General features: G+C 67.5%; 204 protein-coding genes, 1 tRNA gene, 2 rRNA genes and 1 other RNA gene (1 of these 208 cut by a window edge). 85 read left to right on the top strand and 123 right to left on the bottom strand.

The window, feature by feature from the left end; translation table 11 throughout:
- The 4 genes from dnaJ to grpE all read right to left on the bottom strand — a co-directional run.
- On the bottom strand, nt 1-592 hold the 5' portion of the coding sequence (dnaJ, locus tag CFB49_RS03370; protein ID WP_034206478.1) for a molecular chaperone DnaJ. The gene continues 545 nt to the left of window position 1, outside the view; the window shows 592 of its 1137 coding nt (coding positions 1-592); the start codon lies at nt 590-592; its stop codon lies off the left edge, out of view.
- Nucleotides 593-845: 253 nt separating this feature from the next.
- Nucleotides 846-2798 carry a molecular chaperone DnaK gene (dnaK, locus tag CFB49_RS03365; protein WP_069616689.1) on the bottom strand — a complete coding sequence of 651 codons (1953 nt, stop codon included), beginning with the start codon at nt 2796-2798 and terminating at the stop codon, nt 846-848.
- Nucleotides 2799-2960: 162 nt separating this feature from the next.
- Nucleotides 2961-3368, bottom strand: a complete 408-nt coding sequence (locus CFB49_RS03360; protein ID WP_089490688.1) for a thioredoxin family protein — start codon at nt 3366-3368, stop codon at nt 2961-2963.
- A gap of 10 nt (nt 3369-3378) precedes the next feature.
- Nucleotides 3379-3924 (bottom strand): nucleotide exchange factor GrpE, encoded by a 546-nt coding sequence (grpE, locus tag CFB49_RS03355; protein ID WP_069616691.1) that lies wholly within the window; start codon nt 3922-3924, stop codon nt 3379-3381.
- Nucleotides 3925-4276: 352 nt separating this feature from the next.
- Here grpE and CFB49_RS36205 point away from each other — a divergent pair, with 352 nt between their 5' ends.
- Nucleotides 4277-4438, top strand: coding sequence for a hypothetical protein (locus tag CFB49_RS36205; RefSeq protein ID WP_006476841.1), 162 nt, complete (start codon nt 4277-4279; stop codon nt 4436-4438).
- On the opposite strand, the gene CFB49_RS03345 is transcribed toward CFB49_RS36205, so the two are convergent.
- The 3 genes from CFB49_RS03345 to hrcA all read right to left on the bottom strand — a co-directional run bounded on the left by CFB49_RS03345 (nt 4410) and on the right by hrcA (nt 7193).
- Complete coding sequence (locus tag CFB49_RS03345; protein WP_069616692.1) at nt 4410-4817, bottom strand: RNA-binding S4 domain-containing protein; 408 nt, start codon at nt 4815-4817, stop codon at nt 4410-4412. The genes CFB49_RS36205 and CFB49_RS03345 overlap by 29 nt on opposite strands.
- A gap of 147 nt (nt 4818-4964) precedes the next feature.
- The gene (gene hemH / locus CFB49_RS03340; protein WP_069616693.1) at nt 4965-6029 is read right to left on the bottom strand and encodes a ferrochelatase; all 1065 of its coding nucleotides are present in this window, start codon (nt 6027-6029) and stop codon (nt 4965-4967) included.
- A 141-nt stretch (nt 6030-6170) separates the two neighbouring features.
- Nucleotides 6171-7193 carry a heat-inducible transcriptional repressor HrcA gene (gene hrcA, locus CFB49_RS03335; RefSeq protein ID WP_011544637.1) on the bottom strand — a complete coding sequence of 341 codons (1023 nt, stop codon included), beginning with the start codon at nt 7191-7193 and terminating at the stop codon, nt 6171-6173.
- Nucleotides 7194-7324: 131 nt separating this feature from the next.
- On the opposite strand from hrcA, the gene CFB49_RS03330 reads away from it, so the two are divergent.
- Entirely contained in the window at nt 7325-8227 is a 903-nt protein-coding gene (locus CFB49_RS03330) for an NAD kinase (RefSeq protein WP_050011770.1), read from the top strand.
- Nucleotides 8228-8246: 19 nt separating this feature from the next.
- Nucleotides 8247-9896, top strand: coding sequence for a DNA repair protein RecN (gene recN, locus CFB49_RS03325; RefSeq protein ID WP_089434576.1), 1650 nt, complete (start codon nt 8247-8249; stop codon nt 9894-9896).
- Nucleotides 9897-10018: 122 nt separating this feature from the next.
- Here the strand turns inward: recN and glnE are convergent, their stop codons facing one another.
- Entirely contained in the window at nt 10019-12820 is a 2802-nt protein-coding gene (gene glnE / locus CFB49_RS03320) for a bifunctional [glutamate--ammonia ligase]-adenylyl-L-tyrosine phosphorylase/[glutamate--ammonia-ligase] adenylyltransferase (protein ID WP_089434575.1), read from the bottom strand.
- Between the two features lie 230 nt (nt 12821-13050).
- Here glnE and CFB49_RS03315 point away from each other — a divergent pair, with 230 nt between their 5' ends.
- The 6 genes from CFB49_RS03315 (at nt 13051) to CFB49_RS03290 (ending at nt 21939) form a co-directional block, all read left to right on the top strand.
- Nucleotides 13051-17250, top strand: coding sequence for a YhdP family phospholipid transporter (locus CFB49_RS03315; protein ID WP_069616696.1), 4200 nt, complete (start codon nt 13051-13053; stop codon nt 17248-17250).
- Nucleotides 17251-17310: 60 nt separating this feature from the next.
- A complete protein-coding gene (locus CFB49_RS03310) occupies nt 17311-18138 on the top strand; it encodes a carbon-nitrogen hydrolase family protein (RefSeq protein WP_089490687.1) in 828 nt (275 codons plus the stop codon).
- A gap of 84 nt (nt 18139-18222) precedes the next feature.
- Nucleotides 18223-19689 (top strand): metalloprotease TldD, encoded by a 1467-nt coding sequence (gene tldD / locus CFB49_RS03305; protein ID WP_069616698.1) that lies wholly within the window; start codon nt 18223-18225, stop codon nt 19687-19689.
- Nucleotides 19690-20087: 398 nt separating this feature from the next.
- Nucleotides 20088-21161: a 3-deoxy-7-phosphoheptulonate synthase AroG gene (gene aroG, locus CFB49_RS03300; RefSeq protein WP_069616699.1), complete on the top strand. Its 1074-nt coding sequence runs from the start codon at nt 20088-20090 to the stop codon at nt 21159-21161.
- A 122-nt stretch (nt 21162-21283) separates the two neighbouring features.
- A complete protein-coding gene (locus CFB49_RS03295; protein WP_089434574.1) occupies nt 21284-21553 on the top strand; it encodes a type II toxin-antitoxin system Phd/YefM family antitoxin in 270 nt (89 codons plus the stop codon).
- Nucleotides 21550-21939, top strand: coding sequence for a type II toxin-antitoxin system VapC family toxin (locus CFB49_RS03290; protein ID WP_069616701.1), 390 nt, complete (start codon nt 21550-21552; stop codon nt 21937-21939). The genes CFB49_RS03295 and CFB49_RS03290 overlap by 4 nt, the downstream gene beginning before the upstream one ends.
- 92 nt (nt 21940-22031) lie before the next feature.
- Here the strand turns inward: CFB49_RS03290 and hmpA are convergent, their stop codons facing one another.
- Both hmpA and CFB49_RS03280 read right to left on the bottom strand, forming a co-directional pair.
- Nucleotides 22032-23240, bottom strand: a complete 1209-nt coding sequence (hmpA, locus tag CFB49_RS03285) for an NO-inducible flavohemoprotein (protein WP_089490686.1) — start codon at nt 23238-23240, stop codon at nt 22032-22034.
- Nucleotides 23241-23333: 93 nt separating this feature from the next.
- A complete protein-coding gene (locus CFB49_RS03280; protein ID WP_069616703.1) occupies nt 23334-23885 on the bottom strand; it encodes a cob(I)yrinic acid a,c-diamide adenosyltransferase in 552 nt (183 codons plus the stop codon).
- A gap of 135 nt (nt 23886-24020) precedes the next feature.
- Between CFB49_RS03280 and CFB49_RS03275 the strand changes: the two genes are divergently transcribed.
- The 6 genes from CFB49_RS03275 (at nt 24021) to proC (ending at nt 31165) form a co-directional block, all read left to right on the top strand.
- Nucleotides 24021-25430, top strand: a complete 1410-nt coding sequence (locus CFB49_RS03275) for an FAD-binding oxidoreductase (RefSeq protein WP_069616704.1) — start codon at nt 24021-24023, stop codon at nt 25428-25430.
- A 38-nt stretch (nt 25431-25468) separates the two neighbouring features.
- Nucleotides 25469-26962 (top strand): FAD-linked oxidase C-terminal domain-containing protein, encoded by a 1494-nt coding sequence (locus CFB49_RS03270; protein WP_069616705.1) that lies wholly within the window; start codon nt 25469-25471, stop codon nt 26960-26962.
- 182 nt (nt 26963-27144) lie between these two features.
- On the top strand, nt 27145-28233 hold the full coding sequence (glcE, locus tag CFB49_RS03265) for a glycolate oxidase subunit GlcE (protein WP_069616706.1): 1089 nt from the start codon (nt 27145-27147) through the stop codon (nt 28231-28233).
- A gap of 7 nt (nt 28234-28240) precedes the next feature.
- The gene (gene glcF / locus CFB49_RS03260) at nt 28241-29467 is read left to right on the top strand and encodes a glycolate oxidase subunit GlcF (protein WP_089434570.1); all 1227 of its coding nucleotides are present in this window, start codon (nt 28241-28243) and stop codon (nt 29465-29467) included.
- 133 nt (nt 29468-29600) lie between these two features.
- Nucleotides 29601-30299 carry a YggS family pyridoxal phosphate-dependent enzyme gene (locus tag CFB49_RS03255; protein ID WP_089490685.1) on the top strand — a complete coding sequence of 233 codons (699 nt, stop codon included), beginning with the start codon at nt 29601-29603 and terminating at the stop codon, nt 30297-30299.
- Nucleotides 30300-30352: 53 nt separating this feature from the next.
- The gene (proC, locus tag CFB49_RS03250) at nt 30353-31165 is read left to right on the top strand and encodes a pyrroline-5-carboxylate reductase (RefSeq protein ID WP_089490684.1); all 813 of its coding nucleotides are present in this window, start codon (nt 30353-30355) and stop codon (nt 31163-31165) included.
- A 101-nt stretch (nt 31166-31266) separates the two neighbouring features.
- Here the strand turns inward: proC and ubiA are convergent, their stop codons facing one another.
- The 7 genes from ubiA to recG all read right to left on the bottom strand — a co-directional run bounded on the left by ubiA (nt 31267) and on the right by recG (nt 39478).
- Entirely contained in the window at nt 31267-32130 is an 864-nt protein-coding gene (ubiA, locus tag CFB49_RS03245) for a 4-hydroxybenzoate octaprenyltransferase (protein ID WP_069616709.1), read from the bottom strand.
- 206 nt (nt 32131-32336) lie between these two features.
- The gene (gene dpsA, locus CFB49_RS03240; RefSeq protein ID WP_069616710.1) at nt 32337-32825 is read right to left on the bottom strand and encodes a non-specific DNA-binding protein DpsA; all 489 of its coding nucleotides are present in this window, start codon (nt 32823-32825) and stop codon (nt 32337-32339) included.
- A gap of 123 nt (nt 32826-32948) precedes the next feature.
- Nucleotides 32949-33119: a hypothetical protein gene (locus tag CFB49_RS36200; protein WP_179234854.1), complete on the bottom strand. Its 171-nt coding sequence runs from the start codon at nt 33117-33119 to the stop codon at nt 32949-32951.
- A 142-nt stretch (nt 33120-33261) separates the two neighbouring features.
- A complete protein-coding gene (gene katG / locus CFB49_RS03235) occupies nt 33262-35448 on the bottom strand; it encodes a catalase/peroxidase HPI (protein ID WP_089490683.1) in 2187 nt (728 codons plus the stop codon).
- A 99-nt stretch (nt 35449-35547) separates the two neighbouring features.
- Nucleotides 35548-35676, bottom strand: a complete 129-nt coding sequence (locus CFB49_RS36650) for a hypothetical protein (protein ID WP_256979895.1) — start codon at nt 35674-35676, stop codon at nt 35548-35550.
- Between the two features lie 393 nt (nt 35677-36069).
- Complete coding sequence (locus CFB49_RS03230; protein ID WP_069616712.1) at nt 36070-37029, bottom strand: LysR substrate-binding domain-containing protein; 960 nt, start codon at nt 37027-37029, stop codon at nt 36070-36072.
- A 127-nt stretch (nt 37030-37156) separates the two neighbouring features.
- Nucleotides 37157-39478, bottom strand: coding sequence for an ATP-dependent DNA helicase RecG (recG, locus tag CFB49_RS03225; protein ID WP_089434567.1), 2322 nt, complete (start codon nt 39476-39478; stop codon nt 37157-37159).
- 167 nt (nt 39479-39645) lie between these two features.
- Here recG and queA point away from each other — a divergent pair, with 167 nt between their 5' ends.
- The 6 genes from queA (at nt 39646) to CFB49_RS03195 (ending at nt 47488) form a co-directional block, all read left to right on the top strand.
- Complete coding sequence (gene queA, locus CFB49_RS03220) at nt 39646-40713, top strand: tRNA preQ1(34) S-adenosylmethionine ribosyltransferase-isomerase QueA (RefSeq protein ID WP_069616714.1); 1068 nt, start codon at nt 39646-39648, stop codon at nt 40711-40713.
- A gap of 198 nt (nt 40714-40911) precedes the next feature.
- Nucleotides 40912-42099, top strand: a complete 1188-nt coding sequence (gene tgt, locus CFB49_RS03215; protein WP_069616715.1) for a tRNA guanosine(34) transglycosylase Tgt — start codon at nt 40912-40914, stop codon at nt 42097-42099.
- Nucleotides 42100-42331: 232 nt separating this feature from the next.
- Nucleotides 42332-42655: a preprotein translocase subunit YajC gene (gene yajC / locus CFB49_RS03210; RefSeq protein WP_006476868.1), complete on the top strand. Its 324-nt coding sequence runs from the start codon at nt 42332-42334 to the stop codon at nt 42653-42655.
- Nucleotides 42656-42762: 107 nt separating this feature from the next.
- Nucleotides 42763-44781 (top strand): protein translocase subunit SecD, encoded by a 2019-nt coding sequence (secD, locus tag CFB49_RS03205; RefSeq protein WP_069616716.1) that lies wholly within the window; start codon nt 42763-42765, stop codon nt 44779-44781.
- Between the two features lie 18 nt (nt 44782-44799).
- On the top strand, nt 44800-45750 hold the full coding sequence (gene secF, locus CFB49_RS03200) for a protein translocase subunit SecF (RefSeq protein ID WP_050011793.1): 951 nt from the start codon (nt 44800-44802) through the stop codon (nt 45748-45750).
- Between the two features lie 211 nt (nt 45751-45961).
- The gene (locus CFB49_RS03195; RefSeq protein WP_179234853.1) at nt 45962-47488 is read left to right on the top strand and encodes a S41 family peptidase; all 1527 of its coding nucleotides are present in this window, start codon (nt 45962-45964) and stop codon (nt 47486-47488) included.
- An 18-nt stretch (nt 47489-47506) separates the two neighbouring features.
- Here the strand turns inward: CFB49_RS03195 and CFB49_RS03190 are convergent, their stop codons facing one another.
- From CFB49_RS03190 to CFB49_RS03175, 4 genes are all read right to left on the bottom strand, one after another.
- Nucleotides 47507-48784 (bottom strand): MFS transporter, encoded by a 1278-nt coding sequence (locus tag CFB49_RS03190; RefSeq protein WP_089490682.1) that lies wholly within the window; start codon nt 48782-48784, stop codon nt 47507-47509.
- A gap of 202 nt (nt 48785-48986) precedes the next feature.
- Nucleotides 48987-49568 (bottom strand): YceI family protein, encoded by a 582-nt coding sequence (locus CFB49_RS03185; protein WP_006476873.1) that lies wholly within the window; start codon nt 49566-49568, stop codon nt 48987-48989.
- A 65-nt stretch (nt 49569-49633) separates the two neighbouring features.
- Nucleotides 49634-50194 (bottom strand): YceI family protein, encoded by a 561-nt coding sequence (locus CFB49_RS03180; protein ID WP_069616721.1) that lies wholly within the window; start codon nt 50192-50194, stop codon nt 49634-49636.
- Nucleotides 50195-50202: 8 nt separating this feature from the next.
- Entirely contained in the window at nt 50203-50763 is a 561-nt protein-coding gene (locus CFB49_RS03175) for a cytochrome b (RefSeq protein ID WP_089434562.1), read from the bottom strand.
- Nucleotides 50764-51022: 259 nt separating this feature from the next.
- Between CFB49_RS03175 and CFB49_RS03170 the strand changes: the two genes are divergently transcribed.
- From CFB49_RS03170 to CFB49_RS03130, 8 genes are all read left to right on the top strand, one after another.
- On the top strand, nt 51023-51688 hold the full coding sequence (locus CFB49_RS03170) for a paraquat-inducible protein A (RefSeq protein ID WP_069616723.1): 666 nt from the start codon (nt 51023-51025) through the stop codon (nt 51686-51688).
- Nucleotides 51685-52320, top strand: a complete 636-nt coding sequence (locus CFB49_RS03165) for a paraquat-inducible protein A (protein WP_069616724.1) — start codon at nt 51685-51687, stop codon at nt 52318-52320. The genes CFB49_RS03170 and CFB49_RS03165 overlap by 4 nt, the downstream gene beginning before the upstream one ends.
- Nucleotides 52313-53932, top strand: a complete 1620-nt coding sequence (locus tag CFB49_RS03160) for a PqiB family protein (protein WP_069616725.1) — start codon at nt 52313-52315, stop codon at nt 53930-53932. Before CFB49_RS03165 ends, CFB49_RS03160 begins: the two co-directional genes overlap by 8 nt.
- Nucleotides 53929-54642 carry a PqiC family protein gene (locus CFB49_RS03155; RefSeq protein WP_069616726.1) on the top strand — a complete coding sequence of 238 codons (714 nt, stop codon included), beginning with the start codon at nt 53929-53931 and terminating at the stop codon, nt 54640-54642. The genes CFB49_RS03160 and CFB49_RS03155 overlap by 4 nt, the downstream gene beginning before the upstream one ends.
- 481 nt (nt 54643-55123) lie before the next feature.
- Nucleotides 55124-57253 carry a site-specific recombinase gene (locus CFB49_RS03145; RefSeq protein WP_089490681.1) on the top strand — a complete coding sequence of 710 codons (2130 nt, stop codon included), beginning with the start codon at nt 55124-55126 and terminating at the stop codon, nt 57251-57253.
- 153 nt (nt 57254-57406) lie between these two features.
- Nucleotides 57407-58708, top strand: a complete 1302-nt coding sequence (locus tag CFB49_RS03140; protein WP_069616729.1) for a THUMP domain-containing class I SAM-dependent RNA methyltransferase — start codon at nt 57407-57409, stop codon at nt 58706-58708.
- Nucleotides 58709-58976: 268 nt separating this feature from the next.
- Nucleotides 58977-59381 carry a VOC family protein gene (locus CFB49_RS03135; RefSeq protein ID WP_006476880.1) on the top strand — a complete coding sequence of 135 codons (405 nt, stop codon included), beginning with the start codon at nt 58977-58979 and terminating at the stop codon, nt 59379-59381.
- A 73-nt stretch (nt 59382-59454) separates the two neighbouring features.
- The gene (locus CFB49_RS03130) at nt 59455-60141 is read left to right on the top strand and encodes a helix-turn-helix transcriptional regulator (RefSeq protein ID WP_089490680.1); all 687 of its coding nucleotides are present in this window, start codon (nt 59455-59457) and stop codon (nt 60139-60141) included.
- A 73-nt stretch (nt 60142-60214) separates the two neighbouring features.
- Here the strand turns inward: CFB49_RS03130 and CFB49_RS03125 are convergent, their stop codons facing one another.
- Nucleotides 60215-61138, bottom strand: a complete 924-nt coding sequence (locus CFB49_RS03125) for a carbon-nitrogen hydrolase family protein (RefSeq protein WP_089490679.1) — start codon at nt 61136-61138, stop codon at nt 60215-60217.
- An 89-nt stretch (nt 61139-61227) separates the two neighbouring features.
- Between CFB49_RS03125 and CFB49_RS03120 the strand changes: the two genes are divergently transcribed.
- Nucleotides 61228-62148: a LysR family transcriptional regulator gene (locus CFB49_RS03120; protein ID WP_089490678.1), complete on the top strand. Its 921-nt coding sequence runs from the start codon at nt 61228-61230 to the stop codon at nt 62146-62148.
- A gap of 87 nt (nt 62149-62235) precedes the next feature.
- Here the strand turns inward: CFB49_RS03120 and CFB49_RS03115 are convergent, their stop codons facing one another.
- Genes CFB49_RS03115 through CFB49_RS03105 form a run of 3 tightly spaced genes read right to left on the bottom strand, consistent with a single transcriptional unit; the run spans nt 62236 to nt 65164 of the window.
- On the bottom strand, nt 62236-63690 hold the full coding sequence (locus tag CFB49_RS03115; RefSeq protein WP_089434556.1) for an NAD(P)(+) transhydrogenase (Re/Si-specific) subunit beta: 1455 nt from the start codon (nt 63688-63690) through the stop codon (nt 62236-62238).
- Entirely contained in the window at nt 63687-64013 is a 327-nt protein-coding gene (locus CFB49_RS03110) for an NAD(P) transhydrogenase subunit alpha (protein WP_069616734.1), read from the bottom strand. The genes CFB49_RS03115 and CFB49_RS03110 overlap by 4 nt, the downstream gene beginning before the upstream one ends.
- Before the next feature lie 11 nt (nt 64014-64024).
- On the bottom strand, nt 64025-65164 hold the full coding sequence (locus tag CFB49_RS03105) for a Re/Si-specific NAD(P)(+) transhydrogenase subunit alpha (protein ID WP_069616735.1): 1140 nt from the start codon (nt 65162-65164) through the stop codon (nt 64025-64027).
- 291 nt (nt 65165-65455) lie between these two features.
- Between CFB49_RS03105 and CFB49_RS03100 the strand changes: the two genes are divergently transcribed.
- The 3 genes from CFB49_RS03100 (at nt 65456) to CFB49_RS03090 (ending at nt 68907) form a co-directional block, all read left to right on the top strand.
- The gene (locus CFB49_RS03100; RefSeq protein ID WP_089490677.1) at nt 65456-65965 is read left to right on the top strand and encodes an NUDIX hydrolase; all 510 of its coding nucleotides are present in this window, start codon (nt 65456-65458) and stop codon (nt 65963-65965) included.
- Nucleotides 65962-67167, top strand: coding sequence for a tRNA 2-thiouridine(34) synthase MnmA (mnmA, locus tag CFB49_RS03095; RefSeq protein ID WP_089490676.1), 1206 nt, complete (start codon nt 65962-65964; stop codon nt 67165-67167). The genes CFB49_RS03100 and mnmA overlap by 4 nt, the downstream gene beginning before the upstream one ends.
- 120 nt (nt 67168-67287) lie before the next feature.
- Entirely contained in the window at nt 67288-68907 is a 1620-nt protein-coding gene (locus tag CFB49_RS03090; protein ID WP_089490675.1) for an FMN-binding glutamate synthase family protein, read from the top strand.
- Nucleotides 68908-69017: 110 nt separating this feature from the next.
- Here CFB49_RS03090 and CFB49_RS03085 read toward each other — a convergent pair whose 3' ends face one another.
- Nucleotides 69018-69629 carry a glutathione S-transferase family protein gene (locus CFB49_RS03085; RefSeq protein ID WP_089435312.1) on the bottom strand — a complete coding sequence of 204 codons (612 nt, stop codon included), beginning with the start codon at nt 69627-69629 and terminating at the stop codon, nt 69018-69020.
- Nucleotides 69630-69816: 187 nt separating this feature from the next.
- Between CFB49_RS03085 and CFB49_RS03080 the strand changes: the two genes are divergently transcribed.
- The 10 genes from CFB49_RS03080 (at nt 69817) to CFB49_RS03035 (ending at nt 80376) form a co-directional block, all read left to right on the top strand.
- The gene (locus CFB49_RS03080) at nt 69817-71202 is read left to right on the top strand and encodes an aminopeptidase P N-terminal domain-containing protein (protein ID WP_089490674.1); all 1386 of its coding nucleotides are present in this window, start codon (nt 69817-69819) and stop codon (nt 71200-71202) included.
- 37 nt (nt 71203-71239) lie between these two features.
- Nucleotides 71240-72427: a UbiH/UbiF/VisC/COQ6 family ubiquinone biosynthesis hydroxylase gene (locus CFB49_RS03075; protein ID WP_089490673.1), complete on the top strand. Its 1188-nt coding sequence runs from the start codon at nt 71240-71242 to the stop codon at nt 72425-72427.
- 138 nt (nt 72428-72565) lie between these two features.
- Nucleotides 72566-73633 carry a tRNA dihydrouridine synthase DusB gene (gene dusB, locus CFB49_RS03070; RefSeq protein WP_069616741.1) on the top strand — a complete coding sequence of 356 codons (1068 nt, stop codon included), beginning with the start codon at nt 72566-72568 and terminating at the stop codon, nt 73631-73633.
- Nucleotides 73630-73863: a Fis family transcriptional regulator gene (locus CFB49_RS03065; protein ID WP_006476892.1), complete on the top strand. Its 234-nt coding sequence runs from the start codon at nt 73630-73632 to the stop codon at nt 73861-73863. The genes dusB and CFB49_RS03065 overlap by 4 nt, the downstream gene beginning before the upstream one ends.
- A gap of 44 nt (nt 73864-73907) precedes the next feature.
- Nucleotides 73908-75473, top strand: a complete 1566-nt coding sequence (gene purH / locus CFB49_RS03060; RefSeq protein WP_050013802.1) for a bifunctional phosphoribosylaminoimidazolecarboxamide formyltransferase/IMP cyclohydrolase — start codon at nt 73908-73910, stop codon at nt 75471-75473.
- Nucleotides 75474-75627: 154 nt separating this feature from the next.
- Nucleotides 75628-76170 carry a crossover junction endodeoxyribonuclease RuvC gene (ruvC, locus tag CFB49_RS03055; RefSeq protein ID WP_069616742.1) on the top strand — a complete coding sequence of 181 codons (543 nt, stop codon included), beginning with the start codon at nt 75628-75630 and terminating at the stop codon, nt 76168-76170.
- Nucleotides 76171-76362: 192 nt separating this feature from the next.
- Entirely contained in the window at nt 76363-76944 is a 582-nt protein-coding gene (gene ruvA, locus CFB49_RS03050; RefSeq protein WP_031402135.1) for a Holliday junction branch migration protein RuvA, read from the top strand.
- A gap of 106 nt (nt 76945-77050) precedes the next feature.
- On the top strand, nt 77051-78121 hold the full coding sequence (gene ruvB, locus CFB49_RS03045) for a Holliday junction branch migration DNA helicase RuvB (protein WP_089434552.1): 1071 nt from the start codon (nt 77051-77053) through the stop codon (nt 78119-78121).
- Between the two features lie 24 nt (nt 78122-78145).
- A complete protein-coding gene (locus CFB49_RS03040; RefSeq protein WP_089434551.1) occupies nt 78146-79096 on the top strand; it encodes an oxygenase MpaB family protein in 951 nt (316 codons plus the stop codon).
- A 152-nt stretch (nt 79097-79248) separates the two neighbouring features.
- A complete protein-coding gene (locus CFB49_RS03035; protein ID WP_089490672.1) occupies nt 79249-80376 on the top strand; it encodes a ParB/Srx family N-terminal domain-containing protein in 1128 nt (375 codons plus the stop codon).
- A 61-nt stretch (nt 80377-80437) separates the two neighbouring features.
- On the opposite strand, the gene CFB49_RS03030 is transcribed toward CFB49_RS03035, so the two are convergent.
- The 3 genes from CFB49_RS03030 to tyrS are packed head-to-tail and all read right to left on the bottom strand — an operon-like array spanning nt 80438 to nt 82820.
- Nucleotides 80438-81100 carry a histidine phosphatase family protein gene (locus CFB49_RS03030; RefSeq protein ID WP_089434550.1) on the bottom strand — a complete coding sequence of 221 codons (663 nt, stop codon included), beginning with the start codon at nt 81098-81100 and terminating at the stop codon, nt 80438-80440.
- A gap of 23 nt (nt 81101-81123) precedes the next feature.
- Nucleotides 81124-81582, bottom strand: a complete 459-nt coding sequence (gene dtd / locus CFB49_RS03025; protein ID WP_069616746.1) for a D-aminoacyl-tRNA deacylase — start codon at nt 81580-81582, stop codon at nt 81124-81126.
- Nucleotides 81579-82820 (bottom strand): tyrosine--tRNA ligase, encoded by a 1242-nt coding sequence (gene tyrS, locus CFB49_RS03020; RefSeq protein ID WP_059581097.1) that lies wholly within the window; start codon nt 82818-82820, stop codon nt 81579-81581. Before tyrS ends, dtd begins: the two co-directional genes overlap by 4 nt.
- A 142-nt stretch (nt 82821-82962) precedes the next feature.
- On the opposite strand from tyrS, the gene CFB49_RS03015 reads away from it, so the two are divergent.
- Complete coding sequence (locus tag CFB49_RS03015; RefSeq protein WP_089490671.1) at nt 82963-84111, top strand: anhydro-N-acetylmuramic acid kinase; 1149 nt, start codon at nt 82963-82965, stop codon at nt 84109-84111.
- Nucleotides 84112-84215: 104 nt separating this feature from the next.
- Here CFB49_RS03015 and erpA read toward each other — a convergent pair whose 3' ends face one another.
- The 3 genes from erpA to rplM form a co-directional block, all read right to left on the bottom strand.
- Entirely contained in the window at nt 84216-84587 is a 372-nt protein-coding gene (erpA, locus tag CFB49_RS03010; protein ID WP_034187117.1) for an iron-sulfur cluster insertion protein ErpA, read from the bottom strand.
- Between the two features lie 217 nt (nt 84588-84804).
- Nucleotides 84805-85197, bottom strand: a complete 393-nt coding sequence (rpsI, locus tag CFB49_RS03005; RefSeq protein ID WP_006476904.1) for a 30S ribosomal protein S9 — start codon at nt 85195-85197, stop codon at nt 84805-84807.
- Nucleotides 85198-85207: 10 nt separating this feature from the next.
- Nucleotides 85208-85636 carry a 50S ribosomal protein L13 gene (gene rplM, locus CFB49_RS03000; RefSeq protein ID WP_009687896.1) on the bottom strand — a complete coding sequence of 143 codons (429 nt, stop codon included), beginning with the start codon at nt 85634-85636 and terminating at the stop codon, nt 85208-85210.
- A gap of 310 nt (nt 85637-85946) precedes the next feature.
- Between rplM and CFB49_RS02995 the strand changes: the two genes are divergently transcribed.
- Nucleotides 85947-86249, top strand: coding sequence for a DUF1090 family protein (locus CFB49_RS02995; RefSeq protein WP_069616748.1), 303 nt, complete (start codon nt 85947-85949; stop codon nt 86247-86249).
- A gap of 415 nt (nt 86250-86664) precedes the next feature.
- Nucleotides 86665-87129 carry an OsmC family protein gene (locus CFB49_RS02990; protein WP_074801272.1) on the top strand — a complete coding sequence of 155 codons (465 nt, stop codon included), beginning with the start codon at nt 86665-86667 and terminating at the stop codon, nt 87127-87129.
- Between the two features lie 65 nt (nt 87130-87194).
- On the opposite strand, the gene rnpB is transcribed toward CFB49_RS02990, so the two are convergent.
- The 3 genes from rnpB to pyrC form a co-directional block, all read right to left on the bottom strand.
- Nucleotides 87195-87606, bottom strand: an RNA gene (gene rnpB / locus CFB49_RS02985) — RNase P RNA component class A.
- 12 nt (nt 87607-87618) lie between these two features.
- Nucleotides 87619-88509, bottom strand: a complete 891-nt coding sequence (locus tag CFB49_RS02980) for a DUF3025 domain-containing protein (RefSeq protein WP_089490670.1) — start codon at nt 88507-88509, stop codon at nt 87619-87621.
- Complete coding sequence (gene pyrC, locus CFB49_RS02975; protein WP_069616750.1) at nt 88506-89570, bottom strand: dihydroorotase; 1065 nt, start codon at nt 89568-89570, stop codon at nt 88506-88508. Before pyrC ends, CFB49_RS02980 begins: the two co-directional genes overlap by 4 nt.
- Before the next feature lie 203 nt (nt 89571-89773).
- Between pyrC and CFB49_RS02970 the strand changes: the two genes are divergently transcribed.
- Complete coding sequence (locus CFB49_RS02970) at nt 89774-90688, top strand: class II glutamine amidotransferase (protein ID WP_069616751.1); 915 nt, start codon at nt 89774-89776, stop codon at nt 90686-90688.
- A gap of 612 nt (nt 90689-91300) precedes the next feature.
- Nucleotides 91301-96580 (top strand): autotransporter outer membrane beta-barrel domain-containing protein, encoded by a 5280-nt coding sequence (locus CFB49_RS02965; RefSeq protein WP_089490669.1) that lies wholly within the window; start codon nt 91301-91303, stop codon nt 96578-96580.
- Between the two features lie 81 nt (nt 96581-96661).
- Here CFB49_RS02965 and CFB49_RS02960 read toward each other — a convergent pair whose 3' ends face one another.
- The 6 genes from CFB49_RS02960 to CFB49_RS02935 form a co-directional block, all read right to left on the bottom strand.
- Nucleotides 96662-97387 (bottom strand): amino acid ABC transporter ATP-binding protein, encoded by a 726-nt coding sequence (locus CFB49_RS02960; protein WP_069616753.1) that lies wholly within the window; start codon nt 97385-97387, stop codon nt 96662-96664.
- Complete coding sequence (gene gltK, locus CFB49_RS02955) at nt 97384-98061, bottom strand: glutamate/aspartate ABC transporter permease GltK (protein ID WP_059581074.1); 678 nt, start codon at nt 98059-98061, stop codon at nt 97384-97386. The genes CFB49_RS02960 and gltK overlap by 4 nt, the downstream gene beginning before the upstream one ends.
- A complete protein-coding gene (locus CFB49_RS02950) occupies nt 98061-98801 on the bottom strand; it encodes an amino acid ABC transporter permease (protein WP_069616754.1) in 741 nt (246 codons plus the stop codon). The genes gltK and CFB49_RS02950 overlap by 1 nt, the downstream gene beginning before the upstream one ends.
- Nucleotides 98802-98885: 84 nt before the next feature.
- The gene (locus tag CFB49_RS02945) at nt 98886-99779 is read right to left on the bottom strand and encodes a glutamate/aspartate ABC transporter substrate-binding protein (protein WP_069616755.1); all 894 of its coding nucleotides are present in this window, start codon (nt 99777-99779) and stop codon (nt 98886-98888) included.
- 262 nt (nt 99780-100041) lie between these two features.
- A complete protein-coding gene (locus CFB49_RS02940) occupies nt 100042-101328 on the bottom strand; it encodes a Glu/Leu/Phe/Val family dehydrogenase (protein ID WP_027807464.1) in 1287 nt (428 codons plus the stop codon).
- A 277-nt stretch (nt 101329-101605) separates the two neighbouring features.
- Nucleotides 101606-102571 (bottom strand): LysR substrate-binding domain-containing protein, encoded by a 966-nt coding sequence (locus CFB49_RS02935; protein WP_089490668.1) that lies wholly within the window; start codon nt 102569-102571, stop codon nt 101606-101608.
- A gap of 255 nt (nt 102572-102826) precedes the next feature.
- Between CFB49_RS02935 and purB the strand changes: the two genes are divergently transcribed.
- The gene (gene purB, locus CFB49_RS02930; protein WP_050013818.1) at nt 102827-104215 is read left to right on the top strand and encodes an adenylosuccinate lyase; all 1389 of its coding nucleotides are present in this window, start codon (nt 102827-102829) and stop codon (nt 104213-104215) included.
- A gap of 73 nt (nt 104216-104288) precedes the next feature.
- Here the strand turns inward: purB and CFB49_RS02925 are convergent, their stop codons facing one another.
- Nucleotides 104289-105710 carry an NAD(P)/FAD-dependent oxidoreductase gene (locus CFB49_RS02925; RefSeq protein ID WP_089490667.1) on the bottom strand — a complete coding sequence of 474 codons (1422 nt, stop codon included), beginning with the start codon at nt 105708-105710 and terminating at the stop codon, nt 104289-104291.
- Nucleotides 105711-105986: 276 nt separating this feature from the next.
- Here CFB49_RS02925 and CFB49_RS02920 point away from each other — a divergent pair, with 276 nt between their 5' ends.
- Nucleotides 105987-106634 (top strand): TetR/AcrR family transcriptional regulator, encoded by a 648-nt coding sequence (locus tag CFB49_RS02920; protein WP_089490666.1) that lies wholly within the window; start codon nt 105987-105989, stop codon nt 106632-106634.
- Between the two features lie 71 nt (nt 106635-106705).
- Here CFB49_RS02920 and CFB49_RS02915 read toward each other — a convergent pair whose 3' ends face one another.
- The 5 genes from CFB49_RS02915 to CFB49_RS37120 all read right to left on the bottom strand — a co-directional run bounded on the left by CFB49_RS02915 (nt 106706) and on the right by CFB49_RS37120 (nt 111499).
- Nucleotides 106706-107209 (bottom strand): gluconokinase, encoded by a 504-nt coding sequence (locus CFB49_RS02915; RefSeq protein WP_059581058.1) that lies wholly within the window; start codon nt 107207-107209, stop codon nt 106706-106708.
- Between the two features lie 13 nt (nt 107210-107222).
- Nucleotides 107223-108584: a GntP family permease gene (locus CFB49_RS02910; protein ID WP_069616759.1), complete on the bottom strand. Its 1362-nt coding sequence runs from the start codon at nt 108582-108584 to the stop codon at nt 107223-107225.
- Nucleotides 108585-108800: 216 nt separating this feature from the next.
- Nucleotides 108801-109427 carry a bifunctional 4-hydroxy-2-oxoglutarate aldolase/2-dehydro-3-deoxy-phosphogluconate aldolase gene (gene eda / locus CFB49_RS02900; RefSeq protein ID WP_006483410.1) on the bottom strand — a complete coding sequence of 209 codons (627 nt, stop codon included), beginning with the start codon at nt 109425-109427 and terminating at the stop codon, nt 108801-108803.
- Between the two features lie 19 nt (nt 109428-109446).
- Nucleotides 109447-111303 carry a phosphogluconate dehydratase gene (edd, locus tag CFB49_RS02895; RefSeq protein ID WP_089490665.1) on the bottom strand — a complete coding sequence of 619 codons (1857 nt, stop codon included), beginning with the start codon at nt 111301-111303 and terminating at the stop codon, nt 109447-109449.
- 94 nt (nt 111304-111397) lie between these two features.
- Entirely contained in the window at nt 111398-111499 is a 102-nt protein-coding gene (locus CFB49_RS37120; protein WP_373453180.1) for a hypothetical protein, read from the bottom strand.
- Nucleotides 111500-111597: 98 nt separating this feature from the next.
- On the opposite strand from CFB49_RS37120, the gene CFB49_RS02885 reads away from it, so the two are divergent.
- Nucleotides 111598-112446, top strand: coding sequence for a MurR/RpiR family transcriptional regulator (locus tag CFB49_RS02885; protein ID WP_050013824.1), 849 nt, complete (start codon nt 111598-111600; stop codon nt 112444-112446).
- A 93-nt stretch (nt 112447-112539) separates the two neighbouring features.
- Here the strand turns inward: CFB49_RS02885 and CFB49_RS02880 are convergent, their stop codons facing one another.
- From CFB49_RS02880 to CFB49_RS02840, 9 genes are all read right to left on the bottom strand, one after another.
- Nucleotides 112540-112962: a CopD family protein gene (locus CFB49_RS02880; protein ID WP_089434541.1), complete on the bottom strand. Its 423-nt coding sequence runs from the start codon at nt 112960-112962 to the stop codon at nt 112540-112542.
- A 23-nt stretch (nt 112963-112985) separates the two neighbouring features.
- Nucleotides 112986-114257, bottom strand: a complete 1272-nt coding sequence (locus tag CFB49_RS02875) for a glutamate-5-semialdehyde dehydrogenase (RefSeq protein ID WP_069616761.1) — start codon at nt 114255-114257, stop codon at nt 112986-112988.
- Nucleotides 114258-114439: 182 nt separating this feature from the next.
- Nucleotides 114440-115534: a DNA polymerase III subunit delta gene (gene holA, locus CFB49_RS02870; protein WP_069616762.1), complete on the bottom strand. Its 1095-nt coding sequence runs from the start codon at nt 115532-115534 to the stop codon at nt 114440-114442.
- An 18-nt stretch (nt 115535-115552) separates the two neighbouring features.
- Nucleotides 115553-116104: an LPS-assembly lipoprotein LptE gene (locus CFB49_RS02865; RefSeq protein WP_069616763.1), complete on the bottom strand. Its 552-nt coding sequence runs from the start codon at nt 116102-116104 to the stop codon at nt 115553-115555.
- 38 nt (nt 116105-116142) lie between these two features.
- Nucleotides 116143-118737, bottom strand: coding sequence for a leucine--tRNA ligase (gene leuS / locus CFB49_RS02860; protein ID WP_089490663.1), 2595 nt, complete (start codon nt 118735-118737; stop codon nt 116143-116145).
- A 297-nt stretch (nt 118738-119034) separates the two neighbouring features.
- Complete coding sequence (locus CFB49_RS02855; RefSeq protein WP_089490662.1) at nt 119035-119490, bottom strand: ExbD/TolR family protein; 456 nt, start codon at nt 119488-119490, stop codon at nt 119035-119037.
- 24 nt (nt 119491-119514) lie between these two features.
- Nucleotides 119515-120183: a MotA/TolQ/ExbB proton channel family protein gene (locus CFB49_RS02850; protein ID WP_059581034.1), complete on the bottom strand. Its 669-nt coding sequence runs from the start codon at nt 120181-120183 to the stop codon at nt 119515-119517.
- 18 nt (nt 120184-120201) lie between these two features.
- Entirely contained in the window at nt 120202-120999 is a 798-nt protein-coding gene (gene dapB, locus CFB49_RS02845) for a 4-hydroxy-tetrahydrodipicolinate reductase (RefSeq protein ID WP_069616767.1), read from the bottom strand.
- 65 nt (nt 121000-121064) lie between these two features.
- Nucleotides 121065-121862 carry an outer membrane protein assembly factor BamE gene (locus CFB49_RS02840; protein ID WP_069616768.1) on the bottom strand — a complete coding sequence of 266 codons (798 nt, stop codon included), beginning with the start codon at nt 121860-121862 and terminating at the stop codon, nt 121065-121067.
- A 141-nt stretch (nt 121863-122003) separates the two neighbouring features.
- On the opposite strand from CFB49_RS02840, the gene fur reads away from it, so the two are divergent.
- Nucleotides 122004-122432 (top strand): ferric iron uptake transcriptional regulator, encoded by a 429-nt coding sequence (fur, locus tag CFB49_RS02835; RefSeq protein ID WP_006400349.1) that lies wholly within the window; start codon nt 122004-122006, stop codon nt 122430-122432.
- A gap of 91 nt (nt 122433-122523) precedes the next feature.
- Here the strand turns inward: fur and CFB49_RS02830 are convergent, their stop codons facing one another.
- The 3 genes from CFB49_RS02830 to CFB49_RS02820 form a co-directional block, all read right to left on the bottom strand.
- On the bottom strand, nt 122524-123057 hold the full coding sequence (locus CFB49_RS02830) for an ureidoglycolate lyase (protein ID WP_069616769.1): 534 nt from the start codon (nt 123055-123057) through the stop codon (nt 122524-122526).
- 13 nt (nt 123058-123070) lie between these two features.
- Nucleotides 123071-124078, bottom strand: coding sequence for an allantoicase (gene alc / locus CFB49_RS02825; RefSeq protein ID WP_089490661.1), 1008 nt, complete (start codon nt 124076-124078; stop codon nt 123071-123073).
- Nucleotides 124079-124182: 104 nt separating this feature from the next.
- Complete coding sequence (locus tag CFB49_RS02820; protein WP_069616842.1) at nt 124183-125502, bottom strand: C4-dicarboxylate transporter DctA; 1320 nt, start codon at nt 125500-125502, stop codon at nt 124183-124185.
- Nucleotides 125503-125713: 211 nt separating this feature from the next.
- Here CFB49_RS02820 and CFB49_RS02815 point away from each other — a divergent pair, with 211 nt between their 5' ends.
- Nucleotides 125714-126436, top strand: coding sequence for a FadR/GntR family transcriptional regulator (locus CFB49_RS02815; protein WP_179234852.1), 723 nt, complete (start codon nt 125714-125716; stop codon nt 126434-126436).
- Nucleotides 126437-126538: 102 nt separating this feature from the next.
- Here CFB49_RS02815 and CFB49_RS02810 read toward each other — a convergent pair whose 3' ends face one another.
- Together CFB49_RS02810 and CFB49_RS02805 are read right to left on the bottom strand one after the other, a co-directional pair.
- Nucleotides 126539-127597: an L-idonate 5-dehydrogenase gene (locus CFB49_RS02810; protein ID WP_089490660.1), complete on the bottom strand. Its 1059-nt coding sequence runs from the start codon at nt 127595-127597 to the stop codon at nt 126539-126541.
- A 13-nt stretch (nt 127598-127610) separates the two neighbouring features.
- On the bottom strand, nt 127611-128384 hold the full coding sequence (locus CFB49_RS02805; RefSeq protein ID WP_069616843.1) for an SDR family NAD(P)-dependent oxidoreductase: 774 nt from the start codon (nt 128382-128384) through the stop codon (nt 127611-127613).
- 151 nt (nt 128385-128535) lie between these two features.
- Here CFB49_RS02805 and CFB49_RS02800 point away from each other — a divergent pair, with 151 nt between their 5' ends.
- On the top strand, nt 128536-129426 hold the full coding sequence (locus CFB49_RS02800; RefSeq protein ID WP_089490659.1) for a LysR family transcriptional regulator: 891 nt from the start codon (nt 128536-128538) through the stop codon (nt 129424-129426).
- Nucleotides 129427-129503: 77 nt separating this feature from the next.
- Here the strand turns inward: CFB49_RS02800 and gap are convergent, their stop codons facing one another.
- Both gap and tkt read right to left on the bottom strand, forming a co-directional pair.
- Nucleotides 129504-130514: a type I glyceraldehyde-3-phosphate dehydrogenase gene (gap, locus tag CFB49_RS02795; protein ID WP_006476940.1), complete on the bottom strand. Its 1011-nt coding sequence runs from the start codon at nt 130512-130514 to the stop codon at nt 129504-129506.
- 86 nt (nt 130515-130600) lie between these two features.
- Nucleotides 130601-132673 carry a transketolase gene (gene tkt, locus CFB49_RS02790; RefSeq protein WP_069616774.1) on the bottom strand — a complete coding sequence of 691 codons (2073 nt, stop codon included), beginning with the start codon at nt 132671-132673 and terminating at the stop codon, nt 130601-130603.
- A 215-nt stretch (nt 132674-132888) separates the two neighbouring features.
- On the opposite strand from tkt, the gene speE reads away from it, so the two are divergent.
- The 3 genes from speE to CFB49_RS02775 all read left to right on the top strand — a co-directional run bounded on the left by speE (nt 132889) and on the right by CFB49_RS02775 (nt 135035).
- A complete protein-coding gene (gene speE / locus CFB49_RS02785; protein ID WP_069616775.1) occupies nt 132889-133746 on the top strand; it encodes a polyamine aminopropyltransferase in 858 nt (285 codons plus the stop codon).
- An 87-nt stretch (nt 133747-133833) separates the two neighbouring features.
- Nucleotides 133834-134250: a VOC family protein gene (locus tag CFB49_RS02780; protein ID WP_069616776.1), complete on the top strand. Its 417-nt coding sequence runs from the start codon at nt 133834-133836 to the stop codon at nt 134248-134250.
- A 17-nt stretch (nt 134251-134267) separates the two neighbouring features.
- Nucleotides 134268-135035, top strand: a complete 768-nt coding sequence (locus CFB49_RS02775; RefSeq protein WP_089491403.1) for a 16S rRNA (uracil(1498)-N(3))-methyltransferase — start codon at nt 134268-134270, stop codon at nt 135033-135035.
- Between the two features lie 115 nt (nt 135036-135150).
- Here CFB49_RS02775 and CFB49_RS02770 read toward each other — a convergent pair whose 3' ends face one another.
- From CFB49_RS02770 to CFB49_RS02760, 3 genes are all read right to left on the bottom strand, one after another.
- Entirely contained in the window at nt 135151-135714 is a 564-nt protein-coding gene (locus CFB49_RS02770) for a barstar family protein (RefSeq protein WP_006476945.1), read from the bottom strand.
- Between the two features lie 16 nt (nt 135715-135730).
- Entirely contained in the window at nt 135731-136162 is a 432-nt protein-coding gene (locus CFB49_RS02765; RefSeq protein WP_031398890.1) for a ribonuclease domain-containing protein, read from the bottom strand.
- Between the two features lie 376 nt (nt 136163-136538).
- Nucleotides 136539-138881 carry an NADP-dependent malic enzyme gene (locus CFB49_RS02760; protein WP_282983324.1) on the bottom strand — a complete coding sequence of 781 codons (2343 nt, stop codon included), beginning with the start codon at nt 138879-138881 and terminating at the stop codon, nt 136539-136541.
- A gap of 134 nt (nt 138882-139015) precedes the next feature.
- Here CFB49_RS02760 and thiL point away from each other — a divergent pair, with 134 nt between their 5' ends.
- Genes thiL through CFB49_RS02740 form a run of 3 tightly spaced genes read left to right on the top strand, consistent with a single transcriptional unit; the run spans nt 139016 to nt 141081 of the window.
- Nucleotides 139016-140014, top strand: a complete 999-nt coding sequence (thiL, locus tag CFB49_RS02750) for a thiamine-phosphate kinase (RefSeq protein ID WP_089490658.1) — start codon at nt 139016-139018, stop codon at nt 140012-140014.
- A complete protein-coding gene (locus CFB49_RS02745) occupies nt 140004-140549 on the top strand; it encodes a phosphatidylglycerophosphatase A family protein (protein WP_089434528.1) in 546 nt (181 codons plus the stop codon). The genes thiL and CFB49_RS02745 overlap by 11 nt, the downstream gene beginning before the upstream one ends.
- Nucleotides 140550-140580: 31 nt before the next feature.
- Complete coding sequence (locus CFB49_RS02740; protein WP_069616781.1) at nt 140581-141081, top strand: CinA family protein; 501 nt, start codon at nt 140581-140583, stop codon at nt 141079-141081.
- Nucleotides 141082-141118: 37 nt separating this feature from the next.
- Here CFB49_RS02740 and CFB49_RS02735 read toward each other — a convergent pair whose 3' ends face one another.
- The 18 genes from CFB49_RS02735 to mpl all read right to left on the bottom strand — a co-directional run bounded on the left by CFB49_RS02735 (nt 141119) and on the right by mpl (nt 160974).
- Entirely contained in the window at nt 141119-142177 is a 1059-nt protein-coding gene (locus CFB49_RS02735; RefSeq protein ID WP_089434527.1) for a phosphorylcholine phosphatase, read from the bottom strand.
- Nucleotides 142178-142376: 199 nt separating this feature from the next.
- Nucleotides 142377-143204: an orotidine-5'-phosphate decarboxylase gene (gene pyrF / locus CFB49_RS02730; RefSeq protein ID WP_006483119.1), complete on the bottom strand. Its 828-nt coding sequence runs from the start codon at nt 143202-143204 to the stop codon at nt 142377-142379.
- A 39-nt stretch (nt 143205-143243) separates the two neighbouring features.
- Nucleotides 143244-144305, bottom strand: a complete 1062-nt coding sequence (locus CFB49_RS02725; protein WP_069616783.1) for an aldose 1-epimerase — start codon at nt 144303-144305, stop codon at nt 143244-143246.
- 49 nt (nt 144306-144354) lie between these two features.
- Nucleotides 144355-145164 (bottom strand): SDR family NAD(P)-dependent oxidoreductase, encoded by an 810-nt coding sequence (locus CFB49_RS02720; protein WP_089490657.1) that lies wholly within the window; start codon nt 145162-145164, stop codon nt 144355-144357.
- 22 nt (nt 145165-145186) lie between these two features.
- A complete protein-coding gene (gene araH / locus CFB49_RS02715; protein ID WP_089434525.1) occupies nt 145187-146203 on the bottom strand; it encodes an L-arabinose ABC transporter permease AraH in 1017 nt (338 codons plus the stop codon).
- Between the two features lie 88 nt (nt 146204-146291).
- Nucleotides 146292-147803, bottom strand: a complete 1512-nt coding sequence (gene araG, locus CFB49_RS02710) for an L-arabinose ABC transporter ATP-binding protein AraG (RefSeq protein WP_089490656.1) — start codon at nt 147801-147803, stop codon at nt 146292-146294.
- A gap of 66 nt (nt 147804-147869) precedes the next feature.
- Nucleotides 147870-148865, bottom strand: coding sequence for an arabinose ABC transporter substrate-binding protein (locus CFB49_RS02705; RefSeq protein ID WP_069616787.1), 996 nt, complete (start codon nt 148863-148865; stop codon nt 147870-147872).
- Nucleotides 148866-148976: 111 nt separating this feature from the next.
- Nucleotides 148977-149756, bottom strand: a complete 780-nt coding sequence (locus CFB49_RS02700; RefSeq protein ID WP_089491402.1) for an SDR family oxidoreductase — start codon at nt 149754-149756, stop codon at nt 148977-148979.
- Nucleotides 149756-150433, bottom strand: coding sequence for a 2-dehydro-3-deoxy-6-phosphogalactonate aldolase (locus CFB49_RS02695; RefSeq protein ID WP_089490655.1), 678 nt, complete (start codon nt 150431-150433; stop codon nt 149756-149758). Before CFB49_RS02695 ends, CFB49_RS02700 begins: the two co-directional genes overlap by 1 nt.
- Before the next feature lie 22 nt (nt 150434-150455).
- Nucleotides 150456-151481 (bottom strand): 2-dehydro-3-deoxygalactonokinase, encoded by a 1026-nt coding sequence (locus CFB49_RS02690; protein ID WP_089434524.1) that lies wholly within the window; start codon nt 151479-151481, stop codon nt 150456-150458.
- The gene (locus CFB49_RS02685) at nt 151478-152377 is read right to left on the bottom strand and encodes an IclR family transcriptional regulator (protein WP_011694140.1); all 900 of its coding nucleotides are present in this window, start codon (nt 152375-152377) and stop codon (nt 151478-151480) included. Before CFB49_RS02685 ends, CFB49_RS02690 begins: the two co-directional genes overlap by 4 nt.
- A 351-nt stretch (nt 152378-152728) precedes the next feature.
- Nucleotides 152729-153130 carry an EF-hand domain-containing protein gene (locus tag CFB49_RS02675; protein WP_050013859.1) on the bottom strand — a complete coding sequence of 134 codons (402 nt, stop codon included), beginning with the start codon at nt 153128-153130 and terminating at the stop codon, nt 152729-152731.
- 80 nt (nt 153131-153210) lie between these two features.
- Nucleotides 153211-154818, bottom strand: coding sequence for a S10 family peptidase (locus CFB49_RS02670; protein WP_089490654.1), 1608 nt, complete (start codon nt 154816-154818; stop codon nt 153211-153213).
- A gap of 424 nt (nt 154819-155242) precedes the next feature.
- Nucleotides 155243-155980 (bottom strand): monofunctional biosynthetic peptidoglycan transglycosylase, encoded by a 738-nt coding sequence (gene mtgA / locus CFB49_RS02665; protein WP_069616792.1) that lies wholly within the window; start codon nt 155978-155980, stop codon nt 155243-155245.
- Nucleotides 155981-155994: 14 nt separating this feature from the next.
- Nucleotides 155995-156861, bottom strand: a complete 867-nt coding sequence (gene aroE / locus CFB49_RS02660) for a shikimate dehydrogenase (protein WP_069616793.1) — start codon at nt 156859-156861, stop codon at nt 155995-155997.
- Entirely contained in the window at nt 156858-158942 is a 2085-nt protein-coding gene (locus tag CFB49_RS02655; protein ID WP_069616794.1) for an RNB domain-containing ribonuclease, read from the bottom strand. Before CFB49_RS02655 ends, aroE begins: the two co-directional genes overlap by 4 nt.
- An 80-nt stretch (nt 158943-159022) precedes the next feature.
- Nucleotides 159023-159592, bottom strand: a complete 570-nt coding sequence (locus CFB49_RS02650; protein ID WP_069616795.1) for a YqiA/YcfP family alpha/beta fold hydrolase — start codon at nt 159590-159592, stop codon at nt 159023-159025.
- A complete protein-coding gene (mpl, locus tag CFB49_RS02645) occupies nt 159589-160974 on the bottom strand; it encodes a UDP-N-acetylmuramate:L-alanyl-gamma-D-glutamyl-meso-diaminopimelate ligase (protein ID WP_069616796.1) in 1386 nt (461 codons plus the stop codon). Before mpl ends, CFB49_RS02650 begins: the two co-directional genes overlap by 4 nt.
- A 246-nt stretch (nt 160975-161220) precedes the next feature.
- On the opposite strand from mpl, the gene CFB49_RS02640 reads away from it, so the two are divergent.
- The 10 genes from CFB49_RS02640 (at nt 161221) to CFB49_RS02595 (ending at nt 169485) form a co-directional block, all read left to right on the top strand.
- On the top strand, nt 161221-161865 hold the full coding sequence (locus CFB49_RS02640; protein WP_069616844.1) for a UDP-N-acetylmuramate--alanine ligase: 645 nt from the start codon (nt 161221-161223) through the stop codon (nt 161863-161865).
- Between the two features lie 7 nt (nt 161866-161872).
- Complete coding sequence (locus CFB49_RS02635; RefSeq protein ID WP_089490653.1) at nt 161873-162424, top strand: TlpA family protein disulfide reductase; 552 nt, start codon at nt 161873-161875, stop codon at nt 162422-162424.
- 194 nt (nt 162425-162618) lie between these two features.
- Entirely contained in the window at nt 162619-163071 is a 453-nt protein-coding gene (gene aroQ, locus CFB49_RS02630; protein WP_089490652.1) for a type II 3-dehydroquinate dehydratase, read from the top strand.
- 66 nt (nt 163072-163137) lie between these two features.
- Entirely contained in the window at nt 163138-163611 is a 474-nt protein-coding gene (gene accB / locus CFB49_RS02625) for an acetyl-CoA carboxylase biotin carboxyl carrier protein (protein ID WP_069616798.1), read from the top strand.
- 85 nt (nt 163612-163696) lie between these two features.
- On the top strand, nt 163697-165064 hold the full coding sequence (accC, locus tag CFB49_RS02620; RefSeq protein ID WP_050013869.1) for an acetyl-CoA carboxylase biotin carboxylase subunit: 1368 nt from the start codon (nt 163697-163699) through the stop codon (nt 165062-165064).
- 2 nt (nt 165065-165066) lie between these two features.
- Nucleotides 165067-165969, top strand: a complete 903-nt coding sequence (gene prmA / locus CFB49_RS02615; RefSeq protein ID WP_089490651.1) for a 50S ribosomal protein L11 methyltransferase — start codon at nt 165067-165069, stop codon at nt 165967-165969.
- 45 nt (nt 165970-166014) lie between these two features.
- Entirely contained in the window at nt 166015-167391 is a 1377-nt protein-coding gene (locus tag CFB49_RS02610) for a zinc-ribbon and DUF3426 domain-containing protein (RefSeq protein WP_089490650.1), read from the top strand.
- 72 nt (nt 167392-167463) lie between these two features.
- A complete protein-coding gene (gene tpx / locus CFB49_RS02605; protein ID WP_006476975.1) occupies nt 167464-167967 on the top strand; it encodes a thiol peroxidase in 504 nt (167 codons plus the stop codon).
- Nucleotides 167968-168053: 86 nt separating this feature from the next.
- Complete coding sequence (locus CFB49_RS02600; protein ID WP_089490649.1) at nt 168054-168992, top strand: carbohydrate kinase family protein; 939 nt, start codon at nt 168054-168056, stop codon at nt 168990-168992.
- Nucleotides 168993-169011: 19 nt separating this feature from the next.
- Nucleotides 169012-169485 (top strand): glycine zipper 2TM domain-containing protein, encoded by a 474-nt coding sequence (locus tag CFB49_RS02595; RefSeq protein WP_006476977.1) that lies wholly within the window; start codon nt 169012-169014, stop codon nt 169483-169485.
- Nucleotides 169486-169726: 241 nt separating this feature from the next.
- Here CFB49_RS02595 and CFB49_RS02590 read toward each other — a convergent pair whose 3' ends face one another.
- From CFB49_RS02590 to CFB49_RS02550, 7 genes are all read right to left on the bottom strand, one after another.
- Nucleotides 169727-170374 (bottom strand): histone H1-like DNA-binding protein, encoded by a 648-nt coding sequence (locus CFB49_RS02590; RefSeq protein WP_084044092.1) that lies wholly within the window; start codon nt 170372-170374, stop codon nt 169727-169729.
- Between the two features lie 28 nt (nt 170375-170402).
- Nucleotides 170403-170729, bottom strand: a complete 327-nt coding sequence (locus tag CFB49_RS02585; protein WP_084044093.1) for a hypothetical protein — start codon at nt 170727-170729, stop codon at nt 170403-170405.
- A gap of 82 nt (nt 170730-170811) precedes the next feature.
- Entirely contained in the window at nt 170812-172023 is a 1212-nt protein-coding gene (locus CFB49_RS02580; protein WP_006476978.1) for a ribonucleotide-diphosphate reductase subunit beta, read from the bottom strand.
- Nucleotides 172024-172388: 365 nt separating this feature from the next.
- Nucleotides 172389-175379, bottom strand: coding sequence for a ribonucleoside-diphosphate reductase subunit alpha (locus CFB49_RS02570; protein WP_089434519.1), 2991 nt, complete (start codon nt 175377-175379; stop codon nt 172389-172391).
- Between the two features lie 452 nt (nt 175380-175831).
- A complete protein-coding gene (ampD, locus tag CFB49_RS02560) occupies nt 175832-176422 on the bottom strand; it encodes a 1,6-anhydro-N-acetylmuramyl-L-alanine amidase AmpD (RefSeq protein ID WP_069616804.1) in 591 nt (196 codons plus the stop codon).
- Nucleotides 176419-176709: a PP0621 family protein gene (locus CFB49_RS02555; protein WP_069616805.1), complete on the bottom strand. Its 291-nt coding sequence runs from the start codon at nt 176707-176709 to the stop codon at nt 176419-176421. The genes ampD and CFB49_RS02555 overlap by 4 nt, the downstream gene beginning before the upstream one ends.
- A gap of 13 nt (nt 176710-176722) precedes the next feature.
- Nucleotides 176723-177616, bottom strand: a complete 894-nt coding sequence (locus CFB49_RS02550; protein WP_069616806.1) for a cytochrome C assembly family protein — start codon at nt 177614-177616, stop codon at nt 176723-176725.
- A gap of 89 nt (nt 177617-177705) precedes the next feature.
- On the opposite strand from CFB49_RS02550, the gene ffh reads away from it, so the two are divergent.
- Nucleotides 177706-179073 carry a signal recognition particle protein gene (gene ffh, locus CFB49_RS02545; RefSeq protein ID WP_089434517.1) on the top strand — a complete coding sequence of 456 codons (1368 nt, stop codon included), beginning with the start codon at nt 177706-177708 and terminating at the stop codon, nt 179071-179073.
- A 94-nt stretch (nt 179074-179167) separates the two neighbouring features.
- Complete coding sequence (locus CFB49_RS02540; RefSeq protein WP_069616807.1) at nt 179168-179719, top strand: hypoxanthine-guanine phosphoribosyltransferase; 552 nt, start codon at nt 179168-179170, stop codon at nt 179717-179719.
- A gap of 96 nt (nt 179720-179815) precedes the next feature.
- Here CFB49_RS02540 and CFB49_RS02535 read toward each other — a convergent pair whose 3' ends face one another.
- Nucleotides 179816-180424 (bottom strand): MarC family protein, encoded by a 609-nt coding sequence (locus CFB49_RS02535; RefSeq protein ID WP_089434516.1) that lies wholly within the window; start codon nt 180422-180424, stop codon nt 179816-179818.
- Nucleotides 180425-180445: 21 nt separating this feature from the next.
- The gene (locus tag CFB49_RS02530; RefSeq protein ID WP_069616809.1) at nt 180446-182182 is read right to left on the bottom strand and encodes a proline--tRNA ligase; all 1737 of its coding nucleotides are present in this window, start codon (nt 182180-182182) and stop codon (nt 180446-180448) included.
- Between the two features lie 218 nt (nt 182183-182400).
- On the opposite strand from CFB49_RS02530, the gene CFB49_RS02520 reads away from it, so the two are divergent.
- Together CFB49_RS02520 and CFB49_RS02515 are read left to right on the top strand one after the other, a co-directional pair.
- Nucleotides 182401-183045, top strand: coding sequence for an RNA pyrophosphohydrolase (locus CFB49_RS02520; protein WP_069616810.1), 645 nt, complete (start codon nt 182401-182403; stop codon nt 183043-183045).
- Nucleotides 183046-183108: 63 nt separating this feature from the next.
- Nucleotides 183109-183666 carry a CNP1-like family protein gene (locus tag CFB49_RS02515; RefSeq protein ID WP_089490648.1) on the top strand — a complete coding sequence of 186 codons (558 nt, stop codon included), beginning with the start codon at nt 183109-183111 and terminating at the stop codon, nt 183664-183666.
- Nucleotides 183667-183759: 93 nt separating this feature from the next.
- Here CFB49_RS02515 and proB read toward each other — a convergent pair whose 3' ends face one another.
- The 4 genes from proB to rplU all read right to left on the bottom strand — a co-directional run bounded on the left by proB (nt 183760) and on the right by rplU (nt 186866).
- Nucleotides 183760-184878 carry a glutamate 5-kinase gene (gene proB, locus CFB49_RS02510; RefSeq protein WP_069616812.1) on the bottom strand — a complete coding sequence of 373 codons (1119 nt, stop codon included), beginning with the start codon at nt 184876-184878 and terminating at the stop codon, nt 183760-183762.
- Between the two features lie 89 nt (nt 184879-184967).
- Complete coding sequence (gene obgE / locus CFB49_RS02505; RefSeq protein ID WP_089490647.1) at nt 184968-186080, bottom strand: GTPase ObgE; 1113 nt, start codon at nt 186078-186080, stop codon at nt 184968-184970.
- A gap of 186 nt (nt 186081-186266) precedes the next feature.
- Nucleotides 186267-186530: a 50S ribosomal protein L27 gene (rpmA, locus tag CFB49_RS02500; protein ID WP_006476999.1), complete on the bottom strand. Its 264-nt coding sequence runs from the start codon at nt 186528-186530 to the stop codon at nt 186267-186269.
- A 24-nt stretch (nt 186531-186554) separates the two neighbouring features.
- Nucleotides 186555-186866: a 50S ribosomal protein L21 gene (gene rplU / locus CFB49_RS02495; RefSeq protein ID WP_006025184.1), complete on the bottom strand. Its 312-nt coding sequence runs from the start codon at nt 186864-186866 to the stop codon at nt 186555-186557.
- Nucleotides 186867-187076: 210 nt separating this feature from the next.
- On the opposite strand from rplU, the gene CFB49_RS02490 reads away from it, so the two are divergent.
- The 9 genes from CFB49_RS02490 to CFB49_RS02450 all read left to right on the top strand — a co-directional run bounded on the left by CFB49_RS02490 (nt 187077) and on the right by CFB49_RS02450 (nt 195055).
- Nucleotides 187077-188072 carry a polyprenyl synthetase family protein gene (locus CFB49_RS02490; protein ID WP_050013887.1) on the top strand — a complete coding sequence of 332 codons (996 nt, stop codon included), beginning with the start codon at nt 187077-187079 and terminating at the stop codon, nt 188070-188072.
- A gap of 149 nt (nt 188073-188221) precedes the next feature.
- Nucleotides 188222-188298: transfer RNA gene (locus CFB49_RS02485), tRNA-Pro, on the top strand.
- A 140-nt stretch (nt 188299-188438) separates the two neighbouring features.
- Complete coding sequence (locus tag CFB49_RS02480; RefSeq protein WP_069616814.1) at nt 188439-189731, top strand: HlyC/CorC family transporter; 1293 nt, start codon at nt 188439-188441, stop codon at nt 189729-189731.
- 176 nt (nt 189732-189907) lie between these two features.
- Entirely contained in the window at nt 189908-191185 is a 1278-nt protein-coding gene (locus CFB49_RS02475) for a GspE/PulE family protein (RefSeq protein ID WP_069616815.1), read from the top strand.
- Entirely contained in the window at nt 191182-192393 is a 1212-nt protein-coding gene (locus CFB49_RS02470; protein ID WP_089490646.1) for a type II secretion system F family protein, read from the top strand. Before CFB49_RS02475 ends, CFB49_RS02470 begins: the two co-directional genes overlap by 4 nt.
- A 46-nt stretch (nt 192394-192439) precedes the next feature.
- Nucleotides 192440-193351, top strand: coding sequence for a prepilin peptidase (locus CFB49_RS02465; protein ID WP_089490645.1), 912 nt, complete (start codon nt 192440-192442; stop codon nt 193349-193351).
- A gap of 1 nt (nt 193352) precedes the next feature.
- Nucleotides 193353-193961, top strand: a complete 609-nt coding sequence (gene coaE, locus CFB49_RS02460) for a dephospho-CoA kinase (RefSeq protein ID WP_089434504.1) — start codon at nt 193353-193355, stop codon at nt 193959-193961.
- A gap of 109 nt (nt 193962-194070) precedes the next feature.
- Entirely contained in the window at nt 194071-194826 is a 756-nt protein-coding gene (gene zapD / locus CFB49_RS02455; RefSeq protein WP_069616819.1) for a cell division protein ZapD, read from the top strand.
- A 28-nt stretch (nt 194827-194854) separates the two neighbouring features.
- A complete protein-coding gene (locus CFB49_RS02450; RefSeq protein ID WP_021159902.1) occupies nt 194855-195055 on the top strand; it encodes a DNA gyrase inhibitor YacG in 201 nt (66 codons plus the stop codon).
- 52 nt (nt 195056-195107) lie between these two features.
- On the opposite strand, the gene CFB49_RS02445 is transcribed toward CFB49_RS02450, so the two are convergent.
- The 4 genes from CFB49_RS02445 to secA all read right to left on the bottom strand — a co-directional run bounded on the left by CFB49_RS02445 (nt 195108) and on the right by secA (nt 200619).
- Nucleotides 195108-195551 carry an NUDIX domain-containing protein gene (locus CFB49_RS02445; RefSeq protein WP_069616820.1) on the bottom strand — a complete coding sequence of 148 codons (444 nt, stop codon included), beginning with the start codon at nt 195549-195551 and terminating at the stop codon, nt 195108-195110.
- Complete coding sequence (locus CFB49_RS02440) at nt 195548-196417, bottom strand: ATP-binding protein (protein ID WP_027783462.1); 870 nt, start codon at nt 196415-196417, stop codon at nt 195548-195550. Before CFB49_RS02440 ends, CFB49_RS02445 begins: the two co-directional genes overlap by 4 nt.
- Before the next feature lie 19 nt (nt 196418-196436).
- Nucleotides 196437-197678, bottom strand: a complete 1242-nt coding sequence (gene argJ, locus CFB49_RS02435) for a bifunctional glutamate N-acetyltransferase/amino-acid acetyltransferase ArgJ (protein WP_089490644.1) — start codon at nt 197676-197678, stop codon at nt 196437-196439.
- A 142-nt stretch (nt 197679-197820) separates the two neighbouring features.
- Nucleotides 197821-200619 carry a preprotein translocase subunit SecA gene (gene secA, locus CFB49_RS02425; RefSeq protein ID WP_069616822.1) on the bottom strand — a complete coding sequence of 933 codons (2799 nt, stop codon included), beginning with the start codon at nt 200617-200619 and terminating at the stop codon, nt 197821-197823.
- A 256-nt stretch (nt 200620-200875) separates the two neighbouring features.
- On the opposite strand from secA, the gene CFB49_RS02420 reads away from it, so the two are divergent.
- The gene (locus tag CFB49_RS02420) at nt 200876-201352 is read left to right on the top strand and encodes a DUF721 domain-containing protein (protein ID WP_069616823.1); all 477 of its coding nucleotides are present in this window, start codon (nt 200876-200878) and stop codon (nt 201350-201352) included.
- A gap of 83 nt (nt 201353-201435) precedes the next feature.
- On the opposite strand, the gene lpxC is transcribed toward CFB49_RS02420, so the two are convergent.
- From lpxC to coq7, 18 genes are all read right to left on the bottom strand, one after another.
- Nucleotides 201436-202353 (bottom strand): UDP-3-O-acyl-N-acetylglucosamine deacetylase, encoded by a 918-nt coding sequence (gene lpxC / locus CFB49_RS02415; RefSeq protein ID WP_069616824.1) that lies wholly within the window; start codon nt 202351-202353, stop codon nt 201436-201438.
- A gap of 240 nt (nt 202354-202593) precedes the next feature.
- The gene (locus CFB49_RS02410) at nt 202594-203100 is read right to left on the bottom strand and encodes a peroxiredoxin (protein WP_059580848.1); all 507 of its coding nucleotides are present in this window, start codon (nt 203098-203100) and stop codon (nt 202594-202596) included.
- Between the two features lie 189 nt (nt 203101-203289).
- On the bottom strand, nt 203290-204486 hold the full coding sequence (ftsZ, locus tag CFB49_RS02405) for a cell division protein FtsZ (protein WP_021159911.1): 1197 nt from the start codon (nt 204484-204486) through the stop codon (nt 203290-203292).
- A 117-nt stretch (nt 204487-204603) separates the two neighbouring features.
- Nucleotides 204604-205836 (bottom strand): cell division protein FtsA, encoded by a 1233-nt coding sequence (gene ftsA, locus CFB49_RS02395; protein ID WP_006487138.1) that lies wholly within the window; start codon nt 205834-205836, stop codon nt 204604-204606.
- Between the two features lie 26 nt (nt 205837-205862).
- Nucleotides 205863-206615, bottom strand: a complete 753-nt coding sequence (locus tag CFB49_RS02390; protein WP_006477014.1) for a cell division protein FtsQ/DivIB — start codon at nt 206613-206615, stop codon at nt 205863-205865.
- Nucleotides 206616-206634: 19 nt separating this feature from the next.
- Nucleotides 206635-207576: a D-alanine--D-alanine ligase gene (locus CFB49_RS02385; RefSeq protein ID WP_050013901.1), complete on the bottom strand. Its 942-nt coding sequence runs from the start codon at nt 207574-207576 to the stop codon at nt 206635-206637.
- 84 nt (nt 207577-207660) lie between these two features.
- The gene (murC, locus tag CFB49_RS02380; RefSeq protein WP_069616825.1) at nt 207661-209058 is read right to left on the bottom strand and encodes a UDP-N-acetylmuramate--L-alanine ligase; all 1398 of its coding nucleotides are present in this window, start codon (nt 209056-209058) and stop codon (nt 207661-207663) included.
- A gap of 100 nt (nt 209059-209158) precedes the next feature.
- Complete coding sequence (gene murG, locus CFB49_RS02375) at nt 209159-210262, bottom strand: undecaprenyldiphospho-muramoylpentapeptide beta-N-acetylglucosaminyltransferase (protein ID WP_069616826.1); 1104 nt, start codon at nt 210260-210262, stop codon at nt 209159-209161.
- Entirely contained in the window at nt 210259-211542 is a 1284-nt protein-coding gene (gene ftsW / locus CFB49_RS02370; RefSeq protein ID WP_069616827.1) for a putative lipid II flippase FtsW, read from the bottom strand. The genes murG and ftsW overlap by 4 nt, the downstream gene beginning before the upstream one ends.
- Nucleotides 211539-213050, bottom strand: a complete 1512-nt coding sequence (murD, locus tag CFB49_RS02365; protein ID WP_089490643.1) for a UDP-N-acetylmuramoyl-L-alanine--D-glutamate ligase — start codon at nt 213048-213050, stop codon at nt 211539-211541. The genes ftsW and murD overlap by 4 nt, the downstream gene beginning before the upstream one ends.
- 28 nt (nt 213051-213078) lie before the next feature.
- Nucleotides 213079-214248 (bottom strand): phospho-N-acetylmuramoyl-pentapeptide-transferase, encoded by a 1170-nt coding sequence (gene mraY, locus CFB49_RS02360; protein WP_006477019.1) that lies wholly within the window; start codon nt 214246-214248, stop codon nt 213079-213081.
- A 16-nt stretch (nt 214249-214264) separates the two neighbouring features.
- Nucleotides 214265-215671 (bottom strand): UDP-N-acetylmuramoyl-tripeptide--D-alanyl-D-alanine ligase, encoded by a 1407-nt coding sequence (locus CFB49_RS02355; RefSeq protein WP_089490642.1) that lies wholly within the window; start codon nt 215669-215671, stop codon nt 214265-214267.
- Nucleotides 215668-217215 carry a UDP-N-acetylmuramoyl-L-alanyl-D-glutamate--2,6-diaminopimelate ligase gene (locus tag CFB49_RS02350; RefSeq protein ID WP_069616830.1) on the bottom strand — a complete coding sequence of 516 codons (1548 nt, stop codon included), beginning with the start codon at nt 217213-217215 and terminating at the stop codon, nt 215668-215670. Before CFB49_RS02350 ends, CFB49_RS02355 begins: the two co-directional genes overlap by 4 nt.
- The gene (locus tag CFB49_RS02345; protein ID WP_089490641.1) at nt 217212-219059 is read right to left on the bottom strand and encodes a peptidoglycan D,D-transpeptidase FtsI family protein; all 1848 of its coding nucleotides are present in this window, start codon (nt 219057-219059) and stop codon (nt 217212-217214) included. Before CFB49_RS02345 ends, CFB49_RS02350 begins: the two co-directional genes overlap by 4 nt.
- Nucleotides 219056-219397 (bottom strand): cell division protein FtsL, encoded by a 342-nt coding sequence (gene ftsL / locus CFB49_RS02340; protein WP_089434496.1) that lies wholly within the window; start codon nt 219395-219397, stop codon nt 219056-219058. The genes CFB49_RS02345 and ftsL overlap by 4 nt, the downstream gene beginning before the upstream one ends.
- Nucleotides 219394-220335 (bottom strand): 16S rRNA (cytosine(1402)-N(4))-methyltransferase RsmH, encoded by a 942-nt coding sequence (rsmH, locus tag CFB49_RS02335; RefSeq protein WP_011694135.1) that lies wholly within the window; start codon nt 220333-220335, stop codon nt 219394-219396. The genes ftsL and rsmH overlap by 4 nt, the downstream gene beginning before the upstream one ends.
- Before the next feature lie 23 nt (nt 220336-220358).
- Nucleotides 220359-220787 carry a division/cell wall cluster transcriptional repressor MraZ gene (gene mraZ / locus CFB49_RS02330; protein WP_006487094.1) on the bottom strand — a complete coding sequence of 143 codons (429 nt, stop codon included), beginning with the start codon at nt 220785-220787 and terminating at the stop codon, nt 220359-220361.
- 386 nt (nt 220788-221173) lie between these two features.
- On the bottom strand, nt 221174-221800 hold the full coding sequence (gene coq7 / locus CFB49_RS02325; RefSeq protein ID WP_069616833.1) for a 2-polyprenyl-3-methyl-6-methoxy-1,4-benzoquinone monooxygenase: 627 nt from the start codon (nt 221798-221800) through the stop codon (nt 221174-221176).
- Between the two features lie 276 nt (nt 221801-222076).
- Between coq7 and CFB49_RS02320 the strand changes: the two genes are divergently transcribed.
- Nucleotides 222077-223228 carry a porin gene (locus CFB49_RS02320; protein ID WP_050013912.1) on the top strand — a complete coding sequence of 384 codons (1152 nt, stop codon included), beginning with the start codon at nt 222077-222079 and terminating at the stop codon, nt 223226-223228.
- Nucleotides 223229-223530: 302 nt separating this feature from the next.
- Here CFB49_RS02320 and CFB49_RS02315 read toward each other — a convergent pair whose 3' ends face one another.
- From CFB49_RS02315 to CFB49_RS02300, 4 genes are all read right to left on the bottom strand, one after another.
- Entirely contained in the window at nt 223531-225204 is a 1674-nt protein-coding gene (locus CFB49_RS02315; protein WP_089434495.1) for a long-chain fatty acid--CoA ligase, read from the bottom strand.
- 137 nt (nt 225205-225341) lie between these two features.
- Complete coding sequence (locus CFB49_RS02310) at nt 225342-227417, bottom strand: molybdopterin-containing oxidoreductase family protein (protein WP_089490640.1); 2076 nt, start codon at nt 227415-227417, stop codon at nt 225342-225344.
- A gap of 360 nt (nt 227418-227777) precedes the next feature.
- Nucleotides 227778-227890 (bottom strand): 5S ribosomal RNA (rrf, locus tag CFB49_RS02305).
- 183 nt (nt 227891-228073) lie between these two features.
- A 23S ribosomal RNA gene (locus CFB49_RS02300) occupies nt 228074-228187 on the bottom strand; the annotation flags it as partial.

The raw sequence follows: 228187 nt of genomic DNA, 5'->3' as shown, positions 1-228187 counted from the left end.
TACCCGTGCCATGGCACTTCGGGCAGGTCTGCTGGATGCTGAAAAAGCCCTGCGACATGCGCACCGTGCCCTGGCCATGACAGGTCGGGCAGGTTTCCGGCTTCGTGCCGGGCTTCGCGCCCGAACCGTGGCAGACTTCGCACGACACCCAGCTCGGCACGCGGATCTGCGTGTCGTAGCCGTGCGCGGCCTGCTCGAGCGTGATTTCCATGCTGTAGCGCAGGTCGGCGCCGCGGTACACCTGCGGGCCGCCGCGGCCGCCGCGCGCGGCGCCGCCCGCGGCCTGGCCGAAGATGTCGCCGAAGATGTCGCCGAATGCATCCGCGAAGCCGCCGAAGCCTTGTGCACCCGCACCGCCCATGTTCGGATCGACGCCCGCGTGGCCGTACTGGTCGTACGCGGCCCGCTTCTGTCCATCCGACAGCATTTCATAGGCTTCCTTCGCCTCCTTGAAATGCTCTTCCGCATCCTTGCTGTCCGGATTGCGGTCAGGGTGATACTTCATCGCAAGCTTGCGATATGCCTTCTTGATTTCGTCGTCGCTCGCATTCTTCGCGACGCCCAGAACCTCGTAGTAATCCCGTTTCGCCATATCGATTCACTGTGCCGCCACGCATCGCGCACGCGGCGGCTCCTTTCGCCCGCAGTAAAGTCTCTCGACTCGTCTGGCGCTGCACCGTCCGCGGACGGCTCGCGCAGCACCTGCCAAAAAACAAATGTGCCCGGAGGGCCGCGAAGCCCGCCAGGCGTGGAGTCGATCCGGCCATCCGGAAGGAAAGACAGACCGCTGTTCAGCCGCGCCGCGCGCGTATCGCGCGCGGCGTGCGGTGCCATCGCAACCCGGCTTAGTCCTTCTTCACTTCCTTGAACTCGGCGTCGACGACGTCGTCGGCAGCCTGTTGCGCACCACCCGCATGGGCCGCGCCTTCCGTCGCACCGGCCGCGCCGGCCGCACCCGCCTGCTGGGCCTGCATGTCGGCGTACATCTTCTCGCCGAGCTTCTGCGAGACCTTGCCGAGTTCCTCGACCTTCGCGTCGATCGCCGCCTTGTCGGCCGACGTGTCCTTCAGCGCGTCCTCGAGCGACTTCAGCGCCGCTTCGATCGCTTCCTTCTCGCCCGCGTCCAGCTTGTCGCCGTACTCGGTCAGCGCCTTCTTCGTGCTGTGGACCAGCGCGTCGCCCTGGTTGCGCGAATCGGCCAGCTCGCGCAGCTTGTGGTCTTCCGCTGCGTTCGCTTCCGCATCCTTGATCATCTGGTCGATTTCAGCCTCGGACAGGCCCGAGTTCGCCTTGATCGTGATCTTGTTTTCCTTGCCGGTCGCCTTGTCCTTCGCGCCGACGTGCAGGATGCCGTTCGCGTCGATGTCGAAGGTCACTTCGATCTGCGGCACGCCGCGCGGTGCCGGCGGGATGCCTTCGAGGTTGAACTCGCCGAGCAGCTTGTTGCCCGCCGCCATTTCGCGTTCGCCCTGGAACACCTTGATCGTCACGGCCGACTGGTTGTCGTCCGCCGTCGAATACACCTGAGCGTGCTTCGTCGGAATCGTCGTGTTCTTGTTGATCATCTTCGTCATCACGCCGCCGAGCGTCTCGATACCGAGCGACAGCGGGGTCACGTCGAGCAGCAGCACGTCCTTGCGGTCGCCCGACAGCACCTGGCCCTGGATCGCCGCGCCGACCGCAACGGCTTCGTCCGGGTTCACGTCACGGCGCGGATCCTTGCCGAAGAACTCCTTCACCTTCTCCTGCACCTTCGGCATGCGGGTCTGGCCGCCGACCAGGATCACGTCGTCGATGTCCGACACCTTGACGCCTGCGTCCTTGATCGCGATGCGGCACGGCTCGATCGTGCGCTCGACGAGGTCTTCCACCAGCGCTTCCAGCTTCGCGCGGGTGATCTTCAGGTTCAAGTGCTTCGGGCCCGACGCGTCCGCCGTGATGTACGGCAGGTTGATTTCGGTCTGCTGGCCCGACGACAGCTCGATCTTCGCCTTTTCGGCGGCTTCCTTCAGGCGCTGCAGCGCGAGCACGTCCTTGGACAGGTCGACGCCCTGCTCCTTCTTGAACTCGCCGATGATGTAATCGATGATGCGCTGGTCGAAGTCTTCGCCGCCGAGGAACGTGTCGCCGTTGGTCGACAGCACTTCGAACTGCATTTCGCCGTCGACGTCCGCGATCTCGATGATCGACACGTCGAACGTGCCGCCGCCGAGGTCATACACGGCGATCTTGCGGTCGCCCTTCTCGACCTTGTCGAGACCGAACGCGAGCGCGGCTGCCGTCGGCTCGTTGATGATCCGCTTGACTTCGAGGCCCGCGATGCGGCCGGCGTCCTTGGTCGCCTGGCGCTGGCTGTCGTTGAAGTACGCCGGCACCGTGATCACGGCTTCCGTGACCGGCTCGCCGAGGTAGTCTTCGGCCGTCTTCTTCATCTTGCGCAGCACTTCGGCCGACACCTGCGGCGGCGCGAGCTTTTCGCCGTGCGCTTCGACCCATGCATCGCCGTTGTCGGCCTTGATGATCGAGTACGGCATCAGGCCGATGTCCTTCTGGACTTCCTTCTCTTCGAAGCGGCGGCCGATCAGGCGCTTCACCGCGAACAGCGTGTTCTTCGGGTTGGTCACCGACTGGCGCTTGGCCGGCGCGCCGACGAGCACTTCGTTATCGTCCATGTACGCGATGATCGACGGCGTCGTGCGCGTGCCTTCCGAGTTCTCGATGACCTTGACCTGGTTGCCTTCCATGATCGCGACGCACGAGTTCGTGGTGCCGAGGTCAATACCGATGATCTTTCCCATTTTTTCCTAATCTCCAGAAATGCTTGTTTGCTGCGCGAAACGCCGCGTTTTTGGGCGGTTTCGCACGCCAGAATTCAACTCTGTTCCCGAAATGCGTCCGCCCGATCCGTTTTCAAGACCCGACGGGCGATGCGGATATTAAATTTTTTCAATCGCCGCCGGCTAGCGGATCGCACCCGACGGACCGCCGCCCGACACGCTCTTCGCGCGTGCGGCCGCGACGGCTGCCTGGAACTGGACGAGGCCATGCCAGCCCGTCGCGCGGCCCAGCCGCTTGCCGCGATGAAAGAAGAACCACGTCGGCACGCCGTGCAATCCGAAGCGGCGCCCCAGCTCATGGTGTTCGTACACGTTGCAATGGAACCACTTCAGGTCCAGCGCGCGGATCGCGTCGGCCTGCGCGAGCATCGCCTTCTTCGCGATCTCGCAGTTGAAGCAGTCGACGCCCCAGAAGAACACCACGGCCAGCGCATCGCCCGCGCCGGCGATGGCCGCGTCGAACGTGCCGGCGTCGAGCGCCTGCATGTCGAACGCGTCGAACGCGGCCGGATCGACGCCGGCGGGCACCATCTCCGCGGCCTTACTTCGGCTGCGCGACGGTGACGAGCGCCGGGCGCAGCACGCGGTCGGCGATCATGTAGCCCTTTTGCAGCACCGTGACGACGGTGTTCGGCTCCTGCTCGGCCGGCACCATCGAAATGGCCTGGTGCTGGTGCGGATCGAACTTCTCGCCGACCGGGTTGATCGCGACGACACGGCCTTTCTCGAGCGCGCTCGTCAGTTGGCGCAGCGTCAGCTCCACGCCTTCGCGCACCTTCGCGATGTCGCCGGAGGTATCGCCGACGGCCGCTTCCAGGCTGTCCAGCACGGGCAGCAGGTGTTCCGCGAAGCTCTCGATCGCGAACTTGTGCGCCTTCGACACGTCGTCCTGCGCGCGGCGGCGCACGTTCTCGGTCTCGGCCTTCGCTCGCAGGAAGCTTTCCTGGAGCTCGGCGACCTTGGCTTGAGCCTCCGCGAGCGCCGCGTCGGCAGCTTCGGCGGCGGGTGCGGCGCCTTGCGCCGCCTGATTCTCGCTGCCGATGTCTTCGGCCGATTGGGTAGCCGGATTCTCTTGCGTGTTTTCCATGTCGCTGAAAGTCGATTAGAGGTTGAAGCCAAATCGGCGACCGCGGGACGTATACCCGGCGGCACCGCACATTACTGGTGCAAATAAGGGCGAAAACTGCGGTTTCAAGAGGGTCATTCGCCGGCATTCGCCAATGCCGCGAAACAACCGAGCGTTTCCGGGTGCAGGCGTCGCATAGTCCGCCGGATCGGGCGAAACGGCCTGTAACAACGCTTACCCGGCAAGGACTAGCTCCGCACAGGCCGGCTGCACTACACTCCACTCAAGCGTCGGAAAGCGTGTTTACCCCTAGCTGACCGTCGCGTGACATCCACCTGGCGCCGTTTTCACCCTTGTTCTCGAGGGGAGTACCGTGAAACTGACCTTTGCGATATCGGTGGTCGCGCTGGTACTCATTGCCGGCACCACCACCATCTGCCTGTCGGGAGCCGTCACCGACCGCACGACCGAATACGGAAGCGCGCGGGCGACGTTCGACCAGATGTTCAGCTCCCACCAGAAAATCTGTCGATGATGCGCCGGTCGCGTTTCGTCGGCCGCCCGTGCAGCTCGGCCGCCGGCTCGCGATACGTGCGGCGCCGCTCCAGTTCGGCGAGCCGCGCGGCCCGCCCCGCCTCCGTTTCCGCGTAGAGCGTCTGCGCGACGCTCGCGGGCCCGCGCACGTCGCACATGCCCAGCACGGCAATGTGCCAGACGATGCCGTCGATCGCAATCTCGACCTCGTCACCCACCCGCACGTCCTTCGCCGGCTTCACCGCCGCGCCGCCGATCTTCACGTGTCCCTTGTCGACCGCATCGGTCGCGAGCGAGCGCGTCTTGAAGAACCGGGCCGCCCACAGCCATTTGTCGATGCGCAGCTTCGCACCCGGCTCCGTGGAAATCTTGTAGTTCATGCCGGCCTCCGCCAGGCCGCCCCAAGGGCGTAGCAGGGAATTCGCAGCGCAGCGCTCTGCGCCTGTGTAGCCGGCCGGCTTTGCAAAGCCGGCCGTGGGCGGCTGACCGCCCTCTCGGGGAGCAGCGAACGTGGGGATCGTTTCATCTCAGCTTACCGTTTCGGGCTGCGCGGCCTTGACGGGCCAGCCCTGCAAATTCTCCGCGACGATCTCGCCGAGCGCGCCGATCCACGCGGACGCGCCGTTCAGGCACGGAATCCGGTGGAAGGTCTTGCCGCCGCCGGCGAGGAATTCGTCGCGCACTTCCATGCCGATTTCCTCGATCGTCTCCAGGCAATCGGCCGTGAAGCCGGGACAGAACACGTCGGCCCGCCGCACGCCGGCCTCGCCGAATTCGCGCAGCGTCGGCGCGGTGTACGGCTGCAGCCATTCGGCCTTGCCGAAGCGCGACTGGAACGTGACGCGGCATTCGGTGCCCGACAGCCCGAGCGCGGCCATCAGCAACGCACCCGTCTGCTGGCACTGCTCGTGATACGGGTCGCCCAGATCGAGCGTGCGCTTCGGCACGCCGTGGAAACTCAGCACGAGTTTGTCGCCGGCCGCGAAATCGGGCCGACCGTGCTGCGCCCAGTACTGCCGAACCTGCTCGGCCAGCGCGTGGATATAGGCCGGATGGTCGGCGTAGTGCCGCACCGTGCGCACTTCCGGCTGATTGCGCATGCGCGCGAGCGCGGCGAATGCGGCATCGAACGCGGTGGCCGTGGTCGACGCCGAGTATTGCGGATACATCGGCATCAGCAGCACGCGCTCGACGCCCGCGCGCTTGAACTGCGCGAGCGCGTGCGCAACGTTCGGGCTGCCGTAGCGCATCGCGTAATCGACCATCACGTGATAGCCGTTCGACACGAGCAGGTGCCGGACGCTGTCGGTCTGGCGCTCGGTGTACACGCGCAGCGGCGAACCCTCGGGCATCCAGACGGCCGCGTATTTCTTCGCGGACGCACGGCCGCGCAGCGGCAGGATCACCGTGCGCAGCAGCACCTGCCAGACGGCCTGCGGAATTTCGACGACCCGCGGATCCGACAGGAATTCGGCCAGGTAGCGCCGCACCGCGCGCGGCGTGGGTGCGTCGGGCGTGCCGAGATTGATCAGCAGCACACCGACGCGATGGGCGGCCGCGACGCTCGAAGGCGGCTCAAGATCGAAACGCATGGGCAAGAACGTGCTCGGGGCACGGGACCGGACGGCTCTCAATTATAGCGGGCCGTCCCGATCGAGTCGGCTGGCCATTCGGCCGACTGGCGGCGCACACGACGCCGCGGCACGATGGCGGGACGGCGTCGGCTGCCGCGGTTACTGCTGGCTCAGCGTGAGCGACAGCAGCCGCGCGGTGATGTCGACGATCGGAATCACGCGGTTGTACGCCATCCGGGTCGGGCCGATCACGCCAAGCGTGCCGACGATCTGCCCGTTCACCTCGTACGGCGCGGTCACGACGCTCATTTCCTCGATCGGCACGAGCGTCGATTCGCCGCCGATGAAGATCTGCACGCCCTGGGCGTGGCTCGACACGTCGAGCAACTGCAGGAGGCCCGTCTTTTGGTCGAATACGTCGAACAGCTTGCGCAGCCGCGCCATGTCGGACGAAAGATCCGCCACTTCGAGCAGGTTGCGCTCGCCGGAAATCAGCACGGTGTCCTCGGTATCGGGCACTTCGGTGCTGGCCGTCACGGCCGCGTGCATCAGCGTCGTCATGTCGCCGCGCAGCTGGTCGATCTCGTCGCGCAGGCGGCGGCGCACCTCGTCGAACGACAGGCCGGCGAAATGCGCGTTGATGTAGTTGGACGCCTCGGTCAGCTGCGACGGCGAATAGTCGCGCGGCGTCGCGAGCATGCGGTTCTGCACGTCGCCCTCGGGCGTGACGATGATCAGCAGGATGCGCTTGTCGGACAGGCGCATGAACTCGATCTGCTTGAACACGTGGCTGCGGCGCGGCGTCAGCACGACGCCCGCGAACTGCGACAGGTTCGACAGCACGCTCGCGGCGGCGGCGACCACCCGCTGCTGCGGCTCGCCGGCCTGCAGCGTGTTCTGCACCTGGCGGGCGACGGCCTCGGCGTCGATCGGCGCCTCGACCGTCAGCATCGTATCGACGAACAGCCGGTAGCCGCGCGGCGTCGGCACGCGGCCGGCCGACGTGTGCGGGCTCGACACGAGGCCGAGCTCCTCCAGGTCGGACATCACGTTGCGGATCGTCGCCGGGCTCAGCTCGAGCCCGGAGTAACGGGACAACGTGCGCGATCCGACCGGCTGACCGTCGGCGATATACCGTTCGATCAGGGTTTTCAGGAGGGTTCGTGCGCGAGGATCTAGCATGGTGGAAAATTTTAGCGCAACCGCGCGAGCACGGCGAGTGGCGTCAACCACCGTTGCGCGGGCTGGCCCGATCCGGCCCCGTCGGCGTACAGCCGGTTCTTTTCGTCCACGAGCTATGGTGTAATGCCGGCATGAAAACCGGTAATCAGTTCAGTACTGTCGCGCTCGTCGGCCGGAGCAACACGCCCGGCATCGCCGAACCGCTCGCCACGCTGGCGGACAGCATCGCCAGGCTCGGCTTCGAGGTCGTCTTCGAAGGCGATACCGCGCGCGAAATCGGCATCGCCGGCTACCCGGCGCTCACGCCGGCCGAAATTGGGGCGCGAGCGGACGTGGCGATCGTGCTCGGCGGCGACGGCACGATGCTCGGCATCGGCCGCCAGCTTGCGCCATACCGGACCCCGCTGATCGGGATCAACCACGGTCGGCTCGGCTTCATCACCGACATCGCGGCATCCGACATGCACGCGCTCGTTCCCGTGCTGCTGGCCGGCAAGTTCGAGCGCGAGGAACGCTCACTGCTCGAGGCGCGGATCATGCGCGACGGCGAACCGATCTACCACGCGCTCGCGTTCAACGACGTCGTCGTGAACCGCAGCGGCTTCTCCGGGATGGTCGAGCTGCGCGCATCGGTCGACGGCCGCTATATGTATAACCAGCGTTCGGACGGCCTGATCGTCGCGACGCCCACCGGCTCGACCGCGTATGCACTGTCGTCGGCCGGCCCGATCCTCCATCCGCAGCTGGCGGGCATCGTGCTCGTGCCGATCGCGCCGCACGCGCTGTCGAACCGGCCGATCGTGCTGCCCGACGATTCGAAGATCGCGATCCAGATCGTCGGCGGCCGCGACGTCAACGTGAACTTCGACATGCAGTCGTTCACGTCGCTGGAGCTGAACGATACGATCGAGGTGCGCCGCTCGAAGCACACGGTGCCGTTCCTGCACCCGATCGGCTACAGCTACTTCACGACGCTGCGCAAGAAGCTGCACTGGAACGAACACGCATCGAACGAAGACGACAAGGCGTCCTGACGCCGCTGCCCCCGACACCATGCTCCGCCACCTCTCGATCCGCGACTTCGTCATCGTCGCCGCGCTCGATCTCGAATTCGACAGCGGCTTTTCCGTCTTTTCCGGCGAAACCGGCGCCGGCAAATCGATCCTGATCGACGCGCTCGCCCTCGCGCTCGGCGAACGCGCCGACGCGAGCGTCGTGCGCACCGGCTGCAGCCGCGCCGACATCACCGCCGAATTCACGCCGCACGACCGCGTTGCGCGCTGGCTGGACGAACACGCATTCGACGCCGAGGACACCGTGATGCTGCGCCGCGTGATCGATGCGAACGGCCGCTCGCGGGCCTTCATCAACGGCACCAGCGCGACGCTCGCGCAACTGCGCGAACTCGGCGAGATGCTCGTCGACATCCACGGCCAGCACGCGCACCAGTTGCTGATGCGGCCAGACGCGCAGCGCGAGTTGTTCGACACGCACGCGGGGCTCGTCGCCGATGCCGCGAACGTCGCGCGCGCGTGGCGCGTGTGGCGCGATGCGACGCAGGCGATCGACGCCGCGAAGGCGCACGAGCGCGAATTGCAGCTCGAACGCGAAAAGCTCGCGTGGCAGCTCGCCGAACTGGACAAGCTCGCGCCGCAAGCCGGCGAATGGGACGAAGTCAGCAACGAACACAAGCGCCTGTCGCATTCGGCGAACCTGATCGAAGGCGTGCGCGGCGCGCTCAACGCGCTGTCCGAGTCCGACGACGCGATGCTCGCGCAGCTCGGCGCGATCGTGTCGAAGCTGCGCGGCCTGGCCGACTACGACACCGCGCTCGGCGATGCGCTCGCGTCGCTGGAGCCGGCCGAGATCCAGTTGCAGGAAGCCGTCTATTCGCTGTCGCACTATGCGCAGCGCGTCGATCTCGACCCGGAGCGGCTCGCGCAGGTCGAAACGCGCCTCGACGCGCTGCACTCGACCGCCCGCAAGTTCCGGCTGCCGCCCGACACGCTGCACGAAGAGCATGCGGCGCGCCGCGCGCAGCTCGCCGCGCTCGACGCGGCCGCCGATCTCGGTGCGCTCGAAGCCGCGCAGGCGAAGGCGCGGGAAGCCTATCTCGCCGACGCCAAACGCCTGTCGAAGGCGCGCGCGCAGGCCGCGAAGGCGCTCGGCACGGCCGTCACGGCCGGCATGCAGGAACTGTCGATGGCGGGCGGCAGCTTCGAAGTCGCGCTCGTGCCGCTCGCCGACGGCGGCCCGCACGGGCTCGAGCAGGTCGAATTCCGCGTGGCCGGCCACCCGGGCGTGCCGCTGCGGCCGCTCGCGAAAGTCGCGTCGGGCGGCGAACTCGCACGGATCAGCCTCGCGCTCGCGGTGATCGCCAGCGCGGCGAGCCCGACGCCGACGCTGATCTTCGACGAAGTCGATACGGGGATCGGCGGCGGCGTCGCCGAAGTGGTCGGCCGCCTGCTGCACCAGCTCGGGCGTGACCGTCAGGTGTTGTGCGTGACGCACCTGCCGCAAGTCGCCGCGCGCGGCGACCATCATTTTCAGGTCGCGAAGGGCGCCGACGAGCGCGGCGGCACGGTATCGTCGGTCGTCCCGCTCGACAAGGCGAGCCGCGTCGAGGAAGTCGCGCGGATGCTCGGCGGGCTCGAAATCACGGCCACCACGCGCAAGCACGCGAAGGAAATGCTGGCGGCCTGACACCGGTACCCAACGGCTGAATGCAAAAAGACCGGCGCGCGCGCCGGTCTTTTGCGGGAAGCGGCCGACCGAGCGCGCGCGCCCTGCCCGCCGATTCGAACACTCGCCTCGAACACCCCCACTCAACCGCCCGTTTCAACCGCCCCAAACACGCGCTCCCACAGCGCCGTCACGGCCGCCCGCTCGTCGGCCACCACGGCCGGCTCGACGCGCGCCTTCTCCATCCCGTCGAGCCGCAGCTTGTGCTGCAGCTTCCGGTACGTGCGGTACGCCGCGCCGACGCGCTCGGCCTCGTCCTCGCCCATCAGCCCGAAACGCGCGACCTCGCGCAGCAGCGCGATGTTGCCGGTATTGCGGATCAGCTCGGCGTCGCTCGACGCATGCAGCAGCACCCAGTACTGGACGATGAACTCGATGTCGACCATCCCGCCGCGATCGTGCTTCAGGTCGAACAGCTCGGTGTGGTTCGGATGGCCGGCGAACACCTTGCCGCGCATGTCGACGATCTCCTTCGCGAGTACGGCCCCGTCGCGCGGCGTCGTCAGCACCTGCTGGCGGATCGCCTCGAAATCCGCGCCGATCTGCGCGTCGCCCGCGCTGTAGCGGGCGCGCGTCAGCGCCTGGTGCTCCCACACCCACGCGGTATTCGCCGCATCGCCCTCGCGCAGTTGATAGCGGCGGAACGCGTCGAGATCGGTGACGAGCAGCCCGGCCTCGCCGTTCGGCCTCAACCGCAGGTCGATGTCGAACAACGCGCCCGCGCCGGTCGCGGTCGTGAGCCACGTGATCAGGCGCCGCGTGAAGGTCGTGTAGACGTCCGCCGCGCGCTCGTCCGGATCGTCGTACAGGAAGATCAGGTCGAGATCCGACGCATAGCCGAGCTCCTTGCCGCCCAGCTTGCCGTACGCGATCACCGCGAACTTCGGCACGTCGCGATGGCGCTTCGCGAGCTGCGACCAGACGACTTCGATCGTCACGTCGAGCACCGCGTCGGCCAGCTCGGACAGCCGGTCGCTCACGTGCTCGACCGACAGTTGCCCGGCCAGGTCGATCAGCAGGATTCGGAACACCTCCGCGTGCTGTGCATGGCGCAGCAGGTCCATCTGCTGCTCGGGGCCGTCGGCCGCCGCGAGCCGCGCGCGCAGCGCATCCTTGAACGCGGGCCAGTCGAACGGGCTCGCGATCGCCTCGTCGTCGAGCAGCTCGTCGAGCAGTTGCGGGTGGCGGATCAGGTAGCCGCCGCCCCAGCGCGTCGCGCCGAGCACCGATAGCACGCGATCGAGCGCGGCCGGATATTCGGTCAGCAGCGCGAGATAGACGCCGCGCCGGCTGACCGTCTCGAGCAGGTCGAACAGGCGCACGATCGTGTCGTCGCGGCGCGCGGCGTCGATCTTCGGCGCGGCGTCGAGCGCCCGCTGCGCGACGCTGTCGAAGCGCTGCCGGCTCTTTTCCGGCAGCCCGGTGTAGCGCGACGATTGCCAGATCGCGCGCAGCCGCGCGAGCACGGCGGCCGGATCGGCGAAGCCCAGGCCGTCGAGGCGCGCGACCAGCGCGTCGTCCTCGCCGTCGTCGGCCAGCGCGCCGCTCCATATCCACGCGGCTGCCGTGTCGTCGCCGGCCGCGCAGGGGCCGCCGTTCGCCTTGTCGGCAAAAATCTGGTCGAACTGCGCTTCGACGAACGTGCGGTGGCCGTCCAGCACCGTCATCAGCGCCGCGTAGTCGGCAAAACCGAGCGACGCGGCCAGCGCCGCGCGCTCGTCGGGCTCGACCGGCATCGCGTGCGTCTGCGCGTCGTTGCGGTACTGCAGCCGGTGCTCGAGCGTGCGCAGGAAGTTGTACGCGTCGGTGAGCCGTTCGCGCACGTCGTCGCCGATCAGCCCGCGCGCCTGCGCGTGGCGCAGCACCGCGAGCGTCGGCCGCACGCGGAATCCCGCATCCTGGCCGCCGCGGATCAACTGGAACACCTGCGCGCTGAACTCGATCTCGCGGATCCCGCCGCGCCCGAGCTTGATGTCGTCGGCCTTGTCGGGGCGCATCGACGCGCGCCGCGCGGCTTCGTGCCGGATCTGCTGGTGCAGCGAACGGATCGCGCCGATCACGCCGAAATCGAGATAGCGCCGGTACACGAACGGCTTGACGATCGATTCGAGCTGCGCCGCGAGCCGCTGCGCCGCGTCGCTGCCGCCTTCCGACACGAGCCGCCCCTTGATCCACGCATAGCGTTCCCACTCGCGCCCCTGCACGTAGAAATATTCCTCGAGCATGCCGATGCTGCAGACGAGCGGCCCCGAATCGCCGTTCGGACGCAGCCGCATGTCGACGCGAAACACGTAGCCGTCGGCCGTGACCTCGGACAGCACGCCGATCAGGCGCCGACCGAGCCGCGTGAAGTACTCCTGCGTGGACAGCGGCGAACGCGTGCCGCCAGTGGTCTCGCCGTCGTCCTCGTACACGAAGATCAGGTCGATGTCGGACGACACGTTCAGCTCGCGGCCGCCGAGCTTGCCCATCCCGACCACGCCGAGCACGACGCGCTGGCCGTCGGCGCCGCGCGGCTCGCCGTACTGCGCCTCGAGTTCGGCCGACAGCAGCGCGAGCGAGCGCTGCACGGCCACTTCGGCGAGATCGGTCATCGCGCCCGTGACCTCGGCGACGTCCGCCAGCCCGCGCAGGTCGCGCTCCGCGACCGCGCCGAACGCCTCGGCGCGCAACTGCCGCAGCGCGCGCTTCAGTTGCTCGTCGCCCGGCGCGGCGGCGCCGGCCGGCGTCGCGAGCAGCTCGGTGAGGCGCGCGTCGAGCTGCGCGCGGCCGAGCGGCGCGGCTGCCCACGCGGCGATCTGCTCGGCCAGCGCGGGGCGCGCGGCAGCCGCGCGCGCAAGGTATCGGGAATAGGACGTGCTGATCAGGGCGGAAGCGTCGGTCATCGAGAAGCGGGCCTGGCGAAAAGGCCGGCGGCAGCGGACCGGCGCGTACGCGCCCCGCTGCCGCCGGCCCCATGGACTCGGCACGGCGCCGCCGGACGCGCGTGCGCCCGTCGCGACACCGCGCGCCGGAAAGCCCGTGCCGCGCTGCCTCCAACGGCCGCCGGCACGAACCCGTGTGATACATTTCAACGTCAGTCTGCAAAACTACCATATCGCCGCCCGTCCGCCGCATGTCCGACCGTCAGGAATCCGCCGTAGCTGCGCCCGAAGCGGGACCTCCGAAGCACGATCATCCGGTCCTGCGTCGCGTGTTCAGGGTGACGCTGGCAGTCGGGATCGGCAGCTACTTCGTCGCGGCCGGCGCCTTCCTCGGGCTGCGCTACGTGCTGCTGCCCCGCATCGACGAATTCCGCCCGCGCATCGAACGCGCGGTGTCCGACAAGCTCCACGCGCAGCTTTCGATCGGCAAGCTTTCCCCGAACTGGTCCGGCATGCAGCCGGGCGTCGAACTCACGAACCTGACGATCCGCGGCCGCGACGGCAAGGTCGCGCTGTCGGTGCCGCATGCGACGGCCGCGCTGTCGTGGATGTCGCTGCTGCGGCTGTCGCCCGCGCTGTCGAGCCTGATCGTCGACCAGCCCGACCTCGTCGTCGCGCGGGCGGCCGACGGCTCGCTGAGCGTGGCGGGGGTCGGCGTTGCGACCACCCACGGCGGCAACGACACGTTCGGCACCTGGCTGCTGAAGCAGGAAGCGATCGTGCTGCGCGGCGGCACGCTGCGCTGGCGCGACGCGCAGCACGACGCGCCGGAACTCGTGCTGGCGGGCATCCGGCTCGCGGTGCTGAACGACGGCCGCGTGCACAAGGCCGCGCTGCAGGCGCCCGCGAACGGCACGCTGCTGCTCGGCCCGCTCGATTTCCGCGCCCGCTTCAGGCACAAGCCGCTCGCGCCGATCGGCAAGCCGGCGAACTGGACGGGCGACGCGTACCTGTCGACCGGCCCCGTCGACCTGCAGACGCTCACGCGCTATCTCGACGTGCCGCTCACGATCCATGCGGGCCGGATCGACAACGCGATCTGGGCGACCTTCGGCGACGGCCACCTGCGCTCGGCGGGCGGCGACCTGCAAGGCGCCGACGTCGCGCTGCGCGTGCGCCCGACGCAGCCGCGGCTCGACGTGCCGACGGTCGGCTTCGGCTGGGACATGGTGCTCGATGCGGGCCACGACTACACGCTGCACCTGACGCGCTTCAATGCGGAGCTCGGCCAGCCGCCGCTGCCGGACGGCACGCCGCTCGCCCGCTCGCTCGCGCTGTCGACGCTGACGGCGCGCTACCGCGTGCCGACCGCGAACCAGGGGCAACTGCTCAGCGTGGTCGGCGACCGCGTCGATCTCGGCATCCTCAGCGAATTCATCCGCGGGCTGCCGCTGCCGGCGCGCCTGCGCAACGAGCTGATCAAGATCGACCCGCGCGGGATGGTGTCGAACTATCACATCGAGGTCGAGCGCGCGAAACCCGCGCACGCCGATCTCGCCGACGAGGAGCGGCGCATGGGCGCCGCGCCGATCGTCCGCTACCGCTTTCTCGGCGATCTGCAAGGCATCAGCTTCGCCGCGCAGGAGCCGCCGCCCGGGCTCTCGCCGCGCGGTCACCCGCGCGCCGGCTGGCCGGGCGTCGAGAACCTGTGGGGCCGCGTCGATGCGAACGAGACGGGCGGCGCCGCGCATTTCGACACGGTCCACGCGGCCGTCACCGTGCCCGGCGAATTCGACGAGCCCCGCCTGACGTTCGACCGGCTGCGCGGCAATGCCAAATGGACGATCACGCCCGCGCCCGGCGACAAGCACGCGCGCGTCGACGTGTCGCTGCCCGACCTGTTCGTGTCGAACCCCGATGCCGAAATCGCGGTGTCGGGCTCGTACACGAACCCCGGCCACGGTCGCGGGTCGCTCGACCTGCGCGCGGATTTCGCGCGCGCATCGGTCGCGCGCATTCCGCGCTACCTGCCGACCGGGATGTCCGAGCACCTGCGCGACTATCTCGGCCACGCCCTGCAGGACGGCAACGTGACCAAGGGCGCGTCGATCGTCGCGCGCGGCCCGCTCGAGAAATTCCCGTTCGAACACGAGCCGGACGCCGGCGTGTTCCACATCGTCGCGCCGTTCACCGGCGGCCGCTTCGAGCCGACGCCGTATCCGCCGCGCAAGCTCGCGAACGGTACGCCGAGCGTCTGGCCGGCGCTCGACGGGATCGACGGCGTGTTCGAGCTCGCGCAGAACAAGCTGCGCTTCGACATCGCGCGCGCGCGTTACAAGCGCGTCACGCTGACGAAGGTCGCGGGCCGCATCGACGATCTCGGCAATCCGTCGCACTCGCCGCTGATCATCGACGGCCATGCGCAGGGCCCGCTCGCCGACCTGATCGACTATGCGGACAACAGCTCGCTCGGCACGATGAGCAACCATGTCGGCCAGCGGATCGACGCGCAGGGGCCCGCGTCGCTCGCGCTCAAGATCACGATTCCGCAACACGTCCCGCATCCGCACACGCACGTCGAAGGCGCGCTCGCGTTCGGCGGCAACACGCTGTCGACCAGCGGCGTGCCGCCGCTGTCGGCGCTGCGCGGCAGCGTCCGCTTCACCGAGGCCGGCGCATCGCTGCACGACCTGTCGGCGCGCTTCCTGGGCGGCCCGGTGCGCGCGAACGGCACCTTCCGGTCGCACGGCCCGTACGCGGTGGACGTCGACGGCCGGCTCGCGCTCGACGCCGCGCGCGGCCTGAACCTGCACGGCGCGGCCGCCGCGCTGCTCGAACACGTGGTCGGCGACGCGCCGTACAAGATCGCGGTGCGCGGCGCGCCGGGCCGCCTGCCCGACGTCAGCGCGCAATCCGACCTGACGGGCGTCGCGCTGAACTTCCCGGCGCCGTTCGCGAAACCGGCCGGCACGCCGATGCCGTTCCGCTTCACGCTGCAGCCGGCGCCGCAGGCGGACGGCAAACGCCTCGAACACGCCGACCTGACGCTCGGCCCGGTGACGGCGACCTACCTGCTCGACGCGACGCGCGGCCAGCCGCTGCGCGCGGTACGCGGCGCGATGGGCATCCACCGGATGCCCGACATGCCGCAGGACGGCGTGAGCGCGGCCGTCGACGTCAACGAGCTGGACGCCGACGCATGGCTCGCGCTCGCCCACACGCTGAAGCCCGACACGCCGCGCGCGCCGGAACCGCAGGCGGCACCGCGCGTCGATTTCGCGAGCTTCGCGCCAAAGCGCTTCGCGTTCCATTTCGGCACGCTGAAGCTGCTCAAGCGCAACTGGGAAAACGTGATCGTCGGCGCGTCGCACGTCGACGACCTGTGGCAGGCGAACATCGCGTCGAACCAGGTTTCGGGCTACCTGTCGTGGGCGCCGGGCGGCGGTCACAACGGCGCGGGCGTGCTCAACGCGCGGCTCGCGAAGCTCGTCGTGCCGCAGAGCGCGCAGCACGACCTCGTCGGCCGCGCGATGAACCTGCCGACGCCGACCGACCGGCCGATGCCGTCGATCGACCTGATCGTCGACCAGGTCGTCGCGCGCGATCACGACATCGGCCGGCTCGTCGTCAACGCGCGCAACATCGACGAAGACGGCACGCCCGTGTGGCAGCTCGACAAGCTGGAACTGTCGAACCCGGCCGCGAAGCTCACGGCCACCGGGAACTGGCGCACGTCGCGCCGCGCACTCGCCCGCGGCGCCGATGAAACCGATGCGCCGCGCCGCACCGTGTTCGACTTCAAGCTCGACATCGACAACGCGGGCGCACTGCTCGACCGCGTCGGCCTGCCGCGCACGCTCGCGGACGGTCACGGCTCGGTCACGGGCAAGGTCGGCTGGCGCGGCGGCCCGACCGCGCTCGACTTTCCGTCGCTCGGCGGCCAGGTCGCGGTCGACCTCGAGCACGGGAAGATCCTGAAGGTCGACCCGGGCGCGGCCAAACTGCTCGGCGTGCTGAGCCTGCAGAGCCTCGCGCGCTTCCTGACACTGAATTTCCGCGACGTGGTCGGCAAGGGGCTGCCGTTCGACAAGATCGCCGGGACCGGCCGGATTTCGAACGGAATCGCGCGCACCGATGACTTCTCGATGATGACGGGCCCCGCGAACGTCACCGTGCGCGGCGCGGTCGATCTCGGCACCGAGACGCAGGATCTGCATGCGCACGTCGCGCCGAAGATCAGCGCGGGCGCGGCCGCGATCGGGGCAGCCATCATCAACCCGCTGCTCGGCGTCGGCGTGCTGGCCGCGAACTACGCGCTGTCCGAGACGCTGTCGCACGCGTTCGCGCTCGACTACACGATCACCGGCTCGTGGGCGCACCCGCACATCGAGCGGGTGCGGGGCGATCAGGGTAAGATGAATCACGGTCCGGCCGATGCAGCGAGCCATTGAACGCGCATCGAACCGCAGGAGGCCGGACCGCACCCCATTTATGACGCAACCGATTCCGCGATGACCGACCACGCCCGTTCCGCCACGCCCTTCCAGGTCGCCGCGCTGCAGATGGTGAGCGCGCCGGACGTCACCCGCAATCTCGCCGAAGCGCGCCGCCTGATCGCCGAAGCCGCCGGCGAAGGCGCGCAGCTCGTGCTGCTGCCCGAATATTTCTGCTTCATGGGCCACCGCGACACCGACAAGCTCGCGCTCGCCGAACCGTACCGGGACGGCCCGATCCAGCAGTTCCTCGCCGACGCCGCGCGCCGCCACGGCATCTGGGTGATCGGCGGCACGCTGCCGCTGAAGTCGCCGGAACCCGACCGCGTGCTGAACACGACGCTCGTGTTCGATCCGTCCGGCAACGAGGCCGCGCGCTACGACAAGATCCACCTGTTCAACTTCGAGAAAGGCGACGAATCGTTCGACGAGGCGCGCACGATCCGCGCGGGCGACACGGTCGTCGCGTTCGATGCCCCGTTCGGGCAGATCGGCCTGTCGGTCTGTTACGATCTCCGCTTTCCGGAGCTGTATCGCCGGATGGGCGACTGCGCGCTGATGGTCGTGCCGTCGGCGTTTACGTATACGACGGGCCGCGCGCACTGGGAAACGCTGCTGCGCGCGCGGGCCGTCGAGAACCAGTGCTACGTGCTCGCGGCCGCGCAGGGCGGCAAGCACGAGAACGGCCGGCGCACGTGGGGCCACAGCATGCTGATCGACCCGTGGGGCGAGATCGTCGCGGTGCGCGACGAGGGCGCGAGCGTCGTGCTCGGCGCGATCGATCCGCAACGCATCGCCGACGTACGCCAGAGCCTGCCCGCGTGGCGGCACCGCGTGCTGAGCTGAATCCGCCGCACCGCTTGAAACGCCGCGCGGCCCACCCATCTGCCCGGCAGCACCCGACAACTTTTTGAGAACCCCGATATCCGCATGAACATCATCGAACCCGGCATCCGCAACCTCGCGCTGGCGAAGGACATCCTGCTCACGCCGTACGGCCTCGACGAAAGCCTGCTCACGCGCACGATCGCCGACATCTTCACGCATCGCGTCGACTACGCGGACCTGTACTTCCAGGCGACCCGCAGCGAAGCGTGGAGCCTCGAGGAAGGCATCGTCAAATCGGGCAGCTTCAGCATCGACCAGGGCGTCGGCGTGCGCGCGGTCGCGGGCGACCGCACCGCGTTCGCGTACTCGGACGACCTGTCGCCCGAAGCGATCGCGCAAGCCGCCGCCGCGACCAAGGCGATCGCGGCGGCCGGCGGCGGCCGCCAGAAAATCAAGGCCGCCTCGTCGCTGACGGGCATCTCGGGCCGCGACTTGTACCTGCCGTCCGATCCGCTCGCGTCGCTCGACGCGACGGCCAAGGTCAAGCTGCTGGAACGCATCGAACAGATGGCGCGCGGCCGCGACCCGCGCGTCACGCAGGTGATGGCGGGCCTCGCCGGCGAATACGACGTCGTGCTGGTCGCGCGCAGCGACGGTGCGCTCGCGGCCGACATCCGCCCGCTCGTGCGCGTATCGGTCACGGTGATCGCCGAACAGAACGGCCGCCGCGAGATCGGCTCCGGCGGCGGCGGCGGCCGTTTCGACTACGGCTACTTCACCGACGAAGTCCTGTCGCGCTACGTCGACGACGCCGTGCACGCGGCCCTCGTGAACCTCGACGCGCGCCCGGCGCCCGCCGGCGCGATGACGGTGGTGCTCGGGCCGGGCTGGCCGGGCGTGCTGCTGCACGAGGCGATCGGCCACGGCCTCGAAGGCGACTTCAACCGCAAGGGTTCGTCCGCGTTCGCGGGCCGGATCGGCGAGCAGGTCGCCGCGAAGGGCGTGACGGTGGTCGACGACGGCACGCTGCCGAACCGCCGCGGCTCGCTGAACATCGACGACGAAGGCAATCCGACGCAGTGCACGACGCTGATCGAGGACGGCATCCTGAAGGGCTATATCCAGGACACGCTGAACGCGCGCCTGATGAAGATGCCGGTCACGGGCAACGCGCGGCGCGAGTCGTACGCGGCACTGCCGATGCCGCGCATGACCAACACGTACATGCTGAACGGCGACAAGGATCCGCAGGAAATCATCGCGTCGGTGAAGAACGGCCTGTACGCGGTGAACTTCGGCGGCGGCCAGGTCGACATCACGAACGGCAAGTTCGTGTTCTCGGCGTCCGAGGCGTACATGATCGAGAACGGCAAGGTCACCTACCCGGTGAAGGGCGCGACGCTGATCGGCAGCGGCCCGGAATCGCTGAAGTACGTGAGCATGATCGGCAACGACATGTCGCTCGACACGGGTGTCGGCGTATGCGGCAAGGAAGGCCAGAGCGTGCCGGTCGGCGTCGGCCAGCCGACCCTGCGGATCGACAAGATGACGGTCGGCGGTACGGCATAACCGCATCGTGGCGCAGACAATCCGCGTATTTTGACGAAAACGCGCGGGTTGTCCGCATTTTTGAACGAACCCGGTTGCCAGCCGCGCAGGGACCGGGTATAAATTCCGAATCAACTTTTTTGACCAGCCGAATTTCCGTCATGTCCGCCAAGTTTTACTTTTACTTTTTTTGGTATCTCAGACCGCTGGCGGATCGAGAGGGTTGATGGCGCGTGAAGCGCAACCGAAATTCCCGAAAAAACCGCCGGCGAACCCGGCGGTTTTTTTTCGCCCTTCGCCAGCCGGTCGCCGCCGCAGCGGGTCCTGCGACCCCGACCGAACTACTGAATTGCCCGAATTGATGAATCTGCCGCACGCGCACTGACCGAACGGCGCCCCGGAAAACCAGGAGAAACAGCATGCCCCCGCACAATACCGACGACGTCCGCATTCGCGAACTCAAGGAACTGACGCCGCCCGCCCACCTGATCCGCGAATTCGCGTGCTCCGAAGCCGCGTCCGAGCTGATCTACCACTCGCGCCAGTCGATGCATCGCATCCTGCACGGGATGGACGACCGGCTGATCGTCGTGATCGGGCCGTGCTCGATCCACGATACGAAGGCGGCGATCGAATACGCGGGCCGGCTCGTGAAGGAACGCGAACGCTTCAAGGGCGAGCTGGAAATCGTGATGCGCGTGTACTTCGAGAAGCCGCGCACGACGGTCGGCTGGAAGGGGCTCATCAACGATCCGCATCTCGACAACAGCTTCAAGATCAACGAAGGACTGCGCACCGCGCGCGAGCTGCTGCTGCAGATTAACGAAATGGGGCTGCCGGCCGCGACCGAATACCTCGACATGATCAGCCCGCAGTACATCGCCGACCTGATCTCGTGGGGCGCGATCGGCGCACGCACGACCGAGTCGCAGGTGCACCGCGAGCTCGCGTCGGGGCTGTCGTGCCCGGTCGGCTTCAAGAACGGCACCGACGGCAACGTCAAGATCGCGGTCGACGCGATCAAGGCCGCGTCGCAGCCGCACCATTTCCTGTCGGTGACGAAGGGCGGCCATTCGGCGATCGTGTCGACGGCCGGCAACGAGGACTGCCACGTGATCCTGCGCGGCGGCAAGACGCCGAACTACGACGCGGACAGCGTGAACGCCGCGTGCGCGGACATCGGCAAGGCCGGCCTCGCCGCGCGCCTGATGATCGACGCGAGCCACGCGAACAGCTCGAAGAAGCACGAGAACCAGATCCCGGTGTGCGCCGACATCGGCCGCCAGATCGCGGCGGGCGACGAGCGCATCGTCGGCGTGATGATCGAGTCGCACCTGGTCGAGGGCCGCCAGGACCTGAAGGAAGGCTGCGCGCTGACCTACGGCCAGAGCATCACCGACGCGTGCATCGCGTGGGACGACAGCGTGAAGGTGCTCGAAGGCCTCGCGGACTCGGTGAAGGCGCGCCGCGTCGCGCGCGGCAGCGGCAACTGACGGACGCCGACAGGCTGACCGTATGGCCCCGCCTGTCGGCGAACCGGCCATGCGGCCAGCGTGCGGTCGGCGGGTTGCTCTGCTAGACTAGCTAACATCATCTAGCTAATAAAGGATTGGCCATGTCGACCGTCAACATGCATGATGCCAAGTCGCGGCTTTCCAGCCTCGTGGAAGCGCTTGAATCGGGGCGCGAAGCCGAAGTCGTGATCGCCCGCAATGGTCATCCGGTCGCCCGGCTCGTTCCGTACACCGCGCCGAAGCGGATCGGCGCAGCCCGTCAGTTGCTTGCCGGATTGAACATTCCGACAAGCGTCGACACATTCAATGCCGGCGATGAATCGATCGCCGCCGACTTCGATGTCAGCTCGGACCAGGGGCTTGCACCGTGAAGCTGCTGCTCGATACGCACATCGCGCTGTGGGCGGCTGAAGGCGCGCCGCACCTTTCGGCAAAAGCGGCCGCATTGATCGAACATCCCCAGAACACGCTGTACGTCAGCGCCGCGTCGATTTGGGAAATCGCGATCAAATACCGCAAAGGCAATCTGCCCGTCCATCCGAGAGACGCACGTTCGGCATTTCGGCTTGCGGGTTTTGCAGAGTTGCCGATCAGCAGCGATCACGCCGAGGCAGTCGCCGCGTTGCCGGATTTCCCGGACCATGCCGATCCGTTCGACCGCATGATGGTCGCGCAGGCGCTGCACGAAGGCATGCCGCTCGTCAGTGCCGATCCGAAGGTGTGGCGCTACCATGCAACGCTGATGTTGCGCGCCTGAAGTCGCCCGCACGGCGCCGCAAGTAAAAAGCCCGGCTCACGCCGGGCTTTGTCATTTCGTCGTTGCCTCGGCCGCAACCGGCCGTCAGATCCTCACTCGAGCGCGCCCGACCCGAAGATCTCGGTGTTCACGCGTTCCGGCGCGACGCCGAGCGCGACGAGCGCATCGCGCTGCGCCTTCATGAACGCGATCGGCCCGCAGATGTAGTAGTCCGCGTCCGGCACCAGCGCGTACTGCTGCACACGCTCCGGCGTAAGGCGCCCTTCGAGGTCGTGATCGATGCCGGCACGATCGTTCGGGCCGACCAGTTCATACAGCACCGTGCGCTTGACGTTCGCGTGCTCGCGCGCCGTGTCGTTCAGCCAGTCGCGGAACGCGTGCACCGCGCCCGAACGGCATGCATGGATGAACCGCACGTCGCGCTGGCTGCCTTCGGCGATCAGCGTCGACGCCATCGACATCATCGGCGTGATGCCGACGCCGCCCGAGATCAGCACGACCGGCGTATCCACGTCGCGCTTCAGCGAGAAATCGCCCATCGGCGCGGTCACCTCGACGATCGCACCCTCTTCGACGCCATCGTGCATCAGCGTCGACACCTTGCCGGCCGGGATCGCGTCGGCCTTGCCGGCCTCGCGCTTCACCGAGATGCGCAGCCATTTGCCATGCGGCGCGTCCGACAGGCTGTACTGGCGCGGCTGGTCGACGCCAAGATCGCCGACGAAACGCTTCACCGTGATGTACTGGCCCGGCTCGAAGGTCGGCGCGTCGCCGCCATCGGCGGGCGTCAGGTAGAACGACGTGATCTCGTCGCTTTCACGCACCTTGCGCGCGACCTTGAACGGGCGGAAGCCGCTCCACGCGGCATTCGCGTACAGGTCGGCCTCGGCGCCGATCAGGATCTGCGCGAGCTGGCCGTACGCGACGCGCCACGCTTCGAGCGTGGCGGCATCGACCGCGTCTCCCAGCACCTCGACGATCGACGCGAGCAGGTTCTCACCGACGATCGGGTAATGTTCGGGGCGGATGTTCAGGCTCGCGTGCTTGTGCGAGATGCGCGACACCGCGCCGCCCAGCGCGCCGAGGTTGTCGATGTTCGCCGCATACGCATAGACGGCCTTCGCGAGCGTCTCCGGCTGGCTGCCGGTCTTCTGGTGCGTCTGGTTGAACAGGTTCTTCAGTTCCGGATGACGCGCGAACATGCGCTGATAGAAATGCTTCGTGATCGTCGCGCCGTGCTCGGCGAGGACAGGGGCGGTGGCCTTCACACGGGCCATCTGGTCAGCAGTGAGGTGGGTCATGTTCGTTCTCCGTTAAACATGCACATACAATACATGTTTAAAAACAAGGCCCCCTCGGGCAAATTGTCGCAGTGCGCAAAACATGACGCCGCGCTAGCGGACGCGCCCGCGCTCCCACAGCACGTCGGCGCCGCCGCCGGCGCGGTTCAGCACGCGCGCCAGCACGAACAGCAGGTCGGACAGCCGGTTCACGTACCGCCGCGGCGCATCATTGAGCGTGTCGCCGCGGCCGAGCGCGACGATCGAGCGCTCCGCGCGGCGGCACACGGTTCGGCAGACGTGCGCGAGCGACGCCGCGCGCGAACCGGCCGGCAGGATGAATTCCTTCAGCGGCGGCAGCGTCGCGTTGTAATCGGCCAGCCACTGGTCGAGGCGCGCGAGATGCGTGTCGTCGAGCACCGCGTGGCCGGGGATGCACAGCTCGCCGCCGAGATCGAACAGGTCGTGCTGGATCGTGACGAGCGCGGTGCGTACGTCGTCCGGCAGCGGCTCGGCCAGCAGCACGCCGAGAGTCGAGTTCAGTTCGTCGACGTCGCCGATCGCGGCGATCCGCGCGTCGTCCTTGCCGATGCGCCGTCCGTCGCCGAGCCCGGTGGTGCCGTCGTCGCCCGTGCGCGTCGCGATCTTGCTCAAGCGGTTGCCCATGCGAATGTCCTCTCGTGCGCGGCCGCGACGCGGCCCGGTTGGCTGGAACGCGATTATCGCAGCCCGCGGCGGGAGGCGCAGCAGGCGTTACAGCGTAGAATGGGCCGACAGTATGACAAGCAGTCAGGAGACATCGTGAACCACCCTGCCCCGCCGGCCGCCACGCGCCGCCCGCTGCCCCCCGCCATGCTCGATGCGCTGCGCGCCGCTTTCGGCGAGCGCGTGTCGACCGCCGACGCGGTCCGCGCCCATCACGGCCGCGACGAATCCCCGTTCGATCCGCAACTGCCCGACGCCGTCGTGTTCGCGCGCAGCACCGACGACGTGCGCGAGGTCGTGTCGCTGTGCTCGCTCTACAGCGTGCCGCTGATCCCGTACGGCGCCGGCTCGTCGCTCGAAGGCCACCTGCTGGCGGTGCGCGGCGGCGTGTCGCTCGACCTGTCGGAAATGAACCGCGTGCTGTCGATCAACGCCGAAGACCTGACCGTGACGGTCGAGCCGGGCATCACGCGCAAGGCGCTCAACGAAGCGCTGCGCGACACCGGCCTGTTCTTCCCGATCGATCCGGGCGCCGACGCCAGCATCGGCGGGATGACCGCGACGCGCGCATCCGGCACCAACGCGGTGCGCTACGGCACGATGCGCGAGAACGTGCTCGGCCTCACCGCGGTGCTCGCGGACGGCCGCGTGGTGAAAACCGGTTCGCGCGCGCGCAAGTCGTCGGCCGGCTACGACCTCACGCGACTGTTCGTCGGGTCCGAAGGCACGCTCGGCGTGATCACCGAGATCACGCTGCGCCTGCACCCGCTGCCCGAAGCCGTATCGGCCGCGATCTGCACGTTCCCGACGATGGGCGACGCGGTGCGCACGGTGATCGAGACGATCCAGATCGGCGTGCCGATCGCGCGCGTCGAATTCGTCGACGCGCTGGCCGTGCGCTCGATCAATCGTCACTCGAACCTGACGCTGGCCGAAGCGCCGACGCTGTTCTTCGAATTCCACGGCACCGACGCCGGCGTGAAGGAACAGGCCGAACTCGTGCAGGCGCTCGCCGGCCAGAACGCCGGCCAGGGTTTCGAATGGGCGACGCGCCCCGAGGATCGCACGCGGCTCTGGTCCGCGCGCCACAACGCGTACTTCGCGATGCTGCAGTTGAAACCCGGCTGCCGCGCGGTGACGACCGACGTGTGCGTGCCGATCTCGCAGCTCGCCGCATGCGTCGAGGAAACCGAGGTCGACCTGCGCGCGTCGTCGCTGCCCTGCCCGATCGTCGGCCACGTCGGCGACGGCAATTTCCACGTCGCGATCCTGATCGATCCCGACAAGCCGGAGGAGCTCGCCGAAGCCGAGCGCATCAACGACCGGATCGTCGAGCGCGCGCTGCGGCTGGGCGGCACCTGCACGGGCGAGCACGGCGTCGGGCTGCACAAGATGCGCTTCCTGCCGAAGGAGCACGGCGACAACGCGATCGACACGATGCGCGCGATCAAGCTCGCGCTCGATCCGCGCAACCTGATGAATCCGGGCAAGATTTTCACGTGCTGACCCGGCGGCGCGACATCGCGCCCCACGCAGGAGACCTCATGAACGCTCCCGTCGAACTGTCGAGCGCCGCACGCGCGCAGCGCCAGCGTGAAGTCGTGCAGGCGCTGATGGCCGTGTTGCCGACGCACTGCCTGCTGTACCGCGACGAGGACACGGCGCCGTACGAATGCGACGGCCTGTCCGCGTACCGCCGGCTGCCGCTCGCGGTCGCGTTGCCCGAGACGGAGTCGCAGGTGCAGCGGATCGTGCAGATCTGCCGCCGCATGGACGTGCCGATCGTGCCGCGCGGCGCCGGCACGAGCCTGTCGGGCGGCGCGCTGCCGATCGCGCTCGGCGTCGTGCTGTCGCTCGCGCGCTTCACGCGCATCGTCGAGGTCGACCCGTACGCGCGCACCGCGACCGTGCAGCCCGGCGTGCGCAACCTCGCGATCTCGGAGGCGGCCGCGCCGTACGGCCTGTATTACGCGCCCGATCCGTCGTCGCAGATCGCGTGCACGATCGGCGGCAACGTCGCGGAGAACTCCGGCGGCGTCCACTGCCTGAAATACGGGCTGACCGTGCACAACGTGATGCGCGTGCGCGCGGTGACGATCGACGGCGAGGTCGTCGAATTCGGCTCGCTCGCGCTCGACATGCCGGGCCTCGACCTGCTCGCGGTGATGATCGGCAGCGAAGGGATGTTCGCGATCGTCACCGAGGTCACGGTACGGCTGATCCCGAAGCCGCAGACCGCGCAGCTCGTGATGGCGAGCTTCGACGACGTCGTCAAGGGCGGTGAGGCGGTGGCGGCGATCATCGCGTCGGGCATCATCCCGGCCGGGCTCGAGATGATGGACAAGCCGGCCACGCAGGCCGTCGAGGCGTTCACGCACGCGGGCTACGACCTCGACGCGAAGGCGATCCTGCTGTGCGAATCGGACGGCACGCCGGAAGAAGTCGCCGAGGAGATCGTGCGGATGACCGCCGTGCTGCGCGAACACGGCGCGACGCGCATCCAGGTGTCGCGCAACGAGCACGAGCGGCTGCGCTTCTGGTCCGGCCGCAAGAACGCGTTCCCGGCCGCCGGCCGCATTTCCGCCGACTATTACTGCATGGACGGCACCGTGCCGCGCCGCGCGATCGGCCCGCTGCTCGCACGCATCGAGCAACTCGAAACGCGCTACGGGCTGCGCTGCATCAACGTGTTCCATGCGGGCGACGGCAACATGCATCCGCTGATCCTGTACAACGCGAACGACCCCGACGAGCTGCACCGCGCCGAGCAGTTCGGCGCGGAAATCCTCGAATGCTGTGTGGAGTTCGGCGGCAGCGTGACGGGCGAGCACGGCGTCGGCATCGAAAAACTCAATTCGATGTGCGTGCAGTTCTCGCCGCAGGAGCGCGATGCGTTCTTCGCGGTCAAGCGCGCATTCGATCCGGCCGGGCTGCTGAACCCGGACAAGGGCATCCCGACCCGCGCGCGCTGCGCCGAATACGGTCGCCAGCACGTGCGCGGCGGGCTGCTGCCGCACCCCGACCTGCCGCGTTTCTGAGCGGCGCGGGTCGCGGCACCGCACCGGCCGCCGCGGTGCGATGGTCCACCGCGCCCGCGCGGCGCGGTCGCGCGCCGGCGCCGGCATGCCGTACGCGAGACGGGGCTTAGGGATAGTCGCGATGTGGAATCGCGCCACCCCGGTACAATCGACCGAACAACAAGTCGAGGCAGCAACGGAACATGGAAGAGGACGACATCGTCGCCGGATGGGCCGAGCGCGTTCGCGCGGCCAGTGCCGACGGCCGGCCGCTGCGGATTCGCGGCGGCGGCACCAAGGACTGGTACGGCCAGGCGCTCGAGGGCGAAATACTCGACACGCGCGCGTTTCAGGGCATCGTGTCGTACGACCCGGCCGAACTCGTCGTCACGGTCCGCGCGGGCACGCCGCTCGCGCAGCTTGAAACCGTCCTCGCCGAGTGCGGCCAGATGCTGCCGTTCGAGCCGCCGCACTTCGGCCGCGCGGCGACCGTCGGCGGCTGCGTCGCGGCCGGCCTCGCGGGCCCGCGCCGCGCCACCTGCGGCGCCCCGCGCGATTTCGTGCTCGGCGTCACGCTGATGAACGGCCGCGGCGACATGCTGCGCTTCGGCGGGCAGGTCGTGAAGAACGTCGCCGGCTACGACGTGTCGCGGCTGATGGCCGGCGCGCTCGGCACGCTCGGGCTGATGCTCGACCTGTCGATCAAGGTGCTGCCGATGCCGGTCGCCGAAGTCACGCTCAAATTCGAGATGACCGCGACCGATGCGGTGCGCAAGCTCAACGAATGGGGCGGTCATCCGCTGCCGGTCAGTGCGAGCGCGTGGCGCAACGGCACGCTCGTGCTGCGCCTGTCGGGCGCGGAAGCGGCCGTCAAATCCGCGAAAACGCTGCTCGGCGGCGAAGTCGTCGACGCGGTCGAGGCCGAGCGCTTCTGGGCCGGCCTGCGCGAGCACACCGACCCGTTCTTCAACGGCATCCCGCCCGGCTATGCGCTGTGGCGCCTGTCGCTGCCGTCGATCACCGAACCGATGCACCTGCCCGGCACCCAGTTGATGGAATGGGGCGGCGCGCAGCGCTGGTGGATCACCGACGCCGACGCGCAAACCGTGCGCATGAGCGCGAAGCAGGCCGGCGGCCATGCGACGCTGTTCCGCGCGGGCGAGACCTACGACCGCAGCGCGGGCGTGTTCACGCCGCTGCCCGCGCCGATGATGAAGATCCACCGCGGGCTGAAATCTGCCTTCGATCCCGCGCGCATCTTCAATCGCGGGCGGCTTTACCCCGAACTCTGAGGGCAGGATGCAAACGAATCTCGCCGATTTCATCCGCAACACGCCCGACGGCGACGAGGCCGACGCGATCCTGCGCAAGTGCGTGCACTGCGGCTTCTGCACCGCGACCTGCCCGACCTATCAACTGCTCGGCGACGAACTCGACGGCCCGCGCGGACGCATCTACCTGATCAAGCAGATGGTCGAAGGCGCGGCCGTCACGCGCAGCACGCAACAGCACCTCGACCGCTGCCTCACGTGCCGCAGCTGCGAGACGACCTGCCCGTCCGGCGTCCAGTACGGCCGGCTCGTCGAAATCGGCCGCAAGCACGTCGAGGCGCAGGTGGAGCGCCCCGCGCAGCAGCGGCTGATGCGCCGCGTGCTCGCGAGCGTCGTGCCGAACGCCGCGCTGTTTTCGCCGGCGATGCGGCTCGGCCAGCACGTGCGGCCGCTGCTGCCGAAGCGGCTGCGCGACAAGGTGCCGCCGCGCACGCGGCTGCTCGAATGGCCGCATCGCACGCATACGCGCAAGATGCTGATGCTCGGCGGCTGCGTGCAGCCGTCGATGCTGCCGAACATCAACATCGCGACCGCGCGCGTGCTCGACGCGCTCGGCATCGAGACGGTCGTCGCGCCCGACGCGGGCTGCTGCGGCGCGATCCGGCTGCACCTGAACTATCACGACGAAGCGCTCGACGACGCACGCCGCAACATCGACGCGTGGTGGCCCCACGTCGAACAGGGCGTCGAGACGATCGTGATGAACGCGTCGGGCTGCGGCGCGACGGTGCTCGAATACGCGCACCTGCTGCGCGACGATCCGGCCTACGCGGAAAAGGCGCAGCGCATCGTGTCGCTCACGCGCGACATCTCGGACGTGCTGCTCGCGTTCGAGGCCGAACTCGCGACGATCGCGCGGCGCCGCGCGATCCATACGGTCGCGTACCACCCGCCGTGCACGCTGCAGCACGGCCAGCAGTCGCGCGGCAAGGTCGAGCGCCTGCTCGAGACGCTCGGCATCGACGTGCGGCTGCCGGCCGACAGCCACCTGTGCTGCGGCTCGGCCGGCACCTACTCGCTGACGCAACCCTCGCTGTCGTACCGGTTGCGCAAGCAGAAGCTGCTGAAGCTGCAGGCGCTCGAACCGCAGATGATCGTATCCGGCAACATCGGCTGCATCGCGCACCTGCAAAGCGGCACGCAGGTGCCGGTCGCCCACTGGATTCAGCTCGTCGAGCATTTGCTGTACGGCTAGGTCACGGCGCATCACGGGTGGGCGGGCGCACGCGCGGCGTCCGTATAATGAGCGGATCGATGCGCCGCGTGTCGCGGCGCATCGGCTTCATGTCCGCTTCCGTGCTGCCTCCGTGCCTGCTTTCGTGCCCGTCATGTCCGATCTCGCCGCCCGCCTCGACTCCGTTCACCGCCGCATCGCCGACGCCGCCCGCGCGGCCGGCCGCGATCCCGCCACCGTCTCGCTGCTCGCCGTGTCGAAGACGTTCCCGGCCGACGACGTGCGCGCCGCGCATGCGGCCGGGCAGCGCGCGTTCGGCGAAAACTACGTGCAGGAATCGATCGACAAGATCGACGCGCTCGCCGACCTGCGCGCGAGCCTCGAATGGCATTTCATCGGACCGCTGCAATCGAACAAGACGCGCCCCGTCGCCGAGCGCTTCGACTGGGTCCATTCGGTCGACCGGCTGAAGATCGCCCAGCGCCTGTCGGAACAGCGCCTCGCGCATCTGCCGCCGCTCAACGTGTGCGTGCAGGTGAACATCAGCGGCGAGGCGTCGAAGAGCGGCGTCGCGCCGGCCGACGTGGCCGAGGTCGCGCGCGCGGTCGCCGCGCTGCCGTCGCTGCGGCTGCGCGGCCTGATGGCGATTCCCGAACCGGCCGGCGACACCGACGCGCAACGCGCGCCGCATCGCGCGCTGCGCGCGTTGTTCGACGCGTTGCGCGCCGACGGCCTGCCGCTCGACACGCTGTCGATGGGCATGTCCGCCGATCTCGAAGCCGCGGTGCTCGAAGGCGCGACGATCGTGCGCGTCGGCACCGCGATCTTCGGCGCGCGCGATTACGCGCACTGACCGCCGCGCCCTTTTCCGCCTTTCCGTTCACTCACTCGCTCATTCCCGACATCATGAAAATCGCATTCATCGGCGGCGGCAACATGGCCGCGGCCCTGATCGGCGGCCTGATCAAGCGCGGCGTCGCCGCGGACGGCCTGTACGCCATCGACGTCAACGAAGACGTCCGCGCGCGCGCCGCGCAGCAGTTCGGCATCCGGACCGGCGCGGCCGTCGACGCGACGCTCGCCGATTACGACGCGATCGTGCTCGCGGTGAAGCCGCAGGTGCTGAACGACGTCGCGCAGGCGCTCGCGCCGCACCTGAAGTCGCAGCTCGTGATCAGCATCGCGGCCGGCATCCGCGGCGCGGATCTCGCCCGCTGGCTCGGCGGCTACGCGCGCGTCGTGCGCACGATGCCGAACACGCCCGCGCTGGTCGGCATGGGCGTGACGGGCCTGGCCGCGCTGCCGGGCGTCGACGCGGCCGGCCGCGAACTCGCGTCGAGCGTGCTCGGCGCGGTCGGCGAGATCGTGTGGTTCGACGACGAAGCGCGGCTCGACGCGGTCACCGCGATTTCGGGCAGCGGCCCCGCGTACGTGTTCTATTTCATCGAAGCGCTGCAGGAAGCCGCGCGCCGTCTCGGCATGAACGACGAGCAGGGCCGCGCGCTCGCGGTCGCGACGTTCACGGGGGCCGCGCAGCTCGCCGCGCAATCGGGCGAACCGGCGAGCGTGCTGCGCGAACGCGTGACGTCGAAGGGCGGCACGACCGCCGCCGCGCTCGCGGCGTTCGACGCGCAGGGCGTGAAGGAAGCGATCGTGCGCGGCGCGCTCGCGGCCGAAGCGCGTGCGAAGGAAATGGGCGACGAGCTCGGCCGCGCGTAAGCGCGACAGCGGCGCCGGTTTGGCCGGCTCCGGACGTAAAAAAAGCGACCGTCAGGTCGCTTTTTCGTTGGCGCCGCGCGAAAAGGCGCGCGCCGCGTCGTTCAGCTGCCGGCCAGCAGGTAATGCACGGCGATGCCCGCGAACAGCGCGCCGCCGAGCCAGTTGTTGTGGCGGAACGCCGCGAAGCACGGCATCCGTTCGCGATCCTTGATCAGCGTGTAGTGATACAGCGCGCAACCGACCGCCGCCGCCCAGCCCACCCAGTACGCGAGGCCGAAGCCGAGCGTCACGCCGACCCACACGTAGATGCCGAGCGTCGCCGCGTAGCACGCCATCACGGCCGCGACGTCGAAACGGCCGAACGTCAGCGCGGACGTGCGGATGCCGATCTTGATGTCGTCGTCGCGGTCGACCATCGCATATTCGGTGTCGTACGCGACCGACCAGAAGATGTTCGCGACCAGCATCACCCACGCCAGCACCGGCACCGTGTCCTGCACGGCCGCGAACGCCATCGGGATGCCGAAGCCGAACGCGATGCCGAGATACGCCTGAGGAATCGCGAAGAAGCGCTTCATGAACGGATAGGAGCCGGCGACGAACAGCGCGACGACCGACAATTCCTTCGTCAGCGTATTGAGCGGCAGGATCAGCAGGAATGCGATGAACGACAGCCCGACCGCGATCGCGACGGCTTCCCATGCGCGGATCTTGCCCGACGTCAGCGGCCGGTCGGCCGTGCGCTTCACGTGACGATCGAAATCGCGGTCGGCGTAATCGTTCATCGCGCAGCCGGCCGAGCGCATCAGCAGCGTGCCGAGCGTGAAGATTACGAGCAGCGGCCAGCGCGGGTGGCCGTCCGACGCGATCCACAGCGCGTTGAGCGTCGGCCACAGCAGCAGCAGGCTGCCGATCGGCTTGTCCATCCGGACGAGCCGCAGGTACAGGGGAAAGCGGGCAAGCATGGCGAAGCACCGGGAACGGAATCACGGCATTTTAGAGCCGACCGGTGCCCGGCGTCATGTCGGCGCGATCCGCGGCCGACGGTGGCGGCGGGCCGGCGGGCCGCCGCGGCCCGCTGCGCGCGGCCGCGCCGCAACGCACGTCAATCAGGGGCCAGATTCAACGCCGCCCCGGAGCGGGCCGGCTGCCGTCCCCGGCCGCGCCACGCTTACGCGAGCAGCGACCGCAGCATCCATGCGGTCTTTTCATGCGTCTGCAGGCGCTGCGTGAGCAGGTCGGCGGTCGGCTCGTCGCTCGCCGCGTCGGCGATCGGGAAGATGTCGCGCGCGGTGCGCACGACCGCCTCGTGCCCTTCGACGAGCTGGCGAATCATGTCCTCGGCGGCCGGCACGCCCTTCGCTTCCGGCACCGACGACAGTTTCGCGAATTCGGCGAACGTGCCGGGCGCGACAACGCCCAGCGTGCGAATGCGCTCGGCGACGGAATCGACCGCGAGCCACAGTTCGTTGTACTGCTCCTCGAACATCAGGTGCAGCGTGTTGAACATCGGTCCGGTCACGTTCCAGTGGAAATTGTGGGTCTTCAGGTACAGCGAAAACGTATCGGCGAGCAGGCGCGACAGGCCGTCCGCGATGTTCTTGCGATCCTTGTCGCTGATACCGATGTTGATCTGCGTGGCGTTGCCTTTCTTGGCCATCTTCGGGACTCCTCATTCGACATGTTGAACCGGCGAAAATGCGTCGAGCAATCCGCATGCCGCGTCACGCGGCATCCGTTCGCGACTCGTCATTCTAGCGTCGCGAACCGGTCGTCGCTGCGTTCAGCCGCCGGCGGCCGATACGATCGGCGCCAGTGCATGCAGCGCCTGCGAGACGAGCTCCGCCGCCCCGCCGACGACGATCGCGAAGCCGACGACGTGGCGCGCCAGCTCCACCGGCGAGCGCAGAATGGGCGACGCGGCCGCGCGCACGTTGAGCATCATTTGCGTCATGGTCGTCACTCCTTTGACAATACATCGTTCAGAGAAGAAACGGCCGGTCGCTGGACCGGCCGTTTCACGTTACTGCATTACTGCATTACTGCATTACCGCATTACTGCGTTGGTGCGCGACTGCATCAGCACGCGGCCGGGTTCATGCGAGGTCGAAGCGGTCGAGGTTCATCACCTTGTTCCAGGCCGCGACGAAATCGCGCGCGAACTTCTCCTTCGCATCCGCGCTGCCGTACACCTCGGCCAGCGCGCGCAACTGCGAGTGCGAACCGAAGATCAGGTCGACACGCGTGCCCGTCCACTTGAGCGCGCCCGTCGCGCGGTCGCGCCCTTCGAACACGTCGTTCGCGGCCGACACCGGCTTCCATTCCGTGCCCATGTCGAGCAGGTTCACGAAGAAGTCGTTCGTCAGCGTTCCCGGACGATCGGTGAACACGCCATGCTTCGCATCGCCGACATTCGCGCCGAGCACGCGCAGGCCGCCGACGAGCACCGTCATCTCCGGCGCGCTCAGCGTCAGCAGCTGGGCCTTGTCGACCAGCAGCGCCTCGGCCGGCGTCTTGTACGCGTGCTTCAGGTAGTTGCGGAACCCGTCCGCCACCGGCTCGAGCACGGCCATCGCGTCGACGTCGGTCTCTTCCTGCGACGCATCCGTGCGGCCCGGCGCGAACGGCACCGTGATCGCGACACCCGCGCTCTTCGCCGCCTGCTCGACGCCCGCCGCACCGGCCAGCACGATCAGGTCGGCCAGCGACACCTTCTTGCCGCCCGTCTGCGCATCGTTGAACGCCTTCTGCACGCCTTCGAGCGTTTCGAGCACCGCCGCGAGCGCCGCCGGCTGGTTCACTTCCCAGTCCTTCTGCGGCGCGAGGCGGATGCGCGCACCGTTCGCGCCGCCGCGCTTGTCCGAGCCGCGGAACGTCGCCGCCGACGCCCATGCGGTCGACACGAGCTGCGACACCGACAGGCCCGTGGCCAGCACCTTCGCCTTCAACGCGGCGACGTCGGCGTCGTCGATCAGCGGGTGATCGACGGCCGGGACCGGGTCCTGCCACAGCAGGTGTTCCGCCGGCACTTCCGGGCCGAGGTAACGGGAACGCGGGCCCATGTCGCGGTGCGTGAGCTTGAACCACGCGCGAGCGAACGCGTCGGCGAATTCGGCCGGGTTCTCGTAGAAGCGGCGCGAGATCTTTTCGTAGGCCGGATCGAAACGCAGCGACAAGTCGGTCGTCAGCATCGTCGGACGATGCTTCTTCGACGCGTCGTACGCATCGGGGATCACTTCGCCGGCATCCTTCGCGACCCACTGGTGCGCGCCGGCCGGGCTCTTCGTGAGCTCCCACTCGTAGCTGAACAGGTGCTTGAAGAAGTCGTTGCTCCACTGGGTCGGCGTCGACGTCCACGTGACTTCGAGGCCGCTCGTGATCGTGTCCTTGCCCTTGCCCGTGCCGAACGTGCTCTTCCAGCCGAGGCCCTGCTGCTCGATGCCCGCGGCTTCCGGCTCGGGGCCGACGTTCGACGCCGGGCCGGCGCCGTGCGTCTTGCCGAACGTGTGGCCGCCCGCGATCAGCGCGACCGTTTCCTCGTCGTTCATCGCCATCCGCGCGAACGTCTCGCGGATGTCGTGCGCGGCGGCGACCGGGTCGGGGTTGCCGTCCGGGCCTTCCGGGTTCACGTAGATCAGGCCCATCTGCACCGCGGCGAGCGGGCTTTCGAGCTCGCGCTTGCCCGTGTAGCGGCTGTTCGGGCCACCGCTCAGTTCCAGCCAGATCTTTTCCGAACCCCAGTAGACGTCGTCCGGTTCCCACGTATCGGCGCGGCCGCCCGCATAGCCGAACGTCTTGAAGCCCATCGATTCGAGCGCGACGTTGCCGGTCAGGATCAGCAGGTCGGCCCACGAGATGTTGCGGCCGTACTTCTGCTTGATCGGCCACAGCAGGCGGCGCGCCTTGTCGAGGCTCACGTTGTCCGGCCAGCTGTTGAGCGGCGCGAAGCGCTGCTGCCCGCCGCCCGCGCCGCCGCGGCCGTCGGCCGTGCGGTACGTGCCGGCGCTATGCCATGCCATGCGCACGAACAGGCCGCCGTAGTGGCCGAAGTCGGCCGGCCACCAGTCCTGCGATGCCGTCATCAGCGCGTGCAGGTCCTGCTTCACCGCGGCGAGATCCAGCTTCTTGAACGCTTCGGCGTAGTCGAAATCCGGGTCCATCGGATCGGACAGCGCCGAATGCCGATGCAGGACGTTGAGGTTCAGCTGATTCGGCCACCAGTCCTTGTTCGTCGTGCCGCTGCCTGCGGTGTGGTTGAACGGGCACTTCGTTTCGTTCGACATGCTTTTTCTCCTTGTCTTGCTCGTAGGCCCCCACGTGCCGGGCGCGGTTCGTGGAGCATTGCGGGGGATGAAACGGAACAGGCGGTTCCTCCTGTCGTACTACGGGATGTCGTGCGCGGCCTTCGACACGCGTTCCCGTTGCCACGCACCGCACGCGGGGCGCTCGCGGAAGCGGCTGCGGACACCCGTCGTGCCGGCGAGGCGGCCAGCTAGTCGGGTATCGGACATGCAATGCTCGCTCATCGCTCGACGGCGGGTGAATCGGGGGAACACAGGACCGGCGTGCGGCGGCACTCATCCGCCATACACACGGTCCGCCAGGTATGCGAACGCAATCGGGCGCAGGCTGCGAACCGCCGCCCTGGCGCGATGTACGACCGTGTCGCGCGACGGGGTGTTCCGCTGCGCGCGCTGCAATACCGACCGCATCATGACATCCTCCTTTGACGCTTGCATTCAACCTGCATCCCGCACGTCGGTGCGACGCCGATCCATGTAGAGGATTCTATCCATATCTATCAATTACTTGAATTTGATAAATTTCATCTATGCGATAGGGAAAAATAAACGGAGTCGTACGACCCCGTTCATCACGCTGCCACACCTGCATGCGCGAGCGCGTCAGTTCATCGTGGCCGGCATGTCGAGCTTCGCGACCCCCGGCAGCTCGCACGCGGCGATCGCGTCGCTGATCGCGTCGATCGCGGGCATCCGCGTGAAGCTCTTGCGCCACACGAGCACCACGCGGCGGTCGGGCACCGGTTCGTGGAACGGCACGTACGACAGAAGCTCGGCATCGGGGCCGTTCGCGCGCGGGCCGATCTCGGCGACCGACATCCGCGGCAGCACGGTGATGCCGACGCCGCTCGCGACCATGTGGCGAATGGTTTCGAGCGACGAGCCCTCGAAGGTCTTCTGGATGCCGTCGGCCGTCTGCGAGAAACGCATCAGTTCCGGGCACACGCCGAGCACGTGATCGCGGAAGCAGTGGCCGTTGCCGAGCAGCAGCATGGTTTCCTGCTTCAGGTCCTCGGCGTCGATTTCGTCGCGCTTCTCCCACGGATGGCCGGCCGGCAGCGCGACGACGAACGGCTCGTCGTACAGCGGCCGCACCATCAGGCCGGTTTCGGGGAACGGCAGCGCCATGATCGCCGCGTCGATCTCGCCCTGCTTCAGCAGTTCGAGCAGCTTCAGCGTGTAGTTCTCCTGCAGCATCAGCGGCATCTGCGGAACACGCTGGATCATCTGCTTGACGAGCGTCGGCAGCAGGTACGGCCCGATCGTGTAGATCACGCCGAGGCGGAACGGGCCGACGAGCGGGTCCTTGCCCTGCTTCGCGATCTCCTTGATCGCGAACGTCTGCTCGAGCACGCGCTGCGCCTGGGTGACGATCTGGTCGCCGATCGGCGTCACGCTCACTTCGCTCGCGCCGCGCTCGAAAATCTGCACGTTGAGCTCGTCTTCGAGCTTCTTGATCGCCACCGACAGCGTCGGCTGGCTCACGAAGCACGCTTCGGCCGCGCGGCCGAAATGCCGCTCGCGCGCGACCGCGACGATGTACTTCAATTCAGTCAGGGTCATTGTGGGTCAATCAGAAATATACAGGCGATAGGTTTAATTTATACACCCGTTTGCACCGGTTCGCCAAGTTTCTCTGCATCGCGATGCGTCGAGTGGCGGCGTTCGATCCGGCCCCAAAGTCGGTCGGTCAGGCCTTCAGGTACTGTTCGCGCGCGCCGAGCCAGCGCGCGAGATGCTGGGTGACGACCTCCGGATACGCGGCAATCAGCCGCGCCGCGGCCTCGCGGGCCGGATCGATCAGCCAGCCGTCGGTCTCGAGGTTCGCGAAGCGCAGCATCGCCGCGCCCGACTGGCGCGCGCCGAGGAATTCGCCGGGGCCACGGATTTCGAGGTCGCGCCGCGCGATCTCGAAGCCGTCGGTCGTCTCGCGCATCGTCTTCAGCCGTTCGCGACCGGCGATCGACAGCGGCCCGGTGTACAGCAGCACGCACACCGACGCCGCGGTGCCGCGCCCGACGCGGCCGCGCAACTGATGCAACTGCGCGAGGCCGAAACGCTCCGCGTGCTCGATCACCATCAGCGATGCGTTCGGCACGTCGACGCCGACCTCGATCACGGTCGTCGCGACCAGCAGCTGCACTTCGTTGCGCGTGAACGCATCCATCACGGCGGCCTTGTCGGCCGGCGACAGCCGGCCGTGCACGAGGCCGACCTTCAACTCGGGGAGCGCCGCGGCCAGCGTCTCGTAGGTTTCGACGGCCGTCTGCAGCTGCAGCGTCTCGCTCTCCTCGATCAGCGGGCACACCCAGTACACCTGGCGCCCGGTCAGCGCGGCCTCGCGCACGCGGGCGATCACCTCGTCGCGCCGCGCGTCGCCGACGAGGCGCGTCAGCACCGGCGTGCGACCGGGCGGCAGCTCGTCGATCGTCGACACCTCGAGATCCGCGTAATACGTCATCGCGAGCGTGCGCGGAATCGGCGTGGCCGACATCATCAGCTGGTGCGGCTGGAAGTCGCGCGCGCCGTTGGCCGCATTCGCGGCCTTCGCGCGCAGCGCGAGACGCTGCTCGACGCCGAAGCGGTGCTGTTCGTCGACGATCACGAGGCCGAGCCGCGCGAATTCGACCGTGTCCTGGATGATCGCGTGCGTGCCGATCACGAGCTGCGCGGTGCCGAGCGCGGCCGCCTCGATCGCCGCGCGTTTCTCCTTCGCCTTCAGGCTGCCCGCGAGCCACGCGACCGTGACGCCGAGCGGCTCGAGCCACGCGCGCAGCTTGCGCGCGTGCTGCTCCGCGAGGATTTCGGTCGGGGCCATCAGCGCGGCCTGGTAGCCGGCATCGATCGCCTGCGTGGCGGCCAGCGCCGCGACGACCGTCTTGCCGCTGCCGACGTCGCCCTGCAGCAGCCGCTGCATCGGGTGCGCGAGCGTGAGGTCGTGCGCGATCTCGTCGACGACGCGCGCCTGCGCGCCCGTCAGCGTGAACGGCAGCGCCGCGTAAAAGCGCGTGGTCAGCGCGTCGGCATCGGTCGCGGTGCGGCGCGGCATCGCGGGCGCGGCGCGCGTGCGGCGCTCCTCGTGCGCCCGCTTGAGCGACAGCTGTTGCGCGAGCAGTTCCTCGAACTTGATGCGCGTCCACGCGGGATGCGAGCCGTCCATCAGCGCCGCTTCGTCGGAATCGACGCCCGGGTGGTGCAGGATGCGCACGGCCTGCGCGAGGGTCGGCACGCCGAGCGGCTTCAGGTAATCGCGCTCGATCTCGGGCGGCAGCAGCTCGGGCAGCGGCGTGCGCTCGACCGCGTTCTCGATCGCCTTGCGCAGATACGCCTGCGACACGCCGGCCGTGCTCGGATAGACGGGCGTGAGCACCTGCGGCAGCGGCGCGTCGGCTTCGACGACGCGCACCGCCGGATGGACCATCTCCATCCCGAAGAAGCCGCCGCGCACGTCGCCGCGCACGCGCAGCCGCTGGCCGACGGCCATCTGCTTGACCTGCGACCCGTAGAAATTCAGGAAGCGCAGCACGAGCTGCTCGCCGTCGTCGTCCTGGATCTTCACGACGAGCTGGCGGCGCGGCCGGTACGCGACTTCGTTGTCGAACACGACGCCTTCGGTCTGCGCGATGCCGCCCGGCAGCAGCTCGCCGATCGGCGTGAGCGTGGTCTCGTCCTCGTAGCGCATCGGCAGATGCAGCACGAGATCGATCGAGCGCGTGAGGCCGAGCTTCGCGAGCTTGTCGGCGGTTTTCACAGGTTTCTCGGCGGCCGGCTTCTTCTTGCGCTTCGTGCCGGATGCGCCGGGCGCGCCAGCTTCGTCGCCGCCCGCGCCCGGTTCGACGTCGGGCGCGGCGGCCGCGGGCTGCGCGAGCCGGCCGTCAGCGCCACGCTTCGGCCCGGCGCGGCGCGCACCGGCGCCCGGTGCGGGAGGCGCGGGCGTGGCGGCATCGTCCGCGTCGAACGGATCGGCGGAATCGGCGACGGCAGCGGGGGAACGGCGTGGTGACACAGGCATCGGATCGTCTGGGTGCTTCGCAAGGCAAGTACAATAGCGGCTTTCACGTCGTCCGAACCAACGACGCCGGCCAGGCCGCGCATCCCGTCATCATAGCGGCTCGCGCGCCCCATTTACGCGTTTCCGCCCCGCCGGCGACGCCCGCCGGCCGCTTCGAACCAGCCCGCATGTTCACGCTTTCCGATTTCGATTTCAATCTGCCACCCGAGCTGATTGCACAAACCGCGCTGCCCGATCGCACCGCGAGCCGCCTGCTCGAGGTCGACGGCACCGTCGAACCCGCACGCCTCGTCGACCGCTGTTTCGCCGAATTGCCGTCGTGCATCGCGCCCGGCGACCTGCTCGTGTTCAACGATACCAAGGTGCTGAAGGCGCGCTTCTTCGGCCAGAAGGCCAGCGGCGGCAAGATCGAGGTGCTGATCGAGCGCGTGACCGGCACGCACACGGCGCTCGCGCAGATCCGCGCGAGCAAGTCGCCGGGCGCCGGCACGACGCTGCGTCTGGCCGACGCGTTCGACGTGACGGTCGGCGAGCGCGTCGAGCCGTTCTTCACGCTGCACTTCCCCGCGCCGTGCCTCGAGCTGATCGAGCAGCACGGCCGCCTGCCGCTGCCGCCGTATATCGAGCACGATCCCGACGCGACCGACGAAACGCGCTACCAGACCGTCTACGCGAGCAATCCGGGCGCGGTCGCCGCGCCGACGGCCGGGCTGCACTTCGACGAGCCGCTGCTGGAGAAGCTCGACGCGATGGGCGTCGAGCGCGCGACGCTCACGCTGCACGTCGGCGCCGGCACGTTCCAGCCGGTGCGCGTCGAGAACATCGCCGAGCACAAGATGCACAGCGAGTGGTACGACCTGCCGCAGTCGCTCGTCGACAGGATCGCCGCGACCCGCGCACGCGGCGGCAACGTGATCGCGGTCGGCACGACGTCGATGCGCGCGCTCGAAGCCGCCGCGCGCGCGGCCGACGAAGCGGGCCGCCCGCTCGCGGCCACGCAGGCCGAGACCGACATCTTCATCACGCCCGGCTACCGTTTCCGCGTGGTCGACCGGCTCGTCACGAATTTCCACTTGCCGAAATCGACGCTGCTGATGCTGGTGTCCGCGTTCGCGGGCGTCGAGACGATCCGCGCCGCGTACCGGCACGCGATCGAAGAACGCTATCGCTTCTTCAGCTACGGCGACGCGATGCTGCTCACGCGGCGCGACACGCCGGAGGCGCCGGGCGCGTAAGCGCGGCGGGCGCGATCACGCACCGGCCTGCGATTGCGCAGCAGCCGTTGCGCGCCGCGCGGTCGCGCCCAGCGCTGTCGCCCCGTTTTCCCGCCGTACGCGCTACGATGCGCGCACCCGCTTTTCCCCGCCGCCGGTTGCCCAGCGGCGTTTCCAACATGCGCCGAACTGTTCTTCGGTGGCAAGGAGAATGACACGATGACCGAAGGTTCATCCCACGATACGCACGCTCCCGTGCAGGACCGCCCGGCCAACGGGCTCGAATTCGAACTGCTGACGACCGACGGCCACGCGCGCCGCGGCCGCGTGAAGCTCAACCACGGCACGGTCGAGACGCCGATCTTCATGCCGGTCGGCACGTACGGCACCGTGAAGGCGATCCAGCCGCGCGAGCTGCACGAGATCAACGCCCAGATCATCCTCGGCAACACGTTTCACCTGTGGCTGCGCCCGGGCCTCGACACGATCGACGCGCACGGCGGCCTGCACGGCTTCATGGGCTGGAACAAGCCGATCCTGACCGACTCGGGCGGCTTCCAGGTGTTCTCGCTCGGCGATCTGCGCAAGATCACCGAGGACGGCGTCACGTTCGCGTCGCCGATCAACGGCGACAAGCTGTTCCTGTCGCCGGAAGTGTCGATGCAGATCCAGAAGGTGCTGAACTCCGACATCGTGATGCAGTTCGACGAATGCACGCCGTACGCGACCAACGGCGTGCCGACCACGCACAAGGAAGCGGCCGACTCGATGCGCATGTCGCTGCGCTGGGCGAAGCGCTCGCTCGACGAATTCGACCGGCTCGGCAACCCGAATGCGCTGTTCGGGATCGTCCAGGGCGGGATGTTCGAGGACCTGCGCGACGAATCGCTCGCGGGCCTTGCCGAACTGGGTTTCCACGGCCTCGCGATCGGCGGGCTGTCGGTCGGCGAGCCGAAGGAAGACATGATGCGCGTGCTGCGGCACGTCGGCCCGAAGCTGCCGGCCAACAAGCCGCACTACCTGATGGGCGTCGGCACGCCGGAGGACCTGGTCGAGGGCGTCGCGAACGGCATCGACATGTTCGACTGCGTGATGCCGACCCGCAACGCGCGCAACGGCTGGCTCTTCACGCGCTTCGGCGACGTGAAGATCCGCAACGCGACGCACAAGAACTCGCTGAAGCCGCTCGATGCGACCTGCACGTGCTACACGTGCCAGAACTTCTCGCGCGGCTACCTGCATCACCTGCACCGGGTCGGCGAGATCCTGGGCGCGCAGCTCAACACGATCCACAACCTGCACTACTACCTGCAGTTGATGAGCGAGATCCGCGACGCGATCGAAACGCATACGTTCGACGCATTCCGGCAGCGCTTCGCGGAGGATCGGGCCAGCGGGGTCGACTGACGGGCCGGTGGCCCGCCCGCTGTCCGCCACATAGGACGAGTACTAAATTGAGCCGCCCCGATACCGGTCGCGACCGCCAAACATTACAATTGCCTTTCCAAACAAGCCGCGACGGTATCGGATCCTGCTTTAACAGCTTGATCCGAAAGCGCATTTGCCGCGCCGTTTGCGCATGGGGCCGGTGGTAGAATAACCGGCTTATTTTTCGATCTTCCCCTACGGAGAGACCAACGTGCCGTTCATTTCCAATGCCTTCGCGCAAGGTGCCGGTGGCGCCGAATCGAGCCTGATGAGCTTCCTGCCGCTCATCCTGATGTTCGCGGTGCTGTACTTCATCATGATCCGTCCGCAGATGAAGCGCCAGAAGGAACACCGCAACATGCTCGCGGCCATGGCGAAGGGCGACGAAGTCGTCACGAGCGGCGGCCTCGTCGGCAAGGTGACGAAGGTCACCGAAGGCTACATCGGCGTCGAAATCGCCGAAGGCACCGAAATCACCGTGCAGAAGGCTGCCGTCACGACCATTCTGCCGAAGGGCACGATCAAGTCGCTGTAAGGCTTAACACCGAGCGTCCGGCTCCCCGCGCCGTGCCCGCCTGAGAGAGCGGGCCGCCGCGGCGCCGGACGCGACGCTTTCACGCCAACCACCCGTTCGGCCCCCTCATGAATCGTTACCCACTCTGGAAATATGTCGTGATGGTCGTGGCGCTCGCCATCGGCCTTCTGTACACATTGCCCAACTTCTTCGGCGAAGCGCCGGCGGTGCAGGTGTCGAGCGGCAAGGCCACGGTCAAGCTCGACTCGACCACGCTGACCCAGGTCGAATCGGCGCTCGCGTCCGCGCAGATCAAGCCGGACGACATCACCTTCGAGAACACGGCGACCGGCGCGAACATCCGCGTGCGCCTGAAGGACACCGATACGCAGCTGCGCGTCAAGGACCTGCTGCAGAAGTCGCTGAACACCGACCCGAACGATCCGCAGTACGTCGTCGCACTGAACCTGCAGAGCGCGTCGCCGCGCTGGCTGACCGCGCTGCACGCGCTGCCGATGTATCTCGGCCTCGACCTGCGCGGCGGTGTGCACTTCCTGCTCCAGGTCGACATGACGGGCGCGCTCACGAAGAAGCTCGACTCCGACGCGTCCGACGCGCGCACGCTGCTGCGCGACAAGAACATCCGCGACGGCGGCGTGAGCCGCGTCGAGCAGTCCGTGGTCGTCAACTTCAGCGATGCGCAGACGGCGGAAGACGCCCGCAAGGTGCTCGCCGCGTCGATCACCGAGCTGCAATGGGCGACCCAGCCCGGCGGCGGCGGCACGCAAGTCGTCGGCACCTTCACGCCGGCCGTGCAGAAGGCCGTCGAGGACGCCGCGCTCAAGCAGAACCTGACGACGCTCCACAACCGCGTGAACGAGCTCGGCGTGTCCGAGCCGATCCTGCAGCAGCAAGGCAGCGACCGCATCGTCGTCGAACTGCCGGGCGTGCAGGACACCGCGAAGGCGAAGGACATCATCGGCCGCACCGCAACGCTCGAGGCACGCCTCGCCGACCCGATCAACACGCACCCGAACCCGAACGACCCGGTGCCGCCGGGCGAGGAGCTGTTCACGCAAGGCAACCAGGCGCCCGTGCTGCTGAAGAAGGACGTGATCTTCACCGGCGACCGCATCATCGACGCATCGGCCGGCTTCGACGAACATCAGCGTCCGTCGGTCAACATCCGCCTCGATTCGGCGGGCGGCCGCGCGGTGCGCACGGTGTCGCGCGAGAACATCGGCAAGCCGATGGCGATGGTGCTGTTCGAGAAGGGCAAGGGCGAAGTGCTGACGGTCGCGACGATCCAGTCCGAACTCGGCGACCGCTTCCAGATCACGGGCCAGCCGACGCCGCAGGCCGCGGCCGATCTCGCGCTGCTGCTGCGCGCCGGGTCGCTCGCCGCGCCGATGGACATCATCGAGGAACGCACGATCGGCCCGAGCCTCGGCGCCGACAACATCAAGATGGGCATCCACTCGGTGATCTGGGGCTTCTGCGCGATCGCCGTGTTCATGATCGCGTACTACATGCTGTTCGGCGTGGTGTCGGTGATCGGCCTGTCGGTGAACCTGCTGCTGCTCGTCGCCGTGCTGTCGCTGATGCAGGCGACGCTGACGCTGCCCGGTATCGCGGCGATCGCGCTCGCGCTCGGCATGGCGATCGACTCGAACGTGCTGATCAACGAGCGCGTGCGTGAAGAACTGCGCGCCGGCCAGCCGCCGCAACTCGCGATCCAGGCCGGCTACGCGCATGCATGGGCGACGATTCTCGACTCGAACGTCACGACGCTGATCGCCGGCCTCGCGCTGCTCGCGTTCGGCTCGGGCCCGGTTCGCGCGTTCGCGATCGTGCACTGCCTCGGCATCCTGACGTCGATGTTCTCCGCGGTGTTCTTCTCGCGCGGGATCGTCAACCTCTGGTACGGCGGCCGCAAGAAACTGAAGTCGCTCGCGATCGGCCAGGTGTGGAAGCCGGAAGGCGCCGCCGCCGCGTCGTTCACCGACGCGGACGAATCGACCGACACCGCGCGCGCCGCGAAGCTCGCCGCCCCGGCGAAGGGCAACGCGCCGCGCGCCGGCAAGCCGCAGCTGCGCAACCGCGCGCAGCAACGCGTGTCGCCGAAGAAACCGGGCTCGACCCAATAAGGCCCCGGAGACGAAGCCATGGAATTTTTCCGCATCCGTAAAGACATTCCGTTCATGCGGCACGCGCTGGTGTTCAACGTGATCTCGCTGGTCACGTTCCTCGCCGCCGTGTTCTTCCTGTTCCACCGCGGGCTGCACCTGTCCGTCGAATTCACCGGCGGGACGGTGATCGAGGTGCAGTACCAGCAGGCCGCGGAGCTCGAGCCCGTGCGCGCGACGCTCGGCAAGCTCGGCTATGCCGACGCGCAGGTGCAGAACTTCGGCACGTCGCGCAACGTGCTGATCCGCCTGCAGCTGAAGGAAGGCCTCACGTCCGCGCAGCAGAGCGACCAGGTGATGGGCGCGCTCAAGGCGCAGAGCCCCGACGTCACGCTGCAGCGCGTCGAGTTCGTCGGCCCGCAGGTCGGCCGCGAGCTGGCGACCGACGGTCTGCTCGCGCTCGCGTGCGTCGTGATCGGCATCGTGATCTACCTGTCGTTCCGCTTCGAATGGAAGTACGCGGTGGCGGGCATCATCGCCAACCTGCACGACGTCGTGATCATTCTCGGCTTCTTCGCGTTCTTCCAGTGGGAGTTCTCGCTGGCGGTGCTCGCGGCGATCCTCGCGGTGCTCGGCTACTCGGTCAACGAGTCGGTCGTCATCTTCGACCGGATCCGCGAGACGTTCCGTCGCGAACGCAAGATGAGCGTGCAGGAAGTGATCAACCACGCGATCACGACCACGATGTCGCGCACGATCATCACGCACACGTCGACGGAAATGATGGTTCTGTCGATGTTCTTCTTCGGCGGCCCGACGCTGCACTACTTCGCGCTCGCGCTGACGGTCGGCATCATGTTCGGCATCTACTCGTCGGTGTTCGTCGCGGGCTCGCTCGCGATGTGGCTCGGCATCAAGCGCGAAGACCTGATCAAGGACAAGAAGACCGCGCACGATCCGGACGATCCGAACGCGGGCGCGCAGGTTTAAGCGCCGCGCCGTTTCGGCATCGCAGCAAAGCCGGCCCGTCTGGGCCGGCTTTTTTTATGTGCGGGCCGCCGCGGTACGGCACGCGGAAGACCCGGCCGAGCCGCCGCGGGGGCTACAATCGTCACCGCCCTGCCCCGTCGCATGCCGGCCGCGCGCCGGCCGGGCAACCCCCCACCATCCGTCCGAGCGTGCGGTCCCGATGATGCTTCCCATGCGTGTCGTTCGTCGCCTCGCCGCCTGTGCTGCCGCCGCAGCCGCATTCCCGTGTGCGTCGCCGGTCGGTGCGCAACCGGCATCCGCGCCGCCCGCCGCTTCGCTGCCTGCCGCTTCACCCGCCGCCCAACCGCCGTCGCCCTGCCCGCCCGACTGGGAGCGGCAACTCTGCGAACTGAAGGCGGCCGTCGAAGTGCTGAAGCGGCAACACCTGACCGACGTCGACATCGGCGCGCTGCTCGACGCCGCGACCCACGAAGGCATCAAGACGCTGCCGTACGCGCGCTTCTTCAACGAGAAGGAGGAGCACGAGCGGCGCGACGACGAGCGGCGCGCGCGTGACGGCACGCCGGGCATCGGCATCGTGTTCGAGACGCGGCCCGACGGGCTGCACATCATCGACGTGATGCCCGATGCGCCGGCCGAAAAGGCCGGTGTGCGGCCCGACGATCTCGTCGTCGCGATGAACGACAGGAGCGTCATCGGCCTCGACGGCGGCGAGCTGACGAAGCTCGCGAAGGGCGACGCGGGCGTGCCGCTGAAGCTCACGGTGCAGCGCGGCCCAACGCATGCGGTGCTGAGCTTCGCGCCCGTGCGCGCGATCGTCAAACCGCATCCGGCGACCGCGAAGCGGCTCGATGACGACGTCCTGTACACGCGGCTGTCGAGCTTTCCGGAGCCGGCGGTCGGCGACTATATCGACGCGGTACAGGCCGCGCGCCGCGCGGGGCCGCCGGTGAAGCAGATGATCCTCGACCTGCGCATCAACGGCGGCGGCGCGCTCAATGCGGCGATCGGCATCACCGCGCTGTTCGCGGGCCGCAACCGCACCGCGATGGTGACGGTCGAGCGCGACGGCACGCACCGCCGCCGCTACACGACCAACTGGCCCGACTACGAGCTGCCCGTCATGCACGGACAGGATCCGCTCGCGCCGCTGCAGACCGACGACTGGTGGCGCACCGTGCCGCTCGTCGTGCTCGTCGACGGACAAAGCGCGTCGGCCGCCGAAGCGACCGCGGCGGCGCTGAAGGATCTCGGCCGCGCGACGCTGCTCGGCATGCCGACCTACGGGAAAGGGCTCGCGCAGACGGGCGTCGACCTGATCGACGGCACGCGCCTGAATTTCACGTTCGCGCGCAACCTGCGGCCGAACGGCTGCCCGATGGACGGCTACGGCGTCGTGCCGGACTGGCTCGTGCCGCCGCGCCAAGATGCGGACGTCGACGGCGTGTTGCTGTGGTATCGCGAAGTCGATCTCGCCCGCGCGCCGTATGCGGACCGGCAAGCGCCCGATCCGTTCGCGCAGGTGCGCAAGGCGCGGCAGAAGCTGCGCGACGAGCGCATGCGCGCGAAGGTCGATACGGCAAGGAGCGCGGCGCTGCCGCAGCGCGCATTCGGCACAGCCGCCGACTGGCAGCTCCGGCAGGCGCTCAATGCGCTCGCTGGGCGCCCGGTGCAGACCATCGCCGCGGCGGCGCAATTGATGCCCGCGCAGCCGGTGTGCGAGCGCGGCGGCAACTGACGCGCCGCCCGCCCCTTTTCACCGAAACCCGAACCGCCGCCGCAGCACGACCAGCGCCGCGAGGCTCAGCACGGCCGCGAACATCAGGTAAAAGCTCGGCGCGGTCTTCATCCCCGTCTCGCGGATCAGCCACGCGATGATGAACGGCCCGAAGCCGCCGAAGATCGTCACCGCGACGTTATACGCGAGCGACATCCCGGTCGTGCGCGTCTGCACCGGAAACACTTCGGACAGGAGCCCCGGCAGCGCCGCGAAGTAGCCGGTCATCAGGAACGCGAGCAGCACCTGCAGCGCGATCAGCGTGCCGAAGCCCGGATGCGCGACGAGATACGCGAACGCCGGATAGATCAGCACGAGAATGCCGATGGCCGGCGCGATCATCACGCGCACGCGGCCGTAGCGATCCGACCAGTGGCCGACGAGAGGCGCAAACGCCATCTGGATCACGCCGACGACGAGAATCGCCGCAAAGGCGGCGGACGGCGCGAGGCCGAGCTGCTTCACGCCGTAGGTCGGCATGAACAGCACGAGATAGGTCGCGACGGTGCCGAGCACGACCACGCCCATCGCCGCGACGAGACGCGCCTTGTGCGACGCGAACGCATCGCGCAGCGGGTTCGCGGTGCCTTCGGCCGCGAGGAATTCGGGCGTCTCGTCGACCTTGGTGCGGATGTAGTACGCGACCGGCCCGAGCAGCAGCCCGAAGAAGAACGGCACGCGCCAGCCCCACGACGCCATCTGGTCGGCCGTGAGTTGCGCGTTCAGCACGGTGCCGAAGCCCGCGGCGAGCAGCGTCGTGAGCCCCTGGCTCGCGACCTGCCAGCTCGCGAAGAAGCCGCGCCGCCCCGGCACGTGCTCGGCGAGGAACGCGGTCGCGCTGCCGAACTCGCCGCCGGCCGAGAAGCCCTGCATCAGCCGCGCGGCGACGAGGATCACCGGCGCGGCGACGCCGATCGTCCCGTAGGTCGGCAGCACCGCGATGATCAGCGTGCCGGCCATCATCAGCAGGATCGACAGCGTGAGCGCGGCCTTGCGGCCCGCGCGGTCGGCATACGCGCCGAGCACGATCGCGCCGAGCGGCCGCATGAAGAACGACACGCCGAACGTGCCGAGCGTGAGCAGCAGCGACACAGTGTCGTTGCCGGCCGGGAAGAACAGCTTCGAGATCGTCACCGCGAAAAAGCCGTAGACGACGAGATCGAACCATTCGAGCGCGTTGCCGATCGACGCGGCGACCACCGCGCGCCACACGCGCGGCGACGAGGCAATGGAGCTGGACTGCGTGACGGCATGCATCGGCGATCTCCTTGTCGTTGTACGTTCTGTTCGGGGCGGCCACCGTCGCGCCGTCGGCCTGCCCGGCGCCGCAGGATTCGCATGGCCACATGCGGCGCTCGGGCGATTATAGGCGCGCAAAAAAAACCGCCGCGCCCCGGTAACGGGAGCGCGGCGGTTAGTCCGCGGCGGCCGGCGCAATGGCCGGCCCCGCCAGCGAGTCTTACTGCTGCTTGACCGCTTCGGCCGTGATCAGCAGCTTCGTCTTCATCTTGAAGCCGTACTGCTTGCCGTAGTCGAGGCCGAAATCGTCGCGGCTGAATTCGCCGACCGCATCGACGCCGCACACTTCACGCTTGAGCATCGGGTGCGGCATGCACTTGAACGAATCGATCTTCAGCGTCAGCGGCTTCGTGACGCCATGCAGCGTCAGGTTGCCGACCACCGACACCGGCTTGTCGCCGTCGAACTTGATCGTGCCCTTGTAGTTCGCCTGCGGGAACTTCGCCGCATCGAAGAATTCGGCCGTCTGCAGGTGCTCGTCGAGCTTCGCGCTGCCCGTGTGGATCGACGCGATATCGGTCGTCACGTCGACCGTACCGGTCTTCGCCGCGCGATCGAGCGTCACGGTGCCGCTCGACTTGTCGAACTTGCCACGCCAGACCGACAGGCCGCCGAAGTGGTCGGCTTCGAAGCTCGGGTACGTGTGGCTCGGGTCGAACTGGTAGGTCGCGCTTTCGGCGAAGGCCGAGAACGACAGCGAGGCGGCCAGCGCGCCGGCGGCGATGATCAGATGCTTTTTCAAACTTTTTCTCCTAGGAACGGCGCCGCGCCCTCGCGCGGCATTCAGTTGACGCGGCAACCAGCCGCTTACTTCGTGGCGACGAGATGGAACTTGATCTGCACTTCGTCCGCGACGATCGACGTGTCCTTCCACTCGCCGGTGCCGACGTTGAAGGCCGAACGCTTGATCGGCAGCACGCCGTCGAAGGTCTGTGTCGCGCCGTTTTGCGCGACCGTGACGGGCACCGTGACGGTCTCGGCCTTGCCCTTGATCGTCAGCTTGCCGGTCACGTTGTACTTGTTGCCGCCGGCCGGCGCGATCGCCGACGACACGAAGGTCGCCTGCGGATAGGTCTTCGCGTCGAACCAGTCCTTGCCGGCGACTTGGTCGTTGTACATCTTGTCGCCGAGGTCGAAGCTCGCGACGTCGATCGTCATTTGCGCGCTGCCCTGCGCGGCTTTCGCCGGGTCGAACTTCACCTGCGCGGAAAACTTCTTGAACGCGCCTTCGGTCGGCACGTTCATCTGCTTCGACACGGCGGACACCTTGCTCTTCGCGAGATCGACGTCGGCATGCGCCGCGCCCGACGCGACAAGCGCCGCCGCGGCGAGCGCGGTCAGCATGGAGCGGGAGAAAGACACTTTCATGGGATCCTTCATTTGGCAAAGGGAAGCATGCGCGACAACAGGCCGTCGCGGTCCAACAACTGGTGCTTGAGCGCCGCGAGCACGTGCATCGCGACGAGCGCAAGCAGAATGTAATTCAAAGAGACGTGCAGCGTCTTGAAGGTTTCCTTGAGCGCCGGATCGGGGTCGATCAGACGCGGCAGCGGCACGACGCCGAGATAGACGACCGGGATGTTCGACGCCGAGCTATACAGGTAGCCCGTCACCGGAATCACGATCATCAGCACGTACAGCAGCATGTGCACGCCGTGCGACGCCGCGCGCTGCCACGCCGGCGTGCCGCCCGGCAGCGGCGGCGGCACGTGGGTCGCACGCCACAGCACGCGCACGACGGCCAGCGCGAACACCGTCACGCCGATCCACTTGTGCCACGAGAAGTACTTCAGCTTGGTCGGCGTGAAGCCGGGGATGTCCGTCATCACCCAGCCGAGCGCGAAGCCGCAGACGATCAGCAGCGCGATCAGCCAGTGCAGTGCGATCGCGGGGTGCGCATAGCGTGCCGGCACGGCCGGCGGCGATTTCGATGCCATCTTGGGTTCCTCAGTTCAGCGAACGGCTGCGCCGGTAAATTCGTCCGACGCATGTCAAGGGCGCCATGCTACCGCAACCTTTTGACGCGCGCGGACTCTGAGGACAGGCGCGCCAGCCGGCTGACGGCTTCCCGTCATGTTACCGACCGGTCACGCAATTCATGATCCTTGACCCATCGAAAAAGCCCTTTTGGTAAGATTGGCGCGGGTTCCGGCCCCGTCGACGCGTTTCCCCAGCCGTCGCGACACCGCCTTTTCCATGCAACGATACGACCTGATTGCCTGCCACGAATGCGACGCACTGTTGCATAAACCGCGCCTCGCCGGCCGCGAGATCGCGCGCTGTCCGCGCTGCGACGCGCTGCTGTATCGCAACAGCACCACGCAGATCGAGCGCATCACCGCGCTCGCGGTCGCGGCGCTCGTCACGTTCATCATCGCGCAGACGTTCCCGATCCTCGAAATGGACCTGAACGGCACGCGCGTGCAGACGACGCTGATCGGCGCGATCGACGCGCTGTGGCATCAGGACATGGCGATCGTCGGCGTGATGGTGTTCTGCTCGACCGTGCTGTTTCCGCTCGTCGAGATGGCCGCGCTGCTTTACGTCCTGCTGCCGATCCGCCGCGGCGTCGTGCCGCCCGGCCTCAACGTCGTGCTGCGCACGATCCAGCTCGTGCGGCCGTGGGGGATGATCGAGGTGTTCATGCTCGGCATCGTGGTCACGATCGTGAAGATGGTGAGCCTCGCGCGCGTCGTGCCCGACGCGGCGCTGTTCGCGTTCGGCGCGCTCACGCTGATGACCGCCGTCGTGCTGATGTTCGACCCGCGCACGGTGTGGGACATCGCCGACGACCTGCGCGCCGGCCGCGCGCCCGGGCAGCCCGACCCCGCCGCGCCGCTGCCGGACGCGCCCCGCCGATGACGCGCCCCACGCCGACCGCCGCCCGCGAGGGCTACGCCAGCTGCCACGCGTGCGGGCTCGTGCAGACGATCGACCACCCGCACGCGCATTGCGCGCGCTGCGGCAGCGCGCTGCACGTGCGCACGCCGAACAGCATCATGCGCACGTGGGCGCTGCTGCTCGCGGCCGCGATCCTCTACATTCCGGCGAACCTGCTGCCGATCATGCGCACGTCGTCGATCGTCGGGTCGCAGCAGGACACGATCATGAGCGGCGTCATCTATTTCTGGACGTCCGGCGACTGGCCGCTCGCCGTCGTCGTGTTCGTCGCCAGCATTCTCGTGCCGATGCTCAAGCTCGGCGTGCTGACGATCCTCGTCACCAGCGCGCAGCGCCGCGCCGCCTGGCGGCCGCTGCAGCGCACGCGCCTCTACCGGATCGTCGAGCGCATCGGCCGCTGGTCGATGCTCGACATCTTCGTCGTGACGCTGACCGTCGCGCTCGTCCATTTCCGTTCGCTCGCCGTCATCACGGCCGGCCCCGGCGCCCTCGCGTTCGGCTCGGTCGTGATCCTGACGATGCTCGCGTCGATGCAGTTCGATCCCCGCCTGATCTGGGATCCAGTCGAAACCTCAGGGAATCACCATGAATAGTCCACAAGGCCCGCAGCACGACGCGCCCCGGCCGCCCGATCCGACGATCTCGACGAAAAGCGGCTGGCTGCCGTCGCTCGTCTGGCTCGTGCCGTTGATCGCCGCGCTGATCGGCATCGGCCTCGTGATCAAGTCCGTGCGCGAGCGCGGCCCGGAAATCACGATCAGCTTCCACAGCGCCGAAGGGCTCGAGCCGGGCAAGACCCAGGTCAAGTACAAGGACGTCGAGATCGGCACGGTCAAGACGATCAAGCTGTCGAAAGACCTGTCGCGCGTGCTGGTCCAGGTGCAGCTCAAGAAGGAAGCCGAGGATTTCGCGGTCAAGGGCTCGCGCTTCTGGATCGTGCGGCCGCGCGTCGGCGCGACCGGCGTGTCGGGGCTCGGCACGCTGCTGTCCGGCGCGTACATCGGCGTCGACGCCGGTCACGGCCAGGACACGCTGACCGACTTCACCGGCCTGGAGACGCCGCCCGCCGTCACGGGCGACCAGAAAGGCACGCAGTACGTGCTGCGCGGCGATTCGCTCGGCTCGGTCGATATCGGCTCGCCGGTCTACTACCGCCGCGTGCAGGTCGGCCAGGTGGTCGGCTTCTCGCTCGACAAGGACGGCACGGGCGTGACGTTCAACGTGTTCGTCAATGCGCCGTACGACCAGTACGTCGGGATGAACACGCGCTGGTGGCAAGCGAGCGGCGTCGACCTGCGGCTCGATTCGAGCGGCCTGAAGCTGAACACGCAGTCGCTCGCGACCGTGATCCTCGGCGGCATCGCGTTCCAGACGCCGCCGAACCAGGGCACCGGCACGACCGCGCCGAACAACACGACGTTCCGTCTCGGCTCCGACGAGGGCGACGCGATGCGCGACCCGGACGGCCAGCCGCTGCAGGTCGTGATGAACTTCAACCAGTCGCTGCGCGGGCTCGCCGTCGGCGCGCCGGTCGATTTCCGCGGCATCGTGCTCGGCGAAGTGACGAACATCGGCATCGACTTCGATCCGAAGACGAAGAACTTCCTGATGCCGGTGACGATGAACGTGTATCCGGAACGCCTCGGCCGCCGCTTCCGCGAGACGATCGAGAGCAAGGGCGAACCGGCGCGCCGCGAAATCGTCGAGCGGCTCGTCCAGCACGGGCTGCGCGGCCAGCTGCGCACCGGCAACCTGCTGACGAGCCAGCTGTACGTCGCGCTCGACTTCTTCCCGAAGGCGCCGGCCGTGAAGATCGACACGGCCCGCCAGCCGCTCGAGCTGCCGACCGTGCCGAACACGCTCGACGAGCTGCAGCTGCAGGTCGCCGACATCGCGAAGAAGCTCGACAAGGTGCCGTTCGACCAGATCGGCGCGAACCTGAACAGCGCGCTCGCGAATGCCGACAAGCTGTTCAAGCAGCTCGACACGCAGGTCGCGCCGCAAGCGCGCGACACGCTGTCGGCCGCGAAGCAGACCTTCTCGACCGCCGAAGCGACGCTGCAGCAGGATTCGCCGCTGCAGTCCGACGTGCGCGGCGCGCTGAAGGAGCTCACGCGCACGCTGCAATCGCTGAACGCGCTCGCCGACTATCTGGAGCGCCACCCCGAATCGCTGCTCAAGGGCAAGCCAGGAGATAAGCAATGACGACACGCGTGAACGGTTTCGCGAGCGGCGCGGCGGCAGTCTTCGCCGCACTGGCGCTCGCCGCGTGCAGCTCGCCGCCCGCGCGGTTCTACACGCTCAGCCCGGCCGACGCCGCGGCGCCGCTGCGCACCGCGCCGGCCAACCCGGCGTTCCTGATCGAGGTGCCGTCGGTCGGCGTGCCCGAGCAGGTCGCGAAGAACCAGCTGGTCGTGCAGAAGAACGCGGCGCAGGTCGACGTGCTGGAGCAGGAACGCTGGGCGGCGCCGCCCGCCGACGAGATCCGCCGCGCGCTGTCGGACGATCTCGCCGCGCAGCTCGGCACGATCGACGTCGCGAATTCCGCGTATCCGGCCGGCGTGCCCGTGTACCGCATCAGCGTGAACGTGCAGCGCTTCGAGTCGTGGCCGGGCAAGCGCGCGGCGATCGACGCCGTATGGAGCGTGCGCTCGCTCGCCTCGCAGGCCGTGATGACCTGCCGCACGAGCGTCGCGGAACCGGTCGCGGACGGCTACGACGCGCTCGTCGCCGGCCACCGGCGCGCGCTCGACGTGATTGCGACCCAGGCCGCGGCCGGCGTGCGTGCGATGGCCGCCCGCCGCGGCGCGGTGTCCGCGGCCGGCGGCAAGACGGCCGCCGCGCCGGCCGTGCCGTGCCCGGCCAACCCGACGGCCGGCGGCGACGCCGGCGCGACGGGCAAGTCCGGCGCATAAGCGAACGCAGACGGCGCGCGGGCAAACGTTCGACACGGCGTTCGCCTGCGCGGGGTCGAACGGCGCGGCGCGTCCCGTCGCACACGCCGAAAGCCGGACGCCAGCGGCACGCCGCCGCAGCCGGCCTCGCGCGCCGCCATCGGCCGGACGGACATGACATTCTTTGTCAAAAGCCGCCGGAACCCGCGCCATGCAATGCGGTCGGCTTGCGTTTTCCGGCCCGATTGACGATCCTACGCACTTTCAGGCTCGCGCCGTTCGTCGTGCGCGCCAGCCAGCGGCGCCGAGCCGCGTTCGGCCCGACCGCCGTGCCTCCCGGCGCCCGCACGCGAATCGCGTGCACCGCGACGGGGCAGCCGCATCGCGGGTCGCCGCGCATCGTCCGGCCACCGGCCCCGTCTCACCCGTTCTCACCGGCGCCGCGCCGTTTCCCCGGCCGGCATCCCGAACCCGCCCGTCCCGGGCTTTCGCTATTCCGTTTATGTTTCGTTCCCTGACGACCCTGATCAAGAAGTGGCGCGCGTCGCGCAATGCCGGCCACCAGCTCGATGCGCTGCTCGCGCACGCCGACGCCGGCGCGTCGTACGCCGAGCGCAGCGAATGGCTGATCGAGCTCGCGCACTGGCTGCGCCGCAACGGCACGGTGCTGGACGCGCCGGCCGAGCGCGACGCCGACACGCGCGCGTATCCGGCCCATGCGCGGCTGCGCTACCTGTTTCACGTGCTCGATCGCAACCCCGCGTGGAAAGCGCACGCGGCGCGCATCCTGCGCGGCATCCTGCGCGAGTGCGACGGCATCTCGCTGCTGTGCGATGCGGGCATGCCCGTGCATTCGGGCTTCTTCGGCGCGCTGTTCGAGCGGATCGACTCGTCGCTGATCCCGCCCGCGCCGAACCGCCGCGAGCTGTCGGCGCTGTTCACGCTGATGTTCCCGACGCCCGAGGACGCGAAATGGATCGACGCGCTGCCCGACGATCTGCTCGCGCGCGTCGCCGAGCTGATCTCGTTCGACGTCACCGACGAAGAGCGCCACGAGCCCGGCTCGTTCTCGCGCGACCTGCTGGCCGCGCTGCACAACCTGACCTGCCAGATCAGCTCGACCGGCCTGTCGCAGACGGTGCGCAGCCGGCTGTCCGACGACGACGCGCGCAAGCCGCTGGAACGCCAGCCGCTCGAATCGCAGCCGTTCTACCGCCTCACGCGCGCGATGCTCGCGGTCGAAACCGCGCATGCGGCCGTCGAGGACGGCGGCGACCCGAGCAAGCTGCTGCACGAGGTGAACTACCTGCGCGTGCTGCTCGACGAATGCCGGATCGCCGTCGACGAGGTGTTCGCGCACCTGTACCGCAACGGCGTGTCGGTCGACATCGTGTTCCAGGTCGAGCGGATGCGCATGCGCATCCTGCGCGCGGAAATGCTGCTCAACGCGTGGATGGCGCGCGACGACCTGCGCGGCATGGCGCACCTGACGGCCGAACTCGTCGATGCGAACCAGAGCAGCCAGAGCGTCGCGCACCTCGTGCGCAGCAACTTCTCGCTGTTCGCGCGCAAGCTCGTCGAGACCAACGCGGACACCGGCGAGCACTACATCTCGCGCGGCCGCGCCGAGTATCTGAAGATGCTGCGGATGGCCGCGGGCGGCGGCCTCGTCACCGTCGCGACCGTGTGCGTGAAGTTCGCGATCACGGGCGCGCACCTGCAGTCGATGCTCGAAGGGTTGCTCGCAGGCATCAACTACGCGGCCAGCTTCATGCTGATGCACTTCCTGCACTTCACGCTCGCGACCAAGCAGCCGGCGATGACCGCGCCGACGCTCGCGCGCGAGCTCGACGACACGGGCCACGACGAAGGCGTGAAGGCGTTCGTCGGATCGGTGATCGCGCTGATCCGCACGCAGGCGGCCGCGATTTCCGGCAACGTGCTCGTCGTGCTGCCGGTGTGCCTGCTCGTGCAGCTGTTCGCGAGCAACGTGCTGCACGCGAACCTGATCTCGCCGGAGAAGGCGCACGCGACGCTGCACTCTTTCTCGCTGCTGGGCCCGACGCCGTTCTATGCGGCGCTCACGGGCGTGCTGCTGTGGGCGTCGAGCCTGCTCGCGGGCTGGGCCGACAACTGGTTCGTGCTGCACCGGGTGGGCGACGCGCTCACGTACAACCGCCGGCTGCGCCTAACGCTCGGCGCGGCCGGCGCCGCGAAGCTCGCGCACTTCTGCCGGTCGAACGTCGCGGGCGTGGTCGCGAACGTCGGTCTCGGCCTGATGCTCGGCCTCGTCCCGGCGATCGTCACCGTGTTCATGTTCCCGTTCGAAGTGCGGCACGTGACGCTGTCGGCGGGCTCGATCGGGGTCGCGCTCGGCGTACTGGGCAAGGGTGCGCTCGGCACGCCCGAGCTGTGGTGGGCCGGCGCGGGCGTCCTCAGCATGGCGATCCTCAACGTGCTCGTGAGCTTCGCGCTCGCGTTCACGATGGCCGTGCGCTCGCGCAGCCTGCGCCCGACCAAGGTGCGCGCGCTCGTGGCGGCGATCGTCCGCACGGTGCTGTCGAATCCGCTCGCGCTGTTCTGGCCGGCGGCCAACCCCGCCGCGCGCGCCGGCCAGCCGGGCGCGCACTGAGCCGCGGCGGCGCGGCGGCGGCTGCCCGGCCGCCCTTCGCCGCCCGCCCGGCACGCGCGAGCGGCCGTCGCGCCGGCGGCGCCGCGCCGAAACGCCGGCCCCGGTCGCCGCGCCGCGTACAATAGTGGACTTTTGCACGTCCTCACCCGCCTTATGTCCTCGCCCACCCTGTTCGAATTCTTCGCCCCCTGCCCGCGCGGCCTCGAAGCGGCGCTTGCCGCCGAGCTGGCCGAAATCGCCGGCCGCCACCTGAACGGCGCGCCGTTCACCGCGGGCGCGCAGGTGCCGGGCGGCGTCCATTTCAGCGGCGGCTGGGCCGCCGGCATGGCCGCGAACCTCCATTCGCGGATCGCGAGCCGGATCCTGCTGAAGATCGCGCACGGCCCGTACCGCAACGAGCAGGACGTCTACGCGCTCGCGCTCGAGCAGCCGTGGGAACGCTGGTTCGCGTCGACGCAGACGCTGCGCATCGACATCACCGCGATCAAGTCGCCGCTGAAAAGCCTCGAATTCACGACGCTGCGCGTGAAGGATGCGATCTGCGACCGGATGCGCGAGAAAACCGGCTCGCGCCCGAGCATCGACACCGGTGCGCCGGACGTGCGCGTGTTCGCGTTCCTGACCGTCAACGCGTGCACGCTGTACCTCGACACGTCGGGCGAGCCGCTGTTCAAGCGCGGCTGGCGTCTCGACAAGGGTGCGGCGCCGCTGCGCGAGAACCTCGCGGCCGGCATCCTGCGCCTGACGGGCTGGACGCCCGGCACCGCGCTGTACGACCCGATGTGCGGCAGCGGCACGTTCCTCGCGGAAGCCGCGCAGATCGCGCTCGGCGTGGCGCCCGGCGTCGAACGCCGGTTCGGCTTCGAAAAGCTCAAGCAGTACGACATCACCGCGTGGCAGGGGCTGAAGGTCCCGGCGCTGGACGCGAAGCGCGCGGCGCGGACCAAGCGCGGCGAAGCGCTCGGCGTGTACGGCAGCGACATTTCCGGCGACATGCTCGAGAAGGCGCGCGCGAACCTCGAGCGCGCCGGCGTGCCGTCGGTGTGGCTCAAGCAGGTCGACGCGCGCGGGATGACGCCGCCGTGCGACGGGCCGGGCATCCTCCTCGCGAACCCGCCGTACGGCGAGCGGATCGAAGTGCGCGGGCGCAGCGCGCGCGGCGAGGTGCGCGAAACCGGCCGCAACCGCGGCAACGACGACGCATTCCGCCGCACGCACACCGACGCGCCGGACAGCGAGTTCTTCAATGCGCTCGGCGATGCGCTGAAGCAGCGCTTCACGGGCTGGCAGGCGTTCCTGCTGACGTCCGATCGTTCGCTGCCGGGCCAGTTGCGGCTGCGCGAATCGGCCAAGACGCCGCTGTTCAACGGCGCGCTCGAATGCCGGCTGTTCCGCTTCGACCTGATCGCAGGCAGCGTGAAGGCACGCCCGGCCGCGCCGGAAGGCGACGCCTGACACGCGAACCGGCCGCTGCGGCCGCCTGCTGACACCCAGACGACGCCCGGCACCCGCCGGGCGTTTTTCTTTACGCCGCCGTCCTGCACGCCCCCTCGCCTCGCATCCGCGCGGCGCGGTCCCGCACGACCGGACGCCACCGCAGCCGCCTTTTGTCAGCGCCGCCATGACTACTGACAGCACGCTGTCAGCAGCCCCCCGCCACACTGCAATCCCGGCGCAATGCAAGGCTGGTTTCCATCAAGAACCGAACAACAAGGAGCTCGTCATGACGTCAGCAACCGCCACTGCCACCCCGGAGCGCGCGATCGCGTGGTTCGACATTCCGTCCCTCGATTTCGACCGCGCGATCCGCTTCTACGAAACCGTGCTGCAAACCACGTTGCAGCGCGCGGTCATCGGCGGCGTACCGATGGCGACGTTCGACCGCGACGCGTCGAGCACGGGCGGCAGCATCGTATTCGATCCGCAGCAGATCAAGCCGAGCGCGAACGGCGTGCTCGTCTACCTGAACGCCGGCGAATCGGTCGTCGCGGCGCTCGAACGCGCGAAGCGCGCGGGCGGCGTCGTGCAGGGCTCGGTCGTCGAGCTGCCGAACAACTACGGCTACGTCGGCTATCTGATCGACACGGAAGGCAACCGCGTCGGCCTGCACGCGCCGAAATGCCACTGAGCGCAGCGGTCAGCGGGCCGGCGCGGCGCTATCATCGCGAAGTCCCCGTCGCCAGAGGAATCGAGGTGCTGTCATGACCCGCCGTGCCGACCGCCTGTTCCAGATCGCCGAGCTGCTGCGCGGGCGTCGGCTCACGACCGCGCAGCAGCTGGCCGACTGGCTGTCGGTGTCGCCGCGCACGGTCTATCGCGACGTGCGCGACCTGCAACTGTCCGGGGTGCCGATCGAAGGCGAAGCCGGCATCGGCTACCGGCTGAACCGCAACGCGAGCCTGCCGCCGCTCACGTTCACGGCCGAGGAGCTGTCGGCGCTCGCCACCGGCGCGCGCATGCTCGAGACCTGGGGCGGTGCGCGCTTCGCGAGCGGCGCGCGCTCGGCGCTCGCGAAGATCGCGTCGGCGATGCCGGCCGACAAGCGCACGGCGCTCGACCGCCTGCCCGTGTTCGCGCCGTCGTTCCACATCGACGAGACGTTTTGCGCGAAGGTCGACGCGATCCACCAGGCGATCGACACGCGCCACATCGTCAGCTTCGACTATCGCGACCGGCTCGGCGCGCATTCGCAGCGCCGCGTATGGCCGCTCGGGCTCGTCTACTGGGGCGGGCGCTGGACGATCGGCGCGTGGTGCGAGCTGCGCGACGATTTCCGCACCTTCGACATCGCGCGGATGGGCGACATCACCGTGCACGAGCAGTTTCCGGACATGGAAGGCCGGCGGATCGCCGACTACATGCGAATCGCGGAAGCGCCGATGCGCTGACGCGGCAAGGCGGCGGGCGTACGCCGCCGCCCTTCATGTTCCGGGCGCCAGGTGGCGCCCGGCCCTGCCTGCGTTACCCGCCGAACACCACCGGCCGCTTCGGCCGCTCGTCGACGTGCAGCGAAAACACGTCCGCACGCGCGTAGTGGCCGACGACGTCGAAGTCGTAGCGCGCCTTCACGAGCTCGTCGGTGTCGATGCGCGCGGTCACGAGCCCGGCCTCGCCGATCAGCGGCTCCGTCAGCAGGTCGCCGAGCGGCCCGACGATCACGCTGCCGCCGCGGATCAGCGGCCGCTCGGGGTCCCAGCCCGGCACGTCGATGCCGAGCGCGCGCGGCGAAGGCTGCACCTGGCACGCGCTCACGACGAAGCAGCGCCCCTCGTGCGCGATGTGCCGCATCGAGCTCTGCCACATGTCGCGCTCGTCGACGGTCGGCGCGCACCAGATCTGCACGCCTTTCGCGTACATCGCGCAGCGCAGCAGCGGCATGTGGTTCTCCCAGCAGATGGCGGTACCCGCACGGCCGGCGGCCGTGTCGACCACCGGCAGCGTCGAGCCGTCGCCCTGCCCCCAGATCAGCCGCTCGGTGCCGGTCGGCATCAGCTTGCGGTGCTTGGCGACGAGCCCGTCGCGCGGATCGAAGAACAGCGCCGTGCAGTACAGCGTGCTGCCGCCGCGCTCGATCACGCCGACCACGAGGCTCGCGCCCGTGCGCTGCGACAGCGCGGCCAGCTCGTCGGTTTCCGGCCCCGGTACGTCGATCGCCTGCGCGGTGTAGCGCGCATACGCGTCGCGCCCTTCAGGCAGCCGGTAGCCGAGCCGCGTGCCGAAGATCTCGCCTTTCGGATAGCCGCCGAGCACGGCCTCGGGCAGCACGACCAGCGACGCGCCGCTGTCGCGGATCGCGGTTTCGTAGCCGAGGATCGTGTCGAGCGTGGTGCGCGTGCCGGCGGGCGATGCGCCGATCTGCAGCGCGGCGATGACTGAGGTGGACATTTAGGCGTCTCCGGTAAATGCGGTGAATGGGATGACGCCATCTTTGTCGATATCATTTCATCGATCAAATCGATACAACGATAACTGACATGAATGCAGATGATATCGTCGGCCTCGACCTGAACCTGCTGAAAGTGTTCGAGGCGCTGTACGAGGAAGGCGGCGCGAGCCGCGCGGCGCTGCGGCTCGACCTCACGCAGTCGGCGGTCAGCGCGGCGCTCGGGCGGCTGCGCGTGATCTATGCCGATCCGCTGTTCGTGCGCACCGGCCGCGGGCTCGCGCCGACGCCGCGTGCCGACGAACTGAAGCCGATCCTGTCCGATGCACTCGACCGCTGCCGCGAAAGCCTCGCGATCGTGGCCGACGGCGGCGATCGCGTCGGCCGCACGATCTCGATCGGGCTGTCCGACGATTTCGAGATCGCGCTCGGGCGCGCGCTGATCGATGCGGTCGCGCGCGAAGCGGCCGGCATCCGGCTGATCTTCCGGCAGACGCACAGCGGCATCGCCGGCGACGCGCTGCTGCGGCACGGCGTCGACGTCGCGATCGCGTCGGGCGGGTTCTCGGCGAACGGGCTCAGCCGGCGCGCGGTCGCCACGGGCGGCTACGCGTGCCTGATCGATCCGGCCGGCCGCGCGCGGGCGCCGCGCACGCTGACGCTCGCCGAATTCCTGCGGCGCGACCACCTGCTCGTGTCGTCGGGCGGCGTGATCGGGATCGTCGACGAGGCGCTGGCCGCGCTCGGACACAAGCGGCGCGTCGCGGCGTCGACCACGCATTTCGCCGCGCTGCCGTACCTGCTCGCCGGCTCCGACGCGGTCGCGACGATCCCCGCGCATGCGGCGCATGCGATCGCGCAATCGACCTCGCTGCATGCGCTCGCGTGCCCGGTCGACCTGCCGCGCTATCCGGTCGAAATCGGCTGGCGCACGAGCACGCAGCGCGACCCGGCGATCGTGCGCGTGCGCGACACGATCGCCGCCTGCGTCGCACGTCTCGTCGCACCATGAAAAAAGCCCGGCCGGCTTGCGCCGGTCGGGCCTGTCCGGGGCACCGCGCCCGCGTATCGATACGGGCGCCGCATGCCGGCGCCTGCGTTACTCGACGGCCTTCACCATGTCCTCGATGACCTTCTTCGCATCGCCGAACACCATCATCGTCTTGTCCATGTAGAACAGGTCGTTGTCGAGGCCCGCGTAGCCGGCCGCCATCGAGCGCTTGTTGACGATCACCGTGCGCGCCTTGTACGCCTCGATGATCGGCATCCCCGCGATCGGCGATTTCGGATCGTTCTTCGCGGCCGGGTTCACCACGTCGTTCGCGCCGAGTACGAGCACCACGTCCACCTGGCCGAATTCGCCGTTGATGTCCTCCATCTCGTGCACGATCTCGTACGGCACTTCCGCCTCCGCGAGCAGCACGTTCATGTGGCCCGGCATCCGCCCGGCAACCGGGTGGATCGCGTACTTCACGTCGATGCCCTTCTCGATCAGCTTGTCGGTCAATTCCTTCAGCGCGTGCTGCGCGCGGGCGACGGCAAGCCCGTAGCCCGGCACGATCACGACCGTTTCCGCGTTGCCGAGCATGAACGACGCATCGTCGGCCGAACCCGACTTCACCGGCCGCTGCTCCTGCGCGCCCGTTGCACCGCCGGCCGACGCTTCGCCGCCGAACCCGCCGAGGATCACGTTGAAGAACGAGCGGTTCATGGCGTGGCACATGATGTACGACAGGATCGCGCCCGACGAGCCGACCAGCGAACCGGCGATGATCAGCATCGCGTTGTTCAGCGAGAAGCCGATGCCGGCCGCGGCCCACCCCGAGTACGAGTTCAGCATCGACACGACCACCGGCATGTCCGCGCCGCCGATCGGGATGATGATCAGCACGCCGAGCACGAACGCGATCGCCGTCATGATGATGAACGGCAGCCACGCCTGCGTGATGAAGAACAGGATGCCGAAGCCGAGCATCGCGATCGCGAGCATCAGGTTGATCAGGTGCTGGCCCGCGTACACGACCGGCGCGCCCTGGAACAGCCGGAACTTGTACTTGCCCGACAGCTTGCCGAACGCGATCACCGAACCGGAGAACGTGATCGCGCCGACGAACGTGCCGATGAACAGCTCGACGCGGTTGCCGTACGGGATGAAGCTCGACGACACCGCATCCTGCGGCACGAGCCCGAACGCTTCCGGCTCCGACACGACCGCATACGCGATGCACACGGCCGCGAGACCGATCAGCGAGTGCATCGCCGCGACGAGTTCCGGCATCTTCGTCATCTCGACACGCGCGGCGACGAATGCCCCGACGCCCCCGCCGACGATCAGCGCGCCGAGCACGAGCGCGAGGCCGAGCGGCAGGTTCGCGCCGAGCCACGCGGCCTGCTTGACGATCAGCGCGATGGTCGTGAGGATCGCGATGGCCATCCCGACCATCCCGAACAGGTTGCCGCGCCGCGCGCTTTTCGGGTTCGACAGCCCCTTCAGCGCCTGGATGAAGCACACCGACGCGACGAGGTACAGCAGCGTAACGACGTTCATGCTCATCGCGCGCCCTCCTTGCCGCCCTCGATACGCTTGGGCTCCTTCTTGCGGAACATCTCGAGCATTCGCCTCGTCACGAGAAAGCCGCCGAACACGTTGACGGCCGCGAGCGCGACCGCGAGCGTGCCGAACAACTTGCCGGTCGCACCGACGGTGAGCGCCGCCGCGAGCATCGCGCCGACGATCACGATCGCCGAGATCGCGTTGGTCACGGCCATCAGCGGCGTATGCAGCGCCGGCGTGACGTTCCAGACGACGTGGTAGCCGACGTACACCGCCAGCACGAAGATGATCACGTTGATCACCGTGTGATTGATGACTTCCATGGTCTCCTCCGTTACTTGCGCGTGAGTTCGCCGTCGCGGCACAGCAGCGTCGCGGCGACGATGTCGTCGGTCAGGTCGATGTTCAGCGCGCCTTCCTTCGTGACGATCAGCTTCAGGAAGTCGAGCAGGTTGCGCGCATACAGCGCCGACGCGTCCGACGCGACCATCGATGCCAGGTTCGTGTAGCCGGCGATCGTCACGCCGTTGTGCACGATCACCTGGTCGGCGACGGTCAGCGGACAGTTGCCGCCCTTGCGACCGTCGATGTCCGGGCCGCGGCCGGCCGCGAGATCGACGAGCACCGAGCCGGGCTTCATCGACTGCGCCGTTTCGACCGAGATCAATGTCGGCGCCGGACGGCCGGGAATCAATGCGGTGGTGATCACGATGTCGGCCTGCTTCGCGCGCTCGTGCACGAGCGCGGCCTGGCGGCCGAGCCACGACGGCGGCATCGGGCGCGCATAGCCGCCAACGCCTTGCGCGGCTTCGCGCTCTTCGTCGGTTTCGAACGGGACGTCGAGGAATTTCGCGCCGAGCGACTCGATCTGCTCCTTCACGGCCGGCCGCACGTCGGACGCCTCGATCACCGCGCCCAGCCGCTTCGCGGTCGCGATCGCCTGCAGGCCCGCGACGCCCGCGCCGAGAATCAGCACGCGCGCCGCCTTCACGGTGCCCGCGGCCGTCATCAGCATCGGCATGAAGCGCGGATACAGCGACGCGGCCACCAGCACGGCCTTGTAGCCGGCGATGTTCGCCTGCGACGACAGCACGTCGAGACTCTGCGCGCGCGTCGTGCGCGGCGCGGCCTCGAGCGCGAAACCGGTCACGCCGGCCGCGGCGAGTTGCGCCGCCTGCTCGCCGTTGAACGGCTCGAGCATGCCGACCAGCACGGCGCCGCGCTTGAGCAACGGCAGTTCGGCGTCGGTGGGCGCCTGGACCTTCAGCACGAGATCGGCACCCAAAGCGGCCGACTGGTCGGTCAATTCGGCGCCGGCGGCCACATAGGCTTCGTCGGGATAGCTGGCGGCGCTGCCGGCCCCTTTCGCGATACTGACCCGATGGCCGGCCGCCGCGTATTTCTTCACGGTTTCCGGCGTCGCGGCCACGCGCGCCTCGTTGGCCCGCGTTTCAGCAGGCACTCCAATATGCATCGTCAGTTCCTCCAGTCATTGTCAGTATTTCTTTTCTTGCGATCTTTACTGCACAACGAGCCGGACAGGCTGACTTACCGGCTCACGAGCAACGGCGTTCACGCTGCACTTTAACCGAAAGCGATGGCCCCGCCAGCACTTTCCGCACGACCGTGCTCGAATGCGACATGAGTCTGGCCGCCGCCGTCACGCGTCGGCGGGATGGACGATCTGCGGGGTCGGATTCGTCTAACGGGCGGCCGGCGGGGAACGACCGGCAGCGTTCGGGCGCAACCGGTAAAATGCCGAACCATGAAACCCGAAATCTGGACCCCGCATGTGACGGTCGCCGCGCTCGTCGAGCGCGCCGGCCGCTTTTTCGTGATCGAGGAAGAAACCTCGACGGGCCTGCGCATCAACCAGCCGGCCGGTCATCTCGAAGCCGGCGAGACGCTCGCCGACGCCGTGATCCGCGAAACGCTCGAGGAAACCGCGCACCCGTTCACGCCCGACGCGCTCGTCGGCGTCTATCTCGCGCATTACGATCGCCCCGGCAGCGCCGGCGCGACCTACCTGCGCTTCACGTTCTGCGGCACGGCCGGCGAACCGGTCGCGGGCCATGCGCTCGACGACGGCATCGTCCGTACGCTATGGATGACGGCCGACGAACTGCGCGCATGCAGCGAGCGCCATCGTTCGCCCGCGGTGATGCGCTGTGTCGACGACTACCTCTCCGGGCGGCGCATTCCGCTCGATTTCGTGCACACGCATTCGGTCGCTCCGCGCCCCGAGGCATTCGAACGTCAGGCGGTCAGCAAATGAGCAAGCGTCGCGTAGTGGTGGGCATGTCGGGCGGCGTCGATTCGTCGGTGACCGCATGGCTGCTGAAGGAACAGGGCTACGACGTGGTCGGCCTGTTCATGAAGAACTGGGAAGACGACGACGACGGCGAATACTGCTCGACGCGCCAGGACTGGATCGACGTCGTGTCGGTGGCCGACCTGATCGGCATCGACGTGGAAGCCGTCAACTTCGCGGCGGAATACAAGGACCGCGTGTTCGCCGAGTTCCTGCGCGAATACTCGGCCGGCCGCACGCCGAACCCCGACGTGCTGTGCAACGCCGAGATCAAGTTCAAGGCGTTCCTCGACCACGCGATGTCGCTCGACGCGGAAATGATCGCGACCGGCCACTATGCGCGCGTGCGCGAGCGCGACGGGCGTTTCGAACTGCTGAAGGCCTTCGATCATACGAAAGACCAGTCGTACTTCCTGCACCGGCTGAACCAGGCGCAACTGTCGAAGACGATGTTCCCGCTCGGCGAGATCCCGAAGACGAAGGTGCGCGAGATCGCCGCGCAGATCGGGCTGCCGAATGCGAAGAAGAAGGATTCGACCGGCATCTGCTTCATCGGCGAGCGGCCGTTCCGCGATTTCCTGAACCGCTATCTTCCGACGAAACCCGGCCCGATGAAGACGCCCGACGGCAAGGTGGTCGGCGAGCACATCGGCCTCGCGTTCTACACGTTCGGCCAGCGCAAGGGCATCGGCCTCGGCGGCAGCAAGAGCGGCAGCGGCGAACCGTGGTTCGTCGCCGCGAAGGACATCGCGTCGAACACGCTGTACGTCGTGCAGGGCCACGACCATCCGTGGCTGCTGTCGCGCGAGCTCGTCGCCGGCAACGTGAGCTGGGTCGCCGGCGAGCCGCCGGCGGACGGCTTCGCGTGCGGCGCGAAGACGCGCTACCGGCAGGCCGATGCGGCGTGCACGTTCGGCCGGGCCGCGATAGGCCGGGCCGCGTTCGGCCGGGCCGCGATAGGTGCCGCGGCCGCCGGCCCGGCAGGCGAAGCACGCTTCTCGCTCGCGTTCGACGACGCGCAGTGGGCGGTCACGCCCGGCCAGTCGGCCGTGCTGTACGACGGCGAGATCTGCCTGGGCGGCGGCATCATCGAATCCGCGGCCACCGGCCAGCCCGGGCAGGCTGCGGCGGCGGGCCAGGCGCCGGCGCTCGCCGAAGCACGCTGATATCCATTCGGTTTAGACTTGCGGCACGCCGCGCCCGGCGGAACACGATTCCGCCGCGGCCGGCGCGCCGCCTTCGCAGCGTACGCATGGCGGCACCTCAGAATGCTTACGGAGCCCCCCATGCTTTCAAGACGCTACCTCGCGATGTGGTGCGCCGTGCTGCTGCTCGTCGCGGCGGCCGCGCTCGCGTCGGTCCACCTCCTCTCCTGGCTGTGGATCGCCATCCCCATCGCCCTCGTCGCGCTCGGCCTGTACGACCTGAACCAGGACCGCCACGCGATCCTGCGGAACTACCCGCTCTGGGGGCACTTCCGCTTCCTGTTCGAATTCATCCGACCTGAAATCCGCCAGTACTTCGTCGAGGACGACACCGACGAAAAACCGTTCTCGCGCGCGCAGCGCAGCCTCGTCTACCAGCGTGCGAAGAACGTCGCCGACAACCGTCCGTACGGCACCGAGCTGAACGTGAAGGCCGTCGCGCACGAATGGATCAGCCATTCGCTCGCGCCGACGAAACTGCCGAACCACGATTTCCGCATCCGCGTCGGCGCGAATCGCGCGCAACCGTACGACATTTCGATCTTCAACATCTCGGCGATGAGCTTCGGCTCGCTGTCCGCGAACGCGATCCGCTCGCTGAACCTCGGCGCGAAGAAAGGCGGCTTCGCGCACGATACCGGCGAAGGCTCGCTGTCGAAGTACCACCGCGAGAACGGCGGCGACATCATCTGGGAAATCGCATCCGGCTACTTCGGCTGCCGCAACGACGACGGCACGTTCAACCCCGACAAGTTCGCGAAGCAGGCCGCCGCTCCGCAGGTCAAGATGATCGAGGTGAAGCTGTCGCAGGGCGCGAAGCCCGGCCACGGCGGCGTACTGCCGGCCGCGAAGATCACGCCGGAAATCGCCGAGACGCGCGGCGTGCCGATGGGCAAGGACTGCATCTCGCCCGCGACGCACTCGGAATTCTCGACGCCGCGCGGGCTGCTCGAATTCGTCGAGCGGCTGCGCACGCTGTCCGGCGGCAAGCCGACCGGCTTCAAGCTGTGCATCGGCCATCCGTGGGAATTCTTCGGGATCGCGAAAGCGATGCTCGAGACGGGCATCGTGCCCGACTTCATCGTCGTCGACGGCGCGGAAGGCGGCACCGGCGCGGCGCCGCTCGAATTCACCGACCACGTCGGCGTGCCGCTGCAGGAAGGGCTGCTGCTCGTGCACAACACGCTCGTCGGGATCGGCGTGCGCGACCGCGTGAAGCTCGGCGCCAGCGGCAAGATCATCACCGCGTTCGACATCGCGCGCACGCTCGCGATCGGCGCGGACTGGGTGAACTCGGCGCGCGGCTTCATGTTCGCGGTCGGCTGCATCCAGGCGCAGCACTGCCACACCGACCGCTGCCCGACCGGCGTCGCGACGCAGGACCCGGTGCGTCAGCGCGCGCTCGTCGTGCCCGACAAGGCCGAGCGCGTCTACAACTTCCACCGCAATACGCTGCATGCGCTGCAGGAACTCGTGCAGGCGGCCGGCCTCGCGCATCCGTCCGAGCTGCGCGCGCATCACATCGTGCAGCGGGTCGCGCCGCACGAGGTGCGCCTGATGTCGCAACTGCTGAAATACCTGAAACCCGGTGCGCTGCTCGACGGCCACACCTGCGGCTTCTCGCTGTACGACAAGTGGTGGCCGATCGCGCGCAGCGATTCGTTCACGCTCGGCGAAGCCGTGTACGCATCGATCGAGTGACGCAAGCGGTCAGCCTGCTCCGGCGGCGGGCGGCCTGCGCCGCAAAAAGAAAAGCGCCCCGCGGGGCGCTTTTCTTTCGTCTGCCGAATGCGTGACGGCCGGGCCGCGGCTCAGTTCTGCGGCAGCGTATCGACGAACGACGGTCGTTGCTGCAGCTTCACGAAATGCTTGTCGAGGTTCGGGTGGCGATCGCGCCAGTCGAGCTCGGGCATCCGGAAGTCGAGATAGCCGAGCGCGCAGCCGAGTGCGATGTCGGCGAGCGTGTAATGATTGCCGACGCACCATGTCTTGCCGCCGAGGCCCTGCGACATCGCGACGAGCGCGTCGTCGATCTTGCGTTGCTGGCGCGCGATCCAGCTCGCGCTGCGCTGCGCTTCGTCGCGCATCGTGTGTTCGAGACGAATCGCGACAGCGGCGTCGAGCACGCCGTCGCCCAGTGCTTCCCAGCAGCGCACTTCGACGCGCTCGCGGCCCGACGGCGGAATCAGCTTGCCGACCGGCGACAGCGTATCGACGTATTCGCAGATCACGCGGGAATCGAACACCGCGGCACCATCCTCCATCACGAGGCACGGGACCTTGCCGAGCGGATTCGACGCATGAATGTTCGTGTCCGGCGCCCACACGTTCTCGAGCTCCAGCTTGTAGTCGATCTTCTTTTCAGCAAGCACGATCCGCGCCTTTCGGACGTACGGGCTGCTGAGCGAACCGATTAATTTCATCATCTGCCTTTTTAAGGGAACCGCCGAGAGTATACGTTGTCGTCGATCATAACCGGCCCGCGCGGCCGGGCAGAAAATCGCCCGTCCGGCCTGTGGAAGGTTTGCAACAGCCGCCGCCGAGCCCCGTCGGGCGGGCCTTCCAGCCGCCGCCCTGACGCGCGGCGTCCGGCGGCGCTACAATCGAACGATGAATGCGCCCCTCGATACCGCCATCGCCGTCGACGTCTACCGCCAGCGCCGTGAACGCGTGCTTGCCGCACTGCGTGCCGCGGGCGGCGGCGTCGCCATCGTCCCCACCGCGCCGGAAATGCTGCGCAACCGCGATACGGCCTACCCGTACCGGTTCGACAGCTACTTCCATTACCTGACGGGCTTCACCGAGCCGGATGCCGTGCTCGTGCTGAATGCGGCCGCGCCGCACGGCGCGCCGGAATCGATCCTGTTCTGCCGCGCCAAGAACGTCGACCGCGAGATCTGGGAAGGCTTTCACTACGGTCCCGACGCCGCGCGCGACGCGTTCGGCTTCGATGCGGCGTTCGCGACCGACGTGATCGACACCGAAATGCCGCGCCTGCTCGCCGATGCGGGCACCGTGCACTACCGGTTCGGCGCATCGGCCGAGTTCGAGCGCCAGCTCGCCGGCTGGATCGACGCGGTGCGCGCGCAGGCACGCACGGGCGTCGCTGCGCCGGACGCGCTGCTCGACCTCACGCCGCTGCTCGACGACATGCGGCTCGTGAAGGACGAACACGAACTCGCGATCATGACGCGCGCCGCGTACATCTCGGCGCTCGCGCACCGCCGCGCGATGCAGGTGTGCCGCCCCGGCATCCGCGAATACGAGCTCGAGGCCGAGCTGCTGTACCTGTTCCGCAAGCACGGCGCGCAAGCGCCCGCGTACGGGTCGATCGTCGCGGCCGGCGCGAATGCGTGCGTGCTGCACTACCCGGCCGGCAACGCGGCCGCGCGGGATGGCGACCTGATCCTGATCGACGCCGCGTGCGAACTCGACGGCTATGCGTCGGACATCACGCGCACGTTCCCGGCCAACGGCCGCTTCTCGCCCGCGCAGCGCACGCTGTACGACATCGTGCTCGCCGCGCAGCAGGCCGCGATCGACGCGACGCGCGCGGGCGTGCCGTTCGAGGCGCCGCACGACGCGGCGGTGCGCGTGCTCGCACAGGGGCTGCTCGACACCGGCATCATCCCGAAAACGCGCTTCTCGAACGTCGACGACGTGATCGCCGAGCGCGCATACACGCGCTTCTACATGCACCGCACGGGCCACTGGCTCGGCATGGACGTGCACGACTGCGGCGACTACCGCGAACGGCTCGCCGCGCGCGACGCGAACGGCGCGCTGCCGTGGCGCACGCTGAAGCCCGGCATGGCGCTGACCGTCGAGCCGGGCCTGTACGTGCGCGCGGCCGACGACGTGCCGCCCGAGTACTGGAACATCGGCATCCGCATCGAGGACGACGCGATCGTGCGCGAGCACGGCTGCGAACTGATCACGCGCGGCGTGCCGGTCGCGGCCGACGAGATCGAGGCGCTGATGCGCGCGGACGCATGACCGGCCGCCGACCGTTACCCCCGTTTCACGAATCAAGATGACGACCGCTTCCTCCCCGGCCACGCCGGATTACGACCTCGCCATCGTCGGCGCGGGCCCCGTCGGGCTCGCGCTCGCCGGCTGGCTCGCGCGCCGCAGCGCGACACAGCATGCATCGATCGCACTGATCGATGCGCGCGAACCGGCCGCGAGCGCGAACGACCCGCGCGCGATCGCCGTGTCGCACGGCAGCCGCGTGCTGCTCGACACGCTCGCGTGGCCCGCCGACGCCACGCCGATCGAACATATCCACGTATCGCAGCGCGGCCATTTCGGCCGTACGCTGATCGACCGCGACGAACACGCGCTCGCCGCGCTCGGCTACGTGGTGCGCTACGGCTCGATCGTGCAGGCGCTCGCGGGCGCCGTGCGCGGCACGCGCGTCGACTGGCTGACGTCGACCACCGCACGCGCGCCGCAGCAGGACGCCGACGGCGTCACGCTGACGCTCGACGGCCCGCAAGGCGAGCGCCCGCTGCGCGCGCGCATCGTCATCAACGCCGAAGGCGGGCTGTTCCACGAACAGCAGGCCGATGCAGGCAAGCATCGCCGCGACTACGGACAGACCGCGCTCGTCGGCACGGTCACGGTTTCGGCGCCGCGCCCGAACGTCGCGTGGGAACGCTTCACGCACGAAGGCCCGCTCGCGCTGCTGCCGCTCGGCGGGCCGCGTCAGGCCGACTACTCGCTCGTGTGGTGCTGCACGCCCGACGAAGCCGCGCGACGCGCCGCGCTACCCGACGACGCATTCCTGCGCGAGCTCGGCGGCGTGTTCGGCGAACGCATGGGCGCGTTCGTCGCGATCGCCGGGCGCGCATCGTTCCCGCTCGGCCTGAACGCCGCGCAGACGCTCGTCAGCGGCCGCGTCGCGGTCGTCGGCAATGCCGCGCAGACGCTGCACCCGGTGGCGGGCCAGGGGCTCAACCTCGGGCTGCGCGATGCGCACACGCTCGTCGACACGCTGTCCGCGCAAGGCTTCGAAGCGACCGCGCTCGCGACCTTCAACGCGCGCCGCGCGCTCGACCGGCGCTTCACGATCGGCGCGACCGACACGCTGGCGCGGCTGTTTACGACCGACACGGGCCCGCTTCCGCTGCTGCGCGGCGCGGCGCTCACCGCGCTCGAATTCGTGCCGCCGCTCAAGAAGGCGATCGCGCGCCAGATGATGTTCGGCCAGCGCAACTGACGCACGGCCGCACCGCATAGCCCGTCCGGGCAAACCAGGCAAACCGGGTCAAATCGGCGGGGCATGGGAATACGGTAAAATGCCCGTTTTCCGTCTTCCCTCCCCCTGCCCGCGCGCGTCGCGGGCGGCGCCATTGCGATGCCCGTTATCGGCCCTCACGTATTGCGTAACAACCTGTTCGTCGCCCCGATGGCCGGGGTGACGGATCGTCCGTTCCGCCAGCTGTGCAAACGGCTGGGGGCCGGTTACGCCGTGTCCGAGATGGTCGCGTCCAACGCGCAGCTGTGGAAAAGCGCGAAGACGATGCGGCGCGCGAACCACGAAGGCGAAGTCGAGCCGATCGCGGTGCAGATCGCCGGCGCCGATCCGGCGATGATGGCCGAAGCGGCCCGCTACAACGTCGACAACGGCGCGCAGATCATCGACATCAACATGGGCTGCCCGGCGAAGAAGGTCTGCAACGTCGCGGCCGGCTCCGCGCTGCTGCAGAACGAGCCGCTCGTGCAGCGGATCGTCGAGGCCGTCGTCGCGGCGGTCGGCACCGGGCCCGACGCGGTGCCCGTCACGCTGAAGATCCGCACCGGCTGGGACCGCGAGCACAAGAACGCGATCACGGTCGCGCGCCTGGCCGAAGCGGCCGGCATTTCGATGCTCACCGTGCACGGCCGCACGCGCGCCGACCTGTACCGCGGCGACGCCGAGTACGACACCATCGCGGCCGTGAAGGCGGCCGTACGCATTCCGGTCGTCGCGAACGGCGACATCACGTCGCCCGCCAAGGCGAAGGCCGTGCTCGATGCAACCGGCGCCGACGCGCTGATGATCGGTCGCGCCGCGCAAGGCCGGCCGTGGCTGTTCCGCGAAATCGATCATTTCCTGCAAACCGGCGAACTGCTGCCCCCGCCGCGGATCGACGAGATCCAGCACGTGATGAACGAACACCTGGAAGACCACTACGCTTTCTATGGCGAATTCACCGGCGTCCGTACTGCGCGCAAGCACATCGGCTGGTACACTCGCGGCCTTTCCGGTGCCAACGGGTTCCGGCACCGAATGAACACGCTCGATTCCACCCGCGAGCAGCTCGCCGCCGTCAATGCATTCTTCGAGGCGCAAAAGGCGCTGTCGGACCACCTCGTCTACGTCGATGACGATGCGGAAAACAGCCAGGGCGAGTCGGACGACCATAACCAGTTAGCAGCATGAGCAAGCACAACATCGAACAATGTGTCCGCGAGAGCCTGGACGTGTATTTCCGGGATCTAGACGGCTCCAATCCGCACGACGTCTATGAAATGGTGATGTCCTGCGTCGAAAAGCCGATGCTCGAGGTCGTGCTCGTACAGGCCGGCGGCAACCAGTCGCTCGCCGCCGAGTACCTCGGCATCAATCGCAATACGCTGCGCAAGAAGCTGCAGCAGCACGGCCTGCTGTAGGCGGCCGTCCCGTCCCCGTTTCCCTGGCTATTGGTGGTTCCATCATGATCAAGCAAGCGCTCATTTCCGTTTCCGACAAGACCGGCATCGTCGACTTCGCGAAGTCGCTGTCCGACCTCGGCGTCAAGCTGCTGTCGACGGGCGGCACCGCGAAACTCCTCGCCGACGCCGGCCTGCCCGTGACCGAAGTGGCCGACTACACCGGCTTCCCGGAAATGCTCGATGGGCGCGTGAAGACGCTGCACCCGAAGGTGCACGGCGGCATCCTCGCCCGCCGCGACCTGCCCGAGCACATGCAGGCGCTGGAGCAGCACGGCATCCCGACGATCGACCTGCTGGTCGTGAACCTGTATCCGTTCGTCGCGACGATCGCGAAGGACGACTGCACGCTCGCCGACGCGATCGAGAACATCGACATCGGCGGCCCGACGATGCTGCGCTCGGCCGCGAAGAACCACCGCGACGTGACGGTCGTCGTCGACCCGGCCGACTACGCGGTCGTGCTCGATGAAATGAAGGCGAACGGCAACACCATCGGCTACCCGACCAACTTCCGCCTCGCGACGAAGGTATTCGCGCACACCGCGCAATACGACGGCGCGATCACGAACTACCTGACGAGCCTGACCGACGAGCTGCAGCACGCATCGCGCAGCGCGTACCCGGCCACGCTCAACATGGCGTTCGACAAGGTGCAGGACCTGCGCTACGGCGAGAACCCGCACCAGAGCGCGGCGTTCTACCGCGACCTCGCGACGCCGGCCGGCGCGCTGGCGAACTACCGTCAGCTGCAGGGCAAGGAACTGTCGTACAACAACATCGCGGATTCGGACGCGGCGTGGGAATGCGTGAAGACGTTCGACGCGCCGGCCTGCGTGATCATCAAGCATGCGAACCCGTGCGGCGTCGCCGTCGGCAACGACTCGGCCGACGCGTATGCGAAGGCGTTCCAGACCGACCCGACCTCCGCGTTCGGCGGCATCATCGCGTTCAACCGCGAAGTCGACGAAGCGGCCGCGCAAGCCGTCGCGAAGCAGTTCGTCGAAGTGCTGATCGCGCCGTCGTTCACGGACGCCGCGAAGCAGGTGTTCGCCGCGAAGCAGAACGTGCGCCTGCTCGAGATCGCACTCGGCGACGGCCATAACGCATTCGACCTGAAGCGCGTCGGCGGCGGCCTGCTCGTGCAGTCGCTCGATTCGCGCAACGTGCAACCGAGCGAGCTGCGCGTCGTCACGAAGCGCCAGCCGACCGCGAAGGAAATGGACGACCTGCTGTTCGCCTGGCGCGTCGCGAAGTACGTGAAGTCGAACGCGATCGTGTTCTGCGGCAACGGCATGACGCTCGGCGTCGGCGCCGGCCAGATGAGCCGCGTCGATTCCGCGCGCATCGCAAGCATCAAGGCGCAGAACGCGGGCCTGACGCTCGCCGGTTCGGCGGTCGCGTCGGATGCGTTCTTCCCGTTCCGTGACGGCCTCGACGTCGTCGTGGCGGCCGGCGCGACCTGCGTGATCCAGCCGGGCGGCTCGATGCGCGACGACGAAGTGATCGCGGCGGCCGACGAGCACGGCATCGCGATGGTCCTGACGGGCGTGCGCCACTTCCGTCACTGATCGCGGCATGCGGCCCGCGCGGCCGCTGCACGAGAACCCGGCGGCCTCACTCCCGCCGGGTTTTTTATTGCGCGGCGCCGTCGCGCACGACCGGGCGACCGGCTTGCCGCACCATTCGTTGTAGTATCGCTGCATCACGCCATTCTCCTCACTCATGCGAATTCTCGGCATCGACCCCGGCCTGCGCGTCACCGGCTTCGGCGTCATCGACGTCAGCGGCCACCGGCTCGCCTATGTCACGAGCGGCGTGATCCGCACGCCGACGGCCGACCTGGCCACCCGGCTCGGCACGATCTTCCAGGGCGTCTCGACGATCGTGCGCGAACACGCGCCCGACCAGGCCGCGATCGAAAAGGTGTTCGTCAACGTGAACCCGCAGTCGACGCTGCTGCTCGGCCAGGCGCGCGGCGCCGCGATCTGCGGGCTCGTCGCGGGCGGGCTGCCGGTCGCCGAATACACGGCGCTGCAGCTCAAGCAGGCCGTGGTCGGCTACGGCCGCGCAACCAAGACGCAGATGCAGGAAATGGTCACGCGGCTGCTCAACCTGTCCGGCCAGCCGGGCTCCGACGCCGCCGACGCGCTCGGCATGGCGATCTGCCACGCGCACGGCGGCGACACGCTCAGCACGCTCGGCGGCCTCGCACCGGCGCTCGCGCAGAAAGGGCTGCGCGTGCGGCGCGGCAGGCTCGTCGGCTGACGCCGGCCGCGCGCCGCGGCACGTACGTCGGCTCGACTGCGTCGGCCGCTTTGGCTGCATCGGCCGGCTCGACCGTTCTACCCACGCCCGACACGCCCGCGACACGCGCCGCTTCGGCCTGACGGCCGCGCCCATCGGCATTGCGCCGCGCGTGCGCTACACTCGCGCTTTCTTCCTCGCATCCCGTCCTCCATGATCGGTCGCATCGCCGGCATCCTGCTCGAAAAGAACCCGCCTCATCTGCTCGTCGACTGCAACGGCGTCGGCTACGAAATCGACGTGCCGATGAGCACCTTCTACAATCTGCCGCAAACGGGCGAGCGCATCGTGCTGCTCACGCAGCAGATCGTCCGCGAGGACGCGCATCTGCTGTACGGCTTCCTGACGCCGCAGGAGCGCACGACCTTCCGCGAACTGCTGAAGATCACCGGCATCGGCGCGCGCATGGCGCTCGCCGTGCTGTCCGGCATGAGCGTGCAGGAGCTTGCTCAGGCCGTGACGATGCAGGACGCCGCCCGCCTCACGCGGCTGCCCGGCATCGGCAAGAAGACGGCCGAGCGCCTGCTGCTCGAACTGAAGGGCAAGCTCGGCGCCGATCTCGGCGCGCTCGCCGGCGCCGCGTCGCCGTCCGACCATGCGACCGACATCCTCAACGCGCTGCTGGCGCTCGGCTACTCCGAGAAGGAAGGCCTGGCCGCGATCAAGAACGTGCCGGCCGGCACCGGAGTGTCCGAAGGCATCAAGCTCGCGCTGAAGGCGCTGTCGAAGGCGTAACGCGGTCGATCCGGCCGTCGAAGCCAGTGTCGCGCCGCCGCGCGGCGCCCGCCAGTCGGCCGTTCGGCCAGGTGGTTCGGGCGCCGTCGCGCGGTACAATGACCGCATGATTGAAACCGACAAACTCGCCACCGAACAGCGGATCATCGCCGCCACGCCCGCCTCGTCGCACGAGGAGGTGTTCGAACGTGCGTTGCGGCCGCGCCAGCTCGACGACTACGTCGGTCAGGAAAAGGTGCGCGGCCAGCTCGAGATCTTCATCGAAGCCGCGAAGCGCCGCGCCGAGCCGCTCGACCACGTGCTGCTGTTCGGGCCGCCGGGTCTCGGCAAGACGACGCTCGCACACATCATCGCGCGCGAGATGGGCGTGAACCTGCGCCAGACGTCGGGCCCCGTGCTCGAGCGCGCGGGCGATCTCGCCGCGCTGCTGACGAACCTCGAAGCGAACGACGTGCTGTTCATCGACGAGATCCACCGGCTGTCGCCGGTCGTCGAGGAAATCCTGTATCCGGCGCTCGAGGATTACCAGATCGACATCATGATCGGCGAAGGCCCGGCCGCGCGCAGCGTGAAGCTCGACCTGCAGCCGTTCACGCTGGTCGGCGCGACCACCCGCGCGGGCATGCTGACCAATCCGCTGCGCGATCGTTTCGGGATCGTCGCGCGCCTCGAGTTCTACGACGCCGAACAACTGTCGCGCATCGTGCGGCGTTCGGCGTCGCTGCTGAATGCGCAGATCGATCCGAACGGCGCGCTGGAAATCGCGAAGCGCTCGCGCGGCACGCCGCGGATCGCGAACCGGCTGCTGCGCCGCGTGCGCGACTTCGCGGAAGTAAAGGCCGACGGCCAGATCACCGCGGCCGTTGCCGACGCCGCGCTCGCGATGCTCGACGTCGATCCGGTCGGCTTCGACCTGATGGACCGCAAGCTGCTCGAAGCGATCCTGTACAAGTTCGACGGCGGCCCGGTCGGCATCGACAACCTCGCGGCGGCGATCGGCGAAGAGCGCGACACGATCGAGGACGTGCTCGAACCATACCTGATCCAGCAGGGCTTCCTGCAGCGCACGCCGCGCGGGCGCGTCGCGACGCTGCTCACGTATCGCCACTTCGGGCTGTCGGTACCCGATGCCCGCCGCACCGAACGCGACGAGTGGGATACCCCGGACGGGAAGTAATCCGTCGCCCGAGCCGCACCCGCCATGACGACGCCGCCCAGCCGCCACCCCACCACCGTGCCGGGCCCGCGCTGGGCGGAGCCGATCCGCAAGCGGCTCGTGGCCGGCATCACGCACCTGACGGCCGGCGGCGGCGGCCCGTCGATCGATCTCTCTTCGCCGCCTGGCGACCCGGGGCTGTTCGGCCCCGACGCCGTGTGCTGGCGCGTGCATGCCGATTTCACGTCGATGATGACGGGCGGCATCGCCGCGCTGCTGCTGCAGGCGCTCCACCCGCTCGCGCTCGCGGGCGTCTGGGATCATTCGTCGTTCCGCACCGACATCTTCGGCCGCTTGCGGCGCACCGCCACGTTCATCACGGGAACGACGTTCGGCAGCCGCGCGGACGCGCTCGCGCTGATCGAGCGCGTGAAAGCGATCCACGCGCACATCTCGGGCAGCGCGCCGGACGGACGGCCCTACCGCGCCGACGATCCCGCGCTGCTGACCTGGGTGCATGTCGCGGAAGTGTCGAGCTTCCTCGCCGCGCATCTGCGTTACGTGAATCCGGCGCTGTCTGGCGAACTGCAAGACCGCTATTACGCGGAGACGGCGCTGATCGCCGAGTTGCTGGGCGCCCGCGAGGTGCCGCGTTCGCGCGCCGAGGTGGCCGCCTATCTCGCACGCATGCTGCCCGAACTCGAAGCCGGGCCGCGTACGTTCGACGTGATGTCCATCCTGCTGAACGTGCCGGTCGCGAAGCCGGCGCTGCGGCCGGCCGCGTCGCTGGTGATGCATGCCGGGATCGACCTGCTGCCGCCGTGGGCGCAGCGCATGCTCGGCGTGTCGACGTTCGCGCCGTTGCGGCGCGCGGTGGTCCGGCCCGGCATACGCGCGGTCGCGCCCATACTGCGCTGGGCGCTCGTGAACGGCGCGTCGAAGCGTGCGCGCCGCCGCGCGACGGCCTCCCCGTCCGACGGCACTCCGTCTGCCTGACGATCCGTTTATTCCGATCATTTCAATTTGCCGTCAAATAGCTGTGACAAGCTGACGGGCTTGCACCCGCGCGCGCTCGCACGGTCTGCTCGTCACCGATGTCCAGTGACCCGCGCGACGTCCCGCCCACCGACCAACCCCCGATGCCCGCGATGCCACGCCTGCCGATCCGTTTCGCCGTTGCCGCCAGCCTGTCCACCGTCTTCGCCCTCGCCGCGTGTGGAGGCGACGATGTCGCCGCCGTCGCGCGCATGGACGCACAACCGCCGTCCGGCGACACGACAACCGCACCGGCCCCCACGCCGCCCGCGGCCAACCCGCCGCAACCGGGCCAGTGGAAAGCCGCCCGCGCCGGCGACCTGATCGACGTGACGCTCGGCGATCTTCATCCGACGCAGGGCGCGATCGGCTACGACCAGATCTACTACAAGCTCGGCCGCTACGAACGGCAGCCCGACAAGAAGTTCGACGACTTCTGCGCGGACGAAGGCCTCGGCGGCATCGCATCGAGCGGCTACACGGCCCGATCGTCGCTGCACGAGCCGGCCAGCTACACGTGCGCGACGACCGACGCGAACGGCCGCGACCGCTCGGTGCTGAACCCCGTCGTGATCGGCCCGAACGGCGATGCGCTGTACCTGACCGACGGCCACCACGGCCTGTCGACTTACTACGAGACGCCCGACGGCGGCCCGGCGCTGCACGTGCACGTCGTCGTCAAGGACAACCTCAGCGACTACTCGGGCGACGCGTTCTGGCAGCAGATGCAAAGCCGCGGCTATCTGCGCCTGAAGAACGGCGAAGGCAAGCCGATCACGACCGCGCAACTGCCGACCGGCCTCGGCCTGACACTCGGGATGACGAACGACCGCTATCGGTCGCTCGTCTATTTCACGCGCGACATCGGCTACAGCAAACCCGCACAAGCGACCGACTACCTCGAGTTCTACTGGGCCGACTGGCTGCGCGCGCAGCCGGGCACGTTCGCGCTGGCCGGCTACGACCTGACGCGGCCCGGCGCGACCGATCCCGATCCGGCGAAGGCCGACACAGGCTACCTGAATGCGGTCTGGCATGCGTCGACGCGGATGGTCGCGGCCACGGACCCCGTGATCGACGGCAAGACGGGCGCCGACCTCGGGCGCGCCGATGCGATCAACGGCGGGAAGAAATACAGCAAGGGGGAATTCGACAAGCTGCGCCAGCCGATCACGGCCGACAAGCCCGGCAAGATCGCATACGCGCTCGACTACAAGACACGCCACGGGCTGCCGCGGTAGGCGTCACACCGGAGGGAACGGAACCCCGGCCCGACCGTGCCGGACGGCGGGGCCCGCGTGCTCAGAGCACCTTGCGGTACCCGTCGTCGTCGCTCGCGGCTTCGAGATGCGACACGTCGGCCCACTGCACGACCTGCGCGCGGCCATCCACGTAATCGACGACGTTGATGCTGGTGTTGAGCAACGGATAGTTGCGCGGCGCCGACAGCTCGATCCCGTTCGCGAAGCGATACACGCAATCGAGCACGCCGCCGTGCGCGACGCACGCGATCCGGCCGCCCGGATGCGCGGCGACGATCGGTTCGAGCGCATGCAGCACGCGGTGATAGAACGCACGCTGCGACTCGCCGCCCTCCGGCGCGAAGCCGGGATCGCGCGTCTGCCACGCCGCATACGCGTCCGGAAACAGCGCCTCGATCTCGGTGCTGTCGTGCCCCTGGAACGCGCCGTACGAGCGTTCGCGCAACCCTTCGCGCAGCAGCAGCGGCAGCCCGAGCACATCGGCGAACGGTTGGGCGGTCTGTTGCGCGCGCATCAGGTCGCTCGAATACACCGCGTCGATCCGCGCGCCGTCGCGCGCCTCCCGGCCAAGCCGTGCAGCCAGCCGCTGCGCCTGCGCGAGCCCCGTGTCGGCCAGCGGGATGTCGATATGCCCCTGGATGCGCTTGATGCGGTTCCAGGCCGTCTCGCCATGGCGGATGAAAAGAACCTGCGTGGTGGCCATCGCGGCGCGTCTCCGGGGAAGAATCAGGGCCGCACTTGCAGCCAGAACGTCACGGGGCCGTCGTTGACGAGCGACACCTGCATGTCCGCGCCGAACTCGCCCGTCTCGACGATCGGGTGCCGCATACGCGCGGCCGCGACGAAATAGTCGAACAGCCGCGCGCCTTCGTCGGGCGGCGCGGCCGGCGTGAAGCTCGGACGCAGCCCGCTGTTGGTATCGGCCGCGAGCGTGAACTGCGACACGAGCAGCAGGCCGCCTGCACGACCTTCGCCGTCGATGTTCGATACCGGCAGGTTCATCTTGCCGGCTGCGTCGCTGAACACGCGGTAGCCGAGCAGCTTCGCGAGCAGCTTGTCGGCCGCGGCCTCGGTATCGCCGCGCTCCGCGCAGACGAGCGCGAGCAGGCCCGCGCCGATCTCGCCCGTCGTCCGGCCGCCGACGCGCACGTCGGCGCGCGTCACGCGCTGGATCAGCGCGATCATGCGGTCAGCGTGACGCGTGCGAAGCGGCGCTTGCCGACCTGCACGACGAACTCGCCGGCCTCGACCTTCAGGCCCTTGTCCGACACGGTCGCGCCGTCGATCTTCACGCCACCCTGCTCGATGTTACGCAGCGCTTCGCTCGTCGACGGCACGAGGCCCGCCTGCTTCAGCAACTGCCCGATCGCGAGCGGCGCGCCGGCCAGCGTGACCGACGGAATGTCGTCCGGCACGCCGCCCTTCGCGCGGTGGTTGAAGTCCTCGAGTGCGCGCTCGGCGTCGGCCTGCGAATGGAATCGCGCGACGATTTCCTGGGCGAGCAGCACCTTGAAGTCGCGCGGGTTGCGGCCGCCTTCGGCCTCGCGCTTGAAGCCGGCGATTTCATCGAGGCTGCGGAACGACAGCAGCTCGAAGTAACGCCACATCAGCGTGTCCGAGATGCTCATCAGCTTGCCGAACATGTCGGTCGGCTTCTCGCTGATGCCGACGTAGTTGCCCTTCGACTTCGACATCTTCTCGACGCCGTCGAGGCCTTCGAGCAGCGGCATCGTCAGGATGCACTGCTGTTCCTGGCCGTACTGCTTCTGCAGTTCGCGGCCGACCAGCAGGTTGAACTTCTGGTCGGTGCCGCCGAGTTCGAGGTCGGCGTTCAGCGCGACCGAATCGTAGCCCTGCATCAGCGGGTACAGGAATTCGTGGATCGAGATCGGCACGCCGCCCTGGAAGCGCTTCGTGAAATCCTCGCGCTCGAGGATCCGCGCGACCGTGTAGCGCGACGCGAGCTTGATCATCCCGTCCGCGCCGAGCGGCATCGACCATTCGCTGTTGTAGCGGATCTCAGTCTTGTCACGATCGAGCACGAGCGCGGCCTGCTCGAAGTAGGTCTTCGCGTTCGATTCGATCTGCTCGCGCGTGAGCGGCGGACGCGTCGCGTTGCGGCCAGACGGGTCGCCGATCAGCGACGTGAAATCACCGATCAGGAAGATCACCGTATGGCCGAGGTCCTGCAACTGGCGCATCTTGTTCAGCACGACCGTATGGCCGATGTGGATGTCCGGTGCGGTCGGATCGAGGCCGAGCTTGATGCGAAGCGGCGTGCCGGTGGCCGCGCTGCGCGCGAGCTTCTGCGCGAACTCTTCCTCGATCAGCAGCTCGTCGACGCCGCGCTTCGTGACGGCGAGCGCATGCCGGACTTCGTCGGTGATCGGGAAAACGGGCTTGGAACTGGGTTCGGTGCTCATCGGTGCCAGGAAGAATGTCGCAAAAACAGGGATTTTCCCATAACTTGCGCGCGCATCGCTTAACGACGCGTCACGTTACGCGGATAATCGGGCGCAAGGCGCGCGGGACCGGCCCGCGCCGCACGATCCAGGAGAACCCAACGTGCCGCAACGACCGCCGCAGCATGCCCATCCCGCAGACGGCATCTACTTCGGGCTGATGTCGGGAACCAGCATGGACGGCGTCGACGGCGTCGCCGTGCGTTTCGAGGCCGGCCGCGCGCCGGCCGTGCTCGCGGAAGCGTTCGTCGGCTTCGCGCAATCGCTGCGCGACGCGCTGTTCGCGCTGCAGCAGCCCGGCGACAACGAGATCGACCGCGAATCGCTCGCGGCGAATGCGCTCGTCACGCGGTATGCGGTCTGCTGCCATGAATTGCAGCGCACGGCCGGGCTGTCGCGCGACGAGATCCGCGCGATCGGCGTGCACGGCCAGACGGTGCGCCATCGCCCCGAGCGCGGCTATACGCGCCAGCTCAACAATCCGGCGCTGCTCGCCGAACTGACCCAGATCGACGTAATCGCCGATTTCCGCAGCCGCGACGTGGCCGCCGGCGGCCACGGCGCGCCGCTCGCGCCGGCCTTCCATGCGACGGTGTTCGGCGCACCGGGCGAAACGCGGGTCGTCTGCAATCTCGGCGGGATCAGCAACATCACGATCCTGCCCGACGCGGGCGGCGACGTGCGCGGCTTCGACTGCGGCCCGGCGAATGCGCTGATCGATGCATGGGCGACCCGCCATCTGGGCAAGCCGTACGACGACGGCGGCAAGTTCGCCGCACGCGGCGCCGTCCACGCGCCGCTGCTCGACGCGCTGCTCGACGAACCGTATTTCACCGCGCCGCCGCCGAAAAGCACCGGACGCGACCTGTTCAATCCCGCGTGGCTCGATGCGAAGCTCGCCGCATTCCCGCAGCTTGCGCCGGAGGACGTGCAAGCCACGCTCACCGCGCTCACCGCCGTGTCGGTCGCACGCGACATCGCGCAGCACGCACCGGGCTGCCAGGCCGTGTTCGCATGCGGGGGCGGCGCACGCAACCCGGTGCTGCTCGATGCGCTCCGGCACGCGCTGCGCGAGGCCGGCGTGCCGGCCGCCGTCGACACGACGGCCGCGCTCGGCGTGCCGCCGCAGCAGGTCGAAGCGCTCGCGTTCGCGTGGCTCGCGTACCGCTTCACCGCGCGCCAGCCCGGCAATCTCGCGACGGTCACCGGCGCAGCCGGCAACCGCGTGCTCGGCGCGCTCTATCCGCGCTGATACGATGCGCGCCGCGGGGCGGGCGCCGCAGCGCGAGCGAACAAAAAACGGGGCATGAAGCCCCGTTTTTCATTCCGGCGAACCGGCGCGGATCTGCCGTGCGCTCAGACCGAGAACGACGAACCGCACCCGCAGGTCGTGGTCGCGTTCGGGTTCTTGATCACGAACTGGGCGCCGTTGAGGTCGTCCTTGTAGTCGATCTCGGCGCCGACCAGGTACTGGTAGCTCATCGAGTCGATCAGCAGCTGGACGCCGTTCTTGTCCATCACGGTGTCGTCCTCGTTGACTTCCTCGTCGAACGTGAAGCCATACTGGAAGCCGGAACAGCCGCCACCCTGCACGAACACGCGCAGCTTGAGGTCGGGATTGCCCTCTTCGTCGATCAGTTGCTTGACCTTGTCGGCCGCGGCGTCGGTGAAGACGAACGGCAGCGGCATATCGGTCGTCGTTGCTGCGGATTCGGTAACAGCGTTCATTCGAACTCTCCAAAAAGCTTTAGCCGCTATTGTAGGGCCGATCAGAAGATCGTGCTGAAGTCCATGAAATCAATAGGTTCTTGTCGATTTCGTCAAACGCGCCCGCGCCGGGGCCGCCCCAGCGGCCCGGAAGCGGACATAAAAAAACCGCCAGCGTGAAAGCTGGCGGTTTTTTCCGGCGGACGCCGCCCGAAAGCGGCGAGGCCATGAAGCGGGATTAACGCTTCGAGAACTGCTTTGCGCGGCGTGCCTTGCGCAGACCGACCTTCTTACGCTCGACTTCACGCGCATCGCGCGTGACGAAGCCTGCGCTCGACAGCGACGGCTTCAGCGTCGCATCGTAGTCGATCAGTGCACGGGTGATGCCGTGGCGCACTGCGCCTGCCTGACCCGTTTCGCCGCCGCCGTTGACGTTCACCTTGATGTCGAACGTCTGGCCGTGGTTCGTGAGTTCCAGCGGTTGACGCACGATCATCAGCGACGTTTCGCGCGAGAAGTAGTCAGCGATGGGCTTGCCGTTGACGATGATGTCGCCCTTGCCAGCCTTGATGAAGACACGTGCGACTGCGCTCTTGCGACGGCCCGTACCGTAGTTCCAGTTACCGATCATGTGGGTCCCCTTAGATCTCGAGCGCCTTCGGCTGTTGAGCCGAGTGCGGATGCGTCGCTTCTGCGTAGACCTTCAGCTTCTTGATCATCGCGTAGCCGAGCGGGCCCTTCGGCAGCATGCCCTTGACCGCCTTCTCGAGCGCGCGGCCCGGGAAGCGTTCCTGCATCTTGCCGAACGTCGTTTCATAGATACCGCCCGGGTAGCCCGAGTGACGGTAGTACTTCTTGTCCAGCGTCTTGTTGCCCGTGACCTTCAACTTGCTCGCGTTGATGATGATGATGAAATCACCAGTGTCGACGTGCGGGGTGAACTCAGGCTTGTGCTTGCCGCGCAGACGGCGTGCCACTTCGCTGGCAACACGGCCGAGAACCTTATCCGTCGCGTCAATCACGTACCATTCGCGCGTCACCTCATGGGCTTTTGCGGAAAACGTCTTCATGATCGATCCAAAAAAATGCTTTGCCCGATGTGTTCTTCCTGCTTGTCTGTGTGCGCTTCGAGGCGCGGTGCAGGCTCTCCCTGTTCTTTTTCCGTGGGCATGAATGCGGAAAAGCCCTGAATTATAAAGGAAATACGGCTGCGTGGTCAAAGAGAATCCACGCCCCGTGTTCGCGGCGGCCGAAATGGGCCAAAATCCGGTCGTGCCCCGACAAGCCAGGCGAACCGAGCGCCTGGGGCGGCACCCATCGACGCGCGGCACATGACCTTGCCGCGCCAGACCGGCCAAACCCGAAAAACAACAAACCAGCATGATGAAACAACGACTTACGCCCTTCGTCGCGGCCGCCCTGCTGGCCGCCGCGGCGCCCGCCGTCGCCGCCTCCGGCTGCGAAGCCAAGCTCGACGCGCTCGATGCGCGCATCGCCGAAGCCCGAACCGCCCATGCCGAAGACCGCATCGTGCGCCTGCGCGCCGTGCGCGAACGCGTCCGCCATTTCTGCGCACGCGGCCACGGCCATGCGTCGGCCGCCGCCGCGCCCGCGACCGATGCCGGCGCGCGCGGCACGCCGCCGGACGCAACGTCGCAACCGGCCGCGCGACAGCCCGCGTGACGGCGCGGTGCCGGCGCGCGCAAGCCGCGCGCCGATGTTTGCATGGGACGAAAAAAAGCCCGAACGGCTGGTTCGGGCTTAATCCACCTCAGGAGGAGGGTGGAGGAGACATTCGGAGGTTGCCGCAGCGCGACAACCAATGTGGCTCATTATACGAATGCCCGCCCGACTCCACAAGAAAATTTGCATTGCGAAATCAACTCCCACGATACGGGATCGCAACCAAGCCGCCGACAAGAATGGATTTTTATTTAAAATCAATTACATAAGTGCATCACACACGACCTGGAACCGCCAGCATCTAGAGCAAAACCCCTAAATTCGGCAGGGAAAGCGCCGCTCGCCGCGCCGCTTGCTCGGCGCCGGCGTTGCTCGTCGTGCAGCGCATCAGCCGACCGTTGCGCCGCGGGCTACAATGCCGGATCGAATTCGAATCAGGCAACGCTGGAGCGCAAGCATGGAATGCAAAGTAAGCTGGATGGGCCAGGACGGCATGGCGTTTTCCGCCGAGACCGGCAGCGGGCACCTCGTCACGATGGACGGCGCGCCCGAAGGCGGCGGCCACAACCTCGCGCCGCGTCCGATGGAGATGGTGCTGCTCGGCACCGGCGGCTGCACGGCTTATGACGTCGTGCTGATCCTGAAGAAGAGCCGCCAGGAAGTGAGCGGCTGCTCGGTCACGCTGAAGGCGGAACGCGCGAGCGAAGATCCGAAGGTGTTCACGAAGGTGCACTTCCACTTCACGGTCACCGGCCGCAACCTGAACCCGGCCACGGTCGAGCGCGCGATCAACCTGTCGCACGACAAGTATTGCTCCGCGTCGATCATGATCGCGAAGACGGCCGAACTCACGCATTCGTTCGACATCGTCGCCGCCTGATCGCACAGCGCGCATGAAAAAAGGGCCGGCGCTCCGCAGGGAGCGCCGGCCCTTTCGCATTCGAACGGCAAAGCAGGCCGATAAGCCGGATTCTGTGCACGCTGCGCGCCGAAGCGCGCAACGCGTGGCAGCCATTCCTCTAGGCGCGCCATTGCTGACGCGCTCAAGCTTCCTACCCGCAGACGAGACGGGGGCCCCGTCCTGCATCCGAAAATGCGCGCCTGCCTACTTGGAATTGCTCCGGGTGGAGGTTACCGTGCCGGCGGACGTCGCCGTCGCCGCGGTGCGCTCTTACCGCACCGTTTCACCCTTACCTGATCCCGGCTTGCGCCGGGCCATCGGCGGTTTGCTTTCTGTTGCCCTGTTCCGCGTGTCGCCACGGATGGCCGTTAGCCATCACCCTGCCCTGTGGAGTCCGGACTTTCCTCGCCCCCGCGCGCCCGAAGGCGGCGAGGCCGCGACTGCCTGGCCTGCTTTGCGACGCGCATTCTAGCACTGCGCGCCGCCGTCGGCAGCGCGCGAGCGGCGGCCGCGGCGAAACACGGCCGGATCGTCGTAGAACGCGGCGTCGGCGTTCGCCGCGCACCAGCCCGGCACGCCGAGCACCGGCAGCGGCGCGAAATCGCGACTCGTCAGCGGGCGCGTCGTCAGTTCGGCGGCGATCCGCGCGTCGACATGCGCGCGCCGTTGCGCGTCGGACCACGAAAAATAGTCGGCGCCCACGTCGACGATCCACGCGTGCGCGGTGCAGGACTTGTAGGGAGCGACGAGCTGTTCGAGCAGCGCATGGCCGACCAGCCGCGCTTCGCAACGCGTGCCCCACGCATCGCGCGCGGCCACCAGCAGCCGCGGCCAGTCGAAGCCGCGCAGCGCGTCGGCGAGCACACGGTCGGCGGTGACGAACAGCGCCGCGTTCTCGTCGAACAACGTGAGCGCATCGCGCAACGCGCCCCGCACGGGGCCGACGCCGCCCGCCGCGTCGATCGCGGCGGCCTGGCGCGCGTTCAGCGCGGCCTTGGTGCGCGGGTAGGCGAACCAGACGAGCGCATTGAAGAAGTCGTGAAGATTGTGGCGGGTCGGCACGCAGCCGGTGTCCGCAATATGGGTCTCGTACGCGATGCCGGACGGCAGCTCGGCCTGCGGCACGAAGCGCAGCGGCCTGCCGCGACCGGTGACGCGATCGCCGCCTGGCGACACACCGGCGAACGCGCCGTTCAACGCATCGAGCAGCGCGGCCTCGCCCGCACGGGCGGCCGCCTGCCATGCGCGGCCCGGCGCCCGGTAAGGCGCGAGCCACGGCGCGGACCAGTCGATCCGCGCGAAATCCGCCGCCGCACGACCGGCCGCGGGGCCGGGTTCGCGCGGCGGCGCGCAGCTCACGCGAGTTTCCAGCCGATCGTCTCGCCGCCGCGCAGCGGCACGACCGGCGTATCGCCCGCGAAGATCTCGCGCGGCAGTTCCCACGCCTCGCGGCGCAGCGTGACCGTCTCGGCGCTGCGCGGCAGCCCGTAGAAATCGGCGCCGAAGAAGCTCGCGAACCCTTCCAGCTTGTCGAGCGCGCCGGCGGTGTCGAATGCTTCCGCGTACAGCTCGAGCGCGTGCAGCGCCGTGTAGCAGCCCGCGCAGCCGCACGCGGCTTCCTTCACGCCGCGCGCATGCGGCGCGCTGTCGGTGCCGAGGAAGAAGCGCGGGTTGCCCGACGTCGCGGCCTCGACCAGCGCCACGCGATGCGTCTCGCGCTTCAGCACCGGCAGACAGTAGTAATGCGGGCGAATCCCCCCGACGAACAGCGCGTTGCGGTTGTACAGCAGGTGATGCGCGGTGATCGTCGCGCCGAGCAGGCCGGGCGCCGCGTCGGCATCGCGCACGTAGTCGGCCGCGTCCTTCGTCGTGATGTGCTCGAACACGACCTTCAGGCCCGGGAAATCGCGGCGCAGCGGCGTCATCACGCGGTCGATGAACACCTTTTCACGGTCAAACAGGTCGATCGACGCATCGGTCACCTCGCCGTGCACGAGCAGCGGCATGCCGGTTTCCTGCATCGCCTCGAGCGTCTTCGCGCACTTCGCGAGATCGGTGACGCCATGGTCGGAATTCGTCGTAGCGCCTGCCGGGTACAGCTTCACGCCGTGCACGAAACCGCTTTCGCGCGCGCGGCGGATTTCGTCGGGCGGCGTGTTGTCGGTCAGGTACAGCGTCATCAGCGGTTCGAACGTCATCCCGGCCGGCAGCGCGGCGAGGATGCGCGCGCGATAGGCCTGCGCCTGCGCGGTGGTCGTGACCGGCGGCTTCAGGTTCGGCATCACGATGGCGCGGCCGAACTGGCGGGCGGTGTGCGGCAGCACGGCGGCGAGCATGTCGCCGTCGCGCAGGTGCAGGTGCCAGTCGTCGGGACGGGCGAGCGAAAGCGTCGCCGGGGAGGAAGCGTTCGAGGCAGTCATAGGAGGCGTCGTGAAGAACGGGCTTGCGATCGGCGGGGCCGGAACGCGCGTGCGCGGGCCGATTGACGGCAAACCGCAACACGGGGCCTTTGGCCAGCGGAATCCGCTTTTTACCGCTCAGGGCTCGGTGATATGCTAGAAGCGCATTGTACCGGGGTTCGCCCGGTTCGTTACCTCTGCTTCAGCCTGCCGCCCCACGTAAAATGTGCCAACTCCTTGGAATGAACTGCGCCGCGCCGACGGACGTCACATTCTCCTTCACAGGTTTCGCGGCCCGGGGCGGGCTCACCGATCACCATGCCGACGGCTGGGGCATCGCGTTCTTCGAAGACAAGGCGTGTCGCCTCTTCATCGATCACCAGGCATCGGCCACGTCGCCGATCGCCGAAATGGTGAAGCGCTACCCGATCAAGTCCAAGAACACGATCGCGCACATCCGCAAGGCGACGCAAGGGCACATCCTGCTCGAGAACAGCCATCCGTTCATGCGCGAACTGTGGGGCCGGCACTGGATCTTCGCGCATAACGGCGACCTGCAGGACTACGCGCCGGACATGGACGGCAGCGTCTACCATCCGGTCGGCACGACCGACAGCGAGCAGGCGTTCTGCGTGCTGATGCAGGGGCTGCGCGAGGCCTTTCCCGGCGCGCAGCCGCCGCTGCCCGAGCTGTTCGAGCGGGTCGGCGAACTGACGCGCGGCATCACCGATCACGGCGTGTTCAATTTCCTGATGTCGAACGGCCAGGCGCTCTTCGCGCACTGCTCGACGCGGCTGCACTACCTCGTGCGGCGCTGGCCGTTCTCGACCGCGCATCTCGTCGACGAAGACCTGTCGATCGACTTCGCGAAATACACGACGCCCGAGGATCGCGTCGCGGTGATCGCGACGCAGCCGCTCACCGACAACGAAGTCTGGACCGCATTCGAGCCGGGCGAGTTGATCATGTTCCAGTGCGGCGACGTCGCCGCGCGGATGCAGATTCCGGTGCCCGAGCGCGTGCTCGAGAAGCTGCGCAACCCGTCGCTCGACGCGTCGGCGTCCGCGCCGCGCACGGTGATGCGCGAAGCGCTCGCCACCGCGGCCGACGGCGATTCCGACGACGCGATCGATTTCTGAAGCGCGGCATCGGCCGCGTCTGCTTCCTGCTCCCTTCCTGCTTGCCGCGCGTGCGTCGTACGATGCGTCCGACGACATCAGTCATCGGCGCAAATCGCCCCGCTCCGGCCGATACGGTTTCATTTCGACCACCGCCCTGCGCAATGGCTCGACGTCTCGCAACATTCGCTTGATTTTATTAATTTACAAGTGAAAATAAGTAAAAGACGAAGCGAACGAAATAACCGTCAATTAAAACAAAAAAATCCCGGGCCCGCATTTTATCGCGCCTCATCCGCTGGAACCGTGCGCTATCCCACAAACTCCCGCAGCCCTCCCGGCTTTTAACGAAATCCGCTCCAAACCGCCACCACCAAGGCTTTCGGTTCGATCAACCACACAAATCAAAAATACCACGCATTACGGTTCGCATCATTACAGTTTCCCCTTTCTCGATAATCGACGACCACCCGAATCAGTAGACTCGCCCCATCCTCGGTGTAACGAAACACGATTGGCGCGACACGCAGCCATAGCCGCCGCACGCCCCTTCGGATCATTTCCCCACCGCGGAATGCGAATTCGCCGGATCGCGGCGAATGCCACTTCAAAAAGAAGAAAGAGGGGTATGTCGTGAATCACTCATTTCGATCGATATGGAGCGACGCCGCGGGCTGCTGGGTCGCGGTGGCGGAAACGGTTCGGGCGCGCGGCAAGCGCTCGGGCAGCGAATCGGGCTCGAGTCAGCGCACGGCGCACGGGGCAGCGGACCGCGTGGCACGCCGCTCGCCGTTGCGCGTCGCGGCGGTCGGGGCCGCACTGGCCGCGCTGTCGACCGGCGTTGCGGACGCTTCGACCTGCGGCGACGGCGCGGCCGCCGCGAGCGGCAGCACCTGCGCACTCGGCAGTTTCAGCCCGACCGTCAACGACAACCTGGCCGGCGCCACGACCGTGTCGGGCGGCGACACGGTCGGCGTGACAGGCGCATGGACGGGCGCCCCCGGCGACCCGGGCTATACGCTGACGCCGCTCGGCAGCGCGACCATCGTGTCGGGTAACCCGAACCAGCCGCTGATCTCGCTCGGCGGCAAGACGCAAAGCGTCAGCACGCCCGACTCGATCACGGCCACCCACACGTCGGTCGCCACCTACAACTCGGCCGAATTCGCCGCATCGACGGCCGGCGCGGCCAACGTGCCCGTGTATCACGACGTGAACGGCGGCCAGTACGTGAACACGCGGATCGGCACCGTCGACGGCACCGGCGGCACGCTGAACGTGTCGATCGGCCATTCCGCGAATGCGCCCGACGCGACCGGCAACGCGATCTCGATCGCACCGAAGCAGACCGACCTGACCTTTGCGGACGGCACCGGAGTGGCAAAAAGCGTCGTCAACTGGAATTCCCGCAACCAGATCTGGCTCGGCACCGGCGACTATCTCGCCAGCGGCGGCCCGGTCGGCCAGCTCCAGCTCGACGTGCCGGCCTACACGGGCACCTTCACCGCGTTCGACGGCAGTCGCTGGACCGTCACCGACGCCGCCTCGCTCGCCGCCTACAACGACTTTCTCGTGCGCTCGGTCCAGAGCGGCGCGCTCGGCTCGCAGGCCGCCTACGACACCGCGTTCGGCCAGGCGGTCACGTTCTCGCGGCAAACCTTCCAGTACGCGAACAACGTATCCGCCGGCGACAAGAACACGCTGCCGATCGATCACCTGTCAGTGATGCACGGCGCGGGCGCGAACGCGACGCTGCACATCGGCAAGGACGGCCAGATCGACTTCCGCGGCACCAACACGATCGAATCGAGCTCGGCCGTGCTCGCGGAAAACGGCGCGCACTTCGTCAACGACGGGCGCTTGTCGGGCGACTTCACGCTGGTACGCCTCCTGAGCGGCGCGAGCGGCGTCAACAACGGCGTGATCTCGTCCGGCTACGCGTCCGGCAACAACGTCGACACGAGCGGCAGCACGCCACCCGACAATTTCGGCTTCCACGCGTACACCGAGGGCAACGGCGTGTACGCGAGCGGCTCGGGCACCACGTTCGCGAACCACGGCGTGATGAACGTCGGCGCATGGACGCTCGACGGCAACCGGCCCGACCTGCAGAACTACGCGGTGGCCGCGACGGACGGCGCGCGCGCGTCGAACGCCGGCACGATCAACGTCGGCGTCAACGCGACGACGCTCGACAGCCAGGTGATCGGCGGCCTCGTGGCCGGCGGCAGCTTCACGAACGAAGCCGGCGGCGCGATCTATCTCGGCCGCGCCGCGCAGTACGACGCCACGTCCCCCGAAGCGGCAAACGACGTCGCGCTGTCCGCGCATGCGTACGGCATCCTGCTCGGCGCGTCGGGCACCGCCAGCAACCTCGGCACGGTCGTGATCGGCTCGCAGACGCAGAATGGCGCCGCGCTGGCGAGCATCGGCTCCGCTTCCGGCACGCTGACCAACGCGGGCGCGATCGTCGTCAACGGCGCCGCGCCCGGCACGCCGCTCGCCAACGTCGGCATGCTCGCGGCCGACACCGCCGCGACCGTGACCAACACGGGCACGATCACGCTGAATGGCGTGAACGGCATCGGCATCATGGTCGTCGGCACCGGCACGAACGCGACGACTGCCACGTCGACCGGCACGATCGACGTGGCCGGCGGCCTCGACCCCGCGTCGGACACGCGCAACTACGGCGTCTGGGCCGAAGGGCCGCTCGCGAAGGCCGCGCTCGACGGTGCGCTGAACCTGACCGGCACCGGCGCGATCGGCGTGCATGCACGCTCGGGCGCGACGATCGACGTCGGCGCGAACGCGGTGCCGGCCTTCAGGTCCGGCACGAACCAGATCGGCTTCTACGCATACGGCGCAGGTTCGAAAATCAACGTCGCCGCGCAGCACCTGAGCGTCGACACCGACGACTCGACGCTGTTCCGCGTCGCGGGCGGCGCGGCCTACACGGGCGCGTCGGCGGCCGGCACGCTGACGACCGACGTCAACGGCCAGCGCTCACGCGGCGTACTCGCGACCGACGCCGGCACCACGCTGTCGACCGGCAACGCGGTCTACCACGTCAATGGCACGAACGGCGTCGCGATCGCCGTGGAAGGCGGCGCGAAGGGCACGATCGACGCGGGTGCGACGATCGACCTGAACGCGGCCGGCGCGACCGCGGGCATCGTCGACGGCCAGGCGCACGACCTCGCCGGTGCGAACGCCGGCGCGCCGGTCGCGACGACGCTGACCAACCATGCCGCCGTCACGTCGTCGACCGCCGGCGTGACCGGTTTCATCGCGCAGAACCTCGGCACGCTGGAGAACCGCAGCACCGTGCTGCTGACCGGCGCGGGCTCGACGGGCGTCGTGGCCGGCACGCTGGGCACGGTAAACAACGCGTCGACGATCCGCGTCGCCAACGGTACGGGCGCGCTCGTGCAGGGTGCGTCGGCCATACTCGCCAATGCGGGTTCCATCGAAGCCGACGACGGCCTCGCGGGCGTACGCCTGACGGGCGCCGGCGCATCGGTCGCGCTGTCGGGCGCCGGCACCGTCATCGCGAACGGCAGCGCCGACGGCGTGCTGATCGACTCGACCGTCACCGGCGGCGGTATCGCGGCCGGCGCGACGTCGATCGCGGTCGGCGGCGCGGGCAGCGGGATCCGCAACCTCGGTGCGAATGCAACGATCGCGCTGTCCGGCACGCAGATCGCCACGACCGGCAACGGCGCCGCCGGCGTCACGTCGACCGGCGCCGGCGCGCGCATCGCGGCCGACGCGGCCACGGTCGTGCGCACGAGCGGCGCCGACGCGCGCGGCCTGTTCGTGTCGGGGGCCGATTCCACGCTCGCGGCCAACGGAACGACCGTCGCGACGACCGGCACGAACGCCCATGCGATCGTCATGGACGGCGGCGCGATGGCCCTGCTGTCGGGCGCGAAGATTTCCGCATCGGGTGCCGCGGCCGACGGCATCGTCGCGCAAAACGGCGGCCGCATCGCCGATACGGGTTCGTCGCTCGCGAGCGCGGCCGGCAACGGCGCAACCGCGAACAGCGGCGGCGTGCTCGCGTTGACCGGCACGGCGCTCACGGGCGCGACGGCCGGCGTACTGACGTCCGACACGCTCTCGAACGGCGCGACCAGCTCGGTGCTCGTCGACGGCGGCAGCGTGACGTCCGCCGCCGGGCCGGCCTTCGCCGCGCGCGGCGGCACGGCCGACATCGCGGTGCGCAACGGTACGGTCGTCACCGCGGGCAACGGCACGCTGCTGAACCTCGCGAACGGCAGCAACGTGACGTTCAATGCATCGGCGGTGAACCTCGCGGGCGACATCGTTTCCGACGCGTCGAGCACGGGCAACGTGTTCCTCGCGAACGGCACGACGCTGACCGGGAAGATCGACCCGGTCGCGCTGACGGTCGACGGCACGAGCACGTGGCGCATGACGGGCAGCTCGGTACTGAGCAGCCTGAACAACGCGGGCCTCGTCGCGTTCGCCGCGCCGACCGGCTCGCCGACGTTGACCGGCAGCTACAAGACGCTGACGACCGGCGGCTACGTCGGCAACGGCGGCACGATCGCGCTGAACACGTATCTCGGCGCCGACGCGTCGCCGACCGACCGGCTGATCGTGAACGGCGGCGCGGCAAGCGGCACGACCGGCCTGAAGATCGCCAACACGGCCGGCACCGGCGCGCAGACGACCGGCGACGGGATTCCGGTGGTCGTCACGGCCAACGGCGGCACGACCGCCGCGTCGGCGTTCCATCTCGCGGGCCCGGTGCAAGCGGGCGCGTACGAGTACCGGCTCTATCGCGGCGGGCAAGGCGATGCGAACGGCTGGTACCTGCGTTCGCAGCTCGACCAGACCGACCCCGGCGGCCCGATCCGCCCGTCCGGCGGCGGCGACGGCGGCATCGACGGCAACGGCAACGGCGGTACGCTCGCGTATCGTCCGGGCGTCTCCGGCTACGCGATGACGCCGCTCTTGAACGCCGACTACGGCTTCTCGACGCTCGGCAAGCTGCACGAGCGCGTCGGCGACATCTACAACGTCGAGAAGCAGCAGCCCGGCAATCGCGACGGCGTGTGGGGGCGCATCGGCGGCCAGAGCCTCGATGCGAACGCGGGCCGTTTCTCGGCCGACGAACGTACGTTCTTCGCGCAGTTCGGCAAGGACTGGACTGTCGACCAGACGCCCAACGGCGCCGGCAGCACGCATGCGGGCGTGACGGCCAGCATCGGCGTGTCGAACGCGAGCTTCAGCGACATGGCGCGTGCGGGCTCGCCCAACCTGTCGACGTCGACGGGCTCGGTCGAGATGCACGCGCAGAGCGTCGGCGGCTACTGGACGCGCTACCTGTCCGACGGCACCTACTTCGACAGCGTCGGGCAGGTCACGCACTATGGCAACCGCTATCGCGACAGCTACGGCAACGAGGCGTCGCAGAACGGCTTCGGCGTCGCACTGTCGCAGGAAGTCGGCAAGCCGTTCGCGATCGGCGCGTTGCCGGTCGCGGTCGAGCCGCAGGCGCAACTGATGTATCAGTATCTGAAGCTGAACGGGTTCAACGACAACGTGTCGGCCGTATCGGGTACGACGACCAACGCGCTGCGCGGCCGCATCGGCGTGCGCATCTTCCGGCCGAACCTCCAGTCGAGCGCGGGCGGCGGCACCGCGACGCCGTACTTCACCGCCGACGTGCTGCACGACTTCCTGTCGCCGGGGCAGACCGTCGTCGGCGGCACGCCGTTCGCGACGCATCTCGGGCGCACCTGGTACGAGCTCGGCGTCGGCGTGACCGCCGGCTTCGGCAAGTCGGGCGAGCTGTACGCGAATGCGAAGATCGCGCGCAACATCGGCGGCGATTACCGGCGCGGGATCGTCGGGCAGGTCGGCTACCGGTACAGCTGGTAACGGCCGGCGGCGGACGAAAAAAAACCGCCCGGCTGCATGCCGGGCGGTTTTCGCATGGGCGTGCGCAAGATGCGCGAACGCTCAGTGCAGGATCTTCGCGAGGAAGTCCTTCGCGCGTTCCGATTTCGGATTCGAGAAGAAATCGTCCTTGCGGTCGTCCTCGACGATCGCGCCCTTGTCCATGAAGATCACGCGGTGCGCGACCTTCTTCGCGAAGCCCATCTCGTGCGTGACGACCATCATCGTCATCCCTTCCTGCGCGAGTTCGACCATCACGTCGAGCACTTCGTTGATCATCTCGGGATCGAGCGCGGACGTCGGCTCGTCGAACAGCATCGCGATCGGGTCCATCGACAGCGCGCGCGCGATCGCGACACGCTGCTGCTGGCCGCCCGACAACTGGCCCGGAAACTTGTGCGCATGCGCCTTCAGGCCGACGCGATCGAGCAGCTTCATGCCCTTCTCCGCCGCTTCGTCCTTGCCGCGGCCGAGCACCTTGATCTGCGCGAGCGTCAGGTTCTCGGTGATCGACAGGTGCGGAAACAGCTCGAAATGCTGGAACACCATCCCGACCTTCGAGCGCAGCTTCGACAGGTTCGTCTTCTTGTCGCCGACCGACTGGCCGTTCACGAGGATCTCGCCCTGCTGGAACGGCTCCAGGCCGTTTACGGTCTTGATCAGCGTCGACTTGCCGGAGCCCGACGGGCCGCACACGACGACCACTTCGCCTTTCTTGACCTCGGTCGTGCATTCGGCGAGGACCTGAAACTGGCCGTACCACTTCGAAACGTTCTTGATGGAAATCATCTTGTGACCTTTTTCTGGAGACCCTTGACGAGAGCAGACGCCAACGAGCAAATCACGAAATAGCATGCGCCGGCGAACAGGACCATCTCGACGGTCGTGCCGTCGCGATCGCCGATGTTGGCGGCCGTGCGGAAGAAGTCCGCGAGACTGATCACGTACACGAGCGACGTATCCTGGAACAGGACGATCGCCTGCGTGAGCAGCAGCGGCACCATCGCGCGGAACGCCTGCGGCAGGATCACGAGGCGCATCGCCTGCGCGTAGTTCATGCCGAGCGCGAACGCGGCATTCACCTGCCCGCGCGGCACCGCCTGGATGCCGGCGCGGATGATCTCGGAATAATACGCGGCTTCGAACAACGAGAACGCGACCATCGCCGATGCAAGGCGGATGTCGATCGTCGGCGACAGCCCGAGCACGCCCTGCAGCACCTGCGGCACGATCAGGAAGAACCACAGCAGCACCATCACGAGCGGGATCGAGCGGAACACCGTCACGTACGCTTTCGCGAACCACGCGAGCGGCTTCACGCCGGACAGCCGCAGCAGCGCCAGCAGCGTGCCCCAGACGATCCCGACCACGATCGCGATCAGCGTGATCTTGAACGTGACGATCGCGCCCGACCACAGCGTCGGCAGCGCGCCGGGAATACTACTCCAGTCGAACTGATGCATCACTTGCCTCCGATGTAGCCGGGCAGCCGCGTACGGCCTTCGATCCAGCGCATGAACGCCATCACGACGAGGTTGATGACCACGTACGCGAGCGTCACGGCGATGAACGACTCGTAGGTCTGCGCGGTGTAGTCGACGAGCTGGCGCGCCTGCGCGGACAGGTCGAGCAGGCCGATCGTCGATGCGACGGCGGAGTTCTTGAAGATGTTCAGGAATTCCGACGTGAGCGGCGGCACGATGATCCGGTACGCGACGGGCAGCAGCACGTAGCGATACGTCTGCCATTGCGTGAAGCCCATCGCGAGGCCGGCCGCGCGCTGGCCCTTCGGCAGCGCGTTGATGCCCGAGCGCACCTGTTCGCACACGCGCGCGCCGGTAAACAGGCCGAGACAGACGATCGACGCGGTAAAGAACTGCGTGCCGGGCGGCAACTGCTTGATCCAGGTGCCGATCGATGCGGGCAGCAACTCGGGTATCACGAGATACCAGACGAAGAACTGCACGATCAGCGGGATGTTCCGGAAGATCGACACGTACACGGTGCCGATCGCGGCGAGCCACTTGTTCGGCACGGTGCGCAGCACGCCGAACAGCGACCCGACGATCAGCGCGATGACCCAGGCGACGAGCGACACTTCGATCGTCACCCAGAAGCCGGACATCAGCCATCCGAAATAAGTCGTCGGCTCGCCGGTCGACACGGGGCTCAGAAAGATGCCCCAGTTCCAGTGGTAAGACATGGGCAAGACTCCAGCAAAAAGAAACGGAAGAAGCGTGGCCTCTTCCGTCTCATTAGCGTCATTTCTGCATCAACGGCCGTGTGGTCAGTCGAGCGCCTTGTCGTTCGGGTTCGCGTACAGCTTCTTCATCGACTCGGACAGCGGGAAGTTCAGGTTCAGCCCCTTCGGCGGGATCGGGTTCTCGAACCACTTCGCGTAGATCTTCGCGGCTTCGCCCGACTTCTCGACTTGCGAGATCGCGTCGTCGACGACCTTCTTGAAGTCGGCGTCGCCCTTGCGCATCATGCAGCCGTAAGCTTCTTCCGATTGCGGCGTGCCGACGATCACCCATTCGCCCGGCTGCTTCGCCTTCGCGCGCTCGCCCGCGAGCAGCGCGTCATCCATCATGAACGCGACCGCGCGGCCCGATTCCAGCGTGTTGAACGAATCGCCGTGATCCTTCGCGCTGATGATGTTCATGCCGAGCTGCTTGTCGTTGTTCATCTTGCGCAGCAGGCGCTCCGACGTCGTGCCGGCGGTCGTCACGACCGTCTTGCCCTTCAGGTCGGCGAAATCCTTGACGCCCGAATCCTTCTTCGTCATCAGGCGCGTGCCGATCACGAAGATCGTGTCGGAGAACGCGGCTTGCTGCTGACGCTCGAGGTTGTTGGTCGTCGAGCCGCACTCGATGTCGACCGTGCCGTTCTGCACGAGCGGGATGCGGTTCTGCGACGTGACGGGGATGTTCTTCACCTGCAGGTTCGGCAGGTTCAGCTTCTTCTTCACCGCGTCGACGATCTTCAGCTGGAACTCGCGCGAATAGCCGACCACCTGCTGGTTCTGGTCGTAATAGGAGAACGGAATCGACGATTCGCGGTGGCCCAGCGCGATCACGCCCGTGTCCTTGATCTTCTTCAGCGTGCCCGTCTCCTGAGCGTACGCGCCGCTTGCGAACGCGCAAAGCGCCGCCACCATCAGGACTGCCTTGTGGTATTTCATTTTTGGTCATCTCCTTGGCTAAAACCCGCGCCAGTGTATCAAAGTAATATTTTTGAAAGTACTGGTTGTTTACCGCACTACGAATCGCCCTGTGCGAAGCCGTCCTCCCGGCTCCGGACGCTCCAGATGCGCGCGCGGGCGGTGCCGGATTCGGCACCGCCCGCGAGGGTTCACATCCGCAATCGGGTGGATTGCGTCATGAATCGGTCATCGTCGACGATCAGGGACGCCCGGTTAGGGACGCCCCATCAGGGACGCCCCATCAGGGGTAGAGGCCGCGCATTTCGCGCGCCATCAGGATGCGCTTGCACGCGACGATGAACGCCGCCGTACGCACCGTCACCTTGTGCTCTTCCGCGACCGCCCACACGCCGGCGAACGCTTCGCGCATCACGCGCTCGAGACGATGGTTGATTTCGTCTTCCGTCCAGAAGAAGCTCGAGAAATCCTGCACCCACTCGAAGTACGACACGGTCACGCCACCGGCGTTCGCGATCACGTCGGGGATCACGAGCACGCCGTTCGCGCTCAGGATGTCGTCCGCCGCGGTCGTCGTCGGGCCGTTCGCGCCTTCGACGATGATCTTCGTACGGATCTTCGCCGCGTTCTTCTCGGTGATCTGGTTTTCCAGCGCCGCCGGGATCAGGATGTCGGTCTCGACCGTCCAGAACTCGTCGTTCGGCATCGGTTCCGCGCCTTCGAAGCCCGCGACGCCGCCCGTGCGGGCGACGTGGTCGAGCAGCTTGTTCGAATCGAGGCCGGCCGGCTGATAGATCGTGCCCGTGTGATCCTGCACCGCGATCACCTTCGCGCCCGCTTCCTGGAACAGCTTCGCCGCGATGCCGCCGACGTTGCCGAAGCCCTGCACCGCGATGCGCGCGCCTTCGATTTCGAGGCCCTTCTTCTTCGCCGCTTCCGAGCCGACGACGAACACGCCGCGGCCCGTCGCTTCCTTGCGGCCGAGCGAACCGCCGAGCGCGATCGGCTTGCCGGTCACGACGCCGGTCGACGTCTGGCCCTGGTTCATCGAGTACGTGTCCATCATCCACGCCATCACCTGTTCGTTGGTGTTGACATCCGGCGCCGGAATGTCGGTGTTCGGCCCGATGATGATGCCGATTTCGCTGGTGTAGCGGCGCGTCACGCGCTCGAGCTCACCACGCGACAGCTTGCGCGGGTCGACGCGGATGCCGCCCTTCGCACCGCCGTACGGCACGTTCACGGCCGCGTTCTTCACCGACATCCATGCCGACAGCGCCATCACTTCCGACAGCGTCACGTCCTGGTGGTAGCGCACGCCGCCCTTGCCCGGGCCGCGCGACACGTTGTGCTGCACGCGATAGCCTTCGAAGTGCGCGACGGTGCCGTTGTCGAGCTCGATGGGGCAGTCGACGATCAGGATGCGCTTCGGACGCTTCAGCGTTTCGAGCCAGCGCGACAGCGAACCGAGGTACGGCGCGACGCGATCGACCTGCTGAAGGTAGTTGCCCCACGGGCCGAGATCGTCGGCGTGCAGGTAGGACGGGATGGACTGCTGTTGCGAAGACATGGAAGCTCCAACGTTCAACGGATTGCGCACATTGTCGAAAAACCCGTTTTTTTTATCCAATGCCGTTTGATTATTCGATTATGCGTTTCTTGCATGATCGCGATTTTCCGCAAATCCGCGGTCGATTTGCGCAAGAACGCCCGCGATCGGGCAGGCATCGCGTTCGTGGAAAACCGGCTTGGACCGGCGCAGGCCGGCCGCCGGACGGCGGGCCGACCGGCGCCGGGAGGCCCGCCGTCAGCCGGGCGGGCCGATCGGCCGGATTAACCGCCGGCGGTTAACCGGGAGTATCGCCGGCGGTCTCGCGCAGTTCGTCGCGCACGACGTCCCACAGCGCACGCACGAGCTTCTGCCGCGGATCGTCGCCCTGCAGCGCGAGCTTGTCGCAGTACAGCCGGATATCCATCGTCAGCGTGAACGGATGCGCGCCGCCGCGCACCGACCGGTCGAGACGGATCAGCCGGCCGCCCGCGACCGCGTCCTCGACCGCGCTGTGCGGCAGGAACGCGACGCCGTGGCCCGCGAGCGCCATCGCCTTCAGCCCTTCGGCCATGTCGGTTTCGTACACGCGGTCGAGGAACAGCCGCGTGGGCGCGTTCGCGACGATGACTTCGGTCATCCGGCCGAGATACGCGTTCGGCGTATACGACAGGTACGGCACGCGCGCATCGGCCGTGCCCGGCAGCGTATGGCGCGGCCGGCCCGCGCGGCCGGGTGCCGAGAACGGGCTGATCGGCTCGCTGCCGAGGACAAGCATGTCGTAGCGGGCCGGGTCGAGCGCGACCGGGTGGCTCGGGTGGTGGTAGCCCATCACGAGATCGCAGCCGCCCTCGACGAGCGACAGCACCGCGTCGTGCACGTTCAGCGCACGCAGCCGCGTGTGGACCTGGCCCATCTTCGCCTCGATCCGCTCGAGCCAGCGCGGAAAATACGTGAGCGACAGCGTGTGGGGCACCGCGAATTCGATCGTCGGCACCGGCGTGCCGACGTGGCCGCGCAACAGTGTGCGCGCCTCGTGCGCCTGCGACAGCATCGTCAGCGCCTGCTCGTAGAAGATCTGGCCGGCCTGCGTGAGCCGCGTCGGATAGACCGAACGATCGATCAGCTCGGTCGCGAGCCATGCCTCGAGCGCCTGGATGCGCCGCGAAAACGCCGGCTGCGACACGTGCCGCAGCTCGGCCGACCGGCTAAAGCTGCGCGTTTCCGCGAGCGAGACGAAGTCTTCGAGCCATTTCAGTTCCATGCAGGCGGGCGCGGCGGGCGGCGGTCGGGAAGAAGCCTGCATTCTACCGGCGGGCGGGCCCGGCCGGCGGCTCGGCGCGCGGGCCGGCGAGCCTGCGCGGGCGATCGCCGGCTCGCCGTTCGCGCGCCGCCCGGGCGTCGTGCGCCCGCGGCAAGCGCGGCCGGACCGGTTCGGCCTGAATCGACGCGCGCCGATGGTAAAATGTCGGATTCTCCTCCCCTCGTTCGCCCCGGCCCCCAAAGGCCCTGCCCGATCATGTCCGACACTCGTCCCGATACGCTTTTCGCCCTCACCGCGCTCTCGCCCATCGACGGCCGCTACGCCAGCAAGACCGAAGCGCTGCGCGACTGGCTCTCCGAAGCCGCCTTCATGCGCCACCGCGTCACCGTCGAGGTGCACTGGCTGATCGCGCTGTCGCGCGCCGGCTTCGCGGAAGTCCCGCGCTTCTCGGAAGCCTCCGAGCAGTTCCTGCTGCAGCTCGCCGAGCGCTTCACCGCGCACGACGCCGCGCGCATCAAGGAAATCGAGCGCGTGACGAATCACGACGTGAAGGCCGTCGAATACTGGCTGAAGGAATCGGTGAAGGGCCAGGCCGAACTCGAGAAGGCGAGCGAATTCATCCACTTCGCGTGCACGTCCGAGGACATCAACAACACGTCGCACGGGATGATGCTCGCCGGCGCGCGCGAACACGTGATCCTGCCGGCGCTGCGCACGGTCTACCAGCGCCTCGTCGCGCTCGCGCACGCGCACGCCGAACAGCCGATGCTGTCGCGCACGCACGGCCAGCCGGCCAGCCCGACGACGCTCGGCAAGGAACTCGCGAACGTCGCCGCGCGCCTCGCCCGCGCGATCGCGCGCATCGAGAAGGTCGAGATCCTCGGCAAGATGAACGGCGCGGTCGGCAACTTCAACGCGCACCTGTCCGCGTATCCGGAATTCGACTGGGAAGCGTTCTCGCGCGACGTGATCGAAAACCGCCTGAAGCTCACGTTCAACCCGTACACGATCCAGATCGAGCCGCACGACTACATGGCCGAACTGTTCGACGCCGTGGCGCGCGCGAACACGATCCTGCTCGACCTCGACCGCGACGTGTGGGGCTACATCTCGGTCGGCTACTTCAAGCAGAAGACGAAGGCGGGCGAAATCGGCTCGTCGACGATGCCGCACAAGGTCAACCCGATCGACTTCGAGAATTCGGAAGGCAACCTCGGCCTCGCGAACGCGACGCTGCGCCACCTCGCCGACAAGCTGCCGGTGTCGCGCTGGCAGCGCGACCTGACCGACTCGACGGTGCTGCGCAACATGGGCGTCGCGCTCGGCTACTCGCTGCTCGCGTACGACTCGCTGATCCGCGGCCTCGACAAGCTCGAAGTGAACCCGCAGCGCCTGAACGAAGATCTCGACAACTGCTGGGAAGTGCTCGCGGAGCCGGTGCAGACGGTGATGCGCCGCTACGGCATCGAGAACCCGTACGAGCAGCTGAAGGAACTGACGCGCGGCAAGGGCATCACGCGCGAAGCGCTGCAGGAATTCGTCGGCACGCTCGCGATCCCGCAGGATGCGAAGGATCGCCTGCTCGCGATGACGCCGGCGTCGTACATCGGCAAGGCCGTCGAACTCGCGAAGCGGATCGCGTAAGCGCCGCCGTCAACTGACGCAAAAAAGCCCGATGCGAATTGCCTTCGCATCGGGCTTTTTGCTTTTGGGCCGGTCAGAACGAGATCATCCGCCCCGGGTTGAGCGCGCTCATCACGCTCATCGCGGCCTTCGCGGCGGGAATCGCGATCGGCGACAGCTGCCGGCCGAGCGGAATCGCGCGATGGTCGATGCCCGTGAGCATCGAGAAGTCGTCGTTGCGGCCGACGAAATCGTCGCAGATCGCCTTGCCGATCCGCACCGTCTGGGCAACGCCGTGCCCGCTCCAGCCCTGCACCATGTACATCGGCACGCGGCCGTCGGTCTTGCGGCTGTCGGTCGCGCCGTTCAGCGTGAAGTCGCTGACGCCGCTCCAGCAGTAGTCGAGCGCGAAGCGGTCGTCGTGCTGTGGAAACACCGCGTTCAGCCGCGTCAGCAGATACGCGTTGACGTCGGGCTGCGCCCAGCAGCTGCCGGTGCCCTGCCCGCCGAACAGCAGGCGGTTGCCGCGCACCGGCCGGTAGTAGTCGATCTGGAACTGCGTGTCGTACACCGGCATGCCGGCCGGCATCAGCGTCGCGACGTCGACGTCGAGCGGCGCCGTCACGCTCACGTACGTGAAGAACGGCACCGTGGTCGCCGCGCCGTCGTCGAGCAAACGGAACGTCGTGTTGTGCAGCGCGAGCACCACCCCCTTGCGTGCGGTGATGGTGCCGCCCGGCGTCGTCGCGACGACGCCGGCGGGCGTCTCGTCGAGCTCGAGCACTTCGGTGCCTTCGAACAGCGCGCCGCCGTTCAGCCGGAAGCCGTGCACGAGGCCGCGCACCAGCGCGAGCGGGTGAATCTGCCCGCCGATCGCGTCGATCGCCGCGCCGTGATACAGCCCCGAGCGCACGTATTCGTCGTGCAGCTGATGGCGGCCGACGAGCGTCACGCCCGCATCGCCGAGATGGCGGCGCGCATCCGCGCCGTCGAGCAGCGCGCTCATGTGGCCGGGGTGGACCGCCGCCGTCACGTGGCCGCGCTTGCGGTCGAGATCGAGCGCGTAACGCGCGCCGATCCCGTCGATCAGCTCCATCGATTCGGCCGACGCGAAGCGCCACAGCCGCTTCGCGTCGTCGTGCGACAGGTTCTCGATCATGTCGGCGGCTTCCCAGCGCGCGAGGCCGGGCGTCAGTTGCCCGCCGTTGCGGCCCGACGCGGCCGATCCGACGTGATGCTTGTCGACGAGGATCGTGTCGACGCCCGCTTCCGCGAGATGCAGCGCGGCCGATGCGCCGAGCAGGCCCGCGCCGATCACGAGCACGTCGCAGACGGCGTCGTGCGCGAGCGGCGCGCTGTTTTCATGGCGCGACAACGACGCCTCGTACCAGTTGGCCGGGCGTTCGCCGTCGTAGCGGGCCGGATCGCACCAGTTCCAGTTGTCTTTTTCGATGTTCAGTTGCGTTTGCTCGAAACGCGCTTCGCCCTGGATCAAGGGCTTGTTGTTGGACGTCATGATTGCACTTGCATGGTCTTGGGCCGCCTGTCGAAGAGCCTGCTGGCTTCGCGGGTGGGGGCAGCCGGTTCCACATGGGGGTCAACGAGAAAGGGGGCGCGATGGCCCGTGTTGACGGCGGCACGCTCGTGCCGCCTGGATCCCGGACTGTGCGAAAGCACGTATTGAAAGGTGCCGGGACACCCAATTTCTACACCGCAGAAATAATTCTACAGTGTAGAATAAGCTTTCGTCAAGTTTACAGCCGGTACCACGCCGGCCTGCCCGCCTGCCTCGATGAAAGACAAACCCGCCCCGGGGCCGCGCGGCCTCGACAAGGACGCGCTCGTCGCGGCCGCGCTCGCGCTGCTCGAAGACGTCGGCGAAGCCGCGTTCAGCGTGCGCAAGCTCGCGCAATCGGTCGGCTGCGACCCGATGAGCGTGCTGTATCACTTCAAGTCGAAGGACGGCCTGAGCCGCGCGATCGCGAATGCGCTGTCGCGCTCGCTCGTGCCGGTCGATCCGTCACTGCCGTGGCGCGAACGGCTGCGCGACCTCGCGCGCCAGTACCGCGCGCTCGCGCTGCGCTACCCGGCCGCGTTCGCGCTACTGCAGCGGCACATGAGCACGGGGCCGGCCGACCTCGCGCACATCGAGGCCGTGCATCGCGCGCTGACCGACGCCGGCATCCCGCGCGCGGCGCTGCCGTCGGTATGCGTCGGCTGGTACGCGAGCGTGATCGGCCTGGCCGCCGCCGAAGCGGGCGGCCTCACGCGTCCCGCGAACGAGGTCGAGCTCGCGGAAATGCACGCGCTCTCCGACGCCGCGCATCCGCTCGTCAAGTCGGCCGCGCCGCTCTATGCGCAGCTCGATCCGGCGGTCGTGCACGACACGATGCTCGACGTGCTGCTCGACGGCATCGCGCAACGCACACACATGGCCTGACCGGCGTCCGCGCCGCCAACGAAAAAAGCGCCCGAAGGCGCCTTTTCGATGACGATGACCGCGAACCGCGCTCAGTGCTGATGCGCGAGGCCGATCTTCAGCATGACCTGATCGACGATCTGCTCGGGGGTCAGCTCGATGCTGACTTCGATCGCTTCGTCCGGACCCGGCTCCTCGAGCGTGTCGAGCTGGCTCTTCAGCAGCGACGGATCGAAGAAATGGCCGGTGCGGCTCTTCAGGCGCTCCTGCAGCACCTCGAACGAACCCTTCAGATACACGAACCGCACGTCGGTGTCGGTGCCGCGCAGCACGTCGCGGTACGAGCGCTTCAGCGACGAGCACGTGAACACGGCCGTTTCGCCCGCGCGCTGCTTTTCCTCGATGGCCGCACGGATCGTGCGCAGCCACGGCCAGCGGTCTTCATCGGTCAGCGGAATGCCGTGGTGCATCTTTTCCTTGTTCGCCGCGCTGTGAAACGCGTCGCCATCGGTATAGCTGCACGACAGGCGTTCCGCCAGCATTTCGCCGATTCGCGACTTGCCCGCGCCCGACACGCCCATTGCGATCAGAATCATTGACTACCCCTTGTTACAGAACCACGCTCAGCAGCAGCGTAAAGCTCAGACCGAGCACCGAGATGATGGTTTCAAGCAGCGACCAGGTCTTGAACGTCTGGCCGACCGTCATCCCGAAATATTCCTTGATCAGCCAGAAGCCGCCGTCGTTCACGTGCGAGAAGATCAGCGAGCCCGAGCCCGTCGCGAGCACGAGCAGCTCCGGCCGGACCGCCGCGCCCGACGCCGCCGCGATCGGCGCGACGATGCCGCAGGCGGTGGTCATCGCGACCGTCGCCGAACCCGTCGCGAGACGCATCAGCGCCGCGACGAACCAGCCGAGCAGCAGCGGCGACAGGTGCGCGTGCTTCGCGGTTTCGACGATCTGCTGCGAGATCCCGCTGTCGCGCAGGACGCCGCCGAAACCGCCGCCCGCGCCGACGATCAGCGTGATGCCGGCGATCGGCGCCAGGCACTCGCCGCAGAACTTCTGGATCTGGTCGCGGTTGAAGCCCTGCTTCGCGCCGAAGGTCCAGAAGCTCACGAGCACGGCGATCAGCAGCGCGACGTCGGAGTTGCCGGCAAAACGCAGCAGGTTGTTCGGCAGCGACTTCGGCGTGAACACCAGGTCGGCCCAGCTGCCGACGAGCATCAGCACGACGGGCAGCAGGATCGTGAACAGCGTGATGCCGAAACTCGGCAGTTCGCGCTTGCGGCCATCCGCGTTCGAATCGACGAATTGCGATGCGAGCGGGTTGTTTTCCGGCAGCTTCACGAACTTCGAGATCATCAGCGCGAACAGCGGGCCCGCGATGATCGCGGTCGGCACGCCGACGACGAGGCCGAATGCGATCGTCTTGCCGATATCGGCGCCGTATTGCTGGACGGCCAGCAGCGCGGCCGGGTGCGGCGGGATCAGTCCGTGCACGACCGACAGGCCGGCCACCATCGGCAAGCCGACGACGAGCAGCGACTTGCCGGTGCGCTTCGCGACGTTGAACGCGATCGGGATCAGCAGCACGAAGCCGACTTCGAAGAACACCGGCAGGCCGACGATGATCGCGACGAACATCATCGCCCAGTGGATGTTCTTTTCACCGAACCAGTCGATCAGCGTGGTCGCGATCCGCTCGGCGCCGCCCGATTCGGCCATCATCTTGCCGAGCATCGTGCCGAGGCCGACGACGATCGCGATGTGGCCGAGCGTGCCGCCGGTACCCGTTTCGAACGACTTGACGATCTTGTCCATCGGCATGCCGACGACGAGGCCGAGGCCGAGCGAAACGATGATCAGCACCAGGAACGGGTAGATCTTGTAGCGCGCGATCATCAGGATCAGCGCGGCAATCGCGATCAGCGTGAATACGAGCAGCATGCTGCCTTGGACGGCCCCCATGTGGCACTCCTCCTAGAATTGTTCGAACCGGGCGAGTCGTTGCGAGTATGCCCGGCTATGCAGGTCTCCGAAACACGGGGGTACCCCCCCGTCAGGACGCTGAATTTTACTTATCTTTGCGATCTGCGGATAGAACCGGTTCCATCAGCAAAAACCCTCGGAAAAACAAGCATTAACGCTTGCTTCCGAGGGTCGATTCTTCATTTCATACAAGCATTAGCGCGGCAACTGGCTCGCCGCTTGCGCGAGGCGCGTGACTTCGGCCCAATCCTGCGCGGCGAGCGCGGCCTTCGGCGTGAGCCACGAGCCGCCGACGCACACGACGTTCGGCAGCTTCAGGAAGTTCGGCGCCGTATCGACCGTGATGCCGCCGGTCGGGCAGAACTTCAGCGCCGGGAACGGGCCGTGGAACGCCTGCAGCATCGGCACGCCGCCCGCCTGCTGCGCGGGGAAGAATTTCACGATGTCGTAGCCGAATTCGAGCGCCTGGATGATGTCGCTCGGCGTCATCACGCCCGGCAACAGCGGCAAGCCCGCGTCGAGCGACGCGAGATGCAGTTCCTTCGTCAGGCCAGGCGACACGCCGAACGTCGCGCCCGCGCGCTTGGCCTGCGCGCAGTGCTCGGGCTTCGTGATCGTGCCGACGCCGACGACGATGTCGTCCGCGAGCTGGCTCGCGCGCTGGATCGCCTCGAGGCCCGCCGGCGTGCGCAGCGTGATCTCGAGCACCTTCACGCCGCCCGCGTGCAATGCGCGCGACACGTTTTCGCCCTGCTCGACCGAGTCGAATGCGAGCACCGGAATGACCGGGCCCAGCTTCACGATTTCAGCAATCGTCTTCATTGAATTGGCTCCTTGAAATTCATGCGGCGACGCTGGCGGCCGTTTCGCCGACCAGCGTCCCGAAAACCGATGCGCCCTGCTCGGCCGGTGCGGCCGCCGCGCGGAACACGCCGAACAGTTCGCGGCCGAAACCCACTTCGTTCTCGGCCTGGTGCTGCGGCTGCGCGACCGGGCGCGCGTGCCATTCGGCGTCGTCGACCTCGATGTCGAGCACGCCGGCCTCCGCGTCGATCACGAGCATGTCGCCCGTCTTCACCTTGCCGATCGGGCCGGCCAGCAGCGCTTCCGGCGACACGTGGATCACGGCCGGCACCTTGCCCGACGCGCCCGACATGCGGCCGTCGGTGACCAGCGCGACGTGGAAGCCCTGATCCTGCAGCACGCCGAGCAGCGGCGTCAAACGGTGCAGTTCGGGCATGCCGTTCGCGCGCGCGCCCTGGAAGCGCACCACCGCGACGAAATCGCGCTTCAGCTCGCCGCGATCGAACGCTGCCTGCACGGCTTCCTGCGAGTCGAACACGATCGCGGGCGCCTTCACCTTGCGGTGCTCGGGCGCGACCGCCGAGATCTTGATCACGCCGCGGCCGAGCCGGCCCTGCATCAGGCGCAGGCCGCCGTCCGGCTGGAACGGGTCGCGAATGCCGCGCAGCACCTTCGTGTCGTGGCTCTCGGCCGCGCCGTCGACCCACGTCAGCTTGCCGTCGATGAGCTTCGGCTCCTTCGTGTAGTGCGCAAGGCCCTTGCCGGCGACCGTCGTCACGTCCTCGTGCAGCAGCCCGCCTTCGAGCAGGTTGCGCACCAGGAACGCGACACCGCCCGCCGCGTGGAAATGGTTCACGTCGGCCTTGCCGTTCGGGTAGATCTTCGCGAGCAGCGGCACGACCGCCGACAGCTCGTCGAAGTCGTTCCAGTCGATCAGGATGCCGGCCGCGCGCGCGATCGCGACGAGGTGCAGCGTGTGATTGGTCGAGCCGCCCGTCGCGAGCAGCGCGACGATCCCGTTGACGATCGCCTTCTCGTCGATCACATGGCCGATCGGCGTGTACTGGCCGCGCTCGACGGTCAGGTCGAGCACGCGGCGCGCAGCCTCGGCCGTCAGCGCGGTGCGCAGCGGCGTGTGCGGATGGACAAAGGCCGAGCCCGGCAGGTGCAGGCCCATCAGCTCCATCAGCATCTGGTTGCTGTTCGCGGTGCCGTAGAACGTGCAGGTGCCGTGGCCGTGATACGCGGCCGATTCGGCTTCGAGCAGCGCGTCGCGGCCGACCTGGCCGGTCGCGAACTGCTGGCGGATCTTCGCCTTGTCGTCGTTCGACAGGCCGCTCGTCATCGGGCCGGCCGGCACGAAGATCGTCGGCAGATGGCCGAACTGCAGCGCGCCGATCAGGAGGCCCGGCACGATCTTGTCGCAGATGCCGAGGCAGAGCGCCGCGTCGAACATGTTGTGCGTGAGCGCGATCGCCGTGCCCATCGCGATCGCTTCGCGCGAGAACAGCGACAGCTCCATCCCCGGGTTGCCCTGCGTGACGCCGTCGCACATCGCCGGCACGCCGCCCGCGAATTGCGCGACCCCGCCGTTCTCGCGCGCGGCCGCCTTGATGATGTCGGGAAAATCCTTGTACGGCGCGTGCGCGGACAGCATCTCGTTGTACGAGGACACGATGCCGATGTTCGGCTCGCGAATCGCCTTGATCGAGAACTTGTCGTTCCCCTCGAGGCCCGCGAAGCCGTGCGCGAGGTTCGCGCACGACAGCGCGCCGCGTGCCGGGAACTTGCCTTGCGCGCCGTCGATGCGCTGCAGATAGGCGGAACGGGTCGATTGGCTGCGGGCGATCACGCGTTCGGTGACCTTCGCCAGAGTGGGGTGCAGCGACGTCATGCTGGGCGCTCCTGTATGCCGGCCGACACCGGCGGTTGGAATCGTGGGGACGGTCGAGCTTCGTCGATCGAACGAAGCAAGTCTAGTAGAAAAACTACAAGCACGCAATGTGGATCGACGTACGTGCAACCGTTATTCCCGCTACCAGCAAGGCTCCAATCAGTAAAAACCCTAATTCGCGTGGCTGGCCTCGCATCCAAACCAGTGCGATTGCGCTAGTATTTTCATGTAGATTTTCTACAATTTGAGTGCGATACACTCGCTCATCCGAACCTGATTTCGACATGCCGTCCCATGCTGCCCCGCATTGAAGCGATCCGCGCCGAGTTGCGCCCGTCCGAGCGCAAGCTCGCCGACTACATCCTCGCCGCGCCGCGCGAGGTGCTCGACCTCGCGATGACCGAGCTGTCGACCCGCGCGGGCGTCAGCCAGCCGACCATCGCACGCTTCTGCCAGGCGCTCGGCTGCAGCGGCTTTCGCGAATTCAAGATCCGGCTCGCGCAGAGCGTCGCGCCCGGCGTGTCGTCCGTATACCGCGACGTCGAGCCCGACGAGCCGGCGCCCGGCATCATCGGCAAGGTGTTCGACCGCACGATCGGCGCGCTGATCGAGGTACGCAACAGCCTGTCGGCGGGCAGCGTCGCCGATGCGATCGCGCTGCTGTCGAACGCGTCGCGCATCGAGTTCTACGGCGCCGGCGGCTCAGGCATCGCCGCGCAGGACATCCAGCACAAGTTCTTCCGGCTCGGCGTGCCGAGCGTCGCGTATTCGGATCCGCACACGTTCTCGATGTCGTCGGCGCTGCTCGGGCCGCACGACGTCGTCGTCGCGATCTCGAACACCGGCCGCACGCGCGACATCGTCGACGCCGCGCGCTCCGCGCTCGCGTGCGGCGCGAAAGTCGTCGCGATCACGCAGAGCCATTCGCCGCTCGCGAAGCTCGCGACGGTCAGCCTCGCGTCGAACGTCGCCGAGGAAACGGACGTGTTCTCGCCGATGACGTCGCGGATGTCGCATCTCGCGATCGGCGACATCCTCGCGGTCGGCGTCGCGCTGTCGCGCGGGCCGGCGCTGATGGAACGGGTCGGCCGCGCGAAGGAGGCGATCACGCGGCGCCGGATCGACGACCCGACCAAGGACTAGCCGTCGCGAAACGCCGCGCGTAAACGACGAACGGCGCCCCGAGGGGCGCCGTCGCACATGATTCGATGGCGGCGTACTCGCCGGCCGCGCCGCTCAGAACGGCTTGATCACGACCAGCGCGACCGCCGCGAGCATGCCGAGCACCGGCAGCTCGTTGAACACGCGATACCACTTGTCGGTGCGGCGGTTCTCGCCGCGCTCGAACACCCGCAGCAGGTGCCCGCAATACGCGTGGTAGACGATCAGCAGCAACACCACCGTCACCTTCGCGTGAATCCAGCCCTGCCCCTGCCCGATGCCGATCACGAGCCACAGCCATAGCCCGCACGCGAGCGCGGGCACCGCGATCATCGTCATGAAGCGGAACAGCTTGCGCGCCATCAGCAGCAGGCGCCGCACCGCGGCCGGATCGGTCTCCATGGCCAGGTTCACGTAGATGCGCGGCAGGTAGAAGAGCCCCGCGAACCACGCGGCGATCAGAACGACATGGAACGTCTTGACCCAGAGCATTGCCATCGATTGTGCGCCTCGCGGTTGACTTACTGACGGCCTTCGCCGTGCCCGAGCACGACGTACTTCAGCGACGTCAGCCCCTCCAGGCCGACGGGGCCGCGTGCGTGCAGCTTGTCGTTCGAGATGCCGATTTCCGCGCCGAGGCCGAATTCGAAACCGTCCGCGAAGCGCGTCGACGCGTTGACCATCACGCTCGCCGAATCGACTTCGCGCAGGAAGCGCATCGCGCGGTCGTGATCCTCGGTGACGATCGCATCCGTGTGATGCGAGCCGTAGTGGTTGATGTGCTCGATCGCGGCGTCGAGGCCGTCGACGACCTTGATCGCGAGCACCGGCGCCAGATATTCGGTATGCCAGTCTTCTTCCGTCGCGTCGACGAGCGGGCCGATGCCCGCATCGGCGAGCACCGCGCGCGCGGCCGCATCGACGCGCAGTTCGACCTGCTTGTCGCGATACAGCGTGCCGAGCGGCGGCAGCAGCTGCGCGGCGATGCCGCTCGCGACGAGCAGCGTCTCCATCGTGTTGCAGGTGCCGTAGCGATGCGTCTTCGCGTTGTCGCAGACGGTCAGCGCCTTCGCGAGATCGGCACGATCGTCGACGTACACGTGGCAGATGCCGTCGAGGTGCTTGATCATCGGCACGCGTGCCTCGTTGATCAGCCGTTCGATCAGGCTCTTGCCGCCGCGCGGCACGATCACGTCGACGAATTCGGTCATCGTGATCAGCTTGCCGACCGCCGCGCGATCGGCCGTCGCGACGACCTGCACCGCATCCTGCGGCAGCCCGGCCGCTTCGAGCCCTTCGCCGATCAGCTTCGCGAGCGCCGCGTTCGACTCGAGCGCTTCGGAGCCGCCGCGCAGGATCGTCGCGTTGCCCGACTTCAGGCACAGTGCGGCCGCATCGATCGTCACGTTCGGGCGCGACTCGTAGATGATGCCGATCACGCCGAGCGGCACGCGCATCTGGCCGACCTGGATCCCGCTGGGGCGAAACTTCAGGTTGCCGATCTCGCCGATCGGATCGGCCAGCGACGCAACCTGGCGCAGCCCTTCGACCATCGTGTTCAGCGCCTTGTCCGACAGCGTCAGGCGGTCGACGAACGCCGCATCGAGCCCTTTTTCACGGGCGCGGGCGACGTCGCGTGCATTCGCATCCTTCAGCGCCTGCGCGTCGCGTTCGATCGCGCGGGCCACGGCGTCGAGCGCCGCGTTCTTCGCGGCCGTGCTGGCGCGCGCCATCGCGCGGGAAGCGTGCCGGGCGCGACGGCCCAGGTCGGTCATGTACTGATCGATATCCATCGTGTGACTCGAGAAGCGAGCCGCGCGGAGCGGCATGAATTCGTGGGGGAAGCGGGACGGCCATCCGGGGACGGCCATCCGGCGGGGTAACGGCCGCCAAACCGCGCCGCGCCGGGCGGCGCCCCGGTCATCAAAGCATTGTAAGCGGGTTGCGCAGCGCGCGCTGAAGGCCCGAACGGGACTTAGCGTCGCACGCGACCCGCGGTCGGCGGTCGCTCGCCGCGGGCGCCCGCGACCGTCATCGCGAGCTGGAACAGCCCGTCCCACGGGTCGGGCGGCGGTTCGTCCTGCGTGCGGCGGCCCGGCGTGACGGCCGTGAGCCCCTTGACCTGCCGGTCGAGCTTCGCGGCAAACGCGAGCGCCTTTTCGAGCACCGCTTCCGACACGCGGTTCAGCGCGGGCGCGATCAGCCGCTCGCGCGGCCCCCACACGCGGTTCTCGCGCAGCAGCGTCGCGAGCGGCTTGCCGGCCGTCGTGCCGCGCTTGATCCGCAGCAGCGTGCGCAGTTCCTCGACGACGGCCCACATCACGAGCACGATCGCCTCGCCCTCGCCCTTCAGCCCGTCGATCATCCGCGCGAGCCGCGCGGCGTCGCCGGCGAGCATCGCTTCGTTCAGCTTGAACACGTCGTAGCGCGCGACGTTCAGCACCGCGTCGTGCACCTGCTCGAACGACAGCGCGCCCTGCGGATACAGCAGCCCGAGCTTCTGGATTTCCTGGTGCGCGGCGAGCAGGTTGCCCTCGACGCGCTCCGCGATGAACTGCAGCGCGCGCCGCCCGTCGTCGCCGGACGCGACGCGCTGGCCCTGCATCGACAGACGCTGGCCGATCCAGTTCGGCAGTTGCGCACGATCGACCGGATCGATCTTCAGCGCGACGCCGCCGTTCTGCAGCGCGGTAAACCATGCGGATTTCTGCGTGGCCGCGTCGAGGCGCGGCAACGTGACGAGCATCAGCGCGTCCGGATTGGGCGTGGCCGCGAGCGTCTTCAGCGCATCGGCGCCCTCCTTGCCCGGCTTGCCCGACGGAATGCGCAGCTCGATCAGCTGGCGCTCGCCGAACAGCGACATCGCCTGGGTCGCGCCGAGCAGCACGCTCCAGTCGAAGCCGCGCTCGACCGTATGCACCGAACGCTCGGTGAAGCCGGCCGCGCGCGCGGCCGCACGAATGCGGTCGCACGCTTCCTGCGCGAGCAGCGGCTCGTCGCCGTAGACGGTATAGAGCCCGGCCAACCCCTTCGCGAGGTGCGGCTCCAGCGCATCAAGTCGCAATTGCATCGCTGCGTGCGCCCGCGATCAGAGCGGCGGCGGCGGCAGCGGCGCGCGCGGCGCCACGCCCGGCACCACGTCCTCCGGCGCCGGCGTCAGCGAATGGACGATCGCGAGACGCCGCATCAGCTGATCGACCGCGTCGTTCTGCATGTCGCCGTACAGGATGTCGGCTTCCTGCGCCTTCGCGTTCGTGTACTGGTCGCTGTACGTCATCGCGCGGTTCAGCGCGATCGCGCTCGGCGGGATCAGCACGGTGCCGTCCTTGCTGGTCAGCGTGTAGTTCAGCGTGTAGAACAGCGCGTATTCCTGCGCGGAGCCGTACTTGTTGAGCGTCAGCGTGTTCTGGCCACGCGACTCCCACATGCGCAGCACGGCGTCGGCGTCGTCCGCCGACTTGACGATCTTCGTGTCGCTGCCGGCCTCGACGAGGCGCGTGAGCCGCGCCCCGACGGACGCCGGCGCACCGGCCACGAACAGGTGCTTGAACGCGTAGTCCTGCTGGCCGCGCAACTGGAAGCCGCATGCCGACAGCACGACCGCGCTGCCGACGAGCATCAAAAACGATCTGCGGATCACCTTCGCTCCTTCTGGGTACGTCCGACGGCCGGCGGCCGTCAGACGACGATGTTCACGAGGCGGCCCGGCACGACGACGATCTTCTTCGCCGGCTTGCCGTCGCTGAATTTCGCGAATGCCTCGTCGGCCACCGCCGCCGCTTCGATCGCGTCGCGGCTCGCGTCCTTCGCGACCTTCAGCGCGCCGCGCACCTTGCCGTTCACCTGCAGCACGAGTTCGATCTCGGCCTGCTCGAGCGCGGCCTCGTCGACCTTCGGCCACGGCGCATCGAGCAGCGGGCCGAATTCGTCCGCGTAGCCGAGCGCCTTCCACAGCTCGAACGTGACGTGCGGCACGACCGGGTACAGCACGCGCAGCAGCACGCCGTACGTCTCGCGCAGCACGGCGGGCGTCGCGCCCTTCGCGCCGTCGATCGCGTTCAGCATCTTCATCGCGGCCGACACGACCGTGTTGTACTGCAGGCGCTGGTAGTCGAAATCAGCCTGCTTCAGCACGCTGTAGATCTCGCGGCGCAGCGCCTTGTCGGCATCGCCGAGCGTCGCTGCGTCGAAACCGGCGCGGGCGGCGAGCGCTTCGCGATTGCCGTAGCCGAAGCTCCACACGCGGCGCAGGAAGCGGCTCGCGCCTTCGACGCCCGCACCCGACCACTCGAGCTGCTGCTCCGGCGGCGCGGCGAACATCGTGAACAGACGCGCGGTATCGGCGCCGTACTGGTCGATCAGCAGTTGCGGATCGACGCCGTTGTTCTTCGACTTCGACATCTTCTCGATGCCGCCGAGCACCACCGGCTGACCGTCCGCATTCAGCGTCGCGCCGACCGGGCGGCCCTTGTCGTCGTGCGTGACCGTCACGTCGAGCGGGTTGTACCAGGTCTTCTTGCCCGCCGCGTCTTCGCGGTAGTACGTCTCGTTCAGCACCATCCCCTGCGTGAGCAGGTTCTTCGCCGGCTCGCCGAACTTCACGAGGCCGAGGTCGCGCATCACCTTGGTCCAGAAGCGCGAATACAGCAGATGCAGGATCGCGTGCTCGATGCCGCCGATGTATTGATCCATCGGCATCCAGTAATCGGTGCGCGCGTCGACCATGGTCTCGGCGTCCGGCGACGTGTAGCGCGAGAAGTACCACGACGAATCGACGAAGGTGTCCATCGTGTCGGTTTCGCGCTTCGCGGCCGCGCCGCACTTCGGGCACGAACAGTTCAGGAACGCTTCCGACTTCGCGAGCGGGTTGCCCGAGCCGTCCGGCACGAGGTCTTCCGGCAGCACGACGGGCAGGTCCTGCTCCGGCACCGGCACGTCGCCGCACGACGGGCAGTGGATGATCGGAATCGGCGTGCCCCAGTAGCGCTGGCGCGACACGCCCCAGTCACGCAGGCGCCACGTGACCTGCTTGTCGCCGAAGCCGCCGGCGTTCAGGTCGGCGGCGACCGCATCGACCGCTTCCGCGTAGCGCAGGCCGTCGTACTTGCCGCTGTTCACGCAGACCGCGGTTTCCTTGTCGCCGTACCACTCCTGCCATGCGTCGAGCGAGTACGTCTGCCCTTCGCTCGCGATCACCTGCTTGATCGGCAGATCGTATTTCTTCGCGAACGCGAAATCGCGCTCGTCGTGGCCCGGCACGCCCATCACCGCGCCTTCGCCATAGCTCATCAGCACGTAGTTGCCGATCCACACCTCGACCGGCTCGCCGGTGAGCGGGTGCTTGACCGAGAAGCCGGTCGCGACACCCTTCTTCTCCATCGTCGCGACGTCGGCCTCGGCGACGCCGCCGCGCTTGCATTCTTCGATGAACGCGAGCAGTTCCGGCTTGTCCTGCGCGAGGCGCGTGGCGAGCGGGTGCTCGGCCGCGATCGCGCAGAACGTGACGCCCATGATCGTGTCGGCGCGCGTCGTGAACACGCGCAGCAGCTTCTGCTCGCCGTCGAGTTCGTACGGGAAGCCGAAGTTCACGCCGAAGCTCTTGCCGATCCAGTTCTGCTGCATGATCTTCACGCGCTCGGGCCAGCCGAGGCCGTCGAGGTCGTTCAGCAGCTCATCCGCGTACTGCGTGATGCGCAGGTAGTACATCGGGATCTCGCGCTTCTCGACGAGCGCGCCCGAGCGCCAGCCGCGGCCGTCGATCACCTGCTCGTTCGCGAGCACGGTCTGGTCGACCGGGTCCCAGTTCACGGTGCCCGTCTTCTTGTACGCGATGCCCTTCTCGAGCATCTTCAGGAACAGCCACTGGTTCCACTTGTAGTACTCGGGCTTGCACGTCGCGATCTCGCGCGACCAGTCGATCGCGAGGCCCATCGACTGCATCTGGCCCTTCATGTAGTCGATGTTGTCGTAGGTCCACTTCGCGGGCGGCACGCCGTTCGCCATCGCGGCGTTCTCGGCCGGCATCCCGAACGCGTCCCAGCCCATCGGCATCAGCGTGTTGTAGCCGTTCATCCGCAGATAGCGGTACATCACGTCGTTGATCGTGTAGTTGCGCACGTGACCCATGTGCAGCTTGCCGGACGGATACGGCAGCATCGACACGCAGTAGAACTTCGGCTTCTGCGAATCTTCCTTCGTCTTGTAGGCATCGGCTGCGCGCCAGTCGCCCTGGGCGGCGGCTTCGACGTCGGCGGGTACGTATCTCTCGTGCATGGTGTGGTTCGGGCTAGGCTTTAAGCGGCGCGACGGCTCGCGCGCAGGATTGGATCGAAAATCGTGCGTGCCCGGCGGCACTGCAGGTTCGCTGTTGCGGGACCTGTTCGGGGTTTCCGGATATTTTCCGGGTTACCGGGAAAATTCCGGGTTACCTGGAAAAAACCTGCCAACCGGGAAAAACGTTGATTATACCGTCAGCGCCGGCCCATCCGGCCGGTCTTGCGGCGCGCGGCCCGTTCCCGCGGCGGGCGCGGACCCGCGTGATGATCATCCGCGCGGCGGTTCGCCGGCGCATCAGTGTTGCGCGCCCGCGGCGGCGGGCGCCGCGGTACCCGCCGGCGGCACGTCGGTCACGAAGCCGATCCGCGTGAGCCCCGCGGCCTGCGCGGCGCCCATCACCTGCGCGATCACGTCGTAGCGCGTCGCGCGCGACGCGCGCAGCCGCAACTCGGGCGGCGCGGCGCCCGCGGCGGCGGCCCGGAACCGCGCGGGCAGCGCGTCGAGCGCCACGGGCGCGTCGTCCCAGTAGAGCTTGCCCGCGTCGTCGATCGACAGCGTGACGGACTGCGGCGTGTCGCGCGCGACGCTCGCCGCGACCTTCGGCAGGTCGAGCCGGATCGCATGCGTCATCAGCGGCGCGGTGATGATGAAGATGACGAGCAGCACGAGCATCACGTCGATCAGCGGCGTCATGTTGATCTCCGCCATCGGCGCGGACGTCTTGTGGTGCTCGAGCCCGCCGAATGCCATGGTCGTTCCTCCGGAGCCGGCGCGTCAGGCGCCCTGCGCGCACACGAATACGTGCAGATCGCGCGCGAAGCCGTCGAGTTCCTCGGCGAGTTGCCGGACGAGCCGGCCGAGGATGTTGTACGCGAGCACCGCGGGAATCGCGACGACGAGCCCGAACGCGGTCATGATCAGCGCCTCGCCGACCGGCCCCGCGACGTTCTCGATCTGCGCCTGCCCGCTTGCGGCGATGCTGCCGAGCGCGTGATAGATGCCCCACACGGTGCCGAGCAGCCCGACGAACGGCGCGGTGCTGCCGATCGACGCGAGCAGCACCTGGCCGAATTCGAGGCGCCGCTGCGAGCGCAGCATCGCATGACGCAACGCGCGCAGCACGCGTTCGCCGCGCTCGACGCGCGCGGCCAGCGCGGCCGGGTCGTGGTCGTCGGCCGCGTCGCGCGCGGCTTCGGCGAGCGGCACGAACACGCGCTCGCGATCGGCGCCGGCCAGCGCGGCGATGCCCGCGTCGAGCGACGGCGCGCGCCAGAACGCGGCGAGCGCGCGCGGCCCCTGCCGCTTCGCGCGGACCAGCAGCCAGGCTTTCATGAAGAGGAAGCACCAGCTGGCGACGGACATCGCCAGCAGCACATAGGCGACGGCATGCGTGATCGCATCGCCGCTTTCGAGGTAGTGGACAACGCCGGTGGGAATCGCCATCGGAGTTTCCTCGCGGGGTCAGCGCAGGCCGAGCACGTCCTGCATGTCGAACAGGCCGGCGCCGCGCGCCGACAGGAAGCGGACCGCACGCAACGCGCCCTGCGCGTACGACACGCGGCTCGACGACTTGTGCGTGATCTCGATGCGCTCGCCGATCCCGGCGAACAGCACGGTGTGGTCGCCGACGATGTCGCCGCCGCGCACCGCGGCAAAGCCGATCGACGACGGATCGCGCTCGCCCGTCACGCCGTGGCGGCCGTACACCGCGCAGTCGTCGAGCGAGCGGCCGAGCGCGCCGGCGACGGCCTCGCCCATCATCAGCGCGGTGCCCGACGGCGCGTCGACCTTGTGGCGGTGATGCGCTTCGATGATCTCGATGTCGTAGCCGTGCGAGAAATGCTGCGCCGCGAATTCGAGCAGCTTCAGCGTGACGTTCACGCCGACGCTCATGTTCGCCGCGAACACGATGCCGATCTTGGCCGCCGCGGCCTGCAGCTCGGCCTTCTGCTCGGCGCTGAAGCCGGTCGTGCCGATCACGAGCCTCACATCGTGGCGCAACGCGGCCTCGATGTGCGCCATCGTGCCTTCCGGACGCGTGAAATCGATCAGATAGTCGGCCTGCGCGAACACGGCGTCGAGGTCGTCGGTCAGCCTGATCCCGGTGTCCTTGCCGAGAAACGCACCGGCATCCTGGCCGAGGAACGGCGAACCGGCGCGGTCGAGCGCGCCGACGAGCTGCGCGTCGGCATCGTTGAGAACGGCTTCGATCAGCATCCGGCCCATTCGGCCCGATGCACCGGCAATCGCAATCTTCATGGCTTTCTACACGACAGGTCTAAAGGCGGGCGGCGCATGCCGCCCCGTTTCCGCACGCCGGCCGCTTACTGCGCCGGTGCGGTGAGCGGCTGGTTCTGCAGGTTGTCCGAGCCTTGCGGGCCGACCGGCGGCGCCGCTTCGTTCGTCGCGTTCGGCTGCGGCGGACGATGGAACTGGAACTGCGGCTGGATCGCCGGCGCGGCGCCCGGCGGCTGGCCGCCCGGTACGGGCGCGCCGCCCGAGGCCTGCGCGGCCGGCGTGAACCGGCGCGACGCCGAACCCTGGCCCGACACCTGGTTGGTCGCGCGGTTCGCCGCGCGCGCCGCCTGCGCGTTCGCATCCTGGTCGACCACCGCGCCGGACGCCGGCTCGGCGGCCGGGCTCGCGGCAGCAGCAGCCTGCGCGGCGCTCGCAGCCGCCGCGGCTTCGGACGCCTTCTTCGCCGCGGCAGCGGCCTTCGCCTTCTTGCCGCCGCGGTCGCCGTCGATGTCGGCGAGCAGGTCGAGCTCGGACGGCAGGTTGTCGGCGCCGGTCCAGCTCGCGACGCGATCGCCCGAGAAGTTGATGACGAGGTCGCGCTGCTGGACGATCGACGTCGAGCCGCGCTTGAAGTAGAAGAGGTAATCCCAGCGATCCGCGTGGAACATGTCCGCGAGCAGCGGCGTGCCGAGCAGTGCGCGGACCTGCTCGCGCGTCATGCCGACCTGCAACTGTGCGGCCTTCTCCTGCGACACGAAGTTGCCCTGCACGACGGTGATCCGATACGGCGTGATGCTCTGCGCGATGCGCTGCGTCACGCTGTCGTACGACGAACAACCCGCCAGCGCGACGACGGCGGCGGCAGCGATGATGGCACTCCGCATGCGACTCCTCTGAAAGTGCGAAAGCGATTCTGGGATCATTTCCTTCACCGTGCTGGCCCGCGTGCAGGCCGCGCGTATATCTGGAACGGCGAAAAGCCGGTAACATTGAAGCCCTGCATTGTACTCTAGGGATGCCTAGCCATGACCAATCCGACGGATCTCAAGAATATCGGGCTAAAGGCCACCCTACCGCGCCTCAAGATTCTCGAGATTTTCCAGCAGAGCCCCGTGCGTCACCTGACGGCCGAAGACGTCTACCGCAACCTGCTCAACGAGCAGCTCGACATCGGGCTCGCCACCGTCTATCGCGTGCTCACGCAGTTCGAGCAGGCCGGCCTGCTGTCGCGCAGCAACTTCGAATCCGGCAAGGCGGTGTTCGAGCTGAACGAAGGTTCGCACCACGACCACCTCGTGTGCCTCGATTGCGGCCGCGTCGAGGAATTCTTCGACGCCGAGATCGAGAGCCGCCAGCAGGCGATCGCGAAGGAGCGCGGCTTCCGGCTCCAGGAGCACTCGCTCGCGATGTACGGTTCGTGCACGACCGAGAACTGCCCGCACCGCAAGCACTGAATCGCGCCACCCGCACACAGCACGGCCCGGCCGGCATCTCGCCGCCCGGGCCGTGTGCTTTTTCGGCGCACGTGCCGTGCGCCCGGCATGCTTACGAAAGCCCTTCGGCGCGCGCGCAGGCCGGCTCGAGATCGAGCGCCCACGCGCGCTCCAGCGGGATCTCGTCGCAGTTCGGCTGCGGGCCGCCGCGATCGACGATCACGAAATCGCTGACCGCGTCGAGCGCGAGCAGCGGATGGTGCCAGACGCCCTTCGCATAATTGACGCCCTGCCAGCCCTCGGCCAGGAAAGCGCGCATCGCGTCGGGCCGGAATTCGCCGGCCGGCGCGACGACGATCGCGTAGCGCGACACCGCCGCGAGCGGGATGAACGCCTGGCTGCCGTGCGGATGGCGCTCCATCAGCGTGACCGCGACCGGCAGCGCGCGCGGCTGCGCACGAAACACGCTGACGAGCGGCCGACCGCCGTCCGCGCACACATCGATCGTCGCGAGATCGTGAAAGCGCTCGGTCGTGCCGCCGTTGATCGGGAAATGCCGCGCGCCTTCGAGCGCGATCACGTCGCCGAACGGCGCGAACGCTTCGCGGGTCAGGCGCTCGACGCGCAGGATCGGGGTTCCGCTCATGCCGCTGCCTCCTTCAAGCCGGCTCGCCCCACAGACGCAGGCGCGACACGCCGCCGTCCGGGAAGATGTTGAACCGCACGTGCGTGACGGGGCCGAGCGCCGCGAGCTGGTCGAACGTGTGCACGTGGTCCATCTGCAGCTTCTGCTCGCCGAGCAGTTCGGCCCAGAACATCGCCTGCGTGACGAGCGAATCGTCGGTGCCGCCCGTCACGTGCGCGGCCTGCAGCGAGCAGCGGTCGGGGAAATTGCCCTTGAAGAACGCCGTATCGACCTCGACGCGCCGGATGATGCCCGGCCGCGCGAGCGCGACGATCGCCCAGTCGTTGCCGGGCTCGCGGCGGCGCCGCGTTTCCCAGCCGTCGCCCATGTTCGCGCCGCGCCCCGGCATCAGCATCTGCGAGGCCGGGCCGAAGTGCTGGTTGTTCGCCGCCACGAGATAGCCGCCGTTCTCGATCGCCGCGAGATCGATGAGCTCGCCCGCCGGCACGTGACGCCAGTCGCGCTGCGGCTGGCCGTACACGCGCAGCCGCGCCAGCCCGCCGTCCGGATACAGGTTCACGCGCAGGTGCGTGACCGGCCGCGCATCGGCGACGCTCACGTAGTGATGCGAATTACCCTGCAGCGTCGTCGCGGGAACGATCGTGCGCCACTCGGCGTCGTCGGGCGGCGTGTCGCCGTCCACCGCGCAGGCCTCGATCGACGCGGCCGGCGGAAAGTTGCCGGTGAAGTGGCTCGTGTCGAGATCGACGCCATGGATCACGCCCGGCCGCGCGAGGCGCACCACGCAGAAATCGTGGCCGGTCGTGCGCTTGCGGCGCGTTTCCCAGCCGTCCATCCACTTGCCGTGGTCGTCGTACTTGCCGGGAATGAACACGGCCGGCTCGGGATCGAGCATGCGCTCCTTCGGCGCGAAGAATTCGTCGCTGGCGAAGAGCGCCTGCGCGCCGAGGCGCGGGTCGGCGAGGTTCATGTAGCGCCGCGTGAAAGCCGGCGCGTTCGGATCGAGAATGGGGGCTGCCATGTCGTCTCCATCGTTTTGAGGAGCGCCGGCGCATCAGCGCGCCGGTCGCATGAAGTTCGGTCGCGCGGCGCGGCCGGGGAAGCCGCGCCGCCCGGGCGTCGCGCTCAGAGCGCGTGGGCCTGATCGCCTGCGACCGGTGCGGCGCCGCCCGGCGCGTCGGCCACGTAGCGCAGCTCGCGGTTCAGCACGCGCGTCGCGCGGGCGCGGTCGATGTCGTTCTCCCATACCGCGACGACCACCGTCGCGACGCAGTTGCCGATCAGGTTGGTCAGCGCGCGGGCGATGCCGACGAACCAGTCGACCGGCAGGATCAGCACGAGGCCGAGCACCGGAATCGCGGGAATCGCCGACAGCGTCGCCGCGAGAATCACGATCGCCGAGCCGGGAATGCCGTGCGCGCCCTTCGACGTGACGAGCGACACGAGCAGCACGACGATCAGGTCGTGCGTGGACAGCGGCGTGTTGGTGGCCTGCGCGATGAACAGCACGGCGAGCGTCAGGTAGATCGAGAAGCCGTCGAGATTGAACGAATAGCCGGTCGGGATCACGAGGCCGACCGTCGAATCCTTGATGCCCATGTATTCGAGCTTGCTCATCACCTGCGGCAGCACCGCGTCCGACGACGCCGTGCCGAGCACGATCGACAGTTCCTCGCGCAGGTAGCGGATCAGCTTGAACACCGAGAAGCCCGCGAGCCGCATCACCACGCCGAGCACGACCGTGACGAACACGAAGCAGCTCAGGTAGAACACCGCAACCAGGTAGCCGAGTTGCTTGAGCGACGCGACGCCGTACTTGCCGGTCGTGAACGCGATCGCGCCGAGCACGCCGAGCGGCGCGAGCTTGATGATGAAGCCGATGATCCGGAAGAACACGTGCGACAGTTCCTCGATCAGCGAATTGACGCGCTGCGCCTTGTCGCCGAGCAGCGACAGCGCCGAGCCGAACAGCACCGCGAACACGAGGATCTGCAGGATGTCGCCCTTCGCGAACGCGTCGATCGCGGTGTCGGGGATGATCTTCATCAGGTAGCCGGCCGTGTCCTTCAGGCTTTCGGCGTTTTTAGCGTACGTCGACAGCGACGCCGCATCGAGCGAGCGCAGGTCGATGTTCATCCCGACGCCCGGGCGCGTGACCCATGCGAGCACGAGCCCGATGCCGAGCGCGAGCGTCGTCATCACCTCGAAGTAGACGACGGCCTTCAGGCCGACCCGGCCGACCTTCTTCAGGTCGCCCGCATTCGCCATTCCGCTCACCACGACGCAGAACACGATCGGGCCGATGACCATCTTGATCAGCTTCAGGAAGCCGTCGCCGAGCGGGCGCAGCGACTCGGCGAAATGCGGGAAGAACGCGCCGAGCGCGACCCCGAGTATCAGTGCGACGACTACCCGGCCAAACAGCGAATTGAGGAATTTCGACACGGCGCTCTCCCGATCCAACGGTTGCAGTTTCGTCTGTTCATACTGGTAAGACCAGTGATGTTATGGTGGATAGTAGGAAGCCGATATAGTCGCGTCAAGGACGGACAAAATAGGGATTTCCCGCCCCCGCGCACGTGCGGGCGGCGCGTCGAAAAGGGGCGGATCGTGGCTTTCCCGTAGCCGGTCGTACACGGCCTGCGTGCGGATTACAATGCCGGTCAGACCGGCCATCGTTCACACCATGAAAAATGTTCCGCATACCGTGACCGACACCGCCATCGCAACGATCCGCGACCGGATCGAGGCAGGCGTGTACCCGGTCGGCAGCCTGCTGCCGGCCCAGCGCCAGCTCTCCGAGGAGCTGGAGATCAGCCGCGCGTCGCTGCGCGAGGCGCTGTCGACGCTCGAGGCGCTCGGGATGCTGCGCATCCGCGCGGGCAAGGGCGTGTACGTCGAAAGCGCGCAGGCGTCGGCCGCGCATCCGTGGCGATTCGCCGAGCAGTCGTCACCGCCCGACACCTACCAGATGCGCTACGCGCTCGAAGGGTTCGCCGCGCGGATGGCCGCGCACGTCGTCAGCGACGACGACATCGCGTGGTTCGAGGACAACCTCGCCGACCTGCACGTCGCGCTGACCGACAGCGCGCTCGACGAGGCATCGCGGCTCGACTTCGACTTTCACATGCGGATCATCCATCTGGCCGGCAACGCCGCGATCGAGTCGATCCTGCGCAGCAGCGCGGACATCATGAAGGAAAGCCAGCGCATGCCCTTCTACCGGCGCGAGCTGCTGCTGTCGACGTGGCACGAGCACCGCGCGATCGTCGACGCGCTGATCGCGCGCGATGCGGCCGCCGCCGGCACCGCGATCGAAACGCACATCGCGAACGCCGCGCAGCGCGCAGGCGTCTTCTTCCCGACGCCCGGCGCGTAACCCTCCCGCGCCGACGCCCGACGAAAAAGGCACGCGCCGCGCATCGCGGGCGTGCCTTTTTGCCAACGGCGCCGCTGCCGTCGCGACGCTAACGCCGCACCGTCAAGCGGCCTCGTTCGCGAAATCGATCAGCACCTTCATCGCACGCTGGCGGTCGCCCGCCAGTTCGAACGCGAGGTTCGCATCGCGCATCGGGAACACGCGCGTGACGGCCGGCCGCAGGTCGACGCGCCCCGCGTTGATCAGTTGCACCGCCAGCGCGAATTCCGCGTGGAAGCGGAACGAGCCGCAGATCGACAGCTCCTTCGCGACCACGACGTTCTGCGGCAGGCTCACGTCGCCGCCGAGCCCGAGCTGCACGACGACACCGCGCGGCCGCATCACGTCCAGCCCGTCGCGCAGCGCGCGCGCATTGCCAGAACACTCGATCATCACGTCGAACGTGCCCTTGCCGGCGCTGTAGCGTTCGACCCAGCCGCTATCGGCCGCCGCGTTGATCGCCCGGTCCGCGCCGAGCGCGCGCGCCACGTCCAGCGGCGCGTCGACGACGTCGGTCGCGACGATCTCCGCCGCACCGTGCACGCGCGCCGCCGCAACCGCCAGCACGCCGATCGGCCCGCAACCCGACACGAGCACGCGCTTGCCGATCAGCGGGCCCGCGCGCGACACCGCGTGCAGCCCGACCGCGAACGGCTCGGCCAGCGCCGCGAGCGACAGCGGCACGTGGTCGGCGACCTTCACGCATTGCACCGCGTCGCACACGAGCGCGTTACGGAACGCGCCCTGCACGTGCGGCATCCGCATCGCGCTGCCGTAGAAGCGCATGTCGAGACACTGGTTCGGCAGCTCTTCCAGACAGTAGCGGCATGCGCCGCACGGCCGGCTCGGATTGACCGCGACGCGGTCGCCGACCTGCACCGACGTCACGTCCGGCGCCACTTCCGCGACCGTGCCGGCTACCTCGTGGCCGAGCACCATCGGCTGCTGCAGCCGGATCGCGCCGAAGCCGCCATGCCGGAAGTAATGGAGGTCAGAACCGCAGATGCCGCCCATCGCGACGTCGACGCGCACCTGGCCCGGGCCAATCTCGCCCGCGTCCTGCTCCTCGACCCGCAGGTCGTTCGGCCCGTGGATCACGACACACATGCAACGCATACGCACGACATTCTCCTTGTCAGACGGCGCTCGTCAGCCCGCCATCGACGAACAGCGTCTGGCCGTTCACGAAATCGGATGCGGCCGACGCGAGAAAGATCGCCGCGCCGCACAGCTCGTCGACCTGCCCCCAGCGGCCGGCCGGCGTGCGCTTGCACAGCCAGTCCGAAAACGCCGCGTCGTCGACCAGCGCGCGATTCAGTTCGGTTTCGAAATAACCGGGCGCGAGCCCGTTCGCCTGGATACCGTGGCGCGCCCAGTCCGCGCACATCCCTTTGGTCAGCATCCGCACCGCGCCCTTGGTCGCCGCGTACGGCGCGATCGTCGGCCGCGCGAGCTCGCTCTGCACCGAGCAGATGTTGATGATCTTGCCGCGGCCGCGCGCGATCATGTGCCGCGCGACGGCCTGCGCGACGTTGAACACGCCGTCGAGGTTCACGCGCATCAGCGCATGCCAGTCGTCCGGGTCGAATGCGTCGAGCGGCGCGCGGCGCTGGATGCCCGCGTTGTTCACCAGGATGTCGATCGCGCCGACGCGCGCCTCGAAATCGTCGACCGCCGCGCGTACCTGCGCGTGCTCGGCCACGTCGAACACCGCGTGGTCGGCCGCGAAGCCTTCGTCGCGGAACTGGCGCGCGAGCGTCGCGGCCTTCTCTTCATTGCGATCGTTGATGACGATTGCCGCGCCGGCTTCCGCGAGCCCGCGGGCGAGCGTCAGCCCGATCCCGCGGCCGGAACCGGTAATCAGCGCGCGGCGGCCGTCGAGGCGGAACCGGTCAAGCGCGTGGGTCATGGATGTCTCCTCGTGCCAGTCGAGCCGGCTGCCCGTCGCGGCCGGTCTCGCGTTGACGGTATCTTCGGCCGCCGGCCCGGTCCACGCCAATGGTCTTTTTTGATCCGGTTATCATGAAAATTGATTACCGTCTTCGTTGATGCCCCCGCCCATGGAACTCAAGCAATTGCGCGCCTTCGTCACGCTCGCGGAAGAGCTGCATTTCGGGCGCGCCGCGCAGCGCCTGTGCATCGTGCAGCCCGCGCTGAGCATGCAGATCAAGGCGCTCGAGGCGGAACTCGGCGCGCGCCTGTTCGAGCGCGACCGGCACAAGGTCGAGCTGAGCGACACCGGGCGCGTGTTCCTGCCCGAAGCGCGGGCGACGCTGCAGCAAGCTGCGCGCGCGGAACAGGTGGCGCGGCTGTCGAGCCGCGGCGAAATCGGTACGCTGCGGATCGCGTTCGTGTCGTCGGTCTTGCCGGCGCTGCTGCCGGCGGTGCTGCGCACGATGCGCGAGCGCTATCCGCTGATCGCGCTCGAACTGAAGGACATGCCGACGCCCGACCAGATCGCCGCGCTGCACGACCGGCGGATCGACTTCGGGATGGTCCGGCTGCCGGCCGCGTATCCGGGTATCGACACGCGCGTGGTGCTCGAGGAAGGGTTCGTCGTCGCACTGCCGCTCGAGCATCCGCTCGCCGCGCGCGACACGATCGCGCCGGCCGACCTGCGCGGCCACCCCACGTTCGTGCTCGCGCGCCGCTACGCGCCGGGCTTTCACGACGACATGCTGCTCGCGCTGAGCCGCGCAGGCACGACGCTCGAGATCGCGCAGGAGTTCGGCGAGTTCACGACGATGCTCGCGCTCGTCGCGGCGGGAATGGGGATCGGGCTGATCCCGGCGCAGGCGGCGAGCGCGCTGCCGCCGAACGTGCTCGCGCGGCCGCTCGATCTGGCCGGTCACCGCAGCGGCATCGGGCTCGCGTGGACCGATCTCGACAGCCCGCTGAAGCGGGCTTTCGTCGATGCGATCGAGCACGTGACGGCGAACGCCGGGCAATAAAAAACCCGGCCGGGAAACCCCGGGCCGGGTTCGTTCGCCACGCCGGCCGCCTTCCGGCGGCCGCGCGACGTGCACGATTACTTCGCGTTCGCGAATGCGATTGCCGTATCGAGCATGCGGTTCGAGAAGCCCCACTCGTTGTCGTACCAGCTCGACACCTTCACGAGGCGGCCCGACACCTTGGTCAGCGTCGCGTCGAACGTCGACGAAGCCGGGTTGTGGTTGAAGTCGATCGACACCAGCGGCGCGTCGTTGTAGCCGAGGATGCCCTTCAGCGCGCCTTCCGATGCTTCCTTCATGATCGCGTTGACTTCCTCGACCGTCGTGTCGCGCTTCGCGATGAACGACAGGTCGACGATCGACACGTTGATCGTCGGGACGCGGATCGCGTAGCCGTCGAGCTTGCCGTTCAGTTCCGGCAGCACGAGGCCGACGGCCGATGCGGCACCCGTCTTCGTCGGGATCTGGCTGTGCGTGGCCGAACGCGCGCGGCGCAGGTCTTCGTGATAGACGTCCGTCAGCACCTGGTCGTTCGTGTACGCGTGGATCGTCGTCATCAGGCCGGTTTCGAGGCCGATCTTGTCGTTCAGCGGCTTGACGAGCGGCGCGAGGCAGTTCGTCGTGCACGATGCGTTCGAGATGACCGTGTGCTCGGCCTTCAGCACGTCGTGGTTCACGCCGTAGACGATCGTCGCGTCGACGTCCTTGCCGCCCGGCGCCGAGATGATCACCTTCTTCGCGCCGCCCTTCAGGTGCGCGCTCGCCTTTTCCTTCGTCGTGAAGAAGCCCGTGCACTCCATCACGACGTCGACGCCCAGCTCGCCCCACGGCAGTTCGGCCGGGTTGCGGTTCGCCAGCACGCGGATCTTGTCGCCGTTCACGACGAGGTAGTCGCCGTCGACCGACACTTCGCCCGGGAACTTGCCGTGCGCGGTGTCGTACTGGGTCAGGTGCGCGTTGGTCTTCGCATCGCCCAGGTCGTTGATCGCGACGATCTCGAGATCGTGCTTCTTGCCGTTTTCATAGAACGCGCGCAGCGTGTTGCGGCCGATACGGCCGTAGCCGTTGATTGCGACGCGAATCGTCATGGTTATCTCCTGATGGCTGAAAAAATTCGTTTCGTGCAGCTTCACGGGGCGACGCGCGCAACGGGTGGCGCGCGCCGCACATGCTTTTAGGCCAGCACGGCCTTGGCCGTCTCGACGACGTGTTCGACGGTGAAGCCGAAGTACTTGAACAGCACGCCGGCCGGCGCCGATTCGCCGAACGTGTCGATCCCGACGACGCCGCCTTCGAGGCCGACGTACTTGTGCCAGAAGCTCGTCACGCCCGCTTCGATCGCGACGCGGCGCACGCCGTGCGGCAGCACGCGTTCGCGGTATTCGGCGTCCTGGCGGTCGAACACGTTGGTCGACGGCATCGACACGACGCGCGCCGCGATGCCCTGCTGCGCGAGCGGCTCGACGGCCTTCATCGCGAGTTCGACTTCCGAGCCCGTCGCGATCAGGATGATCTTGCGCGCGACGATCTCTTCATCCCAGTCCTTCAGCACGTAACCGCCCTTCTCGATGTTGGCGATCTGCGCATCGGTACGCGGGTTGAACGCGAGGTTCTGGCGGCTGAAGATCAGGCTCGACGGGCGGTCGGCGGCGACCGCGTGGGTCCACGCGACGGCCGTCTCGACCGTGTCCGCCGGACGCCAGACGTCGTGGTTCGGGATCAGGCGCAGGCTCGACACGTGCTCGATCGACTGGTGCGTCGGGCCGTCTTCGCCGAGGCCGATCGAATCGTGCGTGAACACGAAGATCGACGGCACCTTCATCAGCGCGGCCACGCGCAGCGCGTTGCGGCTGTAGTCGGAGAACGTCAGGAACGTGCCGCCGAACGGCTTGTGGCCGCCGTGCAGCGCGAGGCCGTTGATCGCGGCGCTCATGCCGAATTCGCGCACGCCGTAGTTGATGTGGTTGCCGAGCAGCACGCCCGCGCCTTCCGGATTCGCGCGCACCGCCTTCGACGCCTTCCAGTTGGTCAGGTTCGAGCCGGTCAGGTCGGCCGAGCCGCCGAGCAGCTCGGGCAGCGCGGCGGCGAGCCCTTCGATCGCCTGCTGCGACGCCTTGCGGGTCGCGACCGTCTCGGCGCGCTCGTTCGCGCCGGCGATGATAGCGGCAGCCTTCTCGGCCCAGTCGGCCGGCAGCTTGTTGGCCATCCGGCGCTCGAATTCGGCGGCTTCTGCCGGGAACTTCGCGCGATAGGCGGCGAACGTCGCGTCCCATTCGGACTCCGCGCGCTTGCCGGCTTCCTTCGCGTCCCATGCCGCATAGACTTCCTGCGGAATCACGAACGGCTCCCAGGTCCAGCCGAGCGCCGCGCGCGTCTTCGCGATTTCTTCCGCGCCGAGCGCCGCGCCGTGCACGTCGTGGCCGCCGGCCTTCGTGGCCGCGCCCTTGCCGATCACCGTCTTGCAGCAGATCAGCGTCGGCTTGTCCGACAGCTTCGCCTTCGCGATGGCTGCGTCGACCGCGTCGACGTCGTGGCCGTTCACGTTCGGGATCACGTTCCAGCCGTACGCTTCGAAGCGCTTCGGCGTGTCGTCGTGGAACCAGTTCACGACGTCGCCGTCGATCGAGATGCCGTTGTCGTCGTACAGCGCGATCAGCTTGTTCAGCTTCAGCGTGCCCGCGAGCGAGCAGGCTTCGTGCGAGATGCCTTCCATCAGGCAGCCGTCGCCGAGGAACACGTACGTGTGGTGATCGACGATCTTCGCGCCGTCACGGTTGAACTCGTCGGCCATCAGCGCTTCGCCGAGCGCCATGCCGACCGCGTTCGCGAGACCCTGGCCGAGCGGGCCGGTGGTCGTCTCGACGCCCGGCGTGATCCCGTATTCCGGGTGGCCCGGCGTCTTCGAGTGCAGCTGGCGGAAGTTCTTCAGCTCTTCGATCGGCAGGTCGTAGCCGGTCAGGTGCAGCAGCGAGTACAGCAGCATCGAGCCATGACCGTTCGACAGCACGAAACGGTCGCGGTCGGCCCAGTGCGGGTTCGTCGGGTTGTGCTTCAGATGGCGCGACCACAGCGCGACGCCGATTTCGGCCATGCCCATCGGCATGCCGGGGTGGCCGGAGTTCGCTTGCTGGACGGCGTCCATCGCGAGCGCACGGATCGCGTTGGCCATCAGGGTGGTGGAGGCGGGAGACGAAGTCGTCATGTCGAGTCCGGAGAACGAGTCGAGGAAACGGGGGCACGGCGGCATCCGGAAGCTCGAGCGTCAATCGTTCCCGGCGCGCGGTGCGGCGCCTGACGGACGCGAAGCGGACGGAGCCAACGGACGGGGCTGCAAAGCTCGTCATTTTAACAGATGGGCCGACATTTCCCTTGTCGGCGCATAGTGTTCCGGCACGGTTTTCCGTCGAACCGCCCGCCTCCTATAATTCAGGCGTCGGAACTCCCTGCCCCAGCGGCCCGCCCGTGAGCACCACCCTTCTCTTTCACCCGACGCCCGACGCCACCTACGGCTTCCCGAATGCGCGGCGGCTCGCGCACGTCGCATCCGCGCACCAGCAGATCGAGGTCTGGGAAACGCCGCAGCTCGGCCGGCTGTTCACGCTGGACGGCCGGCCGATGACGTCGGTCGGCGACGAGTTCGTCTATCACGAGTGCATGACGCACCCGGCCGCGCTCGCGCATCCGTGCCCGAGGAAGGCGCTCGTGCTCGGCGGCGGCGACGGCGGCGCCGCCCGCCAGTTGCTCAAGCACGCGTGCATCGAGCGGATCGTGATCGCCGAACTCGACGACGAGGTGGTCGGGATGGCGCGCCGCTATCTCGACGACGTGCACCAGGGCGCGCTCGACGACCCGCGCGTCGAGGTCGTGATCGGCGACGCCGCGCATTTCGTCGAATCGACGGTCGAACATTTCGATCTCGTCGTGTTCGACCTCACGCCGCCCGATTCGCCGGCGGCCGGCCTCTATACGCGTGCGTTCTACGCGCGGCTCAAGCGGATCCTCACGCGCTGCGGCGCGATCTCGATGCATCTCGGCTCGCCGGTGTTCCATGCCGCGCGCATCGCCGCGCTGCTCGACGACCTGCGCGCGAGCTTCGCGGTCGTCGATCTGCTGTCCGCGCACGTGCCGCTGTACGGCTCGCAGTGGCTGATGGCGATCGCGAGCGACACGCTCGATGCGGCCGCGCTGTTCGCGCACGACGTCGACGACCGGCTCGCGGCCCGCCGCGTCGGGGGCTTGCGCTATTACGATGCGCGGCTGCATGCGTCCCTCTTTACCCTGCCGCGCGCGCTGCGCGATACACTGGGCGTTCGCCGCTGAACATCCGGACGGCCGCAACGTTCCATTGTTCCAGCATGAGACCGGCGCAGGCGCCGACGCGCCGACACCGTGCAACAGGAGATTTTCATGACCGATCCACGTCCGGCCAACGTGCCTTGGTTGACGCCCTACCTGGCCGTACGCAACGCGCGCGCGGCCATCGAGTTCTTCAAGGCCGCATTCGGCTTCACCGTACGCGACGTGCACGACGAGGACGGCGCGATCATGCACGTCGAGATGGCCTATCGCGGCCAGCTGATCGTGATGTTCGCGCCCGAAGGCGCGTTCGGTTCGCCCGCGCTCACGCCGAAGCGCGCGAACGCCACCGCGCCGCAATCGTTCTATCTGTATGTCGACGACGTCGACGCCACCTGGCAGCGCGCGCTCGATGCGGGCGCGAAATCGCTGAGCGCGCCGCAGGACCAGTTCTGGGGCGACCGGTTCGCGCAGATCGAGGATCTCGACGGCTACCGCTGGGCGCTCGGGTGCCGTCTCGACGCATGACCGAAACCGCCACACGCATGAATGAAGCCACCACCACCGCGGCCGTGCCGCGCTTTTTCGTCGACGCCGCGCTGCGCGCCGACGCCACGCTCGCCTTGCCGGCCGACGTCGCGCGCCACGTGCAGGTGCTGCGCCTGCAGCCGGGCGACGTGCTCGCGTTGTTCGACGGCACGGGCGGCCAGTACCGCGCACGACTCGTCGAGCTCGACAAGCGCAGCGCGCTCGCGCAGATCGATACGTTCGAGCCCGTCGAGGCCGAGCCGCCCTATCGCGTGACGCTCGCGCAGGGGATCGCCGGCGGCGACAAGATGGACTGGGTGATCGAGAAGGCCGTCGAGCTCGGCGTCGCGGCGGTCGTACCGCTGTCGACCGCGCGCGGGGTCGTGAAGCTGTCCGGCGAACGGGCGGACAAGCGCGTCGCGCACTGGCGCGGCGTCGTGCGCGCGTCGTGCGAGCAATGCGGACGCAACCGCGTGCCCGACGTCGTGCCGGTCGCCGGGTTCAACGCGTGGCTCGATGCGCTGCCGGCCGCGCCGGCCGACGGCGAACTGCGGCTGCTGCTGTCCCCGCGCGCGAGCATCCCGTTCGCGTCGCTGCCCGACGCGCCGCCCGCGGCGGCCGTCACGCTGCTGATCGGGCCCGAAGGCGGGCTGTCGCCCGACGAGGAAAATGCGGCCCGCGCACGCGGGTTCACCGCGCTGTCGCTCGGGCCGCGTGTGCTGCGCACCGAGACGGCCGGCGCGGCCGTGCTCGCGGCGCTGGCGGCGCGCTGGGGCGGGTGGTAAAGCGCGTCAGCGCGTCGCGCCATGCAGCCGAGCGCGAATCGCACACGCAAAAAAGCCCGCTCGAAGCGGGCTTGTTGCCGAATCACCGAAGCGGCCGCGCGGGCCGACCGTGCGCTTACGCGAACGAGTAGAACACGCGGAACGCGACCTTGCGCTCGGCCCAGAATTCGGCCGCCTCGCGGAACACGTCGAGCAGCGTTTCGCGCCCTTCCTTGTCGAATTTCTGCGCGATCGGCAGCCCTTCCAGGACGATCACGAAGCCGGGCTGCGCGCCGGCCTTCGCGACCAGGTCGGTGAGGCAGTCGTACAGCGCGTCGTAGTTCTTCCCGAAATGCTTCGGAAACAGGAACGAGGTCGCGATCGTTTCCATGACTTCCTGCTTCGACTGCGCGGCGCCGCAATACGCATACAGGAAATGCTGGCCGAGCCGACCGGCTTCGTCGGCGAGATCCTGCACGCGGAACGCGCGGATCGACTGCACGAGATTGGGTCGCACGGTCGTGAAAAGGCTCATAGGCTCCTCGTTCGATGAAAGCCCGGGCTCGGCTTCCTGTTGCTCCGGCGTGCCGCCGGCCTGCGCCGCCGCGTGCAGCTGAATCACACGCTGAAACAGATTGCCGTCGCCGGCCGCGAACAGTTCCGCCGCCGCCGTATCGTGCGCGTAGATGGAGTCGCTCATGCCATTCGTCCCGAAGTCATTCAACAATACGTTTAAAACTGTTGTAGTGGTCGCCCGTGTAATAACAGTTGTCGATCCGGCGCAACGGCCCGCCACAGACGATCCGGCGCGCGCCGCGATTGCGCGCACGCGGCGTCGGCACCGTGTACTCATGGTAGTAGCCGCGCTTCGCCTTCGGCAGGATCCGCTCGCGATTGCCGAACACCACGCCGTCTTTCTCGTACGGATAGGGGCCGCCGGCGCCGATCAGGCCCAGCGTGGTCACGGCCTCGCGCGGAAGACGGGCGGTCGGGATCGTATCGAGCCCGCTCGCGGCCACGTCGGCCGGAACGGCCTCCCGTGCGTAAGCGGCGGAAACCAGACTGCCCGTCGGCGTGCCGACGATACCCATCGCGAACATCGCGAAGACGGACGCGAGCGCGCCGTTGCGGAGCCACTTGCGTGCCATGAACCAGGGTTCCCGCTGTTAAATCAAGTAGTTGACGACCAACAAAGGCGTTAGCGTAGCGTTATTGGCCGCGCGAATCAATGTCCGTTTGGGAATCGAAAGCCCCGCGACACCCGTTATTCCGTATTTCTTACCGAAATTACACTACATTTATCTTACATGAGATAAAATGTGGGCGGCATCGCTCGTATGGCAAGACCCTGCCTCCTTGCCGCACTCTATTACCCGGGGTGGAGCGATGCTGCTGTTGCTTATGGGAAGCGCGGTTGCGCCCTGCCCGCGGCGTGCCCATTGCGGGCACGCCTCTTTTTGCCTTTGTTTACATTTCGCCCGACCCACGGCGCCGGGGCGACCGGCACCGCGAGGTTGTTTCGGCTCAGCGCGCGGCGTTGACGTCGGCGACCAGCAGCGCCGCCATGTTGACGATGCGACGAACGGTCGCCGATTCGGTCAGCACGTGCACCGGCTCCGCGGCGCCCAACAGGATCGGCCCGATCGCGATGTTGTTGCCCGCGGCCGTCTTCAGCAGGTTGTATGCGATGTTCGCGGCGTCGATGTTCGGCAGGATCAGCAGGTTCGCGTCGCCTTCGAGCGTCGATTCCGGCAGGATTTCCTTGCGCAACGCCGCATCGAGCGCGACGTCGCCGTGCATTTCGCCGTCCACCTTCAGCTCCGGCGCGGTTTCCTGCAGGATCGCGAGCGTATCGCGCATCTTCTTCGCCGAAGGGGCATTGCTCGTGCCGAAATTCGAATGCGACAGCAGCGCGACCTTCGGTTCGATGCCGAAGCGGCGCACTTCTTCCGCGGCCATGATCGTGATCTCGGCCAGCTCCTCCGGGGTCGGATCGACGTTCACGTGCGTATCGACGAGGAAGATCTGGCGGCCCGGCAGCACGAGGCCGTTCATCGCCGCGTACACGCTGCAGCCCGGACGCTTGCCGATCACCTGGTCGATGAAGTGCAGGTGGCGGTGCGTGGTGCTGATCGTGCCGCAGATCATCCCGTCCGCTTCGCCCTTCTTCACCAGCATCGAGCCGATCAGCGTCGTGCGGCGACGCATTTCGACGCGCGCGAGCTGCTCGCTGATGCCCTTGCGCGCCATCATCTTGTGGTACGTCTGCCAGAAGTCGCGGTAGCGCTCGTCGTGCTCAGTGTTGACGACCGTGAAATCGGTGCCGGGCGTGAGGCGCAGGCCGTAGCGCTGGATACGATGCTCGATCACCGACGGGCGGCCGATCAGGATCGGCTTCGCGAGTTTTTCGTCGACGATGATCTGAACGGCGCGCAACACGCGCTCTTCTTCGCCTTCCGCGAACACGACGCGCTTCTTCTCTTCCGGCGCGGCGCGCGCGATCTGGAAGATCGGCTTCATCGTCGTGCCGCTGTGATACACGAACTGCTGCAGATGGACGCGGTACGCCTCCATGTCCTCGATCGGGCGCGTCGCGACGCCGCCGTCCATCGCGGCCTGCGCGACGGCCGGCGCGATCTTCACGATCAGGCGCGGATCGAACGGCTTCGGAATCAGGTATTCGGGCCCGAACGACAGATCCTGGATACCGTACGCGGTCGCGACGATGTCGCTCTGCTCGTGCTGCGCGAGTTCGGCGATCGCATTGACGGCCGCGATCTCCATTTCACGCGTGATCGTCGTCGCGCCGACGTCGAGCGCGCCGCGGAAGATGAACGGGAAACACAGGACGTTATTGACCTGATTCGGGTAGTCGGTGCGGCCGGTCGCCAGCACCGCGTCCGGGCGCACTTCGAGCGCGAGTTCCGGCAGGATTTCCGGCGTCGGGTTCGCGAGCGCGAGGATCAGCGGGCGCTCGGCCATGCCCTTCACCATCTCCTGCTTCAGCACGCCCGCGGCCGACAGGCCGAGGAAGATGTCCGCGCCGTCGATCACTTCGGCCAGCGTGCGGGCGTCGGTTTCGCGCGCGAAACGCTCCTTGTCCGGATCCATCAGCTCGGTGCGGCCCTTGTAGACCACGCCGGCCAGGTCGGTCACCGTGATGTTCTCGAGCGGCAGGCCGATGTCGACCAGCAGGTCGAGACACGCGAGCGCGGCCGCGCCCGCGCCGGACGCCACGAGCTTGACCTTCTTGATGTCCTTGCCGACGACCTTCAGGCCGTTCGTGACGGCCGCGGCCACGACGATCGCGGTGCCGTGCTGGTCGTCGTGGAACACCGGGATCTTCATCCGCTTGCGCGCTTCGCGCTCGACGATGAAGCAGTCCGGCGCCTTGATGTCTTCGAGGTTGATCCCGCCGAAGGTGGGCTCCAGCGCGGCGATCACGTCGACGAGCTTGTGCGGGTCCGACTCGTTCAGCTCGATGTCGAACACGTCGATGCCCGCGAACTTCTTGAACAGCACGGCCTTGCCTTCCATCACCGGCTTCGACGCGAGCGGGCCGATGTTGCCGAGACCGAGCACCGCCGTGCCGTTCGTCACGACGCCGACCAGGTTGCTACGCGCGGTGAAGCGCGCCGCGTTCAGCGGATTCTCGACGATCTCCTCGCACGCGAACGCCACGCCCGGCGAATACGCGAGCGCGAGGTCGCGCTGGTTGATCATCTGCTTGGTCGGGGCGATCGCGATTTTGCCGGGGGTCGGAAATTCGTGATAGTCGAGCGCGGCTTCGCGGAGCTTGGCTTTGGAGGAGGCTTGGGTGGACATGTGTCTCTTGACGGGCGGATTAGAATAACTGTTCGACGGCATTGTAGCGCCAATCATTAGCCGCCAGACCGGCGATTCGGGTGCGACGGCCGCGACAAAAATGGTCTGGATGGTGCAGAAGCGCCGCCGCCCGCCTCGTACAATGCCGTTCCTTCAATCGTTTCGGATCGCCCGCCGTGCCAGCCGCCCTCTCCGAGTTCTCGCTGATCGAACGCTTCTTCACGCGCCGCGCCGCGCAGGGCGCCCGCGCGTCGACGCTCGGCATCGGCGACGATTGCGCGCTGATCGCGCCCCGATCCGGGAAATTGCTGGCCATTTCGACGGACATGCTGGTGGAGGGCCGCCACTTCTTCCCGGATGTCGCGCCGGACGCGCTCGGCCACAAGACGCTCGCGGTCAATCTGTCGGACCTCGCCGCGATGGGCGCCGCGCCGCGCGCCTTCACGCTCGCATGCGCGCTGCCGCGCGCCGACGCGGCGTGGCTCGAGGCGTTCAGCAACGGCCTGTTCGCGCTGGCCGAGCGATACGGCTGCGAACTGATCGGCGGCGACACGACGAGCGGGCCGCTGAACCTGTGCGTGACCGTGTTCGGCGAAGTCGCGCCCGACGCGGCGCTGCGGCGCGATGCCGCGCGCGAAGGCGACGACGTGTGGGTGTCCGGCACGCTCGGCGATGCGCGCGCGGGGCTCGGCGTCGCTCGCGGCGAATGGACGGCCGGCGTGGATGAGGCCGCCGCATTCCGGCGCGCGCTCGAGCGTCCGGAGCCGCGCGTCGCGCTGGGGCTCGCGCTCGCGGGCGTCGCGCACGCGGCGCTCGATCTCTCCGACGGCCTCGCCGGCGATCTCCAGCACATCCTGACGCGCTCGAACGTGCGCGCCGAGATCGACGCCGACGCGGTGCCGCGCTCGGCCGCGGTCGCGACGCTGCCGGCCGACGTGCAGCGCCGCTGCACGCTGGCCGGCGGCGACGACTACGAACTGTGCTTCACGGCGCCGGTGGCGGCCCGCGCGGCGGTCGAAGCGGCGGGCGCCACGGCCGGCGTGCCGGTCACGCGAATCGGTACAATACACGCGTTGTCCGCGCCGTCGGCGCAACCCGCCATCGCGTGGCGCGACGCCGCCGGCGCGCCCCTCGCTCTCACGTTGCACGGTTTCGACCACTTCCATGCAGACTGATCCGACGCCCGCGCACGCCGCGGCCGAGCCCGGCGCCGCGCCGCCCGCGCCGACCCGCACGACGGCCCGCTTCATGCTGTCGCACCCTGCGCATATCGTGTCGCTCGGCTTCGGCAGCGGGCTCGCGCCGATCATGCCCGGCACGTTCGGCTCGCTGTTCGGCTGGCTCACGTTCGTCGTGCTCAATCGCTACCTGACGGTGCCCGAATGGTGGGCGCTGATCGCCGTCGGCTTCGTGGCGGGCACCTGGATCACCGGTTTCACCGCGAAGAAGGCCGGCGTGTCCGATCCGGGCGCCGTCGTCTGGGACGAGATCGTCGCGATCTGGCTCGTGATGCTGTTCGTCACGCCCGCGACCTTCGTCGGCCAGCTGTGGGCGTTCGTCGCGTTCCGCTTCTTCGACATGCTGAAGCCGCCGCCGATCCGCTACTTCGACCGCCGCCTGAAAGGCGGGCTCGGCATCATGGTCGACGACCTCGTCGCCGCGTTCATGACGCTGCTGGTGATCGCGCTGTGGCGCTCGGTCGCCGGCTGACCGATTTCCCGACTTCCGTTCCCCGACGCGCATGCCAACCGATTCCGTCGTCCATCAGCTTGCGATCCGCGCAGGCAACAAGCTGCGTGACGAGCACCTGACGCTCGCCACCGCCGAATCCTGCACCGGCGGCATGATCGCCGCGGCGATCACCGACATTTCCGGCAGCAGCCAGTGGTTCGAGCGCGGCTTCGTCACGTACTCGAACCAGGCCAAGATCGAGATGATCGGCGTGCCGTCCGACCTGATCGACAAGCACGGCGCGGTCAGCGAACCCGTCGCGCGCGCGATGGCCGAAGGCGCGCTGCGCAACAGCCGCGCGCAGGTCGCGCTGTCCGTCACCGGCATCGCGGGCCCGGGCGGCGGCAGCGAGAAGAAGCCGGTCGGCACCGTGTCGTTCGGCTGGAGCAACCGGCTGCATACCGACGTCGAAACGCTGGTGTTCAAGGGCGACCGCGAACAGATCCGCACGCAGGCGGCCGCGCATGCGCTGCGCGGGCTGCTGAAGCTGCTCGACGAACGCGAACGCTGATCGGGCCGGGCGCGCGTGCCGCGCCCTTCCTGCTCGCTTACTGAATCGCGTCGGGCTTCACGACGATCCAGTTCTTGTCCGCCGTCACCGGCAGCCCGAGCGCCTTCTGCTTCGCGGCCGATTCGTCCGACCACGCGCGGATCTGCGTCATCTGCTTGTCCTTCTTGTTGACCCACACGCGCACGCCGCCGCGCGCGACGTCGGTCGCGTTCAGCAGCATGTAGCCGTCGGACGTCGGCGTGTCGCCCGCGACGAGCACCGGCTTCTTCCACTGGTCGATCCAGCCGACGATCGAACCGAGCTTGCCCTCGTACCACGTCATCGGGTTCATCAGGAACGGCGTGATCACGAGATTGCGGTTCGCGGCCTCGTCGTACTTGCCGGCCTTGATCTGCAGCCGCGACGTCGTCAGCGCGCCGGTCGCCGGGTTGCGCAGCAGCGTCGTCACGCCGATCACGTTCTGCGGCTTCACGTTGTAGCCGTACTTCGGGTCGGCCAGCACGAGCCGCGCGAGTTCCTCGTGCGCGGCCGTCATCACGTAGACGTCGATGCCGTTCTCGCGCAGCGCGTTGTACAGCTCCTGCATTCCGCGAAAGAAGCGCGGCGGGTTCACCGTGCCGTCGACGACCTTGTCGCCCTGCCAGTAGCGGATCGGGATCGGCTTGCCGTCGGCGAGCATCGCGTCGATGTGGCGCTTCAGGTCGGCGAGCGACTGCCCGGCGAACGCCTGCGCGATCCACGGATAGCAGACCAGATCGTCGATCTCGCACAGCCGGTAGTAGTAGCTCGTCAGCGATTCCTTGTAGTCGGCGGAATCCTTGAACGGGATCAGCTTCAGCGACGGGTCGAGCGAATCGCGCGTCAGCACGCCGCGGTTCTCGAGATACGGCAGCAGCGCTTCCTCGAGGTCGTAGCGGTAGGTCGTGTTGTCGGCGTCGAACACCGCGTAGTCGCCGCGGTTCGCGTGCGCGGCGATCATCGCGTTCAGCGCCTTCGCGCTGTCGGCGGGCCAGTGCGACAGGTCGGCCGCATGGGCGAACGTCATGCACAGCGACGCGGCGAACGCGCTCAGAAGACGGCGGGACAGCTTGGGCATGGCGTCGCTCCTTTTCTTGACATTTTTGTGACGAATCGATGACAAACGGCAGCATGGCGCGACTAAATTGCGCACGTGCGGTACGGAAGCGACGGGAAATTGTTCGCGTGCGCCAGAACGGCGACCACGCGACAAAGGCGCGCGGCCCGCGGACGCGGGCGCGGCGATCGAAGGCCGCCCGGGGTGGGCGGCCCGTATTTCAGCGATGCGCGTTGATCGTGTCGCGCGTCTTCTGCGCGGCGAGCGCCGCGGCTTCGGCGAAATCCTCGCCTTTGCTCGCGTACAGGATCGCGCGCGACGAGTTGATCATCATCCCCGTGCCGTCGGCCGTGCGGCCCGCGTTGACGGTCGCCTGCACGTCGCCGCCCTGTGCGCCGATGCCCGGGATCAAGAGCGGCATGTCGCCGACGATCCCGCGCACGATCTCGATTTCCTTCGGGAACGTCGCGCCGACCACGAGGCCGAGCTGGCCGTTCTTCGCATTCCACTTGTTCGCCGCGAGATCGGCGACGACCTGGTACAGCGGCCGCCCGTTCGTATCGAGGAACTGCAGGTCCGAGCCGCCCGGGTTCGACGTGCGGCACAGCACGATCACGCCCTTGCCTTCATGCTCGAAGTACGGCTCGACCGAGTCGTAGCCCATGTACGGGTTCACCGTGACGGCGTCCGCGCGATAGCGCTCGAACGCTTCGCGCGCGTACTGCTCGGCCGTGCTGCCGATGTCGCCGCGCTTCGCGTCGAGGATCACGGGCAGCCCCGGATGCTGGAGATGGATATGCGCGATCAGCCGCTCGAGCTGGTCTTCCGCGCGATGCGCGGCGAAGTACGCGATCTGCGGCTTGAACGCGCTCGCGTACGGCGCGGTCGCGTCGACGATCTGCCTGCAGAATTCGAAGATCGCGTCGGGCTGGCCGTCGAACTGCACGGGAAAGCGCGACGGCTCGGGATCGAGGCCGACGCACAGCAGCGAATTCGTGCGCTGCCACGCGGCGCGCAGCGATTCAATGAAAGTAAGCGGGGAAGACATGGCGGGTACTCGCGGCAAACCGTTGGTAGACCGCGTATTTTACCCGTGTCGCCGGCGTCCCCCGCGCGTCGCGGCATTGCTGCGCGCATCGGTGCGCCCGACGGTAAACGCGAAACGCCGCGTGAGCCGCTCGCCGGGCGCGAGCAGCGTCATTCCGTGCGCGGTCGCGCCGCCCGGCAGGTTCACCGCATTGATCGGATGATCGACCGGCTCGAAGCAGAAGAAATCCTCGCCCGGCGGCGTATAGAGCACGTACGCGTCGGCGTCGGCCGCGACGGTCAGCGACAGCCGGCGGCGCGGCCAGCTCACCGTCGCGTGGCCGCCCCAGCCGGTGAACGCGTGATTGACGAGCGCGGCCGGCAGCGGATACGCGACCCCGAACTGCCAGGCCGGCGGCACGCTGACGTGCCGCACCGGCAGGAAATCGGCGCCCGACAGCCACAGCCCGCCCGCCGCCGCGGCCAGCTCCGTCACCGCATCGCGCACGAGGAACGGATGCACGCCGAGCCCGAACGGCAGCCGCGCGCGGCCCGCGTTCTCGATCGTCAGCGCGATCGACAGCGTCGCGTCGTCGAGTTCGAACGACTGGATCGCGCGGAACGCGTACGGCGCGCCGGCGGCGCGGTCGAGCGACAGTTGCAGCGACGTGTCGGTCGCCTCGTCCACCTGCCACGGCGCGAGCCAGCCGTCGCCGTGGATCGGCAGCGGCTCGTCGCGGCGGTTGCGCGGCACCGCGACCTTGCGCCCGTCGCATTCGAAGCGTCCGTCGCCGATCCGGTTCGAGTACGGCAGCAGCGGATAGCACGCGAGCTCGTTCGGGTCCGTCGCCGTCTCCGGGTGTTCGCAACGGCGGAACACCGGCATCAGCACGCCGTTGTCGCCGCGCCAGTCGAAGCGCGCGATGCCGCCGCCGAGGTGCGGCAGCACGTCGAGCCGCAGCGACGCGTTCGACAGCGTGACGACCGCCGCGGGCGCGGCGCCGACGCCCTGCGCGAACACGGCCGTCTGCGGGCCGGGGCTGACCGGCTGGGCGGCGGCCGCCAGGCGCGCGCGGCGCGACTGGCTGGCGGACGACGATGCGCGCGAGGACGTGGCGGTCATGGTGAGCTCCTTTCCTTCGTCGAAGAAACGATGCAGGTCGTGCGAGCGGTCAGGCCCAGCCGCCGTCGACGATCACGTCCTGCGCGGTGATCATCCGGCTGTCGTCGGCCGCGAGAAACAGCGCCATCCGCGCGAGGTCGGCGGGCAGCAGTTCGGCGTCGATGCACTGGCCGGCCTTGATCGCCGCGCGGCCCGCGTCGTCGAGCCACAGCCGGCGCTGCTTGTCGGTCATCACCCAGCCGGGCACCAGCGAATTCACGCGGATGCCGAACGGGCCGAGATCGCGCGCGAGGCCGCGCGTCAGGCCCTGCACGGCCGCCTTCGCCATCACGTAGACGGGATAGCCGCCGTTCTTCAGCATCCAGCTGATCGACCCGAGATTGATGATCGCGCCGCCGCCCTGGCGCTTCATGTCGTCGATCACCGCCTGCGCGGCGAAGAACTGGTGGCGCAGGTTCACCGCGATGCCCGCGTCGAACGACGCGGGCGTCACGTCGCCGATCGCATGGCGTGCGTCGTTCGCCGCGTTGTTCACGAGCACCGCGATCGCGCCGATGCGCGCGCGGATCGCGTCGATCGCGCCGCGCAGCGCGTCGACGTCGGTCAGGTCGCAGGACAGGAACAGCGGCGCATGACGCACGTGCGCGAGGCGTTCGGCCAGCGCGGCGCCGGCCGCCGCGTCGAGGTCGACGAACGCGACGCGCGCGCCCTGTTCGGCGAAGTGCTCGACGAACGACGCGCCGATGCCGGTCGCGCCGCCCGTGATCAGCACCGCGCGATCCTCGAGGCTCGGGTAGCGCGCGAAGCGCGCGTCGCTCGCCGCCGTGTGCGTGCCCTGCACTGATGTGTCGATGGTCATGCGGATCGTCTCCGTGGATTCGTCAGTCGCGTACGCCGCGATTCTTCAGCTGGTCGAGCAACACGGCCGCGAGCAGGATCGCGCCGCGCACCAGGTACTGGTAGAACGCGTCGATGTTCAGCAGGTTCATCACGTTCTCGACGGTGCCCATGATCAGCACGCCGATCACGACGCCCGAGATGGTCGCGCGGCCGCCCATCAGCGACACGCCGCCGAGCACGCACGCGGAGATCACGTTCAGCTCGAAGCCCTGCGCGGCGTTCGGCTGGCCCGACGTGATGCGCGACGCGAGGATCACACCCGCGAGCGCGGTCACCGCGCCCTGGATCAGGAAAATGTATACGCGCGTGCGTTCGACGTTGATCCCCGCGAGCCGCGATGCTTCCGGGTTGCCGCCGATCGCGAGCGTGTTGCGGCCATAGACGGTCTGGTTCAGCAGCACGCCGAACCCGATGAAGCACAGCAGCGTGACCCAGATCGGCAGCGACACGCCGAACATCGACAGTCCGCCGAGCGCGATGAACGTATCCGACGACACGCCGACCGCCTGCCCCTTCGACACGATGAAGCCGAGCCCGCGCACGATTTCCATCGTCGCGAGCGTGGTGATCAGCGCGTTGATCCGCAGGTACGCGATCACCGCGCCGTTCACGAAGCCGATCGCGGCGCCGGCCGCGACCGCGGCGACGATCGCGACGAACGTGTTGTCGGTCGCGTTCAGCACCATCGCGCACAGCACGCCCGAGAACGCGACGGTCGAGCCGATCGACAGGTCGAAGTCGCGCGACGCGAGACAGAACATCATCGTGCACGCGACCATGCCGATCTGCGAGATCGACAGCGCGAGGCCGAGCATGTTGTCGATCGAGAAGAAGTGATCGACGGTCAGCGACATCGTGATGAACATCACCGCGAAGATCGCGATCAGGCTGTATTCGGTCAGATGCTGCCACCACTTCTGGCGGTCGCTCTGCTGTGGCACCAGCGCGTCGGCCGACGGCTTCACGGCGGCGCTGGCAAGGTTTTCGTTGGCTTGCATGATGTGTCTCCTGCTCCTGCATCGCGCGGCCCGCGCCGCGCGTGTTCGATTCGAATGTCCCGGGCTTGTCCGGACGTAGCCGGCCGCGTCAGGCCGCCTCGACCGCGCTCGTCTGCGGCAGCGCGAGGTTCAGCACCGCGTGCTCGTTCGCCTCGGCGCGCGGCAGCTCGCCGGCGATCCGGCCTTCGCGCATCACGACGATGCGGTCGGACACGCCGAGCACTTCCGGCAGTTCCGACGACACCATCACGATCGCGCAGCCGCGCTCCGCGAGCCGGTAGATCACGTCGTAGATCTCGTGCTTCGCGCCGACGTCGATCCCGCGCGTCGGCTCGTCGAGGATCACGACCTTCAGGTCGGGCTCCGCGAGCCAGCGCGACAGGATCGCCTTCTGCTGGTTGCCGCCCGACAGGAAGCGGATCTTCTGCCGCCGGTTCGGCGTCTTGATCTTCAGCCGCTGGATGAAGCGATCGGCCGTTTCGCTTTCGGTCTTGCCGTTGATGAAGAGCCCCGCGCGCAGCGAATGGCGGCGGCAGCTGATGTTGATGTTCTCCGCGACCGACGCGATCGCGATGATCCCTTCTTCCTTGCGGTCCTCGGGGCACAGCACGATGCCGTGACGGATCGCGTCGCCGGTGCGCTTCACGTCGATGCGCTTGCCGTCGAGCGTCAGCACGCCCCCGCGCCGGCGGTCCGCGCCGTACACGAGCCGCATCAGCTCGCTGCGGCCCGCGCCGACGAGCCCGAAGAAGCCGACGATCTCGCCCGCGCGCACCGAGAAGCTGGCGGGTTCGCGCAATGCCGGGCCGTCGACGCCTTCGGCGGAGAACCGCACGTCGCCGAGCGCGCGCGGCGCGTAATGGTAGATGTCCGCGATCTCGCGCCCGACCATTTCGGCGACGAGCCGCTCGCGCGGCACGTCGGCCAGCGCTTCGTGCGACGCGATCTTGCGCCCGTCGCGAAAGATCGTGCATGCATCGCACAGCCGGTAGATCTCGTCCATCCGGTGCGAGATGTAGATCAGCGCGCGGCCTTGCGCGCGCAGATCGTCGACCAGCTTGAACAGCACTTCCGTCTCGCGATGCGACAGCGAACTCGTCGGTTCGTCGAGCGCGATCACGCGCGCATTGCGCATCAGCGCCTTGCAGATCTCGACCATCTGCCGCTGCGCGATCGACAGCCGCCCGAGCCGCGCGTCGGGATCGAGGTCCACGCCCATCTCGGCGAGCCGCTCGCGCACGTAACGCTTCGCCTCGCGCTTCCTGACCCACCCGAACGCATTCGGCAGGCGGCCGAGCAACAGGTTCTCCGCGACCGTCAGGTCGGGCACGTACTGCAACTCCTGGTGAATCACCGCGATGCCGGCCGCGATCGACGCGGCCGCATTCGCGAACTGCACGGGCTGGCCGTCGACCAGCACGCTGCCCGCATCGGGCTGGTATTCGCCGCCGAGAATCTTCAACAGCGTCGACTTGCCCGCGCCGTTCTCGCCCATCAGGCCATGCACCTCGCCTGCATGCACGTCGAACGAAATGCCGTCGAGTGCGCGCACGCCGGGAAATACCTTGCCGATATTGTCAAAACGCAGTGCCGCTGACACGTCGTCTCCCCACTTCCAGATCCATCGACCGCCGGCCGCCGCGTCGCGCGGCAGCCGGCGGGCCGCTTACTTCGACGCGAGCCCCATCTCCTCGCGCACCTTCGACACGTTGTCGCGCGTCGCGAGCATGCCCGTCGTCAGCGTCAACGGCGGCGGCGCCTTGCCCTGCGTGATCCACGTGTACATCAGGTCCGAGGTTTCCTCGCCGTGGCGCTTCGGGCTGATGATCACGGTGCCGTAGAAGCCCGTCGGCTGCGGCTTCTTGAACTCGTTCAACGCCGAATCGGAACCGCCGATGCCGATGCCGATCATGTTGTCGGCCTTGAAGCCGCGCCCTTCGGCCGCGCGCACCGCGCCGAGCACGGCCTCGTCGTTCAGGCCGTACGCGACCCAGTGCTTGAACTGCGGGTTCTTCGTGAGCGCGATGTTCGCCGCGTTGAACGCGTTCTCGGTGTCGGTCTTCGCCTGCGGCGCCGCGACCACGTTCGCCTTCGGGAAGCCGGCGGCGACCAGCGCGTCGGTCGCGCCGCTCGTGCGGTCGTGCGCGGTCGGCAGCTGCTCGTAGGTGATGTCGATCGCGCCGACGTCCTTCATGTCCCAGCCGCGCTTCTTGATCTCGGCCGCGATGCCGTCGCCGACCTGCTTGCCGATGTTGTACGCGGAAATCCCCATGTGCGGCACCGACTCGATCGGCTTGCCCGCACCGTCGACGAGGCGGTCGTCGACCGTCATCATCTTCAGGTTGTGCGACTTCGCCTTCGCGACGATGCCCGGCCCGAGCTTCACGTCGGGCGTGCAGATGATGAAGCCCTGCGCCTTCTGCGCGGACAGGTTGTCGATCGCGCTCATCACCTTCTCGCCGGACGGCGCGCCGATCTTCACGAGCGTGAAGCCCTTCTGCTTCGCGGCGATCTCGGCGAATTTCCACTCGTCCTGGAACCACGGCTCTTCCGGCTGCTTCACGAGGAAGCCGATCTTGACCGGGTCGGCCGCGTGCGCGACCGGGCTGCCCATCACCACCGCGGCCGCGGCGGCCAGCGTTACGAACGTTCTGCGTTTCATCTCCAGTGTCTCCTTGTTTTCATCGAACAGGATGCAGCCGCTTGTTGGTTTCGACGCAGCGTGCGCGCGGCCGTCGCACGTGCGGTCTTTCGAATCGTTACGTCACTTGTGTCAGTCGTGATACAGCGCCGCGCGCCCGCCATCGACGGTGATGCACGCGGCATTGATGAACGGCGCCTCGTCGGACGCGAGAAACACGGCCGTCATCGCGACCTCCTCCGGTGTCCCGATCCGCTTCATCGGCTGCAGCGCGAGCGTCTCGGCGCGCGCGGCGGCCGGATCGGGCTGCGCGTCCCACCAGTCGCGCGTCAGTTGCGTCTCGATGTAGCCCGGCGCGATCGCGTTCACGCGTACGTTGCGCGCCGCGTATTCGATACCGAGCGCACGCGTGAGGCCGAGCACGCCGTGCTTCGCGACGGGGTACGGAAAGCAGCCCGGGATGATCCTGAATGCATGCGTCGACGCGATGTTCACGATGCTGCCGCGGCCGCGCTCGACCATGCCCTCCAGCGCCGCGCGGCAGCCGTGCCACACGCCGTCGAGATCGACCGCGAAGCAGCGGCGCCAGTCGTCGTCGGTCATCGTCAGCGGATCGGCGAACACGTTGATGCCCGCGTTGTTCACGAGCACGTCGAGCGGGCCCAACGCGGCTTCCGTCTGCGCGAGCGCATCGCGCACCGCCTGCTGCCGCGCGACGTCGGCCTGCAGCGGCAGCACGCGCGCGCCGTCGCATTCACGTGCAATCGCGGCGGCCGTGTGCCGCGCCTGCGGGAAGTCGAGATCGACGAGCGCGACGGCCGCGCCTTCGCGCACGAACGCACGCGCGATCGCGGCGCCGATGCCGCGGCCCGCGCCCGTCACCATCGCAACCTTGCCCGCGAGGCGGCCCATCATGCGGCTCCGCCGCGTGCGGCGCGCAAGCCGGCCTGGAACGCGCGCGCATTCGCCGCGGTCGTGTCCGCCGACTGGCCGGGGCGGTACAGCGCCGAGCCGAGCCCGAAGCCGTTCGCGCCGGCGTCGAGGAACGGCTGCATGTTGTCCGGCGAAATTCCGCCGACCGGAATCAGCGGCACCGCGCGGTCGATCACCGCGCGCCACGCCTTCACGACGATCACGCCGAGCTGCTCGGCCGGGAACATCTTCAGCACGTCGGCGCCATGCGTCAGCGCCGCGAACGCTTCGGTCGGCGTCGCGACGCCCGGCGCGCTCGCCAGCCCGCGCTCGCGTGCGCGGCGGATCACGGCCGCGTCGCCGTGCGGCATCACGATCAGCGCGCCGCCCGCGTCCTGCACGCGGTCGACGTACTCGGCGCGCAGCACGGTGCCCGCGCCGACGATCATGTCGTCGGGCAGCGCACGGCGCAGCGCCGCGATGCTGTCGAACGGCTCCGGCGAGTTGAGCGGCACCTCGACGATCCGGAAGCCGGCTTCGTACAGCGCACGGCCATGGTCGGCCGCCTCGGCGGGCGTGATGCCGCGCATGATCGCGATCAGCGGACACGCGTCGAACGCACGCATCAATGCGGCGTGGGGCGTGTACGGTGCGGGCAATGTCAGGTCGGTCGGCATCGGCAATTCCTCTTCAAGCAGTTCACTGGTCGGCACAGACTGGCTCGCCGTCCGCGCGTACGAGCCCGGCGCGCGACGCGATCCGCCACAGGCCGCGCTCGGTCGCATGCGGGACGACACGCGCACGCGCATGACCGAATACCCGGAGCGCATCGACGTAGCGCGAACACAAACCGTCGTCGCCGATCAGCAGCAGCGGCTGGTCCGCGAGCGCGATGCCGCGCTCCGCGAGCATCGCGTCGAGCGCGTTGAGCTCATGGCCGATCAGCAGGCCGGACAGGTAGTCACCCTGCGCATCGGGGGCGAGCCGGTCGGTCAGCCCCAGCGTGCGCGTGCTGAAAATCGTCGCGAGCAGGCCCGTGCGCTGCGCGCCGCGTGCGACCGCCACGCCGCGCAGGAACGCCGCGCGATCGGGCGATTCGCCCGCGCGCATCGTGCGGCCGAGGATCGTGTGATCGCGCAGCACCGCGAACAGCTCGCCCGTCATGAAGGTCTGGAAGCGTTCGATCAGCCCGTCCTTCACCCACGCCCATTTCGCATGCGTGCCCGGCAGGCCGATCAGTACCCCTGAACGATCGGCGCCAAGCATCGGATCGCTCGCGAGCGCGCCGACGATCTGCGTTTCTTCGCCGCGCATCACGTCGGGCAATTCGCCCGTCGCGATCACGCCCGGCACGATCGAGACCGTCGCGCCGCGCGCCGTCGTGACCGTGATGAGGCCCGCGACGAGCGCGTCGGCGCCGGCCGGCACCGCGACGTACGGCGCCTCGCGCCAGCCCTGCGCGCTGCCGACCATCCCGGCGGCGAGCACCGGCAGGCCGGGCGTACGGTCGAGCCAGTCGCCGCACGCTTCCTCGAACACCGCGTCGAACCCGCGCGCGCCGCCGCCGGGCACGTGCATCACGCCGGCCGCCCGGCTGCGCGTATCGATCGGCACGCCGTGCGCGTCGTACAGATACGCGCGCAGCGACGTGGTGCCCCAGTCGAGCGCGATCAGCGACGGGGACGCGGAACTGGCATCCGGAACGGGCCGGGTCGAAGTCGTCATCGTTTGATCCTGCGGGTACCCTGCGGCGGGCTCCAGCCCAGTTCCGCGGAAATGGCTCGCGCTTCGCGCTGCACGAGCGGAATCAGTTCGTCCATGCGGTCGTGCGGCATGTACGGAATCGTGCTCGCGACCGACACCGCCGCGACGATCGCACCCGACGCGTCGCGGATCGGCGCGGCCACGCAGCGGATCGATGCCTCGTTTTCCTCGAGATCGAACGTATAGCCGCCGGCCGCGTAATGGGCCATGCGCTGCAGGAACGCGCTCGTCTCGGGCCGGTTGTCGGGCTTGAAGTTGACGCCGGCCAGCGCGCGCCGCGCGGCTTCGAACAGCGAGCGCCACAGATCGGGATCGAGGTCGAGCATCATCGCCTTGCCGATGCCGGTCGACGCGAGCGGCATCCGGTGGCCGACGCGCGAGCGCATCTCCAGGCCGCGCGTGCCGGGAATCTTGTCGATGTACAGCACGTCGTCGCCGTCGCGCACGCCGAGATGGATCGTGTCGAGCGTCGCTTCCGCGAGCGCTTCCAGATGCGGGCGCGCCACCGCGGTCAGCGGCATCTGCTCGAGCGCGATCGTGCCGAGCTCGATCAGCTTCGGGCCGAGCAGGTAGCCGCCCTGCACCTGGCGCAGATAGCGCGCCTGCACGAGGCTGCTGACGAGACGGTGCGTCGTGCTGCGCGTCGTGCCGAGCGCGGCGCCGATCGCACGCATGTCGCGCGCGCCGTTCGCGATCGCCTCGAGGATCGCGAGGCCGCGCAGCAGCGTCTGCGTGCCGGCCTGCTGCGCGGCGAGGTCGAGCGGCGTGCTGGTCGCGCCGATGCTGTCGGTCAGCGACGTATCGGCCGGCATCGCGCGCCGGGCGTCGAGGGCAAGGGAGTCTGGCATCTTGGTCATGGAACGGGGCGTCTTCAACGGAATCGGTGAAGCCGCTCGCGCGGCGCCGGAACGGCGTCCGGTGCGGCGGCGTGGCGGCGGTCGATGCACCGAGTAAGGCGCCCGGCGAACTTCATGGAAGGTGTCTCCGTGTGCGACGGGCGCCGCGCGATGCGTGGGTCCGAAGCTGTCGATGTGCTTCGGATTGTAGGAGCGCACGCACTCGTCTCCAATATTTGAATGCGTTGTCCAGATAATGAGAATTCATGCGGGGTCGGCGGCGGGCTCGATGCCCCTGGCCGCGCCATGCGCGCGGGGGCGGGACCTGCCGTGCCGCAGGTTCCGCCCCCGTTTGTTCACGCCGTCCCGCGCTTACTGCTGACTCGTGCTGCGCGCCTGCATGTAGCGCTGTACGTCGGCGAACGACACGCGTCCGCTGCCGCCCGCGTCGATCTGCCGGAAGTGGTTCGCGACATAGCCGAGGCCGGCCGCGCGCGCCTGCGACTCGGTGATCGAACCCGTGTTCTGCGTGTCGGCCGCGCTGAACTGCCGCGCGAGCTTGCGCACCACCTGCGCATGCAACGCGGCGCCGGTGGTCTGCGTGCCGGCGGTCGCATGGCGCGCGGCCGGCGGCACGTACGGATCGCCGAGCTGCGCCTGGCGCGCACGCGCCGGCGCGGCGGCGGCGTCGCTCGCCTGCGCGAACGCGGAAACGGATGCGGCGGCGCCGACGCATGCGAGCGCCGCGGCAACGACGATGAAACGATTCTTCATGTCAGGCTCCAGTCTGGAATGAGGTCGTCGACTGCCGGCGAGCGGCGCCGACGAGGACGCCTGTCGCCGGCCTCGCGCAATCAGTGCGCGGCCGCGTTGTAGAAAGTCACGAGGTCGGCTTTCTCCTGCGGGCGCGACGTATCGTCGAGATAGACCATGTGCCCGCCCTGATAGTCCCGGATCGTCAGGTTCGGTTGCGTGCCGAGCCGCGCGAGGTCGAGCTCGGTCTGGTAGAACGGCGTCGCGATGTCGTGATACCCGTTCAGCGACAGCACCTTCAGCGCCGGGTTCAGCGTCAGCGCCGCGGCCAGATCGGGGATCGTGTCGGGCATCGCGAGGCCGTCGTGCGTCCAGTCCCACGTGTTGATCGCATTGCTGCTCACCGAGTAGGCCGACTGCGCGGTGTACTTCAGTTCGTTCGGCAGATAGCTGCCGATCGTGTCGGTGAACGGCTTCGTGATGAACGAGCTGGACGGATCGCCGTCGGCCGCGAGCGGGCTCGACACGGGCACGTTCACGCGTGCGTCGTAGCGGCCGATCAGCGTGCCCGGCACCAGCGACAGCTGGAAGCTGTTGTCGAAGAAGGTCGGGACCACGTTGAAGTCCGCATTCCACAACGCCTGCTTCACGCCGGTCGAATTCGCCATCGTCGTGACGAGACTCGGCGGCGGCGGCGTATGGCTCGCCAAGTACGCGTTCACGGCGGGCGCGTAGCTGCCGGCCGTCAGCAGCCGCATCTGGTCCGCATACTGCGGCAGGTTCGACGGGTTCGGGTTGTCGAGCTGGTAATACGCGCCGACCGTGCCGTACGACGGCACGAAGCCGGCGCAGCTCACCGGGCTCGCGCCGTTGTTCGAGTTGCCGACATAGTCGCTCGCCATGTCGCAGTTCGTGTTGTAGTTCAGGATCGACGACTGCAGCACGATGCCGTCGAGCTTCACGCCGGCCGTCTCGAGCAGGTTCGCGAGCACGTCGGTGCGCGGCGTCCCGTACGACTCGCCGAACAGGTACTTCGGCGAATCGTTGCGCTGGTTCACGCTCAGGTAGCGCGTCACGAAATCGCGGAACGCGCCGGCGTCCTGGTCGACGCCCCAGAACGTCTGGTTCGTGTTCGGCGCGACCGCTTCCGAGAAGCCGGTGCCGATCGCATCGACGAACACGAGGTCGGTCGTGTCGAGCAGGGTTTCCTGGTTGTCGACGAACGGGAACGTCGACGTGTTCGCATTCGGGTCGCCGGTCTGGATCCGGCGCGGGCCGAACGAGCCGAGGTGCAGCCACACCGAGGCCGAGCCGGGGCCGCCGTTGTACAGGAACGTGACGGGCCGCTTCGCCGCGGGCTGGTTGTCGGCCGTGTACGCGACGTAGAAGAACGATGCTTCGGGCGCGCCCGTCTGCGGATTGCGTGCGACGAGGTGGCCGGCCGTGGCCGTGTACCGGATCGTCTTGCCGTTCAGCGTGATCTGATGGTGCGTGACGGCGGCCTTTTCGACCGCGGCGGAGGCATCGAGCGACGCGTTGGCGCTCGACGAATAACTGTTTGGATCGTTGTACGCGCGGTCGACCTGACCGGCGGGGTCGGCTGAATTGGCGGCGCTCGCTGCAGACGACGTCACGTCGTCATTGCAGGCCGTCAGAATCAGCGAAGAACACACCACCCCCAACAACAGCTTCGCTTTGCTCGCTGGCATCGTTGCGTTCCTTCCCGGATGTTTTTTATGTCGAGCAGCCGGATAAGCCGCCCCCCGCCTCGATTGCGGCCGATGAGCCGAGGCGCCGGCCAATATACGCGAGCCCGCCGGCTTTGAAAAATTTGGAAATATTCGGCGCGCAACCGGTGCAGCGCACACCTTTCAGGAATGCTTCGATTCGCGAAACGTTGCATTTCACGTCGCTTTCATCGACTTTCGCGTTTACTGGCGACGGCTAAAAAAGCACCGGTTTCGTGCGATGTCGACCAACAAAATCGCGCGGTCATCGGTATTGCTCGGCAAAGCGAAATAGACGGATTCGTCTAAAGGATACGGCCCGAAATGGTGTGGATACGCATGCGCTGCAGCGCACCAATCGCGCCTTTGCGACAGAAAGGACAATGCAGCGGCGCTGACGCGCCGCTTACTCGGATTGCGGCAGCTCGGCCGCGCCCATCCGCCGTGCGATGACCGCCGCCCGCTGCGCCTGGTAGGCCGAGCCGCGATGCGCATCGAACCAGCGTGGCTTCGGCAGCATCACCGCGAGGCGGGCCGACTGCCACGCACCGAGCCGGCTCGCGGGAATCCTGTAGTAATAGCGTGCGGCCGCTTCCGCGCCGTACACGCCGCGTCCCCATTCGACCGAATTCAGGTAGATCTCGAAGATGCGCTCCTTGTCGAGCACCGTTTCGAGCATCCACGTGATGATCAGCTCCTGCCCCTTGCGGATGTAGCTCTTCTCGCGCGACAGGAACAGGTTGCGTGCGAGCTGCTGTGTAATCGTCGAGCCGCCCGCGACGATCCTGCCGCGCGCCTTGTTCTTCTCCCACGCCTGCAGGATCGCGTCGACGTCATAGCCGTTGTTGGTCGCGAAGGTCGAATCTTCGGACGCGATCAGCGCGCGCTTCAGGTTGCGCGAGATCTGGTCGTACGGCACCCACTGGTGCCGGATCTGCGCGGGCGGCGTGTCGCGCGACAGCCACCACGCGTCGGTGCGCATGAACGCGGTCGAGCCCGGGTTCACGAACGACCACAGCGCGATCTGCGCGAGATAGAACAGCTGCGTCGCGAGCCACGCGAGCGCGAACACCGATCCCGCGTAGACGATCCAGCGCGCGACGCTCACCGTCCGCGTGCGCTGCGTGCCGCTCACCGCCACCACGTGCCGCGCTCCGTTCAGTTCGCCGCGAGCGCCTGGCGCAGCGCGGCCAGCACCGGTGCGCCATCCGGCCGCACGCCGCGCCAGATAAAGAACGATTCGGCCGCCTGTTCGACCAGCATCCCGAGCCCGTCGGCCGTGCGCGCGCCGAGCGACGCCGCATGCTGCATGAACACGGTCGGCTGCGCGCCGTACATCATGTCGTACGCGAGCGTGCCGGCGCCGAACGCGGCCGCGTCGCATTCCGGCAGCGCGGCATCGAGGCTGCCGGCCGTCGCATTGATCACCACGTCGTACGGTTCGGCCCGCACGACGCCAGGGCCGCCGCCCGCGAGCGTGCAGCCCGCATCGTGCGCGGCCTGCATGAACTGGCCGACGAGCGCTTCGGCCTTGCTCGCGGTGCGGTTCACGATTTCGATCGACAGCGGTCCGCGGTCGAGCAGCGGCAGCACGACGCCACGCGCGGCGCCGCCCGCGCCGAGCAGCAGGATGCGCGCCCCCGCGAGCGACACGCCGAGATTCGCTTCGATGTCGCGCACGAGGCCGACGCCGTCGGTGTTGTCGCCGTGGAGGCGGCCGTCCGCATCGATGCGCAGCGTGTTCACCGCGCCTGCCGCCGCCGCGCGCGGCGACAGCGTGTCGGCGAGCGCATGCGCGTCGAGCTTGAACGGCACCGTCACGTTCGCGCCGCGCCCGCCTTCGGCGACGAACGCGCGCACGGCGGCCTCGAACCCGTCGATCGGCGCGAGCCGGTGCGCGTACTCGATCGGCTCGCCGGTCTGCGCGGCGAACTGCGCATGGATGAACGGCGACTTGCTGTGCGCCACCGGGTTGCCGAACACGACATAGCGGTCCGTGCCGCTCGTCGACGCAACTGCGTTCATGATGCGCGCCCCTCTTCGCCGTCGTTGCCGCTCGCGGCTTCGCCGCCCTCTGCCGCCGCATCGCCCGACTCGGCCAGCGCCTCGGCCTCGGTTTGCGCCGACGCGTCTTGCGCGTCGACCAGCGTGTCGTCGCCGCCTTCGACATCATCCTCTTCGTCGGCCGCGTCGCCGCTCGTCACGGTCGGCGCGTCGAGCACGTTCAAGAGGCGCACCGACGCCTCGATCGTCAGCTCGTCGAGCGACATCACGTCGAGCAGCACGCGCGTGCCGCGCGCATGCACGCCGAGCCCCGGCACGTGCAGCAGCAGCGGGATTTCCTCGAGGCGCACGAGATCGCCCTTCACGACGCTCGCGACGACCTGCTTCTTCTGTTCCTGCTTGAGCCAGCGCAGGCACCAGAAATATTCCATCCGGCGCTGGTAGTCGGCATAGGCCGTGTACGTATCGTCGAAACCCTGCACGACCGCGTAGAGATCGGCGTCCTTCGGCTTGAACGGCGCGGCGAGCTTCGCGGTGACGCCGTGCTGCACGCACGCGAGCAATTGCCACTGGTTCACGAGGTCGACGTAGCGGCGCAGCGGCGACGTGCTCCACGCGTACTGCGCGACGCCGAGGCCTTCGTGCGGCGCGGCCGTCGTCTGCATCCGCGTGCGCTTCGGGCCCGGCGCGCCGAAGCCGCGCTGCGACCGGTAGATGCCCGGCACCGTGTGGTCGTGCAGGAACGCGCCCCAGGTCGAGTTCGCGAGGATCGCGAGCTCCGACACGATCAGGTCGAGCGGCGAGCCGCGGCGGCGCGGCGTGATCGTCACGTGCTCGCCTTCGACGTAGAAGTTGTAGTCGGTGTTGCGCTGCACCTCGCGCTTCAGGCCGTAGCCCGCGCGCGCGACCTGGCGCTTCTCGAACAGCGCCTGCGCGAGCGGCCACAGCACGGCGATGTCGTCCTTGTGCGGGTAGTCGCCGGTGCCGGCCGCGAGCGTCTCTTCGTTGACGAGCTCGTCGAGCGTGTTGTGGCGCAGGTTGTTCTTCACGAACACGAGCTCGGCGCGGGTCTCGTTCGCGACGATGTCCTGCGTCTCGCGGTTGACGATGATGTACAGCGACAGCGCCGGCCGGTAATCGCCCTCTTTGAGCGTGAACACGTCGACGACGTCGTCCGGCAGCATCGTGATCTTGTCACCCGGCATGTAAACGGTCGACAGGCGCGCGCGCGCGATCGCGTCGACCGGATCGCCGCGCACGATGCCGAGCGCCGGCGCCGCGATGTGCACGCCGATCCGCACCCGGCCGTCGGACAGGTGCTCGACCGAGAACGCGTCGTCGATTTCGGTCGTCGTGATGTCGTCGATCGAGAACGCCTCGACGTTCGCGCGCGGCAGGTCGTCCGGCAGCGGGCCGACCGTGACGGGCGGAAAGCCGGTGCCGTGCGGGAAGAATTCCGCGAGGAAGCGCGCTTCGTGCAGCGCACGCGGCGACTCGATGCCGCCGCAGTCGAGCATCAGCCGCGCCGGCGACACGCCGCGCGCGCCGGCCGCCGCTTCCATCGCCTTGTACTCGATCGAATTCTTGTCCGGCCGCGTCAGCAGCCCGAGCACCTTGCCCGCGAACGCTTCCGGCAGCTTGCCGGCCTTCAGCTCCTCTTCATACTGCGCCTGCACGAGCGCCTGCTGGCGCTTGCGCTCGAGCGACGCGAGCGCCATCTTGAGCTGCTCTTCCGGCGCGCGCTGGTACTGGCCGCGCCCCTTGCGGCGGAAATAGACGGGCGAGCCGTGCAGCCGCAGCACCAGCGCCGCGCGCTCGACCGGGCCGTACGTCGCGCCGAAGTATTCGGCGGCCAGCGCCGTATACGCGAACTCGTCGGCCGGCGCGCATTCCCACAGGAAGTCCAGATCGATCTGCTGCGCGGCCGTGTCGGCCTCCTGCATCAGTTCGCCTGCAGCCGGCTTGTCGAATTCGATCAGCACGTCTTTCGCGCGCACCTTCGCGCGCCGCCCGCCGGGCAACTCGACCTGAAACGCGTCGCCCTGGCGCGACAGCACGCTGCCCGCCTTGAAACTGCCCGATTCCTCGAAGAAAACGTTCACTCAGTACTCTCGTTCAGACTGCCGGGCGCCGCGTCGGCGGCGCCGCATGATGATGGGAATTCGATCGGCACGTGGCCGGTTTATGACGTCTTTCCGTCGCAAAACGCGAGAACGTCGTCGACATAGTCGGCAAATTCGCTGATTCCATGATCGCTGCCGTCGATCACGCGGGTTTTCGCGCCCGGGTAATGGGCGAGCATCTCGCGGTAATCGAGCACTTCGTCGCCGGTTGCCGCGAACAGATAGTAGCGGTCGGCGCGCGTGATCGCCGGCACGCGCAGCGCGTCCAGTTCGTGCAGATGACGGCGCTCGACGACGATCGTGCCGCCGCCGTGCCACAACGGCTGCTCGCCCAGATGCTGCTCGAGATCGCGCTGCGGCACGATTGCCGGATTCAGCAGCACGGCTTTCCAGCCATGCTTTTCGGCGAGCCACGTCGCGTAATACCCGCCGAGCGAGCTGCCGATCACGGTCACGTCGCGTGCGCCCGCGACCTCGGCTTCCGCCACCGCGATCGCGTCGAGCGGCGACACCGACAGCAACGGGCACCGCCACTCGCCGGTGCGGCCGAGTTCGGCCATCCGTGCGGCGAGCAGCCGCGATTTCTGCGATTCCGGCGACGACCGGAAGCCGTGCAGATACAGGATCACGGGCGGCTCCCGAGCGCGTCGAGCAGCTTCTGGTGCACGCCGCCGAAACCGCCGTTGCTCATCACGAGCACATGGTCGCCCGGACGCGCGGCCTCGACCACCGCCTTCACCAGCAGATGCAGATCGTCGAATGCGCGCGCGCGGTCGCCGAGCGGCGCGAGCGCCTCGGCGAGATTCCAGCCGAGCGCATCGCGCCCGGTCGGCGCGCCGTAGCCGAACACGAGATCGGCATCGGCGAGGCTCGCCGGCAATTGCGACTTCATCACGCCGAGCTTCATCGTGTTCGAGCGCGGCTCGAGCACGGCGAGGATGCGGGCATTCTGGCGGCCGATGCGTGCACGAAGACCGGCGATCGTGGTGTCGATCGCGGTCGGATGGTGCGCGAAATCGTCGTACACGGTCACGCCGTCCACGCTGCCGCGCACTTCCATGCGGCGCTTCACGTTGCGGAACGACGCGAGGGAAACCGCGGCCTGCGCCGGCGGCACGCCGACGTGGCGCGCGGCGGCGATCGCCGCGAGCGCGTTCATCCGGTTGTGGTCGCCCTGCACCTGCCACGCGACTTCGCCGACGCGCTCGGCGTGCGAATACACCGCGAAGCGTTCGTCGACCGGCACGCCGTCCTCGGCCGGCAGCGCCTGCCAGCCGCCGTCGACGCCGAAACGCTCGACCTCGCTCCAGCAACCGCGCGCGAGCACGCGCTCGAGCGCATCCGAGCGGCCGTTCGTGACGATCCGCCCGACGCCGGGCACGGTGCGCACCAGATGATGGAATTGCGTTTCGATCGCGGCGAGATCAGGGAAGATGTCGGCGTGATCGAATTCGAGGTTGTTCAGCACCGCGGTGCGCGGCCGGTAGTGCACGAACTTCGAGCGCTTGTCGAAGAATGCCGTGTCGTACTCGTCCGCTTCGATCACGAAGAAGCTCGAATCGGTGAGCCGCGCGGACACGCCGAAGTTCAGCGGCACGCCGCCGATCAGGAAGCCCGGGTTCAGCCCGGCGTCTTCCAGCAGCCAAGCGAGCATCGACGACGTGGTCGTCTTGCCGTGCGTGCCCGCGACCGCGAGCACCCATTTGCCGGCGAGCACGTGCTCGCCGAGCCACTGCGGACCCGACACGTAAGGCAGGCCGCGATCGAGGATCGCCTCCATCAGCGGATTGCCGCGCGTGACGACGTTGCCGATCACGAACAGGTCCGGTTTCAGGTCGATCTGCTCGGCGCCGTAGCCCTCGATCAGCGTAATGCCCTGCGCCTGGAGCTGCGTGCTCATCGGCGGATAGACGCCCGCGTCGCAACCCGTCACCGTGTGGCCCGCCTCGCGTGCGAGTACGGCGAGACCGCCCATGAAGGTGCCGCAGATGCCAAGAATGTGGATGTGCATAGATGAATGCTTTCGCGCCGCCGGGCGCCGTCGATTCGGAAAGGATGCGTGCGCGGCGCGCCGGCGAGGCCGTGGAGCCGGCGCCCGCCCAACGGCCTGGCCGCGACACAAAGAGCACTATTGTAACTGACGGCCTGCGACGCCCGGCGGCCTGAACGATGCGTGCGAACGGTGCCGGCGCCCTTGGACCGCGGGCCGCCGCACCCGTGCTCGGGCGCCGTGGCGATCGAGTATGATTGCCGGATCATGTCTCGCAAACCTCTTGTCGACCCGCGGCGCGTCCGCGAGGAAATCGCCCAGTCCGCCGCCCGCCTGATCGCGGAGGACGGCCAGGACTACGCCGGCGCGAAACGCAAGGCCGCGCGCCAGTTACTGGGCGATTCGCGCGTTGCCGGCGAATGGCTGCCCGATAACGACCAGATCGAGGAAGAACTGCGCGAGTACCTCGCGCTGTTCCAGAGCGACACGCAGCCGGACGAACTGCGCCGCCTGCGCGAGATCGCGCTCGACTGGATGGGCCGGCTCGCCGAGTTCCATCCTTATGTGACGGGCGCGGTGCTGAACGGCACCGCGAACGCGCATTCGGATATCCATTTGCAGGCATTCACCGATAACCCGAAGGACGTCGCGATCTACCTGCTGAACCAGAACGTCCAGTACGACGTGTCCGAGACGCGGCATTTCGCGGGCCGCGGCGATGTCGAGACGCTCAGTTTCCTGTGGCGCCCGCGGCGCGACGTGGATGCGATCGGCATCCATCTCGCGCTGTATGCGAGCGACGACCTGCGCGGCGCGGTAAAGGCCGACGCGCGCGGCCGCGTCGCCCGCGCGGACGCCGCGGCGCTGCGGGCACTGGTCGGCGCAGGCCAGGCTCCTTCCGAACCGGAATGATTGAACGATGATGATGAAACGCATGTTGGCGCTCGCGGTGGTCGCGGCCGCCGCCATTGCCGGCGGGATCGCCGCCGGCCACTGGTTCCGCGGCACGGCCGACGACGGCGTCGCCGTCGCCGCGCCGGCCGCCCACGGCAACCCGGTCGACCAGCTGTGGGCGTCGTCGCTCACCGGCGTCGACGGCAAGCCGGCCACGCTGGCGGCCTTCAAGGGCCAGAAAGTCGTCGTCAATTTCTGGGCGTCGTGGTGCGGCCCGTGCGTCGAGGAGATGCCCGAGCTCGTTGCGCTGTCGCACCAGTACAAGCAAAAAGGCATCCGTTTCGTCGGAATCGGCGTCGATTCCGAGCAGAACGTGAAGAACTTCCTGCAGAAGGTGAAGGTCGACTATCCGGTCTTCGTCAGCGGCTATGCGGGTGCCGATCTGGCCCGTAATTTCGGAAATACGGCCGGCGCGCTGCCGTTTACCGTCGTCATCGACGAAACCGGCAAGATTCGCGAGACAAAATTGGGACAAATCCAACCGGCCGAGCTGAAAAAGACGCTCGACGCACTGTAATCCGTCCGAACGGCAGCCCGCGCGTTGGCGGCGATTTGCAGGTCGATCGCCGCAATTTCGCGGAAATTCGCGAATACTTTGCGGCCGCACCGGTAATTCTTGCGGGTCCGGCGCACCTGGCCGTTCGGCAAAACTAGACAAATTTCTCTAAATAGCGCTAAAGTTCGCGCAATTCCGCAGAAATAGAAGCGACCATGACACGATTGCTGGTGCTGCACGGCCCCAACCTGAACCTTCTCGGCATCCGGGAACCGGAGGTGTACGGCCGCGTCACGCTCGCGCAGATCGATCAGGCGCTTGCCGCGCGCGCCCAGGAGGCCGGCGCCGAACTGTCGTCGTTCCAGAGCAACCATGAAGGCGCGCTGGTCGACCGCATCCAGGCCGCGCGGGAGGAACAGACCGATTTCATCCTGATCAATCCGGCCGCGTATACGCATACGAGCGTTGCGATCCGGGACGCGATCGCCGGCGTCGGCATCCCGTTCGTCGAGGTTCATCTGTCGAACGTGCATCGCCGCGAAGCGTTCAGGCACCACTCCTACTTTTCCGACCAGGCCGAAGGCGTGATCTGCGGGCTCGGCTGGAAAGGTTATCTGTACGCGCTCGAGTACGCGCTGGACAAGCTGCAAGGCGCGTCGCGCGGCTGATTTCGCGATCTAGATTCAGCGCCGGCCCCTAACCGGCGCTTTCACGTATTGAAAGGGGAATTCCCGATGGATCTTCGTAAGCTGAAAACTCTGATCGACCTCGTTTCCGAATCCGGCATCTCCGAGCTGGAAGTGACGGAAGGCGAAGGCAAGGTGCGTATCGTCAAGAACGCACCGCCGGTCTACGTGCAGCCGACGGCTGGGTATGCCCCGCAAGTCAGCGCGCCGGCTCCGTCGGCCGCGCTGCCGACCGACGGCGCTGCCGCGCCGGCAGCCGGCGCAGCCGCCGCACCGGCCGTCCCGCAGGGCCACGTCGTGACGTCGCCGATGGTCGGCACGTTCTATCGCGCGCCGTCGCCGGGCGCGGACCCGTTCGTGCAGGCCGGCGACACGGTCAAGGAAGGCCAGACGATCTGCATCATCGAAGCGATGAAGCTGCTCAACGAGATCGAGTCGGACAAGGCCGGCGTGATCAAGGAAATCCTCGTCGAGAACGGCCAGGCCGTCGAATACGGCCAGCCGCTTTTCGTGATCGGCTAAGCCCGCCGCGCGGCCCTGCCGGCCGCGCGCCGCCGATGCTCGCCAGGCGCCGTTCGCGCGCCCCTCGAAGAGACGAATACTCGCTATGTTTGAAAAAATCCTCATTGCCAACCGCGGTGAAATCGCGCTGCGCATCCAGCGCGCGTGCCGCGAACTCGGCGTCAAGACGGTGGTCGTCTACTCGGAAGCCGACAAGGAAGCCAAGTACGTGCGCCTCGCGGACGAAGCCGTCTGTATCGGCCCGGCCCCGTCGAACCTGAGCTACCTGAACATGCCGGCGCTGATCAGCGCCGCGGAAGTCACCGATGCCGAGGCGATCCACCCCGGCTACGGCTTCCTGTCCGAGAACGCCGATTTCGCGGAGCGCGTCGAGCAGTCGGGCTTCACGTTCATCGGCCCGCGCCCGGAAACGATCCGCATGATGGGCGACAAGGTCACCGCGAAGCAGACGATGATCAAGACCGGCGTGCCGTGCGTGCCGGGCTCGGAAGGCGCGTTGCCGGACGATCCGAAGGAAATCGTCAAGATTGCGCGCGCGATCGGCTATCCGGTCATCATCAAGGCGGCGGGCGGCGGCGGCGGGCGCGGGATGCGCGTCGTGCACACCGAAGCCGCGCTCGTCAACGCGGTCAACATGACCCGCGAGGAAGCCGGCCGTGCGTTCGGCAACCCGCAGGTGTACATGGAGAAGTTCCTCGAGAACCCGCGCCACATCGAGATCCAGGTGCTGTCGGACGCGCACAAGAACGCGATCTGGCTCGGCGAGCGCGACTGCTCGATGCAACGCCGCCACCAGAAGGTGATCGAGGAAGCGCCGGCGCCCGGCATTCCGCGCCGCCTGATCGACCGCATCGGCGACCGCTGCGCGGACGCGTGCAAGAAGATGGGCTACCTCGGCGCGGGCACGTTCGAATTCCTGTACGAAAACGGCGAGTTCTACTTCATCGAGATGAACACCCGCGTGCAGGTCGAGCACCCGGTATCGGAACTGATCACCGGCGTCGACATCGTGCAGGAACAGATCCGCATCGCGGCCGGCGAGAAGCTCACGCTGCGCCAGCGCGACATCCAGTTCCGCGGACATGCGATCGAATGCCGGATCAACGCCGAAGATCCGTTCAAGTTCACGCCGTCGCCGGGCCGGATCACGTCGTGGCATACGCCGGGCGGCCCCGGCGTGCGCGTCGATTCGCACGCCTACAATGGCTATTTCGTGCCGCCGAACTATGATTCGATGATCGGCAAGCTGATCACCTACGGCGCGACGCGCGAGCAGGCGATCCGCCGGATGCGCATCGCGCTGTCGGAAATGGTCGTCGAAGGCATCCAGACCAACATTCCGCTGCACCGCGAGCTGATGATCGACGCGAAGTTCGTCGAAGGCGGCACCAGCATCCATTACCTCGAAAACCGGCTCGCACAGAAGCAGCAGGTCGCACCGGAAGAAGCGTAAGCATGAGTTATCGCGAACTCGTCGTCGAACTGGCCCGCGAGCATGCGGAGGCCCTGTCCGACGCACTGCTCGATCTCGGCGCGCTGTCGGTGTCCGTCGAGGACGCCGACGCCGACACGCCCGACGAACAGCCGCTCTTCGGCGAGCCGGGCCTCGTGCCCGATCGCACCGCGTGGCAGCACTCGCGCGTGGTCGCGCTGCTGTCGGCCGACCACGAGCCGGCCGTGCTGCTCGCGGCGGCCGCGAACGAGATCGGCATCGCGGAAACGCCGAAGTTCGTCGTGCGCGAAGTCGAGGAGCAGGACTGGGTGCGGCTCACGCAGTCGCAGTTCGAGCCGATCCCGATCGGCGAGCGGATCTGGGTCGTGCCGTCGTGGCACGATGCGCCCGATCCCGATGCGCTCGTCCTCGAGCTCGACCCCGGCCTCGCGTTCGGCACCGGCAGCCATCCCACGACCCGCCTGTGCATGGAGTGGCTCGAGCAGTCGGTAAAGCCCGGCCAGTCGGTGCTCGACTACGGCTGCGGCTCGGGCATTCTCGCGATCCTCGCGAAGAAATGCGGGGCGAACCCCGTGATCGGCATCGACATCGATCCGCAGGCGGTCGAATCGGCGCGCCAGAACAGCGAGCGCAATCGGGCGGAAGTCACGTACGGTCTGCCCGACGCGTGCCCGGACGGCGAATTCGACATCGTCGTCGCGAACATCCTGTCGAATCCGCTGAAGCTGATGGCGTCGATGCTCGCATCGAAGGTCAAGCCTGGCGGGCGCATCGCGCTGTCGGGCGTGCTCGCGCGCCAGGCGGACGAAGTCGCGGCCGTTTATGCGCGCTACGTCGACATCTCGGTCTGGCGCGAACAGGAAGGCTGGGTATGCCTTGCCGGAACCCGCCGCGAAAGCCATTAGAATAGCGCTGTCCTTCACTCTGGCCAGCAGGCCGCCCGGCTCGACATGCTTCTTGCGACGCGCTGCCCTCATTGCGAAACCGTCTTCCGGCTGCAGCAGGAACAGCTCTCGCTGCATCAGGGGCTCGTACGCTGCGGGCATTGCCACGAAGTCTTCAACGCCGCCGAATCGCTCGTTCCCGAGTACGCGCCGCAGCCCGAACCGGCATTGACGGAGCCGGCTGCCGCGCCGCACGGCGGCGACGCACGCCAGCAGGCCGCGCCGGCTCGGCTGTTCCTCCCTGACGCGCCGCCCGAATTGCCGACCGGCGCCGATTACAAGCCGGAAGGCTGGGACATGTGGGCGCCGTGGCTCGACGCCGGCGTCGATCCGTCGTTGCAGCACAGCGTCGAGACCGTGCGCACCGAGCCGTTGATACCGCTCGCGCTCCCGTCCACGGAAGCGGGCGTCGTCCACCTGTCGGGTACGCCCGAGTCATTCGCGACCGCTCCGGCCGAGCTCGACGCATCGACTGCCGTCGAGCAACCGGCAGAACCGCATTCGCCGCAAACGCGGTACGAACCGCACGAAGCCGACGAGGCCACGCCCTCGCGCTCGCCCACCGAGCACGATCCGCACGAGCCCCGTTTCGTCGCCCATCTTCCGTCGGAAACGGAAGCCGCCGCCGAACCGGTCGAACCCGTCGTCCCCACGCACTTCGCGACGCCGGACGACGAACGCGCGCCGCGCGAACCGCGTTTCGCGTTCACGCCCGCACCGGCCGTCACCGAAGCCGAAACAGCATCGGAACCCGACACCTTCGCCCGGCACGAGCAAGCCCCGACCGCAGCGGCAGCCGATGAACCGGCCGTCCAACCGGCCGTCCCCTTCCCCGCCGCATTGGCCGACGACGATCGCCCGCACTTCGCCGTCACGCGCGAAACGCGCGCGCCGCAGCGACGCGGGATGCTCGGCGGCTTTTTCGGCGGCCTGGTCGCGGCCGCGCTGGTCGGGCTGCTCGTCGCGCAGCTGGCGTGGTGGCAACGCGAAACGCTGATGATCTACTGGCCCGTCACGCAGGGCTGGTTCCGGCAGGCGTGCGCGCCGCTCGGCTGCACGGTCACGCCGCCGCGCGCGATCGACGGGCTGCGGCTCGACGCGACCGACCTGCGCCAGCTCGACGGCCCGCGCGAGCTCGAACTGAAGGTGCCGCTGACGAACCGCTACCGCGTCGCGCTCGCGTACCCGTCGCTCGAACTCACGCTGCTCGACGACACCAATCACATCACCGTGCGCCGCGTGCTCGCGCCGCGCGACTACGTGCGCCCGGGCACGCCGATCGACGCCGGGCTGCCGCCCGGCACGACGCAGACGATGGTCGTCCGCCTCGAAACGAACGGCACGCCCGCCTCGAATTTCCGCGTCCAGATCTTCTATCCGTGACGCGCCGCGGCGCGCTCGCGCGCCCGTCTCAACCCGCGCGCCCCGAGCGGCGCGCTATTTCGGAGCACGAACATGAGCAAAGTTACGCTGGGTGGCAACCCGATCGATCTCGCCGGCACGTTCCCGGCCGTCGGCGCGCAAGCCGCCGATTTCAAGCTGGTCGGCAAGGATCTCGCCGATCTGTCGCTCGCCAGCTTCGCCGGCAAGCGCAAGGTGCTGAACATCGTGCCGAGCCTCGACACGCCGACCTGCGCGACGTCGACCCGCAAGTTCAACGAAGCCGCGTCGTCGCTCGACAACACGGTCGTGATCGTCGTGTCCGCCGACCTGCCGTTCGCCGCCACGCGCTTCTGCACGACCGAAGGCCTCGCGAACGTCGTGACGGCATCGACGTTCCGCACCGGCCGTGCGTTCGCGAACGCATACGGCGTCGACGTGACGAGCGGCCCGCTGAACGGCCTGACCGCACGCGCGGTGGTCGTGCTCGACGCGCAGGACAAGGTGATCCACGCGGAACTCGTCGGCGAAATCAAGGACGAGCCGAACTACGATGCAGCGCTCGCCGCACTGAAGTAAGCTTTCTTCCGCTTATCCCCTGCCGCGCCGCGCCCTTCGCGCGGCGTTGTCGCGCAGGGCCCCTCATTTCTACAGGAACGCACACCTTGGCTACGCTGATTTGCGGCTCGATCGCCTACGACTCCATCATGACCTTCGAAGGGCGGTTCCGCGAGCACATCCTGCCCGACCAGGTGCACCTCATCAACCTGAGCTTCCTCGTGCCGACGATGCGACGCGAATTCGGCGGCTGCGCGGGCAATATCGGGTATGCGCTGCACCTGCTCGGCGGCGATGCGCGGATCATGGGCACGATGGGCGCGCTGGATGCGCAGCCGTATCTCGACCGGCTCGACCAGCTCGGCCTGCGCCGCGACCACGTTCGCGTGCTGCCCGATACGTACACCGCGCAAGCGATGATCACGACCGATCTCGACAACAACCAGATCGCGGCGTTCCACCCGGGCGCGATGATGCAATCGCACCTGAACCATGCGGGCGACGCGCCGGACATCAAGCTCGCGATCGTCGGCCCGGACGGCTTCGACGGGATGGTGCAGCACGTGGAAGAGCTCGCCAGGGCCGGTGTGCCGTTCGTGTTCGATCCGGGCCAGGGTCTGCCGCTGTTCGACGGTGCGACGCTGCGCCGCAGCATTGAACTTGCGACCTATGTAGCGGTCAACGACTACGAGGCCAAGCTGGTGAGCGACAAGACGGGATGGTCCGAAGATGAAATCGCCAGCCGGGTCGACGCGCTCGTCATCACGCGTGGCGAGCACGGCGCGACCATCCGCCACAAGCAGGGGGTGGAGCAGATTCCGGTCGTGCCGGCCGAGCGCATCGCCGATCCGACCGGCTGCGGCGACGCCTTCCGGGGCGGCCTGCTCTACGGCATCGAGCATGGCCTCGACTGGGCAACCACCGGCCGCCTCGCGAGCCTGATGGGCTCGCTCAAGATCGCCCATCAAGGGCCCCAGACTTACGTACTGACGCGCGCCGAAATCGACGCACGCTTCGAGACTGCGTTCGGTTACAGTCTCAAATGAATATTGTGGGAGAGCAAAGATGTTGACGAAAAAAACCCTCACGCTCGCGGCCATGCTGACGGCCACGCTGACCCTCGCCGGCTGCTTCACGGCACCCGGTTCGGCGGATGTCTATAGCGTCGGCCAGGCGCAGCGCGAACAGACGGTCCGCATGGGCACGGTCGAAAGCGTCCGTGCGGTGCGCATCCAGTCCGACGGCGGCGGCAGCGCGATCGGCACGCTCGGCGGCGGCGCACTCGGCGCGGTCGCGGGCAGCGCGATCGGCGGCGGCAAGGGCTCGATCCTGACGGCGATCGCCGGCGGCCTCGTCGGCGCGGTCGCGGGTAACGCGGTCGGCGAAAACCTCAGCACGGCGAACGGTGTCGAAATCACCGTGCGCCTCGACAACGGCGATCTGCGCTCGATCACGCAGGCGGCAAGCGGCGAAGCGTTCCGCGCCGGCGAGCGCGTACGCCTGCTGTCGAGCGGCGGCGTCACGCGCGTCACGCACTAACCGGTATCCTCAGCACGCGGCGCAAGCCGCGGTCGAACGCATGTGCGAAGCCGCACATGCGTTTTTTTTCGTCCGCCCGTTTCCTTCCGCGCTCGCATCGGCCAACCCATCGGCGACCTGCCGGCGGCTCATGCGGACGAAAAAAATCCCGCCACCTGAGCCAGGTGACGGGACTGATTGAGTAGCGCTACTCAACCCACGGACACCACGTGAGTGTCCGGGTGATGCTGCTCAGCCGCGATTACGGACGGCTGCCGGTCGGGAACGGCCATGCCGCTGCCGGGTTGAGCGCGGTCTTCACGCCCGATGCCGGCGCGACCGATGCGGTCGACGCGGTCGTTGCCGGCGCAGCCTTCTTCACGACGGCCTTCTTCGGCGCAGCAGCCTTCTTCGCCGGTGCGGCAGCCGTCTTCGCAGGGGCAGCCTTCTTGGCGGGCGCAGCCTTCTTCGCGGCAGCCTTCTTCGCCGGCGCGGCCTTCTTCGCGGCAGCCTTCTTCGCCGGCGCAGCCTTCTTAGCAGCAGCCTTCTTCGCCGGTGCGGCCTTCTTCGCAGCAACCTTCTTCACTGCGACTTTCTTGGCTGCAACCTTCTTCGCGGCGGCCTTCTTGGCCGGCGCCGCCTTCTTTGCAGCAACCTTCTTCACCGCGACTTTCTTCGCTGCGACCTTCTTGGCTGCAACCTTCTTCGTTGCGACCTTCTTCGTTGCGACCTTCTTTGCAGCGGCCTTCTTCGCCGGTGCTGCCTTCTTCGCGGCAACCTTCTTCACCGCGACCTTCTTCGCAGCAACCTTCTTCACCGCGGCCTTCTTCGCCGGAGCAGCAGCCTTCTTCGCAACGGTCTTCTTGGCAGCAACCTTCTTAGCAGCCGGTTTCTTCTTGGCAGTAGCCATGTTGTTCTCCTTCAGGTTCAGATGAGAGTCAGTTCAAACTACACCCTTCGTCAAAACCCGCTTCCCGCGGACGCTGTTCAGGACGTGCGCTTCGAAGCGGGCTATTCATCGGCGTACGCAGATACCGCGCGCTTACGCTAATGAATACGGTATGGCGCGCGTGACCGCCCGGCCTCGCGCGCCAAATCAAGTCGGTAGCCGGCGCGCCCCGCGCCGCTACCCCTAATCGCTTGATCAAGCGGACCGCCACACGGCCGTCCGCTTTTTCCGGAGGGAAGTTTGCCCATCCCACTGAAGGGTTCGCAAAGTGCCTGTCGTATCGTTGGGCCGTTAAGGCACCGGGCATGCTTTGCATCAGGCGTTCTTGCTCCTAAACCTTGGGCCGGGGCCGAGAGGCCACCGGCTGCTCCATCATGTAACGGGTTCGCTGCTGCGGGTTATTCCCAGGACAGCGCGCCCCCCGTCTGATACTCGATCACACGCGTCTCGAAGAAGTTGCGTTCCTTCTTCAGGTCGATCATCTCGCTCATCCACGGGAACGGGTTTTCCTCGTTCGGGAACAGCGGGTCGAGGCCGATCTGCTGGCAACGGCGGTTGCTGATGAAGCGCAGATAGCTCTTGAACATCGACGCGTTCAAACCCAGCACGCCGCGCGGCATCGTGTCCTCGGCGTAGCGGTATTCGAGTTCGACAGCCTGCTTGAACAGCTCGCGAATCTCGGCGCGGAATTCCGCGGTCCAGAGATGCGGGTTCTCGAGCTTGATCTGGTTGATCAGGTCGATGCCGAAGTTGCAGTGCATCGACTCGTCGCGCAGGATGTACTGATATTGCTCCGCAGCACCCGTCATCTTGTTCTGGCGGCCGAGTGCGAGGATCTGCGTAAACCCGACATAGAAGAACAGGCCTTCCATGATGCAGGCGAACACGATCAGCGACTTCAGCAGCTTCTGATCCGCTTCGAGCGTGCCGGTCTTGAAGGCCGGGTCCGTCAGCGTATGAATGAACGGGATCAGGAATTCGTCCTTCGCGCGGATCGACGTGACCTCGTGGTACGCGTTGAAGATCTCGCCTTCGTCGAGGCCGAGCGATTCGACGATGTATTGGTACGCGTGCGTGTGGATCGCTTCTTCGAACGCCTGGCGCAGCAGGAACTGCCGGCACTCCGGCGCCGTGATGTGGCGGTACGTGCCGAGCACGATGTTGTTCGCCGCGAGCGAATCGGCCGTCACGAAGAAGCCGAGGTTGCGCTTCACGATGCGGCGCTCGTCCTCGGTCAGACCATTCGGGTCCTTCCACAGTGCGATGTCGCGGGACATGTTGATTTCCTGCGGCATCCAGTGGTTCGCGCAACCGGCCAGATACTTTTCCCACGCCCACTTGTACTTGAACGGCACCAGCTGATTGACGTCAGTCTGGCCGTTGATGATGCGCTTGTCGGCGACATTGACCCGCGCTTCCGTACCGCCGGCGGGAACAGCCGATGCTTGCGGCGGCACCGCAAGATCGCCTTCGAAAATGTCGCGGACCTGATGGGCGGCAGGCGTTGCAGCCTGCATTCCGACAGCCATCCCGGCGGAGGTGCGCATCGCATTTTGCTGCGCTCCGCTCGCGGGGGTTACGGCAGTCTTCTCGTCATCCCAGTTGAGCATAAATTCTCACCATCAATTTAGAACGGTTTGTACCATCTTTTCCTGAGCGATAAAAGGGTTCGCTCACGAAAAATCCTTTTTTCGATTCGCGTTGCGACCTCGATACAACACTTTGAGCAACGCATCGTCGTTCATGCAGCGCGCGATGTGAGTCGCGCTTGTATCGCGAGGTGCGCTCGACGCATCGAACGTCGATCGAAACGCGACGCCGTCGGAGATGTTTCGATCGCTTGTCATTGCCTGCAACGCAGGTGTCGCGTTACAGATTCCTTATCATTTTTTTAGTTGAGCGCGGCGCACACTTCAACCTCGATCGGTCGTCGTGTGCGCCGCTCGGGCCTGCTTCTCAGGTCAGGCGCACTGCGTTACTGGCACGCTTCGCATTCGTCGAAGCCGGGGTCTCCCGGACGCATCGTGCACACCGGACCGTCCGCTTCGACCGGCGCGAGTGCCGGCGCCGCGCTGACCGCGCCCGACGACGCACCGCCGCCCGTCGCACCGAAGCCGCCCGCCGCGCCTTGCGCGCCGCCGCTGCCCGAGCCGCCCGTCGGCACTGCGTTCAGCGCGCCGTGTGCGACCGTCGACTTCTCGACGTGCGTTGCCGCCATCGTGCGGAGGTAGTAGGTCGTCTTCAGGCCGCGCAGCCATGCGAGCTTGTAGACCTCGTCGAGCTTCTTGCCCGACGCGCCGCCCATGTAGATGTTCAGCGACTGCGCCTGGTCGATCCACTTCTGGCGACGCGATGCCGCTTCGACCAGCCACGTCGGGTCGACCTCGAACGCGGTCGCGTAGATTGCGCGCAGGTCGGCCGGGATGCGGTCGATGCGCGACAGCATGCCGTCGAAGTACTTCAGGTCGGCGACCATCACCTCGTCCCACAGGCCGCGTTCCTTCAGGTCGCGGACGAGATACTCGTTCACCACCGTGAATTCGCCCGACAGGTTCGACTTCACGTACAGGTTCTGGAAGGTCGGCTCGATACAGGCCGACACGCCGATGATGTTCGAGATCGTCGCCGTCGGCGCGATCGCGACGCAGTTCGAGTTGCGCATGCCGTGCGCGGCGATCCGCGAACGCAGCGTCGTCCAGTCGAGCGATTCCGACGTGTCGACCTCGACGTAGCCGCCGCGCGCTTCCGTCAGCAGCTTCAGCGTGTCCTGCGGGAGGATGCCGCGATCCCACAGCGAGCCGCGGTAGCTCGAGTAGCGGCCGCGCTCTTCGGCCAGCTCGGTCGACGCGTAGTACGCGTAGTAGCAGACGGCTTCCATCGAACGGTCGGCGAACTCGACCGCCTCTTGCGACGCGTACGGCGTGCGCAGCAGGTGCAGGCAGTCCTGGAAGCCCATGATGCCCATGCCGACCGGACGGTGCTTCAGGTTCGAGTTACGGGCCTTCGGCACCGCGTAGTAGTTGATGTCGATCACGTTGTCGAGCATGCGCATCGCGACGCTGATCGTGCGCTTCAGCTTGTCGTGGTCGAGCGCGTAGCTGCCGTCGGCCTGCTTCACCAGGTGCGCGACGAGGTTCACCGAGCCCAGGTTGCATACCGCGATTTCGGTGTCGCTCGTGTTCAGCGTGATTTCCGTGCACAGGTTCGACGAGTGGACGACGCCGACGTGCTGCTGCGGCGAGCGCACGTTGCACGGATCCTTGAACGTGATCCACGGGTGGCCCGTCTCGAACAGCATGCCGAGCATCTTGCGCCACAGCTGCTGCGCCGGGATCTTCTTGAACAGCTTGATCTCGCCGCGCGCGACCTTGTCTTCGTAAGCCGTGTAAGCCTTCTCGAAATCGGCGCCGAACTTGTCGTGCAGGTCCGGGCAGGTCGACGGCGAGAACAGCGTCCAGTCGGCGCCTTCCATCACGCGCTTCATGAACAGGTCGGGAATCCAGTTCGCCGTGTTCATGTCGTGCGTACGGCGACGATCGTCACCCGTGTTCTTGCGCAGCTCCAGGAACTCCTCGATGTCGAGGTGCCACGATTCGAGGTACGCGCACACCGCGCCCTTGCGCTTGCCGCCCTGGTTCACCGCGACGGCCGTGTCGTTCACGACCTTCAGGAACGGGACCACGCCTTGCGACTTGCCGTTCGTGCCCTTGATATGCGAGCCGAGTGCGCGCACGCGGGTCCAGTCGTTGCCGAGGCCGCCGGCGAACTTCGACAGCAGCGCGTTTTCCTTCAGCGCTTCATAGATACCGTCGAGATCGTCCGCGACCGTCGTCAGGTAGCACGACGACAGCTGCGAGCGATGCGTGCCCGAGTTGAACAGCGTCGGCGTCGAGCTCATGAAGTCGAAGCTCGACAGCACGTTGTAGAACTCGATCGCGCGCGTTTCGCGGTCGATCTCGTTCAGCGACAGGCCCATCGCGACGCGCATGAAGAATGCCTGCGGCATTTCGATGCGGGTGCCTTCGACGTGCAGGAAGTAGCGGTCGTACAACGTCTGCAGGCCGAGGTAGCCGAACTGCAGGTCGCGGTTCGCGTCGAGCGCTTCGCCGAGGCGCTTCAGGTCGAACTGCAGCAGCTTGTCGTCGAGCAGGCCGGCGTCGACGCCGCGCTTCAGGAACTGCGGGAAGTATTCGGCATAGCGGGTCGACATCTCGGCCTGCACGACTTCCTCGCCGAGAATCTCGCGACGGATCGTATGCAGCAGGATGCGGGCCGTGACCTGGCTGTACGCCGGATCCTTTTCGATCATCGTGCGCGCCGCGAGGATCGCCGAGTCGTAGACCTGGCTCATCGGCACGCCGTCGTACAGGTTCTTCACCGTCTCCGCGACGATCGGGTCAGGGTTAACCGCAGCGCCGAGGCCGTCGCACGCCGACACGATCAACGCGCGCAGCGCGTTCAGGTCGAGCGGGCGCGTGACGCCGTTGTCGACGACGTTGATGCCTGTGGTCGACTCGCCGCCCGTTGCCGCCGCTTCCTCGCCCGCGTGCTGACGCTCGAGGTGACGCTTCTCGCGATACAGCACGTACGCACGCGCGACGTTGTGCTCGCCGCCGCGCATCAGCGCGAGTTCGACCTGGTCCTGGATGTCTTCGATATGGAACGTACCGCCGTTCGGGCGGCTGCGCACGAGCGCGCGAACGACGTTGTGCGTCAGTTGTTCGACCTGCTCGCGCACGCGCGCCGATGCCGCGCCCTGCCCGCCATTGACGGCCAGGAAAGCCTTGGTCACCGCGATCGCGATCTTCGATGGTTCGAACGACACCACGCTGCCGTTGCGGCGGATCACCTTGTAGTCGGCGAACGTGGCCTGCGGCGCGAGCGCCTTCGCGCCCTGTTCGGTCCCGCCGAGCGGACGGCTCGAGGCGCTCTCGTACTGGGACGTCGCGTTGTCGGTGGTTTGCATGTGCAAAGCTCCTGGTGTTGGATGGTGCGGAGAGAACCGCGGATTAAAACGAACGCTGCGCAACGCGGTGCGCGAGCGGTAAGAGGCGAGCGATGCGCCGGGGAAGCCGGTTCGGTCGATGCGCGACAACCCAGCCGGTCGTGTGCTTCGTCATGTCTACCCTGCCCCGTCGATGTTCGCTGCGCTGATCGCGACGCCCGGACCGCCCGGCCTGACGCGCCGCCGTGAGAACCCTGTTCGCCGGCGTTGCCCGCCGGCCGGTGCCGCTCGGGTTTTCCCCTGCAACACACACTATATCTAGTACAGAACCGCTCAACTGGCACCAAGTATAGTGGACATTCGGAGGACGTCCAAACGGATAATTTGCGATGGAGGTCTTGACATCGCTCGCGCGCAGACACGGCAAGGCATTGATCGGAGAAAAAACTTTCTCCGGTCAAAAAACCCCGCGATCAGTGCTGACGGAAAGGAAAGTATTCGGCGGAAAAACCGGCATCGCTCGCGAAGCGTTGCCAATCGAAGTGCGGGCCCGGGTCGGTCTTGCGGCCCGGCGCGACGTCCGAGTGCCCCGCGAACGCGTCGACCGGATAGCGTGTGGCGAGCGCGCGGGAGAGCGCGGCGAGCACCGCGTATTGCGCATCGTCGAACGGCACGTCGTCCGCGCCCTCGAGCTCGATGCCGATCGAGAAGTCGTTGCAGCGCGTACGGCCGAAGAACTCGGACGAGCCCGCGTGCCACGCGCGCTCGTCGCACGACACGAACTGCACGAGTTCGCCGTCGCGGCGGATCAGGAAATGGGCGGACACCCTCACGCCGCGCAGGTGGCTCTGGTAATAGGGGTGCGCATCGCAGTCGAGGCGATTCAGGAACAGCGCCTCGATCGCGTCGCCGCCGAATTCGCCGGGCGGCAGGCTGATGTTGTGGACGACCACGAGCGTCGGCGCCGCACCCGCGGGCCGCGCCTCGAAGTTCGGCGACGGCGCGTGGCGCGCTTCGCGCACCCAGCCGTTCGCGTCGACCGACAACACCGGTGCGTCGCTCATCGCGCGTCGCGGCCGTTCACGCGCGCGGCGTGTCGCTGCGCATGCTCCGCGCTGCAGAAGTATTCGCCGCTCGCGGCGACGGCGTCGCCCTTCGGCGCATGCACGCCGCATTCGGCGCAGCGCACCATCGGCTCGGGCAGCGACCGCGCGTCGCCGTTCGGGCGCGCGGCGCCGCCACCGGCGCCGCGGCCGGCGCGCGCCTGCGCCTGTTCCTGCGCGTGGCGCAGTTTGCGCGCGAGCCAGGAACCGGCGAAGAAGAGAAGGATCAGGAGAAGAATCTGTCGCATCGGGAACCTGCGGTCAAACCACGGAGCGGTGCAGCAGCACCTCGAACACGAACCGGCTGCCGACATACGCGAGCAGCAGCGCGGCGAACGACACGAGTACCCAGCGCGCGGCGCCGCGGCCGCGCCAGCCCGACGTCTTGCGGGCGACCAGCAGCCCGCCGAACATCAGCCACGACAGGATCGCGAACACCGTCTTGTGGTCGAGCCGCAACGCGCGCGCGTCGACCTGCTCGCTGAACAGGATGCCCGACGCGAGCGTCAGCGTGAGCAGCACGAAGCCGGCGCCAATCAGGCGGAACAGCAGCTTCTCGAGCGTGAGCAGCGGCGGCAGCGTTTCGAGCCAGCTCGCGATCCAGCCGGTCGAGCCGTCGCGCCCGCCGTGCCGCAGCGACTGCAGGCGCCGCTCGACCATCAGCATCAGGATCGCGTGCAGCGCGGCGATCGCGAACAGCCCGTAGGCGATGTTCGCGATCAGGAAATGCAGCTTGAACAGCGGCGCTGCGGCATAAGGCAGCACCCGCACGCCGCCGAACACGAGCGGCAGCAGCGACGCGCCGCAGGCGAGCGGCAGCACCAGCAGGCGCAGGCTGTCGAGCGGGAAGAAAAAGCTCTCGATCCAGTAGATGCCGGCGCCGAGCCAGAACATCGCGGACAGCGCGAACGCGAAGCCGAACACCATCGCGTCGTTCGGAAAGATCGTCATGTGGAGCAGCACGCCGTGCGCGAGCAGCGCGGCGAACAGCAGCGCGCGGCCGGCCCCGCTCATCCCGGACGCGGCCGACGCGGGGACCGGCACGGCCGGCACGCTCGCGACGAGGGGCGTCGCGCCCTGGCGGTGCGCGCGCCAGCCTGCGACGGCGAGGCCGCCGTACAGGAATGCGGTGAGGGCATACAGTACAATATCCATGTTCGAAGTTTACACTAGGCCCCCTTCCCGCGACGGCTCCCTTTGTTCGGTTCCGCCGCGCCTTCGGGCCCCACTGTCCATCGCTCCCCATGCTCGACAATCTCACTCAACGGATGGCGCGCGTCGTCAAGACGCTGCGCGGCGAGGCCCGGCTCACCGAGGCGAACACGCAGGAGATGCTCCGCGAGGTGCGTCTCGCGCTGCTGGAAGCCGACGTGTCGCTGCCGGTCGTCCGCGAATTCATCGCCAAGGTCAAGGAAAAGGCGCTCGGCGAAGAAGTGATCAGCAGCCTGTCGCCGGGCCAGGCGCTCGTCGGCGTGGTCCAGAAGGAACTGACCGCCGTGATCGGCGGCGACTACGAAGGCAAGGCCGCCGAGCTGAACCTCGCGGTCACGCCGCCCGCCGTGATCCTGATGGCCGGCCTGCAGGGCGCGGGCAAGACCACGACCGTGGGCAAGCTCGCGAAACTGCTGCGCGAGAAGTACAAGAAGAAGGTGCTGACCGTGTCGTGCGACGTGTATCGCCCGGCCGCGATCATGCAGCTGAAAACGGTGACCGAGCAGGTCGGCGCCGACTTCTTCCCGTCCACGCCGGACCAGAAGCCCGTCGACATCGCGCTCGCGGCCGTCGACTGGGCGAAGCGCCACTACCATGACGTGCTGCTCGTCGACACGGCCGGCCGCCTCGGCATCGATGAAGCGATGATGCAGGAAATCGCCGCGTTGCACGGCGTGCTGAAGCCGGCCGAAACGCTGTTCGTCGTCGACGCGATGCTCGGCCAGGATGCCGTCAATACCGCAAAGGCGTTCAACGACACGCTGCCGCTCACCGGCGTCGTGCTGACCAAGCTCGACGGCGATTCGCGCGGCGGCGCTGCACTGTCGGTGCGTCACGTCACGGGCAAGCCGATCAAGTTCGTCGGCGTCGCCGAGAAGCTCGACGGCCTCGAGGTGTTCCACCCCGACCGGATGGCGAACCGGATCCTCGGCATGGGCGACATCCTCGCGCTCGTCGAGGAAGCGCAGCGCGGCGTCGACGTGCAGGCCGCGCAGAAGCTCGCCGACAAGGTCAAGAAAGGCGGCGATTTCGACCTGAACGATTTCCGCGCGCAGATCTCGCAGATGAAGAACATGGGCGGCCTGTCGTCGCTGATGGATAAGCTCCCCGCGCAGTTCCAGCAGGCGGCGGCCGGCGCCGACATGGGCCAGGCCGAGAAGTCGATCCGCCGGATGGAGGGGATCATCAGCTCGATGACGCCCGCCGAGCGCGCGAAACCCGAAATCATCAAGGCGACGCGCAAGCGCCGCATTGCCGCCGGCGCGGGCGTGCCCGTGCAGGAAGTCAACCGGATGCTGAACCAGTACGACCAGATGCGTACGATGATGAAGAAGCTGAAGGGCGGCAACATGCAGAAGATGATGCGCGGCCTGAAAGGCATGATGCCCGGCATGCGCTGATTCCGTCCGTCGGCCGGCGCGCGGGTTTTTGCCGTAGCGCGCGCCTGCCGTTCTGCTTCATCCTTATTTGTATACCGACTGCCCGCCAGAACACATGAACCGCGAAGAAGCCCTCCACATTTTCGACCACTCCGAAGAGATCGTCTCGGCCGACGCCGTCAACGCGTCGATCTCGAAGATGGCCGACGCGATCCGCGCCGAGATCGGCGACGCGTTCCCGCTCGTTCTCTCGGTGATGGGCGGCGCCGCGGTGTTTACCGGGATGCTGCTGCCGCATCTCGATTTCCCGCTCGAATTCGACTACATCCACCTGACCCGCTACCGCAACACGACGCAGGGCAGCCCGGAGATGCACTGGCGCGTCGCGCCGCGCGAATCGGTGAAGGACCGCATCGTGCTCGTGCTCGACGACATCCTCGACGAAGGCGAGACGATGGCCGCGATCCGCGACCGCATCCTCGACATGGGCGCGAAGCGCTTCATGTCGGCCGTGCTGTGCGAGAAGACGCTCGCGAAGCCGAAACCGCTGCACCCCGACTTCTGCGGCTTCTCGGTGCCGGACCGCTACGTGTTCGGCTGCGGGATGGACGCGAAGGGCTACTGGCGCAACCTGCCGACGATCCGCGCGCTGACCGCGAACGTCTGATCGCGGCGCTGTCCGCGCGATACCCGCTATATAAATAGAAAGCGGCGCGCCGGTTTCCCGGAGCGCCGCTTTTTTTCGTCGACCGCGTCGCCCGCGCTACGGCTGCAACTGGTGCACGAACGCGCGAATGCCCGCCAGCAACATCTCGACCGAGATCGCGACGAGCACGAGGCCCATCAGCCGCTCGAACGCCGCGACGGTCCGCTCGCCGAGCCACGCCTGAATCCTTTCGGCCAGCACCAGCGTGATCGCGCAGACGATCATCGTCACCGTCAGCGCGCCGACCCACTCGAGCATCTTGCCCGGCGCCTGCGACGTCATCAGCATCACCGTCGCGAGCGCGGACGGCCCGGCCAGCGCCGGAATCGCGAGCGGCACGATGAACGGCTCGCCGCCCGCGCGCGGATCGCTGCCGAGCGCGCCGTCCGGATGCGGGAAGATCATCCGCAGCGCGATCAGGAACAGCACGATCCCGCCGCCGAGCCGCAGCGACAGGTCGGTGAGGCTCATCATCCGCAGGAAGCGGTCGCCGACCAGCATGAAGAACAGCAGGATCACGAACGCGATCCCCACTTCGCGCAGGATCAGCTTCACGCGCCGCTCGCGCGGCACATCCCGCATCGCCGTAATGAACAGCGGGATGTTGCCGAGCGGATCCGTGATCAGCACGAGGAGCACGGTGGCCGACAGGAACGTGTATTCCATCGTGTCCCCCGGTCGCCGCGCTTAGTGCGCGAGCGCGGCGCGAACCTTCTCGGCGACCGTCGCCGCGGCCGTGTCGGCCGGCAGCAGCGTCGCTTCGGCATCGCGACGGCCCTGGTACTCGATCTTGCCTTCCTTCAGGCCGCGCTCGCCGATCACGAGACGATGCGGCACGCCGATCAATTCCCAGTCGGCGAACATCACGCCCGGGCGCTCGCCGCGATCGTCGAGGATCACGTCGATGCCGGCCGCGACGAGTTCCGCGTACAGCTTGTCGGCCGTCTCGCGCACCATGTCGCTGCGGTCATAGCCCATCGGGCACAGCACGACCTCGAACGGCGCGATCGACTCGGGCCAGATGATGCCGCGGTCGTCGAAGTTCTGTTCGATCGCCGCGCCGAGAATGCGCGTGATGCCGACGCCGTAGCAGCCCATCAGCATCGGCTGCGGCTTGCCCGACTCGTCGAGGAACGTCGCGCCCATCGCTTCCGAGTACTTGGTGCCGAGCTGGAACACGTGGCCGACCTCGATGCCGCGGCAGATGTCGATCGCGCCCTTGCCGTCCGGCGACGGATCGCCCTTCTTCACGTTGCGCACGTCGGCGACTTCCGGCTCCGGCAGGTCGCGGCCCCAGTTCACGCCCGCGATGTGATAGTCGACCTCGTTCGCACCGACGACGAAATCGCTCATGTTCGCGACCGTGCGGTCGGCGATCACCTTCACCGGCTTCTTCGTGCCGACCGGGCCGAGATAGCCCGGCGGCGTGCCGAACCACTCGACGATTTCCTGCTCGGTCGCGAAGCGGTGGTTCTTCAGGCCCGGCAGCTTCGACACCTTGATCTCGTTCAGGTCGTGATCGCCGCGCAGCATCACGAGCCAGATGGTCGGCTCGGCGCCTTCGTTGTCGGTCGCGAGCACGATCGACTTGATCGTGCGCTCGAGCGGGATCGACAGCAGTTCGGCGACGGCCTCGCACTTCGCCTTGCCGGGCGTCGCGACCTTTTCCATCGCTTCGGCCGGCGCCGCGCGCTCAGGCGTCAGCGGCAGCGCTTCGGCCGCCTCGACGTTCGCCGCGAACTCGGACGTCGGGCAGTACGCGATCGCGTCCTCGCCGGTGTCGGCGATCACGTGGAACTCGTGCGAGAAGTTGCCGCCGATCGAGCCGCTGTCGGCCGCGACCGCGCGGAACTCGAGGCCCAGACGCGTGAAGATGCGCACGTACGCGTCGTACATCTTGCGGTACGACTCGTTCAGGCCGGCCGCATCCTTGTCGAACGAATACGCGTCCTTCATGATGAATTCGCGGCCGCGCATCACGCCGAAGCGCGGGCGGATCTCGTCGCGGAACTTCGTCTGGATCTGGTAGAAGTTCACCGGCATCTGCCGGTAGCTCTTGATCTGGTTGCGCGCGATGTCGGTGACGACTTCCTCGTGCGTCGGCCCGATCACGAAATCGTTGTCCTTGCGGTCCTTGAAGCGCAGCAGCTCGGGGCCGTACTGCTCCCAGCGGCCCGACTCCTGCCACAGCTCGGCCGGCTGCACGGCCGGCATCAGCAGCTCGATGGCGCCCGCCCGGTTCATTTCCTCGCGCACGATCGCCTCGACCTTGCGAATCGAACGCAGGCCGACCGGCAGGTAGTTGTAGATGCCGCCGGCGACGCGACGGATCATGCCGGCGCGGACCATCAGCTTGTGGCTGACGATCTCTGCGTCGGCGGGTGCCTCTTTCAGGGTGCCGATAAAGAAACGGGAAGCTTTCATGCGGACGGTTCCAAAAACGGCGCCCCCAAGCGGGGCGCCCGAAAAAGTTTCAAGGTGAAAAAGCGGCGCGCCGGGAACAGCGATGGCGCAGATGACGTAGCAGACTAATCAGGGACAATTCAGCCGGTGTACCCCGCGCGGATTCGCTCCGTCACGGTGCGCAGCGCCCGTTATCTGTTTATAATCAAAGCAATTTTAAAGGATTCGAAGGTGGTTGTATGCTGGATCGTGAAGGCTTTCGCCCGAACGTCGGCATCATCCTCTTGAACGCGCGCAACGAGGTGTTTTGGGGCAAGCGGCTCCGCGAGCATTCCTGGCAGTTTCCTCAAGGTGGGATCAAGTACGGCGAGACCCCCATGCAGGCGATGTACCGGGAACTGCACGAGGAAACGGGCCTGCATCCGGAACACGTCAAGATAATCGGCCGCACCCGCGACTGGTTGCGTTACGAGGTGCCTGACAAGTTCATCAAACGCGAAGTACGCGGTCATTACCGCGGCCAGAAGCAGATCTGGTTCCTGCTGCGGATGGTTGGACGCGATTGCGACATTTGCTTGCGCGCGACCGACCACCCGGAGTTCGATGCGTGGCGCTGGAACGAGTATTGGGTACCGCTCGATGCGGTGATCGAGTTCAAGCGGGATGTCTATCAGTTGGCGCTGACGGAACTGTCGCGCTTCCTGCGCCGCCCGGCGCAGCGAGCCGAGAAGCCGCGCGGGCCGCGTGTGTCGCGCTATCCGCGCGTCATTGGCGCGCAGGCCCAGACGCTGACGATTGTCGACACATCGGTAGTCTGTTCGGAGATCGAAGTGGAAGCGGGCACGCTCGACGAGATGCCGCCCCACGTGATCGTCGGCAAATGACGAGTCGGACTGCATGACCGGGCGCGACCTTGGTGTCGCGCCCTTTTTTACGAGGAATGCATATTGAAAGCGATTGCTCTCGCGCTCGCATCGATCGCCGCGATGGCCGCCCTGGCCGGCTGCGCGAACTCGAAAGCGCCGTCCAACAAGGATGACAGCGAGTTCGTGTACCTGCTCGACCGTCAGGGAACCTGGAAGGAAAACGCCGTCGACACGCTGCCGCCGCTGCCGCAAACGGGCGATCTGCTGCCGTTCAACGTGTCGCAGAACACGCCGCTGAAATTCTTCGTCGATGCGAAATCGCTCGACGTCGGCAGCGACGGCGTCGTGCGCTACGCAGTCGTCGTCACGAGCCCGGCCGGTGCGCGCAACGTGAACTACGAAGGCATTCGCTGCGACACCTACGAGTGGCGCCAGTACGCCGGCCTGAATTCGGACCACAACGGCTGGGATCGCACCGTCGAGAACGACTGGCGGCGTATCGAAAACGGCGAGCTGAACGCCTACCACTCCGCGCTCTACCAGGACTACTTCTGCGCGAACAAGATGCCGCAGGGCTCGACCCGGCAGATCCTCGAAAACATCCGGTTCCACCGCACCGCGATGACGCAGTTGCGTTGACGGCACGCGATGTGGGTCGCCACATCGTCCGCCGCACAAAAAAGCCCGCATCGCGCGGGCTTTTTCATTTGAACGACGGAATCCGGCCGGTGATCACACCAGCACGAGGTTGTCGCGGTGAATCAGTTCGGGCTCCAGCATGTAGCCAAGCACGGCCTCGATCTCGCCGCTCGGCTTGCGGTGAATCAGCTTCGTTTCCGCGCTGCTGTAGTTCGTGAGCCCGCGCGCCACCTCGCGCCCGTCCGGGCCCACGCACGCGATCACCTCGCCGCGCGCGAACGCGCCCTGCACGTCGATCACGCCGATCGGCAGCAGGCTCTTGCCGCCGGCCGTCAGCTTCTCGACCGCGCCCGCGTCGATCACGACGTGGCCGCGCACCTGCAGATGGTCGGCCATCCATTGCTTGCGTGCCGCCATTCGCGCGGTCCGTGCGATCAGTTGCGTGCCGATCGCCTCGCCGGCCGCCAGGCGCACGAGCACGTCGGACTCCCGGCCGCTCGCGATCACGGTATTCGCGCCGCTGTGCGCCGCACGCTTCGCCGCGAGGATCTTCGTCAGCATCCCGCCGCGACCGAGGCTCGAACCGGCCCCGCCCGCCATCGCCTCGAGCTCCGGCGCGCCCGCATTGGCCTCGCCGACGAGCGTCGCATTCGGGTCCTTGCGCGGATCGGCCGTGAACAGCCCCGACTGGTCGGTGAGGATGATCAACGCATCGCCTTCGATCAGGTTCGCGACGAGCGCACCGAGCGTGTCGTTGTCGCCGAACTTGATTTCGTCGGTGACGACCGTGTCGTTTTCGTTGATGATCGGCACGACGCCGAGCCGCAGCAGCGTGAGCAGCGTCGAGCGCGCGTTCAGGTAGCGCTCGCGGTCCGCCAGATCGGCGTGCGTGAGCAGGATCTGCGCGGTGCGGATGCCGTGCTCGGTGAAGCGGCTTTCGTAGACTTGCGCGAGCCCCATCTGGCCGACGGCGGCAGCGGCCTGCAGCTCGTCGATTTCCCGCGGCCGCTTGCTCCAGCCGAGTCGCTGCATGCCTTCGGCAATCGCGCCCGAACTGACGAGCACGACTTCCTTGCCCTGCGCACGCAACGCGGCGATCTGGGCTGCCCAGCGGCCGATTGCAGCATGATCGAGCCCCTTGCCGTCGTTGGTCACGAGGCTGGAGCCCACCTTCACCACCAATCGCTTCGAATCCGCGATGATCGAACGCATCCTGCACTGTCTCCTGTATCTGATGCCGGCCCGCCGGGCGCGATGGAACGCCGACGCCGGGCGGCACGCCCGGCGCGTGACCTAACCGTTCAGGCGTCGTCGCCCGGCGCCGCACCGCCCTTCGCTGGCGGTGCATCGCGGAAACGCACGTCCGCCGCGAGATCCTCCGCCTCCGCCGCGCGATGCGCGTCCGAATGTTCGGAGAGGTAGTCGTAGATCGCATAGCACAGCGCTTCGCAGCCCTGGCCCGTCAACGCCGAGATCTCGAACACCGGGCCGTCCCAGCCGAAGCGATCGAGGAAATCCGCGACGCGTGCCGCGCGCTCGTCTTCCGGCACCATGTCGAGCTTGTTGAGCACGAGCCAGCGTGGCTTCTCGTAGAGCGCCTCGTCGTATTTGCGCAGCTCGCCGACGATCGCCGTCGCTTCCGCGACCGGATCGACGCTTTCGTCGAACGGCGCGAGATCGACCAGATGCAGCAGCACGCCGGTACGCTGCAGGTGACGCAGGAATTGATGCCCGAGGCCCGCGCCTTCGGCCGCACCTTCGATCAGCCCCGGGATATCGGCGATCACGAAGCTCTTGCTCGGGCCGACCCGCACCACGCCGAGATTCGGCGCGAGCGTCGTGAACGGGTAGTCGGCGATCTTCGGCTTCGCGTTCGACACCGACGAGATGAAGGTCGACTTGCCGGCGTTCGGCATGCCGAGCAGGCCGACGTCGGCGAGCACCTTCAGTTCGAGCTTCAGCATGCGCCGCTCGCCCGGCTTGCCGTCCGTCTTCTGGCGTGGCGCGCGGTTCGTGCTCGACTTGAAATGCAGGTTGCCGAGGCCGCCGGCGCCGCCCTGCGCGAGCATCACCCGCTGATCGTGCTCGGTCAGGTCGGCGATCAGCTCGCCCGTTTCCATGTCGGTGATGATCGTGCCGACCGGCATGCGCAGCGTGACATCGTCGCCGCCCTTGCCGTAGCAATCCGAGCCGCGGCCGTTTTCGCCGTTGCGCGCGAGGTGCTTCTTCGCGTAACGGTAGTCGATCAGCGTGTTGATGTTGCGGTCGGCGATCGCGTAAACGCTGCCGCCCCGGCCGCCGTCGCCGCCGTCCGGCCCGCCGAACGGGACGAATTTCTCGCGGCGCATCGACGCACTGCCATCGCCTCCGTCGCCGGCGATGACTTCGATTCGTGCTTCGTCAATGAACTTCATTCGTCACTCCGCCCAGTATTTCCGCTATTGTGCCGCGCGCCGGCACGCTTGAACAATCTGCCGTTCGGCCGATCGTATGCCGGTTGCGCGAGGGTCGCCGGCCCGCACTTGCGGGCGGCGACCCAATAAAAAAGGCCCCGCGAAGACTGCGGGGCCTTTCGGCTACGAAGCCCGTGGGTGCCTGACTTAGGCAGCCGCCGGGACAACGATGACCAGATGCTTCTTGTCCGCGCCCTTCGTCGCGAACTTGACGTGACCGTCGACCAGCGCGAACAGGGTGTGATCCTTGCCCATGCCGACGTTCTCGCCTGCGTGCATGCGCGTACCGCGCTGACGCACGATGATGCCGCCGGCATTGATTGCCTGGCCGCCGTACACTTTCACGCCGAGACGTTTCGACTCGGAGTCGCGGCCGTTCCGGGAAGAGCCGCCTGCCTTTTTGTGTGCCATCTGATTGCTCCTTTACCGAGGCGCTTACGCGTTGATCGCGTCGATGCGCAGCTCAGTGTAGTTCTGGCGGTGGCCGCCGTGCTTTTGGTAGTGCTTCCGGCGACGCATCTTGAAGATGGTGACCTTGGCATGACGACCGTGCGACACAACGGTGGCCTTGACGGAAGCCCCACTGACCAGCGGCGTACCGAACTTAATCGATTCGCCTTCGCCCACTGCGAGAACCTGGTCGAGCGTGATTTCAGCGTCAATGTCAGCCGGTATCTGTTCTACTTTGAGTTTTTCGCCAACGGCAACCTTGTACTGCTTGCCGCCGGTTTTTATGACCGCGTACATTGAGAACCTCACTCTGGATCCAATTTTTCCGCACACCACGCGCGGAAAACACGTGATTATACATGGGGTTAGCACCCAAGTCAAAGCCGATCGACGATTGCCGCGCGCGGGCCTCGGCCGGACGGCCAAAATCGCGCCGCTGGTACGTCTGACAGACCGGCATATCGCGGATTCGACTTATAATCCGCGGCATCACCCAATTCCATCATCATGTCGTCGTCCACCGCCTCCCCCACCCTCAGCGCCGCCCACCTGCTCGCCCCGATCACCAGCGACATGGAGCAGGTGAATCGCGTTATCCGGCAAAGCCTCGCGTCCGACGTGCTGCTGATCAACCAGATCGCCGAGTACATCATCGGCGCGGGCGGCAAGCGGCTGCGTCCGGCGTTGCTGCTGCTCGTCGCCGGCGCGCTCGGCGAAACGTCGCACCAGCGGCACGTGCTGGCCGCCGTCGTCGAGTTCATCCACACGGCCACGCTGCTGCATGACGACGTCGTCGACGAATCCGAGTTGCGCCGCGGCCGCCAGACCGCCAATGCGCTGTTCGGCAACGCGGCGAGCGTGCTGGTAGGCGACTACCTCTACTCGCGCTCGTTCGAGATGATGGTCGGCGTCGGCAAGATGCGCGTGATGGAGATCCTGTCCGAAGCGACGACGATCATTTCGGAAGGCGAGGTGCTGCAGCTCCTCAACATGCACGACGCGGACGTCGACGAAACGCGCTACATGCAGGTGATCCGCTACAAGACGGCGAAGCTGTTCGAGGCGTCGGCGCGCCTGGGCGCGGTGCTCGCGGGCGCCGACGCGCCGACCGAGGCCGCCGCCGCCGAATACGGCCGCCGGATCGGCACCGCGTTCCAGATCATGGACGACTGGCTCGACTATGCGGGCACCGCCGAGGCAATGGGCAAGAATGCCGGCGACGATCTGCGCGAAGGCAAGCCGACGCTGCCGCTCATCTATCTGATCGAACGCGGCACGCCCGAACAGTCGGCGCTCGCACGGGAGGCGATCGAACACGGCGGCACCGATCGCTTCGACACGATTTTCGAAGCGATCACGCGCTCGGGCGCGCTCGATCACACGCTCGAATGCGCACGCCAGGAAGCGCAGGCGGCAGCCGCGGCGATTGCCGCGTTCCCCGATTCGATCTACAAGGAAAGCCTGCTCGGGTTGTGCTCATACTCGACGTCGCGGCAGTCGTAAACACGCCGCGAACACGAAGCGATGCCTTGTCTCGAAAATTTTCTTCATCAAAGTATTCCCTTTTAGAAAAAACATCGTTATAGTTACGTTCTTGCTTGTGACGACGCAGCGATTCTTAACGAAGACGGCGAAGTCGGAAGAGCAAAAATCGGGGTGTAGCTTAGCCTGGTAGAGCGCTACGTTCGGGACGTAGAGGCCGGAGGTTCGAATCCTCTCACCCCGACCAGATTTAAAAAAACCGTGCACCGCGTGCACGGTTTTTTTTCGTCCGGCCGCCGCGGCCCCTCGTGTCGCGCGCGACACATCGCGGTCGCCGGCCTCTGCTATATTTCCCCCATCCCTGTCCTTCACTGCCCTTTCCAACGCGTGGACCAAATTCCCTTATGGGCGCAAATCGGCGCCGTCTTCCTGCTTCTTCTCTGTTCCAGCTTCTTTTCCATTTCCGAGACCGCGATGATGGCGCTCAACCGCCATCGGCTGAAGCATCTCGCCGGCCAGGGCGTACTCGGCGCGAAAACCACGCAGGGGCTGCTCACGCGCACTGACTTGCTGCTCAGCGTGATCCTGATCGGCAACAACCTGTTCAACACGATCATCCCGGTCCTCACGACGTCGCTCGCGCTCCATACGTTCGGCCGCAACAACCTCGCGCTGTCGATCGCGACCGGCGTCGTCGCGTTCCTGATCATCGTGTTCGCGGAAATCGCGCCGAAGATCGTCGGCGCGACGTTCCCCGAACGCATCGCGCTGCCCGCGAGCCTCGTGATCGCCCCGCTGATGCGCGTGTTCAAGCCGGTCGTGTGGTTCGTCAACGCGCTCGCGAACGGCGTGCTGTGGGTGCTGCGCATCAACACGAAGACGGGCCGCGACCAGCGGATGTCGGCCGACGAGCTGCGCGCCATCGTGCTCGAATCGAGCAGCTTCATGCCGACCAAGCACCGCAGCATCCTGCTCAACCTGTTCGACCTCGAGAACATCACGGTCGACGACGTGATGGTGCCGCGCCGCCAGATCGAGTCGCTCAACTTCTACGCGCCGCTCGACGACATCCTGCATCAGCTCGAAACCTGCTATCACAACCGGCTGATCGTCTACGAAGGCGACATCGACAAGGTGCTCGGCGTGCTGCACGTGCGCAAGACGCTCACCGGGCTGCACAACCAGGATTTCGACCGCGAGACGCTGCGCGCGCTGCTCGCCGAACCGTACTACGTGCCGTCCGGCACGCCGGTGGTCCAGCAGCTCCAGTTCTTCCAGGAAACCCGGCAGCGCACCGCGCTCGTCGTCAACGAGTACGGCGAACTCGAGGGGCTCGTCACGCCCGAGGACATCATCGAGGAACTGATCGGCGAATTCACGACGTCGATGCCGCGCAGCGAACGCGCGGGCGGCTGGGACGAGCACGGCGAATGCATCGTGTCGGCCAGCATGCCGCTGCGCGAGCTGAACCGCTGGCTGCACCTGAAACTGCCGACCGACGGGCCGAAGACGTTGAACGGACTGGTACTCGAGATCCTCGAGGAAATTCCGGAAGACGACGTGTGCCTGAAAATCGGCGACGTGATGCTCGAGGTGATGCGCAGCGACGATCAGGCAGTACGCACCGTCAAGCTCTTCAAGCCGCGCGGCACGCGCACCGGGCGCGCCGCCTCGCGCTAGGGCCTGTTCACGCCGATAACGGGCTGGCCCTGGCCCTGGCCCTGGCCCTGGCCCTGGCCCTGGCCCTGGCCCTGGCCCTGGCCCTGGCCTTGGCCGAACGGCCGACTGCCGGCGCCGCCCGCGACGCGCGATCATCTGCGTGTCACGGTCAACAGGCGGCCAACGTGCCGGCTCACATGCACTTCCCTTCCTCCGCGGCGTCGCTGCACGCGCAGTCGGCACCTGCGCACGCCGACGCGCCGCCCGCCGCCGCGCCCCATGCACTCGATGCGGCCCAGCTCGACGATGCCCCCGCCGTACGGCTGCTGACGGACACGCTGCACGCCGCGCGCGTGCGCGACGCGTCGGACATCCACGTCGAGCCGTTCGAAGCCGGCTGGCGCATCCGTCTGCGCATCGATGGCGTGCTGCATGAACACGCGCGGCCGCCGTCGCACCTGCGCGATGCGCTCGTCACGCGAATCAAGGTGCTCTCGCGCATGGACATCGCCGAGCGGCGGCTCCCGCAGGACGGCCGGCTGCGCATCGCGATCGACGGCGGCACGCGGGGCGACTATCGCGTCAGTTCGCTGCCCACGCTGTTCGGCGAAAAGCTCGTGCTGCGGCGGCTCGAAACGCTGCCGCCCGATCTCACGCTCGCCAACCTCGGCTTCGATGCGCGACAGGCGGCCGCGATGGAAGCCGCGATCCGCGCGCCGCATGGCCTCGTGCTCGTCACGGGCCCGACCGGCAGCGGCAAGACGCTGTCGCTCTACTGCGCGCTGCAAATGCTCGATCGCGACGCGCACAACGTCTGCACGGTCGAGGATCCCGCCGAGATCCAGCTCGACGGAATCAATCAGGTCGGGGTCGCCGACAAGGCGGGGCTGACGTTCGCAACGGCGTTGCGCGCGCTGTTGCGGCAGGACCCGGACGTCATCATGGTCGGCGAGATTCGCGATGCGGAGACGGCCGACGTCGCGATCAAGGCCGCGCAGACCGGCCATCTCGTGTTGTCGACGCTGCACACGAACGACGCGCCGGCTGCCGTCGCGCGGCTGCTCGACATCGGGGTCGCGCCGTATAACCTCGCCGCCGCGCTGCACCTCGTCACCGCGCAACGCCTCGTCCGGCGCCTGTGCGTCCACTGCCGCGCGCATTCGGACGCATCGGCGCGCGCGCTGCGGGAAGCCGGCTGCGACCCGGCGGCGCTGGCGGCCGGCTGGCGGCCGTTCGTCGCACGCGGCTGTTCCGCCTGTCACGGGATCGGCTATCGCGGCCGCATCGGCCTGCATCAGACGATGCCGGTATCGCCCGGCCTGGCCGAGCGCATCGTCGCGCGGGCGAGCGTCGGCGAACTCGCGCAATGCGTGGCGGCCGAGGGCGTGCGCACCCTGCGCGACGCGGCATTCGCGCGCGTCATGGACGGCACGACGAGCATCGCGGAAGCCGTCGCCGCCACCCCAGCGGCGTGAACGTGCGCACGCCGCCGCGCGAAACCCGCTTCGCATGGCGCGGCCGCCATCGCGACGGCTCGCCGCGCCGCGGGATCGTCATCGCATTCGACGCCGCGGCCGCGCGCGCCACGCTCTCGCGCAACGGCATCGCGGTACTGTCGCTCGACGTCCGCGGGCCGGCCCGCCCGCCCACGGCCGGCGCACGCGACATCACGCGCTTCACGCGCCAGCTCGCGAGCCTGCTGCAGGCCGGCTTGCCGCTCGCGCCGTCGCTCGACATGCTCGCGCGCACCCGCACGCGCGACGGCGTGCCGCGCATCGCCGCGGGGCTCGCCCGCGAGATCGTCGGCGGCCGGCGCTTCGCCGATGCGCTCGCACGCTATCCATCGCAATTCGGCACGCTGTATCGTCAGTTGATCGAGGTCGGCGAGGCGTCCGGTTCGCTCGGCGTCGTGCTGACGCGGGTTGCGGAACACCGCGAGCGCGCCGATGCGCAATGGCGCAAGCTGCGCGCCGCACTCGCGTATCCGGCCGCCGTCATCCTGTTCGCGCTCGCGATCTCGGCCGCATTGATGGTGTGGGTCGTGCCGACCTTCCGGCAGATCTTCGACGGTTTCGGCGCCGCCCTGCCCGCACCGACCCGTGCGCTGCTCGCGCTGTCCTCCGCGCTGTCGGCGTGGGGCGGTGTGCTTCTGGCCGGCGCGGCCGCCGCCGGGCTTGCCGCGCAGTACGCGCTGCGGCGCTCGGCCGCGCTGCGTCATGCGCTCGCGCGGCGTCTGCTGCGCGCCCCGCTTGCGGGCAGCGCGCTCGAGCGGTACGCTGCCGCCCGCTGGTGCCGGTCGCTTGCGACCCTGCTCGGCGCCGGCGTGCCGCTCGCCGATGCGTTCGCCACGCTCGAGCGCACGGCCGGTCATCCGGTGTTCGCGCACGCCACCGCGCACATCGCCGCACGCGTGTTGCGCGGCGTGCGTCTGGCCGATGCGATGCATTCGGCCGGCTGCTTTCCGGACGACGTCGTGCAGCCGATCGCGGTCGCCGAGGAAACCGGTGCGCTCCACACGATGCTCGCCGACATCGCCGCGCTGTGCGAACGCCAGCTGGACACGCGCCTCGATGCGCTCGCGGCGCTCGGCGAACCGTTGATCGTGATCGTCCTAGGCGCACTCGTCGGCGGCCTCGTGATCGCGATGTACCTGCCGATCCTTCAACTCGGCAACGTGGTGTAGCATCGCAACCGATTCTGTCGCCTTTTAAGTCCGAACCTTGAGCCTCATGACGTCCGCGCCCCTGTCCGCCGTTTCCGATTCGCCCGAGGGCACGCTGCTCGCGCTGGCGATGCTGCCGCCCGCGCTGCAGTATGCGTTCGCGGTCGTCATCGGCCTTTGCATCGGCAGCTTCCTGAACGTGGTCGTGCACCGGTTGCCCGTGATGATGCAGCGCGCGTGGCAGGCCGAGATCGCCGAAGCGACGGGCACCGCGAGCGCGCCGCCCGACGACGGTTATCCGCCGCGCTACGATTTGTGGCGCCCACGCAGCGCCTGCCCGCATTGCGGCCACGTATTGCGCGCGTGGGAAAACATCCCGCTCGTCAGCTACCTGATGCTGCGCGGGCGCTGCCGGCGCTGCGGCCATGCGATCGGCATCCGTTACGTGCTCGTCGAGATCGCGTGCGCAGGGCTCGCCGCCGGCTCGCTCGCGGCGTTCGGCCCGACCGTCGCCGCGCTTGCCGCGTTCGCGCTGTGCGCGGCGCTGCTCGCGATGAGCGCGATCGATATCCGGACCGGCTACCTGCCCGACTCGATGACGCTGCCGCTGCTGTGGGCCGGGCTCGCGCTGAACCTCGGCGGCACCTTCACGTCGCTGCGCTCGGCCGTGATCGGCGCGATGGCCGGCTACCTGTTCCTGTGGTCGATCTACTGGCTGTTCAAATGGCTGCGCGGCATCGAGGGCATCGGTTTCGGCGATCTGAAGCTGCTCGCCGCGCTCGGCGCGTGGATGGGCTGGGCCGCACTGCCGCAGGTCGTGCTGTTCGCGGCGGTGACCGGCGCGATCGTCGGGCTCGTCGCGACGTGGCGCGGCCGCATGCGCTTCGAGGAGCCGATTCCGTTCGGCCCGTTCCTCGCGGCCGGCGGCGTCGCCACGCTGTTTTTCGGCACCCCTTTCTATGCGGTGCTCGGAGGCTGACATGTTTTCCGTAGGACTCACGGGCGGCATCGGCAGCGGCAAGACGACCGTTGCCGACCTGTTCGGCGCCCGTGGCGCATCGCTCGTCGATACCGACCTGATTGCCCACCGCATTACCGCGCCGGGCGGCCTCGCGATGCCGGCGATCGAGCAGGCTTTCGGTCGCGACTTCGTGGCCGCCGACGGCTCGCTCGATCGCGCGAAGATGCGCACGCTGATCTTCAGCGACGACGACGCGCGCCGGCGCCTCGAAGCGATCACGCATCCGCTGATCCGCGCGGAGACCGATCGCGACGCGCGCGAAGCACGGGGTCCGTACGTGATGTTCGTCGTGCCGTTGCTCGTCGAGTCGGGCACCTGGAAGGCGCGCAGCGATCGCGTGCTCGTCGTCGACTGCCCGGTCGAAACGCAGATCGCGCGCGTGATGCGGCGCAACGGTTTCACGCGCGAACAGGTCGAAGCGATCATCGCGCGACAGGCGACGCGCGAAGCCCGCCTCGCCGCAGCCGACGACGTGATCGTCAACGACGCGCTCCCGCCCGGCGCGCTCGCCGCGCAGGTCGATGCACTGCACCAACGCTATGTCGAATTCGCGGCCGCGGCGCGGTGACCATTGCGCGCAATCGTGATGGTGTACGAAATTGGCGCGTTGCTAGGGTAGAGAGGGGGCATTAGAATGTCTTTCATTGTTTCAATCCCTACCCAAGAGGCGAGCGCGCTTGATTCTTTACGAGTATCCGTTCAACGAGCGAATTCGCACGCTGTTGCGTCTCGAAGATCTGTTCGAGCGCTTCGCGTTCTTTTTGGCTCAGGAGGACCCGCGTGAACACCACGTCGCACTGACGACGCTGTTCGAAATCGCCGAGGTAACGGGCCGCGCGGACCTGAAATCGGATCTGATGAAGGAGCTCGAACGTCAACGGCAGACGCTCGCCCCCTTTCGCGGCAATCCGGGCATCGAGCAGAACGCGCTCGAAGCCGTGCTCGGCGAAATCGAGCAGACGCTCGCGAATCTCGCGCAGATGCAGGGCAAGACCGGCCAGCACCTCGTCGACAACGAGTGGCTCGCCAGCATCCGCAGCCGCGCGGTGATTCCGGGCGGCACGTGCAAGTTCGACCTGCCGTCGTACTACGCGTGGCAGCAATGGCCCGCCGAGCAGCGGCGCCAGGACATCACGAAGTGGATCCTGCCGATGCTGCCGTTGCGCGACGCCGCGGCGATCGTGCTGCGGCTCGCGCGCGAATCGGGTCAGGCGTCGAAGGTCATGGCGATGCAGGGCAGCTACCAGCAGATGCTGTCCGGCCGCAGCTACCAGCTGATGCAGGTGCGCGTGTCGCCGGAGTTGCGCGTGATTCCCGAGGCGAGCGCCAACAAATACATGCTGTGGGTGCGGTTCACCATGCAGGACGGCGATGTACGGCCGCGGGCGGTGGACATCGACGTGCCGTTCCATCTGACACTGTGTAATCTGTAACGGCCGCGGGCCGGTTCAATGCTTTCGTATGACTACCGTCGTGAAATGTCCTTCGTGCGGCGCAGAAGTGCGCTGGACGCCTGAAAACAAGTTCCGTCCCTTCTGCTCGGCCCGCTGCAAGCAGCTCGACCTCGGCGCATGGGCCGCGGAAAAGTATCGGATCGGCGGTTCCTCCGACGAGGGTCCGTCGTCGGAAGAAGACGGCACGGACAACCGCCGCGACAGCTGAGCGGCGCCCCGTCCGCCGATATGGCCCGCGTTTCAGGCGGGCCGCTGCGGCGTCATTGCGACGTCGCTTCCTTCTCGAGCAGTTCGAGCACCGGCAGCGCCGCCGGCAGCAACGGCGCGACGTCGACTGGCAGTTGCTGCCACACGAACGCCTGCCCTTCCTTGCTGTGCGGCTCGCCCGTCCAGCCCGTCACCTTGCAGAAATAGAGCCGCACGTACGCGTGCGGATAATCGTGCTCGAGCGTGTGCCAGCGGTGGCTGGCCGTGACTTCGATGCCGAGTTCCTCGTGCAGTTCGCGCGCCAGCGCGTCCTCGACGCTTTCGCCGGCCTCCAGCTTGCCGCCTGGAAACTCCCAGTAACCCTCATACGGCTTGCCCTGCAGGCGTTGCGCAAGCAGGTACCTGCCGTCCGGCTGCACCATCACGCCGACCGCGACTTCGGTCACCTTGCGGCCGTCCGGCGCCCGCACGGCGCCCTGTGCCTGATCCGCGCTCATGCCTGCTCCTTGCGGCCCGACCAGTCCCGCGCGAACTGCCACGCGACGCGGCCCGAGCGCGAACCGCGCTCGAGCGCCCATACGAGCGCGTCGCCGCGCGCGGTCTCGATCTCCGCATCCGGGCAGCCGAAGTGACGCAGCCAGTGCGCGACGATGTCGAGGTAGTCGTCCTGCTTGAACGGATAGAAGCTGACCCACAAGCCGAAGCGCTCCGACAGCGAGATCTTCTCCTCGACGACTTCGCCGGGGTGAATCTCGCCGTCCGGCAGATGCTTGTACGACTCGTTGTCGCTCATGTACTCGGGCAGCAGATGGCGGCGGTTCGACGTCGCGTAGATCAGCACGTTGTCCGACTGCGCGGCGATCGACCCGTCGAGCGCGACCTTCAGCGCCTTGTAGCCCGATTCGCCGTCCTCGAACGACAGATCGTCGCAAAACACGATGAACCGCTCCGGACGCTGCGAGATCAGGTCGACGATGTCGCCGAGATCGTGCAGGTCGTCCTTGTCGACTTCGATCAGGCGCAGCCCGTCGTTCGCGTACGCATTCAGGCACGCCTTGATCAGCGACGACTTGCCGGTACCGCGTGCGCCGGTCAGCAGCACGTTGTTGGCCGGCTTGCGCTGCACGAACTGCCGCGTGTTCTGGTCGATCAGCGCTTTCTGGCGATCGATGTTGTGCAAGTCGCCGAGCGTGATCGACGACACGGCCGGAACCGGCTGCAGATAACCGCGCCCCTGGCGCTTGCGCCAGCGGAACGCGTGGGCCGCGTTCCAGTCGATGGCCGCCGGTGCGGGCGGCAGCATCCCTTCGAGACGGCCGAGCAGCGCTTCCGCGCGCGTCAGAAACTGTTCAAGCTTGTCCATGTCGTTCGGGCGCTCCCGGTCAGGAGCGGTAATCCGCGTTGATGCTCACGTAATCGTGCGACAGGTCGCACGTCCAGACGGTGGCCTGCGCGTCGCCACGGCCGAGCAGCACGCGGATCGTGATCTCGCTCTGCTTCATCACGCGCTGGCCGTCCTCTTCCCGGTAGGCCGGGTTGCGACCGCCGGCCTTTGCGACGAGCACGTCGTCGAGATAGAGGTCGATCTTGCCGACGTCGAGATCCGCAACACCCGCATAACCGATCGCCGCGAGAATCCGGCCCAGGTTGGGGTCGGATGCGTAGAAGGCCGTCTTCACAAGCGGCGAATGGCCGATCGCGTACGCGATCTGGCGGCATTCGGCGACGCGCTTGCCGCCTTCGACCTGTACCGTCATGAATTTCGTCGCGCCTTCGCCATCGCGCACGATCAGTTGCGACAGCACCTGCGCGACTTCCGTCACCGCGTCGCGCAGCGCCGCATAGGCGGGCGAATCGGTCGTTGTGATCGCGGGCAGCGTGCTCTTGCCCGACGCGATCAGGATGAACGAGTCGTTCGTCGACGTGTCGCCGTCGATCGTGATGCAGTTGAACGAGCGGTCGGCGACTTCCTTCACGAGCGTGTCGAGCACCGGCTGCGCGACGCTCGCATCGAACGCGAGGAAGCCGAGCATCGTCGCCATGTTCGGCTTGATCATGCCCGCGCCCTTGCTGATGCCCGTCAGCGTGACCGTGTGACCGTCGATCGTCACCTGGCGCGACGTCGCCTTCGGCAGCGTATCGGTCGTCATGATCGCCTGCGCGGCGTCGAACCAGTTCGCGGCCTTGCGGTTCGCGAGCGCTGCCGGCAGGCCCGCCTTCAGGCGGTCGATCGGCAGCGGCTCGAGGATCACGCCGGTCGAGAACGGCAGCACCTGCGCCGGCTCGATGCCCGCGAGACGCGCGAGCTCCGTGCAGGTCTCGCGTGCGTTCACGAGGCCCGGCTCGCCGGTGCCCGCGTTCGCATTGCCCGTATTCACGACCAGCGCGCGGATGCCCGCGCCGCCCGCACGCACCTTCGCCAGATGCTCGCGGCAGACGGTGACCGGCGCTGCACAGAAACGGTTTTCGGTGAATACGCCCGCGACCGTCGCGCCTTCGTCGACGGAGACGACCAGCACGTCCTTGCGATTCGGCTTGCGGATGTTCGCTTCCGCCCAGCCGAGCGTGACGCCGGCGACAGGATGCAGTTGGGCGGGATCGATCGACGGAAAATTGACAGCCATGGGGCACACCTGCCGGATGGAAAATGCCGGCACGTGCCGGCATCGATTGGAAGAACCGGCGGCCCCACGCGGGCCGCCACAACTCACATCACTGACTCGAAGCTGCGAACGACGCGGCACGCGTGACGCGCGCCGCCGCCGATCATGACAGCTTCCCGTGACATTGCTTGTACTTCTTGCCGCTGCCGCACGGGCACGGATCGTTGCGGCCGACCTTCGGCATTTCGCCGCCGGGGCCGCTGTGCGTCATCGCGCTGCCAACCATGTCGGCCGTCGCCGTGGCCGCCGCGGCAGCCGTGACGTTCGCGACCGGCGCGCCGGCGTCCGCGTAGTCGGCATGCTGGTACTCGACGTTCTCGAGATGACCGCCGCGCTCCTCGATCTGCTCGGCAGCCTCTTCCAGCTGCTCCGGCGACTGGATCTGCACGTTCATCACGATGCGCGTGACTTCCTGCTTGATCGCGTCGAGCATCGCTGCGAACAGCTCGAACGCCTCGCGCTTGTACTCCTGCTTCGGGTTCTTCTGCGCATAGCCGCGCAGATGGATGCCCTGGCGCAGGTGGTCCAGCGCCGCGAGGTGCTCGCGCCACAGGCGGTCGACCGTCTGCAGCATCACCGAACGCTCGAACGCGCTGAACGATTCGCGGCCGACCAGCGCGACCTTCGCCTCGTACTGCTCGTCGGCGGCCGTCGTCACCGCGTCGAGGATCTCCTCGGCCGTGATCGACGACGACTCGTTCACCATTTCCTGGATCGCGAGGTCGAGCTGCCAGTCGTTGCGCAGCGCCTCCTCGAGTTCGGGCACGTCCCACTGCTCTTCGATGCTGCCTTCCGGCACGAACTGGCGGACGACTTCGGTAATCACGCCGTGGCGCATCGCGGTGATCGTCTCGGTGATGTCGTGCGCCTCGAGCAGTTCGTTGCGCTGCTGGTAGATCACCTTGCGCTGGTCGTTCGACACGTCGTCGTATTCGAGCAGCTGCTTGCGGATGTCGAAGTTGCGCGCTTCGACCTTGCGCTGCGCCGATTCGATCGACCGCGTGACGATGCCCGCCTCGATCGCCTCGCCTTCCGGCATCTTCAGGCGATCCATGATCGAGCGCACGCGGTCGCCCGCGAAGATGCGCAGCAGCGGATCGTCGAGCGACAGATAGAAGCGCGACGAGCCCGGATCGCCCTGGCGGCCCGCACGGCCGCGCAGCTGGTTGTCGATCCGGCGCGATTCGTGACGCTCGGTGCCGATGATGTGCAGGCCGCCGGCTGCCTTCACCTGCTCGTGCAGCGTTTCCCACTCGTCGTGCAGCTTCTGGATGCGGCGCGCCTTTTCGTCGGCCGGGATCGAGTCGTCGGCCTCGATGAACGCGGCCTGCTTCTCGACGTTGCCGCCGAGCACGATGTCGGTACCGCGACCGGCCATGTTGGTCGCGATCGTCACGCGGTGCGGACGGCCGGCTTCCGCGACGATCGCCGCTTCACGCTCGTGCTGCTTCGCGTTCAGCACTTCGTGCGGCAGCCCGGCCTGCTTCAGCAGGTGCGACAGCAGTTCGGAGTTCTCGATCGACGTCGTGCCGACCAGCACCGGCTGGCCGCGCTCATAGCAGTCGCGGATGTCGCGGATCACCGCGTCGTACCGCTCCTTGGCCGTCTTGTAGATCTGGTCCTGCTTGTCGATCCGTTTCGGCGGACGGTTGGTCGGGATCACGACCGTCTCGAGACCGTAGATCTCGTTGAATTCGTACGCTTCGGTGTCCGCGGTACCGGTCATGCCGGCCAGCTTCGCGTACATCCGGAAGTAGTTCTGGAACGTGATCGACGCGAGCGTCTGGTTCTCGCTCTGGATCTTCACGTGCTCCTTCGCCTCGACCGCCTGGTGCAGGCCGTCGGACCAGCGGCGGCCGGCCATCAGGCGGCCCGTGAATTCGTCGACGATGACCACTTCGCCGTTCTGCACGACGTAGTGCTGATCCTTGTGGAACAGCGTGTGGGCACGCAGCGCCGCGTACACGTGGTGCATCAGCGTGATGTTCTGCGGTGCGTACAGGCTTTCGCCCTCGCCGATCAGGCCCCATTCGGCGAGCAGGCGCTCGGCCTTCTCGTGGCCCGATTCCGTCAGGAACACCTGGCGCGCCTTCTCGTCGAGCGTGTAGTCGCCCGGCTTCTCGACGCCCGTGCCGTCGGCCTTCTCTTCGCCGATCTGGCGCTCGAGCAGCGGCGGCAGCGCGTTCATCCGCACGTACAGCTCGGTGTGATCCTCGGCCTGGCCCGAAATGATCAGCGGCGTACGCGCCTCGTCGATCAGGATCGAGTCCACTTCGTCGACGACCGCGAAGTTCAGCGCCCGCTGCACGCGCGCGTCGGTCTCGTAGACCATGTTGTCGCGCAGGTAGTCGAAGCCGAATTCGTTGTTCGTACCGTACGTGATGTCCGCCGCGTACGCCTGCTGCTTCTGGTCGTGCTCCATCCCGGACAGGTTGATGCCGACCGACAGGCCCAGGAAGTTGTAGAGGCGCGCCATCCATTCGGCGTCGCGCTGCGCGAGGTAATCGTTGACGGTCACGACGTGCACGCCGCGGCCGGCCAGCGCGTTCAGGTACACGGGCAGCGTCGCGACGAGCGTCTTGCCCTCGCCGGTGCGCATTTCCGCGATCTTGCCGTAGTGGAGCACCATGCCGCCGATCATCTGCACGTCGAAGTGCCGCATCTTCAGCACGCGGCGGCTCGCCTCGCGACAGACCGCGAAGGCCTCGGGCAACAGCTTGTCGAGCGACTCGCCGGCCGCGACCCGCTGGCGGAATTCATCCGTCTTGCCGCGCAACTGGTCGTCCGTCAGCTTCTCGATCTGCGTTTCGAGCGCATTGATCGTCGCGACGGTCTTTTGGTATTGCTTGACGAGCCGCTGGTTGCGGCTGCCAAAAATTTTCTGGAGAAAACCGGTTGTCATCGGATCGGATCCTGCGTCGCAGCACCGGCACCCGGCGCGTGTTGCGCGCCCCGGCGCCCGAGCCTCGGCGGCTTAGCGAATTAGTGGACTCAAACGACGAATTTTAGCACGCGGGGCCGCGTGCGCCTGCGTCCGGGCCGGACGGCCATTGCGCGCCGGGGCCGGGTAAGCAGGGGCGAAAGCCGCCCGTGGGCGGGCCGGCGCGGGTACAATCGGCTGCAACGTCCGCGCGCGTGCGCGCTCGAAGAAAGCCTCGATGAACCGATTTTCCAAGCGTTTCGGCCCGCTCGCCGCCTATCGCCCGCAACCCGTGTCCGAAGTGCTCGGCCGTACCGACGCATTCGCGGCACTGCGCGCCGGCGTCGAGCAGATCGCGTCGCTGCAGCGCGACCTCGGCGCGTGCCTGCCCGACTATCTGGCGAATCATGTCGAACCGGGCTTCATCAAGGACGGCACCCTGACCCTCTTTGCCGCGCACAATGCGCTGGCCGCCCGGCTACGACAGGTCGAAGTGCGGTTGCTCGGCGATCTCCAGAAGCGCGGCTGGCCCGTGACGACGCTGCGCGTGCGCGTGCGGCCGAAGGACGCGCCGGAACCGCCGCACGTGAAGCAGGCGCGGATGACGTCGGTCGGCGCCGCCGCGCTGCGCGATCTCGCCGACCACCTCGAACCGTCGCCGCTGCAGGCCGCGCTCGCGCGGATGGCGGCGCGGCACGGCGCGAAGCCGCGTTGACCGCACGGGTCATCGGCGGCGGCGAGCCAACAAAAAAGCGACCCGAGGGTCGCTTTTTTATCGCTTGCGGTAACGAGCGCCGGTCACGCGAACGCCGTCTGCGCGTCGAACGCGAACCCCTTCGGCGCGGCCTGCGGATCCTCGAACGTCACGATCTCGTATGCGTCTTCGTGCGCGAGCAGCTCGCGCAGCAGCGCGTTGTTCAGCCCGTGACCCGACTTGTACGCGGTGTACGACGCCAGCAGCGGATGGCCGACCACGTACAGGTCGCCGATCGCGTCGAGCATCTTGTGCTTCACGAACTCGTCGTCGTAACGCAGCCCGTCGTTGTTCAGGATCCGGTACTCGTCGAGCACGATCGCGTTGTCCATGCTGCCGCCGCGGGCGAGACCCAGTTCGCGCATCATTTCGACTTCATGGGCAAAACCGAACGTGCGCGCGCGCGCGATCTCGCGCACGTACGACGTATTCGCGAAGTCGACCTCCAGTTCCTGGCCGGTCTTGTCGACGGCCGGGTGACGGAAGTCGATCGTGAACTTCAGCTTGAAGCCGAAATACGGATCGAGACGCGCGAACTTGTCGCCATCGCGGATTTCGACCGGCTTCTTCACCTGGATGAAGCGCTTCGGCGCGTTCTGCTCTTCGATGCCGGCGGATTGAATCAGGAACACGAAAGACGCGGCGCTGCCGTCCATGATCGGGATTTCCTCGGCCGTCACGTCGACATAGAGGTTGTCGATGCCGAGGCCGGCGCACGCCGACATCAGGTGCTCGACCGTCGACACGCGCGCACCATCCTTCTGCAGCACCGACGCGAGCCGCGTATCCCCGATCGACATCGCGGAAGCCGGAATATCGACGGGCGTGGGCAGGTCGACGCGCGAGAACACGATGCCCGTGCCCGGCGCAGCCGGACGGAGCGTCAGTTCGACCTTGCGGCCCGAGTGGAGACCGATACCGACGGTCTTCACGATGGATTTGATGGTGCGCTGCTTCAACATGGTCTTCTTCGTCTTGATTGAAGATATCAATCAGGAGTTATATTCGATAGGCTGGATTATAGCGTAATTCCCAATTCAACGCTGTTTGAAACTGCGTATCAATCTGTTTCGACAGTTTACCCGTGCCGATACGGGACGGGCCGATGCCCGGAACGGAGGCGTTTCCGGTCATCGGCCCGTGTTACAACTGCCCTGAGGCCGGTGGGCAGCGTTGCCGGAAGGCAACGGCGCACCGCACGATCAGGACGTCAACGTCGCGAGAACACTCGCCGCATCGCTCACTTCGAATTTGCCCGGCGCCTCGACGGCCAGCGTCTTGACCACACCGCCGTCAATCACCATCGCGTAGCGCAGGGAACGAATTCCCATGCCACGCGCGGACAAATCCTGCGTCAGCCCCAGCGCATGAGTGAAAGCCGCGCTGCCGTCCGCCATCATGCGCACCTTGCCCGCGGTGTGCAGATCACGTCCCCATGCGCCCATCACGAATGCGTCGTTGACGGACACGCACCAGATCTCGTCGATCCCCGCCGCGCGCAGTTGCTCGGCGTGTTCGACGTAGCCCGGCACATGCTGCGCCGAGCAGGTCGGCGTGAACGCGCCCGGCAATCCGAAGATCACCACGCGCTTTCCCGCAACCTGGTCGCGCACGCTGAAGGCATTCGGCCCCAGCGTGCACCCTTCGCGCGCGTCGTCGACGAACTCGAACAATTGCGCGTCGGGCAGCGCGTCGCCCACTTGAATCATGGCTGGTCCCTCATAGCGATACGGTTTTTCAGCGTGTCGCGGACAGCACGGCCCATCCCGCTCCGCTCACGCGAAGAGGGCACGTTTCCCGGCCCGGCGTCGCATCCGACGCGGCCTGTCGTGGTCCGTGGCATCCGTCACGCCGGCGTTACCGCGGCAACTTCGCCGCGGCTTCGCCTGTGTGCGTCGTCAGTCAGCCTGCTTGCGCAGGAAAGCCGGGATGTCGTACGTGTCGACCCCCTTCTCCTGCAGCGCCTGCACGTGCGATGCCGCGGTTTCGCGCGAGTTGCGCCACACCGCCGGCGTATCGAGCGCGCCGTAGTCGGCCGTGCTGACGTGATGCGCCGGCGCATAGCCGTGCGACACCGCGCTGACCGGCTGGTTGTCCGTACCGGTGCGCAGCAGCGTCATCGGTGCCGACTGCTGCTTCTTCGCCGCACGGCCCAGACCCGTCGCCACGACCGTCACGCGCAGTGCATCGCCCATCGCGTCGTCGTACACCGCACCGAAGATCACCGTCGCATCTTCCGCCGCGTAGCTCTTGATCGTGTTCATCACTTCGCGCGTTTCCGACAGGCGCAGCGAACGGCTCGACGTGATGTTGACCAGCACGCCGCGCGCGCCCGACAGATCGACGCCTTCGAGCAGCGGGCTCGCCACGGCCTGTTCCGCCGCGAGGCGTGCGCGATCGACGCCGGCAACCGTCGCCGTGCCCATCATCGCCTTGCCCTGCTCGCCCATCACCGTCTTCACGTCTTCGAAGTCGACGTTCACGAGGCCGTCGACGTTGATGATTTCCGCGATACCTGCCACCGCGTTGTTCAACACGTCGTCCGCGCACTGGAAGCACTTGTCCATCTCGGCGTCATCGCCCATCACGTCGAACAGCTTGTCGTTCAGGACGACGATCAGCGAGTCGACGTGATCCTCCAGTTGCTGCGAGCCTGCTTCGGCGACGCGCATGCGCTTGCCGCCCTCGAACTCGAACGGCTTGCTGACGACACCGACCGTCAGAATGCCCATCTCCTTCGCGATCTGCGCGACCACCGGCGCCGCGCCCGTGCCCGTGCCACCACCCATGCCGGCCGTGATGAACACCATGTGCGCGCCGCGCAGTGCGTCGGCGATGCGCTCGCGCGCTTCTTCCGCTGCCGCACGACCCATTTCCGGCTTCGCACCGGCGCCCAGACCCGTGTTGCCGAGCTGGATCACCGACGATGCGCGCGAACGCGACAGCGCCTGCGCATCCGTGTTCATCACGATGAAGTCGACGCCCTGCACGCCGCGGTTGATCATGTGCTGGACGGCATTGCCGCCAGCGCCGCCAACGCCGACCACCTTGATGATGGTGCCGTTGGTTTCGGTTTCCAGCATTTCGAATTCCATTGTTGCCTCCGTCAAGAGAATGACTGCTACTCGGCCGTTATTCGGCAGGCGATCGGGCAACCCCCTGTCGCGCGCCAGCCGCCGGCACCAGCGCGAATTTCGATTCGGTTCAATTCGTCAGAAGTTGCTCAGGAACCATTCCTTCATCCGCGAGAACACCTGCCCCGCGTTGCCGGACTGCACGGCGACCTTGCGGCCGCGCATGCGCTGCGCACTGCCTTCGACGAGCAGCCCCATCGCCGTCGAGTAGCGCGGATTGCGCACGACGTCGGACAGGCCGCCCGCATATTCCGGCGCGCCGATGCGCACCGGCTTCAGGAAAATGTCTTCGCCGAGCTCGACCATGCCCGGCATCATCGACGCGCCGCCGGTAATGACCACGCCGGAGCTCAGGAGTTCTTCGTAACCCGACTCGCGCACGACCTGCTGCACGAGCGAGAACAGTTCCTCGACGCGCGGCTCGATCACGGCCGCGAGCGCCTGGCGCGACAGCGTGCGCGGGCCGCGTTCGCCAAGGCCCGGCACTTCCACCATTTCGTCCGGATCGGCGAGCGCCTGCTTCGCGATCCCGTAGCCGACCTTGATGTCTTCCGCATCCGGCGTCGGCGTGCGCAGCGCCATCGCGATGTCGCTCGTGATCTGGTCGCCGGCGATCGGGATCACCGCCGTGTGGCGGATCGCGCCTTCGGCGAAGATCGCGATGTCCGTCGTGCCGCCGCCGATGTCGACCAGCACCACGCCGAGATCCTTCTCGTCTTCGGTCAGCACCGCCAGCGAAGACGCGAGCGGCTGCAGGATCAGGTCGTTCACTTCCAGCCCGCAGCGGCGCACGCACTTGACGATGTTCTGCGCCGCGCTCACCGCGCCCGTCACGATGTGCACCTTCACTTCCAGCCGGATGCCGCTCATCCCGATCGGCTCGCGCACGTCTTCCTGGCCGTCGATGATGAATTCCTGCGTGAGGATGTGCAGCACCTGCTGGTCGGTCGGGATGTTGATCGCCTTCGCGGTCTCGATCACGCGCGCGACGTCCGTCTGCGTGACTTCCTTGTCCTTGATCGCGACCATCCCGCTCGAGTTGAAGCTGCGGATGTGGCTGCCCGCGATCCCCGTAAATACGTTGGTGATCTTGCAGTCGGCCATCAGCTCGGCTTCCTCGAGCGCGCGCTGGATCGACTGCACGGTGGCCTCGATGTTGACCACCACACCTTTCTTCAGACCCTTCGACTCGCTCTGGCCGAGACCGATCACCTCGTAGTGACCCTCGCCCTTCAGCTCGGCGACGATGGCCACCACCTTCGACGTGCCGATGTCGAGGGAAACCAGCAGATCCTTGTAGTCTTTGCTCATAAAGTGCTCTTGCGTGTGATCTCTCGTTACTTCTTGCGCTTGTCGGTATCGGTCAGGAACCGCATGCCTGCCGCGCGAATCGCGAATCCGTTCGGATACCGCAGGTCCGCGTACTCGATGTCGTTGCCCCAACGCTCCGTGACGGCCGGCCACGCGGCGACCAGACGCTGGCTCCGGTCATGCAGCGTGTCGCTGTTGCGCTCCTTGCCCAGCTCGACCTGCATGCCGTTCGACAGCTTCACCGTCCACGCGTACCGCGCCGACAGCGTCACTTCTTCCGGCGCCGCCTTCAGCGGCGCAAACCATTTCCCGAAGTCGCGATACCGCGTGACGACTTCCTTCGCACTGCCTTCCGGGCCGTCGAATGCCGGCAGTTCCTGCTCCAGCTCGCCCTGGTTCGCGGTGAACAGCTCGCCGTCGACGCTCACCAGCTGATCGCTGCCCCAGGTCCCGAGCGGCTTGTACTCCTCGAGCGTGACAGCCAGCGCATTCGGCCACACCCGGCGCACGCTCGCGTGACGCACCCACGGCATCTGCTCGAACGCGGCGCGCGCCGTATCGAGATCGACCGTGAAGAAGTTGCCCTTCAGCCGGCCGACCACGCCCGCGCGCACCGTGGGCGAATTGATGTGCTCGGTGTCGCCGTCGATCCGGATCTCCCGCAGCGCGAACGTCGGGCGCTGGATCAGCCAGTAGCAGCCGGCCGCCGCCAACACGAGCAGCAGCAGCGCGTACAGCGCGCTGGCGGCAAGGTTGAGTTGGCGAACGTTGTTCCACATACGTCGTTCCGTTCCTGCGTCAGTCGTTGAGCGTGAGCGACAGCACCTTCACGACCAGCTCCGAGTAGCCGATGCCGACCGCGCGCGCGGCCTTCGGCGGCAGCGAGTGGTCGGTCATCCCGGGGGCCGTGTTCACTTCCAGGAAATACGCGTTGCCGGCCGCGTCGACCATGAAATCCGCGCGACCCCAGTCGGTGCAGCCGAGCACGTCGAACGCGCGGCGCGCGATGCGCTTCAGTTCCGCTTCCTGTTCCGCCGGCAGACCGCACGGGATCAGGTACTGCGTATCGTCGGCGACGTACTTCGCGTGATAGTCGTAGAACTCGCCGGCCGGCACGATCTTGATCAGCGGCAGGTCGAGATCGCCGGCGATGCACGCGGTGTATTCGCCGCCGCCTTCGATGCTCTTCTCGACGATCACGATCTTGTCGTGCGTCGCGGCTTCCGACAGTGCGGCGGGCAACGCGTCGGCCGTCTTCACCTTCAGCACCGCAACGCTCGAGCCTTCGCTCGCCGGCTTCACGAACAGCGGCAGGCCGAGCTTCGCGACGATCTCCGTCGCGCGCGCCGCGTAGTCGTCGCCGCGCATCACCGTCTCGAACGGCGGCGTCGGCACGCCCGTCTGCTGCCACACGAGCTTCGTGCGGAACTTGTCGAGGCCGAGCGCCGAGCCGAGCACGCCGCTGCCCGTGTAGCGAATGCCGTAGAAATCGAGCGCGCCCTGGATCTGGCCGTTCTCGCCGTAGCCGCCGTGCAGCGCATTGAATGCGCGCACGAAGCCTTCGTCCTTCAGCGCCGACAGCGGCCGCTCGGCCGGGTCGAACGGATGGGCGTCGACGCCTGCGTCGCGCAGGCCCTGCAGCACGAGGCGGCCCGAGGTGAGCGACACCTCGCGCTCGGCGGATTCGCCGCCGAACAACACCGCCACCTTGCCGAAACGTTTCGGATCGATTCCGCTCATGTCAGCCTCCGCAGGGCCGCCCCAAGGAGGCTGACCGCCCCCGCGGGGGGCAGCGAACGAAGTGAGCGTGGGGGTCGTTTCATGTCATGCCTTCTGTTGAATGTGTTGCACGAGCTTCGCCGGCACGCCGCCGATCGAACCCGCACCCATCGTGATCACCACGTCGCCGTTCTGCGCGACCTTCGCCAATGCGGCCGGCACGTCGTCGACCGTCGCGACGAACACCGGGTCGACCTTCCCCGCCGTGCGCAGCGCACGCGACAGCGCGTCGCCGCTGGCCGTCGGGATCGCGGCCTCGCCGGCCGCGTAGACTTCCGTCAGCACCAGCGCATCGACCGTCGACAGCACGTTGACGAAATCGTCGAAGCAGTCGCGCGTGCGCGTGTAGCGGTGCGGCTGGAACGCCAGCACGAGGCGGCGGCCCGGGAACGCGCCGCGCGCGGCCGCGATCGTCGCCGCCATCTCGACCGGGTGATGACCGTAGTCGTCGATCAGCGTGTACCGGCCGCCGTCCGCGGTCGGCACGTCGCCGTAACGCTGGAAGCGCCGGCCGACGCCGTTGAATTCCGCCAGCGCCAGCTGGATCGCATCGTCCGACACGCCGAGATCGGTCGCGATCGCGATCGCCGCGAGCGCGTTCTGCACGTTGTGCAGGCCCGGCATGTTCAGCACCACCGCGAGCGGCGCACGCCCTTCGCGGATCACCGTGAAATGCATCCGGCCATCGCGCGCGTCGATGTCTTCCGCGCGCACCTGCGCATCCGGCGACAGGCCGTAGCGCACGACCGGCTTCGAGATGAACGGGATGATCTGCCGCACGTTCGGATCGTCGACGCACACGACCGCGCTGCCGTAGAACGGCAGGCGCTGCGTGAATTCGATGAACGCCTGCTTGAGCCGCGCGAAGTCGTGGCCGTAGGTGTCCATGTGGTCGGCGTCGATGTTCGTGATGACTTCGATCACCGGATACAGGTTCAGGAACGACGCATCCGACTCGTCGGCCTCGGCGACGATGAAGTCGCCCGTGCCGAGCCGTGCGTTCGCGCCGGCGCTGATCAGGCGGCCGCCGATCACGAAGGTCGGGTCCAGGCCGCCCGCCGCGAGCACGCTCGCGACGAGGCTCGTCGTCGTGGTCTTGCCGTGCGTGCCGGCGATCGCGATGCCCTGCTTCAAGCGCATCAGCTCCGCCAGCATCACCGCGCGCTGCACGATCGGCACGCGCTGCGCGCGCGCGGCGAGCACTTCCGGGTTGTCCGAGCGCACGGCCGTCGACACGACGACCGCGTTCGCGCCCTCGATGTTCGCCGCGTCGTGGCCGATCGCGATCCGCGCGCCCAGCGCCTGGAGGCGGTCGGTCACCGCATTGCGCGACAGGTCGGAGCCGCTGACCTCGTAGCCGAGGTTGACGAGCACTTCGGCGATGCCGCTCATGCCCGCGCCGCCGATCCCGACGAAATGAATGTGTTTGACGATGTGTTTCATGTCAGCCTCCGCCGGGCCGCTCCGTGCTTCGACGGAAGCGCCCGCGGGAGACGGGGGGGCCGAGCCCCCCCGAGCGAACGAAGTGAGCGTGAGGGTTGTTTCATTTAAGTTGTTCCAGGTTCGCGCCGGCCGCCTTCGCGCACACGCGCGCGACTTCGTCGGTGGCCTCGGGCTTCGCGAGCGAGCGCGAACGTTCCGCCATCTCCGCGAGCGATGCCCGCGACTGGCTGCGCAGCCAGTCGGCGAGCAGTTCCGCCGACAGGTCGCGTTGTTGCACCAGCACGGCCGCGCCCGCATCGGCAAGGAACGCGGCGTTGGTCGTCTGGTGATCGTCGACCGCGTACGGGAACGGCACGAACAGCGCCGCCACGCCCACCGCCGCGATCTCCGACACCGTCATCGCGCCCGACCGGCAGATCACCAGATCCGCCGCCGCATACGCGGCCGCCATGTCGTCGATGAACGGCACGAGCCGCACGTCTTCGCCGGCCGCGAAACCGGCCGCTTCGTAATTCGCCTTCAACGCATCGATGTGCTTCACGCCGGCCTGATGCACGACGCGCGGGCGCTCGCCCGGCGCCAGCAGCGCCAGCGCGCGCGGCACGACTTCGTTCAGCGCGGCCGCCCCGAGGCTGCCGCCGACGACCAGCACGTTCAACGGGCCGCCGCGCGACGCATAGCGTGCTTGGGGCGGTTCCGTGTGCGCAAGTTCCGCGCGAATCGGGTTACCCGTCCATTCCGCGTGCGGCAGCGCGCCGGGGAACGCGACGAGCACGCGCTTCGCGAGTTTCGCGAGCACCTTGTTCGTCAGGCCCGCGATCGAATTCTGTTCGTGCAGCACGAGCGGACGCCCCGACAGCGCGGCCATCACGCCCGCCGGGAACGTGATGTAGCCGCCCATCCCGAGCACGACGTCCGGCCGCACGCGGCGCAGCGCGCCGAGGCTCTGCCAGCATGCGCGCAGCAGGTTGACCGGCAGCGTCAGCTTGGTCTTCAGGCCCTTGCCGCGCAGCCCGCCGAAGCGCACGTACTCCATCGGAATGCCGTGTTTCGGCACGAGCGTCGCTTCCATCCCGGCCGGATTGCCGAGCCATACGACGCGCCAGCCCGCCGCTTCCATCCGGTGCGCGACCGCGAGCCCCGGGAACACGTGGCCCCCGGTGCCGCCTGCCATCACCATCAGCGTGCGTTGCGACGCGGTCATACCTTCCCTCCGCGCATCAGCACCCGGTTCTCGTAATCAACCCGCAGCAACACCGCGAGCGCGACGCAGTTCAGCAAAATGCCCGAGCCGCCGTAACTCACGAGCGGCAGCGTCAGCCCCTTGGTCGGCAGCAGCCCGAGGTTCACGCCCATGTTGATGAACGTCTGCGCGCCGAACCAGATGCCGATGCCCTTCGCCATCAGGCCCGCGAACGTGCGATCGAGCGCGAGCGCCTGGCGGCCGATCTCGAACGCGCGGCGCACGATCCAGTAGAACAGCAGGATCACGACCAGCACGCCGACGAAGCCGAGTTCCTCGCCGATCACCGCGAGGATGAAGTCGGTATGCGCTTCCGGCAGGTAGTTCAGCTTCTCGACGCTGCCGCCGAGGCCGACGCCGAACCACTCGCCGCGGCCGAAGGCGATCAGCGAGTGCGTGAGCTGGTAGGCCTTGCCCTGCGCGTAGCGCTCGTCCCACGGATCCAGATACGCGAAGATCCGCTCGCGACGCCACGGCGACAGCCACACGAGCATCGTGAACGTGCCGACCGCCGTCGCGACGAGGCCGCCGAACAGCTTGCCGTTCACGCCGCCGAGGAACAGCACGCCCATCGCGATCGCGGCGACCACCATGAACGCGCCCATGTCGGGCTCGAGCAGCAGCAGCGCGCCGACGAGACCGACCGCGAACGCCATCGGCAGAAAGCCCTTCGCGAAGCTCTGCATGTATTCCTGCTTGCGCACCGTGTAGTTCGCCGCGTAGATCGTCACCGCGAGCTTCATGATTTCCGACGGCTGCATGTTCGTGATGCCGAGCGGAATCCAGCGGCGCGCACCGTTCACGCCCTTGCCGACGTGCGGGATCAGCACGATCACGAGGCCGACGAGCGCGATCAGGAACAGATGCGGCGCGTATTTATCCCAGGTCGACACCGGCACGCGGAACGCGATCACCGCCGCGACGAACGCGACGCCGAGCGACACGCAGTGACGCATCAGGAACGCGTAATCGTGATACGACGCGTATTTCGGCGAATCGGGCATCGCGATCGACGCCGAATACACCATCACGACGCCGAGCCCGAGCAGCGCGATCGCGACCCACAGCAGCGAATAGTCGAAATCGAGCATCCGCGAACGGCTCGGGCGCACGCCGTTGACGACGCTCGCGAGGCCACCCGTCGCAGCGCGCGTGGCCGATGCGACGCGGCCGCCCGCGGCATTGCCGCCGGTGTCGCGCCGGTCGTTGAAACGGGAGGCGAGGCGATCGGTCCAGCTCATGACGTCGCTCCTTTGTCGATGGCGACTTCATCCACCGCCGCGCGGAACACCTCCGCGCGATGGGCGTAGTTCCTGAACATGTCGAGGCTCGCGCACGCGGGCGACAGCAGCACCGCATCGCCCGGTTCGGCCAACTCGGCCGCCGCGTGCACCGCACCTTCGAGCGTCGCGTGGTCGGCGAGCGGCACGCCGGTTTCGGCGAGCGTGTCGCGGATCGCCGGCGCGTCGCGGCCGATCAGCATCACCGCGCGGCACCAGCGCGCGACCGGCGCGACCAGCGGCGCGAAATCCTGCCCCTTGCCGTCGCCGCCCGCGATCAGCACGATCTTCTGCGCGAGCCCGTCGAGCGCGGCCACCGTCGCGCCGACGTTCGTGCCTTTGCTGTCGTCGACGTAGTCGACGTCGTCGATCGTCGCGATCACTTCGACGCGATGCGCTTCGCCGCGGTATTCGCGCAGCGCGTGCAGCAGCGGCGCGGCCGGCAGGTCGATCGCCCGCGCGAGCGCGAACGCGGCCAGCGCGTTCGCCGCGTTGTGCAGCCCGCGGATGCGCAGCGCGTCGACCGGCATCAGGCGCTTCTGCGCGATGTCGGGCGTATGCGCGGCGTCGCGCTTGCGCCGGCGGGTCGTCGTCGCTTCGTCCGGCGCGTCGCGATCGACGGCTTCCACCAGCCATGCGATGCCGTTGTCGCGCGACAGCCCGTAGTCGCCGTCCTGCGTCGGTTCGTTCAGGCCGAACGTGACCGTACGCGGCGCGTCGGCCGCGCCGGCTGCCGGCGCGAACTTCATCACGGCCGCGTCGTCGCGGTTCAGCACGCGCGTCGTCGTCGCGCCGAAGATCCTGCCCTTTGCCTGCGCGTACGCGTCGAAGCTGCCGTGCCAGTCGAGGTGGTCCTGCGTGATGTTGAGGATCGCGGCCGCATCGGGCGCGAACGTGCGCGCGGTCTCGAGTTGGAAGCTCGACAGTTCGAGCACCCAGACGTCGGGCAGCGCGGTTTCGTCGATCGCGCTCGCGAGCCGGTCGAGCATCGCCGGGCTGATGTTGCCCGCGACCGCGACCTTCCTGCCCGAGCGCTGGCACAGCAGGCCCGTGAGGCTCGTCGTCGTGGTCTTGCCGTTGGTGCCGGTAATCGCGAGCACCTTCGGCTGGTAGCCGCTCGTGCCGAGCGCGCGCAGCGCCTGCGCGAAGAATTCCAGCTCGCCCCACACCGCGATACCGCGCTCGTTCGCGGCCGCGACCAGCGCCGCGAGCGCCGGCTCCAGCGGCGACAGCCCGGGGCTCAGCCCGACGATCTCGACGCCGCCGTCGAGCAGCGCGGGCGTGAACGCCCCGCCGACGAATTCCGCATCGATGCCTTCGGCCTGCAGCGCGGCAAGGTTCGGCGGCGCCTCGCGGGTATCGGCAATGCGCAGCCGGCACCCGTGCCTCGCGCACCATCGCGCGATCGCGAGACCCGATTCCCCGAGCCCCAGTACGAGCACCATCGGCCGTTGCCGATCTCCAAACATCTCGCCAGACATCCTTGTTACCTTTCCTTTACCGCAGCTTGAGGGTGGTCAGACCGAACAGGCACAGCATCAGCGTGATGATCCAGAAACGCACGACCACCTGCGTTTCCTTCCAGCCGGACAATTCGAAATGGTGATGCAGCGGCGCCATCTTCAGCAGGCGCCGCCCTTCGCCGTAACGCTTCTTCGTGTACTTGAACCACGACACCTGCAGCATCACCGACAGCGTTTCCGCGACGAAGATGCCGCCCATGATGAACAGCACGATTTCCTGGCGCACGATCACCGCAACCGTGCCGAGCGCGCCGCCCAGCGCCAGCGCGCCGACGTCGCCCATGAACACCTGCGCGGGATGCGTGTTGTACCAGAGGAATGCGAGCCCTGCCCCGCCCATCGCGGAACAGAAGATCAGCAGTTCGCCCGCGCCCGGGATGTGCGGGAACAGCAGGTATTTCGAATAGACCGCGCTGCCCATCACGTAGGCGAACACGCCAAGCGACGCGCCGACCAGCACGACCGGCATGATCACGAGACCGTCGAGGCCGTCGGTCAGGTTCACCGCGTTGCTCGCGCCGACGATCACGAAGTAGGTCAGCACGATGAAGCCCCAGACGCCGAGCGGGTAGCTGATCGACTTCAGGAACGGCAGCATCAGGTCGGCGCGCGCCGGCAGCCCCATCGACAGGCCGCTCCTCACCCACGCCATGAACAGGTCGAACACGCGCACGTTGTTCGCCTCGGACACGCTGAACGCGAGATAGACGGCCGCGAACAGGCCGATCACCGACTGCCAGAAATACTTCTCGCGCGACGACATCCCGCGCGGGTCCTTGTGGACGACCTTGCGGTAATCGTCGACCCAGCCGATCACGCCGAAGCCGAACGTGACGAGCATCACGATCCAGATGAACCGGTTCGTCAGGTCGCCCCACAGCAGCGTCGCGACCGCGATGCCGATCAGGATCAGCACGCCGCCCATCGTCGGCGTGCCGGACTTGACGAGGTGGGTCTGCGGGCCGTCCTTGCGCACGGCCTGCCCCACCTTCATTTGCGTCAGCTTGCGGATCACCCACGGTCCGCACACGAGCCCGATCCCGAGCGCGGTGATGGTGGCCATCACCGCCCGGAACGTGAGGTACGTGAACAAGCGCAAAAAGCTTGCGTCTCCTTGCAGCCATTGCGCCAGCGCCAGCAGCATGCTTCCTTCCTTCTACTCAGTGTGCGGCGGGCACGGTGCCCGCCGCGGGTTGGTTCGTCAGCGCGTCGACCACGCGCTCCATCTTCATGTACCGCGAGCCCTTCACGAGCACCGTCGCGTGCGCGCCGTAACCGGCCGCGAGCAGCGCCGACACGAGCGCGCCGACGTCGCCGAAATGGCGTGCCGTGTCGCCGTATGCGGTGCACGCGTCGCGCGATGCGTCGCCGAGCGCGAACAGCGCGTCGATCCCGCGTTCGCGCGCGTACGCGCCGACCTCGCGGTGGAATGCCGGCCCTTCGTCGCCGACTTCGCCCATGTCGCCGATCACCAGCACGCGCGGCGCCGGATGCGCGGCGAGCACGTCGATCGCGGCACGCATCGAATCGGGGTTCGCGTTGTATGTGTCGTCGACGACCGTCGCGCCCGCGAGGCTGCCGACGCTCGCCTGCTTCACCTGCAGCCGGCCCTTGACCGGTTCGAACGATTCGAGCCCCTGCCGGATCGCCGACAGCGCGACGCCGGCGCCGAGCGCCGCGGCCGTCGCGGCCAGCGCATTACGCGCGTTGTGCTCGCCGAGCGCGCGCAGCCGCACCGTGACGGCGCCCGCCGGCGTGTCGATCGCGAGTTCGCCGCCGTGCACGCGACCGACCACCTGCGCGTCGTTCTGCCGTTCGGCGTCGTGCAGCGCGAAATCGAGGATCCGGTTGCCGGTCGCCGCGACGCGCCAGATGCCCGCGTACGCGTCGTCGGCCGGGAACACCGCGACGCCGTCCGGCGGCAGCGCGTGGATCACGGCCGCGTGTTCGAGCGCGACGGCTTCGACCGTCGCCATGAATTCCTGGTGCTCGCGCTGCGCGTTGTTGACGAGCGCGACCGTCGGCGCGGTGACGCGCGCGAGGACCTCGGTTTCGCCCGGGTGGTTCATGCCGATCTCGATCACCGCGAGACGATGCGCGGCCGACAGGCGCAGCAGCGTCAGCGGCAGGCCGACATCGTTATTCAGGTTGCCGGTCGTCGCGAGCCGCGCGTCGGCGCCGACCGCCGCCGCGAAGATCGACGCGATCATTTCCTTGACGGTCGTCTTGCCGTTGCTGCCCGTCACCGCGACGAGCGGCAGCGGGAATCGCATCCGCCAGCCGTGCGCGAGCGCACCGAGCGCGGCACGCGTTTCGCCGCCTTCGATCATCGGCATCGCGACGCCCGCGGGCGCATGCGCGACGAGCGCCGCGGCCGCCCCGCGTGCGGCGACGTCGCCGAGGAAGTCGTGCGCGTCGAAGCGCTCGCCCTTCAGCGCGACGAACAGGTCGCCCGGGCCGACCGTGCGGCTGTCGGTCGACACGCGGTCGAACGTGACGCCCGCATCGCCGTGGACGGTGGCGCCGGGAATCAGGCGGGCGGCTTCGCCGAGACTGAGCATCGTCATTCGGCGCCTCCCTTGCCCTGCGTCGCGCGCGCAGCGAGCGCGAGCCGCGCGTGATCCTGGTCGGAGAACGCGCGCTTCTTGCCCATGATTTCCTGCGTGGCCTCGTGGCCCTTGCCGGCCAGCACGACGACATCCTCGCGTGCGGCGCCGCGCACGGCCTGCAGGATCGCGCTCGCGCGATCCTCGATACGGCGTGCGCGATCGGGCGCGGTCATGCCCGCGACGACCTGGTCGATGATGCGCTGCGGATCTTCGCTGCGCGGGTTGTCGCTCGTGACGACGGTTTCGTCGGCGAGCCGCTCCGCGATCGCGCCCATCAGCGGACGCTTCGTCGCATCGCGATCGCCGCCGCAGCCGAACATGCAGACGAGCCGTCCGCCGCGCGCCGCGGCGATCGGGCGCAGCGCGTCGAGCGTCTTTTCAAGCGCGTCGGGCGTATGCGCGTAGTCGATCACGACGAGCGGTTCGTCGTTCTGCAGTCGGCCGCCGAGCCGCTGCATCCGGCCGTTGACCGACTCGAGCCGCCCGATTTCGGCGAGAGCCGCGTCGAACGGCACGTCGGCCGCGAGCAGCGAGCCGAGTACCGCGAGCAGGTTGCTGACGTTGAACGTGCCGAGCGTGCCGACCTCGACGTCCGCGTCGCCCCACGACGAGCGCACGCGGAATGCGGTACCCGTCGCCGTCGCGCGCACGTCGAGCGCGATCAGCTCGCGATCGGCGTCGGGCGCCGGAGCGTCGCCGATCCCGTATGCGATCGTGCGCACGCGGCCGGCCAGCTTCTCGAGCAGGCGACGGCCCGCCGCGTCGTCGCGGTTGATCACCGCCGCGCGCAAGCCGCGCCACGCGAACAGCTTCGCCTTCGCCGCCTCGTACGCATCGAACGTGCCGTGATAGTCGAGGTGATCCTGTGTGAGGTTCGTAAACACCGCGATGTCGAACGCCGTGCCATTCACACGCCCCTGGTGCAGCGCGTGCGACGAAACCTCCATCGCGACAGCCTGTGCGCCCGCGTCGCGCAACTGCGCGAGGCTGCGCTGAAGTTGCGGCGCGTCGGGCGTCGTGAAGCCGGTCGGCACGAGCTGGCCGGGCATCCCGCTGCCGAGCGTGCCGATCACCGCGCACGGTTGGTGCAACGCCGTCAGCGCGGTGGCGATCCATTGCGTGCACGACGTCTTGCCGTTCGTGCCGGTGACGCCGATCGCGAGCAGGCTGTCGCTCGGATCGCCGCACCAGCCGCTGGCGATCTCGCCGGCGAGCTGGTCGAGCGCCGGCACCGCGAGCGCGACGGGTACGGCCGGCGCGGCCGGTGCTGCGCTCAGCCCTTCCGGCTGATACAGCACGGCAGCCGCACCGCGTGCGACGGCGTCGGCCATGAAAGCGCGGTTATCTGCCCCGTCGACCGCATACGCGACGAACACGTCGCCAGCCTTCAGGCTGCGCGTGTCCGCATGCAGTTGCGCCGCGGGGGCCACATGCTGACGCAGCCACGCGAGCGCGGCTGCGATCTGCTGATGCGCCGGATGGGAACTGCGGGCGGCGCTCATCGAACAACTCCTGGTGAATTACGCGTCGTGCTGGATACGATCATATGCTTCGCGCCGCTGCCCGCGGCCAGCTTTTGCGGGCCCTTTGCGGCAGCAGATTCCGGTGAATCGTCGGAGACGACGAGCTGCTTGATCGGCATGTTCGGCGGGACGTTCAGCGCACGCATCGTGTCGCCGGCGATCGCGGAGAATACGGGGCCCGACACCTGACCGCCGAAGTGGCTGCCGGCAGTCGGCTCGTCGACCGACACCGCGATCACGACGCGCGGATTCGGCATCGGCGCCATCCCGACGAACGACGCGCGGTACTTGCGCGTGTAGCCGTGACCTTCGTGCTTGTATGCGGTACCGCTCTTGCCGCCGACGCGATAGCCCGGCACGGCCGCATCCGGCGACGTGCCGCCCGGCGCGACCACCGTCTCGAGCATCGTGCGGACTTCGCGCGCGGTAGTCGGATTGAACACCTGCGTGCCCGCGATCGGTTGATTGGGGTCAGTCTTGAAAATGGTCACGGGCATCAGCTCGCCGTCGTGCGCGATCGCCGTGTACGCCCGTGCGAGCTGGAACAGCGACACCGACAGGCCATAGCCGTACGACATCGTCGCCTGCTCGATGCGGCGCCAGCTCTTCCACGGACGCAGGCGGCCGGCCACCGCGCCCGGGAACCCGACCTTCGGCGCCTGGCCGAGGCCGATGCTCGTATACATATTCCACATTTCCTCGGGCCGCATCGTCATCGCGATTTTCGTCGCGCCGATGTTGCTCGACTTCTGGATCACGCCGCCGACCGTCAGCGTGCCGAAACCCGCGTCGTCGGTGATCGGCGCGCCGTCGAGCACGAAATGCCCGTTGCCCGTCTCGACGAGCGTGTTCGGCGTCACGCGGTGCAGATCGAGCGCGAGCGACACGGTGAACGGCTTCATGATCGAGCCCGGCTCGAACACGTCGGTCATGATCCGGTTGCGCAACTGCTCGCCCGTCATGCGCGAACGGTCGTTCGGGTTGTACGTCGGGTAGTTGACGAGCGCGAGCACTTCGCCGGTACGCACGTCGACCACCATCGCCGCGCCCGCCTTCGCCTTGAACTTCTCGACGGCGGCCTTCAGGTTCGCGTACGCGATGTACTGGATCTTGCTGTCGATCGACAGATCGACGTCGGTGCCGTTGTGCGGCGGGATCTGCTCGGCGACATCCTCGACGATGTGCCCCATCCGGTCCTTGATCACGCGACGCATGCCCGACGTGCCGGACAGCATCTTCTGGTCGCCCAGTTCGACGCCTTCCTGCCCTTCGTCCTCGACGTTCGTGAAACCGATCAGGTGAGCGGTGATCTCGCCTTCCGGGTAGAAGCGCTTGTACTCGTTGCGCTGATAGATGCCGGGGATGTCGAGCGCGGCGACCTTGTCCGCGACGTCGATCGGCACCTGGCGCTTCACGTAGACGAAACCCTTGTCTTGCGACAGCTTCACGCGCAGTTCCTTCGACGTCATGCCGAGGAGCTTGCCGAGCTGGTTGATCTTGTCGGCGTCGAGATCGTCGGGCACCGCGTCCGGAATCGCCCAGATCGCGCGCACCGGCAGGCTCGTCGCGAGCACGAGCCCGTTACGGTCGAGAATCTTGCCGCGCGTGGCGGGCAGCTCGAGCGTGCGCTGGTAGCGGCTTTCGCCCTGCTTCTGATAGAACGCGTTGCCGGGCCCCTGGATCCAGAACGCCCGCGCGGTCAACGCGACGAACGCCATGAACAGCAGGAACACGACGAGCTTCGAGCGCCACATCGGCAAATGCACGCCCAGCACGGGGCTCGACGAGAACTTCACGTTCTGGCGCTTCGAGGACGGCTTCATCGCGCGCCCCCCTTGCCCTTGCCGGCCGTGTCGGCCGACGCCGCGATCGGCGCGTCGATCGCCTTCGCCGCGCCCGGCGGCAGCGTCAGGTATTGCGTGCGGCCGGTCGAAATCGGCTGCATTTTCAGCGAATCGTTCGCGAGCTGCTCGATGCGCGACGTCTTCGACAGCGCGCTCTGCTGATATTGAAGCTGCGCGTAGTCCTGCTGGAGCTGACGCTCCTGCGACTGCGCGCGCTGCAGCTGAATGAAGATCTGGCGTTGCTGGTTCGTCGAGTTGACGACCGACAGCGCGCAACCCATCACGATGATCAGCAGGAAGATATTGAGACGGCTCATGGCGTGACGCGCTCCGCAATGCGCATCACGGCCGAGCGGGCGCGCGGATTCGCGGCGACTTCCGCTTCGCTCGGAAACTGGCGGCTGATGATCTTGAGCGGCGGGCTCGGGAGGTCGACGGCGCGGATCGGCAGGCGACGATCGACCGCAGGCGCACTCGCGTGCGCCTGCATGAATCGCTTGACGATCCGGTCCTCGAGTGAATGAAAGCTGATGACCACCAGCCGCCCCCCTTGCTCCAGCAACGACAGTGCCGCGTCTAGTACGACTTGCAGGTCCGCAAGCTCTTGATTGACGTGAATCCGTATAGCCTGAAAGGTGCGGGTTGCCGGATCCTTGCCCTTCTCACGGGTTTTGACGACGTGACCCACGATTTGGGCAAGCTCGCCCGTGGTGTCGAGAGGCCCAAGACGGTCGGACTCTGCCCGGCGAGCAACAAGCGCCTTTGCAATCTGAAAAGCAAACCGTTCTTCCCCATAATCCCGTATCACCTCCGTCAATTCCTGCACCGATGCCCGCGCGAGCCATTCGGCCGCCGACTCGCCGCGCGTCGGATCCATTCGCATGTCCAGCGGACCATCGGCGCGGAAACTGAAGCCGCGCGCCGGATCGTCCACCTGCGGCGAGGACACGCCCAGGTCCAGCAACACCCCCGACACCTTCTCGACGCCGCGCGCCGCAAGCGCGTCGCGCATCGATGCAAAGCTGTCATGCACGATCGAGAAGCGCGCATCCTCGATGCCCTGCGCCGTCTCGATCGCCCTCGGATCCTTGTCGAACGCGATCAGCCGCCCGGCCGACGCCAGCCGCGCGAGCACCGCGCGGCTGTGGCCGCCGCGCCCGAACGTGCCGTCGACATACACGCCGTCCGGCCTCGTCACGAGCGACTCCACCGCTTCATCCAACAGCACCGTCCGATGCCGCAATTCATTTCCCATCGCGGGCGTCTCCGTCACCGCAATCAGAACGTGAAATTCTTCAGCGCGTCGGGCATGCCCTGCGCCATCGCTGCCTGCTCCTTCGCGTTGTAGGTCTGCGAATCCCACAGCTCGAAGTGACTACCCATTCCCAACAACATGACTTCCTTTTCCAGTCCGGCTGCCATGCGCAGCTCGGGCGATACGAGAATCCGGCCCGCGCTGTCGAGATCGACATCCATCGCATTGCCGAGAAAAATTCGCCGCCACCAGTGCGCATCCATCGGCAGCGCGGCGATCTTGGCGCGGAACACTTCCCATTCGGGGCGCGGAAACAGCAACAGGCAGCCGTCCGGGTGCTTGGTCACAGTCACCCGTCCTTCTGCCTGTCCTTGCAGCGCTTCGCGATAGCGAGCCGGCACCGACATCCGCCCTTTCGCATCGAGCGTCAGCGCCGACGCCCCTTGGAACACTTTCCGCTCTCCCGTTCAGGGCACCGAAGCACCCGCTCAATGCTGAGAATTTAGCCGGAACAGCCTGCTAAATCACACAAAAATACACTTTCTCACACTGTCTCCCACTTTAGAGGAAGGGTGTGGCACGGTCAAGGGAGCGGCCCGCTTTTTTGACGAATTTTGTTAGTTAGAACAAGGACTTACGCGCACATGCTCATGCGACCCCTCATTCCAAAAACCGTTATAAATGAATGAGCTAGTGCAACTTGTGAAGGTGATACGTGAGAAAGACGGGCCAGACGGGCGTGCGGACGGGGCTTTCGGGGGCGGGAAAACGAGGAGCGCGTGGACGGTATCGGGGGCGGTGAACCGGGGCGGCGTCCTGCGCCACCCGGGCCCAAATCTCAGAGATAGTAAGCAGTGCGCGTCATGACTTTCGATGCGGCACGCATCAGCATGCGCGCGGGCAGCGGCAGCTCGATCCCGCCGGCGTCGGTCGCGGCCTTGCCGTGCTTCACCTCGTCGATCCGCATCTGGTCGACGATCGCGCGCGACGCGGCGTCGGTCGCCGGCAGCTCGGACATGTGACCTTCGAGATGGCTCTCGACCTGCCGCTCCGTCTCGGCCATGAAGCCGAGGCTGACCTTGTCGCCGAGCGTGCCGGCCGCCACGCCGATCGCGAGCGCGCCGGCATACCACAGCGGGTTCAGCAGGCTCGGGCGCGAATCGAGTTCCTTCAGCCGGTGCGCGGTCCATGCGAGGTGATCCTCCTCCTCGCGCGCGGCTTCCTCGAACATCGCCTTCGCCGACGCCGTGCGCGCGGTGAGCTTCTGCGCCTGATAGAGCGCCTGCGCACAGACCTCGCCGACGTGATTCACGCGCATCAGGCCGGCCGCGTGCGTGCGCTCGGCGGGCGTCAGTTCGACGTCCGTCGTATCGGCCGGCACGGGCACCGGCCGGCTCATCCGGCTAATGCCGGTCAGCGATCGCAGGCCGCGATCGAATTCGCTGATCAGTTCATCCAACACCATCCTGTTCTCCTAGCTGCAGGTGCCGCCGCGCGCGGCAAGGGCACGAGTCCGCTGCGTAACCGAGTTGATTATTCAGCGGAAATTGCGGTTAACCCGTGATTTTAACCATTGTTGCATAAAGGAAACATGGCGGCGTTGAGCTGCAGCATTTCGCTTTGTGGCAAAAACCAGCTTTGCTACATTACGTGCGACTTCTTGCGAAGTTGATGGGGCCTGTCGACAGAACATAACTATCCGCCCCGCCAAAAAAATTCAGTGATTCTTGGAGATCCGCTAATGAAAAAGTCGCTTCTCGCGCTCGTCGCGCTGGGCGCGTTCGCTGGCGCTGCCCATGCGCAAAGCAGCGTGACGCTTTACGGCATCATCGATGAAGGCTTCCTCTTCAACAACAACGCAGGCGGCAAGCACCTGTACGGCCTGGCGAGCGGCGTGATGCAAGGCAGCCGCTTCGGCCTGCGCGGCACCGAGGACCTCGGTGGCGGCCTGAAGGCGATCTTCACCCTCGAAAACGGTTTCGACGTGAACAGCGGCAGGCTCGGTCAGGGCGGCCTGATGTTCGGCCGTCAGGCTTACGTCGGCCTGTCGAGCCCGTACGGTACGGTCACGCTGGGCCGTCAGTACGATTCCGTCGTCGACTTCGTCGGCCCGCTCGAGGCAGGCGACCAGTGGGGCGGCTACATCGCCGCTCACCCGGGCGACCTCGACAACTTCAACAACGCGTATCGCGTGAACAACGCGGTCAAGTTCACGAGCCAGAACTACGGCGGCCTCACGTTCGGCGGCCTGTACAGCTTCGGCGGCCAGGCAGGCCAGTTCTCGAAGAACCAGGTCTGGTCGCTCGGCGCAGGCTACAACAACGGCCCGCTGGTCCTCGGCGTCGGTTACTTGAACGCACGTACGCCGAACCAGTTCGGCGGCATGTTCAACAACGGTTCCGCATCGTCGTCGGTCTCGTCGCCGGTCTACGGCGCGTATGCGAACAATGCGAACACGTACCAGGTCATCGGTGCAGGCGGCGCGTACACGTTCGGCGCAGCGACGATCGGCGCGACGTACTCGAACACGAAGTTCAAGGGCTTCTCGGCAGGCCCGTTCGTGAACCAGACCGCGACGTTCAACAACGGCGAAATCAACTTCAAGTACCAGTTGACCCCGGCGTTGATCCTCGGCGCCGCGTACGACTACACGCAAGGCAGCAAGATCGACGGCAACTCGGCAGCCAAGTACCACCAAGGCTCGCTGGGCGTCGACTACTTCCTGTCGAAGCGCACCGACGTCTATGCGATCGGCGTGTACCAGCACGCATCGGGCAACGTGCTCGATTCGAACGGCAACGTCCTGAAGGCAACGGCAGCGATCAACGGCCTGGCCGGGTCGAGCACCAGCAACCAGGTCGCGGCACGCGTCGGCATCCGTCACAAGTTCTAATCAGCTTATCTGACAAGCCGCAGCATATTGAAGGCGCCTTCGGGCGCCTTCTTCTTTTCTGGTGCGGCCGGGGTGTCGGTCGGTAGCAGGTGGCCGGGTGGCAGGTGGCCGGGTGGCGAATCGATCGGCTCGCGAGTGGCGGTAGATGCGCGTCGCGGTGCGCCGTCCCGGCCGTCAGGTCCAAAGCGCGAAGCTTGCGCCGCCGCCCGCACGAAACAGGCGCTTCCGGTCATTCACCCGCAGCCGCAAACAGAAAACCCGGCACCGGCCGGGCGTTTCGTTCAACCGTATCGTTGCGTGCGTTACGCGCGTCCGTCACGTAGTTCGCGCCGCAGGATCTTGCCGACGTTCGTCTTCGGCAACTCCGTGCGGAACTCGACCAGCTTCGGCCGCTTGTACCCGGTGAGCCGCTCCTTGCAGTAGGCAAGGATGTCCTTGTCGGTCAGCGCCGGATCCTTTTTGACGACGAACAGCTTCACGGCTTCGCCGGAATGCTCGTCCGGCACGCCGACCGCCGCCACCTCGAACACGCCCGGATGCGACGCCACCACGTCTTCGACTTCGTTCGGATACACGTTGAAGCCGGACACGAGAATCATGTCCTTCTTGCGATCGACGATCTTCACGTAGCCGCGCGCGTCCATCACGCCGACGTCGCCCGTCTTGAAGAAGCCGTCCGCGAACATGACCTTCGCGGTCTCGTCCGGCCGGTTCCAGTAGCCGGCCATCACCTGCGGCCCGCGGATGCAGATCTCGCCCGGCTCGCCGAGCGCGACGTCGTTGCCGGCATCGTCGCGGATCGCGACTTCGGTCGACGGCAGCGGCAAGCCGATCGTGCCGCTGTATTCGGTCGCCGTCACGGGGTTGCAGGTCGCCACCGGCGACGTTTCCGACAGCCCGTATCCTTCGATGATCGCGGTACCGGTCTTTTCATACCAGCGCTTCGCGACGCCTTCCTGGATCGCCATGCCGCCGCCGTTGGCGATCACGAGCTTCGACAGGTCGAGCTGACCGAATTCCGGATGGTTCAGCAGCGCGTTGTACAGCGTGTTGACGGCCGGAATCGTCGAGATCTGGTACCCCTTCAGCTCCTTGATCATGCCGGCGATATCGCGCGGATTCGGGATCAGGATGCCCATACCGCCCGTGCGCATCGTCAGGAAACCGCAGACAGTCAGTGCGAACACGTGATACAGCGGCAGCGCGACAACCGTCACGAACTGTTTCACGTCCGGGTACTTGTCGTGAGCCGGCTGATGCCAGGCGCCGGCCTGCAGCACGTTCGACACGATATTCCGGTGCAGCAGCGTCGCGCCCTTCGCCACGCCGGTCGTCCCGCCCGTGTACTGCAGGAACGCGACGTCGTCGGGGCCGATTTTCTGCGATTTGAAGCCCTGCCGCGCGCCCTCCGACAGCGCGGCCTTGAAGCGCGTGAACGACGGCAGTTGCCACGCAGGCACCATCTTCTTCACGTTGCGCACGACATAATTGACGAGCCAGCCCTTGATGCCCAGCAGGTCGCCCATCGACGCGACGACCACGTGCTTGACGGCCGTATCGGCGATGACGGCCTGCAGCGTCGACGCGAAATTCTCGAGGATGACGATTGCCTCCGCACCGCTGTCCTTCAGCTGATGCTCGAGCTCACGCGGCGTATAGAGCGGGTTGACGTTGACGACGGTGTAGCCGGCGCGCAGGACCGCGGCAATCGTGACCGGGTATTGCAGCACGTTCGGCATCATGATCGCGACGCGCGCCCCGCGAGCCAGGCCGCGGGATTGCAGCCACGCACCGAACTCGCGCGACAGCTTGTCGAGTTCGCCGTACGTGATGCCCTTGCCCATGCAGACGAACGCGGTACGGTCTCGGTACTGCCGAAAGCTCTCGTCGAGCAGGTCCGGAACGGACGGATAAGGAGAGGAATCAATTTCGGCTGGAACGCCGGGTGGGTACGATTTCAGCCAAATTTTATCCATACCGCGCGTCTCCTCACAGATTTTCGAATGGTCGTGCTAAAACGCATCGTAACGGCTCCCCCGCCCCGAGACAACAGGGTTAGATGTCCACTTCGAACTTGCATATCAATTTCGTCTGATCATACGGCGATATTCGATCAAATCCGCTCAACTTCCACAAGACAATCGTAAAACGTCGCCGAATTGCCCAGGTCCGTCAGCGCCTGGCTCGTCACCTCGTTCGCGTTCCTGCCGTCCGGCGCCAGCTTCTTCCACCAGATCGACAGCCCGACGACGAGCCCGGCACGCGCGCGCTCGGTCACCCGCGCGAGCGCCTGCATCGATCCGCGGTCGTTGAAGATGCGGACGACGTCACCCTCTGCGATCCCGCGCGCGCTGGCGTCGGACGGATGCATGTCGAGGTGCGGCTCGCCTTCCGTCGAACGCAGGCTGTCGACGTTCACGAACGTGCTGTTCAGGAAGTGGCGGGCCGGCGGCGAAATCATCGCCAGCGGATAGCGTGCGGCAAGCTCGGGCGCGGCTTCGGCCGATTCGAACGGCGGCAGATAGTCAGGGACGGGGTCCATGCCCATCTGCTCGAGCCGCGGGCTGTAGAACTCGCACTTGCCGGAGGGAGTGCGGAAACCGCCGTTCGCGAACGGCGCTTCCGGCAGCTTGAGCTTCAGCCAGCCGGCGCGCTTCAACGTGTCCCAGTCGCTGTCGAGCGCCGGATCGTCCCAGCGAAGCGCCGCGCGCGCAACCTCTTCGTCGCTGTGATAGAGCGCGGGCTCGTCGAGTCCCATGCTGCGCGCGATTCCGCGAAAGATCTCCGTGTTCGGCCGCGCGTCTCCCACCGGCGGAATCGCCGGCAGGTTCGCCATTACGTAGGTATGGCCGTACGACTTATGGACATCCAGATGTTCTAGCTGCGTGGTCGCCGGCAATACAATGTCGGCGAAATCGACCGTATCTGTCTTGAAGTGCTCGAGAACGACCGTGAACAAATCGTCACGTGCGAAGCCCGCGGCAACCTTCGACGAGTCGGGTGCAACCGCCACCGGATTCGAGTTGTACACGATCACCGCTTCGACTTTCGGCCCGAACGTCGCGTCGCCCGGATGCAGCAGCGCGTCGCCGAGCGCGTTCATGTTGATGATGCGCGGCAGCTTGTGCGGCCAACCCGGCATCAGGTCCGGACGCAGCAGCGCCGCCTGATTGATGGGCGCCGATTCCGACGACGAGAGCAGCAGGCCACCCGCCCGATCGCGCCACGCCCCCGTCAACGCCGGCAGGCTTGCGATTGCGCGCACGGCATTGCCGCCGCCGCGAACGCGTTGCATGCCGTAGTTGAGGCGGATGGATGCCTTGCGGGTGGCGCCGTAGCGACGCGCAAGATCGACCAGCTCCGACGCGTCGATGCCGCAGATCTGCGCAACGCGTTCCGGCGGATAGGACAAGGCGCGCGCCTTGAGTGCGTCAAAGCCGAGCGTGTGGTCGGCGATGTAATCGTGATCGAGCAGATTTTCGGTAATCAGCACGTACATCATGCCGAGCGCAAACGCGCCGTCGGTACCTGGCTTCAGTGCAATGTGCTGATGACATTTCTCCGCGGTCAGCGAACGGTACGGGTCGATCGCGACAAGATGCGCGCCACGACGCTTCGCTTCCTGCGCGCGGGTCCAGAAGTGCAGGCTCGATGCAATCGGATTCGCGCCCCATATCAGGATCAGTTCGCTTTCCTCAAAGTGCTCGACGTGCATGCCGACACTGCCGCCGTACGTGTATCGCAGCCCCGCCGCGCCGGCCGCCGAGCAGATCGTGCGCTCCAGCCGCGACGCGCCGAGCTTGTGAAAGAAGCGCTGTGCGATGCCCTCGCCTTGTACGAGCCCCATCGTCCCCGCATAGCTGTACGGCATGATTGCTTCCGGCGCGCGCTCGGCGATTTCACCGAGGCGACGTCCGATCTCGTCGAAGGCCTCGTCCCAGCTGATCGGCACGAAGCGCCCTTCCCCCTTCGTGCCGACCCGCCTGAGCGGAACGGTGAGGCGGTCGGGATGATGAACGCGATCCGCATATCGGCTGACTTTCGTACACAACACGCCCTGCGTCGGAGGATGGTCGGGGTCGCCGGTGACCTTGATTGCCTTGCCGTTGTCGACGGTCACCCGCATTGCGCACGTGTCCGGACAATCATGCGGGCAAACGGCCCGGGCTACCTGGGTGGCGACGTTCATCGTTTTGAATGCAGAGGTGAGGATTCGCAAATTTTACGTGGACACGTCGAATAAAGCGTTCATTTCGCACCGGTTTTGGATTACTTGACCGAAGAGGGGACGAGGTGGCGGGCCGCAGGAAGCAGAAGGCGGGTCGCGCAATCGCGCTTGTCGATATGCGTTTGCCGGAGCAAAGCGCGGTTTGATCGAAGATACGATCAATAACCGGCAGAATCGCCGAAGATGGAAGGGAGTAGAAGAGTTTGATGCTGCAATGGTTTGCGGCAGAGGAGCCCGGCGTACGTCGCTTCGCCACATGCTTTTGAGGACGCCGAAATGCAAAAACCCCCGCCTTTCGGGCGGGGGTTTCTGGCTAAGGGAGCCTGACGATTACCTACTTTCACACGGGAATCCGCACTATCATCGGCGTAGAGTCGTTTCACGGTCCTGTTCGGGATGGGAAGGGGTGGGACCGACTCGCTATGGTCATCAGGCAAAGAGGGTTGTTCTGCTGGCGTGGCCAACAGAACCAATCTTGGAAGAAGCAGTAATTTAGGTTGTGAGCTGTATCTCACACGTACGCGGTACTTCAACCGCAGTACGTCGAGTGCCTTGCACTCGACGCTCGATATCCGTAAGCGCTGAAGCGCTAACGGCTATCGAGACAGACTTGTTATAGGATCAAGCCTTACGGGCAATTAGTATCAGTTAGCTGAACGCATTACTGCGCTTACACACCTGACCTATCAACGTCCTGGTCTCGAACGACCCTTCAAGGGGATCTAGTCCCC

Source organism: Burkholderia sp. AU17457, from assembly GCF_002223255.1.
Taxonomy (GTDB): Bacteria; Pseudomonadota; Gammaproteobacteria; order Burkholderiales; family Burkholderiaceae; genus Burkholderia; species Burkholderia sola.
Note: the sequence above shows the minus strand (reverse complement) of the source record. Positions and strands in the feature narration are given on the sequence as shown.

What these genes read in the sequence shown, in the direction of transcription:
- dnaK (WP_069616689.1), bottom strand. Translation starts at nt 2,798, where the DNA reads ATGGGAAAGATCATCGGTATTGACCTCGGCACCACGAACTCGTGCGTC.
- CFB49_RS03360 (WP_089490688.1), bottom strand. Translation starts at nt 3,368, where the DNA reads ATGGTGCCCGCCGGCGTCGATCCGGCCGCGTTCGACGCGTTCGACATG.
- grpE (WP_069616691.1), bottom strand. Translation starts at nt 3,924, where the DNA reads ATGGAAAACACGCAAGAGAATCCGGCTACCCAATCGGCCGAAGACATC.
- CFB49_RS03345 (WP_069616692.1), bottom strand. Translation starts at nt 4,817, where the DNA reads ATGAACTACAAGATTTCCACGGAGCCGGGTGCGAAGCTGCGCATCGAC.
- hemH (WP_069616693.1), bottom strand. Translation starts at nt 6,029, where the DNA reads ATGCGTTTCGATCTTGAGCCGCCTTCGAGCGTCGCGGCCGCCCATCGC.
- hrcA (WP_011544637.1), bottom strand. Translation starts at nt 7,193, where the DNA reads ATGCTAGATCCTCGCGCACGAACCCTCCTGAAAACCCTGATCGAACGG.
- CFB49_RS03330 (WP_050011770.1), top strand. Translation starts at nt 7,325, where the DNA reads ATGAAAACCGGTAATCAGTTCAGTACTGTCGCGCTCGTCGGCCGGAGC.
- recN (WP_089434576.1), top strand. Translation starts at nt 8,247, where the DNA reads ATGCTCCGCCACCTCTCGATCCGCGACTTCGTCATCGTCGCCGCGCTC.
- glnE (WP_089434575.1), bottom strand. Translation starts at nt 12,820, where the DNA reads ATGACCGACGCTTCCGCCCTGATCAGCACGTCCTATTCCCGATACCTT.
- CFB49_RS03315 (WP_069616696.1), top strand. Translation starts at nt 13,051, where the DNA reads ATGTCCGACCGTCAGGAATCCGCCGTAGCTGCGCCCGAAGCGGGACCT.
- CFB49_RS03310 (WP_089490687.1), top strand. Translation starts at nt 17,311, where the DNA reads ATGACCGACCACGCCCGTTCCGCCACGCCCTTCCAGGTCGCCGCGCTG.
- tldD (WP_069616698.1), top strand. Translation starts at nt 18,223, where the DNA reads ATGAACATCATCGAACCCGGCATCCGCAACCTCGCGCTGGCGAAGGAC.
- aroG (WP_069616699.1), top strand. Translation starts at nt 20,088, where the DNA reads ATGCCCCCGCACAATACCGACGACGTCCGCATTCGCGAACTCAAGGAA.
- CFB49_RS03295 (WP_089434574.1), top strand. Translation starts at nt 21,284, where the DNA reads ATGTCGACCGTCAACATGCATGATGCCAAGTCGCGGCTTTCCAGCCTC.
- hmpA (WP_089490686.1), bottom strand. Translation starts at nt 23,240, where the DNA reads ATGACCCACCTCACTGCTGACCAGATGGCCCGTGTGAAGGCCACCGCC.
- CFB49_RS03280 (WP_069616703.1), bottom strand. Translation starts at nt 23,885, where the DNA reads ATGGGCAACCGCTTGAGCAAGATCGCGACGCGCACGGGCGACGACGGC.
- CFB49_RS03270 (WP_069616705.1), top strand. Translation starts at nt 25,469, where the DNA reads ATGAACGCTCCCGTCGAACTGTCGAGCGCCGCACGCGCGCAGCGCCAG.
- glcE (WP_069616706.1), top strand. Translation starts at nt 27,145, where the DNA reads ATGGAAGAGGACGACATCGTCGCCGGATGGGCCGAGCGCGTTCGCGCG.
- glcF (WP_089434570.1), top strand. Translation starts at nt 28,241, where the DNA reads ATGCAAACGAATCTCGCCGATTTCATCCGCAACACGCCCGACGGCGAC.
- CFB49_RS03255 (WP_089490685.1), top strand. Translation starts at nt 29,601, where the DNA reads ATGTCCGATCTCGCCGCCCGCCTCGACTCCGTTCACCGCCGCATCGCC.
- proC (WP_089490684.1), top strand. Translation starts at nt 30,353, where the DNA reads ATGAAAATCGCATTCATCGGCGGCGGCAACATGGCCGCGGCCCTGATC.
- ubiA (WP_069616709.1), bottom strand. Translation starts at nt 32,130, where the DNA reads ATGCTTGCCCGCTTTCCCCTGTACCTGCGGCTCGTCCGGATGGACAAG.
- dpsA (WP_069616710.1), bottom strand. Translation starts at nt 32,825, where the DNA reads ATGGCCAAGAAAGGCAACGCCACGCAGATCAACATCGGTATCAGCGAC.
- CFB49_RS36200 (WP_179234854.1), bottom strand. Translation starts at nt 33,119, where the DNA reads ATGACGCAAATGATGCTCAACGTGCGCGCGGCCGCGTCGCCCATTCTG.
- katG (WP_089490683.1), bottom strand. Translation starts at nt 35,448, where the DNA reads ATGTCGAACGAAACGAAGTGCCCGTTCAACCACACCGCAGGCAGCGGC.
- CFB49_RS36650 (WP_256979895.1), bottom strand. Translation starts at nt 35,676, where the DNA reads ATGTCCGATACCCGACTAGCTGGCCGCCTCGCCGGCACGACGGGTGTC.
- CFB49_RS03230 (WP_069616712.1), bottom strand. Translation starts at nt 37,029, where the DNA reads ATGACCCTGACTGAATTGAAGTACATCGTCGCGGTCGCGCGCGAGCGG.
- recG (WP_089434567.1), bottom strand. Translation starts at nt 39,478, where the DNA reads ATGCCTGTGTCACCACGCCGTTCCCCCGCTGCCGTCGCCGATTCCGCC.
- queA (WP_069616714.1), top strand. Translation starts at nt 39,646, where the DNA reads ATGTTCACGCTTTCCGATTTCGATTTCAATCTGCCACCCGAGCTGATT.
- tgt (WP_069616715.1), top strand. Translation starts at nt 40,912, where the DNA reads ATGACCGAAGGTTCATCCCACGATACGCACGCTCCCGTGCAGGACCGC.
- secD (WP_069616716.1), top strand. Translation starts at nt 42,763, where the DNA reads ATGAATCGTTACCCACTCTGGAAATATGTCGTGATGGTCGTGGCGCTC.
- secF (WP_050011793.1), top strand. Translation starts at nt 44,800, where the DNA reads ATGGAATTTTTCCGCATCCGTAAAGACATTCCGTTCATGCGGCACGCG.
- CFB49_RS03195 (WP_179234853.1), top strand. Translation starts at nt 45,962, where the DNA reads ATGCGTGTCGTTCGTCGCCTCGCCGCCTGTGCTGCCGCCGCAGCCGCA.
- CFB49_RS03190 (WP_089490682.1), bottom strand. Translation starts at nt 48,784, where the DNA reads ATGCATGCCGTCACGCAGTCCAGCTCCATTGCCTCGTCGCCGCGCGTG.
- CFB49_RS03180 (WP_069616721.1), bottom strand. Translation starts at nt 50,194, where the DNA reads ATGAAAGTGTCTTTCTCCCGCTCCATGCTGACCGCGCTCGCCGCGGCG.
- CFB49_RS03175 (WP_089434562.1), bottom strand. Translation starts at nt 50,763, where the DNA reads ATGGCATCGAAATCGCCGCCGGCCGTGCCGGCACGCTATGCGCACCCC.
- CFB49_RS03170 (WP_069616723.1), top strand. Translation starts at nt 51,023, where the DNA reads ATGCAACGATACGACCTGATTGCCTGCCACGAATGCGACGCACTGTTG.
- CFB49_RS03165 (WP_069616724.1), top strand. Translation starts at nt 51,685, where the DNA reads ATGACGCGCCCCACGCCGACCGCCGCCCGCGAGGGCTACGCCAGCTGC.
- CFB49_RS03160 (WP_069616725.1), top strand. Translation starts at nt 52,313, where the DNA reads ATGAATAGTCCACAAGGCCCGCAGCACGACGCGCCCCGGCCGCCCGAT.
- CFB49_RS03155 (WP_069616726.1), top strand. Translation starts at nt 53,929, where the DNA reads ATGACGACACGCGTGAACGGTTTCGCGAGCGGCGCGGCGGCAGTCTTC.
- CFB49_RS03145 (WP_089490681.1), top strand. Translation starts at nt 55,124, where the DNA reads ATGTTTCGTTCCCTGACGACCCTGATCAAGAAGTGGCGCGCGTCGCGC.
- CFB49_RS03140 (WP_069616729.1), top strand. Translation starts at nt 57,407, where the DNA reads ATGTCCTCGCCCACCCTGTTCGAATTCTTCGCCCCCTGCCCGCGCGGC.
- CFB49_RS03135 (WP_006476880.1), top strand. Translation starts at nt 58,977, where the DNA reads ATGACGTCAGCAACCGCCACTGCCACCCCGGAGCGCGCGATCGCGTGG.
- CFB49_RS03130 (WP_089490680.1), top strand. Translation starts at nt 59,455, where the DNA reads ATGACCCGCCGTGCCGACCGCCTGTTCCAGATCGCCGAGCTGCTGCGC.
- CFB49_RS03125 (WP_089490679.1), bottom strand. Translation starts at nt 61,138, where the DNA reads ATGTCCACCTCAGTCATCGCCGCGCTGCAGATCGGCGCATCGCCCGCC.
- CFB49_RS03120 (WP_089490678.1), top strand. Translation starts at nt 61,228, where the DNA reads ATGAATGCAGATGATATCGTCGGCCTCGACCTGAACCTGCTGAAAGTG.
- CFB49_RS03115 (WP_089434556.1), bottom strand. Translation starts at nt 63,690, where the DNA reads ATGAGCATGAACGTCGTTACGCTGCTGTACCTCGTCGCGTCGGTGTGC.
- CFB49_RS03110 (WP_069616734.1), bottom strand. Translation starts at nt 64,013, where the DNA reads ATGGAAGTCATCAATCACACGGTGATCAACGTGATCATCTTCGTGCTG.
- CFB49_RS03105 (WP_069616735.1), bottom strand. Translation starts at nt 65,164, where the DNA reads ATGCATATTGGAGTGCCTGCTGAAACGCGGGCCAACGAGGCGCGCGTG.
- CFB49_RS03100 (WP_089490677.1), top strand. Translation starts at nt 65,456, where the DNA reads ATGAAACCCGAAATCTGGACCCCGCATGTGACGGTCGCCGCGCTCGTC.
- mnmA (WP_089490676.1), top strand. Translation starts at nt 65,962, where the DNA reads ATGAGCAAGCGTCGCGTAGTGGTGGGCATGTCGGGCGGCGTCGATTCG.
- CFB49_RS03090 (WP_089490675.1), top strand. Translation starts at nt 67,288, where the DNA reads ATGCTTTCAAGACGCTACCTCGCGATGTGGTGCGCCGTGCTGCTGCTC.
- CFB49_RS03085 (WP_089435312.1), bottom strand. Translation starts at nt 69,629, where the DNA reads ATGAAATTAATCGGTTCGCTCAGCAGCCCGTACGTCCGAAAGGCGCGG.
- CFB49_RS03080 (WP_089490674.1), top strand. Translation starts at nt 69,817, where the DNA reads ATGAATGCGCCCCTCGATACCGCCATCGCCGTCGACGTCTACCGCCAG.
- CFB49_RS03075 (WP_089490673.1), top strand. Translation starts at nt 71,240, where the DNA reads ATGACGACCGCTTCCTCCCCGGCCACGCCGGATTACGACCTCGCCATC.
- dusB (WP_069616741.1), top strand. Translation starts at nt 72,566, where the DNA reads ATGCCCGTTATCGGCCCTCACGTATTGCGTAACAACCTGTTCGTCGCC.
- CFB49_RS03065 (WP_006476892.1), top strand. Translation starts at nt 73,630, where the DNA reads ATGAGCAAGCACAACATCGAACAATGTGTCCGCGAGAGCCTGGACGTG.
- purH (WP_050013802.1), top strand. Translation starts at nt 73,908, where the DNA reads ATGATCAAGCAAGCGCTCATTTCCGTTTCCGACAAGACCGGCATCGTC.
- ruvC (WP_069616742.1), top strand. Translation starts at nt 75,628, where the DNA reads ATGCGAATTCTCGGCATCGACCCCGGCCTGCGCGTCACCGGCTTCGGC.
- ruvA (WP_031402135.1), top strand. Translation starts at nt 76,363, where the DNA reads ATGATCGGTCGCATCGCCGGCATCCTGCTCGAAAAGAACCCGCCTCAT.
- ruvB (WP_089434552.1), top strand. Translation starts at nt 77,051, where the DNA reads ATGATTGAAACCGACAAACTCGCCACCGAACAGCGGATCATCGCCGCC.
- CFB49_RS03040 (WP_089434551.1), top strand. Translation starts at nt 78,146, where the DNA reads ATGACGACGCCGCCCAGCCGCCACCCCACCACCGTGCCGGGCCCGCGC.
- CFB49_RS03035 (WP_089490672.1), top strand. Translation starts at nt 79,249, where the DNA reads ATGCCACGCCTGCCGATCCGTTTCGCCGTTGCCGCCAGCCTGTCCACC.
- CFB49_RS03030 (WP_089434550.1), bottom strand. Translation starts at nt 81,100, where the DNA reads ATGGCCACCACGCAGGTTCTTTTCATCCGCCATGGCGAGACGGCCTGG.
- dtd (WP_069616746.1), bottom strand. Translation starts at nt 81,582, where the DNA reads ATGATCGCGCTGATCCAGCGCGTGACGCGCGCCGACGTGCGCGTCGGC.
- tyrS (WP_059581097.1), bottom strand. Translation starts at nt 82,820, where the DNA reads ATGAGCACCGAACCCAGTTCCAAGCCCGTTTTCCCGATCACCGACGAA.
- erpA (WP_034187117.1), bottom strand. Translation starts at nt 84,587, where the DNA reads ATGAACGCTGTTACCGAATCCGCAGCAACGACGACCGATATGCCGCTG.
- rpsI (WP_006476904.1), bottom strand. Translation starts at nt 85,197, where the DNA reads ATGATCGGTAACTGGAACTACGGTACGGGCCGTCGCAAGAGCGCAGTC.
- rplM (WP_009687896.1), bottom strand. Translation starts at nt 85,636, where the DNA reads ATGAAGACGTTTTCCGCAAAAGCCCATGAGGTGACGCGCGAATGGTAC.
- CFB49_RS02995 (WP_069616748.1), top strand. Translation starts at nt 85,947, where the DNA reads ATGATGAAACAACGACTTACGCCCTTCGTCGCGGCCGCCCTGCTGGCC.
- CFB49_RS02990 (WP_074801272.1), top strand. Translation starts at nt 86,665, where the DNA reads ATGCCGGATCGAATTCGAATCAGGCAACGCTGGAGCGCAAGCATGGAA.
- pyrC (WP_069616750.1), bottom strand. Translation starts at nt 89,570, where the DNA reads ATGACTGCCTCGAACGCTTCCTCCCCGGCGACGCTTTCGCTCGCCCGT.
- CFB49_RS02970 (WP_069616751.1), top strand. Translation starts at nt 89,774, where the DNA reads ATGTGCCAACTCCTTGGAATGAACTGCGCCGCGCCGACGGACGTCACA.
- CFB49_RS02960 (WP_069616753.1), bottom strand. Translation starts at nt 97,387, where the DNA reads ATGATTTCCATCAAGAACGTTTCGAAGTGGTACGGCCAGTTTCAGGTC.
- gltK (WP_059581074.1), bottom strand. Translation starts at nt 98,061, where the DNA reads ATGCATCAGTTCGACTGGAGTAGTATTCCCGGCGCGCTGCCGACGCTG.
- CFB49_RS02950 (WP_069616754.1), bottom strand. Translation starts at nt 98,801, where the DNA reads ATGTCTTACCACTGGAACTGGGGCATCTTTCTGAGCCCCGTGTCGACC.
- CFB49_RS02945 (WP_069616755.1), bottom strand. Translation starts at nt 99,779, where the DNA reads ATGAAATACCACAAGGCAGTCCTGATGGTGGCGGCGCTTTGCGCGTTC.
- CFB49_RS02940 (WP_027807464.1), bottom strand. Translation starts at nt 101,328, where the DNA reads ATGTCTTCGCAACAGCAGTCCATCCCGTCCTACCTGCACGCCGACGAT.
- CFB49_RS02935 (WP_089490668.1), bottom strand. Translation starts at nt 102,571, where the DNA reads ATGGAACTGAAATGGCTCGAAGACTTCGTCTCGCTCGCGGAAACGCGC.
- purB (WP_050013818.1), top strand. Translation starts at nt 102,827, where the DNA reads ATGTCCGACACTCGTCCCGATACGCTTTTCGCCCTCACCGCGCTCTCG.
- CFB49_RS02925 (WP_089490667.1), bottom strand. Translation starts at nt 105,710, where the DNA reads ATGACGTCCAACAACAAGCCCTTGATCCAGGGCGAAGCGCGTTTCGAG.
- CFB49_RS02920 (WP_089490666.1), top strand. Translation starts at nt 105,987, where the DNA reads ATGAAAGACAAACCCGCCCCGGGGCCGCGCGGCCTCGACAAGGACGCG.
- CFB49_RS02915 (WP_059581058.1), bottom strand. Translation starts at nt 107,209, where the DNA reads ATGATTCTGATCGCAATGGGCGTGTCGGGCGCGGGCAAGTCGCGAATC.
- CFB49_RS02910 (WP_069616759.1), bottom strand. Translation starts at nt 108,584, where the DNA reads ATGGGGGCCGTCCAAGGCAGCATGCTGCTCGTATTCACGCTGATCGCG.
- eda (WP_006483410.1), bottom strand. Translation starts at nt 109,427, where the DNA reads ATGAAGACGATTGCTGAAATCGTGAAGCTGGGCCCGGTCATTCCGGTG.
- edd (WP_089490665.1), bottom strand. Translation starts at nt 111,303, where the DNA reads ATGACGTCGCTGCACCCCACTCTGGCGAAGGTCACCGAACGCGTGATC.
- CFB49_RS37120 (WP_373453180.1), bottom strand. Translation starts at nt 111,499, where the DNA reads ATGCGAGGCCAGCCACGCGAATTAGGGTTTTTACTGATTGGAGCCTTG.
- CFB49_RS02885 (WP_050013824.1), top strand. Translation starts at nt 111,598, where the DNA reads ATGCTGCCCCGCATTGAAGCGATCCGCGCCGAGTTGCGCCCGTCCGAG.
- CFB49_RS02880 (WP_089434541.1), bottom strand. Translation starts at nt 112,962, where the DNA reads ATGGCAATGCTCTGGGTCAAGACGTTCCATGTCGTTCTGATCGCCGCG.
- CFB49_RS02875 (WP_069616761.1), bottom strand. Translation starts at nt 114,257, where the DNA reads ATGGATATCGATCAGTACATGACCGACCTGGGCCGTCGCGCCCGGCAC.
- holA (WP_069616762.1), bottom strand. Translation starts at nt 115,534, where the DNA reads ATGCAATTGCGACTTGATGCGCTGGAGCCGCACCTCGCGAAGGGGTTG.
- leuS (WP_089490663.1), bottom strand. Translation starts at nt 118,737, where the DNA reads ATGCACGAGAGATACGTACCCGCCGACGTCGAAGCCGCCGCCCAGGGC.
- CFB49_RS02855 (WP_089490662.1), bottom strand. Translation starts at nt 119,490, where the DNA reads ATGGCATTCGGCGGGCTCGAGCACCACAAGACGTCCGCGCCGATGGCG.
- CFB49_RS02850 (WP_059581034.1), bottom strand. Translation starts at nt 120,183, where the DNA reads ATGGCGATTCCCACCGGCGTTGTCCACTACCTCGAAAGCGGCGATGCG.
- dapB (WP_069616767.1), bottom strand. Translation starts at nt 120,999, where the DNA reads ATGAAGATTGCGATTGCCGGTGCATCGGGCCGAATGGGCCGGATGCTG.
- CFB49_RS02840 (WP_069616768.1), bottom strand. Translation starts at nt 121,862, where the DNA reads ATGCGGAGTGCCATCATCGCTGCCGCCGCCGTCGTCGCGCTGGCGGGT.
- fur (WP_006400349.1), top strand. Translation starts at nt 122,004, where the DNA reads ATGACCAATCCGACGGATCTCAAGAATATCGGGCTAAAGGCCACCCTA.
- CFB49_RS02830 (WP_069616769.1), bottom strand. Translation starts at nt 123,057, where the DNA reads ATGAGCGGAACCCCGATCCTGCGCGTCGAGCGCCTGACCCGCGAAGCG.
- alc (WP_089490661.1), bottom strand. Translation starts at nt 124,078, where the DNA reads ATGGCAGCCCCCATTCTCGATCCGAACGCGCCGGCTTTCACGCGGCGC.
- CFB49_RS02815 (WP_179234852.1), top strand. Translation starts at nt 125,714, where the DNA reads ATGCCGGTCAGACCGGCCATCGTTCACACCATGAAAAATGTTCCGCAT.
- CFB49_RS02805 (WP_069616843.1), bottom strand. Translation starts at nt 128,384, where the DNA reads ATGACCCACGCGCTTGACCGGTTCCGCCTCGACGGCCGCCGCGCGCTG.
- CFB49_RS02800 (WP_089490659.1), top strand. Translation starts at nt 128,536, where the DNA reads ATGGAACTCAAGCAATTGCGCGCCTTCGTCACGCTCGCGGAAGAGCTG.
- gap (WP_006476940.1), bottom strand. Translation starts at nt 130,514, where the DNA reads ATGACGATTCGCGTCGCAATCAACGGCTACGGCCGTATCGGCCGCAAC.
- tkt (WP_069616774.1), bottom strand. Translation starts at nt 132,673, where the DNA reads ATGCCGCCGTGCCCCCGTTTCCTCGACTCGTTCTCCGGACTCGACATG.
- CFB49_RS02780 (WP_069616776.1), top strand. Translation starts at nt 133,834, where the DNA reads ATGACCGATCCACGTCCGGCCAACGTGCCTTGGTTGACGCCCTACCTG.
- CFB49_RS02775 (WP_089491403.1), top strand. Translation starts at nt 134,268, where the DNA reads ATGAATGAAGCCACCACCACCGCGGCCGTGCCGCGCTTTTTCGTCGAC.
- CFB49_RS02770 (WP_006476945.1), bottom strand. Translation starts at nt 135,714, where the DNA reads ATGAGCGACTCCATCTACGCGCACGATACGGCGGCGGCGGAACTGTTC.
- CFB49_RS02765 (WP_031398890.1), bottom strand. Translation starts at nt 136,162, where the DNA reads ATGGCACGCAAGTGGCTCCGCAACGGCGCGCTCGCGTCCGTCTTCGCG.
- CFB49_RS02760 (WP_282983324.1), bottom strand. Translation starts at nt 138,881, where the DNA reads ATGCCGTCGAACAGTTATTCTAATCCGCCCGTCAAGAGACACATGTCC.
- CFB49_RS02745 (WP_089434528.1), top strand. Translation starts at nt 140,004, where the DNA reads ATGCAGACTGATCCGACGCCCGCGCACGCCGCGGCCGAGCCCGGCGCC.
- CFB49_RS02740 (WP_069616781.1), top strand. Translation starts at nt 140,581, where the DNA reads ATGCCAACCGATTCCGTCGTCCATCAGCTTGCGATCCGCGCAGGCAAC.
- CFB49_RS02735 (WP_089434527.1), bottom strand. Translation starts at nt 142,177, where the DNA reads ATGCCCAAGCTGTCCCGCCGTCTTCTGAGCGCGTTCGCCGCGTCGCTG.
- pyrF (WP_006483119.1), bottom strand. Translation starts at nt 143,204, where the DNA reads ATGTCTTCCCCGCTTACTTTCATTGAATCGCTGCGCGCCGCGTGGCAG.
- CFB49_RS02725 (WP_069616783.1), bottom strand. Translation starts at nt 144,305, where the DNA reads ATGACCGCCACGTCCTCGCGCGCATCGTCGTCCGCCAGCCAGTCGCGC.
- CFB49_RS02720 (WP_089490657.1), bottom strand. Translation starts at nt 145,164, where the DNA reads ATGACCATCGACACATCAGTGCAGGGCACGCACACGGCGGCGAGCGAC.
- araH (WP_089434525.1), bottom strand. Translation starts at nt 146,203, where the DNA reads ATGCAAGCCAACGAAAACCTTGCCAGCGCCGCCGTGAAGCCGTCGGCC.
- CFB49_RS02705 (WP_069616787.1), bottom strand. Translation starts at nt 148,865, where the DNA reads ATGAAACGCAGAACGTTCGTAACGCTGGCCGCCGCGGCCGCGGTGGTG.
- CFB49_RS02700 (WP_089491402.1), bottom strand. Translation starts at nt 149,756, where the DNA reads ATGGGCCGCCTCGCGGGCAAGGTTGCGATGGTGACGGGCGCGGGCCGC.
- CFB49_RS02695 (WP_089490655.1), bottom strand. Translation starts at nt 150,433, where the DNA reads ATGCCGACCGACCTGACATTGCCCGCACCGTACACGCCCCACGCCGCA.
- CFB49_RS02690 (WP_089434524.1), bottom strand. Translation starts at nt 151,481, where the DNA reads ATGACGACTTCGACCCGGCCCGTTCCGGATGCCAGTTCCGCGTCCCCG.
- CFB49_RS02685 (WP_011694140.1), bottom strand. Translation starts at nt 152,377, where the DNA reads ATGACCAAGATGCCAGACTCCCTTGCCCTCGACGCCCGGCGCGCGATG.
- CFB49_RS02675 (WP_050013859.1), bottom strand. Translation starts at nt 153,130, where the DNA reads ATGAAGAATCGTTTCATCGTCGTTGCCGCGGCGCTCGCATGCGTCGGC.
- CFB49_RS02670 (WP_089490654.1), bottom strand. Translation starts at nt 154,818, where the DNA reads ATGCCAGCGAGCAAAGCGAAGCTGTTGTTGGGGGTGGTGTGTTCTTCG.
- aroE (WP_069616793.1), bottom strand. Translation starts at nt 156,861, where the DNA reads ATGAACGCAGTTGCGTCGACGAGCGGCACGGACCGCTATGTCGTGTTC.
- mpl (WP_069616796.1), bottom strand. Translation starts at nt 160,974, where the DNA reads ATGCACATCCACATTCTTGGCATCTGCGGCACCTTCATGGGCGGTCTC.
- CFB49_RS02640 (WP_069616844.1), top strand. Translation starts at nt 161,221, where the DNA reads ATGTCTCGCAAACCTCTTGTCGACCCGCGGCGCGTCCGCGAGGAAATC.
- CFB49_RS02635 (WP_089490653.1), top strand. Translation starts at nt 161,873, where the DNA reads ATGATGATGAAACGCATGTTGGCGCTCGCGGTGGTCGCGGCCGCCGCC.
- aroQ (WP_089490652.1), top strand. Translation starts at nt 162,619, where the DNA reads ATGACACGATTGCTGGTGCTGCACGGCCCCAACCTGAACCTTCTCGGC.
- accB (WP_069616798.1), top strand. Translation starts at nt 163,138, where the DNA reads ATGGATCTTCGTAAGCTGAAAACTCTGATCGACCTCGTTTCCGAATCC.
- accC (WP_050013869.1), top strand. Translation starts at nt 163,697, where the DNA reads ATGTTTGAAAAAATCCTCATTGCCAACCGCGGTGAAATCGCGCTGCGC.
- prmA (WP_089490651.1), top strand. Translation starts at nt 165,067, where the DNA reads ATGAGTTATCGCGAACTCGTCGTCGAACTGGCCCGCGAGCATGCGGAG.
- CFB49_RS02610 (WP_089490650.1), top strand. Translation starts at nt 166,015, where the DNA reads ATGCTTCTTGCGACGCGCTGCCCTCATTGCGAAACCGTCTTCCGGCTG.
- tpx (WP_006476975.1), top strand. Translation starts at nt 167,464, where the DNA reads ATGAGCAAAGTTACGCTGGGTGGCAACCCGATCGATCTCGCCGGCACG.
- CFB49_RS02595 (WP_006476977.1), top strand. Translation starts at nt 169,012, where the DNA reads ATGTTGACGAAAAAAACCCTCACGCTCGCGGCCATGCTGACGGCCACG.
- CFB49_RS02590 (WP_084044092.1), bottom strand. Translation starts at nt 170,374, where the DNA reads ATGGCTACTGCCAAGAAGAAACCGGCTGCTAAGAAGGTTGCTGCCAAG.
- CFB49_RS02585 (WP_084044093.1), bottom strand. Translation starts at nt 170,729, where the DNA reads ATGCAAAGCATGCCCGGTGCCTTAACGGCCCAACGATACGACAGGCAC.
- CFB49_RS02580 (WP_006476978.1), bottom strand. Translation starts at nt 172,023, where the DNA reads ATGCTCAACTGGGATGACGAGAAGACTGCCGTAACCCCCGCGAGCGGA.
- CFB49_RS02570 (WP_089434519.1), bottom strand. Translation starts at nt 175,379, where the DNA reads ATGCAAACCACCGACAACGCGACGTCCCAGTACGAGAGCGCCTCGAGC.
- ampD (WP_069616804.1), bottom strand. Translation starts at nt 176,422, where the DNA reads ATGAGCGACGCACCGGTGTTGTCGGTCGACGCGAACGGCTGGGTGCGC.
- CFB49_RS02555 (WP_069616805.1), bottom strand. Translation starts at nt 176,709, where the DNA reads ATGCGACAGATTCTTCTCCTGATCCTTCTCTTCTTCGCCGGTTCCTGG.
- CFB49_RS02550 (WP_069616806.1), bottom strand. Translation starts at nt 177,616, where the DNA reads ATGGATATTGTACTGTATGCCCTCACCGCATTCCTGTACGGCGGCCTC.
- ffh (WP_089434517.1), top strand. Translation starts at nt 177,706, where the DNA reads ATGCTCGACAATCTCACTCAACGGATGGCGCGCGTCGTCAAGACGCTG.
- CFB49_RS02540 (WP_069616807.1), top strand. Translation starts at nt 179,168, where the DNA reads ATGAACCGCGAAGAAGCCCTCCACATTTTCGACCACTCCGAAGAGATC.
- CFB49_RS02535 (WP_089434516.1), bottom strand. Translation starts at nt 180,424, where the DNA reads ATGGAATACACGTTCCTGTCGGCCACCGTGCTCCTCGTGCTGATCACG.
- CFB49_RS02530 (WP_069616809.1), bottom strand. Translation starts at nt 182,182, where the DNA reads ATGAAAGCTTCCCGTTTCTTTATCGGCACCCTGAAAGAGGCACCCGCC.
- CFB49_RS02520 (WP_069616810.1), top strand. Translation starts at nt 182,401, where the DNA reads ATGCTGGATCGTGAAGGCTTTCGCCCGAACGTCGGCATCATCCTCTTG.
- proB (WP_069616812.1), bottom strand. Translation starts at nt 184,878, where the DNA reads ATGCGTTCGATCATCGCGGATTCGAAGCGATTGGTGGTGAAGGTGGGC.
- obgE (WP_089490647.1), bottom strand. Translation starts at nt 186,080, where the DNA reads ATGAAGTTCATTGACGAAGCACGAATCGAAGTCATCGCCGGCGACGGA.
- rpmA (WP_006476999.1), bottom strand. Translation starts at nt 186,530, where the DNA reads ATGGCACACAAAAAGGCAGGCGGCTCTTCCCGGAACGGCCGCGACTCC.
- rplU (WP_006025184.1), bottom strand. Translation starts at nt 186,866, where the DNA reads ATGTACGCGGTCATAAAAACCGGCGGCAAGCAGTACAAGGTTGCCGTT.
- CFB49_RS02490 (WP_050013887.1), top strand. Translation starts at nt 187,077, where the DNA reads ATGTCGTCGTCCACCGCCTCCCCCACCCTCAGCGCCGCCCACCTGCTC.
- CFB49_RS02475 (WP_069616815.1), top strand. Translation starts at nt 189,908, where the DNA reads ATGCACTTCCCTTCCTCCGCGGCGTCGCTGCACGCGCAGTCGGCACCT.
- CFB49_RS02465 (WP_089490645.1), top strand. Translation starts at nt 192,440, where the DNA reads ATGACGTCCGCGCCCCTGTCCGCCGTTTCCGATTCGCCCGAGGGCACG.
- coaE (WP_089434504.1), top strand. Translation starts at nt 193,353, where the DNA reads ATGTTTTCCGTAGGACTCACGGGCGGCATCGGCAGCGGCAAGACGACC.
- CFB49_RS02450 (WP_021159902.1), top strand. Translation starts at nt 194,855, where the DNA reads ATGACTACCGTCGTGAAATGTCCTTCGTGCGGCGCAGAAGTGCGCTGG.
- CFB49_RS02445 (WP_069616820.1), bottom strand. Translation starts at nt 195,551, where the DNA reads ATGAGCGCGGATCAGGCACAGGGCGCCGTGCGGGCGCCGGACGGCCGC.
- CFB49_RS02440 (WP_027783462.1), bottom strand. Translation starts at nt 196,417, where the DNA reads ATGGACAAGCTTGAACAGTTTCTGACGCGCGCGGAAGCGCTGCTCGGC.
- argJ (WP_089490644.1), bottom strand. Translation starts at nt 197,678, where the DNA reads ATGGCTGTCAATTTTCCGTCGATCGATCCCGCCCAACTGCATCCTGTC.
- secA (WP_069616822.1), bottom strand. Translation starts at nt 200,619, where the DNA reads ATGACAACCGGTTTTCTCCAGAAAATTTTTGGCAGCCGCAACCAGCGG.
- CFB49_RS02420 (WP_069616823.1), top strand. Translation starts at nt 200,876, where the DNA reads ATGAACCGATTTTCCAAGCGTTTCGGCCCGCTCGCCGCCTATCGCCCG.
- lpxC (WP_069616824.1), bottom strand. Translation starts at nt 202,353, where the DNA reads ATGTTGAAGCAGCGCACCATCAAATCCATCGTGAAGACCGTCGGTATC.
- CFB49_RS02410 (WP_059580848.1), bottom strand. Translation starts at nt 203,100, where the DNA reads ATGATTCAAGTGGGCGACGCGCTGCCCGACGCGCAATTGTTCGAGTTC.
- ftsZ (WP_021159911.1), bottom strand. Translation starts at nt 204,486, where the DNA reads ATGGAATTCGAAATGCTGGAAACCGAAACCAACGGCACCATCATCAAG.
- ftsA (WP_006487138.1), bottom strand. Translation starts at nt 205,836, where the DNA reads ATGAGCAAAGACTACAAGGATCTGCTGGTTTCCCTCGACATCGGCACG.
- CFB49_RS02390 (WP_006477014.1), bottom strand. Translation starts at nt 206,615, where the DNA reads ATGTGGAACAACGTTCGCCAACTCAACCTTGCCGCCAGCGCGCTGTAC.
- CFB49_RS02385 (WP_050013901.1), bottom strand. Translation starts at nt 207,576, where the DNA reads ATGAGCGGAATCGATCCGAAACGTTTCGGCAAGGTGGCGGTGTTGTTC.
- murC (WP_069616825.1), bottom strand. Translation starts at nt 209,058, where the DNA reads ATGAAACACATCGTCAAACACATTCATTTCGTCGGGATCGGCGGCGCG.
- murG (WP_069616826.1), bottom strand. Translation starts at nt 210,262, where the DNA reads ATGACCGCGTCGCAACGCACGCTGATGGTGATGGCAGGCGGCACCGGG.
- ftsW (WP_069616827.1), bottom strand. Translation starts at nt 211,542, where the DNA reads ATGAGCTGGACCGATCGCCTCGCCTCCCGTTTCAACGACCGGCGCGAC.
- murD (WP_089490643.1), bottom strand. Translation starts at nt 213,050, where the DNA reads ATGTTTGGAGATCGGCAACGGCCGATGGTGCTCGTACTGGGGCTCGGG.
- mraY (WP_006477019.1), bottom strand. Translation starts at nt 214,248, where the DNA reads ATGCTGCTGGCGCTGGCGCAATGGCTGCAAGGAGACGCAAGCTTTTTG.
- CFB49_RS02355 (WP_089490642.1), bottom strand. Translation starts at nt 215,671, where the DNA reads ATGACGATGCTCAGTCTCGGCGAAGCCGCCCGCCTGATTCCCGGCGCC.
- CFB49_RS02350 (WP_069616830.1), bottom strand. Translation starts at nt 217,215, where the DNA reads ATGAGCGCCGCCCGCAGTTCCCATCCGGCGCATCAGCAGATCGCAGCC.
- CFB49_RS02345 (WP_089490641.1), bottom strand. Translation starts at nt 219,059, where the DNA reads ATGAAGCCGTCCTCGAAGCGCCAGAACGTGAAGTTCTCGTCGAGCCCC.
- ftsL (WP_089434496.1), bottom strand. Translation starts at nt 219,397, where the DNA reads ATGAGCCGTCTCAATATCTTCCTGCTGATCATCGTGATGGGTTGCGCG.
- rsmH (WP_011694135.1), bottom strand. Translation starts at nt 220,335, where the DNA reads ATGGGAAATGAATTGCGGCATCGGACGGTGCTGTTGGATGAAGCGGTG.
- coq7 (WP_069616833.1), bottom strand. Translation starts at nt 221,800, where the DNA reads ATGGTGTTGGATGAACTGATCAGCGAATTCGATCGCGGCCTGCGATCG.
- CFB49_RS02320 (WP_050013912.1), top strand. Translation starts at nt 222,077, where the DNA reads ATGAAAAAGTCGCTTCTCGCGCTCGTCGCGCTGGGCGCGTTCGCTGGC.
- CFB49_RS02315 (WP_089434495.1), bottom strand. Translation starts at nt 225,204, where the DNA reads ATGGATAAAATTTGGCTGAAATCGTACCCACCCGGCGTTCCAGCCGAA.
- CFB49_RS02310 (WP_089490640.1), bottom strand. Translation starts at nt 227,417, where the DNA reads ATGAACGTCGCCACCCAGGTAGCCCGGGCCGTTTGCCCGCATGATTGT.